Source organism: Pseudomonas sp. SIMBA_068, from assembly GCF_046534705.1.
In the GTDB taxonomy this organism is placed as follows: Bacteria; Pseudomonadota; Gammaproteobacteria; order Pseudomonadales; family Pseudomonadaceae; genus Aquipseudomonas; species Aquipseudomonas putida.
This window is the reverse complement of sequence record NZ_JAWRYI010000003.1, coordinates 281992-507422: the sequence shown is the minus strand read 5'-3', so window position 1 is coordinate 507422 and position 225431 is coordinate 281992. Positions and strand designations below refer to the sequence as shown.

The window sequence follows — 225431 nt, the reverse complement described above, 5'->3', positions numbered from 1 at the left end:
TCGATGGCCTCGTCACGCGCCGGTGCCTTGCGCGGGGTGCGCTTGACCGGGTAGGACTGCGAAGAGAAACCGTCGATACGCATGGCATGAGCACTCAGGACCAATGATGGCAATTTAGCAGCATCAGGGTTCCGTCGCTAATGCTTGACTGATAACTGGACCACAGATCGCGCAAAAGGTTTTAGAGTGATCGGCGATAACCGACGAACAACACTCAGTGCTTCTTGGGCGTAGCTACATTATCGCGCAGATATACCGGTTGCGCCTGCTCGGCAACGATTGCCTCATCACGAGCCCAGGCGAAGGTAGCCAGGCTGAGAATGTCCAGCGCATTGGGCAAGGCGCCAGGGTTGCTGGCCGCCACCTGTACCGCCAGGCGCTCGGCATAGCCCCATCCGGTACCGGCACCGAACCACTCGCCACTGCTGCCCGCCGGCAGCGCTACCTGTTCGGGCGGCAACACCGCCTCGCGGCCGACCAGGCGCATTTCGCCGGCCGTGGCCTGGTAGCAGCCCCAGTACACTTCATCCATACGCGCATCGATCGCAGCCGCCACCTGCTGCACGCCCTGCTCGCGCAAGGCACCCTGGGCCAGCGCGGCCAGGTTGGACACCGGCAGCACCGGGCGCTCCAGCGCGAAGGCAAGGCCCTGGACCACACCAATGGCAATGCGCACGCCGGTGAAGGCGCCCGGGCCACGGCCAAAGGCGATAGCATCCAGTGCATTCAGCGCAACGCCGGATTCCGCCAGCAACTGCTTGATCATCGGCAGCAGCTTCTGCGCGTGCTGACGCGGGATCACCTCGTAATGGCTGGTTACCTTGCCGTCATGCAGCAGCGCGACGGAACAGGCTTCGGTGGCGGTATCCAGGGCCAGCAGGGTGGTCATCGAACGGGTATCCAGGTGCGAATGAAAAGAGCGGCAGTATAGAGCAGCAGCGGCGTTGTGTCCCGAAGGGGCGCTGTGCGGCCTTTGCAGGTGGCCTGGCGCGGTCCCTGTAGGAGCGCCAGGCCGTGGATCGCAGGCCTGAAACGACAACGGCCCGCTAGCGGGCCGTTGTCGGGGGGCGTCAGGCGCTGATCAGCTCAGGGCTGCCAGGACCTTGGCAGTGATGGCGTCGACCGAACCGACACCTTCAATGTGGCTGTACTTCGGCTTGCCGGCATTGGCGGCCGACAGCTTCTGGTAGAACTCCACCAGCGGCTTGGTCTGGGTGTGGTAGACCGACAGGCGATGACGAACGGTTTCTTCCTTGTCGTCGTCGCGCTGGATCAGGTCTTCACCAGTGACGTCGTCCTTGCCTTCCACTTTCGGCGGGTTGTACTGAATGTGGTAGGTACGGCCCGAGGCCAGGTGTACGCGGCGGCCAGCCATGCGGCCGACGATTTCTTCGTCGTCCACGGCGATTTCGACCACGGCGTCGATGTCGACACCGGCAGAGACCATGGCTTCGGCCTGCGGGATGGTGCGTGGGAAGCCGTCGAACAGGCAGCCGTTGGCGCAATCAGGCTGGGCGATGCGCTCCTTGACCAGGCTGATGATCAGCTCGTCGGAGACCAGCTGGCCGGCATCCATGACTTTCTTCAGCTCCAGGCCCAGCGGGGTGCCGGCCTTGACGGCGGCACGCAGCATGTCACCGGTGGAGATCTGTGGAATACCGAACTTTTCGGTGATGAACTTTGCCTGAGTACCTTTACCGGCCCCGGGAGCTCCCAGCAGAATTACGCGCATCTTGTGCTCCTCAAATTTTTTTATGAAATTCAATGGATTCGGCAACCAGGGCCAAGTCCGGAAAATCGGGTATGACCATAAAACGGTCAGAAGGCTGCTCAAGATACACAGCGCCCGGCAGCCATACAAGCGTCCCAAAGTTGCAGGAATGCGCCACTTGTGGCCGACCGGGCAGGTGGTTGCGCCCGGCGCAACCACCCTCCCCTTACCCGTGCATGGCCTGCACGCCACTCACCCCTGCTGGCTTGGGCACACCTTCATCCGGTATTGCGCAGCCCGGCGGCAATACCCGCCACGGTCACCAGCAAGGCCTGCTCCAACGGGCTGTCCAGAGCGGCTTCGCGGCTGCGCGAGCGGGCCAGCAACTCGGCCTGCAGGCGGTGCAGCGGGTCCAGGTAGGTGTTGCGCAGGCTGATGAATTCCAGCGTCTCGGGGCTGTGCGCCAGTAGCACCTGCTGCCCGGTCAGCCCCAGCACCACCTGGCAAGACTGCGACAATAGGTCGCGCAGGTGTGCACCTAAAGGAAGCAAGCGGGGTTGCACCAGACGTTCGTCGTAGGCCTCGGCAATTTGCGCATCGGCCTTGGCCAGCACCATTTCCAGCATGTCGATGCGGGTGCGGAAAAACGGCCATTGCTCGCGCATCTGCGCCAGCAACTCACCTTGGCCACGGGCCAAGGCATTGCTCAGCGCGGTTTCCCAGCCCAGCCAGGCCGGTAGCATCAGCCGGGTCTGGGTCCAGCCGAAGATCCATGGGATGGCCCGCAGGCTTTCGATCCCGCCTGCCCGGCGCTTGGCCGGGCGGCTGCCCAGCGGAAGGCGCCCCAGCTCCTGTTCTGGCGTCGACTGGCGGAAGTACTCGACAAAATCGGGGTTGTCGCGCACCACGCTGCGGTACGCCTTGACGCCATCAGCAGCCAACTGGTCCATCACCTCGCGCCAGGCCGGTTGCGGGGGCGGCGGTGGCAACAGCGTGGCTTCGAGCACAGCGGCCAGGTACAGGTTCAGGTTTTGCTCGGCGATGCCCGGCAAACCGAACTTGAAGCGGATCATTTCGCCCTGCTCGGTGGTGCGGAACCGCCCCGCCACCGAACCCGGTGGCTGCGACAGGATCGCTGCGTGAGCCGGGCCACCGCCGCGCCCTACCGTACCGCCCCGGCCGTGGAACAGCAGCAGTTCGACCTGGTGTTCGGCGCAGATGCGCACCAGGTTTTCCTGGGCCCGGTACTGCGCCCAGGCCGCCGCCGTGGTGCCAGCATCCTTGGCCGAGTCGGAGTAGCCGATCATCACTTCCTGCGGGCCGCGCAGCCCGGCCCGGTAACCCGGCAGGCCGAGCAGGCGCTGCATCACCGGCCCGGCGTTGTCCAGGTCAGCCAGGGTCTCGAACAGCGGTACCACACGCATGGGGCGGGTCAGGCCGGCTTCCTTGAGCAACAGTTGCACCGCCAGCACATCCGAAGCGGCACCGGCCATGGAAATGACATAGGAGCCCAGCGAGGCAGCGGGCGCGGCGGCGACTTCCCGGCAGGTGGCCAGCACCTCGGCGGTGTCTGCCTGCGGCCTGAAGTGCGCGGGCAACAGCGGGCGGCGGTTTTTCAGCTCGGCCTGAAGGAATTCGATGCGGCGATCTTCATCCCAGTCGGCATAGCGGCCCAGGCCCAGGTAGTCGGTGATTTCGGTCAGCGCGTCACGGTGGCGGGCAGCGTCCTGGCGCACGTCCAGGCGGCCCAGGAAAAGGCCGAAAGTGACGGCGCGGCGCAGGCAATCGAGCAACGGCCCTTCGGCGATAACGCCCATGCCGCATTCGTGCAGCGACTGATAGCACAGCTCCAGCGGCGCAATCAGGTCGCGGTTATCCACCAGCACTTCGGCGCTGGCCGGTTGGCTGCTGGTCAATGCCGAATGCGCCCAGGCACGCGTCGCCCGCAAGCGGTCGCGCAGTTGCTTGAGCACCGCGCGGTAGGGTTCGGCACTGTCGCCCACCCGTTCGCGCAAAGCGTCACTGGCCTGCTGCATGGACAACTCGGCGGCCAGTGCATCGATGTCGCGCAGGAACAGGTCGGCGGCCATCCAGCGCGCCAGCAACAGCACTTCCCGGGTAACGGCGGCAGTCACATTGGGGTTGCCGTCACGGTCACCGCCCATCCACGAGGCAAAGCGGATTGGCGCGGCCTCCAGCGGCAGGCGCAGGCCGGTGGCATCCAGCAGAGCCTTGTCGACCTTGCGCAGGTGGCTGGGGATGGCGTGCCACAGCGAATGCTCGATCACCGCGAAGCCCCACTTGGCTTCGTCTACCGGCGTCGGCCGGGTGCGGCGGATTTCTTCGGTGTGCCAGGCCTCGGCAATCAGCCGGCGCAGGCGTTCCCGCACCTGCTGGCGTTCGTCCGGGGTCAGGTCACGGTGGTCCTGGGCAGCCAGCTGGCCGGCGATGGCGTCGTACTTCTGGATCAAGGTGCGGCGGGCCACCTCGGTGGGGTGCGCGGTAAGCACCAATTGGATGTCGAGCTTGGCCAGCTGCCGAGCCAGGGCATCGTTGCTATGCCCGGCCTGCTTCAAGCGCGCCAGCAATTCGGGCAGCACACGGGCCTCGAAGGGTTCGGGCTGGCCGGCGTCGCGGCGGCGGATCAACTGGTACTGCTCGGCCATGTTGGCCAGGTTGAGGAACTGGTTGAAGGCCCTGGCCACGGGCAGCAAGTCTTCTTCGGCAAGGTCGGCCAGGGTGGACGTCAGTTGCTCGCCAGGGCCACGGCGGTCGGCCTTGGCACTGTGGCGGATATCTTCGATTTTCTGCAAAAACGCATCGCCATGCTGCTGGCGAATGGTTTCGCCGAGCAGCTCACCCAACACATGGACATCTTCACGCAAACGCACATCGATATCGGTCATTGGCCCTCTCTTTGGCGCGGCTCTGGCGCACTCCTGTACACAGCTCTACCGAAGAGTGCCCCCTGCCGAGCGCCAATGGCAAGCCGTGATCAGCCAAAGCAAACTAAAGTGAACGCAAGCACTCCCATGCAATGCAGCCATAGCAGGCGTCAACAGAGGTCATCATGAAAATCCGTGAACTCGCCCAGCACTGGGAACAGAATGCCGCCGGTACCCTCAGCCGCACGGGCCATGTATTGCATCTGGACCTGGAGTCCGAGGCGCGCCTGGCCGCGCTGATCGACATGTACCCCAAGCGCACCGCCGAGGAACTGCTCGGCGAACTGGTGGCGGCCGCACTCGAAGAGCTGGAAGCCAGCTTCCCCTATGTGCAGGGTCGCCAGGTCATCGCCACCGATGAAGAAGGTGACCCGCTGTACGAAGATGTCGGCTCTACTCCGCGCTTTCTGGCCCTCTCGCGACAGCACCTGCACAGCCTGAGCACCACCGACGACGATAGCGAAAGATAACCACCCGCACCACCGTTCCGGGCCTCGGCAAGGCCCGGAATACCGCCTTTTCCTGCGAAAGTTCCAGGCAAATCGCGCTGACCGATCAGTCAGAAATAATTCCTCGTTTAGTGCACTTTTTTCTGAACCATTCCAAAAACGGTCGAGTCGGAGCCAATAGCCATCACGCTAAAACCCTGCACACTGCCCTCGTGCACCGTTCAGCTGAAGCGCGCGGTTTTGTCAGGGAATAAGCGATGGACTGCTACGGACATCGTCGTAATCAGGAGTGATCCAATGGAACTGACCACCATGAAGACCCGCACTAGCAAACTGTCATCCACTCATGTGCGCGGGTTCAAGCTGGCCGCGCTGGCCCTGGGCAGTAGCCTGGTCCTGGCCGGCTGTGCGGGCAACCCGCCTACCGAGCAGTACGCAGTTACCCAATCCGCCGTGAACTCCGCCGTGAGCGCGGGTGGCACCGAGTTCGCCGCCGTGGAAATGAAAGCGGCCCAGGACAAGTTCAAGCAAGCCGAAATCGCCATGCACGACAAGAAGTACGACGAGGCCAAGCGCCTGGCCCAACAGGCCGAGTGGGACGCACGCCTCGCCGAACGCAAGGCCCAGGCGGCCAAGGCCCAGAAGGCCGTGCAGGATGCCCGTCAGGGCGTTCAGGACGTACGTGAGGAAGGCCTGCGCAGCGCTCAGTGAGCCCTGCCCCGCCAACCTTAGCCTTCGCACTCGATCAAAGGATGAACACTATGCGCAATTACGTCATGATTCCCGCCCTGCTGGCCCTCAGCGTTGGTCTTGCTGCCTGCTCGCACGACCCTAACGCCAACCTGGAGTCGGCCCGCACCAACTTCTCCTCGCTGCAGAGCGACCCGCAATCGAGCAAGGTCGCGGCACTGGAGACCAAGGACGCCCAGGACTGGCTGAACAAGGCCGACAAGGCCTACATGGACCGTGAAGACGAGAAGAAGGTCGACCAACTGGCCTATCTGACCAACCAGCGCGTTGAAGTGGCCAAGCAGACCATTGCCCTGCGCACCGCCGAAGGCGAGCTGAAAAATGCCTCGGCCCAACGCGCCCAGGCCAAGCTGGATGCCCGCGACGCCCAGATCGCCAAGCTGCAGGACAGCCTCAACGCCAAGCAGACCGACCGCGGTACGCTGGTGACCTTCGGCGACGTGCTGTTCGACTTCAACAAGGCCGAACTCAAGAGCAACGCCTACCCGAACGTCACCAAGCTGGCCCAGTTCCTCCAGGAAAACCCGGAGCGCAAGGTGATTGTCGAGGGCTACACCGACAGCGTCGGCTCGGCCAACTACAACCAGACCCTGTCCGAGCGCCGCGCCAACAGCGTACGCATGGCACTGGTACGTGCCGGCGTAGATCCGGCGCGCATCGTCTCCCAAGGCTATGGCAAGGAGTACCCGGTAGCGGACAACGGCAGCAACTCGGGCCGTGCGCAAAACCGTCGCGTGGAGGTAACCATCTCCAACGACAACCAGCCAGTGGCACCCCGTTCGGTGAGCCAGGTTCAGCGGTAAGGCTGGCTAGCTGAAAAGAAAGCCCCGCGCTCGACGCGGGGCTTTTTTTTGCCTGTACCGGCCTCTTCGCGGGCACGCCCGCGAAGAGGCCGGTACAGGCAGTAGGGATAATGGCTCACTTCACCTGCTGCGGGGTTTCCTCGCCCATGCAGCGCACCGCACGCTTGCGGTTGTCCACCAGCACGCCGGTCAGGCCTTTCTGCTCGGTGTCGAACAACACCAGCACGCCATCGACGCACTGGGCCACTTGCGCCGCCGGGTCCAGCGAAACCTTGTAGTCCTCGCCCGGGATGGTCTTGAGCATGGTGAAGTCCTGCAGCAACAGGGCATCCTCGGGTTTGGCGAAATGCAGGTAACCGTAGTACCACAAGGCCCCCACCGTCACGATGATGCTGCCGACGCCGGTCAGGATCAGCGGGATGGCGTTGCGTTCTTCACTCATTGCTTGTTCTTCTCGTCAGGGAAATTGGGCACTTCGGCAAGCCGCCGCAGGCCGTTGAAATGGCTAGGGTCGTCGAGGAAACGCAGCATCACCTGGCGCCATGTGGGGTCGGCGAAGGTCTGCACGTGGCCACCGCGGGTCAGTTGCAGCACCCGCGGCGGTGGCGCGTGCTGGTACAGGCGGATGCCGTTGTCCATCGGCACCAGGTTGTCGTCAATGCTATGGAAAAACAGCTTGGGCGGGCTGCTCAGTTGCTCGATCGAACGGATTGCACTGTCACCGTCCGGCACCAGCCACGACAGCGGCACCTGCAACGGCCAGGTCATCCACGACGTGCTGAGGGCAAAGCGCCCGACTGAACGGTAACTGGCCGGCACGCCATCGAACACCAGGGCACTGAAGCGCTGGCGCTGCTCGGGGTGGGCCGCCAGGTAGTGAATGGCCATGGCCCCTCCAAGGCTTTGCCCCAGCAGCACCAGGGGCTTGCCCTTTACCTCGGGCGCCTGGTCCAGCCAGGCCATGGCGGCGGCGATATCTTCGTACACCTCTGGCAGGCTTGGCGCCCCCTGCGACAGGCCATAACCGCGGTAATCGATCATCAGCACCTGATAGCCCTGCTCCGGCAGCCAGTAGCTGCCACCCAAGTGCCCCGGCAGGTTGCCGCCGTTGCCGTGCAAGTGCAGTACCGTACCTTTGACCTCGACCCCGACCTTGGCCGGCAACCACCAACCGTGCAGGCGGATGCCATCAGTTGTGGTCAACGTTACATCGCGGTACGCCAGCTTGGCCCGCTCAGGCGTAAAGGCCTGACCACGCTCGGGGTAGAACAGCAGGCTGCTGCAGCCGCCAAGGCCCAGCAGGACCAAGCCCAGGGCCAGCAGGCGGCAGCACTCAGAGAATGTTCGCGTAGTCGGCTTCAATACGGTCCAGGCTCAGGTGGTTGAGGAAGTTGGAGAAGCACATCCAGGCCGACAGCGCGTTAAGGTCGCGGAACTGCTCGGGCAAGTACTTGGGCGGCGCAACCAGGCCCTCCTCCACCAGCTGGCGCAAGGTACGCATGTCTTCCAGGGTGGTCTTGCCACAGAACAGCAACGGGATCTGTTCGAGCTTGCCCTTCTTCACGGCCAACTGAATGTAGTTGTAAACCATGATGAAGCCCTTGAGGTAGGACAAGTCCTTGGTGAATGGCAGGCCATTGGGCACCGAACCGCGGAACACCCGGCTGGCGTTGCTGTAGCTCTGCGCCATCTCGAAGCCTTGCCCACGGAAAAAATCGAACACCTGGAGGAAATCGGCGCCCTCCTCGACCATGTGGATGGCGCGAGTGCGGTTGGTGAGCTTGCGCAGGCGGCTGGGGTAGGAGGCGAAGGCAATCACTTCCATGAGGATGGCCAGGCCTTCCTGGGTCACCGTCGACGAGGGCGGGCCCTTGGCCAGGAAGGTGCAGATCGGCTGGTTCAGGCCATTGAGCGTGGTACCGACATGCACCAGCCCCTCGTGCACCTCCAGGGCGCGCACGTCGCGGGCGTTGAACATGGCATCGGCGCGCACCTTGATGTAGTCGGCACCGGCCGCGGCATCGGCGACGATACCGTCGGACTCGAACACGCGGATGGTTCCCTCGGCCTCGCCGAACACCTTGTTCAGCCGGCGCTGGAGGATCTCCACCGCCTCTTTGGCGGTGAGGTTCTTCGGTTCGTCCTTCAGGTCGCCACGGCCATCGATATTGTTGAGGTAATCCGACAGCATCAGACCGAGGTCGGCCAGGGTCGGGTCACCGGCATGGAAGGCATCGGAGGCAGCGCCATACAGTTCCTGGGAGATCAGGCCGAAGTCCTCGGTCCCGCGCGCTTCGAGCATGCGCACCACCATGCGGTACTCGCGGCACATGCGCTTCATGATCTGCCCGACCGGGTTGAACTGACCTAGCTGGCGGATGATGTCACGCTCGATGCCCTGGAACTCGGCCTTCACCGCGCCGGAGTCGAACGATAGCGGGCGCGACTGGTAATAGGCACGGTCGACGGCCGGCGGCTCTTTGCCCTTGGCTTTGAGGAAGCCCTGACGAATGTTTTCGTCCCATTTAACCGCGTCCAGGACCCGGATCGGGGTCTGCGCCGCAACGATGCGGTCGGACAGGGCACGGATGGTTTGCTGGTATTCGTCCAACGGGGACTCCTTATCTGTCTCGGCCTCGGTCCCTGTAGGAGCAGCCTTGTGCTGCGAAGAGGCCTCTATCGGCAGCAAATATCTGTTGTCTTACCTGCCCTTTCGCAGCACAAGGCTGCTCCTACCGGGATCGCATTGCAATTTCAAACCATGAAAAGGCCGGCACAGGTAACTACTTGCCAGTACGCTGGAACCGCGCCACTTCGACGAACAGGTCGGAGTTGGCCGGGTCGTCCAGGTACGCCAGCACCCGCGCCGAGGGGCTATCGATCAGCACGCCGTCGCCGTTGTCTTCAGGCACCTCGGTGCTGCGCCCGGTCAGTTCCTTCTTGTCCACCGCCTGCTGCACCTGCTCGACATCCAGGTTGTAGACCACCAGCTCCTTGCCCTCGACGATGTCGAAACCGCCGATCAGGAAGTTGCCTCCCAGGCGTTTGGGCACTCCGGCCGACAGGTACCAGCGGTTGCCGTGGCGCGACACGGTGAACACGTACTCCTCAGGGGCCTTGCCCTTGGCCGTGGCCACCGCCTTGTAGGCACCGCCACCGCTGCGGCTGATGGTCAGCTTCAACGGCTCGCCCCAGGCGTCCTTGCTGCTCCACTTGCCGAGCAGCGCCTTGGGCGCCGCCTGGTTGCTGGGCAAGGGCTCATGGAAGGTCACCAGACAACCGCCCAGCAGCAGGAATGACAGAGTCAACAACACCACACGCCAGGCTTTCATCAGGTTCTCCTTGAAAAATCGGTCTCGGCTCAGGCCGATGCCAGCACCAGCTGCAGGTATCGGGTAAGCATAGCGAGCATCTGCCCATCGGCTTGCGCGTTCGCATCCTTGAGCAGGCCCTGATATTCCATCTGCTCGATAATCGCCGTCAACATCTGGGCGTCCTGTTCTGGTTGCCGCGACCCCACCACCTGCAGCAATTGACGGGTGCCGTGCAGCAGGATCTGCTCGTGGGCACGCACCAGCTCAGCCAGGCGTGGGCACAGCAGCGCCTCTTGGCGGAAGGCCTGTTCGGCCATCAGGAAGTCGCGGCGGTTCAGCAGTTGCCGCTGAACATAGTCGGCAGTCATGCGCGCCACTTCGTCAGCCAGCCGCGCCCGTGCCGCCGGGCTGCCGTCACCCTGGGCCAGCAACTGGCGCAGTACCACTTCCGTGTTGGCCCACAACTTGGCCATGTAGGCGGCACTACGCTCGACATACTGGGCGAAGGTATCGGTGAGCAGGTCCTCGATGTCCTTGAAGTAGTAGGTGGTGGCCGACAGCGGCACAGCGGCCTCGGCGGCCACCGCACGGTGGCGCACACCGCGCACGCCATCGCGCACGACGATACGCATGGCGGCGTCGAGGATCAGCTGGCGGCGCTGTTCGCTGCCTTGGCGGGCAGTCTTGCGGCCTTGGTATTGCACGTTTTCGGCGACGGCGGTAGCGATGCCGGCGGCGCCTTGATCAGGCATGGCGGGTGTCACAGGGCATACCTCACGGTTCAAGTCATCTGCGGCCTGCACTGGCCTCATCGCCGGCAAGCCAGCTCCCACAGGCCCGCACAATAGTCAGGACCTATGCAGTACCTGTGGGAGCTGGCTGGCCGGCGATGGAGCCAGTACAGACAACATAAAGCTTCAGGCAAGAAAAAGCCGCCTCGAAAGGCGGCTTGTTCAATTCACTCAGGCCTGTGGACGCATGTGCGGGAACAGGATCACGTCGCGGATCGACGGCGAGTTGGTCAGCAACATGACCAGGCGGTCGATGCCGATGCCTTCACCGGCGGTCGGCGGCATGCCGTACTCCAGCGCACGCACGAAGTCGGCGTCGTAGTGCATGGCCTCGTCGTCACCAGCGTCCTTCTCGGCCACCTGGGCCAGGAAGCGCTCGGCCTGGTCTTCGGCATCGTTGAGCTCGGAGTAGGCGTTGGCGATTTCGCGGCCACCGATGAACAGCTCGAAGCGGTCGGTAACGGCCGGGTTGTCGTCGTTGCGACGAGCCAGCGGCGACACTTCGAACGGGTACTCGGTGATGAAGTGAGGCTGCTCCAGCTTGTGCTCGACCAGCTCTTCGAAAATCATCACCTGCAGCTTGCCCAGGCCTTCGTGGCCCAGCACCTTGGCACCGGCCTTCTTGGCGATGTCCCGGGCGCGGTCAACGTCCTGCAGGTCGGCAGCGGTCAGTTCCGGGTTGTACTTGAGGATCGAGTCGAACACCGACAGGCGCACGAACGGCTCGCCGAAGTGGAACACCTTGTCGCCGTAAGGCACGTCGGTGCTGCCCAGTACCAACTGCGCCAGCTCGCGGAACAGTTCCTCGGTGAGGTCCATGTTGTCGTTGTAGTCGGCGTAGGCCTGGTAAAACTCGAGCATGGTGAATTCGGGGTTATGACGCGTCGAAACACCTTCGTTACGGAAGTTGCGGTTGATCTCGAACACTTTCTCAAAGCCACCCACCACCAGGCGCTTGAGGTACAGCTCCGGCGCGATACGCAGGAACATGGCCATGTCCAGGGCATTGTGGTGGGTTTCGAACGGCTTGGCAGCGGCGCCGCCCGGGATGGTCTGCAGCATCGGCGTCTCGACTTCGAGGAAGTCACGCTCGATGAGGAACTTGCGAATGTGCGAGATAACCTGCGAACGCACACGGAAGGTGTGGCGGGTTTCTTCGTTGACCATCAGGTCGACGTAACGCTGGCGGTAGCGCTGTTCGGTGTCGGTCAGGCCGTGGTGCTTGTCGGGCAGCGGGCGCAGCGACTTGGTCAGCAGGCGCACGTTGGTCATTTCGACGTACAGGTCACCCTTGCCGGAACGTGCCAGGGTGCCTTCGGCGCTGATGATGTCGCCCAGGTCCCAGGTCTTGACTGCGGCCAGGGTTTCTTCCGACAGGGTCTTGCGGTTGACGTAGACCTGGATGCGACCGGTCATGTCCTGGATAACCATGAACGAGCCACGGTTGAGCATGATACGGCCGGCAACCTTGACCGGAATCGCGGCTGCTTCCAGCTCTTCCTTGGTCTTGTCCGCGTACTGTTTCTGCAGGTCGTTGCAGTAGCTGTCGCGACGGAAGTCGTTGGGGAAGGCGTTGCCTTTGGCGCGCTCGGCGGCAAGTTTTTCCTTGCGCAGGGCGATCAGGGCATTTTCTTCCTGTTGCAGGTCTTGCGAGTCGGTCTTGAGGTCGCTCATGTCGTCACATCTTCCATCAGGGAATTCATTGCCCTCGCCCGCAGGCGAGGGTCTTTCAGCAGGAGTGAAGCTTACAGGCCCTGTTTCAGGCTGGCTTCCAGGTATTCGTCGATATCACCGTCGAGCACCTTGTTGCAGTCGCTGCGTTCAACGTTGGTACGCAGGTCCTTGATACGCGACGCGTCGAGCACGTACGAGCGGATCTGGTGACCCCAGCCGATGTCCGACTTGCTGTCTTCCAGCGCTTGCGAAGCGGCGTTGCGCTTCTGCATTTCCAGCTCGTACAACTTGGCCCGCAGCATTTTCATGGCGGTGTCCTTGTTGGCGTGCTGGGAGCGTTCGTTCTGGCAAGCCACCACGGTGTTGGTCGGCACGTGGGTGATACGTACCGCGGAGTCGGTGGTGTTCACGTGCTGACCACCGGCGCCCGAGGAGCGGTAGGTGTCGATACGCAGGTCGGACGGGTTGATGTCGATCTCGACCTTGTCGTCGATCTCGGGCGACACGAACACCGCCGAGAACGAGGTGTGACGACGGGCGCCGGAGTCGAACGGGCTCTTGCGCACCAGGCGGTGCACGCCGATCTCGGTGCGCAGCCAGCCAAAGGCGTACTCGCCCTTGATGTGCACGGTAGCGCCTTTGATGCCGGCGACTTCACCTTCGGAAAGCTCGATGATGGTGGCGTCGAAACCGCGCTTGTCGGCCCAGCGCAGGTACATGCGCAACAGAATGTTGGCCCAGTCCTGGGCTTCGGTGCCGCCGGAACCGGCCTGGATGTCCAGGTAGGCGTTGTTCATGTCCATCTCGCCGCTGAACATGCGGCGGAACTCAAGCTTCGCCAGGGCTTCTTCCAGGCGCTGCAGCTCGGCGGTCACGTCCTCGACAGCGGCTTCGTCTTTTTCTTCGACGGCCATGTCCAGCAAGTCGCGGCAGTCGTTCAGGCCACCGGACAGTTCATCCAGGGTTTCGACGATCTGCTTCAGGGCAGCGAGCTCGCGGCCCAGTTCCTGGGCGTATTCGGGCTTGTTCCAGACGTTTGGGTCTTCCAGCTCGCGATTGACTTCGATCAGGCGGTCATGCTTGTGATCGTAGTCAAAGATACCCCCGAATGGACTGGGAACGCTCGGTGAGGTCCTTGATGGTGTTCAGAATCGGTTGGATTTCCATGGGCGCGCGGCTCTCGTACGAATTCGGTGAAAAGCCCGCGAGTATAACCGAGTCCGCAGCACGGCGGCAGACCCGCCGGGCGGTCACATTCGTATAGCCTGTCAGCGGGCACTGCAGGAGCGGCACTGTGTCAGGCGATACCCACCTGGTTACGCCCGCTGTTCTTGGCCTGGTACAAGCCTTTGTCCGCCGCCGAAATCAGCTGCCGGCAGTGGCTGCCGACGGCCGGGGTCTGGGTGGCCAGGCCGATGCTCACGGTCAGGTGTGAGTCGGCCACCGGGGCGCTGTGCGGGATGCCAAGGCCGAGAACGGTCTGACGCAGCTTTTCAGCCACCAGGCGTGCCCCGCCTGGCGAGGTGTTGGGCAGCACCAGGGCAAACTCCTCGCCACCATAGCGGGCCGGCAGGTCGGTCGGCCGCGAGCATGAGCCACGGATCGCCTCGGCCACCTGGCGCAAGGCCTCGTCGCCGGCCAGGTGACCGAAGCTGTCGTTGTAGGCCTTGAAATAGTCCACATCGATCATCAGCAACGACAACTGCTGCTGTTCACGCATGGCGCGGCGCCACTCCAGCTCCAGGTATTCGTCGAAGTGACGGCGGTTGGACAGCCCGGTCAGGCCATCGGAGTTCATCAGCCGCTGCAGCATCAGGTTGGAGTCGAGCAACTGCTGCTGGCTGACGCGCAGGGCGCGGTAAGCCTCGTCGCGTTGCAGCAGGGTAAGGTAGGAGCGCGAATGGTAGCGAATGCGCGCTACCAGTTCGATGGTGTCCGGCAGCTTGACCAGGTAATCGTTGGCCCCGGCGGCAAACGCCGCGCTTTTGACCAGCGGGTCTTCCTTGGTCGACAGTACGATGATCGGGATGTCCTGGGTGGCCGGGTTGTTGCGGTATTCGCGTACCAGGGTCAAGCCGTCCAGGCCAGGCATGATCAGGTCCTGGAGGATAACCGTGGGCTTGATGCGCATGGCCTGGACCACCGCCTGGTGCGGGTCGGCACAGAAGTGGAAGTCGATGTTGTCTTCATTGGCCAGACCACGCCGCACCGCCTCGCCGATCATGGCCTGGTCGTCGACCAGCAGCACCATCGCCGAGTTTTCGTTGGTGGTGGCAAAACCTTCGATCGGTAAGTCATTCATACCTGTTCACCCGATCACTGCCGTTCTGGCGGCGTGATTCAATACATTTCGTCATTTTGCGAAAAAGTCCATCAAGCGCCCGGCGATGCGTTCCAGCGGGCGAATTTCCACTGCGGCATCGATTGCCGCGGCGGCCTTGGGCATGCCGTACACTGCGCTGCTGGCCTGGTCCTGGGCAATGGTCAGAAAGCCCTGCTGACGCATCAGCTTCAGGCCCTGGGCGCCGTCGCGCCCCATGCCGGTGAGCAGCACGCCCACCGCATCGCCATTCCAGTAACGTGCCACGCTCTCAAAGAACACATCGATCGAGGGCCGGTAGATTTCATTGACAGGCTCGGCAGTGTAGGCCAGTTGGCCATTTTGTAGCAGGCGAATGTGGTGGTTGGTGCCGGCCAGCAATACCTGGCCCGGCTGCGGCGGCTCGCCGTCACGGGCCAGGCGCACCGGCAGGCCGGCTGCGCTGCTGAGCCACTCTGCCATGCCGGCAGCAAACACCTGGTCCACATGCTGAACCAGTACGATGGCCGCCGGAAACGCTGCAGGCAAGCCCTTGAGCAGCACTTCGAGGGCTGCCGGGCCACCCGCCGACGAACCGATCGCCACCAGCCCGCGACGCTGCGAGGCCTCACGCAGCGGTGTGGCCACCGGCCTTGCCGCTGGCGTGCGCTGCTGGCCGACCAGCCAGCCGATATTGAGGATTTTACGCAGCAGTGGCGCCGCCGCTTCGCGGGCATCCCCAGCGCCCAGTGCCGGGGTGTCGACCACGTCGAGGGCGCCATGGCCCATGGCCTCGAACACGCGGTGCACGTTCTGTTGGCGGTCCACCGTGACGATGACGATGGCGCACGGGGTTTCGGCCATGATCCGCCGGGTGGCCTCCACGCCGTCCATCACCGGCATGATCAGGTCCATCAGGATCAGGTCCGGCAGTTGCTCGGCGCAACGCTGCACCGCCTCGGCGCCATTGCTGGCCACCCACACCACCTGGTGTGCGGGCTCGAAGGCAACCGCCCGGCGCAGGGCCTCGACAGCCATGGGCATGTCATTGACGATGGCGATCTTCATCCTTGAGCACCTCCGATCAGCTCGACTACAGCCTCCAGCAACGCATCGTCGTGGAAACTGGCTTTCGCCAAATAGTAGTCGGCGCCAGCATCCAGGCCACGCCGTCGGTCTTCCTCACGGTCTTTGTAGGACACCACCATCACCGGCAGCGATTGCAGGCGCTGATCGCGACGCACCAGGGTGACCAGTTCGATGCCGTCCATGCGTGGCATGTCGATGTCAGTGATCAGCAGATCGAAGTCCTCACTGCGCAGGGCGTTCCAGCCGTCCATGCCATCTACCGCAACCGCCACATCGTAGCCACGGTTGCCCAGCAGCTTGCGTTGCAGCTCGCGCACGGTCAGCGAATCGTCGACCACCAGGATGCGCTTGCGCACCACACCACGAGCGCCGCTGCTTCCGCGTTCGACGCGTTCCAGGCTGCCGGTACTGAGCAGTTTCTCCACCGAACGCAGCAGGTCTTCGACATCGACGATCAACACCACCGAGCCGTCATCGAGCAAGGCGCCGGAAGAAATGTCCTGCACCTTGCCTAGCCGTGAGTCGAGCGGCATCACAACCAGTACCCGCTCACCTATCAGCCGCTCCACGGCCACGCCGTACAGCTGCTCGCGCTCACGGATCACCACCACCCGCAGGCTGCCGTCTTGCGCCTGGCCGGCAGGCCGGTTCAACAACTGGCTGGCCGCCACCAGGCCGATAAGCCGGCCTTCGTGCCAGAAATGCTGGCGCCCTTCGATCTGCACGATCTGCTCGGTGGTCACTTCCAGCGTGCGTTCGATGTGGGCAAGCGGGAAGGCATAGGCCTCGCCACCCACCTCGATCACCAGGCTGCGCACCACCGACAGGGTCAATGGCACCTGCAGATGGAAGCGACAGCCCTGCCCCGCCACCTGGGTCAGCTCGATGGAGCCGCGTAGCTCGCGGATCATGTGTTGCACCGCATCCAGCCCCACGCCGCGCCCAGACACCTCGGTGACCTTGTCGCGCAGGCTGAAGCCGGGCAGGAACAAGAACGTCAGCAGTTCTGCATCACTCATCCGCGCCACCGTGTCGGCAGGCGACAGGGCGCGCTCGACGATGCTGCTGCGCAAGCGCTCCAGGTCGATGCCGGCACCATCGTCGATCAGTTCCAGGCTGAGCATGCCGGCCTGGTGCGAGGCGCGCAGGCGAATCACGCCTTCCTCTGGCTTGCCCGCCAGCAGGCGACGCTCCGGCAGCTCGATGCCGTGGTCAACCGCGTTGCGCAGCAGGTGGGTCAGCGGTGCTTCAAGCTTTTCCAGCACATCGCGGTCGACCTGGGTCTTTTCCCCCTCTACCGCCAGCTGTACCGGTTTGCCCAGCGAGCGGCCAAGGTCTCGGACCATACGGCTCTGGCCGGTCAGCACATCGGCGAACGGCCGCATTCGGCAGGCCAGGGCGGTGTCGTACAACAACTGTGCACGCTGGCTGGCCTGCCAGCCGAATTCGTCCAGATCGGCGGCCTGCTGCTGCAGGATCTGCTGGGTTTCGGCCAGCAGACGCTGGGTTTGTGCCAGGGCTTCGAGCACCTCGCTGTCCTGGCCACTGTCCTCCAACTGCATGCGCAGGCCATCAAGCGCCTGCATACCCTGGCCATGCATGCGCTTGAGCCGCTGCAAGGTGGCCAGGTAAGGTTTGAGCCGCTGGGTTTCCACCAGCGACTTGCTGGACAGGTCGAGCAGGCTGTTGAGGCGGTCGGCGGTGACCCGCAGCACCCGCTCGGCACCTTCGCCGCCGCGTTTGCCGGCCTTGCGGCGCGGGGCAGGTTCGGGGTCGGACTCCAAAGCATCAAGTGGCAACGCCATAGGCTCGGCTGGCAAGGTTGCCAGCGGCAAGTCTGGCAGCACGGGCACTGACGGCGGCACGGCAGGCATGGCCGCAGCCCTTGGGTCGAGCAGGCTGGCCATTTGCGCCAGGAACACGGGCAGGGTCGCCTGCGCCCCGACGTCGCCGGGTGTGGCGATACGCATCAGCAGGTCGGTGCCTTGCAACAGCGCGTCGATGTGCTCGGCACTCAGGCGCAAGCGGCCCTCCTGTGCCGCCACCAGGCAGTCTTCCATGACGTGGGCGACGCTGACGCCGGCATCCACCCCAACGATGCGCGCTGCGCCCTTCAGCGAGTGGGCGGCGCGCATGCAAGCCTCAAGCTGGTCAGCCTGGGTAGGGTTGCGCTCCAGCGCCATCAGGCCGGCGCTGAGGACCTGGGTCTGCGCCTCTGCCTCCAGGCTGAACAATTCGAGCAACGATGCGTCGCGCATTTGCTCTGGGGTCATGACAGGCTCCGCTGCACGGCAGACAGTAAGTGTTGATCGTCCAGCACCCGCACGCTGCGGCCGCGCCACTGCAGGACTGCGGCGGTAAAGCGCGTGGCGTCCTGGCCGCTGCCCAGCAGCAGTGGGTCTAGCCGGTGAATACCGTCGATTTCCTCAACGGCCATCACTACCGGCCCTCCCTCGGCCGCCAGAATCAGCATGCGTGGCATGGCCCGACCGCTGCGTTGCTCGGCGGTGTCGGCCTGCACACCCAGCAAGTCAGCCAGTGACAGGCACGGCACCAACGCACCGCGCACATTGGCAACCCCCTGCAGCAGCCGCGAGCGCTGATGCGGCAGCGAATGCACGGCCTGCATCGGGGCGATCTCGGCCAGGCTGGCGGTGGCCAGCGCCAGCCACTCTTCGCCCAGGCGGAACAGCAGCATGGAGCGGCCGGTGTTTTCCTCTACTGGCTGCGCCGGCGCAGCCTGGTGGTCCTGCATCAGCGCGTAGCGGTCAAGCAGCCGGGTGGCCGAAGCCGCATACACATCGCAGTTTCGGCAGTGGACATGCCGCTCCAGCAGCGGGCACTGCTTGTCGCCGTGGACGCCAATGCGGTTCCAGCAGTCGTCGATGTGCGCGTCATCTTCGGCCAGCAGTTGCATCGCCATTTCACCCTTCATCGTTCAGGCTCCCTGCCAACCCGTGCAGCGCGGTCCTGCAGGCGCCGGGCACCGGCCAGGTCACCCTGGGACGCCAACAAGGCCGCCAGGTGTACTAGCGCCTCGGGGTGCTGCGGCTCCAGGTACAGGGCTTTGCGATAATGGGTCAGCGCCTGCTGCGCATCGCCTTCGGTATCACTGAGCAGCCCTAGCCAGTAGTACACCTGCGCCGACGGCGCGAACTGGCCCAGGTAGCGCTGGCATTCGGCACGCGCCCGCTCGCTGGCGCCGGCGTTGGCAAGCCGGGCGATACTGGCCAGCAGCTCGCTCGCGTCCTCACGCGCACGCTCGCGGGCCGGCGCTGGCTTGGGCGCCATCGGCAATACACGCAGCGGGCGCGGCAGCGGCGCGCCGGGTGGCGGATAACCCGCCGTGGCCAGCGGCGGTACGGTGCGCCGTGCGGGTTCAGGTGCCACTGCCAACGGGACATTGCCACCTTCCTGGCGTACATAGGCAAACGACTGGGCGATCCCTAGCGGGCGCATGCCCAGCCGCGCCAGCAAGCTGCCTTCGGCCGGGCCGATGAACAGCACACCCTGCGGATGCAGCAGGCGCTTGAGCACCTCGAATACACGCTGCTGGGTAGGCACGTCAAAATAGATCAACAGGTTGCGACAGAACACGAAGTCGTACAGGCCGTCGCGGCTGGCCAGCGCGGGATCGAGCACATTGCCCACCTGCAGGCTGACTTGCTGCTGCACCCGACCGTGCAGGCGGTGGCCTTCATCGAGGGCATCGAAGTAGCGCTCGCGAAAGCCCAGGTTGCTGCCGCGAAACGCATTGCGCCCATACACGGCCTGCCCGGCCTTGGTCACCGAACTGGGGCTGATGTCCATGCCATCGATCAGAAACGCACCCGGCGCAATGCCCGCGTCGAGCAAGGCCATGGCCAGCGAATAGGGTTCCTCGCCGGTCGAGCATGGCAGGCTGAGCAGGCGCAGTGGGCGGGCCCCGGCCAGTTCGGCCAGGCGCTTGTGTGCCAGGCCGGCCAGGGCGGTAAAAGACTCCGGGTAGCGGAAAAACCAGGTTTCCGGAACGATCACCGACTCGATCAACGCCTGTTGCTCATCCGCCGACTGCTGCAGGCGCAGCCAGTAATGGTCCAGGTCGACGGCGCCCACGGCCACGCAACGCTGACGCAGCGCGCGCTCGACCATGGGCGCACCTACCGACTCAACATCCAGGCCGATGCGCTCGCGCAAGAAGCGGAAGAAACGCTGTTCGTTCATGTCGGCATCCCTGTCGGCTCATCCGTGTACAGCAGGTGGTGCACGGCATCAGGCAGCAGATCGTTGACTTCGATGCGCTGCAGCAGGCCCTGCTCATCCTGGCGTACCGGGCCCAGATACGGCGCTTCGCCGCTGTCCACGCCATAAGGCTGGAATTCCTCCGGGTGGCAACGCAGGGTCTCGGTGGCCTGCTCCAGGATCAGGCCGAGTTGCAGGCTGCCACGATAATGCACCAGCACCAGGCGCGTACTGGTGCGCTGCGCCGCCGGCTGGCCAAAACTCAGCGCGCCAAGGTCGATCACAGGAACCAGATGGCCACGATGGGCGAGGATGCCCGCGACCCAGGCAGGTGCCTGGGCAATCGGCTTGAGCGGCTGGCGCGGCAGCACCTCGATCACCTCGTGCACGCTAAGGGCAAAGCGCTGTTCCCTGAGGCGAAACTGCAGGTACAACGCGCCCTTGGCGTTGTGCGCGGATGCGGCGTGCGGTGGCAAGTCGTTCATCGCGTTCAGACTTTGAAACGCGACACGCCGCCACGCAGGCCGGCGGCCACCTGGCTCAGTTCATCGATGGCAAAGCTGGCCTGTCGCAGCGACTCGACGGTCTGGGTACTGGCATCGCTGAGCTGCGCCAGCGCCTGGTTGATCTGCTCGGCACCGGTGGCCTGGGCCTGCATGCCTTCATTGACCATCAGCACACGCGGCGCCAGGGCCTGCACCTGGTGAATGATCTGGCTGAGCTGCTCGCCCACCTGCTGCACCTCGAACATGCCGCGGCGCACTTCTTCGGAAAACTTGTCCATGCCCATGACCCCGGCAGACACCGCCGACTGGATTTCACGCACCATCTGCTCGATGTCGTAGGTGGCCACGGCGGTCTGGTCGGCCAGGCGGCGCACTTCGGTGGCCACCACGGCAAAGCCACGGCCGTACTCACCGGCCTTTTCCGCTTCGATGGCGGCGTTGAGCGACAGCAGGTTGGTCTGGTCGGCCACCTTGACGATGGTCACCACCATCTGGGTGATGTTGCTGGCCTTTTCGTTGAGGATACCGAGCTTGGCGTTGACCAGGTCGGCGGCGCCCATCACCTGGTGCATGGTCTCCTCCATGCGCGCCAGCCCCTGCTGGCCGGAGCCGGCGAGGCTGGAAGCCTGATCAGCGGCGGAGGTGACTTCGGTCATGGTACGCACCAGATCACGCGAAGTGGCGGCGATTTCCCGCGAGGTGGCGCCAATTTCGGTGGTGGTGGCGGCCGTTTCGGTGGCGGTGGCCTGCTGTTGCTTGGACGTGGCGGCAATTTCGGTAACCGACGTGGTCACCTGCACCGACGAGCGCTGGGCCTGGGCTACCAGGTTGGCCAGTGCTTCGGCCATTTCGTTGAAGCCGCTTTCGATGGCGCCGAACTCGTCCTTGCGGTCCAGGCTCAGGCGCATGCTCAGGTCACCCGAACGCAGCTTGTCGAGGGCATGGACAATGCGCTGCATGGGCGCGGTGATGGCGCGCATCAGCAACAGGCCGCAGATGCCGGCGGCGACGATTGCCAGCAGCAGCGATACCACCATGCTGCCCTTGGCCGTGCTGACGGCGCTGACGATCTCGTTGGTGGCGGTGTCGGCAGAGGCCCGATTGTGCTCGATCACTTCATTCAGGTGCTTGCGGCCATCTACCCAGGCCGGCGTCAGCACCTCGATGATCAGCCGTTCGGCTTCGGCGTAGTTGTGCTGACGGTATGTGTCCAGTACCTGACCGACGATCTTCATGTAGTTCTGTTCCAACTGCACGAAGCTGTCGAAGCGGGTCTGGTCGTCCTTGTCCTGGATGGTGGTCTGGTAGCTGGCCATGTGTTGCTTGAGCCGGTCCTCGAAGCTTTTGAACAGCTCCATGTCGGCCGAAGTGATTTCCCGGTGGTTGGACAGGCCCACCAGTTGCTGGCTGGTGACGTAGCTGTCGACCCAGGCGCTGCGGATCATCGAGCTGTAGTAGACCCCGGGAATGCTGTCGGTCCCCACTGCCTCCTCGGCGGTTTCGATGGCCACCAACCGCGAGTAGGCGGCCACGATCATCAGCAGCATGATGGCGATGATCACGGCGAAACTTGCCAGGATCCGTTGGCGCAAGGTCCAGTTTTTCACATTCAGCCCTCAGGAATTCTCAACGAGCGGGAAAAATCGCTGAAGTATAGCCCAGAGGCCTTACACATTTTCGGATGAAGTGAGGGGTAAACAGGCATCCCTGCTGATGGACATGCCATTTGTTTCGTAGATCATGAGCGCACCATGGCCCCTGTAGGAGCAGCCTTGCGCTGCGAAAGGGCCTGGATGATCAATGCTTCTGCATGGGCCTTCATGGCCTCTTCGCAGCACAAGGCTGCTCCTACAGGGAGCGCGCACGCCTGAATGAGTGATTACTGGCCAGCAGCAAGCCGTACCTGGCTTTCCAGTTCCTGACGCAGCGCCGGGTCCAAACGCAGCTGGCGGGCCAGTTCGTCCAGGTAGGAGCGCTCCATGAAGTTTTCCTGATCGACCATCATCACGCTGGCCAGGTACATCTCGGCGGCCATTTCTGGTGTTTGCGCGGCGCGGGCCACCTCGGCCGGGTCCAGCGGTTTGTTCAGCTCGGCATGCAGCCAGTGCTGCAGTTCACGGTCGCTGTCCAGGCGGGTAAATTCGCCCTCGATCAACGCCCGTTCGCGCTCGTCGATATGGCCATCGGACTTGGCCGCCGCTACCAGCGCCCTCAACACCGCCTGGCTATGCTGCTCGACCTGGGCAGGCGGCAGGCGGTCGACGGTTTGCGGTTCGGCTGCGGCCCCCTGCTGATTGGCCTGCCAGTTGCCGTAGGCTTTGTAGGCCAGCACACCCAGCGCAGCCAGGCCGCCGTAGGTCAGGGCCTTGCCGCCGTACTTGCGGGCTTTCTTGCTACCGAGCAGCAGGCCCAGGGCGCCCCCACCCAACAGGCCGCCACCGGCACCGGACAACAGCCCGCCAAGCCCACCGCCAGCGCCGCCGGACTTGTTGGCGCCCCCCTGTTTTTCGAGCATCTGCTGGCCGGATTTGAGGAGTTGATCAAGCAAGCCCCGAGTGTTCATTCATGTGTCTCCACGCAAGAAGATTCAACCGCCAGAGTAAGGCTTGGCAGAACGCACGCCATCGCGGATTTGCTTCCGGATGTTGCATTGGCTGGCAAAAAGCCAACTAGACTCGATATCGCCAATACCTCGCGCGATCGCACTACGCTTATAACAATTGCTTCACGGCTTGCTTGATGACTGCCCCGAACAAGATCTCCAAAAAGAGGGAACACCATGTCAGTGCACAAGACCGCATTGCTCGGCGCCATGACCGGTGCCGTGCTGGCCAGCGCCAGCCTGCAGGCTGCCGAACCGCCCAAAGCCCTGGGGCCCGGCGAGGGGCGCCTGGATATCGTTGCCTGGCCCGGCTACATCGAGCGCGGTGAAAGCGACAAGGCCTACGACTGGGTGACCGGCTTCGAGAAGGAAACCGGCTGCAAGGTGAGTGTGAAGACCGCCGCCACCTCGGACGAGATGGTCAGCCTGATGACCAAGGGCGGTTATGACCTGGTCACCGCCTCGGGCGATGCCTCGCTGCGGCTGATCGTGGGCAAGCGCGTGCAGCCGATCAACACCACCCTGATCCCCAACTGGAAGAACATCGACCCGCGCCTGCAGAACGGTGGCTGGTACGTGGTCGACAAGCAGGTGTACGGCACCCCGTATCAGTGGGGGCCGAACGTGCTGCTGTACAACACCAACACCTTCAAGCAGGCCCCTACCAGCTGGGGTGTGGTGTTCGAGCCGCAGAACCTGCCCGACGGCAAGCCGAACAAAGGCCGCGTGCAGGCCTACGACGGGCCGATCTACATAGCCGACGCGGCGCTGTACCTGAAGTCGACCAAGCCCGAACTGGGCATCAAGGACCCCTACGAGCTGAACGAGGAGCAATACAAGGCCGTGCTGGAACTGCTGCGCCAGCAGCAACCGCTGATCCACCGTTACTGGCATGACGCCACGGTGCAGATGAGCGACGTGAAGAACGAAGGCGTGGTCGCCGCCAGTTCCTGGGGCTACATGGTCAATGGCCTGAAGGCCGAGAACCAGCCGGTGGCCTCGACCATTCCCAAGGAAGGCGCAACCGGCTGGGCCGACACCACCATGCTGCACAGCGAGGCCAAGCACCCCAACTGCGCCTACAAGTGGATGGACTGGTCGCTGCAACCTAAGGTGCAGGGTGACGTAGCGGCCTGGTTCGGCTCGTTGCCGGCGGTGCCGGCAGCGTGCACCGGCAGCGAACTGCTGGGCGCCGAGGGCTGCAAGACCAACGGGTTCGACAACTTCGACAAGATCGCCTTCTGGAAAACCCCGCAGGCCCAGGGGGGCAAGTTCGTGCCGTATAGCCGCTGGACCCAGGACTACATTGCGATCATGGGTGGGCGCTAAAAGTTACTTGGCCTGCCCTGGCGTGCCGGCGACAGGGCCAGGGCAGGCAATACATAGACAACTGAGTACTGCCTATGCCCCTAGCCGTCCAGTTCACCCAGGTTTCCCGCACCTTCGGCGAGGTCAAGGCTGTCGATCAGGTCAGCATCGACATCATCGATGGCGAATTCTTCTCCATGCTCGGCCCTTCCGGCTCGGGCAAGACCACCTGCCTGCGCCTGATCGCCGGCTTCGAACAACCCACCGGCGGTTCGATCCGTATCCACGGCATCGAAGCCGCTGGCGTGCCGCCCTACCAGCGCGACGTCAACACCGTGTTCCAGGACTACGCGCTGTTCCCGCACATGAACGTGCTGGACAACATCGCCTATGGCCTGAAAGTGAAAGGTGTGGCCAAGGCCGAGCGCCACGGCCGCGCCGAAGAAGCCCTGGCCATGGTGGCCCTGGCCGGCTATGGCGCGCGCAAGCCGGCGCAGCTGTCCGGCGGCCAGCGCCAGCGCGTGGCCCTGGCCCGTGCCTTGGTCAACCGGCCACGGGTATTATTGCTGGATGAACCCCTGGGCGCGCTGGACCTGAAGTTGCGCGAACAGATGCAGGGCGAGCTGAAAAAACTGCAGCGCCAACTGGGCATCACCTTCATCTTCGTCACCCACGACCAGACCGAGGCCCTGTCGATGTCCGACCGGGTCGCGGTGTTCAACCGCGGCCGTATCGAACAGGTCGACACCCCGCGCAACCTGTACATGAAGCCCGCTACCACCTTCGTCGCCGAATTCGTCGGCACCTCCAACGTGGTGCGTGGCGAGCTGGCCATGCAGCTCAACGGCAGCCCGGCGCCCTTCTCCATCCGCCCCGAGCACATCCGCCTGGGCGAGCCGGTGGTGACCAGCCATGAAGTGCAGGTCAGCGGCTTGTTGCGCGATGTTCAGTACCAGGGCAGCGCCACACGCTTCGAGCTGCAACTGGAAAGCGGCCAGCTGTTGGCGGTGAGCCAGGCCAACGACCGCTGGCAAGCGCAGCCCCAAGTGTGGCAGCCCGGGCAACGGGTGCTGGCACATTGGCCCCGCGAGGCCATGACGGTGCTGCAGGAACCCGAGGCCCGCTGACATGAGCACACTGCGCAGCCTGTCCAACCTGCTGTACCGGCGCCCGAGCCTTTACCTCGCACTGCTGCTGGCCCCCCCGCTGACGTGGTTCGGCGCAATCTACCTGGGCTCGTTGCTGAACCTGCTGTGGCAAGGTTTCTACACTTTCGACGACTTCACCATGGCGGTGACCCCGGACCTGACCCTGGGCAACTTCGCCGCGCTGTTCAACCCGTCGAACTTCGACATCATCCTGCGCACCCTGGGCATGGCGGTGGCCGTGTCATTGGCCAGCGCGGTACTGGCCTTCCCCATCGCCTACTACATGGCGCGCTTCACCAGCGGCAAGACCAAGGCGTTTTTCTACATCGCGGTGATGATGCCGATGTGGGCCAGCTACATCGTCAAAACCTATGCCTGGACCCTGCTGCTGGCAAAGGGCGGCGTCGCCCAGTGGTTCGTCCAGCAGTTGCACCTGGATGGCCTGCTGCAGGCGTTGCTGGCCGTGCCGGGCGTGGGCGGCAGCACGCTGTCGACTTCCCACCTGGGGCGCTTCATGGTGTTCGTGTACATCTGGCTGCCATTCATGATCCTGCCGATCCAGGCCTCGCTGGAGCGCCTGCCGCCTTCGCTGCTGCAAGCCTCGGCAGACCTTGGCGCACGGCCCGGGCAAACCTTCGTGCAGGTGATCCTGCCGCTTTCGATCCCAGGCATCGCCGCCGGCTCGATCTTCACCTTCTCGCTCACCCTGGGTGACTTCATCGTGCCGCAGCTGGTCGGCCCACCCGGTTACTTCATTGGCAGCATGGTCTATGCCCAGCAAGGGGCGATCGGCAACATGCCGATGGCCGCCGCGTTCACCCTGGTGCCCATCGTGCTGATTGCCGTGTACCTGTCCATCGTCAAGCGCCTGGGGGCCTTCGATGCACTCTGAAAAAGCTTCAACAGGGCTGCGACTGGCGGCCTGGGGCGGGCTGCTATTCCTGCACTTCCCGATCCTGATCATCTTCCTGTACGCCTTCAACACCGAAGACGCGGCGTTCAGCTTCCCGCCCAAGGGCTTTACCCTGAAATGGATCGGCGTGGCTTTCGCCCGGCCCGATGTACTGGAGGCGATCAAGCTGTCGCTGCAGGTGGCCTGCCTGGCCACGCTGATTGCCCTGGTGCTGGGCACACTGGCGTCGGTCGCGTTGTATCGGCGCAGCTTCTTCGGCAAAGAGAGCATTTCGCTGATGCTGATCCTGCCTATCGCCCTGCCCGGCATCATCACCGGCATCGCCCTGCTCTCGGCCTTCAAGTCCCTGGGGATAGAGCCCGGGGTGTTCACCATCGTGATCGGTCACGCCACGTTCTGCGTGGTGATCGTCTACAACAACGTGATCGCCCGCCTGCGGCGCACCTCGCAGAGCCTGATTGAAGCGTCGATGGATTTGGGCGCCGATGGCTGGCAGACCTTCCGCTACATCATCCTGCCCAACCTTGGCTCGGCACTGCTGGCCGGTGGCATGCTGGCTTTTGCCCTGTCGTTCGATGAAATCATCGTCACCACCTTCACCGCCGGCCACGAACGCACCCTGCCGATCTGGCTGTTGAACCAGCTCAGCCGCCCGCGCGACGTGCCGGTGACCAACGTGGTCGCCATGCTGGTGATGTTGGTGACCATGCTGCCAATCCTTGGCGCCTACTACCTGACCCGTGGCGGCGAGAGCGTCACGGGCAGTGGCAAATGACCCTGGAGGAGTCCCCGATGCAAACGCAGATGCTGATCAACGGCCAACTGGTCGCTGGCCAAGGCCCGGCCTGGACCGTGCTCAACCCGGCGCTGGGAACCGCCCTGGCACAGATCAACGAAGCCACCGAAGCCCAGGTGGACAGCGCCGTGCGCGCCGCCGACCAGGCCTTCGACAGCTGGTCGCAAACCAGCCCCAAGGACCGCTCGCAAACCTTGCTGGCGCTGGCGGATGCCATCGAAGCCCATGGCGATGAACTGGCCCGGCTGGAATCGCAGAACTGCGGCAAGCCCCTGAGCGCCGCGCTGAACGATGAAATCCCGGCGATTGCCGACGTGTTCCGCTACTTCGCCGGTGCAGCGCGTTGCCTGGGGGGCTTGGCGGCGGGCGAGTACCTGCCCGGCCACACCTCGATGATCCGCCGCGACCCATTGGGCGTAGTTGCTTCCATCGCACCGTGGAACTATCCGCTGATGATGTTGGCGTGGAAGATCGCGCCGGCCCTGGCAGCCGGCAATACAGTGGTGATCAAACCCTCCGAACTGACGCCGCTGACCGCCTTGCGCCTGGGTGAACTGGCCCAGGATCTGCTGCCACCGGGCGTCCTCAACATTCTCTTTGGCCGCGGCCAGACCGTCGGCAACCCGCTGGTCAACCATCCCAAGGTGCGCATGGTGTCGCTGACCGGCTCCATCCCCACTGGTGCGCACATCATCAGCGCCACCGCCGACAGCGTGAAACGCATGCACATGGAGCTGGGTGGCAAGGCCCCGGTGCTGGTGTTCGACGACGCCGACATCGACGCTGCCATCGACGGCATCCGCACTTTCGGCTTCTACAACGCCGGCCAGGACTGCACCGCAGCCTGCCGCCTGTACGTGCAGGACGGCATCTACGAGCGCTTTGTCGAGCGCCTGGGTGAAGCCGTAGCCAGCCTCAAACCGGGCCTGCAGGAGGCCGAGGACACCGAGCTGGGGCCGTTGATCAGTGCCCAGCACCGCGACAAGGTCGCAGGCCTTGTGCAGCGGGCCATCGCCCAACCGCACATTCGCCTGGTGACCGGCGGCAAGGCGATTGATGGCGATGGTTTCTTCTTCGAACCGACGGTGTTGGCCGATGCCCAGCAGGACGACGAGATCGTGCGCAACGAAGTGTTCGGCCCGGTGGTATCGGTCACCCGCTTCAAGGACGAAGCGCAGGCGCTGGAATGGGCCAACGACTCCAACTACGGCCTGGCCTCATCGGTCTGGACCCGCGACACCGGCCGCGCCCACCGCCTGGCGGCGCGCTTGCAGTATGGCTGCACCTGGGTGAATACCCACTTCATGCTGGTCAGCGAAATGCCCCATGGCGGGCAGAAGCATTCGGGGTATGGGAAGGATATGTCGATGTATGGGCTGGAGGACTACACCTGCGTGCGGCATGTGATGATCAAGCACTAAGCGCTCGCGTTGGCCGAGGGCCTCCAATGCCCCTCGGTCAACATCTCAGAATTTTCCTTCAACCGCGATCTACGTCCTCCTACTGCGCGCCCATTGAGCCTTCATGATTGGTATCATAATCTGATACCATTAATAATCATCAGCAAGCCACACTTGAAGCATTACTGAAAAGGCCGGTTCCCAAGACACTGGATTGGGCGCGAGTGGAGTCACTGCTGGTATCGCTGGGTGCAAGGGTCATAGAAGGAAGGGGGTCACGGGTTCGCTTTGAACTCAATGGAGCGGTGGCAACCTTCCACCGCCCTCATCCGGACAGGCACGCCAAGCCTTATCAACTGCGAGACGCCCGTCAGTTCATTGAGCAGGCAGGACTATTACCATGAATGTAATGACTTACCGCGGCTACGCCGCTCGTATCGAATACAGCGACGAAGACCAGTTGCTGATCGGCCATGTCGCAGGTATTCGCGACGTGATCGGTTTTCATGGCGAATCGATCAGTGAATTGCGTCAAGCATTTGAAGAGGCCGTTGACGATTATCTTGAGACTTGCGAACGCCTCGGGAGGGAGCCGCAGAAAACGTACTCCGGAAAGCTTAGCCTACGCCTTGAGCCTACCCTTCACGCCAGCGTGGCGGCCAAGGCAGAGCTGGCGGAAAAGAGCATCAACCAATGGGTCAGCGATATCCTCAGCAAGGCTGCCTATAACTGATTCGAGCTGCCAACACGGTCATTGTAGGAGCGGCCTTGCGTCGCGAAAGGGCTGCGAAGCGGCCCCAGCATTGTCAGCGGCGGAGCTGAAAAATCTGGGGCCGCTTCGCAGCCCTGTCGCGACACAAGGCCGCTCCTACAGGGACCGCGCAAGGGTTGGGTCAATCGCGCAGGTCGGACTCGTGAATCGGGTTGGCGCGGCTGGTCGCGCGTTGGTATTGCGCAGGCCAGGTGGCCTTGTTGCCGCCCAGGTCGTCGTCGGCGTGCAGTGGCCAGTACGGGTCACGCAGCAGCTCGCGGGCGAGGAAAATGAGGTCCGCCTGGCCGGTGCGCAGGATGTGCTCGGCCTGGGCCGGTTCGGTGATCATGCCCACGGTGCCGGTGGCAATTTCCGATTCCTTGCGCACGCGTTCAGCGAAGCGGGTCTGGTAGCCGGGGCCGGTGGGGATCTCGGCGTTTACCGAGGTGCCCCCAGAGGATACATCGATCAGGTCCACACCCAACCCTCGCAGGCGACGAGCCAGTTCGACGGTTTCATCCGGGTTCCAGCCGTCCTCCACCCAATCGGTTGCCGATACCCGCACCATCAGTGGCAACTCGGCAGGCCACACCTTGCGCACGGCCTCGACCACCTGCAGGGTCAGGCGGATGCGGTTTTCGAAACAACTGCCGTACTCGTCGCGGCGCTGGTTGCTTAAAGGTGACAGGAACTGATGCAACAGGTAGCCATGGGCTGCATGGATTTCCACCACCTTGAAACCGGCCTTCAAGGCGCGCGCGGTCGAGGCGACGAAGGCCGCGATCACATCCTGGATCTCGGCCGGGGTCAGCTCATGTGGCGGTGTGTGTTGCGGGTCGAACGCGATCTTCGACGGGCCTACTGGCTGCCAGCCGCCCTCTTCCAGCTTGACGCTGCCTTGCTTGCCCAACCATGGGCGGTAAGTGCTGGCCTTGCGCCCGGCATGGGCCAACTGGATGCCAGGTACGGCACCCTGGGCGGTAATGAAGCGGGTGATGCGTTGCAGCGGCGCTATCTGGGTGTCGTCCCACAGGCCGAGGTCTTCGGCGGTGATACGGCCATTGGCGGTCACCGCCACGGCTTCCGTGATCACCAAGCCCGCGCCACCAACGGCACGGCTGCCTAAATGGACAAGGTGCCAGTCGTTGGCCAGGCCATCGACGGCGGAATACTGGCACATCGGCGATACCGCGATGCGGTTGGGCAAGGTCAGCTGACGCAGGGTGTAAGGCTCGAGCAGCAGGCTCATGAGGGCACCTCCCAAGGACTCCAATGGTGATCCGGCCCGGACACTCAATTGCACGTCCCTGGCCCAGGTCCGGTCATAACTTCAGACTAGACCAGAATGGGTGGGGGGGAGGTTCCATGGGATTTGGGTGCCTGCCTTGAGAGTGATGTCGGCTTTGAGATCGAGCGCCGCGCGGGCGGCGCTGGATTTCCGCACACCACAAGAATCAAGGCAAGCCCAGCGAACCCGTCAGCGCGGCTCCATGTGGGCAATCATCAACTGCACACTTTCGTTGCCACGAAACTCGTTCACATCCAGCTTGTACGCCAGTTCGACCCAGCGCACGGTCGGGTTCGGCCACACTTCGCGGTCGACGCCAAAGGCAATGCCATCCAGTCGAACCGAACCACACTCGCTCTTGAGCACCACCTTCAGGTGCCGCTCGCCCACCACGCGCTGCTCCACCAGCTGGAACACGCCGTGGAACAGCGGCTCGGGGAAATGCTGGCCCCAAGGCCCGGCATGGCGCAGGGCCTTGGCCAGGTCGAGGTGGAATTCCTCCACGGCCAGGCTGCCATCGGACAACAGCCGGCCTGTCAGGTCTTCCTCACGCAGCTGGCGCCGCACTTCTTCGTCGAACGCCTCGGCAAAGGCCGGGAAATTACCCTCAGGCAACGATAAGCCCGCAGCCATGGCGTGGCCGCCGAACTTGCTGATCAGTTGCGGGTGACGCGCCGCCACGGCATCCAGTGCATCGCGGATGTGGAAGCCTGGTACCGAGCGCGCCGAACCTTTGAGCATGCCCTCGCCGGCATCAGCGAAGGCGATGGTTGGCCGGTGATAACGCTCTTTAAGGCGCGAAGCCAGAATACCGATCACACCCTGGTGCCAGTCGGCATCGAACAGGCACAGTCCATACGGCATCGACTCGACCGGCAGGTCCTTGAGCTGGGCCAGGGCCTCGCGCTGCATGCCCTGCTCGATGGACTTGCGGTCCTGGTTCAGGTCGTCCAGCTGCTGGGCCATGTCCTGGGCCAGTGCCGCGTCTTCGCACAGCAGGCATTCAATGCCCAGGCTCATGTCGTCCAGGCGACCGGCGGCGTTCAGCCGTGGGCCGAGGATGAAACCCAGGTCAGTCGAGGTGATGCGCCGGTGATCGCGGCGGGCCACTTCGAGAATCGCCTTCAGCCCTGGCCGGGCGCGGCCGGCGCGGATGCGCTCGAGACCCTGGTGCACCAGGATGCGGTTGTTGGCATCCAGCGGCACCACGTCGGCGACGCTGCCTAGCGCGACCAGGTCGAGCAGTTCGCCGATGTTCGGCTGTGGGTGCGTCTCGTAGCGCCCCAGGCTGCGCAGGCGCGCGCGCAGGGCCATCAGCACATAGAAGATCACCCCTACCCCGGCCAGCGCCTTGCTCGGGAACGTACAGCCCGGCTGGTTAGGGTTGATGATGGCGTCGGCATCGGGCAATTGCTGGCCCGGCAGGTGGTGGTCGGTGACCAGTACCTTGAGCCCGGCGGCCTTGGCTGCCGCCACACCCTCGACGCTGGAAATGCCGTTGTCCACGGTGATCAGCAGTTGCGGCTGACGCTGCAGTGCCACCTCGACGATTTCCGGGGTCAGGCCGTAGCCGTATTCGAAGCGGTTGGGCACCAGGTAATCGACGTGGGCTGCACCCATCAGGCGCAGGCCCAGCACCCCGACGGTGCTGGCGGTGGCGCCATCGGCATCGAAGTCGCCAACGATAAGAATGCGCTGGCGCTGGTCCAGCGCCTCGACCAGCAGGTCGACACCGGCCTCGATGCCCTTGAGCTGCTGGTACGGCAGCAGGCGCGCCAGGCTTTTGTCCAGTTCGGCCTCGGACTGCACGCCGCGCGCGGCGTACAGGCGGGTCAGCAAGGGTGGCAAGTTACCCAGAAATGGCAGGGTCGGCGGCAGGGGGCGAGGTTCGATGCGCATGGGTCGCTTCAGCCACGCTCACCAAGCAGCCACTGCAGTTGCACTTCGTGCTGGCCACGGTCATCCGTCACGAACACCGTGCCTTCGCTGATCATCACGTCCCACTTGATGCTGCGCGGCATGTCGGTGGCCAGCGTCTCCAGCACTTCCTGAGGCACGGCAGCGATGTTCAGGTTTTTCAGGTTCTTGACCGCGCCCACCACCTTGCCTTCCCACACACGCAGGCTGCCATAGGCCAGCAGGCTGGTGCGTTCGGTACGGCGCGAGCACCAGGTCAGGCGGTCGGCGTCTGGCTGGCCCACTTCGATCCAGTGCAACACGCGATCGTCCAGGCTCTTTTCCCACAGTGCCGGCTCATCGACATCCGACAGACCGCGGCCAAACGACAAGTTCTCGTTGTACCAGAGCGCATACGCCAACAGACGAACCGCCATACGCTCTTCGGTTTCCGAAGGGTGGCGAGCAATGGTCTGCTTGACGCTTTCGTAGACATTGCGATCAAGGTCGGTCAGATTCAATTCGAACTTGTAGGTGGTGGACGGCTGGGCCATGGTCGACGGGCTTCGTGCAAAAGAAAAGTGGCACAGTCTAACCCATCCGCACCTTCCATGCGCCGCAGCAGTACCCGGCGAAACCGACGTGTGATAAAACCACGGCTCTGCCCAGCTGCCACGGATGCCCCATGTCGACGCCCAGCAAACCCCTCGCCGGCCTCAAAGTTGTCGAACTTGGTACCCTCATTGCCGGGCCGTTCGCCTCGCGCATCTGTGCCGAATTCGGCGCCGAGGTGATCAAGGTCGAATCCCCCGATGGCGGCGACCCGTTGCGCAAGTGGCGCAAGCTGTACGAGGGCACTTCGCTGTGGTGGTTCGTGCAGGCGCGCAACAAGCAATCGCTCACCCTCAACCTCAAGCACCCCGAAGGCCTCGAGATTCTGAAGCGCCTACTGGCCGACGCCGACATCCTGATCGAGAACTTCCGCCCGGGCGTGCTGGAAAAACTCGGCTTGGGCTGGGATGTGCTGCATGCCCTTAACCCGCGCCTGGTAATGGTGCGCCTCTCGGGCTTTGGCCAGACCGGGCCGATGAAAGACCAACCGGGCTTCGGCGCGGTGGGCGAGTCGATGGGCGGTTTGCGCTACATCACCGGCTTCGACGACCGCCCGCCGGTACGCACGGGCATTTCCATCGGCGATTCGATCGCCGCCCTGTGGGGGGTGATCGGTGCGTTGATGGCGCTGCGCCACCGTGAGGTCAATGGCGGCCAGGGCCAGGTGGTGGACGTGGCGCTGTACGAAGCGATCTTCGCCATGATGGAAAGCATGGTCCCGGAGTTCGATGTGTTCGGTTTTATCCGCGAGCGCACCGGCAACATCATGCCGGGTATCACCCCCTCCTCCATCCACACCAGCGCCGACGGCAAGCACGTGCAGATCGGCGCCAACGGCGATGCGATCTTCAAGCGCTTCATGCAGGCCATCGGCCGTGCCGACCTGGCAGATGACCCGACCCTGGCCAGCAACGATGGCCGCGACCTGCGCCGTGACGAGCTGTACGGGGTGATCGACCGCTGGGCCAACAGCCTGCCTCTTGAGCAACTGATGCAGGTACTGACCACGGCCGAAGTACCGGCCAGCCGTATCTATTCGGCCGAGGACATGTTCAATGACCCGCAGTACCTGGCGCGGGAAATGTTCCTGCAGGCCAAGCTGCCGGACGGCAAGACGTTCCGCATGCCGGGCATCGTGCCGAAGCTGTCGGATACCCCTGGCTCCACCGAATGGGTCGGCCCGGCGCTGGGCGAACACACCGAGGCATTGCTCTCCCGCCTGGGCTACGACGCAGCGGCCATTGCCGGCCTGCGCGAAGCCGGCGCGGTCTGACGCCTGGCGCCGCCCTCGCCCATGCGCGCTACCCGCGGGCTACGCCACCTGATCCTGCTGTGCGGGCTACTGCCCGCATTGCTGCTACAGCCTGTCAGTGCCAAGGAACGCATGTTCTGGCTGGTGCGTGACCTGCCGCCGTTCACCATTTTTGCAGGCCCGGAAAAAGGCCAAGGGGTGATCGACCAGTTGTTGCCGCTGCTGATTGGGCAGATGCCCGAATACGACCACAGCATTGTGCGGGTCAACCGCGCCCGTGGCATCCAGATGCTGCAAGACCGCAACAGCTTCACCTGCGACCCTACCCTGCTATGGACCCCGGAACGTGCCGAATATGTGCGCTTTTCCATGCCATCGCTGGGCGTGCTCAGCGGTGGCCTGGTGCTGCGCAAGGAAAACCAGGCGCTGGTGGTGCCGTACCTCGACGGTCAGCAGGTAGACCTGCATGGTCTGCTGAGCAACGACTCGCTGAAGCTGGGGATTGTTGCAGAACGCAGCTACGGCACCCAGATCGACGCCATCCTGCGCCAGTTGCCCGACAGCGTGCTCAGCCGTCACTACGGCAACGATGCCACCGCCAACCTGCTACAGATGCAACAGCTGGGGCGCCTGCGCATGGTGCTCGGCTACTGGCCGGAAGTGCGCTATCTGATTCAGCAGCAAGGGGGGGCACTGGCGGATTACCAGTTTCATCCGGTGCAGGGGGTAGAGCGCTACCAGTTTCTGCATGTGGGTTGCACGGACAGCCCTTTGGGCCGCGAAGCGATCGCGCATATCGATCAGCTGTTACCTGCACTGCGCCGGGATGTTTTGCCGGCGTTGTATGCGCGTTGGCTGGATCCGGCGTTACAGGAAGACTATCTGGAAGACAGCAAACGCTTCTTCGAAGGCCAATAAGCCAACCGACATACACGGTCGCTGTAGGAGCAGCCTTGTGCTGCGAAGAGGCCCTCATGACAAACGACATTCTCAAGCTGCACTGGCCCTTTCGCAGCACAAGGCTGCTCCTGCAGGGAAATGTGCCTGCGCAGAAAAAAGAAACCCCGGACGCTGGGGAGGACGCCCGGGGCCAAGCGAAAGTCCTTGGGGACTTCCCGAGGCAGCCTTGCCAGCACCGGAGCAAAGCACTGGCTGGCTACCCTTACACTGTCTGATACACCACTCAGGCAAAGGTTCCCTGGGGTTGCTGACGCTGCTGCAGCGCCGCGATCACACAAGGCTGCAACCGCCCTTCGGCAATCTGCAAGTCACGGTGCAGGCCATCTACCAGATCGATCAACAGGCGTTGCTCTTGCAACTGACGCTCGCTGACCATGCGTCGCAAGGTAATACCGGCAACGCGGTCGTGAACGGTCAACTGACGATTGCCGCTGGCATCGGCGATGCCAAGCTGGGCCTGATAGGGAGTCAGGGCTTCGTTGAGCAGTTTGCAGATTCTTTCCATCCGGTTCACTCGCTGCGTGGTGGGATATAAAGGAACTGACCAACAGGCGCAGCGCAAAGTTCGTATGCCGCAGCTGTTTCATTGAGCATGCGGGGCAGACATGACAGTTTGAATACGCCGCCACGGGCGCTCGTGCAGCGCTTGCAGGGCACGCTGCAGGCGTGTCGTCGAAAGCGGCCAGGGGAGTTCGGCGAGTACCCAGAGGCCCCGCTTTCTTGCCTCCTGGGCAAGGTTCTGGTGCTTGGGGGTAGCCTGACCGACGAACAGCAACGCTCGTGATCGATGCTGCCGTGCGAGCAAAGAAAGGCCGGCCCGGGTTGGCATGGCGTGGTCGAGAATCAGCAGGTCGGGGCGACGTTCAGCAGCCAGGCAAGCGTCCAGGTCGGTGGCGTTTGCGCTGATGCGCACGTTGAAAATGCCTTGGGCGTTGAGGGCCTGGTGCAGGAGGATCTGGTGGGACGGGCGAGCCTGGTGGATCAACACGTAGGGCTGGTGCATATGCCGCTCCTGGTGGGAGGACCGGCTAATTTAGGCTTGGCGCTGGACGGGCCGAAGAGGAAATTTCTGAAGGATCAAAGGAAAAGGCTGACATGTGGGGCCGCTTTGCGGCCCCACATGGCAACGCGCTTACAACGGTTTGCCGCGGTTGCCGTGCTGGCTGACAAAGCCCTGCACTGCTTTCAGGTCATTGGCCAGCACCGTGCAACGCTCTTCACGGCTGAACAGGTCACTGAGGTGCGCCGGCAGCTCCAGCGCCTTGCCTACACCCGCCTTTTCCACCGCTTCCGGGAACTTGACCGGGTGCGCGGTACCCAGCACCACCATTGGCGTGTCCAGGCTACGACGGCACTCGCGGGCAGCCTTGACGCCAATCGCGGTGTGCGGGTCGAGCACTTCACCGGTGGCAGCGAAGACTTCGGCAATGGTCTCGCAGGTCTGTTCGTCACTGACGGCCAGCGAGTCGAACAGTTTGCGGGCTTCGGTCCAGCGGCCTTGCTCGACGCTGAAGCCGCCACCTTGCTTGAAGTTGTCCATCAGCTCGGCAATGGAGGCGCCGTTGCGGCCGTGCAGGTCGAACAGCAGGCGCTCGAAGTTGGACGAGACCATGATGTCCATCGACGGCGACAGGGTCGCGTGCAGGGTGTCCTTGACGTACTGGTTGCCGCTCATGAAGCGGTGCAGGATGTCGTTGCGGTTGGTGGCGACGATCAGCTGGCTGATCGGCAGGCCCATGTTGCGCGCCAGGTAACCGGCGAAGATGTCGCCGAAGTTGCCGGTTGGTACCGAGAACGCCACCGAACGTGCCGGGCCGCCCAGCTGCAGGGCTGCGTGGAAGTAGTAGACGATCTGGGCCATGATGCGCGCCCAGTTGATCGAGTTGACTGCCACCAGGCGGGTGCCCTTGAGGAACGACTGGTCGGCGAAGCTGGCCTTGACCATTTCCTGGCAGTCGTCGAAGTTGCCTTCGATGGCGATGTTGTGGATGTTGTCCCCGAAGATGGTGGTCATCTGGCGGCGCTGCACTTCCGACACGCGCTGGTGCGGGTGCAGGATGAAGATGTCGACGTTGTCGCAACGGCGGCAGCCTTCGATGGCGGCGGAACCGGTGTCACCGCTGGTGGCGCCAATGATCACCACGCGCTCGTTGCGCTTGGCCAGCACGTGGTCGAGCAGGCGGCCGAGCAGTTGCAGGGCGAAGTCCTTGAACGCCAAGGTCGGGCCGTGGAACAGCTCCAGCACCCACTCGTTGCTGTTCAGCTGACGCAGCGGGGCGACCGCAGCGTGGGCGAACTCGCCGTAGGTTTCTTCGAGGATCTTCTTGAAATCGGCGTCGGCGATGCTGCCTTCAACGAACGGGCGCATCACGCGGAAGGCCAGCTCGTGGTATGGCAGGCCAGCCCAGGAAGCGATTTCTTCCTGGGTGAAGCGTGGCAGGTTTTCTGGCACGTACAGGCCGCCGTCACTGGCCAGGCCAGCCAGCAACACGTCTTCGAAATTCAGGGCCGGTGCCTGGCCGCGGGTACTGATATAGCGCATGGGTGCAAACCTTCGATGCTGGGGCCGGGGCCGCGCTGGCGGCCCGACGGCAATAATTTTGTCAGTTGAGCTGTTCGACGCGGATACGCACGACCTTGCCGATCACGTCCTGCAGGGCTTCCAGGGCGACGATGGCGTCGTTGATGCTCTGTTCGACCACACCATGGGTCAGGAGGATCATCGGCACCAGGCCGTCCTGCTCCTCGGCTTCCTTCTGCATGATCGACTCGATGTTGATGCCACGCTCCGACAGGATGCTGGCCACCTGGGCAAGTACGCCCGGGTGATCCTTGGCCTGGATGCGCAGGTAGTAGGCGCTTTCGCAGGCTTCGATCGGCAGGATCGGATGGGCCGACAGCGAGTCTGGCTGGAAGGCCAGGTGCGGTACGCGGTTTTCCGGGTCGGAGGTCATGGCACGGACCACGTCGACCAGGTCGCCCACCACCGACGAAGCAGTAGGCTCCATGCCGGCGCCCGCACCGTAGTACAGGGTGGAACCGGCGGCGTCACCGTTGACCATGACAGCGTTCATCACGCCGTTGACGTTGGCGATGAGGCGGTCGGCCGGGATCAGCGTCGGGTGCACACGCAGCTCGATGCCTTCGGCGGTGCGACGCGCCACGCCCAGGTGCTTGATGCGGTAGCCCAGGGCCTCGGCATAGTTCACGTCAGCAGTGGTCAGCTGGGTAATGCCTTCGGTGTAGGCCTTGTCGAACTGCAGCGGAATGCCAAAAGCGATCGACGCCAGGATGGTCAGCTTGTGCGCGGCGTCGATGCCCTCGACGTCGAAGGTCGGGTCGGCTTCGGCGTAACCCAGCGCCTGGGCTTCGGCCAGCACGTCCGGGAAGGCACGGCCCTTCTCACGCATTTCGGTGAGGATGAAGTTGCCGGTGCCGTTGATGATGCCGGCCAGCCAGTTGATGCGGTTGGCCGACAGGCCTTCGCGGATGGCCTTGATCACCGGGATGCCGCCCGCCACGGCCGCTTCGAAGGCGACGATCACGCCCTTCTCGCGGGCCTTGGCAAAGATTTCGTTACCGTGCACGGCAATCAGCGCCTTGTTGGCGGTGACCACGTGCTTGCCGTTTTCGATGGCCTTGAGCACCAGGTCGCGGGCGATGGTGTAGCCACCGATCAGCTCGATGACAATATCGATCTCCGGGTTGCTCGCAACTTCGAACACGTCAGCGGTAATGGGGGTACCGGTAATCTGGCAGTTCGGGTTCTGCGAGCGCATGGCGATCTGTGCCACTTCAATACCGCGCCCGGCACGGCGGGCAATCTCCTCGGCGTTGCGCTGAAGTACATTGAAGGTTCCGCCACCGACGGTCCCCAACCCACAGATGCCTACTTTGACCGGTTTCACTGTGAACTCCCCATTGAACGGCCGACACCTTCGCCGACCGTGAAACATGCCGTCACCCCATGACGACGGCGTACTGAATTGGATTACTTGGCAAGTGCCAGCTTGGCGACTTGCGGTGCCGGCTGGTAGCCCGGAATGACCTGGCCGCTTTCAAGGACGATGGCCGGCGTGCCATTGACACCGATCGACTGCCCCAACTGGAACTGCTTGCCGACCGGGTTGGCGCACTTGGCGGCCTTGATCTCTTCACCTTCGACCATCTTGTCCATCGCCCCACGGCGATCGCTGGAGCACCACACAGCCTGCAACTGCTGGTCACCCGGCGAGCCCAGCCCCTGGCGCGGGAAGGCGACATAGCGCACTTCGATACCGCGACGGTTCAGCTCGGGCACTTCGGCGTGCAGCTTGTGGCAATACGGGCAGGTGGTGTCGGTGAACACGGTGATGTGCGACTTGGTCTCGCCCTTGGCAGGATAAACCACCATCTCGGCCGCTGGAATGCCGTTGATGAGCTTGGCGACGCCCATACGCTCGGTTTTCTCGGTGAGGTTGACCGGCTTGCCGTCCTGGATCTGGAACAGGTAGCCCTGCATCACGAACTGGCCGTCGGCGCTGGCGTACAGCACGCGGCCGCCCTGCAGCTTGACTTCATACAGGCCGTTCAGCGGGCTGCTGGCCACGCTTTCGACGGGCACTTCCAGCTCGAGGTTCTGCAGCGATTTGCGGATGGCCTGCTCGGCGACGGCGTTGCTATCGGTTGCCGCGGCAACAGCGAAGGTACTGGCCAGCGCCAACGCGGCGGCGGCGAAAAACTGGGTCACGCGCATGGGAACTCCTGAAGGCGGACAGGGACCGGAGGGCGCCACCTGCGGAAAAGACGCGGTGGCCGTGCGGCCCTTGGTGCAAACCGCCCAAGCCTACCACATCACACCACCGGTGAAGGGCCTTGCAAGGACCAGTCGGCGGAACATGAAAAACATTCATCCACGCGGGTGGTGCTGCGCGTGCAACTGCTGCAGGCGGGCCTTGGCAACGTGGGTGTAAATCTGGGTGGTCGAAAGGTCGCTGTGACCAAGCAGCATCTGCACCACGCGCAGGTCGGCGCCATGGTTGAGCAGGTGGGTGGCGAACGCGTGGCGCAGCGTGTGCGGCGACAGCGATTTGTCGATACCTGCCACCCGGGCATGGTGCTTGATGCGGTGCCAGAAGGTCTGGCGGGTCATCTGCTCGCCGCGCTGGCTGGGGAACAGCACATCGCTGGGGCGGCCATTGAGCAACTCGGCACGGCCATTGCGCTGGTAGCGTTCCAGCCACACCACTGCCTCCTCGCCCATGGGCACCAGGCGCTCCTTGCTGCCCTTGCCCATCACCCGCAGCACACCCTGGCGCAGGTTGACCTGGTCGAGGGTCAGGCTGACCAGCTCGGTGACGCGCAGGCCGCACGCATACAGCACTTCGAGCATGGCGCGGTCGCGCTGGCCGATGGCTTCGCCCAGGTCCGGGGCCTGCAGCAAGGCTTCAACGTCGGCTTCGGACAACGACTTGGGCAGCGGCTTGCCCAGTTGCGGCATGTCGACCTGCAGGGTCGGGTCTACCGCCACCAGCTTTTCCCGCAGCAGATAGCGGAAGAAACCGCGCAGGCCGGACAGGAAGCGCGCCGTGGAGCGTGGCTTGTAACCTTGATCGAGGCGCCAGGCCAGGTGGTCGAGGATCAGGTCACGGCCAGCGTCGGGCAGGGAAACCGAATGTTCCTGCAACCAGCCGTTGAACAATGCCAGATCGCTGCGGTAGGACACGCGGGTGTTGTCGGACAGGCCTTTTTCAAGCCACAGGGCGTCGAGAAACTGGTCGATCAGGGGGTGGTCGAGGGCGGGCATGAAGACTCGGTGGCAAACGGCGAATTGGCGCTTAGTCTTTCATAACACTGCAGGCATAGGGAGCCCGTATGAACGAACAGCAGATTCTTCTCAGCGTCGGTGGTATCGGTGCCGCTGCGCTTGCCTGCCAATGGCTGGCCTGGCGCCTGAAACTACCAGCGATTCTGTTTCTGCTGCTGGCCGGGATCATCGCGGGGCCGGCACTGGGCTGGCTCGACCCCGAGGCGCTGTTCGGCCCGTTGCTGATGCCGCTGGTGTCGCTGGCCGTGGCGCTGATCCTGTTCGAAGGCAGCCTGACCCTGCACCTGTCGCAGTGGCGCGAGATCGGCAGCGTGGTGCATCGCCTGGTCACCGTGGGCGCATTGGTCACCTGGCTGGTGATCGCCCTGGCGACCCACTGGTTGCTCGGGTTCGACTGGCCGCTGTCTATCCTGTTCGGCACCTTGACCCTGGTGACCGGCCCCACGGTAATCGTGCCCATGTTGCGTGTGGTGCGGCCAAAGTCGACCATCGCCAATATCCTGCGCTGGGAAGGGATCATGATCGACCCGGTCGGCGCGCTGCTCGCCGTGGTGGTGTACAGCTTCATCATCGCCAGCGCCGACGGCAACGGCCTGAGCCACAGCCTGACCACCTTTGCCGGGGTGATTTTTTGCGGCACTGCCCTGGGCGCGGCCGGTGGGTGGCTGCTGGGGCAGATCATGCGCGAGCAGTGGCTACCGGAGTATCTGCACAACCTGGCCTCGCTGGCGGCTGTGCTGGGTATTTTCATCGCCGCCAACCAGATAATGCACGAGTCCGGGTTGCTGGCGGTGACCGTGATGGGGATGTGGCTGGCCAACATGCGCGGGGTCGATGTGCGGCAAATCCTGCACTTCAAGGAAAACCTCAGCGTGCTGCTGATTTCCGGTCTGTTCATCCTGCTGGCTGCGCGCCTTGACCTGCATGCCCTGCTGGGGCTCGGCCCGGCAGTATTGGCATTGCTGCTGGTGATCCAGTTGCTGGCACGCCCGCTCAACGTATGGCTGGCCACACTAGGCTCGGCACTCAGCTGGCGGGAGCGCACGCTGCTGGCGTGGATCGCGCCACGCGGTATCGTTGCCGCGGCCGTTTCGGCGATTTTCGCCATCCGCCTGCACCAGGCCGGCCACGAGGACGCCTTGCTGCTGGTACCGCTCACCTTCGCAGTGATCATCGGCACGGTGGTACTGCAAAGCGCCACGGCCAGGCCGCTGGCGCGCCTGCTGAAGGTCGCCGAACCGGCACCCAGCGGGTTTCTCATCGTCGGTGCCAACGGGCCGGCCCGGGCCATCGCCAAAGCCCTGCAACAATTGGGCTGCCGGGTTTTACTGACGGATTCCAGCTGGGAAAACATTCGCGCCGCGCGCATGGACGGGCTACCGACTTATTTTGGCAACCCCGCCTCGCAGCATGCCGACGCCCACCTGGACCTGGTCGGGCTCGGGCACTTGCTTGGCCTCTCCCCCGCCGGCGAAATCAATGCCCTGGCCTGCGCCAGGTTCCGCCATGATTTCGGCCACGGCCGGCTGTTCGTGCTGGCAAGCGGCCTGGAGAAACAACGCAGCGACAAGCATCGGGCGGCCGAGGAGCACCGCGGGCACTTGCTGGGGGCCAGCTCGATGACGTATCTGCAACTGGCCAACCGCTTGCATCAGGGCGCCGAGCTGTACAGCACCAACCTGACCGAAGGCTTTGATTGGGACGCCTACCAGGCCCTGCACGGCGAGCGTGCGCACTTGCTGTTTGCTCGCGACGGGCATGGCTGGGTGCATGTAGCCAGCCCCGACAACCCGTTACAGCCGCAACCGGGGTGGACCTTGGTGGCACTGATCGAACCAGCGCCGCAAGCATGATACTCAGGCGCCTGGCAGCACCGGCACCGGGCGTTTGTCTTCATCAATGGCGACGAAGCTGAAGACACCGTGAATCGCCCGCTCGCGGCCGTCCAGGTACATGTTCTCGACAAACACGTCCACCTGCACCTGCAGGCTGGTATTGCCGACCTTGATCACCGAGCCCACCAATTCGACGATCGAGCCCGCCGGGATCGGGTGCTTGAAGTCGATGCGGTCAGTGGACACGGTCACCAGCGGCAGGCGACAGAAGCGCGTGGCGGCAATGAACGACACTTCGTCCATCCAGGCCAGGGCGGTGCCGCCAAACAGGGTGTTGTGGTGGTTGGTGGTGTTGGGGAACACCGCCTTGGTCACGCGGGTCACCGACAACTCGGTGCGGCGCTGGATTTCCTGGTCTCGGGTAGTCATGGCAATCACATCTTCGGGGGTTCAAAACGCAAAAAAGCAGCCCGAAGGCTGCTTTTTTCTCGCTAGGCGGCCTTGGCCACCGGGCAAACTGTCCTCAGGACAGTTTTTCCTTGATGCGAGCGGCTTTGCCGGACAGGTCGCGCAGGTAGTACAGCTTGGCTTTACGCACGTCACCACGACGTTTCACGGCCAGGCTGTCGATTTGCGGGCTGTAGGTCTGGAAGGTACGCTCAACACCAACGCCGCTCGAGATCTTGCGCACGGTGAAGGCGCTGTTCAGACCACGGTTACGCTTGGCGATAACAACGCCTTCGAACGCCTGCAGACGGGAACGCTCACCTTCCTTCACTTTAACCTGAACGACAACGGTGTCGCCTGGTGCGAAGGTCGGGATTTCCTTGCTCATCTGCTCTGCTTCGAGCTGCTGGATGATTTTGTTAGTCATGCTGTGCTCCTAAGGTGGACAAACGTGATCCACCATCGATACGTTAACTATCGTTCCGCTCGCGGAGGTATTCCTCGAGCAGCTTTTTCTCTTCTCCAGAAAGTGAGCGACTTTCCAGAAGATCGGCACGTCGTTCGAAGGTCCTACCAAGGGACTGCTTCATCCGCCATCGCCGGATATGTGCATGGTTGCCACTTAGCAACACGTCGGGAACACGCTGATCCGCATACACCTCAGGTCGGGTGTAGTGCGGGCAATCCAGCAAGCCATCGGTGAAGGAATCTTCCTCCGCCGAGCCTACATGCCCTAAAGCTCCGGGCAGCAGCCGCGTAACCGCATCGATCAGTACCATGGCCGGTAGCTCACCACCGGAAAGCACATAGTCGCCAATCGACCACTCTTCATCGACATAAGCATCAATAAAACGCTCGTCAATGCCTTCATAACGGCCGGCGATCAGGATCAAAGATTCCTGTTCGGCCAAGCCTTTGACCGCTTGCTGATCCAGCTTGCGGCCTTGTGGCGAAAGATAGATTACCTTTGCCGTTGCTCCGGTCGCTTGCCTGGCACTGGCCAGCGCATCTTCCAGAGGCTTGATCTTCATCACCATCCCCGGACCACCGCCAAAAGGCCGATCATCCACCGTGTGGTGGCGATCACTGGTGTAGTCCCGCGGATTCCAGCAAGTGACTTGCAACAAGCCCTGCTTCACCGCGCGGCTGGTAATGCCGTACTCCGTAATGGCCGAGAACATCTCGGGGAACAACGTGATGACTTCTACGCGAAGGTTACCCATCAGTTAGAAATCCGCGTCCCATTCGACCCGCATCACACCGGCTTCAAGGTCGACTGCCAGCACACATTGCGCCGTATAGGGCAACAAGCGCTCACGGTCATCCAGGCTGCCTGCGCAAGGCTTGACCACCATTACATCGTTCGCGCCGGTCTCCAACAGGTGATCAACCGTGCCGAACAGCTGTTCGTCCTGGTTGATGACTTTCAGACCGACCAACTGGTACCAGTAGTACTCGTCGTCCGTCAGGTTGGGCAAAAGGCTGCGCGAGATGCAAATCTCGTAACCGCTCAGAAGACGCGCTTCGTCACGATCGTCGAGCCCTTTGAGCTTGGCGACCAGCTCCTTTTTATTGGAACGGCCACTGACCAGCTCGACCTGCTTGACCGACCCTTCGCGCCGAAGCGTCCAGTTACGGTAATCCAACAGGTTTTCAATCGGATCGGTAAAGGAATACACCTTCACCTCGCCGCGAACGCCGTGAACCGAAAAAATCTTGCCAACGACGATGAGGTCGTCAGCCTTTTCTGGCGTCGCGTTCATACGGTTCAGGCAGCAGCCTTGGCCGCTTCCTTCAGCAGCTGAGCAACACGCTCAGACGGCTGTGCGCCGATGCTCAGCCAGTGAGCAACGCGGTCTTGTTTAACGGACAGACGAACTTCCTGACCACGAGCGATAGGGTTGAAGAAGCCAACCTGTTCGATGTGGGAGCCGTCACGCGGGTTACGCGAGTCGGTTACGGTCAGTTGGTAAAACGGGCGCTTTTTGGAGCCGCCACGGGCAAGACGAATGGTAAGCATTGAACATCGTTCCTGTAGTCGGTGCTGCAAATCATGATGCACAGCGGGCACACGGGTGCCCGAAAGGCCGCACATTCTCAAGGAATATACGGACATTTGCAAATGCCTTTTTACTTCAAATAAAACGGCCAGCCTGCTGATCTGCTATTAAGCCGCCTCATCATAGGGGCGGCGGTGTTCCCGCCGAAGCGGGTTCCGGTCAGTGGCGGGGTTGCCGCCACTGGCCTGAATCTGTTTACAGCTTGGGCATGCCGCCGCCGGGCATCATGCCGCCAAGGCCGCGCATCATCTTGGCCATGCCGCCTTTGGCAGAAAATTTCTTCATCATCTTCTGCATTTGCTTGTGCTGCTTGATCAGCCGGCCGATGTCCTGCACCTGGGTGCCGGAGCCAAGGGCGATACGGCGCTTGCGCGAACCGCTGATCAGGTCAGGGTCGCGGCGCTCGGCCGGGGTCATTGAGTTGATGATCGCTTCCATCTGCTTGAACTGCTTCTCGGCCGCGCCCTGGGCATTGCCCATCTGCGACAGGTTGACCCCGCCGATGCTCGGCAGCTTGTCCATCAGGCCGCCCAGGCCGCCCATGTTCTTCATCTGTTGCAGCTGGTCGCGGAAGTCTTCGAGGTCGAAGCCCTTGCCCTTCTTCAGCTTCTTGGCCAGCTTGTCGGCCTTGGCCTTGTCGATGGTCTGCTCGGCCTGCTCGATCAGGCTGAGCACGTCGCCCATGCCGAGGATGCGCGAAGCGACGCGGTCGGGGTGGAACGGCTCGAGGGCCTCGGTCTTCTCACCCATACCGATGAACTTGATCGGCTTGCCAGTGATGGCACGCACCGACAGTGCAGCACCGCCACGGGCGTCACCGTCAACCTTGGTGAGGACCACGCCGGTCAGCGGCAGGGCCTCGCCAAAGGCCTTGGCAGTGTTGGCGGCGTCCTGGCCGGTCATGGCGTCGACCACGAACAGGGTCTCGATCGGCTTGACCGCAGCGTGCAGCGCCTTGATCTCGTCCATCATGTCGGCGTCGATGTGCAGACGGCCGGCGGTGTCGACGATGACCACATCGATGAACTTCAGCTTGGCTTCGCGGATGGCCGCTTCGGCAATGGCCACAGGCTTCTGGCTGATGTCGGACGGGAAGAAGGTGACGCCGATGTCGTTGGCCAGGGTTTCCAGCTGCTTGATCGCCGCCGGGCGGTAGACGTCAGCGGATACCACCATCACGGTCTTTTTCTTGCGCTCTTTAAGGAAGCGCGCCAGCTTGCCGGCGGTGGTGGTCTTACCCGCGCCCTGCAGGCCGGCCATCAGTACCACGGCAGGCGGTGCGGCATTGAGCGCGAGGTCTTCGTTGGCCGCGCCCATCAGGCTTTCCAGCTCGGCCTGGACGATCTTCACGAACGCCTGGCCCGGGGTCAGGCTGCGCGACACTTCGGTGCCGACCGCACGTTCCTTGACGCTATTGACGAAATCCTTGACCACCGGCAGGGCAACGTCGGCCTCGAGCAGGGCCATGCGCACTTCGCGCAGCGTGTCCTTGATGTTGTCTTCGGTCAGCTTGGCCTTGCCGGTGACATGGCGCAGCGTCTGTGACAGGCGGTCGGTCAGGTTTTCGAACATGGTGATCCTTTCAGGCCCAGTAAAAGCCGAGGTTTGTCAGGCACCCTGGGGGAAATACACACCCGCCGGGCACAGCAAGGCGGCGATTATAGCGAAGTGCGGCGGCGGCGCACACCTTGGGAGATATTCGGTGGCTGCACTGCCCCCTTCGCGGGCATGCCCGCTCCCACAGGATTTCAACCCTGTTGCGGACCTGCGCCTTACCTGTGGGAGCGGGCGAGCCCGCGAATGCCCTGACGCAAGCCTTCAGTCTTCCTTGATCAGCGGAATCTATGCCAAACTCCGTCTCTTTAAGGCTCGCCAACCAGGACTTATGGTCTCCTCTCCCAGCCTCATCCCCAACCTGATCGCTGCCGGCCTATATATAGCGGCGGCCATCTACCAGGGCTCGCACCTGGCCCAGGGCCGCAAGTCCGACAAGCGCCTGCTCGCCCTGCTGGGTACCTTCGCGGTGCTCGCCCAGGCCGGTGCGCTGTACTTCCAGCTGATCACCCCGCTGGGCCTGAGCCTGGACTTCTTCAGCGCCGCCAGCCTGATCGCCGTGGCCGTCATCGGCCTGACCCTGCTGGCCTGCCTGCGCATACCGGTCGAAAACCTGCTGGTGTTGCTGTTCCCGCTGGGCGCGGTGACGGCGCTGCTGGCGCAGTTCGCGCCGCCTGGCACCGTGCCGCTGATCAACGAAGAGCCCGGCATCCTCGCGCATATCCTGCTGTCGATCCTGGCGTACGGGCTGTTCACCATCGCGGTGTTCCAGTCGCTGCTGCTGCTGCTGCAGGACCGCCAGCTGAAGAACAAGCACCCCTCCGGGCTGATTCGCAACTTCCCGCCCCTGCAAACCATGGAAAGCCTGCTGTTCGGCTTCCTCTGGGCCGGCTGGTGCCTGCTGTCGCTGTCGCTGATCTCCGGCTGGCTGTTCCTCGACAACCTGTTTGCCCAGCACCTGGTACACAAGACCTTGCTGGCCTGTGTCGCCTGGGTGGTTTTCAGCGTACTGCTGTGGGGCCGCACCCGCCTGGGCTGGCGTGGTCACAAGGCCATCCGCTGGACGCTGGCCGGTTTCTGCCTGCTGATGCTGGCCTATTTCGGCAGCAAGCTGGTTCGCGAATTCATCCTGCATATCTGACGGCCGCTCATGGACACACTGCCGTACGCACCGCTACTCGGCACCCTGGCACTGGCGCTGCTGTGGTCGGCGCTGTTCACCACGGTGGATGCCGCCCGCCTGCTGCTCAATGGCTCGCTGCGCACCCTTGATGACGGCCAGCCCTTGCTCCCGGCCCAGGCACTGGTGCTGTGCGCCAGTTTGGGCAAGCTGCTGGTGCTGGGCCTCGCCTGCCTGATAGGCCAGCGCCATAGCGGCGAGCACGGCTTCTGGCTGGCAGGGCTGGCCGCCACCCTCACATTGCTGGTGTTTGCCGAGTACGTGCCGCGGCGCCTGGCCCGGCGTAACCCGCACGCCTGCGTCAGCCTCGGTAGCAGCCTGCTTAAAGTGCCCCTCGCCCTCCTGCAGCCGCTGGCCTGCCTGCTGGACGGTTTCGCCAAGCTGCTCCTGCGCCCGTTCCGCGTGCAGCCTACGGCCGTGGCCCTGCACCCGCAGGAAGCCGATGATTTCGACGAAGACGAGGAGCACGAACCACCTCGCCATGGCCTGCTCGACGGCCTGCAGTCGCTGGACAAAATCACCGTCAACGACATCCTGGTACCGCGCAACGAAGTGGACGGCATCAACCTCGACGAGCCGATCGAGCGCATCATCGAGCAGTTGATCGTCAGCCGCCACACCCGCCTGCCGGTCTACCACAACGACATCAATCAGGTAGAAGCAATCCTCAACACCAAGCTGATCAGCCACCTGCTGCCCAAGGGCGACCTGACCCTGGAGGCACTGCACGGTGCCTGCTACGAACCCTATTTCGTGCCAGAAAGCACGCCCCTGCAAATGCAGCTGCTGAACTTCCACAAGCAGCAGCGCCGGCTGGGTGTGGTAGTGGACGAGTACGGCGAGGTGCAGGGCATCGTCACCCTGGAAGACATCCTCGAAGAGATCGTTGGCGAGTTCGAGGACGAACAGAGCCTGGAAAACCCCCACGTACACCCGCAGCCCGATGGCACCTTCGTCATCGACGGCAACGCCTCGCTGCGCGAAATCAACCGCACCCTGGGCTGGCACCTGCCCTGCGACGGCGGGCCGAAAACCCTCAACGGGCTGGTTACCGAAGCACTGGAAAGCATCCCGGAAAGTGCCGTTTGCCTGAAGATCGGCCGCTATCGCCTGGAAATCCTCGAAACAGAGGACAATTGTGCCAGTAAGGTACTGGTGTGGACCGTGACCCGATAGCTATACTCGGGTCACGCTTACCCAGCCCCGCCGTCACGCCTGCTACCCGCACCCGGCGTTCCACGGCCAGTCCGCTCCACTGACACGCCCCGCGGTCCTGCTTCAACACCCCGAACAGTGCCCGCCCCGCCCCTATCCCCCCCGGGCTATCGTCAGTCGGGCGCACACAACAATAAAACGCTCCGGCGTCCGCGCAACCGTGCCTGCCCTTTCGCTCAGCACACCGCGCGGGCCATGCCCATGGAGCCGGACCAGACTGTTAGGGACCTACTTAATGACAAGCAGCACCTACGCCGAAGCGCCTGCCGCGCCGGTCAACTCGCCCGCGCGGGTAGCCACCGCCAGCTTCATCGGCACCGCCATCGAGTTCTACGACTTCTACGTGTACGCCACTGCTGCTGCCCTGGTGATCGGCCCGGTATTCTTCCCATCCGGGTCGGGCACCGCGCAAATGCTGGCAGCCTTCCTCACCTTCGGCATCGCCTTCCTCGCTCGCCCGCTGGGTTCGGCGTTGTTCGGCCACTTTGGCGACCGTATCGGCCGCAAATCGACCTTGGTTGCCTCGCTGCTGCTGATGGGTGTCTCCACCACCGCCATCGGCGTATTGCCGGGCTATGACAGCATTGGCGTGTGGGCGCCGATCATCCTGTGCCTGCTGCGCTTTGGCCAAGGCCTGGGCCTGGGCGGTGAATGGGGTGGCGCGGCGCTGCTGGCTACCGAGAACGCCCCCGAAGGCAAGCGCGCCTGGTTCGGCATGTTCCCCCAGTTGGGCCCTTCGATCGGCTTTTTGGCCGCCAACGGCCTGTTCCTGAGCCTGGCCCTGACGCTCAGCGACGAGCAGTTCCGTGAATGGGGCTGGCGTATTCCGTTCCTGCTCAGTGCGGCGCTGGTGCTGGTGGGCCTGTATGTGCGCCTGAAACTTGAAGAAAGCCCGGTCTTCGCCAAGGCTGTCGCCCGCCACGAGCGGGTGAAAATGCCAGTGGTCGAGCTGTTTTCCAGCTACTGGCTGCCCACCCTGCTGGGCGCTGCGGCGATGGTGGTGTGCTACGCGCTGTTCTATATCTCCACAGTGTTCTCGCTGAGCTACGGCGTGACCACGTTGGGCTACAGCCGCGAGACGTTCCTGGGCCTGCTGTGCTTCGCGGTGGTGTTCATGGCCCTGGCCACGCCGCTGTCGGCCTGGCTCAGCGACCGTTACGGGCGCAAGCCGGTGCTGATCGTCGGCGGCCTGCTGGCCGTAGCTTCGGGCTTTGCCATGGAGCCACTGCTGACTTCGGGATCGACGACGGGTGTGGCGCTGTTCCTGGCCATCGAGCTGTTCCTGATGGGTGTGACCTTTGCGCCGATGGGGGCACTGCTGCCCGAGCTGTTCCCGACTCATGTGCGTTATACCGGGGCTTCGGCGGCGTATAACCTGGGCGGGATTGTCGGGGCCTCGGCGGCACCGTTCTTCGCCCAGAAGCTGGTGAGCATGGGCGGGTTGAGCTGGGTGGGGGGCTATGTGTCGGCTGCGGCGGTGATCAGCCTGATTGCGGTGCTGTGCCTGAAAGAGACCCGTAATACCGAGCTGTAAGCAATGGGGGCCGCGTTGCGCCCCATTCGCAGCACAAGGCTGCTCCTACAGGGACGTGCGTTGCCGTTGTAGGAGCAGCCTTGTGCTGCGAATGGGCCGCAACGCGGCCCCCTGCGGTTTCGAATCAGAACTCGACCTTTACCGCCTGCGAAGCGCGGGTCGCCTTGGCCCGCGCCAACTCGACCGACTCATCACGCGCCAGGCACACGCCCATGCGGCGGGTGCCGTTGATTTCCGGCTTGCCGAACAGGCGAATGGCGGTATCCGGTTCGCTCAGCGCTGCGCCCAGGTTGGCGAAGCTGGTCTGCTGCGACTGCCCTTCTGGCAGGATCACCGCCGAGGCCGACGGGCCAAACTGGCGCACCACCGGAATCGGCAGGCCGAGAATGGCACGGGCATGCAGGGCGAACTGCGACAGGTCCTGGGAAATCAGGGTGACCAGGCCGGTGTCATGCGGGCGCGGCGACACTTCGCTGAACCACACCTGGTCGCCCTTCACGAACAGTTCCACGCCAAACAGGCCACGACCGCCCAGGGCATCGGTAACAGCCTTGGCCACGCGCTGCGACTCGGCCAGCGCTTTCGAGCTCATGGCCTGCGGCTGCCACGACTCCTGATAGTCGCCCTTTTCCTGGCGGTGGCCAACCGGCTCCAGGAAGGTGGTACCGCCGACGTGGCGCACGGTCAGCAGGGTGATTTCGTATTCAAAGTCGATAAAGCCCTCGACGATCACCCGGCCCTTGCCGGCGCGGCCGCCTTCCTGGGCGTAGTCCCACGACTTCTGCAGGTCGGCGTCGCTGCGCAGCAGGCTCTGGCCTTTGCCAGACGAACTCATCACCGGCTTGACCACGCATGGGTAACCGACATCGGCCACGGCCTTGGCGTAGTCTTCATAGGTGTCGGCGAAGTGATACGGCGAGGTTGGCAGGTCCAGCTCTTCGGCGGCCAGACGGCGGATGCCTTCACGGTTCATGGTCAGCTGCGTGGCGCGGGCTGTCGGCACCACGTTGAAACCTTCGTTTTCCAGCTCAACCAGGGTGGCGGTGGCGATGGCTTCGATTTCCGGGACGATATAATGCGGCTTCTCGGCCTCGATCACCGCGCGCAGGGCAACGCCATCGAGCATGTTGACCACGTGGCTGCGGTGCGCCACTTGCATGGCCGGGGCATTGGCGTAGCGGTCGACGGCGATCACTTCGACGCCCAGGCGCTGCAGCTCGATCACCACTTCCTTGCCCAACTCGCCACAGCCGCACAGCAGTACACGGGTCGCGGTGGGCGACAAGGGGGTTCCGATACGGGTCATTTCAGGTCCTCGAAGGCGTCCGGGGCCGCGCCAGGCTATGCGCCGCCCGCTGAAAAAGGACCGCTATTCTACACCATCAACCGGCGACGGCAGCCCGTCGGGCGCGAAATGCCATGGCCAGCCACACGGCAGTGACGCCGGCGAACTTCGACGCCATGGCGGTGCCGATCACTGCCGGGGTCAGGGCGCCGATCATGCCGAAAAAGATGAAGGTATCCACCGGGATGCTCAGCGCCGAGCTCAGCCACAGGCGGTCGCGCAACGGCCGGCGGGTGATGCTGAACACCAGCCAGTCGATCAGCTCGGAAATGAAGAACGCGGTGGCGCTGGCCAGGGCGATGGCCGGTTCCGAGGTGACATAGGACAGCACCAGGGCCACCAGCATGGCAACCAGCGCACCATGGCCGAAGCGGGTCTGCACCATGTCGCGCAGGATGAACACCAGGCCGCCCCAGGCGGACCAGATGATGTCCAGGTGCGGCGCGCTGGAAAAGGCGTAGTTGATCAGCACTACGCTGCTGATGTAGGCAATCAGATAGAACATGGCGGGTAGTCTATGGGCAAGCCGTACAGATTACCGCTGGCGCCCTCGACAGGCAACGCCGCTCCTACAGGATGAGGCCGGCCTCTACTGCCCGTTCATGGCACAGCTTCAGCACCGCCCGGCGCTCATCGTTGTCCATCCGCCCCCAGCGGCCAATCTCCGCCACGGTACGCTGGCAGCCCGTGCAGATATCCTGCTCGTCCAGCGCGCAAATGCTTACGCACGGCGAAGCCACCGGCCGCTCTACCACCTTACTCATCATCAACCACCAGCTCCTGCGCATAACGCTGGGCATTTTGCACGTAATGCGCGGCACTGGCTTCAAGCATGCGCTTCTGCTGCTCGGTCAATTCACGTACGACCTTGCCGGGCGAGCCGACCACCAGCGAACCGTCGGGGATTTCCTTGCCCTCGGCGATCAGTGCATTGGCGCCGATGATGCAGTGCTTGCCAATGCGCGCGCCATTGAGGATCACGGCATTGATACCGACCAGGCTGTAGTCGCCCACCGTGCAGCCATGCAGCATGGCGTTGTGACCAACGGTGACGCCCTTGCCCAGGGTCAGCGGCGAGCCCATGTCGGTGTGCATCACCGTGCCATCCTGCACGTTGCTGCCTTCGCCGATATCGATCAGCTCGTTATCCCCGCGCAGCACCGCGCCAAACCACACACTGGCATTGGCCTGCAGGCGCACGTTGCCGATCAGCGTGGCGTTGGGTGCGGCCCAACTGGTGGGGTGGCTTTCGACCCGCAGGTCGCCCAGGCGGTATTTCATGCATGCTCCTCAGGCTGGAACGCAGACGGCGGGGTAGGCCCCGCTCAGTTTTCGATATAACGCTCAGGGGGCTGGTGCAGGCTGATGCCGGCATCGAACAGCACGTTGACCAGTTCGACGATCATGATCGCCGACAACCCCCAGATCTTGTATTCGCCATAGCGGTAGCTGGGCACGTACCAGCTGCGCCCCTGATAATCGATACGGTGGGTATGATCACGCGGGTCCTGGCGGAAGAATTCCAGCGGCACGGTGAATACTGCCGCGATTTCGGCATCGTTGGCGCGGTATTCGACGAAGTCGGGAATAAGCCCGACGAATGGCGTCACTTTAAGGCCATGCAGCGAAATCAGCGGGCTCAGCGGGCCTATCACTTCCACCAGCCCAGGCGGCAGGCCGATTTCTTCTTCGGCTTCACGCAGGGCGGTAAACACCAGGTCCGGGTCTTCCGGGTCGCGTCGGCCACCGGGAAAGGCCACTTCGCCACCATGGGTGGACAGGCCCTTGGCGCGCAGGGTCAGGACCAGTTCGGGCGCTTCGCTGCGGGTGATGGGCAAAAGGACCGCCGCTTCGGGGAACCGCCGGTCGGTTTCCAGTGATGCGGGTTGGTGATTGCTCATTCGGCGAAGTAGCTCGTCCAGCATTGCGCACGCTCGTATCCAAGGCCTGCCTTGCATGATGCACCAAAGCCGCGAAGCACCCAAGCCCCCGCGCTTGCGGCGGCCCTGCCGGCGCGCCAAGATAGCCTTGAACAAAAGGGAACCCCACATGAAATTCTGCAGCGCGTGCGGCCAGCCGGTCACTCAGCGGATTCCCGAAGGCGATAGCCGCCTGCGGTATGTCTGCGAGTCTTGCCAGACCATCCATTACCAGAACCCCAACATCGTCGCCGGCGTGCTACCGACCTGGGGCAGCCAGGTGCTGCTGTGCCGGCGTGCCATCGAACCACGCCGCGGCTTCTGGACCCTGCCCGCCGGCTTCATGGAGAACGGCGAAACCCTCGACCAGGCCGCCCGTCGCGAAACCGTCGAGGAAGCCTGCGCCCGAGTCGGGCCGATGAGCCTGTACCAGCTGTTCGATTTGCCGCACATCGACCAGGTGCATGTGTTCTTCCGCGCTGAGCTGGCAGACCTGGCGTTTGATGTGGGTGTCGAAAGCCTGGAAGTGCGGTTGTTCGAGCAACATGAGATACCGTGGGGCGAGCTGGCTTTCCGCACCGTCACACGCACACTAGAATGCTACTATCGCGACCGCATCGGGCAGCACTACCCCATAGGCCATGAGTACCTGCCGCCGATGAACGTCTCGACCTCGACCTCTACTTAGAAGAAGCCTTCAGGGATACCGTTACATGCGCTGGTTGCTTGCCCTTTTCTGCCTTTGCGTTACCTCGGTGTCCCAGGCGGCTTTCACCGAGACCATCATTCGCAAGCCCGTGCCGGCAGCGCAAACGCCATCGCCTTCACAGCAGGCGATGCAACCGCTGATCGACAAGGTGCTGGTGATCAAGTCCGAGCGTCGCCTGCAACTGATCAGCCGCGGCGAGCCGCTGAAAACCTACCGTATTTCCCTGGGCAAGCAACCAAAGGGCGCCAAGGAACGCGAAGGCGACAAGAAAACCCCCGAAGGCCTGTACTGGCTGGACTGGCGCAAGCAGAGCGACCGCTTCAACCTGGCCATGCACATCAACTATCCGAACGTGAGCGATGCCGCCCGCGCCACCCGCGAAGGGGTGAGTGCCGGCAGCATGATCATGATTCACGGCACGCCGATCAACGACGAGTACCCGGAGTGGTATTTCCACACCCTGGACTGGACCGATGGCTGCATTGCCATGCGTAACCGTGACATGCAGGAAGTCTGGGAACTGGTGCGCGATGGCACGTTGATCGAAATCCGGCCCTGAAGAGAAACACAGTCTCATGTAGGAGCAGCCTTGTGCTGCGAAGAGGCCATTGCAGACGAAGATGATCTTTAGCCATACGGGCCTCTTCGCAGCACAAGGCTGCTCCTACAAGGTGAGGCGGCCGCCGGAGTGATGGTGAAAGACAGTTGCTCCCACAGCTTACCAGCGCAGGTCGCGTTGCCCTGCCAACGCCTGCGGCCCCAGCCACCGCGCACCTCGTAACAAGGGCGTCAACGCCGCCTCCGGCTGCAGCTCGAACCCCACCTGGGCCCGCCGCCCTGGCAGGTCAGCATCCACGGACAACTCATGCTGCCCCTGCTGCGCCAGTTGCCCCCGCAGGCGCCAGCCACTGCGGCAGTCCATTTCCAGCCAGCCCTGCCCCAGGCCCAGCGCCCACGGTTCGCTGAGCGCCAGGTCGCTCACCGTTACACGGCCCTCGCTGCCCAGGCATTGGCGCCCTGCCCCCTGCATGCGGACTGCGCCCTGCCACAGCCCGGCCAGGCGATAATCCGTGGCCACCGTCGCCTGGGCGCCCATCGCCGTTGCCTCCAGCCGCCAGCGCCACGGCCAGCCTTCGGCGCGTAACTGCCAGGCCTGCCCCTGGAACCCCAACTGCGCAGTCGCCTGCAAGCGCCAAGGCTGCACCGACCAGCGCAGGGGCCCCACTGGCCCCAACTGTTGTGCCTGTCCCTGCCAAAGGCTGCCGCTGGCCTCACGCACTGGCAGCCCAGCCCCGCGAGCGACCCAGGCGGCGGGCAGCTCAACGAGCACGGTCAGGCCGAAAACCAGCAGGACCCACGCCACACCTTTACGGCTCATGGCTGCACCACCAGGTCGAAGCGCAACGCCTTGCCATCCTGTTCCAGCCCCCATTGCAGCGGCGTTGCGCCCTCTTCATGCAGGGACTGCAACCAGCCCTGCAGCACCCGCTCATCGGCCACCTGGCCACGCAGTTGCCAGGTCTTGCCTTGCGCATCGACCTCGGCCAGTACGACCCGTCGCGCTTCAGCCGACTGCTTCAGACGCTCCAGGCTCAAGCCCTGGCCGCCATGCAGGCTTGCGGCTTGTTCTGCCAGCCCCTGCCACTGGCTGAGCTCGCGCCATTGCGCGAGGCCCTCGCGCAGGGCCAGAAAGGTCAGCAACACGGCGATCAGCAGCCAGGCGACCTTCAGCCGATGACGCTGTATCCAGTCCCGGCTCATGTTGCTACTCCCAGGTCAAAGACCACTTCGCCACCTTGTATCTGTACGGCAGCACCGGCGGCGTTGGCCATGTCCTGCCAGGGTGGCGCGGCGCCGTCGCCCTCTAACCGCAGGTGCCAGCGCTGGCCATCGAAGCGCACCGCTTGCAAGCGCCAGCCAGGGTGATCCTGCAGCCAGGCCTGCAAGGCTGCCTGCAGGTCTTCGAGCTGGCGGGTGCGTACTTGCTGTTGAAGCTCGCTTTCCCGCAGGCGTTTGAGCGCCTGCGCGGCGTGCCGTGGGCTGGCCTGCTCACCCGTCACGGCAAACACCTGGGCGCGCCAGAGTTGTGCCTGACGCCACTGCTGGTTCAACCACAGCCCACCCCAGACTGCCGCCAGTACCAGGCAGGCGGCCAACAGGCGTTGCTGCGGGCGTGAAACGATGGGCAACGAAGGTGCCTTGCGAGCGCGCTCGAACAGGCCGGGCATCGCGTCAAGCGGTGCCAGCGTGCTTGGCCAGTCGCCACTCAGTGGCACGCTTTGCATGTGTGCCCAGGGTTGCCGCGGCGCTTCACCCAGTGCTTGCGGCCATGCCAGCCAATGCTCCTGCTCGTCCTCGGCCAGCCCTTTGTACAAGGACACGCCGGGCATTCGCTGCCAATGCCAGGCACTGCCTGCCTCAGGCCTGGGCAGCAACTGCAACTCCGCCCAGCAACGTTCTACCTGCAAGCCCCATACGCCACACTGTCCGCGCCAGTCGTCCAGTTGCTGACGCGCCACCACCAGCAAGCGAAGGTGGCCGGGCTGACGGGCCAGGCAGGCGCAGGTCACCTCGTCCGGCGGTTGCAGCAAGCGGTCTTCGAGCAACAACGGCCACTCCTCACGCTTGAGCCCGGGTGGGGCAGGCACGTGGAAGACGCTGCAGGCCTCGGCAGGCAGAACAAGGGCAACCCGGGCTTGCAGGTTTGCGGGTGGCTCACCCTGCCCCTGGCTTTGCACGATGCCGCCCTCGGCCAGCGCCCAGTGCCAGACAACACCCGGGCGCAGCAACAACCACGGTTGAGCAGGTGCGCGCTGTCGCCATTCAAATTTCATGAGCGCCCCCACGGGAGGGCGAAGGTGCAGACATAGGGTGCTCCATCACGCTGCAGTTCCAGACGCACACCACGGCCGGGGTGCGCAGGTTGGTCAGAAGGCCAGGCAAGCCACTGGCCGCCCTGGTAATAAAGGACGTTCATGGCGCCAACCCGGTCGAGCCGCTCACGCTGGACCCAGCGCGGCGTGGCGGCGGCGTACAGGTCGACCGAGCTTTCCAGCAGCAGGCGCTGCTCACGGGCCTCGAAGCGCAGCCGCTGGCGTTGCAGCCGCGAGCCACCTTCGGCTTCCGGCAGGCCGGTGGTGGCGACCCACTGTAATTGGTTGCTTGCCGGTTGCCAGTCCAGCCAGCGGCTGGCCAGGGGTAGGCGCTGGTCGTAGACGCGGCGCAGCACCGGGCTGTCGAAACGCCGCTCAAGGGCCAGGCAGAAATCCAGCACCGAGGTTTCTTGGGTGGTCACTTGCAGGCGTTCGCGCACTTTCATCCAGCCATTGACCAACGCAGCGAGCATGATGCCGAGCAGGACTGTCAGGGCCAGGGCCACCATCAGTTCGATCAGGGTCAGGCCTGCCTGGCGGCGCTTCATGTATTGATGCTCGGGTTCAATGCCTGCACAGAACCTTTGCAGGAGCAGCCTTGTGCTGCGAAGAGGCCGGAATGACTGGCAGATTTGCTGTGGCCACACTGGCCACTTCGCAGCACAAGGCTGCTCCTACCGGGTCCGAGGAGTGGTGGGGAGCTTTTCATGGGCGTTCCAGAAACACGGTGTACTGGCCCAGCGGCAGGCGCTGGTCGCGGTCGGCGTACAGTTGCAGTTCGCCACGGCGCAGGTCACGCACGCCGGTGCGGCGCAGTTGCAGTTGCCAATGACACGGCAGGCCACCCTGGCTCAGTTCACCCTTCACTTGATTGGCAGAAGGCCAGAATTGCTCGACGGCGAAACGTGTTTGCAGTTCACGGGCACACAACAGGCCAAGGCGGTGTTGTTGCAGGTTATCTTGTACGGCCAGGCGCTGACGCAGGACCTGGCTGGTGATCACCGCCAACACGGCGGCAATCGCCAAGGCCACAGTGACCTCCAGCAAGGTGAAGCCACGCTGACGTTGCTTCATGGCGCAACCGCCACCTGCAAGCGGCCATCGCGGCCCCACGCCCATTGCTGGCTGCCATCGGCCCAGCGCCAGCGCACGCTGCCCGGCTGTGCCCAGCCGTGCGGGGTGAACAGCAAGTGGGGCTGCGGGCTGGCGGGCCAGTCCGGGTGCAGGCCCTTGGGCCAGTCGCCAAGCCCGACCGCCTCGACCACCCAGGCATTGCCCTCACGCCGCACGAACTCCGGGCGCTGCCCATTCCAGCGCAGCCCACGCAGTTGCCCCGCATGCCTTGCAAGCGCCGCCTGGGCCCGGGTTTCGCTGGCAAGGCGTTGCAGGGCCTGATCGACAGGCGCTTGACCGCTGCCGAGCCCGGCCACTGCCAGCCCCGTCATCAGGCCGGCGATGGCCAGCACCACCAGCAACTCGATCAGGCTGAAGCCCCGCTGACGGCTCACCCTTACAGCGCCCAGTTACCCAGGTCGGCATCCTGACCTTCACCGCCCGGCTGGCCATCGGCACCCAGCGAATACACATCCACCCGGCCATGCTCACCGGGCATGCGGTACTGGTACGGGGTGCCCCATGGGTCTTCCGGCAGGCGGCGCACATAGCCGTCACTGCGCCAGGCCCGCGGCAGCGGTTCCTGGCTCGGCTTTTTCACCAGCGCGGCCAGGCCCTGTTCAGTGCTGGGAAAGCGCAGGTTGTCCAGGCGGTACATGTCCAGCGCCTGCTCCAGGGTGGCCAGGTCGGCCATCACCTTCTGCTTCATGGCCTTGTCCTGGTTGCCCAGCACGCTGGGCGCGACCACGGCGATCAGCAGGCCGATGATGAAGATCACCACCATGATTTCCATGAGGGTGAAACCGCGCTGGCGGTTACGTTGATGCTGCATGGCAGTACTCCTTGTATTCACAGTTGCAGGCCCTGATTGAGTTGCATGATCGGCAGCAGCACCGCCAGCACGATGAACAGCACCACGGCGCCCATCACCAGGATCATCAGGGGTTCGAACAGCGCCATGGCGGTATCCACCTGGCGGGCAAAGCCGCGCTCTTGGTCGTCGGCCACGCGCTCGAGCATGTCGGCCAGGGTGCCGCTGGCCTCGCCGCTGCCGACCATGTTCACCAGCAGCGGCGGGAATTGCTGGCTGGCATCCAGCGCACGGTGCAGGCTGGTGCCACCCTGCACTTGCTGGCGCACCTGCTCCATGGCCAGGCGGATACGCCGGTTGCCGACCGTTTCGGTAGCTACTTGCAAAGCTTCGAGCAGGGCTACGCCACTGCCGCTGAGAATCGCCAGGCTGCGTGCCAGGCGTGCGCTTTCCAGCACCTGCAACAGGCTGCCGATACGAGGCAGGCGCAGCAGCATCTGGTCGCGGCGCAGGCACCAGTGCGGCTTGCGCAACAGCAAGGTGCCGAGCACGCCCATCAATAGCGCCAGGCCCAGCAACCAGGGCCCGGCCTGCACCAGCCCCTGGCTCAGGCCGATCAGCAACGCGGTGATCAGCGGCAGGCTTTGCCCGGCGTGGGCAAACTGTTCGGTGAGCTTGGGCACGACAAAAGTCATCAGGCCAACGACCACGGCAAGCGATACGCCCATCAGTACGGTGGGATAGATCAGCGCAGTACGCGCCTTGTGCTGTTGTCGTTGCACCTGTTCAAGGTGATCGGCCAGCCGGGTCAGCACCTGTGCCAGGCGCCCGGAGCGTTCGCCGGCCTCGACCAGCGCGCAGTACAAGCCAGTGAATGGCGCCCCCTGGCGCGCCAGGCTGCGGGCCAGGCCCAGGCCTTCGGCAAGGGAGCCGCGCAGGGCCACCAGCACACTGTGCAGGGCAGGTTGACGCAACTGGCGCTCAAGGGTGCCCAAGGCATCGACCAAGGGGATGCCGGCACCGGTCAATGTGGCCAGCTGACGGGTCAGTTCACACAGCTGGGCACGGCTCAAACGCTGGCGTCGGGGTTGCCGATTACCGATGTCCTGGCGCTGCAACTGGCGGGCAAACAGCCCCTGATCGCGCAGCAACTGGCGCGCATGGCGTTCACTGTCAGCCTGCACGCTGGCCTTGCGGGTCTTGCCGGCGAGGTCGACGGCCACGTAGCGATAGGTCGGCATGGTTTAGCCCTGCACCACACGCAGTACTTCGGCCAGGCTGGTCTCGCCACGGGCCAGGCAGTCGCTGGCCATTGCGACCAGGCTCTGCCGGCGCCCGGCCAGGTACTCCTGCATGGCCAGTTCACTGGCGCCGTCATACAGCAGGCCGATCAGCCCGGCATCCAGTTCGATGAATTCGTACAGGCCCAGGCGCCCGACATAGCCGCTGCCCTGGCACTGCTCGCAGCCCACCGCGTGGTAGCTGCTGCCCAGCGACGTCAGTTCTGGCCACAGGTCACGCTCGGCAGCTTGCAGCGGGTGCGCCACGGCGCAACTGCACAAACGCCGCACCAGCCGCTGGGCCAGCACACCGCGCAGGCACGAGGCAATCAGGAACGGCTCGATACCCATGTCGCGCAGGCGGGTCACCGCCCCCACGGCACTGTTGGTGTGCAGGGTGGACAGCACCAGGTGGCCGGTCAGGCTGGCCTGCACGGCTATCTGCGCGGTTTCCGGGTCACGGATTTCGCCGAGCATTATCACGTCCGGGTCCTGGCGCAGGATGGCGCGCAGGCCACTGGCGAAGGTCAGCCCCGCACGCGGGTTGATGGCGGTCTGGCCGATGCCGGCGATGGCGTATTCCACCGGGTCCTCGACGGTGAGAATGTTGCGGCTGCCATCGTTGAGGCTGTTGAGGCTGGCGTACAGGGTGGTGGTTTTGCCCGAACCGGTCGGGCCGGTGGACAGCACGATACCGTTGGGCCGCGCCAGGCAACTGCGCAGGCCCTGCAACACCGCGGGCGGCATGCCCAGGTTGCCCAGTGCGAGCAAGCTGGCCTGCTTGTCGAGCACACGCATGACCACGCGCTCGCCATGAATGCCGGGCAGGGTCGAAACCCGCACATCCACCTCGCGCCCTGCCGCGCGCAGGGTAATACGGCCGTCCTGGGGCTGGCGCTTCTCGGCAATATCCAGCCGTGCCATGACCTTGATCCGCGACACCAGCATGGCCGACAGCGCACGCGGCGGGCGCAGCACTTCGCGCAGGTGGCCATCGACGCGCAGGCGCACCACCAGGCTTTGCTCGAAGGTTTCGATATGGATGTCCGAGGCGCGCAGGCGCAGCGCCTGGCCGAACAGGCCGTTTATCAGGCGAATTACCGGGGCTTCGTCATCGCTTTCCAGCAGGTCTTCGACCTGCGGCATCTCGCTCATCAGGCTGTCCAGGTCGACCTGGTCGCCGATGCCTTCGATCAGCGCTTGATTGGCGCCATCGCCGGCCTGGTACAGCTGGCCGAGGCGCTCGTCGAACACGGCAGGCTCCAGGTATTCGAGCATGCAGGGCTGGCCATGTACCCGCAGCAGTTCCTGCAACTGGGCACTGTCGGCGTCGGGCCGCAGCCACAGCTGCCAGCCCTGTTCCGTCGTGGTCATGGCCACCCCGCTCTGGCGTGCCTGGCGATACGGCAACATCACCAGGCACCGCCTTCGAGGCGTGCGCGGCTGGAGGGGAACACCTGCAACAGCGGCGTGCCCTCTGCAAGGTCCGGCAATTGCAGCGGTGTGGTCTGCTGCAGGGTGCGGTATTTGTCTTCGCTGAGCCCGGCCAGGCTCGGCCCGTCCCGCAGGATGCGCGGGCGGATGAACACCATCAGGTTCTGCTTGGTGTTCCTGGTGGCATCGGAGCGGAACAGCCGGCCCAGGTAAGGGATATCACCGAGCAGCGGCACGCGCTGGTTGCTGGTGCTCAACTCGTCGCTGATCAGGCCGCCGAGAATGACCAGGCCATTGTCTTCGACCATGACCTTGGTCTTGATCTCGCGCTTGTTGGTGATCACGTCGCTGGCCGCGCTGGACTCGGCAATCGACGACACCTCCTGGACAATGTCCAGGCGCACGCTGTTGTCGATGTTGATCTGCGGCTTGATACGCAGCTTCACCCCGACCTCTTTGCGCTCGATGGTCTGGTACGGGTTGGCGTTGTTTTGCGTGACCGAGCCGGTAACGAAGGGCACTTCCTGGCCGACCAGGATCGACGCTTCGGCGTTGTCCAGGGTCAACAGGGTGGGCGTGGACAGCAGGTTGAAGCCGCTCTTGCCCTTCAGTGCATTGACCAGCATGGCAAAGTTGAACCCGCCGCCGAAATGGCCGATGCCCGCCGTGGCGCCGGTGGTCGCGGACAACAGGTCGCCAAGCGCCTCGTTGTCACCACTGGCAGCAGCCCCGGCGATATTGGCGATGTTCACCCCGTTGCTGCCGAAGTTGACGATGCCGGCGCCGAATTTTTCGTCGGCAAACAGCCATTGCACACCCAGCTCCTGGGCGCTGCTGTCGGACACCTCGGCGATGATGGCCTCCACCACCACCTGGGCACGACGGATGTCCAGCTGTTCGACGATGGTGCGGTAGGCGGCCAGCTCGCTGTCGGGGCCGACCATGACCACAGCGTTGGTGCCTTCTTCGTACTCCAGGCGAATGCCCGGGCCACCGGCGGCGGCCATTACCGGCCTGTCCTTGCCCTCGCCTTCGCCCGTGCCTTCAGCCGGCGCCATGCCTTCCTGGCTCAGCCCGCGCAGCACCTTGACCACTTCACCTGCATTGGCGTGCCGCAGGTAGATGACCTGGGTACTGCCGTTGCCAGGTGCTTCCTGGGGGCGGTCGAGCTGGCGCAGCAGGCTGGCGATTCGGTCCAGGTTGCTGCGCCAGTCGGTCACCACCAACTGGTGCGCCGCCGGGTACGGTGTGATCACACCGACCCGTGGGTCGATCAGCGGTTTGAGGATGCCCAGCACCTGCTCGCTGGCGGCGTTGCGCACGTTGAATACCCGCGTCGCCACGCTGTCACTGCCTTCGCCCTGCTGCCCACCCGCCTCCACCGGCACCGGCTCCAGGCGCGCGGCCTGGTCGGGGACGATCTTCACGCTGCCGTTGGGCAGGTCGACAGTGGCGTAGCCCTGGGCGCGCAACTGCGCCAGGAAGATGTCGTAGATGGCATCGGCGTCGTGCAGGTCGACGGTGCGCACGGTGACCTTGCCCTTGACCCGGGGGTCGACGATGAAGGTGGTGCCGGTGATGCGCGACACGCTGTCGATAAACTCGCCCAGTTCGGTGTCGACGAAGTTCACCTCGTACATCGGCGTACCATTTTCATCGAACACCGGCTCTTCGGCGCGGGCCTCTGGCAGGCCTGTGGCCAGGGCCAAGCTCAGCACGGCGGCCACGCAGTATCTAACAGGCATCGTTCATCCTTGCCGCTTGAAGCCGGTCACGGCGGGGCGTGGCGGCCAGGGCAGGCGTTCACGCCGCCCCTGGTTGTTGAAAATCAGGCCATCGGTGTCGATGTCCTGCAGCACGATCCCCGGCGCCAGGCGCTGACCGCGGGCCAGGGTGCGCACCTGCTCGCCGTAGCGCAGCACCACCACACTGGAAGACAGCGGCTGCGCCCTGAGGCCGCCGAGGTAGTGCAATGGCAGGCGAGTAATGGCGATGGCGCCGTCGTCGATGGGCGCTTGCCAGTGACCGACCATCAGCCCTGGCAGCGGGCTTACGGCTGCCGTCGGCGCCATGGCCGGCTGCGGCTGGCGGCTCAGTTGCAGCACGCACTGGGCGGCCAGCCAGCCGGCCAGCGTCAGGCCAGCGCCGGTGAAAAAGCGCGAGGCGAGTGTCACGAGGCCAACTGCCGTGGGTGCCAGCCCGGGTGCCCCTGCACGTAACGCACTTCGGGCAGTTGCAGCGGCGCCAGTTGCCAGTCGCCAGGTTGGCGGGCGAGCCAGGCTTCGACCCGCTGCCACAGGGGTTCGCCAGCCTGGCTTTCAAACTGCAGGCCGAAGGTGCGGCACAGGCCCTGCACCGGCTCCAGCCCAGTGATGCGCTTGCCTTGCGGGCTGTAGCTGACACCCCAGGCCTGGCCCTGCCAGCGCGGCAGGTCCTGGCTGTTGTCGAGCAGCAGCGGGTCGCCGAACAGCTGCTCTGCAGCGTTCTCCAGCACTTGTTCCACCTGCCGGGCCGGCGCTTCGACCACCGGTGCCGGGTAGCCACCGGTGAGGCTGATCAGGTGTTCCCGTGTGATCGACGCACCTTTGGGCAGCGGGTAGTCGTAACGCAGGCCCGGCAACAGCACGGGCATGCCGCTGTCATCGGCCAAGGCCTGATGCAGCAGGCGGTCCCAGCTGCCGCCACGGGTATCACGGCGCCACAAGGCCTGTGGCGCGCGGGCCAGCGGTTGATCGAGCCACGCCGCATGGCCGGCACGTTGCTGGCGCAGTTCTGCCTGCAATGCCCCCACACGCAGCTGCGCGGCAGGCGCCAGTTGCTGTTCAAAGGCCGGGAAGAACCGCCCGTCGAACTGCCACAGCCCGGCCACGCGCTGGCAGCGCAGGCGGAAGGCACCGCTGCCCCGGCAACCGGCAAACAGCACCGGCACACGCCGACCACTGGCCTGGGTTACCTCGACGGGCGCCGGCCACAGGTCCTGGCCACGGGCGCACAACAGCACATCGATTTGCGGCACCCGCTCGGCCAGCCACAGGCCGGGGCCGGTGCCGACATCGGCCATGGCCACCACCAGGTCGGCCTCGCGCCGGGCCTGCTCGAACACCGGCTGCAGCGACTGGTACCACAGTTTGAGGGAGGCTTTCTGATCCTGGGCATAGGGGTCGGTCACGCCGACCACGGCAATCCGTGCACCGCCGCGCTCGAAGACGTGCAAGGCTTCAAGGCCCAGGGCTTTGCGTTGCGCGTCCGCCAGGCCTGCGCCGAGGGTAACGCCGCCAGCTTGGCGATACAGCCCGGTACTGCGTTGTGGCCACAGCACACGCTCGTCACTGCTGACCCGCGCTTCGGTGCCCAGCAGTTGACTGCCCTGCACCCCGCTTTCGCCTTGGGTCAGGTAGGCCAGGCCACTGCCGTTCCAGCCTTGGCCATTCTCCAGGGTCAGGCTGTTGCCTGCGCCGGCCTCGCCGCGCAGTTGCTCCAGCAGCGCCGCCAGCACCGCATAGCCGCCCAGCTGCGCGGCGGCTGCCTGGCTGGCATCGAGCAGAGGTGCCAGGTGCGGGTAGGCAAGGCGGGCGCTGCTGCCGGTCATCCAGGGCGCGCGGCCCAAGTGGCTGACCGGGCCCAGGCGGGTCGCTGGCACCACGGCCTGGCCGGGTTGGCGGGCATCGAGCGTATCGGCCACGTACAGCAGATCGAGCCCGGCGTTGCTGCCCTGCTGCCCAGGGAAGGCGGAACAAGCGCCGAGCAGCGGTGCCAATGCCCCGACACCCATCCAGCCGATCACTTCGCGCCTGTGCACACTGCTCGCCATCGCACCTGCCATCCTTTTCCACATTCATTCCGGGCCACGGATGTTGCGGCGTTGGCATTACAGTTTGATGGCAGAAATCCGACAGACATTCCAAATTGATCTGTCAGAAGACCTTCTAAGAGCGAGCCGTTTTAAAAACCCCTTAACATTTCTGCCAATCAATCATCATATTTCCTCACTAAAGTCGCGGGTTCCTCTAACTCAGCCACTACAAGGACACCCTGATGAGTCGAGATACCGGCGACAACCTGGACCGGAACCACAGCGCCAACATGCCGATGGCCAACGTCATGGACGCCTACCTCAGCCGCCGCAGCGTGATGCGCGGCAGCCTGGGCGCCGCCATCGCCATGATTGCCGGTACCGGCCTGACAGGCTGCTTCGACGGTGGTGGTTCCGATCACGATGATCCGGTCACCGAGCCACCGGTGACCGAGCCGCCTGTGACCGAGCCGGAGGTGCCGAAACTGGCACTGGGCTTCCAGTCCATCCCGGGCTCGCGCACCGACGCCTGTGTGGTTGCCGCCGGCTACAGCGCCTACGTGCTGGCGCCGTGGGGCACGCCGCTGAACAGCAACGCCAACCCATGGAAGTCCGACGGCAGCAACACCTCGACCGACCAGGCCAACGCCATGGGCATGCACCATGACGGCATGCACTTCTTCCCCATCAACGGCAGCTCGGAAGACGGCCTGCTGGCGATCAACTTCGAGTACATCGACGCCGCCGCCCTGCACCCGGCCGGCCCGACCACCGATGTCAACGGCAAGCGCCCGGTCGAGGAAGTGCGCAAGGAAATCAACGCCCATGGGGCTGGCGTGGTGCGCCTGAAGAAAGTCAGCGGCCGCTGGCAGGTGGTCGACAACGACCCGTTGAACCGCCGCTTCACCACAGCGTCGCGCATGGAAATCACCGGACCGCTGCGCGGCACCGACCACGTCAAGACCAAATACTCCACCGCCGGTACCCACTGCCGTGGCACCAACAACAACTGCGGCAACGGTTACACCCCGTGGGGCACCTACCTGACCTGTGAAGAGAACTGGCCGGGCATCTTCGTCAACAAGGGCACCCGCCCCGAAGACCAGCGCCGTATTGGCGTGGGCACCTCCAGCGGCCAGTACAAGTGGGAAAGCGCTGCCGGTGACAGCACCGAAGTGGCCGACGAGTTCGCCCGTTTCGACGTCACCGTCAAGGGCGCCAGCGCCACCGACGACTACCGCAACGAAGCCAGCACCTACGGTTACATCGTCGAGATCGACCCGTACAACAGCAGCACCCTGGCCACCAAACGCACCGCGCTGGGCCGCTTCCGCCACGAGGGCTGCGCCCCAGGCCTGCCAGTCGCCGGCAAGCCGCTGGTGTGGTACATGGGTGACGACTCGAACAACGAGTACCTGTACAAGTGGGTGTCCACCGCTGTGTGGGATGCCGCCGATGCCAACCCGGCCGACCGCCTCGCCACCGGCGCCAAGTACCTGGACCAGGGCAAGCTCTATGTGGCGCGCTTCAATGCCGATGGCACCGGCGTATGGCTGCTGCTGGACGTGGCCACCGCCACCACGGCTGGCAGCACCCTGGGTGCGCTGTATGGTGACCTGCCAGGCATCATCCTCAACACCCGTGGGGCTGGCGATGCCGTGGGCGCAACGCCGATGGACCGCCCGGAATGGACGACGGTCAACCCGCTGAACGGCGACGTGTACCTGACCCTGACCAACAACAGCGCGCGCACTCCGGAAAAGGTCGATGCGGCCAACCCGCGAGGCCCGAACCGCCACGGCCACATCATTCGCTGGCACGACAGCGACGACCAGTTGAGCTTCAACTGGGACATCTTCGTGTTCGGCGCAAACGCCGCCGGTACTGCCGACATCAACCGTTCCGGCCTGACCGAACTGAACCAGTTCGCCAGCCCTGACGGCATGAGCTTCGATAGCCGCGGCGTGTTGTGGTTCGAGACCGACAACGGCGAGAGTACCCTCACCGATTACACCAACGACCAGTTGCTGGCGGTGATCCCTACCGACCTTGTGGACGCTACCGGCAAGCAAGTGCCGGTGAACGCACAGAACCAGGTGGACCTGCGCCGCTTCTTTGTTGGGCCGAATGAGTGCGAAGTGACCGGGATTGCCTTTACCCCGGACAACAAGACGCTGTTCGTCAACATTCAGCACCCGGGGAACTGGCCGTATACCGACACGGCCACCGATGCGACCCCGGCGGGTGCCACCGTTCGGCCGCGGGCTTCGACGGTAGTGATTCAGCGCAATGATGGCGGCGAGATCGGGACTGCCTGATCGTCCAGCGTACAGGGGGCCGCTTTGCGGCCCATTCGCGGCACAAGGCCGCTCCTACAAGGGATCGCGTACCCCTGTAGGAGCGGCCTTGTGCCGCGAATGGGCTGCACAGCAGCCCCGACCATCTCAAGCCTTACCAGGCCATCGGCTCCCGGCTACGCACCCGCACTTGCTGCGCCGGCACCCGGGCATGCCATTGCACCACCCCCAACGCCTCCACCTGGAATTCGCTGCGTATCGCCCGCCCCTCTTCCTCGAACGACAACTGCAACAGGAAATACCCGCTGTTCAGCAGCAACCCTTCGCTCAGCCGTTCGAACGTTTCGTCATCCACCGCCCCCAGCGCCTGGCGCAACGCGGCTGCATCCACGTACCCCGACGCCGGCCGCCCACTGATGATGCGGCTGAGCAACGACCGCGAATAGCGCCCTTCGTACAGCGCCTCCAGTAACGGAAGGTGCTCCAGCCCAAGCGCATTGGCGTTCAGGCGCCAGCCGGTGACCTGGGGCAAGGCACACAGCATCGGGTAACGAGCCTGGCGAGCGGCGTCCGGCTCCAGCAGCAGGTTCAGCTCGCTGGTGTCGAGCATCGGCTGGTTGGCCGCCAGGCGCGGCGGTTGTTGGCGCAGGTACTGGGCGCTTTCGGCGCCCTGCAGGCGGGTGTCGCTGTCGGCGTCGAGCCAGTCGGCCAGCGCATCGACCAGGCGCTCGGCAGCCATGTCGTCGCCCAGCAGGTAGCGCAACTGGCGTTCGGCACGCTTGCCATCGGCGCCCAGCAGCGCATTGACGTTGAAGCAGGTGTGCTGGTCGCGCACCCGCAGTTGCGCCTGACCGGCGCCAAAATCGTAGTTCAGCGGCTGCCCACGCAAGGCCTGCCAAAACAGCGGGCTAAGCCGCCAGGCGGGGTCGCGCAGGGCCTGCCCGGCATAGGCCAGGCCAGCCTGCTCCATGGCCCGCGCCTGCACCCGCTGGTGCAGCAGGCGCACTTCATCCACCTGGCGCCGGCCATCTTCCACCAGCCAGGCCATGCCCGCCGCCAGCATTGCCAGCACCACCATCACCATCAGCAGGGCCGCACCCTGCTGTTGCCTGCCACCCATCCGTGCGTGCCTCGCTCGTGGAATAAAGACGCCAGTCAACACGCGGCGTGTTGCAGGTAGATGGCAATGCCCGTTCGTCATGTGCACGTCATCTACACGAGGCAGGATTGCCGTTCCTTTTCATGACCTTACAGGAGTGGTCGCAATGGGTGGCATTGGAATCTGGCAACTGGTGATCGTACTGCTGATCGTATTTCTGCTGTTTGGTACCAAGCGCCTCAAGGGCCTTGGTAGCGATGTGGGCGAGGCGATCCAGGGTTTTCGCAAGTCCATGGGCGGCGACGCTGACGCCAACGCACCTGGCCAGGCGCAGGTTCAGCAACAGGCCCCGCTGACCGGCCAGGCCACGCAGCAGCCTCAAGCGGACCGTCAGGCCTGATGTTCGAGGTAGGCTTCAGCGAGCTGCTGCTGGTTGGCGTCGTCGCGCTGCTGGTGTTGGGCCCGGAGCGCCTGCCGGTGGCAGCGCGCACCCTTGGCCGCGGCCTGGGCCAGGCGCGCCGGGCCATGCATGCCTTGCGCACGCAGGTAGAGCGCGAGATCGAGTTGCCCGACCTCGACAGCGCCCCCTTGCAGCGCCTGGAACAGGAGATCCGCCAAGGCATCAGCCTGAACACGGAGCCGGCCAATGACGCGGCCACCGTCACGCTGCCCAAGGAAAACGCCTCATGAGTATTGCCATGGACCCGGCGGCCGGCATGCCGCTGACCGAACACCTGCGCGACCTGCGCAAACGCCTGGTGCGTTGCCTGGCGCTGGTAGCAGTGGTGTTCGCCGGCCTGTTCCCTTTCGCCCAGACGCTGTACACGCTCATATCCGAGCCGCTGCGGCGCTTTTTGCCGGAAGGCGCGAGCATGATCGCCACAAGCGTCACCTCGCCATTCTTGACACCCTTCAAGCTGACCGCAATGTGCGCGCTGTTCGTGGCCATGCCGCTGCTGCTGCACCAGGCCTGGGGTTTTCTGGCGCCGGGGCTGTACCGCCGAGAGCAGCGCATTGCCTTGCCGCTGCTGGTGTCGAGCATCGTGTTGTTCTATGCCGGCATGGCGTTCGCGTTCTTTCTGGTGTTCCCGATGATGTTCGGCTTTTTTGCCAGCGTAACGCCGGACGGCGTGGCGATGATGACCGATATCAGCCAGTACCTGGACTTCATCCTCGCGCTGTTCCTGGCGTTCGGGTTGGCGTTCGAGATCCCGGTGGCGACGTTCATCGTGGTCTGGGTGGGGTTGGCGGATGTAGCCACACTGAGGCGCAGCAGGCCCTACGTGGTCGTCGGGTGCTTTGTGGTGGGGATGATCCTGACACCGCCGGATGTGTTTTCGCAGACGATGCTGGCAGTGCCGATGTGGGTGCTGTTCGAGGTGGGGTTGCTGGCTTGTGGAATGTTGAAGCAGCCTGGGCAAGGCAAGGAGATTGTGGCTGGCTGACAGGGCACTATCGCCGGCAAGCCAGCTCCCACAGGGATATCACAGGATCTGAAATGGGTGATATCCCTGTGGGAGCTGGCTTGCCGGCGATGGCCTTGATGCGGTCTAGAACTCGGCGAGCCGCCAGACCTCATAGGCTGGCGTCTCGTACGGGTGGCTTTGCCTGAGCGCTGCGACGACCTGGGCAATCAGGTCGTCAGCCACCACCAGCTCCACCTTCCACTCTTCTACCACCTCGACCTGGCCGGTTTGCCCGAGGTACGGCTGGCTGCCGTCCAACGGGCGGAACTGGCCCTGGCCCAGGGTTTGCCAGGCACAGTGGTCATAGTCACCGATGCGCCCGCCACCCGCAGCGAACACAGCGGCCTTGACCACTTCGACGTGGCTGGCGGGGACGAAGAAGGCGAGCTTGTACACGCCTTAGTTCACCCACACCCGCGCGTTGCGGAACATACGCATCAGCGCGGCATCTTCCTGCCACTCATCCGGGCGCCAGGAGTTCTGCACGGCGCGGAACACACGCTCCGGGTGCGGCATCATGATGGTCACACGGCCGTCGCGGCTGGTCAGGCCGGTGATACCACGCGGCGAGCCGTTCGGGTTCGCCGGGTAGGCTTCGGTGACCTTGCCGTGGTTGTCGACGTAGCGCAGGGCCACGCAACCGGACAGGTCGGCTTCCAGCAGTGCCGCTTCGTTGGCGAACTCGGCATGGCCTTCACCGTGGGCGATGGCGATTGGCATGCGCGAACCGGCCATGCCCTGCAGGAAGATCGAGTTCGACTTCTGCACCTCGACCATGGCCACGCGTGCCTCGAACTGCTCCGAGCGGTTACGCACGAAGTGCGGCCAGTACTCGGTGCCCGGGATCAGCTCGTGCAGGTTGGACATCATCTGGCAACCGTTGCACACACCCAGGGCGAAGCTGTCGGTACGCTCGAAGAAGGCCTGGAAGGCGTCACGGGCACGGGCGTTGAACAGCGCCGACTTGGCCCAGCCTTCACCGGCACCCAGCACGTCACCGTAGGAGAAGCCACCGCAGGCGACCAGGCCCTTGAAGGCCTCGAAGTCGACACGGCCCGCGAGGATGTCGCTCATGTGCACGTCGATGGCGGCGAAGCCGGCGCGGTCGAAGGCGGCGGCCATCTCGACCTGGCCGTTGACGCCCTGCTCACGCAGGATGGCCACTTGCGGGCGCACGCCCTTCTTGATGTACGGCGCGGCGATGTCGTCGTTGACGTCGAAGCCCAGCTTGACCGACAGGCCCGGGTTGTCTTCCTCGAGCAGCAGGTCGAATTCCTGGTCGGCACAGTCAGCGTTGTCGCGCAGGCGCTGGATCTGGTAGCTGGTCTCGGCCCACTGGCGCTGCAGCATGCGACGGTCGTCGTCGAACAGCACTTCGCCGTTCAGGCTGATGGACACTTCGGCGTTGTTGACCGGCTTGCCGATCACCGCGACGCACTCTTCACCCAGGCCAGCGGCGCTGAACTGTGCCAGCACGTCCGGGGTGGCATCCTGGCGAACCTGGATGACCGCACCCAGCTCTTCGTTGAAGAGGATGGCCGGGACGTCCTTGCGGTTGTCGGTCAGCGGGTCGAGTTGCAGGTCGAGGCCGCAGTGGCCGGCGAAGGCCATTTCCAGCACGGTGGTGACCAGGCCGCCGTCGGAGCGGTCGTGGTAGGCCAGCAGGTGGCCGTCGGCGTTCAGGCCCTGGATTACGGCGAAGAAGGCCTTGAGGTCTTCGGCGTCGTCGACGTCCGGTGCCTGGGCAGCGATCTTGCCGTAGGTCTGGGCCAGGATCGAGGCGCCCATGCGGTTTTTGCCACGGCCCAGGTCGATCAGGATCAGGTCGGTTTCGCCCTTGTCCATGCGCAGCTCAGGAGTCAGGGTCTTGCGGATGTCGGTGACCGGGGCAAAGCCGGTGATGATCAGCGACATTGGCGAGGTGACGCTCTTCTCGCCACCCTCATCGCTCCACTTGGTCTTCATCGACATCGAGTCTTTGCCGACCGGAATGGTGATGCCCAGCTCCGGGCACAGTTCCATGCCGACAGCCTTGACGGTGTCGTACAGGCGGGCGTCTTCACCTGGGTGGCCGGCAGCGGACATCCAGTTGGCCGACAGTTTGATGTCGGACAGCTTCTCGATGCGCGAGGCCGCCAGGTTAGTCAGGGTTTCGCCGATGGCCATGCGGCCGGACGCCGGGGCATCCAGCAGCGCCAGCGGGGTGCGCTCGCCCATGGCCATGGCTTCACCGGTGTAGACGTCGAAGCTGGTGGCGGTGACGGCGCAGTCGGCGACCGGTACCTGCCAAGGGCCGACCATCTGGTCGCGGGCAACCAGGCCGGTGATGGTGCGGTCGCCGATGGTGATCAGGAAGCTCTTGCTGGCCACGGCCGGGTGGTTCAACACGCGCTGGACGGCGTTGTCCAGGTCCAGCTCGCTCGGGTCGAAGTCATCGCCCAGCTCGGCTTCGCGGGTAACCGAACGGTGCATGCGCGGCGGTTTGCCCAGCAGCACGTCCAGCGGCATGTCCACAGGCGTGTTGCCGAAGTGGCTGTCGCTTACGGTCAGGTGTGGCTCTTCGGTTGCTTCCCCGACCACGGCAAACGGGCAACGCTCACGCTCGCAGATGGCCTGGAAGCGCTCGAAGTCGACGGCGCTGACGGCCAGCACGTAACGCTCTTGCGATTCGTTGCTCCAGATTTCGTGCGGGGCCATGCCCGGCTCGTCATTGGGCACGTTACGCAGCTCGAAGCGGCCACCACGGCCACCGTCGTTGACCAGCTCGGGGAAGGCGTTGGAGATACCGCCGGCGCCCACGTCGTGGATGAAGGCGATTGGGTTGTTGTCGCCCAGCTGCCAGCAGCGGTCGATGACCTCCTGGCAACGGCGCTCCATTTCCGGGTTTTCGCGCTGTACCGAAGCAAAGTCCAGGTCAGCCGAACTGGCACCGGTCGCCACCGACGAAGCGGCGCCGCCGCCCAGGCCGATCAGCATGGCCGGGCCACCGAGCACGATCAGCTTGGCGCCGACGGTGATCTCGCCCTTTTGCACGTGGTCTTCACGGATGTTGCCCATACCACCGGCCAGCATGATCGGCTTGTGGTAGCCGCGCACTTCTTCGCCGTGCGGAGTGTTGATCGACTGCTCGAAGGTACGGAAGTAACCGGTCAGGGCGGGGCGACCGAATTCGTTGTTGAACGCTGCGCCACCCAGAGGGCCTTCGATCATGATGTCGAGGGCGTCGACGATACGCTCAGGCTTGCCGTACGCCTGCTCCCAAGGCTGTTCGAAGCCCGGAATGCGCAGGTTGGACACGGTGAAGCCGGTCAGGCCCGCCTTGGGCTTGGCGCCACGGCCAGTAGCACCTTCGTCGCGAATTTCGCCACCAGAGCCGGTGGAGGCGCCGGAGAACGGGGCGATGGCGGTCGGGTGGTTGTGGGTTTCCACCTTCATCAGGATGTGCACCGGCTCCTGAACCGCGCCGTACTGGCGGGTCTCAGGGTTCGGGAAGAAGCGGCCGGCCACGTTACCGACGATGACCGAGGCGTTGTCCTTGTACGCAGACAGCACGCCTTCGCTGTGCATCTGGTAGGTGTTCTTGATCATGCCGAACAGGCTTTTTTCCTGAGCCTGGCCGTCGATGTCCCAACTGGCGTTGAAGATCTTGTGGCGGCAGTGCTCGGAGTTGGCCTGGGCGAACATCATCAGTTCGATGTCGTTCGGGTTGCGCTTGAGCCCCTGGAAGGCGGCGACCAGGTAGTCGATCTCGTCTTCGGCCAGGGCCAGGCCCAGGTCGATGTTGGCCTGGGCCAGGGCCTCACGGCCACCGCCCAGGATATCCACCGAGGTCATCGGCTTGGGCTGGGCGTGGCTGAACAGGTCGGATGCCTGCTCCAGCTGGGCCAGCACACGCTGGGTCATGCGGTCGTGCAATTCGGCGGCAATCAGTGCGGCATCAGCGTCGCTCAGGGTGCCGGCAACGTAGTAGGCGATACCGCGCTCCAGGCGCTGAATCGACTGCAGGCCGCAGTTGTGGGCGATGTCGCTGGCCTTGCTGGCCCACGGCGAAATGGTGCCCAACCGCGGCACGACCAGGAACAGGCGGCCGGTCGGCTCCTGTACCGGCACGCTCGGGCCGTACTTGAGCAGACGGCCCAGCACCTGCTGCTGGTCGGCGGTCAGCTCGCCATCGACATCGGCGAAGTGGGCGAATTCGGCATACAAACCAGTAACAGCGGGGACTTTCTGGCTCAGTTGCTCGAGTAATTTACCGTGGCGAAAGGCAGAAAGGGCAGGAGCGCCGCGCAGGATCAACATCGTCGGGACAGCCTCAGGAAGGGGTGTGCTTAGAGGCCGTGCATTCTAGCCTAATTCGATGGCTTTCGGCACCCGCTCTACGCCACGGCTGCCGGGCGGCGTAACCGGACTTTCGGGTCAGATTTCCGAGGGGTTCGCCTTGGGTTCTTCAGCGCTTGGGGAATCGAGCGCCGCCCGCGCGGCGCATCGCCAGGCAAGCCACTCAAACCACAAAACCCGCTACCAGACAAGCTAACCGTTGTCGAGATATGGTTGAACCGGTCCTTTGCGTATACTGCAACCTATGTTCGCCCACACTGCTTTGCGCCAGCGTTGCGCCAAATGGCTTCTCGCAACCGGACTCTTTCTGCTGCTCGGTGCCTGCGTTGAAAAACCCAGCACCCTCGAGCGCGTGAAGGAGGATGGCGTGCTGCGCGTGATCACCCGCAACAGCCCGGCCACCTACTTTCAGGATCGCAACGGCGAAACCGGTTTCGAGTACGAGCTGGTCAAGCATTTCGCCGACGATCTCGGGGTGAAGCTGGAGATCGAGACTGCCGACAACCTCGATGAGCTGTTCGACGACCTCGGCAAACCCTCCGGCCCGGTGCTGGCAGCCGCCGGCCTGGTCAGCAGCGAGCGACGCACGGCCCAGGCGAAATTCTCGCACCCGTACCTGGAAGTGACCCCGCAGGTCATCTACCGCAACGGCCGCCCGCGCCCGACCAATGCCAAGGGCCTGGTCGGCAAGAAAATCATGGTGCTCAAAGGCAGCAGCCATGCCGACCTGCTGGCCGAGCTGAAAAAACAGAACCCCGGCCTGGAATATGAAGAGTCGGATGCCGTGGAGGTGGTCGACCTGCTGCGCATGGTCGACGAAGGGCAGATCGACCTGACCCTGGTCGACTCCAACGAGCTGGCGATGAACCAGGTGTACTTCCCCAATGTGCGCGTGGCCTTCGACGTGGGCGACACCCGCGACCAGCGCTGGGCAGTGGCAGCCGGCGAAGACAACAGCCTGCTTAACGAAATCAACGAATTTCTCGACAAGGCGCAGAAGAACGGCACCCTGCAACGCCTGAAAGACCGTTATTACGGCCATGTCGACGTATTGGGTTATGTGGGTGCCTACACCTTCGCCCAGCATCTGCAACAGCGCCTGCCCAAGTACGAAAAGCACTTCAAGAGCTACGCCAAGGTCGAGCAGGTGGACTGGCGTCTGCTGGCCGCCATCGGCTATCAGGAATCGATGTGGCAGCCGGAGGTCACCTCCAAGACCGGTGTTCGCGGCCTGATGATGCTGACCCAGCGCACCGCCCAGGCCATGGGTGTGTCCAACCGGCTGGACCCGAAACAGAGCATCCAGGGTGGTGCCAAGTATTTCATGAAGATCAAGGCCGAGTTGGACGACAGTATCCAGGAGCCGGACCGCACCTGGTTCGCCCTGGCTGCCTATAACGTCGGCAGTGGCCACCTGGAAGACGCCCGTACCCTGGCCAAGCGCGAGAAGCTCAACCCGAACAAGTGGCTGGACGTGAAGAAGATGCTGCCGCGCCTTTCGCAGAAGCAGTGGTATCGCCAGACCAAATACGGTTATGCCCGTGGCGGCGAGCCGGTGCACTTCGTGGCCAACATCCGTCGTTACTACGACATCCTCACCTGGGTGACCCAGCCGCAGCTCGAAGGCCAGGTGGCCGAGGGCAACCTGCATGTACCCGGGGTCAACAAGACCAAACCGGCGGACCAGTCGCCGCCGATGTAGGCACCATTGCCCTCAGGCCAATAGATTTCCTGTAGGAGCAGCCTTGCGCTGCGAAGAGGCCGGTATAGCCACAAAGAATCTAATGCCATGCGGGCCTCTTCGCAGCAAAAGGCTGCTCCTACAGGAACCGCGCCTCTCTGGAGCGCTAGGTCTTGGCCCGGCGGGCCTTGAAGAAGTCGCTGAGGATCTGCCCGCACTCCTGCGCCAACACCCCGCCCTCCACCATCACCCTGTGGTTGAGGAACCCCTGGCCGAAGAACTGCCCCTGGCTCTGCACAATGCCTGCCTTGGGCTCCAGCGCGCCAAATACCACGCGCATCACCCGCGAATGCACGATCAGCCCCGCGCACATGCTGCACGGTTCCAGGGTCACGTACAGGGTGCTGCCGGGCAGGCGGTAATTGCTGGCCGATTTCGCCGCTGCACGGATGGCCACCATCTCGGCATGCGCACTGGGGTCGCTGTCGATGATCGGCCGGTTGAAGCCCTGGCCGATCACCTGCCCATGCTGCACCAGCACCGCCCCCACGGGCACCTCGCCCAGCGCCGCACCTTCGGCGGCCAGGGCCAGGGCCAGGCGCATGAATTCCTGATCGCGGCTGCGATCGACGATTTGCGGGCGCATCAGACCACCGCAATCGCGGCCATCAGGCCGGTTTCCATGTGGTCGATGACGTGGCAATGGAACATCCAGGTGCCCGGGTTATCCGCCACCAGTGCCACCTGTGCGCGCTCGTTCTTGCCCAGCAGGTAGGTGTCGGTGAACCACGGCTCCTTGATGTCGTGACGGTTGGAGCCGATCACCTTGAAGCTCATGCCATGCAGGTGGATCGGGTGCTGGTACTGGGTCATGTTCTTCAGCTCGAAGATGTAGCTCTTGCCCTTTTTCAACGTGGCGATAGGGCGGTCGGCGCAGGTCTTGTCGGTGATATCCCAGGCCTGTCCGTTGATCTGCCACATGCTCGACGGCTTGCCCGGGTCTGGGGTGACCGAGACGCCTGCCGCCCACTCGAAATTGAAGTTGAGCTTTTCGGCATTCTCCAGGTCCGGCTCGGCGATCGGGTTGGCCGGCAGCGCTGGCGGCCAGTCACTCGGCGCGTCATTGCTGGCCACCGAACGCAGGGTACCCAGGCGCACGAAACCATCGCGCAGGGAGATCTCCTCGCCGGCCTGGGGAATACGGATGGCGAGGCAGATGCGCATGCCGGGGCCGAGCCAGTACTCGTCCTCCAGTAGTCGCGGGGTCACCGGATTGCCGTCGAGGGCATAGATTTTCGCCTCGCAGTTGCCCTTGAGGTTCAGGCGGTACGTCCAGGTGTTGTCGAGGTTCAGCAGGCGCACCCGCACCACTTGGCCAGCCGGCAGCTCGGTGACCGAGCCGGCCTGACCATTGATGGTGATCAAGCGCCCTGCGGTGCCATTGCGCGCCGCCTCGCGAGGGATGCTGAAAGGCAGCCAGGCGCCCTGCTCGTCCACATGCCAGTTTTTCAGGCTCAACGTGCGCTCATGCTGGAACCCGGTGGGCTCACGCTCCTCGACGATCAGCGGGCCGACCAGGCCGCGGCCGAGCTCTTCGGAGCTACTGACATGCGGGTGATACCAGTAGCTGCCAGCATCCGGCACGCGGAACTTGTAGTCGAAGTACTCGCCCGGCTTGACCGGCAATTGCGACACATAAGGCACGCCGTCCATTTCCAGCGGCAGGCGAATGCCGTGCCAGTGAATAGTGGTCTCCACCGGAAGGTGGTTGATGAAGCGCACCCGCAACCAGGTGCCTTGGCGCACGCGCAGCTCGGTGCCCGGTGCCGACGGCCCGAACGCCCAGGCCTCGGTCTTGAAGCCTGGCACCAGCTCGACATCCAGCGGCGCGGCGATCAGCTCGTAATCATGCCCGGCATTGTCATCTTCGACTTTGCCGAGCCAGTAACGCGCCGCGCCACCGGCGCCCAGGCCAACCACAACCAGGCCGGTCAGGCCCTTGAGCATTTGTCGACGGGTGAAGGACATCGGTGCGGGTACCTCGTGTTCTGCGCAATCAAGCTGCCAGCCGTGGCTGGCGATAAAGGGCGAATACGATACACCTGCAAATGGGAAATATTAAGTGAAAACCCGGCATCCCGAAGCGACCTGACAAGCAATAAGCACCACCGCCCTGGCTCACGGCCGTTCGAAGCTGGCACCCTTTCACTTCAACTGGACCACCGTGATGCTTACCGACACCCTCCCTGGCGACCAGCAAATGCTGATGACCCTCGCCGCACACCTCACTGAAGACTGCCCTGACATGCGCGAGATGGCGCGTGAAGTCGCGCAACAACTCCTCGCGCGCCATGATCTGAAAGCGCTGGAGCCCGACAATGTCTACCTGCACCGTTTTCACACCGCCGTCAGCAGCCCTCGAACCTTCAACGGTTGGCAACACCTGGATCAGCCGTATGAATCCCTGACCCTGCCACAACTGGTGATGCACCGCTTCGATGCCCAGGCCCAGGACAACGCAGACGTGCTCAGTTATCTCGCTGGCTTCTACAGCGATGGGCCAGGCAAAGACGCGTATGACGAGCGCAATGAAGTTCGACTCCAAGCCAAGGATGTTCTGGATTATTTCTGGAGCATTGATTTTGCCACGGCATTCAAAACGCGGATGACGTCTTTCTGGGCCGAGCATTCAGAGAACTTCCGCACGTTGGCCAAAGCCAACTTCATGAGCAAATTACTGGAGGCATGCGCGGAAGATCCCTCATCCGAGCTAGCCCGCCACGGCCAGGATATCGCTCATGCCCTGGTGGGCGAGACGACCTGGCCGCCGTCGCTGGAAGCACTGCAACAAAGGGTCTTGCCGGGTGGAGCAACGCGCGTATGCGCGCTGGACATTGGCGGGTATGTGGCGACGGACATCCTTCGCCTGCAGTTGGCCAATGGCAGCCAGCTGATTTACATGCCGGGCGATGTCGACGGTCTACATTACTTTCCAAATGACCTGGCACTGTTCTGTTGGGTGCTCACGAACTGCACTTATGTCGAAAACCGAACCCGTTTTCTGGCACATTTCTCCCTCGACGATCGCGAAGAGGCTGACGGTAAAGTCGGGCTGAATCACCTGATTGATCTGCTCTTTCATGGTTTGAGCAAACAGGATTACACCGGTCTCAACACCCTCGACCTGGCAATTGAAGAGGATGCCTTCGACTGGCTGCGCAACAAAGCTCGCCAGCGGATGATCGATGATGCGCATTTCTCTTTGCGCTCCAACGCCGACCTGCGCAGACAATTGTGGATCGGTTATCTGAAAGCGGGCGTGCAGGTGTTCGGCCCCATGGCGGCAGTGAGTTGGCCGGTAGCTTTGGCGCTGGTGGGGGCTGGCATTGCTGAAATGGGTTTGAACATCTACCAGGCGATTCACGGGCACACCACGCGTGAACGCAAGGCAGGTATTACCGGCGCGATTTTCGCCGCCATCGAGACACTGTTCAACGCGACCTTTCTGCTCAGCGCACCCGGCAAACCCCTTGACGAGGTCGCAGAGGTGGCTGAAGCAGGCGCTGCGACTGAGGAAGGGGAAGCCCCGATACCGGCGGAAGAATCAGCGCATGAACACAGCGGGGAACCCACTGATGAAAGTGCTTCAGAGGTGGCGGACGCGATTGAAACCTGGGTACCTCAGCCCTTCCAGCCAAGCGAAAGGTGGGCTGCACTACGCCCTTTCGAGACGAATGTAGTACTTGGCGGCAAACCTGGTACAGGATTTCTTGAAGGTATCCATCTGCAAGATGGGCAGTTTTACGCACTGATCGATGAGATGCCTTACCAAGTGCGTTTTGTACCCGAACTGAAATCCTGGACCATCGTCGACCCTGAAAACCCTTTCTCATTTTACAAAAGCTTACCCATCCGCCTGGATGGCGCAGGCCAGTGGCAGCCAGTGGAACGCCTCGGCCTCAACGGGGGTATGCTTTCGAGCCTGAAAATCTGGGGTCGGCCGTCGGCAAGCGCAAGCGTGCCGCCCTTGCCCGGCACCCCTTACGAAATACCAGCTGACTTGCGCGCCTCACTGAAGGATGTTTCCGATGATGAGATTACAGGTGCGCGAGCGTTCCTCGACGCCCCGGATCGACAGGCCGCCATAGCCCGCTTCCGCCAGGTACGTGATCAACTGGCGGCCGATGCCGATGCGTTCATGGCCACAGTGCAAACACCGCCACGTCCACAGATACCCGAAATCCCCGCCAACGCTTCATCCAAAACCGTTTTCAAAACCCTGTACCAGAACACTAACGGCTTGGTGATTGGCGAAGCGCACAGTGGCCTTGGCAGCAAGCGATTGCTGATCGACAACATGCGCCTGCTACGCAAGCTGAAGGTAAACACACTGTACATGGAGCACTTCACCACCGACTTTCAGCAAGCAGACATCGATACCTTCAACCGCACAGGCGTGATGCCGCAGGAGCTGGATCGCTATGTAGAAGGCCAGGATGTCGGCCACCGCACCGACGCCGAAGGCCGCTACACCTTTCGGCAGGTACTGGTCAGCGCACAGAAAAACGGCGTACGCATACAGTCCATCGACTGCATGGCCAGTTATCGCCAGGCGTGGGCGACACCCGTTTCCGATGTGGCACGCCAGCGCATGATGAACTTCCATGCACACTTGATTATCGAGGCAGACCAGGCAGCGCGCGGCTCGGGAAAATGGATTGCGCTGGTCGGCAGTACCCACGCCAACACCTTCCATGGCGTCACCGGCCTGGCTGAAACAGAAGGCGCGCTAGGCCTTCGTGTCGAAGACCGCCCGATCGGCGAACCTGACGCTTACAGCACAGACCCTGGTGTGGATGCCCTGGACGACGATGGCGCGTTAAGGCATGTGCAAAGCGACCTGCGGCTACGCGCCGGAGTGTTGACCACCCGCCCGCCATCACCGGATTTTGAAAGCCTGCTGGTAAGGCCTGGCGATTACGCGATCGAACGTACCAATGGCGAGCAATACCTGGTCAACCGCAGCCGGGATTCGACCTTGCGACGCACGCTGATCAAGCGCGATGGGCGATTTTACTACGTGGAGCGCCCCGACTGGCCGGCCATTCATGAACGTCGCTTTCAAAACCTTGCCGAGCTTCATGCCCGGCTGAGATTACGCGGCATGCAACACATTGCTCCTTGAGCCAGGCAAGGCGCAGATACGACAAGGGCGCCTTGCGGCGCCCTTGTGGCTCAACTTATTCCCACTCGATGGTGGCCGGCGGCTTGCTCGACACGTCGTATGTAACGCGCGAGATGCCTTCGATTTCGTTGATGATACGGCCGCTGACGGTTTCCAGCAGCTCGTATGGCAAGTGTGCCCAACGCGCAGTCATGAAGTCCACGGTTTCGACGGCACGCAGGGCCACGACCCAGGCGTAGCGACGACCGTCGCCAACAACACCCACCGACTTGACCGGCTGGAACACCACGAATGCCTGGCTGGTCTTGTGGTACCAGTCGGCCTTGCGCAGTTCTTCGATGAAGATGTGGTCGGCGCGACGCAGGATGTCGGCGTATTCCTTCTTCACTTCACCCAGGATACGCACGCCCAGGCCCGGGCCCGGGAACGGGTGGCGGTAGACCATGTCGTACGGCAGGCCCAGTTCCAGGCCGATCTTGCGCACTTCGTCCTTGAACAGTTCACGCAGCGGCTCAACCAGCTTGAGGTTCATTTCCTCCGGCAGGCCACCCACGTTGTGGTGCGACTTGATCACGTGGGCCTTGCCGCTCTTGGCGCCAGCCGACTCGATCACGTCCGGGTAGATGGTGCCCTGGGCGAGGAACTGGATGTTATCCAGCTTGCTGGCTTCGGCGTCGAAGATGTCGATGAAGGTGCGGCCGATGATCTTGCGCTTCTTCTCCGGATCGGCTTCGCCTTCCAGGTTGTCGAGGAACTGCTTTTCAGCGTCGGCGCGGATCACCTTGACGCCCATGTTCTCTTTGAACATGGCCATCACCTGGTCGCCTTCATGCAGGCGCAGCAGGCCGTTGTCGACGAAGACGCAGGTCAGCTGGTCGCCGATGGCGCGGTGCAGCAGTGCGGCAACCACCGAGCTGTCTACGCCGCCAGACAGGCCCAGCAGGACGTTGGCCGAACCGACTTGCGCACGCACCTGGGCGATGGCGTCTTCAACGATGTTGGAGGCGGTCCACAGGGCCTCACAGCCGCAGATGTCCTGCACGAAGCGGGACAGGATGCGACCGCCCTGCTTGGTGTGAGTCACTTCAGGGTGGAACTGCACGCCATAGTAGCCGCGAGTATCGTCGAACATGCCGGCGATCGGGCAGCTCGGGGTGCTGGCCAGTACATGGAAGTTGCCCGGCATCTGGGTGACCTTGTCACCGTGGCTCATCCACACATCCAGGCCCAGCACGCCGTCGGCGTCAACGTGGTCTTCGATGCCGTCGAGCAGGCGGCTCTTGCCGACCACGTCTACGCGGGCATAACCGAACTCACGCAGCTCGGAACCTTCGACCTTGCCGCCCATCTGTTCGGCCATGGTCTGCATGCCGTAGCAGATGCCCAGCACCGGTACGTTCAGGTCGAACACAGCCTGCGGGGCACGCGGGCTGTTGGCTTCGTGGACCGACTCGGGGCCGCCAGCGAGGATGATGCCGCGCGGGTTGAATTCGCGGATCGCTTCATCGTCCATGTCGAACGGGTGCAGTTCGCAGTACACGCCGATTTCGCGCACGCGGCGGGCAATCAGCTGGGTGTACTGGGAACCGAAATCGAGGATCAGGATGCGGTGAGCGTGAATGTCGAGGGCCATGACTCAATCTCGTCAGTGGAAATCGGAAACGACGCGGGGCTGTCGTGACAGCCCCGCATCCTTATATTGCTGGAAGCCTCAGCCTACGCGGTAGTTAGGGGCTTCTTTGGTGATTTGCACATCATGCACGTGGGACTCGGCCATGCCGGCACCCGTGATGCGTACAAATTCCGGCTTGGTGCGCATCTCTTCGATGGTTGCGCTGCCGGTGTAGCCCATGGACGAACGCAGGCCGCCCATCAGCTGGTGGATGATCGCGGCCAGGGCGCCCTTGTAAGGCACGCGGCCTTCGATCCCCTCAGGAACAAGCTTCTCGGCGCCGGCCGAGGAGTCCTGGAAGTAACGGTCGGACGAGCCTTGCGCCTGTGCCATGGCACCCAGCGAGCCCATGCCGCGGTAGGCCTTGTAGGAACGGCCCTGGAACAGTTCGACTTCACCCGGGGCCTCTTCGGTACCGGCGAACATCGAACCCATCATCACGCAGGACGCACCGGCAACGATGGCCTTGGACAGGTCACCGGAGAAGCGGATACCGCCGTCGGCGATCAGTGGCACGCCAGTGCCTTCCAGTGCAGCGGCGACGTTGGCGATGGCGCTGATTTGCGGCACGCCGACACCGGCAACGATACGGGTGGTGCAGATCGAGCCTGGGCCGATACCGACCTTGACGGCGTCAGCGCCAGCTTCGGCCAAAGCCTTGGCTGCGGCGCCGGTGGCGATGTTGCCGCCGATCACCTGCACTTGCGGGTAGGTTTCTTTAACCCAGCGAACGCGGTCGATCACGCCTTTGGAGTGACCGTGGGCAGTGTCGACAACCACCACGTCAACGCCAGCGGCAACCAGGGCGGCAACGCGCTCGCCGGTGTCCTTGCCGGTGCCGACCGCAGCGCCGACGCGCAGACGCCCCTGGTCGTCCTTGCTGGCCAGCGGGTAGGCCTTGGCTTTTTCGATGTCCTTGACGGTCATCATGCCCTTGAGGCTGAACTTGTCGTCGACGATCAGGACTTTTTCCAGACGGTGCTTGTGCAGCAGCTCGCGGACTTCGTTCTTGTCGGCGCCTTCGCGGACGGTGACCAGACGCTCTTTGGGGGTCATCACGTCGCGGACCTTGGCGTCCAGGCGGGTTTCAAAGCGCACGTCACGGGAGGTGACGATACCGACCAGGTCGCCGTTCGCCAGCACCGGAACACCGGAGATGTTGTTCAGGCGGGTCAGGTCGAACAGGTCACGCACGGTGGCGTCGGCTTCGATGGTGATCGGGTCCTTGACCACGCCAGCCTCGAACTTCTTGACCTTGCGTACTTCGCCGGCCTGCTGTTCGATGGTCATGTTCTTGTGGATGATGCCGATGCCGCCTTCCTGGGCCATGGCAATGGCCAGACGCGCTTCGGTCACGGTATCCATGGCGGCGGAAACCAGCGGAATGTTCAGCTCGATGCCACGGGTCAAACGGGTCTTGAGACTGACTTCATTAGGCAGTACCTCAGAGTAGCCAGGTACAAGGAGGATATCGTCGAAGGTCAGGGCTTCTTGGCTGATACGCAGCATCGCGGGGGCTCCCGGGCGGGAAAAATGGAAGCGCGCCATTATACTCATGCAGGGCGCGCCGCTCAATGCAAAATAAGGGCCTTCGGTCAGCCTTGTGGCACTTTTACCTGCACCACGGCCACCGGCTGGTCGAGCCAGTCGGCAAAGCTGTCGAGAAAGGCCTGGGTAAACCCGGCCTCGCCCCAGTTGTTGAAGATGAACCCCAGGTTGGAAAAGGCACATGGCTGCAGGTAAATGAAGCCATTGATGTCATCTTCAAAGCCGCACAGCGGGCAGGTGAAGTTGTCGGTTACCGCCGGCGACCACTCTTCCAGGCTTTCGAACAGCGGCTCGCCCACCTCGCGCCGGCACTCCGGGCAACCGGCTTCTTCGAGAAAGCCTTCGGTGGGGGTGTAGATGCAGCGCTTGAGCACCACCTCCATGCCGTTGACCTGCTGGTCGAAGGGCAGCTTTTCCGGGTGGAGGGCCACCTTGCACGCCCCTGCGGCCAGGGCATGGCCCATACGGTTGCCGGTGCGGCCACAGGTAGTCAGCTGTTCTTCGACGACCTTCTCGCGCACCAGCCAGCGCAGGATGGCGCGGGCGCGGGCTTCATGCGCCGGGACGGTGGACAGCTTGGGAACGATGATGCTCTGGGTGTTCATGTACGGGACAAGCCTGAAAAACGCCGGTAATGACGCAATTCTACCGCTCAGGCGCTCAGGTAGCGACCAATCAACGCCAGCCCACTGGCCAGCACCAGCCAGGTGACCAGCCGAACAAAGGCTTCACGGGACAGCCGGTTGGTCAGCCGGCGCCCCACCCAGAGGCCGACGAACATGACTGGCAGCAAGCAGGCGGCGAGCAGCAACAGGCTTTGGTCGGCATACACACCGGCGATCAGGAACAGCGTCAGGCGTACGACCGTGCTGCAACTGATCAGCGCGCTCTGGGTGGCGCGTACCTGTTCCTTCACTTCCAGCCGTGCGCTCAGGTAAAGGGCATAAAGAAACCCGCCGCTGCCGAACAGCGCCCCGAACAACCCGCCTGCCGTACCCATCGGCACCGCCCACAACCACGACAGGCTGGCCGGCCGCACTTTCACTGCCAGCCCGTACAACGCATAGGCGGTCACGAACACCCCCATCAACAGCAGCAAAAGGTCGGACTTCAGTTGCAGCAGGAACACCACGCCCAACGTGCAGCCCAGGGCCATGAACGGCAACAGCCGTAACAACTCGCTGCGCACCACATCCCGGCGCGACGGCAGCAGGTTGCCGAACGCGGCAACAAAGTCCAGCAGCACCAGCAGCGGGATGATGCGTGACAACGGCATGAAATGGATCAGTACCGGCCCGGCCACCAGCGCGGTACCGAAACCGGCAATACCAAAGACGATGTAGGCAACACCAACACCCAGCAGGATGGGTAACCAGCCAAGGCCGGAAAAAGACAGTTGGGCTAGCATGGCAGCAATTCCTGGGAAGACAGGCCAAGGTTAGCCAGCGATGAGCCATGCCGACTAATATGCCTTTATCGCCAAAGCCATCTCGAAAAGGCATGACATGACGTCGATCCGCCAGTTGCGTTACTTCGTGGAAATTGCCGAGTGTGGCAGCTTCAGCGGCGCCGCCGAACGGCTGTACATCGCCCAGTCGGCGCTGAGCCGGCAGATCAAGGAGCTGGAGCAGCAATTGGGCACGCCGCTGTTCGAACGCACGGCACGCCTGCCGCGCCTGACGCTGGCCGGCCAGGCCTTTCTGGAACGGGCACGCCGCTTGCTGGCCGACCTGGCGCAAGCTGAGCGCGTAACGCGCGACATTGGGGAGGGGTTGCAGGGCAGCCTGCGCCTGAATCATTCCAGTACTGTGCCGCTGATCGGCCCGTTGCTGGCTCGCCTGGGGGACTATTTGCGGGAAAACCCGGGAGTTTCGCTGGAGATCGCGCAGCAGTCGTCGGAGGCCCAACTGGAAGATATTGCGGCCGGCCGGCTGGACATTGGCCTGCTGCGCTTGCCAGTGCTGCGCCAGCACGAAGGCGTGATGCTGCATGAACTGTTCAGCGAACCGCTGTTGCTGGCGGTCGCCGCTGGGCACCCGTTGGCCAACGCGCAGCACGTTCAACTGGAGCAATTGAGGGAAGAACGCTTTATTTCCATCCCGCACCGGGACCGTGGCGGGCTGAGTTACCTGTCGGCTTCGTTGTGCATGGAGGCCGGCTTCTTTCCGCGCGCGGCGCAGGTGCTGTCGCGCAAAACTACACAATTGCAGCTGATTCAGGCGGGGTTCGGGGTGGCGTTACTGCCAGCGTGCATGCGTGAAATTGCATCGGCTTCGGTCAGTTTCGTGGCGCTGGAAGGGGGCTGCGAGAGCACCGTAGCGCTGGCTTGCCGACGTGATGCGGGGCAGATGGTGCGGCAGTTCGTGGCAGCGATGCAGCGTTGACCCAAGCCACCACCCTACCAGTCAAATCTGCCAGTTGAGTTTGCCCCGCTAGAGGGTTTGAATAACATCTGGAAACGAAGCAGGGCTCACGCCATGGAAGCGTTCAAACCACTGCAAAGCATCAAGTGCTGCGCACTTCAACGCGCAACGCCGTACTGCCCTTACGGGCACCGCAAATCGGAAGGCCACCTTACAACTTGGCTGGGATTCAACGGAGAACCCCAAGACCGACAATCTGAGTACTACATGCTGGGCAGAGGATATCGCGCCTACAACCCACGCCTATTGCGTTTCCTTTCGCCAGATAGCCTGAGCCCCTTCGGCAAAGGGGGAATCAATAGCTATGCCTACTGTGCGGGTGACCCGGTGAACTTTGCTGACCCATCTGGGCATTTAGCGCCTCCGAAACGTATTGCCCAAACACGCCGGGCAACCTCTTCCAGGCGACCCAGCCTTACTTCGGCATTCGAGAGGCTTGCGCAGCAGCAAGAAACGAATGAAGCCGCAGATCTAATTGCACAAACTGAGCGAGCTCTCACCCTGCAACGGGAACTGACGCAGCGTGCACAACCCCGCCCGCAGGAGGTTATCGGTAGCGCTGAAGCGACCCCTTACGCGTCAATGGAGAGCCTGCAAAGCAGTGAAAACTCTTCGCTCACCGACCTCCCGTCGGCGATACAACAATCGGTGCAAACTACAACTCCGAACACAACGGAGGTAACAGATATCAGAATGCAGGCACATGAGTTACGAGCCAATTCACCCAGTCGTCGCCGTGCCTCAATTTGAGCCTATGTACAATATGTCAGGTCTGAGTTGAGGTGGCGCCAATCTGGCAAATGGAGGTTCATATTGCTTGAAGCTCTCTGCCTGCAACTGCGATGATGCCCGCCATGATCAAAGACCCCTTCGAACGACTCGGCCTGGACCGTGAGGTCCTTACCGTCAGCCAACTCAACGGCCGCGCCCGCGTGCTGCTGGAAGACGTGTTCCGCAGCGTCTGGGTGGAAGGCGAAATCTCCAATCTTGCCCGCCCGGCATCCGGCCACATGTACTTCACCCTCAAGGACAGCGGCGCCCAGGTGCGTTGCGCGCTGTTCCGGCAAAACGCCACGCGGGTGCGCCAGGCCCTGCGCGACGGCCTGGCGGTGCGGGTACGCGGCAAGGTTTCGCTGTTCGAAGGGCGTGGCGACTACCAGCTGATTCTCGACACCGTCGAGCCAGCCGGTGACGGCGCATTGCGCCTTGCCTTCGAGGCGCTGAAGGAAAAGCTCAGTGCCGAGGGGCTGTTCAGCACCGAACGCAAAAAACCGCTACCGGCCCATCCTCAACGGATCGGCATCATCAGCTCGCCTACCGGCGCTGTGATCCGCGACATCATCAGCGTGTTTGGCCGCCGAGCCCCACAGGTGGAACTGAACCTGATCCCTACGGCGGTTCAGGGGCGCGAAGCCATCGCGCAGATCGTGCGCGCCATTCGCCTGGCCGACAGCCTTGGTTTCGATGCGCTGATCCTGGCCCGGGGTGGTGGTTCGCTGGAAGACCTGTGGTGCTTCAACGAAGAAGCCGTGGCGCGTGCCGTGGCCGCCTGCGTCACCCCTATTGTCAGCGCCGTGGGCCATGAAACCGACGTGTCGATCAGCGACTTCGTCGCCGACGTACGCGCCCCCACGCCGTCTGCCGCGGCCGAGTTGCTGGCCCCCGACAACAGTGGCTTGCAGCAACGGCTGGACGGCCTGCAACGGCGCCTGTTGCTGCGCATGCAGAACCGTCTGACCCATGACCGCCTGCGCCTGGAGTCACTGACCCGGCGCCTGCGTCACCCGGGCGAGCGCCTGCGTCAGCAAGCCCAGCGCCTGGACGACCTGGACATGCGCCTGCGCCGCGCCTTCATGCTCAGCCTCAACCAGCGCCGCGAGCGCCTGGCACGCATGGACACCCGCCTGGCCGCGCAGCACCCGGGGCGCAATCTGAAACTGCTGAGCCAGCGCCTCGACAGCCTGGCCGAGCGCCTGCCCCGGGCCATGCGCGATGTGTTGAAAGACCGTCGCCAACGCTTCCAGGCCCAGCTGCAAACCCTGCAAGTGGTCAGCCCGCTGGCCACCCTCGCCCGCGGCTACAGCATCCTGCTGGACGACCAGGGCCAGGCCATTCGCAGTGCCGAACAGACCCGCAACGGCCAGCGCCTCACCGCCCGCCTGAACGAAGGCGAACTGCAGGTGCGGGTCGAAGACAACCACCTGACCCCGGTCACTCTTTCACTACTGGACTGACACATGCCCCGCCTGCTCGCGCCCCTACTCGCCCTCTCCCTCCTGCTGCTGGCTAGCGGCGCCCAGGCCAGCTATATCACCCGCACACTGAACAAGCCGGTGCCGGGTGGCGTGGCGGTGGTTGACCTGGGCCCCGCCACCAGCGCGCCCAGCGCCCGTTTCGACGGCAAGCCGGTGCTGGTGGTGAAGGAGCAGGACAACTGGCTGGCCATCGTCGGCATCCCGCTGACCCAGAAGCCCGGTACAGCCGTGCTGAGCCAGGACGGCCGCACCCTGCCCTTCAGCGTCGGGAGCAAGAAGTACCCTGAACAGCGCATCACCCTGAAGAACACTCGCCAGGTGAACCCGAACCCGGCCGACCTCAAGCGCATCGACCGCGAACTGGCCGAGCAGATCAAGGCCTACCGTAGCTTCAGCCCTACCCTGCCGAGCAACCTGATCCTCGACAAGCCGGTCAACGGCCCGCTGTCGAGCAAATTCGGCGTGCGCCGCTTCTTCAACGGTGAGGAGCGCAACCCCCATGCCGGGCTGGACTTCGCGGTGCCGGCGGGCACACCCATCAAGACCCCGGCCAATGGCAAGGTGATCCTGGTGGGGGATTACTTCTTCAATGGCCGCACGGTGTTCGTCGACCATGGGCAGGGCTTTATCAGCATGTTCTGCCATATGTCGAAGATCGATGTGCAGGTGGGGCAGCAACTGCGCCGTGGCGAGGTGGTCGGGCGCGTGGGCTCGACCGGGCGGGCAACCGGGCCGCACATGCACTGGAACGTCAGCCTGAATGATGCGCGGGTGGACCCGGCGATTTTCATTGGCGCATTCCAACCCTGAGGCCAGCACTGTCATCACCCATACCACTGGGTTGCGCCATCGAAATATACCGCGCAAAAATAAAGAAACACTCAGCTAATTACAGCCATAAAATCTCGCTCAATGGCTTTTTTTAAGCATTTCTCTCAATTTTTCCCGAGCACTTGCCATCCCTGACCTCTCTGGTTAGGGTTGAAGGCATGAAAACCTTCAGCACCCTCATCCTGCTCCGACAACATCGCAGCCTCTGCCTGGTCAGCGCCCGACTACCAGGCTGAATCGCGTCGCCTCGCCTCTTCATCTCGTTATCGCTCGGCAGGCCCGATCTCGGCCGCACACAAAAGGATTGCTTCCATGTCCATGCTCAAAGACCCTTCGAAGAAGTACCGCGCCTTCCCGACCATCGACCTGCCCGACCGTACCTGGCCGTCGAAGACCATCACCGCCGCGCCGATCTGGTGCAGCTCCGACCTGCGTGATGGCAACCAGTCGCTGATCGAGCCGATGGATTCGGAGAAGAAACTGCGCTTCTGGAAGACCCTGGTGCAGGTGGGCGTGAAGGAAATCGAAGCGTCGTTCCCGTCTGCCTCGCAGACCGATTTCGACTTCGTGCGCACCCTGATCGAGGACGGCCACATCCCGGACGACACCACCATCCAGGTGTTGACCCAGGCCCGTGAAGACCTGATCGCACGCACCTTCGAATCGCTGCGCGGCGCAAAGAAGGCCATCGTCCACCTGTACAACGCCACCAGCCCGTCGTTCCGCCGCATTGTCTTCAACCAGGACAAGCAAGGCGTGAAGGACATCGCGGTGAACGCGGCCAAGCTGTTCGTCAAGTACGCTGCCCAGCAGCCGGAAACCCAGTGGACCTTCCAGTACTCGCCCGAAACCTTCAGTGCCACCGAGATGGACTTCGCCAAGGAAGTCTGCGACGCGGTCATCGAGGTATGGAACCCGACGCCCGAGCACAAGATCATCCTCAACCTGCCGGCCACCGTGGAAGTGTCCACGCCGAACATCTACGCCGACCAGATCGAATGGTTCTGCCGCAATGTCAGCCGCCGCGACAGCGTGATCATCAGCCTGCACTGCCACAACGACCGTGGCACCGGCATCGCCGCCACCGAGCTGGGCCTGATGGCCGGCGCCGACCGTGCCGAAGGTTGCCTGTTCGGCAACGGCGAGCGTACCGGTAACGTCGACCTGGTGACCCTGGCACTGAACCTCTACACCCAAGGCATCGACCCGTTGCTGGACTTCTCCGACATCGACGGCGTGCGCAAAGTGGTCGAAGAGTGCAACCAGCTGCCGGTGCACCCACGTCACCCGTACGTGGGCGACCTGGTCCACACCGCTTTCTCCGGCTCGCACCAGGACGCCATCCGCAAGGGCTTCGCCAAGCAGCAGGATGGCGAACTGTGGGAAGTGCCATACCTGCCGATCGACCCGGCCGACATCGGCCGCAGCTACGAAGCGGTAATCCGCGTCAACAGCCAGTCGGGCAAAGGCGGTATCACCTACCTGCTCGAGCAGGAATATGGCATCAGCCTGCCGCGTCGCATGCAGATCGAATTCAGCCAGGTGGTACAGGGTGAAACCGACCGCCTGGGCCTGGAAATGACCGCCCAGCAGATCTACAGCCTGCTGCACAAGGAATACCTCCAGGCCAACGCGCCCTACGCGCTGGTCAGCCACCGCCTGCAGGAAGAAAACGGCCACAGCGCCGTGGAAGTGGAAGTTGCTGGCGAAGGCGAAACCACACTGCACTGGCGCGGCAAGGGCAACGGCGCCCTGGAAGCACTGGTGGCCGGCCTGCCGATTGCCGTGGAGATCATGGACTACAACGAGCATGCGATTGGCGCTGGCACCAACGCCAAGGCAGCTGCCTACATCGAACTGCGCGTGGCCGGTGGCCGCCCGGTACATGGCGTGGGTATCGATGAGAACATCACCACGGCCAGCTTCAAGGCCCTGTTCAGCGCGCTGAACCGCTCGCTGAGTCAGCAGGAAGCCAAAGCAGCCTGATGGTTCCAGCTACAAAAAAACCGCATCCATGATGCGGTTTTTTTCTGTCAGAATTTAATAGCGATTACCGGGTGTGAAGTAAGCACCATAATTGAATACCCATCGGCCACTATTTTCCGGGAACTGATGGCCCTTCACCAACGCTGCCTCTTGAATTTCATCCCACCCTAGCGGCTTGACCGAATTTTCAGCAGCTACCGTGATGATTGAACTGGTTGCAATAGACGTAAGTATGCACAGATCCTCCCTGTCCTTCCTACCCGCTTTGGCGTAGGTTTTAGCCTTTGCGTATTTAAAGAAATCCGCGAAATTTCCGGCACCTGTAACACAATGCGCATAGACCATGTGCATCTGATAAAAGTTGAAAATACCCGGCCCTTCCAATTCAATTTTCCGGGACCGCGTAGTCGAGTGGCTAATACCCTGAGTGGTCGTGGATGTCAGCTTCCCACCCACAACGCTCCCCAGAAATCCCGTCCCGAGGTTGACCTCTGTTTCTACAGAGGAAGAGAACGAGCGGCTATACCCCTCCACCGTAGACACTTCTTCAGTATGCGTTACGCTACTGGGGACCCGTGCCATTCCCGCATACTCCAGATACGCCATTATCGGGGTAGAGTAGGTACCCCAGTTCTGATTGACGACATACATGTCACCGTAAACGGTGTCGCCAAGTATCCAGCAGCCAGGATTGACCTTACCGTCTACGCCATACAAATAAGTTTCTATTTCATAAGCTCCCCGCTTATGGGGAAAGTTGCCAATCGTTCTAATCATTTCTTTATCGATGAAGCTCATACAAACTCTCCGCTTTGCATTCAGGATTGCAGCGCCATCGTAATCGTCGTATTCGGTATCGATAATCGGGAAAGGCTTCTTGCACCGGCGACCCGGTCACACAAAAAACGCCCATAAAAAAAGGGGCGCTGACCAAGCGCCCCTCAAGCTGTAAAGCACACAACAAATTCAGCTGGCGTCCAACAGTGCCATCGCCTCCGCGCTGCACGCTTCGATCCGCGCCCAGTCGCCGTTCTTGATCCAGCTGCTGTCGAGCATCCAGGTCCCGCCCACGCACATCACGTTGGGCAAGGCCATGTAGTTACGTACATTGGCCGGGTTAACGCCGCCGGTTGGGCAAAAGCGAATATCGCCGAACGGGCCGCCAAAGGCCTTGATCGCCGCAACGCCGCCGCTGATTTCCGCCGGGAACAACTTGAACCGGCGGTAGCCCAGGGCATAGCCCATCATGATTTCGGAGGGCGTACTGATGCCTGGCAGCAGCGGGATTTCGCTGTCCACGCCCGCTTCGAGAATGTCCTGGGTAATGCCCGGGGTGACGACGAACTGTGCACCGGCTGCTTCGACAGCGGCGAACATGCTGCGATCAAGCACGGTACCGGACCCTACACACAACTCTGGGCGCTGCTCACGCAGCACCTGGATGGCCTTGAGCCCATGCTGGGAACGCAGGGTCACTTCCAGGGTACGGATGCCGCCGGCGGCCAGGGCATCGGCCAGCGGCAGGATGTCTTCCTCACGGGCGATGGTGATCACCGGCAGGATGCGCGCCTTTTCGCAGATGGCATCGATCCGGGCGGCCTTGTCGGCCATCGAGAGCTTTGGCTGTGGGCGTTCGAGGGTGGTCATGACAGTGGATCCTTGGCTCATGGGCACCAGTAGATGTCCAGGGGGTCGTGAAGAAAAGCGCGAATCGGCATTTCAGTAAGGTCGTTGCCAGCCAGCGCGGCGCGCAGGGTAGCGAGTTTGCCCGGCCCTTGCACGGACAGCGCGATGAAGGCGGCGCTGGCCAGTAGCGAGCGGGTCATCGACAGGCGCTGGTGCGGCACGCTCGGCGCCAGCAACGGCAGGCAGCGACGCGGGCTGGCCAGGTCCAGGCCTGCTTCCAGGTTGGGGCTGGCGGGGAACAGCGAGGCGGTATGGCCATCGTCACCCATGCCCAGCACCAGCACGTCGATCGGCGGCAGCCCGGTCAAGGCCTGGTCGGCCTTGAGCGCAGCGGCATCAAGGTTTTCCGCCTGCTGGTACAGGCTAACAAAGCGGGCCTTGGCCGCCGCCCCCGTGAGCAGGTGGCGGGCCAACAGGCCAGCGTTGCTATCAGCATGCTCCACCGGCACCCAGCGCTCATCGGCCAGGCTGACGGTAACCTTGGCCCAGTCCAGGTGTTCACTGGCCAGCTTCTCAAGGAATGGCACCGGGCTGCGGCCACCAGACAGCACCACGCAGGCCTGGCCCTTGGCGGCAATGGCTGCACGAAGGCGCTCGGCCACATCATGGGCCAGGGTTGCAGCCAGCGTCTTGGCGTCGGCCAGCTCGTGAACCTTCACGGCTGCCGGCAATTTCAGTTCAGATATCCCCATACCACGCCCTCCCATCGCGTGTGATCAATGCAATCGAGCTCATCGGCCCCCAGGAGCCCGCCGCGTATGGCTTGGGCGCATCGCCCGCATTACGCCAGCCAGCGATCAACTGGTCGCACCACTTCCAGGCATATTCGATTTCGTCCTTGCGCACGAACAGGTTCTGGTTGCCACGCATCACTTCGAGCAACAGGCGCTCGTAGGCATCCGGAATCCGCGTACTGCGCCAGGTGTCAGAAAAATTGAGCTGCAACGGGCCGCTGCGCAGTTGCATGCCTTTGTCCAGGCCCTGCTCCTTGGTCATCACCCGTAAAGAAATGCCTTCGTCCGGTTGCAGGCGAATGATCAGCTTGTTACCGATTTGCAAACGCTGTTCCGGGGCGAAGATGTAGTGCGGCGTTTCCTTGAAGTGGATGACGATCTGCGACAGCTTCTGCGGCATGCGCTTGCCGGTGCGCAGGTAGAACGGCACACCCGACCAGCGCCAGTTGCGGATATCGGCACGCAGGGCGACGAAGGTTTCGGTGTCGCTGCGGGCGTTGGCGTTGTCCTCTTCCAGGTAGCCAGGTACCGGCTTGCCCTCGCTGTAGCCGGCAATGTACTGACCACGCACCACTTGGGTGCTCAAACCCTCGCCCGTGATCGGTGCGAGGGCCTTTAGCACCTTCACCTTCTCATCACGAATGGCATCGGCGGACAGCTCGCTGGGCGGGTCCATGGCGATCAGGCACAGCAACTGCAGCAGATGGTTCTGGATCATGTCGCGTAGCTGGCCGGCCTTGTCGAAGTAGCCCCAGCGGCCTTCGATACCGACCTTTTCGGCAACGGTGATCTCCACGTGGGAGATGGAATTCTGGTTCCACTGGGTTTCGAACAGGCTATTGGCGAAACGCAGGGCAATCAGGTTCTGCACCGTCTCCTTGCCCAGATAGTGGTCGATACGGTACACCCGGTTTTCGGGGAAGAACCGCGCCACGGCATCGTTGACCCGTCGCGACGACTCCAGGTCGTGACCGATGGGCTTTTCCAGCACCACCCGGGTACGCGGGGCCAGCCCGGCGTTGTCGAGGTTTTCGCAGATGGCCCCGTACACCGCTGCCGCCGTGGCGAAGTAGGCGATCAGCGGCAGGTCGCCCGGCAACTGCTCGGCCAGGGCCTGGTAACCCTCAGGTTGCAGGAAGTCCAGGTGCTGGTAGCTCAACCGGGCCAGGAAGCGGCCCAATGCAGCAGGCTCGATATCGGCCTCGGGCACATGCCGGCGCAGGTGGGCTTCGATGCTGTTCAGGTGCTCCTGCGCGCTGCCTGCCTCGCGGGCCAGCGCCAGCAGGCGGGTGTCCGGGTGCAGCAGGTTGGCACGGTCGAGCTGGTAGAGCGCAGGAAACAGCTTGCGCAACGCCAGGTCGCCAAGGGCGCCAAACAGGGCAAATGTGCAAGGATCGACACTGATCGCAGCCATGATGTAGGTTCTTTCCTAAAGTTGGTCTAGGAATACCGCTTTCGAATACGGTTTTCAAGGGATAATGTAGTAAAAACCACAACATTAAACACAAGTATTACAGACAAGTGGTGCGCCACCCGCACCGACAGTACGATAGACGACCGTGCAAAAAGCCTGCTGCTTCGTCAGCCGGCTGTCTTCCCGACCCAAGGACACACCCATGGACCGCGTGCGAAACCTCCTGGAGCAGATCCAGGGACGCCTCGACGAGCTGAACAAGGCCGAACGCAAAGTCGCCGAAGTCATCCTGCTCAACCCGCAACAAGCCACCCGCTTCAGCATTGCTGCGCTGGCCCAGGCGGCCAAGGTCAGCGAACCGACCGTCAACCGCTTCTGCCGCTCGTTTGGCGTCAGCGGCTACCCCGAACTCAAGCTGCAACTGGCACAAAGCCTGGCCAGCGGCGCCGCCTACGTCAGCCGCGCGGTAGAGGCCGACGATGACCCGGCAGCCTACACCCAGAAGATCTTCGCCAGTGCCATCGCCTCGCTCGACGGCGCCTGCCAGCAACTGGACCCGCAGCAGGTCAGCCGCGCCGTGGACATGATGATCCAGGCCCGGCAGATCCACTTCTTCGGGCTGGGCGCCTCGGCCCCGGTGGCCCTGGACGCCCAGCACAAGTTCTTCCGCTTCAACCTGGCGGTGTCGGCCCACGCCGATGTACTGATGCAGCGCATGCTGGCCTCGGTGGCCCACACTGGCGACCTGTTCGTGATCATTTCCTACACCGGGCGCACCCGCGAACTGGTCGAAGTGGCCCGCCTGGCCCGTGAAAACGGCGCCTCGGTGCTGGGCCTGACCGCCGCAGGCTCGCCGCTGGCCAACGCCTGCAGCCTGAGCCTGCACATCCCGTTGCCGGAAGACACCGACATCTACATGCCGATGACCTCGCGGATCATCCAGCTGACCGTGCTCGATGTGCTGGCCACTGGCATGACCCTGCGCCGCGGCGTCGACTTCCAGCCGCACCTGCGCAAGATCAAGGAAAGCCTGAACGCCAGCCGCTACCCGATCGAGGACGACGAACTCAACTGAGCCGGTGCGCCTGCAGCCGCAGGTGGGCACGCTGCCCCGGCGCCAGGCTCAGGCCCTCGCCACTGCCGCTGGCGGCCTCGACACAGACAAAGCGCTGGCTTTCACGGCCGGTCACGCCCATCAGCGGTCGGTTACCCGGGTGCCAGACCACGGTGTCGTCGCTGTCGCCGGTATCGATGCACAGCTCGCGCTGCCAGGCCGGGTCCTGCAGCTGCACCCTCGGCGTGCCGGGGTAAACCTTCTGACAGCCGCCCTTGAGCTTCAGCGCGCCCTCTTCACGGCAGGCCTGGCGGTTGAGGCGGTCGTAACCTTCGATATCCTCCAACCCGGACAGCGCTATCTCGGACACGTCGCTGATACGCCAGTACGCCAGCAGCGCATGGCTCAGCTGGCAGGGTTCGCTGTCCTGGTGCTCGGTGCTCAGGCTCAGCTCCATACGGCTGCCCAGCCTTGCGTGCAGGTCGACCTGCCAGTCGCACAGGTCCAGGCGCCACTTCAAGGTCACGCCCTCATCGTCTTCGCGGCTGTCCACCAGCTTCCAGTCCAGCAGGCGCGCCCAGCCATGGGCCGGCCACAGGTCCTCACTAGGGTGACGGCCATACCACGGCCAGCACACCGGCACGCCGCCACGGATCGCCCCCACCTGCGGCCACTGCTCGGCGCACCACAACCAAGGCCGTTCACCTGCCGGCTGAAAGTGCAGCAGCTGCGCGCCCTGGCGGCTGAAGACCGCCTGGCAACGGGGGTGATCGATGATCAGCACATCGCGCTGCTGGTAACGCTCCCACTCGAATGTCGGCCTTGGCCGCTGCGAGGAAAAGAAGCGATGGAGCGGATGTTCGGGCATGGTTCAGAGCTCTTGTTGTTTGAGATAGCGCTGTCTCGGCCTATCCCCGACAACCACTGCAGGCCAGTGGGTGCCGGGAACCGAAAAGGGATTGGCGTAAATTTACAACAAATGCCCTCAGAATGACGACTGAATCTTCAAGCCTGCGACCAGCGCGTTGTCCACTTCGTCCACCCCGCCCGGGCTCTTGATGTACTGCAGGTTGGGCCGTACGGTCAGCCAATTGGTGACGTGGAAGCCGTAGTAGAGCTCGGCGTTGTACTCGGTGCGTTGCAGCGGCACGAAGCCTGGGTTGTCGTAATCGTTGATACCACTCTGGGCGTTGAGCAGTTCGGCGCGCTTCTTCACGTCGTCATTCACATGAATACGCGCCACACCGAAGCCGATGTCATCCTTGGGCCGGGCGTCGAAGGCGCCTTTGTAGACCAACCCCACCTGCTGGTAGTTGTCGACCACGTTGGTGGCCTTGTCGTGCACGGTAAAGTTGGCGAACAGGCTGAGGCCGCGGTTGACGTCGCCACCTTGGGCGGTGACCTGCTGCTGCGCCACTACCCACCAACCGTGCTTGCTGGAATGCGACTTGAATGCCCCACCAGTCAGCGCCTGCGGGTTGCCGTTGACGTCGTCGAACACATCGTCGGCCTTGGCCGTGCTGTAGTAGTAACCCAGACGGTACTCCCCCGGCAGGCCGTTGACCTTGGGCGACCACACCGCTTCCACCGGAAGGATTGCCCCCTTGGTACCGCTGCCGCTGAGCTTGAAGCCGTTACCGGTTTCCAGGTTGGAGGGGTTCTGCTCGAAGGCGCCGACCTGCACGAAGAATTCCGGGGTGATGTTGTACTTCACCCGCAGCGCCCACTGGCTGACCGGCCAGTTGTACCAGATGCCGCCCACCCAGTTGCCCACTTGCGAGCCACAGAAGGCCAGGTTCTGGAAGTCGCACGGGAAGCTGTTGAAGTCCTCGCCCTCGCCAAAGCGGCCGAATTTCACGTCCAGCGCGCCGTCGAAGTACTTTTGCTTGATCCACATCTGGGTCAGGCGCCAGGTCTGGCCGCGGCCCCACACCTCCTGCACCGAGCTGAACTGCCCGGCGCGCGGGTCGCTGATGCGGTCGTTGGACAGGTTGCGGCCGCTGCGCTCGGTGATCGCCAGCTTGAACTCGGCATCGTGCCAACCGAAGATCTTCTGCAGGTCCAGGTGTGCGCCAAGGGCAAACTGGTCGCTGTAGCGTGCAGTCTTGTCGTCGTTGTAGCCACCATGCAGGTTGCCGGCCACCTCCCCGACGTAGTCGAGGGTGAAGTCGTAGCCCTTCTCCAGCAACTCGGTACGAGTGCCGCCCCAATCCCCGGTCATCCATTTCGATTCGCTGGAAAAAGCCTCGGCAGCCTGCGCGCCGCTGCTGCCGACAACGGCGAGCAAAGCCAGCGAGCCCAATGTCCTGATACGTTTGCGCTGTTCCATCCCTTTGCGTCCTCTTTTTTCTTATTGATGGTGTAGACGAGTCAACGGCCTTTCAAGTGAGCCACGTTGTCCTTTGCGGTTGCGACAGTGCTGGCCAGGCGTATGCGCTCGCCACTGTCGGCGTCGAACAGCAGCACCCGGGCCGGGTCGAATTGCAGGTTGAGGGTGTCACCCACGCTGCACGCCACATCCGGCGCAAGGCGGCAGCACACCTTGGTCTGGTTGAGGGTGACAAACACCAGCAAGTCGGGCCCGGTAGGTTCGGTAACCTGCACCTCGGCGCGAATACCCGGCAAGCCATTGCCCTGCACAGCGCCCAGGGCGATCTGCTCAGGGCGGATGCCCAGGATGATCTCGCGGCCATCCAGTTCGTCAGCTGCCAGCCCCAGGGGCAACTCGCAGCGCGCCTGGCCGCTGTCGAGCAGCGCCAGCAAGCGGCCATCCTGCCTGGCCAGGCGCACCGGAATGAAGTTCATCGGCGGCGAACCGATGAAGCTGGCAACAAACTGGTTGGCCGGGTCGTTGTAGATCTGCTGCGGGGTGCCGAACTGCTGGATGATGCCGTCCTTCATCACCGCCACCTTGTCACCCAGGGTCATGGCCTCGATCTGGTCATGGGTGACGTAAACGGTGGTGGTCTTCAGGCGCTGATGCATCAGTTTCATTTCGGTGCGCATCTCGACCCGCAGCTTGGCATCGAGGTTGGACAGCGGCTCATCGAACAGGTAGATCTTCGGCCGACGCGCCAGCGCGCGGCCCATGGCTACCCGTTGTTGCTGGCCACCGGACAGTTGTGCCGGCTTGCGCGCCAGCAGGTGCTCGATCTGCAGCAGCTTGGCGACCCGCGTCACTTCTTCATCGATGGCCGCCTGCGGCATCTTGCGGATCTTCAGGCCGAATTCGATGTTCTCGCGCACGCTCATGGTCGGGTACAGCGCGTAGGACTGGAACACCATGGCGATGTCACGGTCCTTGGGGCTCATGCCGCTGACGTCCTGCTCGTCGATGAGGATCGCACCGCCGGTGATCTGCTCCAGGCCGGCGATGCAGTTCATCAAGGTGGATTTGCCACAGCCAGAGGGGCCGACCAGGATCAGGAACTCGCCATCTTTGATCGACAGCTGAATGTCCTTGAGGGTGTCCGGCAGGCCGCTGCCGTAGGTCTTGTTCACATTGCGAAGTTCGAGCGTTGCCATGACTTACCCCTTTACCGCGCCGGCCGTCAGCCCGCGCACGAAATATTTGCCTGCAACCACATAGACCAGCAGGGTTGGCAGGCCGGCGATCATCGCTGCCGCCATGTCGACGTTGTATTCCTTGGCTCCGGTGCTGGTGTTGACCAGGTTGTTCAAGGCCACGGTGATCGGTTGCGAATCACCGCTGGAAAACACCACGCCGAACAGGAAGTCGTTCCAGATCTGAGTGAACTGCCAGATCAGGCAGACCATGATGATCGGCGTGGACATCGGCAGGATGATCCGCCGGAAGATGGTGAAGAACCCGGCCCCGTCCAGGCGCGCGGCCTTGACCAGCGCATCAGGGATGCTCACGTAGAAGTTGCGGAAAAACAGCGTGGTGAAGGCCAGGCCGTAGACCACGTGCACCAGCACCAGGCCGCCGGTGGTGCTGGCCAGGCCCAGCTTGCCGAGGGTGAACGAGGCCGGCAGCAACACGGTCTGGAATGGCAGGAAGCAGCCGAACAGCAGCAGGCCGAAGAACAGCTGCGAACCACGGAAGCGCCACATCGACAGCACATAGCCGTTCAGTGCGCCGATGGTGGTGGAGATCAGCACCGCTGGCACGGTGATCATGATCGAGTTCCAGAAGTAACCGCTGACCGTGCTCCAGGCCTTGACCCAGCCAATGCCGGTAATCACCGCCGGCCAGCTCAGCAGGTTGCCGGTGCTGATGTCTTCAGGGGTCTTGAAGCTGGTCAGCAGCATCACCACCAGCGGCACCAGGTACAGCAGCACGGCGCTCAGCAACACCGCGTGGATGGCGATGCGGCTGAGGCTGAGCGTGGGTTTGTCGACAGGGCTATGCATGGCGTTTGCTCCGCAGCTCCGAGTACAGGTACGGCACGAGGATCGCCAGGATCGCCCCGAGCATGAGGATGGCGCTGGCCGAGCCCATACCCATCTGGCCGCGGCTGAAGGTGAACGAGTACATGAACATTGCCGGCAGGTCGGACGAGTAGCCCGGGCCGCCAGCGGTCATCGCCGCCACCAGGTCGAAGCTCTTGATGGCAATGTGCGAAAGGATCATCAGTGCACTGAAAAACACCGGGCGCAGGCTGGGCAGCACCACGGTCCAGTAGATGCGCGGCAGGCTGGCGCCATCCATCTGCGCCGCACGGATGATCGACGGGTCGACCCCACGCAGGCCGGCCAGGAACATCGCCATGATGAAGCCCGACGCCTGCCACACAGCAGCGATCACCAGGCAATACACCACCCGGTCGGGGTCGATCAGCCAGTCCAGGCGAAAGCCCTCCCAGCCCCAGTCGCGCAACAACTTGTCCAGGCCCATGCCGGGGTTGAGCAGCCACTTCCAGGCGGTGCCGGTAACGATCATCGACAACGCCATGGGGTACAGGTAAATGGTGCGGATGAAGCCCTCACGGCGGATGCGCTGGTCCAGCAGCACCGCCAGCAACACGCCGATGGCCAGGCTGATGGCGATGAACAGGCCACCGAACAGCAGCAGGTTCTTGCTTGCCACCCACCAGCGGTCGTTGTCGAACAGCCGCGCGTATTGCGCAAGGCCGGCCCATTTGTAGGTGGGCAGGAACGTCGAGGTGGTGAAGGACAGCACGAACGTCCAGAGGATGTAGCCGTAGAAGCCCACCAGGACGATGAACATGCTGGGGGCCAGCACCAGCTTGGGCAGCCAGCGCTGAAGCGCGTCCAGGGGTGAGGCCCGCAGTTGGGCGGTAGTCGTGGTCATGGTTCAGATCCCCGTTTCAGAAACGGCACGCACTGCTGTAGGAGCAGCCTTGTGCTGCGAAGAGGCCATTGCAGGCACAGCAATGCCTCAAGCCATCCCGGCCCTTTCGCAGCACAAGGCTGCTCCTACAGGATGATTGTCAGCTTCACTGGGCAGCCTTGATCGCCGCCGCCAGCTTCTTCGCCGCATCGGCCGGGTCGGCCTTGGGGTCGTTGATGTAGTTGGTCACCACATCGAAGAACGCGCCCTGCACGGCCAGCGTGGTGGCCATGTTGTGCGCCATGCTCGGCTGCAAGCCGCCATTCTTGGCGTCGGCCAGGAAGTCCCTGGCCGACGCCTGCGCGCAGGCATCGAAGCCATGCTTGCCCATGTCGGCAAGCATGTCGTTACGCACCGGGATCGACCCCTTGTTGCCGCTGAAGACCTTCTGGAAGTCCTGGCCCAGCACTTTGCGGGCAATGTCCTGCTGGCCGGCAGACGTGCCGGCGTTGTTCTGCTTGAACACCACCAGCGAGTCGATGTTGTAGAGGAAGGCGTTTTCGGTACCGGGGAACGGCACGCACTGGTAATCCTTGCCGGCGGTTTTCTTGGCCAAGGTCCATTCGCTCTTGGCCCAGTCGCCCATGATCTGCATGCCGGCCTTGCCGTTGATGACCTTGGCCGCTTCCAGGTTCCAGTCCTGGCCTTTGCCGTCCGGGTCCATGTAGGTGGCGACCTTTTTCAGTTCGGTCAGCGCCTTGACCATGTCCGGACCGGTCAGGGCGGCGTTGTCGAGATCGACCATGGCCTTCTTGTAGCCCTCGGCGCCCATCACCGACAGCACCACGCTTTCGAACACGGTGCTGTCCTGCCACGGCTGGCCGCCGTGGGCGAGCGGGATGAAACCAGCGGCCTTGAGCTTGTCGGCAGCAGCGTAAAATTCGTCGAGGGTGGCAGGCGCCTTGTCGATGCCAGCTTTCTTGAAGGCCTCGGGGTTGATCCACAGCCAATTGGTACGGTGGATGTTTACCGGCACGGCGACATAGTCACCGTCGTACTTCACGGTGTCGGCGACCTTCTTGTCGAGCAATGCGTCCCACTTTTCCTCCGTGGCCACATCCTTGAGCACATCGCCGTCGAGCAGGCCGGTGGCCGCCCAATCCTGAATGTCTGGCCCTTTGATCTGAGCGACACCCGGCGGGTTGCCGGCTACGGCGCGGCTCTTGAGCACCGTCATGGCCGTGGCACCGCCACCGCCAGCGACGGCGCCATCCTTCCAGGTAAAGCCGTCTTTCTCGACCTGGGCCTTGAGCACATCGACAGCCGCTTTTTCACCACCGGAGGTCCACCAGTGCACCACCTCGACACTGCCTTTGGCTTCGGCAGCCTGGGCACTGAGCGGGAGTAAGGAAGCCAGGGAAATTGCGGCAGCGAGACGGAGCGTGGGATTCATCGAAGCACCTTTCTTGTTGTTATGCCGTGCAAGTCGGTCGCTTGCGTTGCATGGAGTCTAAACAGCGTGCCCACCCCGCCAGGTAACGAAGCGATGCGTGAATGTCATCGTTTGGTTACATTGCCCGCGCAGGCAACACAACGCTTCACTCCATGCCCCGCGGCAGGTGCAAAGTCACCCGCAAGCCACCCTGCCTGAGGTTCAGCAAGCTCACCTCGCCACCATGGCTATGGGCAATGTTGCGCGCAATCCCTAACCCCAGCCCATAGCCCTGCTGCTGTCCAGCCAGGCGGAAATGCGGCTCGAACACTTGCTCCAGCTGCTGCTGCGGTACGCCCGGCCCCTGGTCGTCCACCTGCAGCACAAAGCCCTCGGCACTGTCGATGATGCGCAGCCGCGCCTGCGCGCCGTACTTGATGGCGTTGTCGATCAGGTTGCCGATGCAGCGCCGCAGCGCCAGCGGCTTGCCTGGGTAAGGCGCCAGCGCCCGACCTTCGACGGTGATACGGCCATCACGCAAATAAGGCTCGGCCAGAATCTCCAGCACCTGGTTGAGGTCGACCGGCTCTATGTTCTCGTGGATATCGGTGTCCTTCACGCACTGCAAGGCACCTTTGACCAGCAGCTCCAGCTCGTCCAGGTCCTGGCTGAACTTGGCCTGCAGGCGCTCGTCCTCCAACAGTTCGACACGCAGCCGCAGGCGGGTGATCGGCGTGCGCAGGTCGTGGGAGATGGCGCTGAACAGCTGGCTGCGTTCGGTAAGGTAGCGGCTGATGCGCTCACGCATGCTGTTGAACGCCCGGCTTACTTCGACCACCTCGCTACCACCCCCTTCCGCCACCGGCGCCACATCGGCGCCCAGCGACATCTCCCGCGCAGCGCGCGCCAGGCGCTTGAGCGGCCAGCTCTGCCAGTGCACCAGCAAACCGATGAACAACAGCAGCAAGGCGGTGGTGAGCACGATGAAACCGATCTGCTGGCGTGGCAGGCGTTCGGCCTCAAGGCTGGTATAGGGCTCGGGCAGCAACGAGGCGATGTACAGCCACTCGCCCTCGCCCAAGCGGATCTGCGTCACCAGCACCGGCGGGTTGAGCGGCTCCAGGGTCAGTGAGTAATGCGCCCAGGAGCGTGGCAGCTCGTCGAGTTTCAGGCCGCTGTTGAAAATGCGCAGATCGTCGGGCGCGACGAACTCAACGGAAATATCCATCTGCGAGCCCAGTCGCTCATGCAGTACCTGCTGGAACACATCGATCACCGCCTGCTTGCGCGGGGTGATGGGCAGCACCGGCATGTCGAGCGGCTTGGCGTTGAGCGAGACGAAAAACCGCGTGCCGCCCATGCTGCGCAACTGGTCGAGCACCATCGGCCGATAGGCCACCGGCAGCGAGCGGAAGTAACTGACGCTGGCGCTCATGGAATGGGCCAGGCTGCTGGCGCTGGCGCGCAGGCCCTGCAGCTGGCTGGCACGCAACTGCGCCACCCAGATGATGCTCGACAAGCCTTGGGCCAGCAGCACCACCAGCAGGGTCAGTAGCAGCATGCGCCCCAGCAGCGAGCGCGGCAGCAGGCGCCAGCGCCGCTCAGGGCGCACTGCAGACATGCGCCGCCAACAGGTAGCCGCTGCCACGCACCGTACGGATCAGCCGCGGGGGCTTGTCGGTATCGCGCAGGCGCTGGCGCAGGCGGCTGACCGCCATGTCGACGATGCGGTCCAGCGGCATCGGCTCGCGACCACGGGTGGCGTTGCCTATGGTGTCGCGGTCGAGAATCTGCTGCGGATGGTCGAGGAACAGTTTGAGCAGGGCGAAGTCGGCGCCGGACAGAATCACCTCTTCGCCGTCGTGGTGGAACAGACGGTGGCTGACCGTGTCCAGGCGCCAGTCGTCGAAAGCCAGCACCGCACTGCCCGGCGCCGACTGACCGAATTCGGCGCGGCGCAGCAGGGCCTTGATCCTTGCTTGTAGTTCCCGAGGGCTGAAGGGTTTGCCCAGGTAGTCGTCGGCGCCCAGCTCCAGGCCAATGACTCGGTCGGCTTCGTCGGAGCTGGCGGTGAGCATGATGATCGGCACGCGTGCCTGGCGCGGGTGCTGGCGCACCCAGCGGCACAGGCTGAAGCCATCTTCGTCGGGCAGCATGACGTCGAGGATGACCAGGTCGCAGGGGGTGTTTTCCAGCGCGTGACGAAAGCCTTTTCCATCGGCTTCGGCATGCACCTGGAAGCCTGAGCGGCTCAGGTAGGTTTGCAGCAGTTCGCGGATTTCCTGGTCGTCGTCGACCATCAGGATCGATTTGCCGGCAGTGCTCAAGGTGGTCCTTCCTCTTGTTAGTTACAGGTCTTGGTTGCCTGTTATTGGGGCCGCTTCGCGCCCCATCGCGGCACAAGGCCGCTCCTACCGGGACCGTGCTGTGCCGGAACTATCAGCGGCCCCTTACATTTATCTGTGGTCCAAGGCCTGCTGCAGGGCCACACCGGCCCCCAGCAAGCCGGAAAACTCCGCCGTTACCAGCCACACCGGCACACCGGCGAAATAACCACTCATGCAGCCCTTGTCGGCAAAACTCGCGGCAAAGCCGCTACGCAGGAACAGTTCGGCAAAACGCGGAATCACACCGCCGACAATATAGACCCCACCCCGCGCGCCCAGGGTCAGCACATTGTTACCCGCCACGCGCCCAAGAAACCGACAGAACTGCTCGACCACCGCCAGCGCCCGTGGCTCGCCGCCCAGCGCTGCGTCGGTAATCTGCGCCGGGGTCTTGTGCCGGGCTGTATCGCCATCCAGCGCACAGATTGCCTGGTACAGCCGCACCAGGCCACCGCCACTGAGCACGGTCTCGGCACTGACATGGCCGATCTGGCCGTGGATCTGCTGATGGATCGCCGCTTCGCGCGCATTGCCCACTGGCAAGTCGACATGGCCGCCCTCCCCCGGCAAGGCATGCCAGTGCTGTTCGCCCAGGCGCAGCAGCGAACCCACGCCCAGGCCTGTGCCTGGCCCGATCACCAGCGCAGGTCGCAACGGGTCAGCCTGCCCAGCGCACACCTCGCGGAACTCCCCTTCGCGCAGGCGGGTCATGCCCAGCGCCATGGCGGTGAAATCGTTGATCAGCAACAGCCGTTCAACCTGCAAGGTCTTGCAGAAAGCCGTACGGCTCAGGCGCCAATGGTTGTTGGTAAAGCGAAATTCATCGCCATCGACCGGCCCGGCTACCGCCAGGCATACAGCCGCCAACCCGCCACGGGCGATACCTTGGTCTTCGAGATAAGCCTCGATAGCCTGCTCCGGGCTGGTGTAGTCCGCAGTGGCGAAGACTTTTACCTCATGCAGCTGGTTGTCACGCCACAACGCAAAACGGGCATTGGTGCCACCAATGTCGCCAACCAGCAGGTCCTTCATTTGAGGTTCTCCAGGGCCGAGGTGAAGGCACTCGCGCCCTGTTCTGCCGGGCTGAACGCCATGCGCATGAAGCCGAACAGCTCGCGCCCGCAGCCCAGGTCATTGCCCTGGGGGGCCGGCGGCAGGTCGCGGCTGGCCAGTTCTTCGGCCGACACCATGACCCGCAATGTGCCTTCGACACCGTCGACCCGCACGATATCACCATCGCGCACCCGCGCCAGCGGGCCGCCGTCATACGCCTCGGGGCAAACGTGGATGGCCGCCGGGATCTTGCCCGAGGCACCGGACATGCGCCCGTCGGTGACCAGCGCCACCTTGTAGCCACGGTCCTGCAGCACACCGAGGAAGGGTGTGAGCTTGTGTAATTCGGGCATGCCGTTGCAACGCGGGCCCTGGAAGCGCACCACGGCGACAAAGTCACGTTCCAGCTCGCCGGCCTTGAACGCATCGGCCAGCGACTGCTGGTCCTGGAACACGCGCGCCGGGGCTTCGACCACCTGGTGCTCGGGGGCGACAGCAGACACCTTCATCACGCCACGGCCCAGGTTGCCTTCCATCACCCGCAGGCCGCCTTCGGCCGAGAACGGCCGCGCCACCGGGCGCAGGATGCTTTCGTCCAGGCTCTGTTGCGGACCTTCACGCCACACCAGCTTGCCATTGTCGAGGAACGGCTCCTGGGTATAGCGGCGCAGGCCGTGGCCCGCCACGGTGTTGACATCTTCGTGCAGCAGCCCGGCATCCAGCAGCTCGCGAATCAGGAAAGCCATGCCACCGGCGGCCTGGAAGTGGTTGATGTCGGCCTTGCCGTTGGGGTAGACGTGGGACAGGGTTGGCACCACCTCGGAGAGGTCGGCCATGTCCTGCCAGGTCAGCTGGATACCTGCCGCCTGGGCGATCGCCGGGATATGCAGGGTGTGGTTGGTCGAGCCGCCCGTGGCGTGCAGGGCGACAATCGAATTGACCAGTGCCTTCTCGTCGACGATTTCGCCCAACGGCATGAAACTGCCGCTGGCCTTGGTCATGCGCGTGACCTGCTGCGCGGCTTCGGCGGTGAGGGCGTCGCGCAGCGGCGTGTACGGGTTGACGAACGAGGCGCCCGGCAGGTGCAGGCCCATCACTTCCATCACCAGCTGGTTGGTATTGGCGGTGCCGTAGAAGGTGCAGGTACCCGGGCTGTGATAGGAGTTCATCTCCGACTCCAGCAGCTCTTCACGGCTGGCCTTGCCTTCCGCATAACGCTGGCGCACATCGGCCTTCTGCTTGTTGGAAATGCCGGACACCATCGGCCCGCCCGGGACAAAGATGGTCGGCAGGTGGCCGAAGCGCAGCGCGCCCATCATCAGGCCTGGGACTATCTTGTCGCAGATGCCCAGCATCAGCGCGGCATCGAACATGTTGTGCGACAGCGCTACCGCCGTGGACATGGCGATGACTTCGCGGCTGGCGATGGCCAGCTCCATGCCAGGCTCACCCTGGGTCACGCCGTCGCACATGGCCGGCACGCCCCCCGCGAACTGCCCGACCGAACCGACCTCGCGCAGGGCCTGCTTGATCTGCTCGGGGAAGTGCAGGTACGGCTGGTGGGCAGACAACATGTCGTTGTAGGCCGAGACGATAGCCACATTGGCCGCGTTCATCAGGCGCAGAGTCTGCTTGTCCTCGCTGCCACAGCCGGCCACGCCATGGGCGAAGTTGGCGCATTGCAGGCTGGCACGCATGGGGCCTTCACTGGCCGCGCCGCGAATCAGCTGCAGGTAGCGTTCGCGGGTGGCTCGGCTGCGTTCGATCAGCCGCTGGGTGACCTCAAGGATGCGCGGATGCATGTACTGGACTCCAGGCTAATTGTAAGGGCGGTTTACCGGGCATTTCCCCTCCAAACGATTGCGGCCTAGGCTCAAGCAAAGGAGCCTGCTGCATCGGTGGAGGCGCATCGCCCAACCACTCGTTGTATGTTTAAACAAAATACTGCCACTAAAAAGGCTTGTTTTCTATCGGCTAGTGAATAATCTTGTAATTCCAACAACAAAACCGTTTCAGTGAAGCTCCTTTTTGCCACAGGTTTCACTCGGACTGCCAGAGGTACTGTCATGACCCTACGCATCGCCATCAATGGATTCGGCCGCATCGGTCGCAACGTCCTGCGCGCACTGTATACCCAAGGCTACCGCCAGGACCTGCAGGTCGTCGCCATCAACGACCTGGGCGACAGCGCCATGAATGCTCACCTGCTCAAGTTCGACAGCGTGCACGGCACGTTCGACGCCACGGTCGAGGCCGACCACGAAAGCCTGACGGTCAATGGTGACCGTATCGCGGTCAGTGCCATCCGCAACCCGGCCGAACTGCCCTGGAAAGCCGAGGCGATCGACGTGGTGTTCGAGTGCACAGGGCTGTTCACCGACCGCGCCAAGGCCGCTGCACACCTTGCGGCAGGGGCGGGCAAGGTCATTGTCTCGGCGCCGGCCAAAGGTGCCGATGCCACCGTGGTGTACGGGGTAAACCATGACATCCTGCGGGCCTCGCACCAGGTCATTTCCAACGCCTCCTGCACCACCAACTGCCTGGCACCGATCGCCCAGGTGCTGCACCGCGAGTTCGGCATCGAGCAAGGCCTGATGACCACCATTCACGCCTACACCAATGACCAGGTGCTGACCGACATGTACCACAGCGACCCGTACCGGGCGCGCTCGGCCACCCAGTCGATGATCCCCAGCAAGACCGGCGCCGCCGAGGCCGTGGGCCTGGTGCTGCCGGAGCTGGCCGGCAAGCTCACTGGCATGGCAGTGCGGGTGCCGGTGATCAACGTGTCGCTGGTGGACCTCACCGTCAACCTCAAGCGCGAGGCCACGGCCGAGCAGGTCAACCAACTGTTCCTTGAAGCCAGCCAGCATTCCAAGGTATTGGGCTACAACGCGTTGCCATTGGTTTCCTGCGATTTCAACCACAACCCGCTGTCGTCGATTTTCGATGCCAACCATACCCGGGCCAACGGGCGCATGCTCAAGGTGCTGGCGTGGTATGACAACGAGTGGGCGTTCAGCAACCGCATGCTGGATAACTGCCTGGCGTTGTGCCAGGCCCGGTAATCCATAGGGCATACGCTCCCCTGTAGGAGCAGCCTTGTGCTGCGAAGAGGCCGGTAAAGCCCATCATTTTCTGTGCGGCTACCGGCCTCTTCGCAGCACAAGGCTGCTCCTACAAGGAATGCGCAGCGACTGGGAACTCACAATCTTTACCATTTCCTAGCACATCCACACTTGACCAACGCTACGGATGATAAGCATTATCATTAACCTTTCGTCGGCCAGGTCACCCCGTGAGTCAGTCCCGGTTCAACTCCGTCTTCCTCGTCCAGCGCCTCACCCTGTTGCGTACCTTGCAGCGCATGGTTGGCAACCCCAGCACGGCCGAAGACCTGCTGCAGGAAACCTACCTGCGGGTGTCGCGCGCCCTGGGCGAGCGGCCCATCGAGCACATCGAGCCGTTCGTGTTCCAGACCGCGCGCAACCTGGCACTGGACCACCTGCGCGCACGCCGGGTGCAGGCACGCATGCTGGTCGACGACGTGCCCGACGAAGTGCTGCACAGCGTGGCCGCACCCGCCACCAGCAGCGAGGATGCCGCCCACGCCGAGCAGCTGCTCAAGCACCTGAGCGTCAGCCTCAACCAGCTGAGTGAACGCCAGCAGCGCATTTTCATCCTCAGCCGCCTGCACGGCGCCACCTACCTGGAAATCGCCGAACAACTCAGTGTTTCGCCCAGTACGGTGCAAAAGGAACTGAAACTGATCATGGCGATCTGCATGGGTGTTGCCGAACGCCTCAAGTAAGCTGACCGCAGGCGAACGGCGACGCAAAGCCCTTGCCACACCCCGTCTTAGCCTTGATCATTCGCAAAAAACCATTCAAGGATTCACCGTGACCGACAGCCCTGCCCCTCGCCCGTCACCTGCCGGGCCTAGTGCCCGTGCTCGTGCCATGGACGAGGCGCTGGACTGGCTGGTGCGCCTGCAATGCGCCGATGCCGCAGACACCCAGGCCTTTGAAGCCTGGCTGAGCGCCGCACCGGAAAACGCCGAGGCCTATGTCGAGGCAGAAGCACTGTGGAACGGTATGCCGTTGCACCAGGCTGCCACGCAGATGCACCAGCAGCAGCGCCGCTCATGGCGCGGGCGCTTGCGCAGCCACTGGAAACCCTTGGCCACCGCTGCGGTGCTGCTGGTCGGCCTGTTCACCGTTGGCGACCTGCCCACCCGCCTGCAGGCCGACCACCTGACGGTGGTGGGCGAGCGCCAGCGCCTGCAACTGGAAGACGGCGCGAAAGTGCTGCTTAACACCAACTCGGCATTTGCCAGCGACCGCCGGGACGGCCGCCCGGTCGCCCGCCTGCTGCAGGGTGAGGCCTACTTCCAGATACCGGAGGGCGCACTGCTGCCGCTTGAAGTAGAGGCCGGGCCGTTGCGCGCACAGGTGCGCGATACCGACTTTGCCGTGCGCTACCTCGATGGCGAGGCCCAGCTGCGGGTGCAACGCGGTGATGTCGACCTGCAAGGCGCACGCGACCAGCGCATCCGCCTGAGTGCCGGCGACAGCATCAGCGTGGGCCCGCAGGGCTTCGGCCAGCGCCAACGCGCCGACATGCAAAAGGACCTGGCCTGGGTCGACGGCCGTCTGGTGTTCGAGAATTGCCCACTGAGCCAGGTGCTGGCTGAAGTGCGGCGCTACTATCCCGGCTGGATCATCAACCGCAATGCCCAGCTCGAAGACGTTTCAGTCACCGGCAATTACCGCCTCGACCAGCCGTTGGAAACCCTGCGCGCACTGGCCCATATCACCTCGGCACAGCTGCATGAGTACCCTGCGCTGGTGATTCTGAACTGACCCCGAAATTATTTTTACGCGATCGCCCTGCCCCGCCCGTCTCGTTATAGCCAATGCAACTGATTCTTGTTTGAAAACGAGAACAGCAATCATCTATAACAGCCCGCGCATCAGGGAGCGCTTTCGATGTCCACTGGTCCTACCCGCACGTCCACCCTTCCCCGCCGAACCGGGCAACTGTCCCTGTTGACCCTGGCCCTGCTCGCCAGCGGCGCTTGCAGCCTGCCAGCGCTGGCCGCCGAACCGGCCCGGGCCAGCAGCCCGCGCATGGGTGACTACCGCTTCAGCATCGGCCAGCAGCCGCTGGTGTCGGCGATCAACGCCTTCAGCCAGGTCACCGGCTGGCAAGTCGGCTTCAGCGCCGAGCTGGCCGACGGCGTGGCTTCGCCGGGTGTACAAGGCTCGCTGCCGCCAGATGCCGCCCTCAAGCGCCTGCTGCACGGTACCGGGCTGAGTTTTCGCAAGATCAGCAACGGCAACGTGGTGCTTGAGCGCCAGGCTGGCGGCAACGTAATCGCCCTGCAGCAGGTGACCGTCAGCGCAACCCGGAGTGCTCAGGACGTCAGCCTGGTGCCAAGCACCGTCAGTGTGCAGACCCGAGAGCAGCTGGACCGGCAGAACGTCAACAACATCCAGGACCTGGTGCGCTACGAGCCGGGCGTATCGGTGGCCGGCACCGGCCAGCGCAGCGGCCTGAACGGCTACAACATCCGTGGTATCGACGGCGAGCGGATCCTCACCCAGGTCGACGGTGTATCGATCCCGGACAGTTTCTTCTACGGCCCCTACGCCCAGACCCAACGCAACTACGTCGACCCGGAAATCGTCAAGCGCGTGGAAATCCTCCGCGGCCCGGCCTCGGTGCTGTACGGCAGCAATGCCATCGGCGGCGCTGTGAGCTACTTCACCCTCGACCCCGACGACATCATCAAGCCCGGCAAGGACGTGGGTGCGCGGCTGAAGACCGGCTACAGCTCGGCCGACGAAAGCTGGCTGACCTCCGCCACCGTTGCCGGCCGGGAGGGTGATTTCGATGGCCTGCTGCACCTGAGCCAGCGTAACGGCCACGAGACCGAAACCCACGGCAGCCACAGCGGTGCCGGCCTGTCGCGCACCGAAGCCAACCCGATGGACGTGCGCACCACCAACGTGCTGGCCAAGCTGGGCTGGAACTACGACGACGACGCGCGCCTGGGCTTCACCTACGAGCGCTACAAGGATGACCGCGACCAGAACATCCTCAGCGCGGTGGGCGGGCCGTTCATTCCGGGCTTTGGCGGCATGGGTTACTACAAGGCGCGCAGTGGCAACGACACCATCACCCGCGAGCGCTTTGGCATCAACCATGAGTTCGGCCTGGATTCGCTGGTCGCTGACCACGTCAAGTGGAGCCTCAACTACCAGATCGCCAAGACCGACCAGCACACCGAAGAAGTCTACGCACCGCCTGGCCGCCAGGTACTGCGCACGCGTGACACGACCTACAAGGACCGCCAGTGGGTCTTCGATGCCCAGCTGGACAAGGCATTCAGCATCGGCGCCACCGACCACCTGCTGACCTATGGCACCACGATCAAGCACGAGAAAATCACCGGTACGCGCAGCGGCACGGGCACCTGCCTGGCCGTGGGCTCCGGTTGCTCCGCCGCAGGCGCCGAACGCCCGGCAGACGGCCAGGTTCTGGTCAGCGACTTCCCGGACCCGACCGTGAACACCTACAGCCTGTTCGTGCAGGATGAAATCCGCTGGAACAACTGGACCTTCATGCCCGGTGCGCGCTACGACTACACGCGCATGGAACCCAAGTTCACCGACGAATTCCTGCGTGGCCTGGAGTCCACCGGCACGGCACCCACCTCCCAGGACGACTCGGACAAGAAGTGGCACCGCGTCTCGCCCAAGTTCGGCCTGACCTACGCCTTCAACGACAACTACACCTGGTATGGTCAGTATGCCGAAGGCTTCCGTACTCCGACCGCCAAGGCCATGTACGGAAAGTTCGTGAACCTTGAGGAAGGTTACCGCGTAGAAGGCAACCCAGGCCTGGAACCGGAAAAGAGCAAGAGCTACGAAACGGGCCTGCGTGGCAACTTCGACGCAGGTAACTTCGATGTGGCGGTGTTCTACAACAAGTACCGCGACTTCATCGACGAAGATGCGGTGCAAAGCGCCAATCTGGAACAGACCTTCCAGGCCAACAACATCAAGCACGCCACCATCAAGGGTGCCGAGGTCAAGGGCCGCCTGAACCTCGACCACTTCGGCGCGCCGCAAGGCCTGTATACCCAGGGTTCGATTGCCTACACCTATGGTCGTAACGACGACACTGGTGAGCCACTGAACAGCGTCAACCCGCTGAAGGGCGTGTTCGGCCTTGGTTACGAGCAGCAGAACTACGGCGGCCTGCTGAGCTGGACGCTGGTCAAGCGCAAGACCCGTGTCGACGACTCCAGCTTCTACTCGCCAGACGGTTCGAGCTCGAAGTTCCGCACCCCGGGCTACGGCGTGCTGGACCTGACCGGCTACTACAAGGTCACCGACGACGTGACCATCAACGCCGGCCTGTACAACCTCACCGACAAGAAGTACTGGCAGTGGGATTCGGTACGCAGCTACGACGGCCAAGGTGAAGCGGCTGTGACCCAGCCAGCCAACATCGACCGCCTGACCATGCCGGGGCGCAACTTCGGTATCAATGTGGTTTGGGATATCTGAGGGCTTTAACTTTGAATCGCCTGTGAGATCGAGCGCCGCGCGGGCGGCGCTCGATTCCACAGACGCTGCCGCTCTCAAGCCAAAAACGCAGTTTTTTTACTGTCCCGCCGCCGCTGTTTCGTCTTGTATCTAGATGCCCCTCTTTCCAAGGACTGCCCCCATGACCGAACGCCCAGCCCTGCGCTCCCAGCGCCTGAACCAGATCACCCACGCCCCGCACGCCGAGCTGGATGGCCTGGTCAAATCCCACGCGCCCTTCGACAGCCGCGAAAGCTTCGCCCGCTTCGTCGTTGCCCAGTACCTGTTCCAGTCCGAGCTGCAAGCCCTGTACAACGATCCGCAGCTGAACGCCATAGTCCCCGACCTGGCCGAGCGCTGCCGTGCCGACCAGGCCCGCCTGGACCTCGCCGACCTCGACACCGAAGTGCCAGCCGCCGTGCCAGGCGCCGTGGGCAAGCCGAGCCTGGGCGAGGCAATGGGCTGGATCTTCGTCTCTGAAGGCTCCAAACTGGGCGCTGCGTTTCTGATCAAGCGTGCCGTGGCCCTGGAGCTGTCCGACACCTTCGGTGCCCGCCACCTGGGCGAGCCAGCCGGTGGCCGTGCCGAAGGCTGGAAGCAGTTCACCCGCATCCTCGATGGCCTTGAGCTGTCCGCTGAAGAGGAAGCCGCTGCCGAACGCGGTGCAGTTGCCGCCTTCGAGCGTTTCACCGAACTGCTCAAACATGCCTATGCTGCGGATGCCGCGCTGGTCTGATACGCCGTACCCGGCCACCCTACCGGTGGCCGAACCGCTTTTTGCAGTGAGACCATGACCCGACCTGCCCGCTCGAAGATCGCCCGCCTGTTGTATGGAATCCTGGCTTACGTGAGCCTCGGGGTGGGCTTGGTCGCGATCGTCATACCCGGTTTGCCGACCACCGAATTCATCCTGCTGGCCGCCTGGGCGGCGACCCGCAGCTCGCCGCGCCTGTCTGCCTGGCTGGAGAACCACCGGCTGTTCGGGCCGATTCTCTACAACTGGCGCAACGGCAAGGTGATCCAGCGCCGGGCCAAGGTAAGCGCTACCATCAGCATGCTGCTGTGCGCGGGCCTGATGCTGACGTTTCTGGAGCACCACTGGCCGGTGTTCGTGGCAATCGCCGGCATGACCCTGGGCAACCTGTGGATCTGGTCACGCCCGGAACACGCCTGCCCTGCCCCGTCACAAGCTCAACAGCCCTGAATACAGGGCGTAGGCCGCCAGTGCAGCGCCCGCCAGCACGGCGGCGAAAATCAGCTTTTCCCATGTGGTGAACAATGCCTGGCCCTGCTCATGCTTGGCCCTGGCGAACAGGATCACGCCGGGGGCATACAGCAGCGCCGACAGCAGCAGGTACTTGAGCCCGCCGGCATACAACAGCCACACGGCATACAGCAAGGCAACCAGCGCCACCAGCAAGTCCTTGCGGCGCAGCCCCGGTTGCCCGGCGTAGGTTTCTGCACGCACAGCCAGCAGCACGGCATACGCCGCCGACCACAGGTAAGGCACCAGGATCATCGACGAAGCCAGGTAGATGAGGCTGGTGTAGGTACCGGCCGAGAAGAGCGTAATCAGCAGGAAGCCCTGGATCATGCAGTTGGTCAGCCACAGGGCGTTGGAGGGCACATGGTTGGCGTTTTCCTTGGCCAGAAAGCGCGGCATGGTCTTGTCCCGCGCCGTGGCGAACAGGATCTCGGCACACAGCAGCGCCCAGGACAGCAACGCACCCAGCAGCGAAACCGCCAGGCCGAGGCTGATCAGCAACGCCCCCCAAGGGCCGACGATATGCTCCAGGACCGAGGCCAGCGACGGGTTCTGCAAACCGGCCAGTTCAGGCTGGGTCATCACCCCCAGCGAAAGCACGTTGACCAGCACCAGCAGCGCCAGCACACCAAGAAAACCGATAACGGTAGCCTTGCCCACATCCGAACGACGCTCGGCGCGCCCGGAGTACACGCTGGCGCCCTCGATGCCGATGAACACGAACACGGTCACCAGCATCATGTTGCGCACCTGCTCCAGCACGCTGCCGAATTGCGGGTTGCTCAAGCCCCAGATGTCACGGGTGAAGATATCGGCACGAAAGGCGAACGCCGCAATCACCACGAACATCAGCAACGGCACCACTTTGGCCACGGTGGTCACCTGGTTGATGAACGCAGCTTCCTTGATGCCGCGCAGAACCAGAAAGTGGACTGACCACAGCAGCAACGAGGCACAGCCGATGGCGATCGGCGTGTTGCCTTCGCCGAAAACCGGAAAGTAAAAGCCCAGGGTGCTGAACAGCAGTACGAAATAGCCGACATTACCCAGCCAGGCGCTGATCCAGTAGCCCCAGGCTGACGAGAAGCCCATGTAGTCGCCGAACCCTGCCTTGGCGTAGGCGTACACCCCCGAGTCCAGTTCCGGCTTGCGGTTGGCCAGTGTCTGGAACACAAACGCCAGGGCCAGCATGCCGACGGCGGTGATGCACCAGCCGATCAGCACCGCCCCGACATCGGCACGCGCCGCCATGTTCTGTGGCAGCGAGAAGATCCCGCCACCGATCATCGAGCCGACCACCAGTGCGATCAGCGCGCCCAGGCGCAGCTTCTGTCCCGGTTCGCTCATGCATCCCCCATTTTTTTACGCGCTGTCATACCTTTGAAACAGCCCTGCAGGCCATATAAATGTGGTTACTTATAAGAGAACCCGCCACTCAAGCTATAGCACTCATAACTGCTTTGTCTATGCATCCTTCCTTAAAAGCTAGCAGCTGGACAGCAACTAGAACAGTTCCCGATAAAACTCAAAATTATTGTGAAAAATTTGCGAAAGCGTCAAAAACGGCTAGCTTCAAGCATCGCAGGCTGAACAGAGCGTTTGCTCTAGAAAGACATGGAGGTGCCAGCGCGCAAGGCTTGCAGCTTTAGCTGTCGGCACTCTCCAGGAGCACCCGTGAAGGAAATTTCCTCCTTCACGTCGCCTTAAACTGACACAAGTCAGCTTACGGCATCGGCGTCGGATTTATGCTGACGTCAACTTTCTCCTGGCAGGAGTTGTTAAATGTCTGATTCATCCGGAAAACTAAAGCTCGGCGCGTTAGTTGCACTTGTCGTCGGTTCGATGATTGGCGGCGGGATCTTCTCGCTGCCGCAAAACATGGCCGCCAGTGCAGGGGTTGGCGCCGTGCTGATCGGCTGGGGCATCACCGCGGTCGGCATGCTGACCCTGGCGTTCGTGTTCCAGACCCTGGCCAACCGCAAGCCTGACCTGGATGGCGGGGTGTATGCCTACGCCAAGGCCGGTTTCGGCGACTACATGGGCTTTTCCTCGGCCTGGGGCTACTGGATCAGTGCCTGGCTGGGTAACGTCGGCTACTTCGTGCTGCTGTTCAGCACCTTGGGTTACTTCTTCCCGATCTTCGGGGAAGGCAACACGCCGGCCGCCATCATTGGCGCATCGGTGCTGTTGTGGGCGGTGCACTTCCTGGTGCTGCGCGGCATCAAGGAAGCCGCATTCATCAACCTGGTCACCACCGTGGCCAAAGTGGTGCCGCTGGTGCTGTTCGCGCTGATCTGCCTGTTTGCCTTCAGGCTCGACATCTTCACCGCCGACATCTGGGCCCTGGGTACACCGGAGCTGGGCAGCGTGATGAACCAGGTGCGCAACATGATGCTGGTCACCGTGTGGGTGTTCATCGGCATCGAGGGCGCGAGCATCTTCTCGTCCCGGGCGGAAAAGCGCTCTGACGTGGGCAAGGCCACGGTCATCGGCTTTGTCACCGTGCTGCTGTTCCTGGTGCTGGTCAACGTACTGTCGCTGGGCATCATGACCCAACCGGAACTGGCCAAGCTGCAGAACCCGTCGATGGCAGCCGTACTGGAGCATGTGGTCGGCCACTGGGGCGCGGTGCTTATCAGCGTCGGCCTGATCATCTCGCTGTTGGGGGCCTTGCTTTCGTGGGTACTGCTGTGCGCCGAGATCATGTTCGCTGCCGCCAAAGACCACACCATGCCGGAGTTCCTGCGCCGCGAAAATGCCAACCAGGTACCGGCCAACGCCCTGTGGCTTACCAACGCCATGGTGCAGATCTTCCTGGTGATCACGCTGTTCTCCAACAGCACCTACCTGTCGCTGATCTACCTCGCCACCTCGATGATCCTGGTGCCCTACCTGTGGTCGGCAGCCTATGCGTTCCTGCTGGCACTGCGCAGCGAAACCTACGAGCAGGCCCTGGCCGAACGCAAGAAAGACCTGATCATCGGCGGCATCGCCCTGCTGTACGCCATCTGGCTGCTGTACGCCGGCGGCGTGAAATACCTGCTGCTCTCGGCCCTGCTCTACGCACCTGGGGCGATTTTGTTCGCCAAAGCCAAGCGTGAAGTTGGCCAACCTATCTTCACCAGCGTGGAAAAACTGATCTTCGCAGCCGTGGTCATTGGCGCCCTGGTGGCAGCTTATGGCCTGTACGACGGCTTCCTGACCCTTTGACCCACGTCTTCGTTCAATTGGAGGAATGAAACCATGTCCGCTGAAAAACAGAAGTACGGTGTCCACTCCGAAGCCGGCAAACTGCGCAAAGTGATGGTTTGCTCGCCGGGCCTGGCGCACAAGCGCCTGACGCCGAGCAACTGTGACGAGCTGCTGTTCGACGATGTGATCTGGGTCGACCAGGCCAAGCGTGACCATTTCGACTTCGTCACCAAAATGCGCGAGCGCGGCGTGGATGTGCTGGAAATGCACAACCTGCTGACCGACATCGTGCAGCAACCCGAAGCCCTCAAGTGGATCCTTGACCGCAAGATTACCTCTGACACCGTGGGTGTCGGCCTGACCAACGAGGTGCGTAGCTGGCTCGAAGGGCTGGAACCACGCCACCTGGCAGAGTTCCTGATTGGCGGCGTGGCGGGCCAGGACCTTCCAGTAAGCGAAGGCGCCGAAGTGATCAAGATGTACAACAAGTACCTGGGCCACTCCAGCTTCATTCTGCCGCCGCTGCCCAACACCCAGTTCACCCGCGACACCACCTGCTGGATCTACGGTGGCGTGACGCTCAACCCGATGTACTGGCCTGCGCGACGCCAGGAAACCCTGCTGACCACAGCCATTTACAAGTTCCACAAGGAATTCACCGGTGCTGACTTCCAGGTCTGGTATGGCGACCCGGACAAGGATCACGGCAACGCCACCCTCGAGGGCGGCGACGTGATGCCGGTCGGCAAGGGCATCGTGCTGATCGGCATGGGCGAGCGCACCTCGCGCCATGCCATCGGCCAACTCGCTCAGAACCTGTTCGAGAAAGGCGCGGCCGAGAAAATCATCGTCGCCGGCCTGCCGAAGTCCCGCGCGGCGATGCACCTGGACACCGTGTTCAGCTTCTGCGACCGCGACCTGGTAACGGTGTTCCCGGAGGTGGTGAAAGAGATCAAGCCATTCATCATCACCCCAGACTCCAGCAAGCCCTATGGCATGAACATCGCGCCGCAGGATGCCTCGTTCCTCGAGGTGGTATCCGAACAGTTGCTGGGCAACAAAGACAAACTGCGCGTGGTCGAGACCGGCGGCAACAGCTTTGCCGCCGAGCGCGAACAATGGGATGACGGCAACAACGTGGTGGCCATCGAGCCGGGCGTGGTCATCGGCTATGACCGCAACACCTACACCAACACCCTGCTGCGCAAGGCCGGCATCGAGGTCATCACCATCAGCGCCGGCGAACTGGGCCGGGGTCGGGGCGGCGGCCACTGCATGACCTGCCCGATTGTGCGTGACCCGATCGACTACTAACGACCATTGCACCCGGCCGCGCCCACAAAGTGCCGGCCGGGACACTACCGGACTCAAGGAGAAGCAATCATGGCGTTCAACATTCACAACCGCAACCTGCTCAGCCTGGAACACCATACCAACCGTGAGCTGCGCTACCTGCTGGACCTGTCCCGCGACCTCAAGCGTGCCAAGTACACTGGCACCGAGCAGCAGCACCTGAAGGGCAACAACATCGCGCTGATCTTCGAAAAAACCTCCACCCGTACCCGCTGCGCCTTCGAAGTGGCGGCTTACGACCAGGGCGCGAACGTTACCTACATCGACCCCAACTCTTCGCAGATCGGCCACAAAGAGAGCATGAAGGACACCGCCCGCGTGCTCGGGCGCATGTACGACGCCATCGAGTACCGCGGTTTCAAGCAGGAAATCGTCGAAGAGCTGGCCAAGTTTGCCGGCGTACCGGTGTTCAACGGCCTGACCGATGAGTACCACCCCACCCAGATGATCGCTGACGTGCTGACCATGCGCGAGAACAGCGACAAGCCGCTGCACGACATCAGCTACGCCTACCTGGGCGACGCCCGCAACAACATGGGCAACTCGCTGCTGCTGATTGGCGCCAAGCTCGGCATGGATGTGCGCATCGCCGCGCCAAAGGCACTGTGGCCGCATGACGACCTGGTCGAGCGCTGCAAGAAGTACGCTGAGGAAAGCGGCGCCCGCATCACCCTCACCGAAGACCCGAAAGCGGCGGTCAAGGGTGTGGACTTTGTTCATACCGACGTGTGGGTTTCGATGGGCGAGCCGATCGAAGCCTGGGGTGAGCGCATCAAGCAGCTCAAGCCTTACCAGGTGAATGCCGAGCTGATGAAGTCCACTGGCAACCCACGGACCAAGTTCATGCACTGCCTGCCAGCGTTCCATAACTCCGACACCAAGGTCGGCAAGCAGATCGCCGAACAGTACCCGGACCTGGCCAACGGCATCGAAGTGACTGACGACGTGTTCGAGTCGCCGGCCTGCATCGCCTTCGAGCAGGCGGAAAACCGCATGCACACCATCAAGGCAATCCTGGTATCGACCCTGGCTGACCTCTGACAATCACTTCGCTCCTGTGGGAGCTGGCTTCCGGCGATGCCGGAAAGCCAGCTCCCACAAAGGATCGAGGCGCTCACCCCATCTGCGTAAAGGACATTCCCCATGCGTATCGTTGTTGCATTGGGCGGCAACGCCCTGCTGCGTCGCGGCGAGCCCATGACCGCTGACAACCAGCGCGCCAATATCCGCACCGCCACCGAACAGATCGCCAAGATTCACCCTGGCAACGAACTGGTCATCGCCCACGGCAACGGTCCGCAAGTCGGTCTGCTGTCGCTTCAGGCCCTGTCCTACAAGCCTGACGAGGCTTACCCACTGGACGTGCTGGGTGCAGAAACCGAAGGCATGATCGGCTACATGATCGAACAGGAACTGGGCAACCTGCTGGCTTTCGAGGTGCCGTTCGCCACCCTGCTCACCCAGGTGGAAGTGGACGCCAACGACCCCGCCTTCAAGGACCCGACCAAGTTCATCGGCCCGGTCTACAGCAAGGAAGAGGCCGAGCGCCTGGCCAAAGAGAAAGGCTGGGTGGTCAAGGCCGATGGCGACAAGTACCGTCGTGTGGTGGCCAGCCCGAAACCCAAGCGCATCTTCGAAATCCGCCCGATCAAGTGGCTGCTGGAAAAGAACAGCATCGTGATTTGCGCAGGCGGTGGCGGCATCCCCACCATGTACGATGAAAACCGCAAGCTCAAAGGTATCGAAGCGGTCATCGACAAGGACCTGTGCTCGGCACTGCTGGCAGAGCAATTGGAAGCCGACCTTCTGATCATCGCCACTGACGTCGATGCAGCCTACATTGACTGGGGCAAGCCGACGCAAAAAGCCATTGCCCAGGCCCACCCGGACGAACTCGAACGCCTCGGCTTCGCCGCCGGTTCCATGGGGCCGAAAGTGCAAGCTGCCAGTGACTTTGCCCGCAACACCGGCAAGGTGGCGGTGATCAGTTCGCTGGAAAACATTGAAGACATTGTCAAAGGTACTGCCGGCACACGGGTTTCCACCGAGAAGCCTGGGATCAGCTACCGTTGAATGCAGTTGGCGGGTGCCTGGCGCCCGCCGTTTTCGACCTCCGGGAGGATTCGCCATGGCTCAGTTTCAACCCGGTCACGTGCATATCGAGCGCACTGCGCTGAACAGCACCGACCACAGTTACGACCTCAACATCGAGTACGAAGCGACGCAAGATCCCAAGGAAGGCCGCGGCATACAGTTCCATATGCATGGCAGCATCGAAGGCAAGACGATTGATGAAAAGTTCTTTCTGCCCAAGGACCAGGTGCTGCCCAGTTTCTTGATGGTGATGAGCCGCAAGGCCCAGGCCCACCTCGCCCCGCCCAAGAAATTCGAAACCCTTAGCTCACCGCACAAGATCTACGACGCGATGTTCGAAGATATCCGCGCCAAACTGGATGTGAAGTCGGGCGACTCGATCAAGCCTGAACATCTGGAGTGATTTCAGAATTTTGGGGCTGCTTTGCAGCCCATTCGCGGCACAAGGCCGCTCCTACGGGAGAATGCATAAACTTTGTGGGAGCGGCCTTGTGTCGCGATGGGGCTGCAAAGCGGCCCCGGCAATGTTAAGGCATACTACCGCCCTCCCCGGCCACCACCTTTCGCCTCCTCATGCGCATCCACGTCAGCTTCATCGACCGCGTCGGCATCACCCAGGAAGTCCTCGCCCTGCTCGGTGCCCGCCACCTCAACCTGGACGCCGTGGAGATGGTCCCGCCGAACGTCTACATCGACGCCCCCACCCTCAGCCCCGCCGTGCTCGAAGAACTGCATGATGCACTGTTCGAGGTGCAGGGCGTGCAATCGGTGGACGTGGTCGACATCCTCCCAGGCCAGCGTCGTCACCTGCAGCTCGATGCCCTGCTGGCAGCGATGAGCGACCCGGTGCTGGCAGTGGACAGCGCAGGCCTGGTGCTGCTGGCCAACCCGGCGCTGATCGCCCTGTGCGGCCGCGAATCCGCCGGGCGCTCGGTGGGTGAACTGTTCGGCGACCCCGCGCTGCTGCAAGCGCTGCTGGACAACAACTTCCACCTGCCCATGCGCGAGATGCAGCTCAACGGCCAGAGCCTGCTGCTGGACGCCATGCCGATCACCAACGCCGGTGGCCTGCTGACGCTGTACCCCCCGACGCGCATGGGCGAACGCCTGTCGGCCCTGCACCACGACCACGCCGAAGGCTTCGATGCCCTGCTCGGCGAATCGCCCGCCATCCGCACCCTCAAGGCCCGGGCCCTGCGCGTGGCGGCGCTCGATGCACCGCTGCTGGTGCATGGCGAAACCGGCACCGGTAAAGAGCTGGTGGCCCGCGCCTGCCATGCCATCAGCAGCCGCCATGCGGCACCATTCCTGGCGCTGAACTGTGCCGCACTGCCCGAAAGCCTGGCCGAGAGCGAGTTGTTCGGTTACGCCCCTGGCGCCTTCACCGGCGCGCAACGCGGTGGCAAGCCTGGGCTGATGGAGCTGGCCAACCAGGGCACGGTGTTCCTTGATGAAATTGGCGAAATGTCACCGTATTTGCAGGCCAAGCTGCTGCGTTTTCTAAGCGATGGCAGCTTCCGTCGGGTGGGCGGCGACCGCGAAGTGAAGGTGGATGTGCGCATCATCAGCGCCACCCACCGCGACCTGGAGCGCATGGTCGCCGAAGGCAGCTTCCGCGAAGACCTGTTCTACCGCCTCAACGTGCTCAACCTGCAGGTACCGCCCTTGCGCGACAGGGGCCAGGACATCCTGATGCTGGCGCACTTCTTCATGCAGCAAGCCTGCACACAGATCCAGCGCCCAGCCTGCCGGCTGACCCCCGCCACCCACTCTGCACTGCTGGCCAACCCTTGGCCGGGCAACGTGCGCCAGCTACAGAACGTGATTTTCCGCGCTGCAGCCATCTGCGAGGGCAACCTGGTGGATATCGGCGACCTGGACATTGCTGGCACCTCGGTGGCCCGCGGACAGGACGGCGAAGTGGCCAGCCTGGAACAGGCCGTGGGTGATTTCGAGCGGGAACTGTTACAGCGCCTGTATGCCAGTTACCCGTCGACGCGGCAGCTGGCCGGGCGCTTGCAAACTTCGCATACCGCTATTGCCCAGCGGCTGCGTAAATATGGAATACCCGGGAAACTTTGATGCGTGTCGTCAAAACCGACAGCTCATTCAGACTTTTCCTAGCCGTGTAGCCGCAATTGACTGGAGTGCTCGCCGTAGAATGGTGACATCGTAATTTCGCATGTCACCTTGAACGAAGAGTACCTTGATGTTTGAACTCGATTTTTACGGGACACTTGTAGCCGCCTCTTTAGTACTGCTACTGGGGCGCGGGCTGGTCGCGCGCATTGGTTTCCTGCGCGTTTACAATATCCCGGAACCTGTTGCAGGCGGATTGGTCGTTGCCTTGGCACTTTTGGCATTACGCAGCTTCGATATACAGGTCCAGTTTGATACCTCATTGCAAACCCCGTTGATGCTGGCGTTCTTCGCCACCATCGGTTTGAGTGCAGACTTCGCCAGCCTGAAGAAAGGCGGGCGTGTGGTCGCCGTGTTCCTGCTGGTGGTGACTGGCTTGCTCCTGGTGCAGAACGCCATGGGCATCGGCCTGGCAACGGCCTTGGGGCTCGACCCGTTGATGGGCCTGCTGGCCGGTTCGATCAGTCTCTCCGGTGGCCACGGCACAGGCGCCGCCTGGGGCGCGACGTTCACTGAAAAATTTGGCCTGCCTTCGGCCTCCGAACTGGCGATGGCCTCTGCCACTTTCGGCCTGGTATTGGGCGGCCTTATTGGCGGCCCGGTTGCCAGGCTGCTGATCAAGCGGGTAAAGACGCACGGCAGCGAAGAAGAAGCCCCCCAACTGCCAAAAGGCTTTGAGCAGCCGAATAAAGAGCGCCTGATTACATCATCTTCATTCATCGAAACCTTGGCCCTGATTGCCGTCAGCTTGCTGGCGGGCACCCTCCTTCACGGTTTATTGAAAAGCACTGCATTTGAATTACCGACCTTCGTGTGCGTATTGTTCGTCGGCGTGCTGTTGCGCAACGTTCTTTCCGCATTCGGCTTCTACCGTGTATTCGAGCGGGAAGTTTCGGTCTTGGGCAATGTCAGTTTGTCCCTGTTCCTGGCCATTGCCTTGATGTCGCTGAAGTTGTGGGACCTGGCCGCACTGGCCTTACCCTTCTTTATATTGCTGGCCGCGCAAACACTGGTCATGGCACTGTTCGCGATCTTCGTGACGTTCCGGGTGATGGGCCGCAACTACGATGCGGCAGTACTGGCTGCCGGGCACTGCGGCTTCGGCCTGGGGGCAACGCCGACGGCCATCGCCAACATGCAGGCGGTGACCCAGCGCTACGGCGCCTCGCACATTGCTTTCCTGGTAGTGCCGATGGTGGGCGCGTTCTTCATCGACATCATCAATGTGATCGTGATCAAGTTGTACCTGGCATTGCCCTTCCTTACTGGAGGTTGAATTCCGACAACCCCACCTGTATCGATTTCAATACATCGGATTGAAATCGATACACACGCATTCGAATGCGCCTGCACAAGGGTTTGATCCCAAAACCCATTCCTCCTCCTCGCTAACTGTAGCGTTTTCATTCCACAAAAATGACAAATGGATTGCATTAATTAGATAAGTTGTTGATTTAAAAGGATTTATTATGATTGGCCGCATTATTGCTTAGGGAATCCCAACCCAAGAGCGCGGAGCCACCGCGCCCAACGCCCTGCTTCCCGAGGATTCCCCATGAGCGAGTTGCGTTTCACTGAAGATCACGAATGGCTGCGCGTCGAAGCCGATGGCAGCGTCACCGTGGGCATCACTGCCTACGCCCAGAACGCCCTTGGCGATGTGGTTTTCGTGCAACTGCCCGAGTTGCAGCAGTATGAGAAAGGTAGCGAAGCGTCCACCGTCGAGTCGGTCAAGGCCGCCAGCGGCGTGTACATGCCGCTGACCGGCGAAGTGGTCGAGGTCAACGGCCAGCTCGAAAGCAGCCCTGAACTGGTCAACGAAGACCCGATGGGGGAAGGCTGGTTCTTCCGCTTCAACCCGGCCGACATGAGCGAAGTCACCGCCCTGCTCGACCAGGACGCGTACGACCGCCTGATCAAAGCCAACGACGACGCCTGAGGAACCCCGCCATGACCATCAACCTCAGCACAGCCAACGAATTCATCGCCCGCCACATCGGCCCTCGCGCCGCTGACGAGCAGGCCATGCTCGCCGCCCTGGGCTTCGACTCGCTGGACGCCATGACGGCCGCAGTCATCCCAGACAGCATCAAGGGCACCAGCGTATTGGGCTCGCACGACGGCCAGAGCGAAGCCGACGCGCTCGCCGCGCTCAAGGCCATCGCCGGCAAGAACCAGCTGTTCAAAAGCTACATCGGCCAGGGCTACTACAACACCCACACCCCGGCGCCGATCCTGCGCAACCTGCTGGAAAACCCGGCCTGGTACACCGCCTACACACCGTACCAGCCAGAAATTTCCCAAGGCCGCCTGGAAGCGCTGCTGAACTTCCAGACCCTGATCAGCGACCTGACCGGCCTGCCGATCGCCAACGCCTCCCTGCTCGACGAAGCCACTGCTGCGGCCGAGGCCATGACCTTCTGCAAGCGCCTGTCGAAGAACAAGGCCAGCCACGCCTTCTTCGCCTCCGTGCACTGCCACCCGCAAACCCTCGACGTGCTGCGCACCCGTGCCGAGCCGCTGGGTATCGAGGTGGTGGTCGGCGACGAGCGTGAGCTGGGCGATGTCAGTGCCTTCTTCGGCGCCCTGCTGCAATACCCCGCCAGCAACGGTGAAGTGTTTGACTACCGTGAAGTGGTACAGCGCTTCCACGCCGCCAACGCGCTGGTCGCCGTCGCGGCCGACCTGCTGGCCCTGACCCTGCTGACCCCACCGGGCGAGTTTGATGCCGACGTGGCCATCGGCAGCGCCCAGCGTTTTGGCGTACCACTGGGCTTCGGTGGCCCGCACGCGGCTTACTTCGCCACCCGGGACGCGTTCAAGCGCGACATGCCGGGCCGCCTGGTCGGCGTATCGATCGACCGCTTCGGCAAGACCGCCCTGCGCCTGGCCATGCAGACCCGCGAGCAGCACATCCGCCGCGAAAAGGCCACCAGCAACATCTGCACCGCCCAGGTGCTGCTGGCCAACATCGCCAGCATGTTCGCCGTTTACCACGGCCCGGCCGGCCTCAAGCGCATTGCCGAACGCACCCATGCACTGACCGCGATCCTGGCCGCCGGCCTGAAGACGCTGGGCGTACAGGTAGTGGGCGCCAGCGCCTTCGACACCCTGACCCTGGCTACTGGCACTGCCACCGCAACCCTGCATGACAAGGCACGCGCCCAGGGCATCAACCTGCGCCAGATCGATGCCGCCCACGTGGGCCTGTCGCTGGACGAAACCAGCAGCCAGGCTGACGTTGAATCCCTGTGGCAGCTGTTCGGTGACGACAAGGCCCAGCCTGACTTCGCCGCCCTGGCCGCCAGCACCGGTTCGCTGCTGCCTGCCGCCCTACTGCGCCAGTCGGCCATCCTCGAACACCCGGTGTTCAACCGTTACCACAGCGAAACCGAGCTGATGCGCTACCTGCGCCGCCTGGCCGACAAGGACCTGGCACTGGACCGCAGCATGATCCCGCTGGGCTCGTGCACCATGAAGCTGAACGCGGCCAGTGAAATGATCCCGGTTACCTGGGCCGAGTTCGGCAACCTGCACCCGTTCGCCCCGGCCGCGCAGAGCCAGGGCTACCTGCAGATGACCACCGAGCTGGAAGCCATGCTGTGCGCCGCCACCGGCTATGACGCCGTGTCGCTGCAGCCCAACGCCGGCTCCCAAGGCGAGTACGCAGGCCTGCTGGCCATCCGCGCCTACCACCGCAGCCGTGGCGAAAGCCACCGCGACATCTGCCTGATCCCGTCGTCGGCCCACGGCACCAACCCGGCCACCGCACACATGGCTGGCATGCGCGTAGTCGTCACCGCCTGTGACGCCCGCGGCAACGTCGATGTCGAGGACCTGCGCGCCAAGGCCATCGAGCACCGCGAACGCCTGGCCGCGATCATGATCACCTACCCGTCGACCCACGGTGTGTTCGAGGAAGCGATCGGCGAAATCTGCGCGATCATCCACGACAACGGTGGCCAGGTGTACATCGACGGCGCCAACATGAACGCCATGGTCGGCCTGTGCGCGCCGGGCAAGTTCGGCGGCGACGTATCGCACCTGAACCTGCACAAGACCTTCTGCATCCCGCACGGTGGCGGCGGCCCGGGCGTTGGCCCGATTGGCGTCAAGTCGCACCTGGCGCCGTTCCTGCCAGGCCATGCGCAGCTGGAAAACACCGAAGGGGCGGTGTGCGCCGCACCGTTCGGCAGCGCCAGCATCCTGCCGATCACCTGGATGTACATCCGCATGATGGGCGGTGCCGGCCTCAAGCGTGCTTCGCAGATGGCGATCCTCAACGCCAACTACATCGCCCGCCGCCTGGAAGAGCACTATCCTGTTCTGTATACCGGTGGCAATGGCCTGGTGGCCCACGAGTGCATCCTCGATCTGCGCCCACTGAAAGACACCAGCGGCATTAGCGTCGACGACGTGGCCAAGCGCCTGATCGACTTCGGTTTCCACGCCCCGACCATGTCCTTCCCGGTGGCCGGCACGCTGATGATCGAACCGACCGAAAGCGAGGCCAAGGAAGAACTGGACCGCTTCTGCGACGCGATGATCCAGATCCGCGAAGAAATCCGTGCGGTCGAAAGCGGTAGCCTGGACAAGGACGACAACCCGCTGAAGAACGCCCCGCACACGGCGGCCGAGCTGGTTGGCGAGTGGGCCCACGGCTACAGCCGCGAGCAGGCGGTCTACCCGCTGCCAAGCCTGGTGGAAAGCAAGTACTGGCCGCCGGTCGGCCGGGTCGACAACGTGTTCGGCGACCGCAACCTGGTGTGCGCCTGCCCGTCGATCGAGAGCTATCAGGACGCCTGATTGCGCTCAGGCCCGCTACCTGACTTGAGGTGTGGACCTCTGTGGGAGCGGGCGCGCCCGCGAATGCGATGATGCCTTCACCGACGCATTCGCGGGCACGCCCGCTCCCACAGGGTTCACCGTCCGCCTAATTTTCCTGGCTGGAGGAACCACCATGTCACTGAGCGTCTTCGACCTGTTCAAGATCGGCATCGGCCCCTCCAGCTCCCATACGGTCGGCCCGATGCGTGCTGCCGCACGTTTTGCCGAAGGCCTGCGCCGCGACGGACTGCTGCCCAGCACGGTTAGCGTCAAGGCCGAGCTGTATGGCTCCCTGGGCGCCACCGGCAAGGGCCACGGCAGTGACAAGGCCGTACTGCTAGGCCTTGAAGGTGAACACCCCGACACCGTCGACACCGGCTCCATCCCAGGCCGCCTGCAAGCCATCCGCGACAGCGGCCACATCAACCTGCTGGGCGAACAGCGCATTGCGTTCATCGAAAAGCAGCACCTGGCAATGATCCGCAAGCCGCTGGACTACCACCCCAACGGCATGATCTTCCGCGCCTTCGACGACGCCGGCCTGCAAATCCGCAGCCGCGAATACTACTCGGTGGGCGGTGGTTTCGTGGTCGACGAGGATGCCGCCGGTCACGACCGTATCGTCGAGGACAGCACAGTGCTGCCCTACCCGTTCAAGACCGCCAAGGAACTGCTTGGCCACTGCACCACGCAAAACCTGTCGGTAAGCCAGGTGATGCTGGCCAACGAGGCCGCCTGGCGCCCGGAGGCGGAGACCCGCGCCCGGCTGCTGCGTATCTGGCAGGTGATGCAGGATTGCGTCGAAGCCGGCTGCCAGCATGAAGGCATCCTGCCGGGCGGGCTCAAGGTCAAGCGGCGGGCGCCAGCCCTGTATCGCCAGCTGAGCCGCCACCCGGAAGCCAGCCTGCGCGATGCGTTGTCGGTGCTCGACTGGGTCAACCTCTACGCCTTGGCAGTGAACGAGGAAAACGCCAATGGCGGGCGTGTGGTTACCGCACCCACCAACGGCGCGGCGGGCATCGTCCCGGCGGTGATGCACTACTACATGCGCTTCGTGCCGGGCGCCAGCGACGACGGGGTGGTGCGTTTTCTGCTCACCGCCGCGGCGATCGGCATCCTGTACAAAGAGAACGCCTCCATCTCCGGCGCCGAAGTGGGCTGCCAGGGTGAAGTCGGCGTGGCCTGTTCCATGGCCGCCGGCGCGCTGTGCGAAGTGATGGGCGGCAGCGTGCAGCAGGTGGAAAACGCTGCCGAAATCGGCATGGAACACAACCTGGGCCTGACCTGCGACCCGATCGGCGGGCTGGTCCAGGTGCCCTGCATCGAGCGCAACGCCATGGGCTCGGTGAAGGCGATCAACGCGGTGCGCATGGCCTTGCGCGGCGACGGGCAGCACTTCGTGTCGCTCGACAAGGTCATCCGCACCATGCGCCAGACCGGCGCCGACATGAAAAGCAAATACAAGGAGACCGCCCGCGGCGGTCTTGCCGTCAACATCATCGAATGTTGACCCAACAATAAAACCAAGGAGTCACCGATGTCCGAAACACTGCTCAAGACCCCACTGCACGCCCTGCACCAGGAACTGGGTGCGCGCATGGTGCCGTTTGCCGGCTACGACATGCCGGTGCAGTACCCGCTGGGCGTGCTCAAGGAACACCTGCACACCCGCGAGCAGGCCGGCCTGTTCGATGTCTCGCACATGGGCCAGATCATCCTGCGCGGTGCCGATGCCGCCAAGGCCCTGGAAAGCCTTGTACCGGTGGATATCATCGACCTGCCGGTGGGCATGCAGCGCTATGCCATGTTCACCAATGAACAAGGCGGCATCCTTGACGACCTGATGGTTGCCAACCTGGGCGACGACACCCTGTTCCTGGTGGTCAACGCCGCCTGCAAGGACCAGGACCTGGCTCACCTGCAAACGCACATCGGTAGCCGTTGCGAGGTGCAGCCGCTGTTCGAACAACGTGCCCTGCTTGCCCTGCAAGGGCCGGCAGCGGTCAAGGTACTGGAGCGCCTGGCCCCGGAAGTGGGCGGCATGACCTTCATGCAGTTCCGGCCGGTAAAACTGCTGGGTGAAGACTGCTTCGTCAGCCGCTCAGGCTACACCGGCGAAGACGGCTACGAGATTTCGGTACCGGTCCAGGCCGCCGAAGCCTTGGCCCGCCGCCTGCTGGCCGAGCCCGAAGTACAGCCTATCGGCCTGGGCGCACGCGACTCGCTGCGCCTGGAAGCCGGCCTGTGCCTGTATGGCCATGACATGAATACCGAGACCACCCCGATCGAAGCCAGCCTGCTGTGGGCGATTTCCAAGGTGCGCCGTGCCGACGGTGCACGTGCGGCCGGCTTCCCCGGCGCCGAAGCGATCTTTGCCCACCAGCGCGACGGCGTGGCGCGCAAACGTGTCGGCCTGTTGCCGCAGGAGCGCACGCCAGTACGTGAAGGCGCGGATATTGTCGATGCGAACGATAAGCCGGTAGGTAAAGTGTGCAGCGGCGGCTTTGGCCCGACACTCGGCGCACCTGTTGCAATGGGTTATATCGATAGTGAACATGCTGCACTCGACACCGCACTGTTTGCCGTGGTGCGCGGCAAGAAGGTTGCCTTGAAAGTCAGCAAAATGCCTTTCGTGGCGCAACGTTACTACCGTGGTTGAAACGGCTTTGTGAAGATTATGGCCAGGTTCGACATATTCGTTTTCGAACCTGCCCAATAACTTTTGAACATGGCGCCAGGCCAGGCGCCATGCCGTTTCCGACAAATTGGTCGGTTATCGGCAAGCGGCCGATTTTCCATTCGACCAAGGGCTTGTTTTTCGCTCGGGAGTTGTCGTAGAGTCAGTGCACTGTGTTTGCATGGGTCGCAACAGTTCGTGACCTGGGCCAGTAGCCGCAATCTGCTACAACCCGTTCGACGTCTCTTACTTTCCTGCAACCCAGCCCAGTAATCTTTTGCTTACAAACAATGCAGAAGAAACTGTCATCAAAATTTAAGTTTCATAGGAAATAAGACAATGGCTGAGCGTCAGAACGGTACCGTCAAGTGGTTCAATGACGAAAAAGGTTACGGTTTCATCACCCCAGAAAGCGGTCCGGATCTGTTCGTGCACTTCCGCGCCATCCAGGGCAACGGCTTCAAGAGCCTGAAAGAAGGCCAGAAAGTGACCTTCGTTGCTGTGCAAGGCCAAAAAGGCATGCAGGCTGACGAAGTCCAGGCTGAAGCCTGATACTTCTAAAAAAGAGCCCCTGCGTTGACGCGCAGGGGCTTTTTTTTGCTTGCGATTCCATAGAATGAGCTTTTTCCCCTGGAGTTGCCGAGCGATGCCCAAGCCCCACCTTATCCCTCAGGGCGACTTCCCCGCTGCTGGCCTGGGCCGACGACTGGCCGCAATGTTTTATGACTTCCTGCTATGTACTGCGCTGCTCATCGTGACAGCCGGTGCCTACAAGCTGATCCAGATGGCGATCATCGGCGAAGCGCGCATGCGAGAGCTGACCGAAGCCGGCGCACTGGATGGCGACCCGCTATTGTCGACGGTACTGCTGTTCGCCTTGTTCGGCTTCTTTGCCAAGTTCTGGACCCATGGCGGGCAGACGCTGGGTATGCAGGTGTGGGGCGTGCGCGTGCAGAATGCCGATGGTTCTGCCATCAGCCTGTGGCAGGCGTTGTTGCGCTTCGTGGTATCGATTGCCTCATGGCTGTGTCTGGGGCTGGGTTTTTTCTGGGTGTTGATCGACAAGCGAAAGCGTGGCTGGCATGACATCTATTCGGAAAGCCAGCTGGTGCGGGTGCCGAAGCAGAAGAAATGATCCGAGCGTTGTGTTGCCTGTTCAGGCCTCTTCGCGGGTTTACCCGCGAAGAGGCCTGAACAGGCAACACCCATGAAAAAGCCGACACTGAGGTCGGCTTTTTTGTACAACTCAGGCCACTATCCTGCCCGACGCAACAGCCAGACACCGGCCAAGGCGCAGATCCCCGCCGGGATCACCACCGCCAGCAGCGGCGGGAAGCCGAACACCTGGCTCGAAGGCCCCAACAGGTCCTGGGCGATGCGGAACACGAAACCCACCAGCACACCGGTGAACACGCGCTGGCCGAGGGTTACCGAGCGCAGCGGGCCGAAGATGAAGGAAATCGCCATCAGCACCAGCGCCGCGGTGACCATCGGCTGCAGCACCTTGGTCCAGAACGCCAACCAGTAACGGGCATTGTTCAGGCCCTGGTCGGACAAGTAGTGGATGTAATCCCACAACCCGGTAATGGACAGCGACTCCGGCGCCAGGATTACCGTATTGAGCAGTTCTGGCGTGAGCGAGACATCCCAGCGCTCCTGCGGTGCGCTGACGACTTCAGTGTGGTCGCCACGGAAGTAGGTGGTACGCACGTCGGCGAGCAACCAGTGGTCGCTCTGGTACTGCGCGCGGCGGGCGAAGCTCGAAGTAACGATCTTGCGCTCGCTGTCGAAGCGGTAACGGGTCACACCCAGCAACAGGCCGTTGGGCTGCACGGCGTTGATGTGCACGTATTCTTCACCCTGTCGGTGCCACATGCCGCGCTTGGAGCTTTGCGCCTCACCACCGCCCTGGGCCAGGGAACGGTCGGCCTGGGCCTTGTTCTCGGTCACCGGCGCCACGTATTCGCCAATCAGCAGGCCGACCAGCATCAGCACCAGCATCGGCTTCATCACCGCCCAGACGATGCGGCCGATGGACACCCCGGCCGCACGCATGATGGTCAGTTCGCTGCTGCTGGCCAGGCTGCCCAGGCCGATCAGGCAGCCGATCAGGGCGGCCATCGGCAGCATGTCGTACAGCCGCCGAGGTGCGGTGAGCATGACGAAGTTGCCAGCCTCCATCACCGTGTAGGTGTCACTCAGGTCGCTCATCTCGTCGATGAAGGCGAACAGCGAGGCCAGGCCGAGGATGATGCCCAGCACAGCCAGGATGGCCAGCAGTACGCTCTGGCCGATGTAGCGGTCCAGCTTACCCATGGGCCACCTCCGCACGACGGGCGGCGCGCTTGAGGCGCATCGGTTCCCAGTACAACAGGCCGAGGCCGATCAGCAGGAACAGGCCGTGGACCCACCACATGCCCAGGCCAATCGGCAATTTGCCCTTCTCGAGGGCGCCGCGTACGGAAATCAGCATTGTCAGGTAGGCCATGTACAAGAGAATTGCCGGCAGCAGCTTGAGGAAGCGGCCCTGGCGGGGGTTGACCCGGGACAGCGGTACCGCCAGCAGGGTCACGACGAATACCAGGATCGGCAGCGACAGCCGCCATTGCAGCTCGGCACGCTCTCGCAGGCCCTTCTTGCCGATCAGCTCGGAAGTGGGGATGGCCTCGCGCTCGGTGACTTCCTCGGCGACTTCCGGTTTGGGCAGCAGCACACCATAAGTGTCGTACTTGATCGCGCGGTAATCGGCCTGGCCCGGGTTACCGTCATAGCGATAGCCGTTTTCCAGCACCAGGTAGCGGTTGCCGTCGGCCTGGATCTCCTGGTGACCTTTTTCAGCGACCAGTACCGATGGGGCGCGGTCCTTGGTCTTGTCCTGGTTGAAGCGCTTCTCGGAGATGAACACCCCGGCCAGGTTGACGCGGTCGTCCGACAGCTGCTCGGTGTAGGTCACCCGCGAACCGTCACGCAAGGTCTGGAAGCGGCCCGGCACCAAGGTGTCGAACTCGGTCAGCGTGTCCTGCTGGGCAATGATCTGCTGCACCTGGGCAACGCCCAACGGCGCAAGGCTCAGGCTCAGCCAGGCCACCAGCAGGGCGACCAGCGCCGCCGGTACCATGGTCAGCCCCAACAGGCGCTGCTGGCTCATACCGGTTGCGGACAGCACGGTCATCTCGCTTTCCAGGTACAGCCGCCCGTACGCCAGGAGAATGCCGAGGAACAGCCCCAGAGGCAGGATCAGTTGCAGGAAACCCGGCAGCCGGAAGCCCATGATCAGGAACAGCACGCCCGGGTCGAGCACGCCCTGGGCCGCCTGGGCCAGATACTTGATGAAGCGCCCGCTCATGATGATCACCAGCAGCACAGCGCTGACGGCGCTCAAGGTCACCAGGACCTCGCGGGACAGATAACGAAAGACGATCAAACCAGACACTCCTGGGTTGTCAGGGCGGACTGCCATGCAATGGCGCCAAACAATGACTTAGTACAGCCAAGACCAATGCCGGTTCGCCAAAGGCGAACCTCCATGTAAAGTGCGCGCATTATCCTGTGATTGACCGCGCCTGTCACTTGGCCGCGCATGAAGGCGCATAACGGGGTTGTCAGCACGCTTGCCGCAGGCTCAAACTGGCAGCTTTTCCGCTGGCGCGCGACTCCGCCGCCAGGCCCGTCCAGAGCGCTGGAATACACAGCGCCATTCGTATCGATCATTCGGGGACCCTGACATGGAACTGGTTGTAAAAAGCGTAGCTGCTGCATCCGTAAAAACCGCCACCCTGGTCATTCCGGTAGGTGAAAACCGCAAGCTCGGCACTGTTGCCAAGGCTGTCGACCTGGCCAGCGAAGGTGCCATCAGCGCTGTGCTCAAGCGCGGCGACCTGGCTGGCAAGCCAGGCCAGACCCTGCTGCTGCAGAACCTGCAGGGCCTGAAAGCCGAGCGCGTGCTGCTGGTAGGCAGCGGCAAGGACGAAGCCCTGGGCGACCGCGCCTGGCGCAAACTGGTCGCCAGCGTGGCCGGCGTGCTCAAGGGCCTGAATGGCGCCGATGCAGTGCTGGCCCTGGACGATGTCGCGGTCAACAACCGCGATGCACACTACGGCAAATACCGCCTGCTGGCCGAAACCCTGCTCGACGGCGAGTACGTGTTCGACCGCTTCAAGAGCCAGAAGGTCGAGCCACGCGCCCTGAAAAAAGTCACCCTGCTGGCCGACAAGGCCGGCCAGGCCGAGGTCGAGCGCGCCGTCAAGCACGCCAGCGCCATTGCCACCGGCATGGCCTTCACCCGCGACCTGGGCAACCTGCCGCCTAACCTGTGCCACCCAAGCTTCCTCGCCGAACAGGCCAAGGAGCTGGGCAAGGCGCACAAGGCGCTGAAGGTCGAGGTGCTGGACGAGAAGAAGATCAAGGACCTGGGCATGGGCGCGTTCTACGCCGTGGGCCAGGGCAGCGACCAGCCACCCCGCCTGATCGTGCTCAACTACCAAGGCGGCAAGAAGGCAGACAAGCCGTTCGTGCTGGTGGGCAAGGGCATCACCTTCGATACCGGCGGCATCAGCCTCAAGCCAGGCGCCGGCATGGACGAAATGAAGTACGACATGTGCGGTGCTGCCAGCGTGTTCGGCACCCTGCGTGCGGTGCTCGAACTGCAACTGCCGGTCAACCTGGTGTGCCTGCTGGCCTGTGCCGAGAACATGCCAAGCGGCGGCGCCACCCGCCCGGGTGACATCGTCACCACCATGAGCGGCCAGACCGTCGAAATCCTCAACACCGACGCCGAAGGCCGCCTGGTGCTGTGCGACACCCTGACCTACGCCGAGCGTTTCAAGCCGCAGGCGGTGATCGACATCGCCACCCTGACCGGCGCCTGCATCGTCGCCCTGGGCAGCCACACCACCGGCCTGATGGGCAACAACGACGACCTGGTGGGCCAGTTGCTCGACGCTGGCAAGCGCGCCGACGACCGTGCCTGGCAGTTGCCGCTGTTCGATGAATACCAAGAGCAGCTGGACAGCCCGTTCGCCGACATGGGCAACATCGGCGGGCCGAAGGCCGGCACCATCACCGCAGGCTGCTTCCTGTCACGCTTCGCCAAGGCCTACAACTGGGCGCACATGGACATCGCCGGTACCGCATGGATCAGTGGTGGCAAGGACAAAGGCGCCACAGGCCGCCCAGTGCCGCTGCTGACCCAGTACCTGCTGGACCGCGCTGGCGCCTGACGCCGTGAGGCCGGTGGTGCCTTGCGCACCTCCGGCCGGCGATTACCACCATGAGCAAAGTCGACTTTTACATCCTGCCCACCGACTCGCTGTCGGCGCGGCTCGATTTCGCCTGCAAACTGTGCGAAAAGGCCTGGCGCCTCGGCCACCGGGTCTATCTGCATTGTCAGGATGAAGAACAGCGCAGCGAGCTGGACCTGCGTTTGTGGCGCTTCAAGGGTGAGGCCTTCGTGCCCCACGACCTGGCCGAGCTGCATGCCGATGCCGGCGTGGCCCTTGGCCTGGCTGACAACGCGGGCGATCACTGCGACCTGCTGATCAACCTGGGGGCCGGCGTGCCGGGCTTCGTCGGCCAGTTCGAGCGGGTGGCCGAAATCGTGGTGGAAGAGCCTGGCATCCGCCAATCAGCCCGTGAGCGATTCCGTTTCTACCGCGAACAGGGCTATGCTCTGCAAGACCACCGCTTACAGCGACTTTGACGACGATGGACAAGCCCTCCCCTTTGCCCGACTCCGCCCATCTGCTCGATGACCTCGAGTCGATCCGCCAGCTGCTTGGCGACGCCGACCTGCAACCACCGCTGCTGACCGAGACGGTGGAGCAGATCCCGTTGCTGCTGGAAGAACCTGCCGGTAACCCTGCGCCTGATGGTGAACCAATCGCTGTCGAGCCCGAAGAAGACCCGCAGACACGCCGGCAGGACACCCTGCTGCACCTGGAAAGCGAGCTGCGCGCAGCGGCGCAGATGATCATGCAGGACGTGATCAACGACTTTACCCCGCATATCGAGAACGAGATCAAGCGCCGGCTGGATGCGCGGATCGAGCGCTTGATCAAGCGTACCGAGTGATATTCCGGGGCCGCTTTGCGGCCCATTCGCAGCACAAGGCAGCTTCTGCAGGCACCGCGATCCCTGTAGGAGCGGCCTTGTGCCGCGAATGGGCTGCAAAGCAGCCCCAGCGGCTGTCGCCTCAACACCCCAGCTTGGTTATACTTCCCGGCTTTCCCGAATAAATGCACAGGGTCCCGCCGCGCATGGATAAGACCTACCAGCCGCACGCCATCGAAACTTCCTGGTACAACACCTGGGAGTCCGAGAACTATTTCGCCCCACAAGGTGCAGGCGAGTCCTACACCATCATGATCCCGCCGCCGAACGTGACCGGCAGCCTGCACATGGGCCACGGGTTCAACAACGCGATCATGGACGCCCTGATCCGTTTCCGCCGCATGCAAGGCCGCGACACCCTGTGGCAGCCAGGTACCGACCACGCCGGTATCGCCACCCAGATGCTGGTCGAACGCCAGCTCGAAGCCAAGGGCCAGAACCGGCATGACCTGGGCCGCGAGAAGTTCCTGGAAAAAGTCTGGGAATGGAAGGACCAGTCCGGTGGCAACATCAGCCGCCAGATCCGCCGTCTGGGCTCGTCGGTAGACTGGAGCCGCGAGCGTTTCACCATGGATGACGGCCTGTCCGACGCGGTCAAGGAAGCTTTCGTGCGCCTGCACGAAGACGGCCTGATCTACCGCGGCAAGCGCTTGGTCAACTGGGACACCAAGCTGCACACCGCCATCTCCGACCTCGAAGTGGAAAACCACGACGAAAAGGGCCACCTGTGGAACCTGCGCTACCCGCTGGCCGACGGCGCCAAGACCGCCGAGGGCCTGGACTACCTGGTCGTTGCCACCACCCGTCCGGAAACCCTGCTGGGTGACGCGGCCGTTGCGGTCAACCCGACTGACGAACGCTACCAGGCGCTGATCGGCAAGTTCGTCGAACTGCCGCTGGTTGGCCGCCGCATCCCGATCATCGCCGACGACTACTGCGACCCCGAGTTCGGTACCGGCTGCGTGAAGATCACCCCGGCTCACGACTTCAACGACTACGAAGTCGGCAAGCGCCACAACCTGCCGCTGCTGAACATCTTCGACAAGAATGCCTTCGTGCTGGCCAGCGCCCAGGCCTTCAACCTCGACGGCAGTATCAACGAGCAGGTCGACACCCGCCTGCCGGCCCAGTACGCCAACCTCGACCGCTTCGTCGCGCGCAAGCAGATCGTTGCCGACCTGGACGCCCAGGGCCTGCTGGTGAGCATCGACGACCACGCCCTGAAAGTGCCGAAAGGCGACCGTTCGGGCACCGTCATCGAGCCGTGGCTGACCGACCAGTGGTACGTCTCCACCAAGCCGCTGGCAGAACCTGCCATCGCTGCCGTTGAAGATGGCCGCATCCAGTTCGTGCCCAAGCAGTACGAGAACATGTACTTCTCCTGGATGCGTGACATCCAGGACTGGTGCATCAGCCGCCAGCTGTGGTGGGGCCACCGCATCCCGGCGTGGTACGACGAGGCCGGCCAGGTCTACGTTGGCCGCGACGAAGCCGAAGTGCGTGCCAAGCACAACCTGGGCGCCGACGTGGCCCTGCGCCAGGACGACGACGTACTCGACACCTGGTTCAGCTCGGGCCTGTGGACCTTCTCCACCCTGGGCTGGCCGGAACAGACCGAGTTCCTCAAGAAGTTCCACTCCACCGATGTACTGGTAACCGGCTTCGACATCATCTTCTTCTGGGTTGCGCGCATGATCATGCTGACCATGCACCTGATCAAGAACGAAGACGGCACCCCGCAAGTCCCGTTCAAGACCGTGTACGTGCACGGCCTGGTGCGTGACGGCCAGGGCCAGAAGATGTCCAAGTCCAAGGGCAACGTCCTCGACCCGCTGGACATCGTCGACGGCATTACCCTCGACGCCCTGCTGGAAAAACGCACCAGCGGCATGATGCAGCCCAAGCTTGCCGAGAAGATCGCCAAGCAGACCAAGGCCGAGTTCCCCGAAGGTATCGCCAGCTACGGCACCGACGCCCTGCGCTTCACCTTCTGCTCGCTGGCCTCCACTGGCCGCGACATCAAGTTCGACATGGGCCGCGTCGAAGGCTACCGCAACTTCTGCAACAAGATCTGGAACGCCGCCCGCTACGTGCTGGACAAAGGCGAAGACTGCGGCCAGAACGGCGAAGCCTACGAACTGTCGTTGGCTGACCGCTGGATCATCTCGCAGCTGCAGCGCACCGAAGCCGAAGTGACCCGCCAGCTGGAGCAGTTCCGCTTCGACCTGGCCAGCCAGGCGCTGTACGAGTTCATCTGGAACCAGTACTGCGACTGGTACCTGGAGCTGTCCAAGCCGGTACTGTGGGACGAAAACGCCCCGGTCGAGCGCGCCCGCGGCACCCGTCGCACCCTGGTGCGCGTACTGGAAGTGGCGCTGCGCCTGGCGCACCCGTTCATGCCGTTCATTACCGAAGAAATCTGGCAGCGCATCGCGCCGCTGGCCGGTATCGAAGGCAAGACCATCATGCTGCAGCCGTGGCCGGTGGCCAATGAAGCGCGCATCGACGCAGCTGCCGAAGGCGACATCGAGTGGCTGAAGGAACTGATGGTCGGCCTGCGCAATATCCGCGCCGAGATGAACATCGGCCCGGGCAAGCCGCTGCCGCTGTTCCTGAAAAACGCCAATGCCGACGACCAGCGCCGCCTGCACGAAAACGAAGCGCTGCTGAAGAAGCTGGCCAAGGTCGAGTCGTTCACCGTCCTCGGCGATACCGACGAAGCGCCGCTGTCGGCCACTGCCCTGGTCGGTGACCTGCAAGTGCTGGTGCCAATGGCCGGCCTGATCGACAAGGATGCCGAGCTGGCGCGCCTGAACAAGGAAATCCAGCGTCTGCAAGGCGAAGTGCAACGTGTAGGCGGCAAGCTGTCCAACGCCGCCTTCGTCGACAAGGCTCCGCCTGCCGTGATCGAGAAGGAACGCGCCAAGCTGGCCGAGTCCGAACAGGCCCTGGCCAACTTCACCGAGCAGCATGCGCGGATTGCAGCGCTGTAACTTGACACTGCTGATCTGACCAGCGAGGGCTTCGCCCTCGTTCGCGGCACAAGGCCGCTCCTACAGGGACGGCGCCGGTTTCAAGGGCGCCGCTATCCTGTAGGAGCGGCCTTGTGCCGCGAATGGGCCGCACAGCGGCCGCCTGGCCAGCACATGCAGCACCGGACCCGAGCATGACCCAAGACAAACCCACCCTGCACCCGCGCAACCGCCACCAGGGCCGTTACGACTTCCCCAGCCTGATCAAGGCCCACCCTGACCTGGCGCGCTTTACCATCACCAACCCCCACGGCAAACCCAGCATCGACTTCGCCAACCCCGAAGCCGTGCGGGTGTTCAACCGCGCCCTGCTCAAGGCCCAGTACGGCATCCAGCACTGGGACATCCCCGCCGATTACCTGTGCCCACCCATTCCCGGTCGCGCCGACTACATCCACGCGGCCGCCGACCTGCTGGCCGACGACAATGCCGGTGAGGTGCCCAAAGGCGCACAGGTGCGTGCGCTGGATATCGGCGTGGGTGCCAACTGCATCTACCCGCTGCTGGGCTACAGCGACTACCGCTGGCGCTTCCTCGGCTCGGACATCGACGCGATGGCCTTGGCCTCGGCCAAGGCCATCGTCCAGGCCAATGGCCTGGGCAAGGCCATCACCCTGCGCCAGCAGGCCAACCGCGCGCATATCCTCAGCGGCCTGCTGCAGGATGACGACCGCTTCGACCTGACCCTGTGCAACCCGCCCTTCCATGCCTCGCGCGAGGAAGCCACCCGCGGCAGCCAGCGCAAGTGGAAAAACCTCGGCAAGCAGGACCCCAAGCGCAAGCTGCCGGTGCTGAACTTCGGGGGCCAGAACAATGAATTGTGGTGCGAAGGCGGCGAAATCCGCTTTGTCACCCAACTGGTTGGCGAAAGCGTGCAGTACGCCAAGCGGGTGCTGTGGTTTACCAGCCTGGTGTCCAAGGTCAGCAACCTGCCGGGGATAGACGCTGCGTTGAAAAAGGCCGGTGCCAAGGCCGTACGCATCATCGAGATGGGCCAGGGGCAGAAACAGAGCCGCATGGTCGCCTGGAGCTTCCATGACGACGCCGCGCGCCAGGCCTGGCACGCCCAGCGTAAATCACAGGCATGAAAAAACCGCGCCTGGCAAGCCAGGCGCGGTTTTTGTCAACGCTTCAACAATTACTTGTTGATGGCATCGGTCAGCACTTTGGCTGGAACGAACTTGACGACTTTCTTGGCAGCGATTTCGATGGCAGCGCCAGTCGAAGGGTTGCGGCCGGTACGGGCAGGACGCTCGGAGACTTTCAGCTTGCCGATGCCTGGCAGAGTGATTTCAGCGCCGTTTTCCAGTTGGTCGGCAACGATCTGGCCCAGTTGCTCCAGAGCGTTTTTAGCGGTGGCTTTTGGCGCGGCGATCGATTCGGCGATGTCGGCAATCAGTTGGTCTTTGGTCAATGCCATGGTGATGTTCCTTCCCTATCAAATTCGATGGTTATGCAGCGAACTACGACGTTATCGGGCCAGCCCCTTACAGTGGAGGGCCGCGCCAATCGCGTATGTAGATACGTAAATCGGCGTTTGGTTCGACACGACGACAGCACGCTGCCAGCACTGCGCCATACGAGGGGCGCAAGACCGCGCAAAACTACCACAGGAATGGATAAATATCCGCTGCGCACTTCGATTTAATGCAGGTTTTTCGGGGGTTTTAGCCTAAAACGCACAAAACTGAACAAAAAACGAACAACCGACATATCCGCCAACATACGGCCACTGCATCACCTTGTGTCTAGGGTAAACTTGACGCCTTTTGCAGCTCGCCGAGAATCCCATGCCAATCCGTCATTGCATCGTTCACCTGATCGACAAAAAGCCCGATGGCAGCCCTGCTGTACTGCACGCCCGCGACGCCGAACTGGCGGCTTCCGACGCCATCGAAAACCTGTTGGCAGACCTCAACGATAGTTACAACGCCAAGCAAGGCAAGGCCTGGGGGTTCTTCCACGGTGAGTCCGGGGCGTATCCGCTGAGCGGCTGGCTGAAGCAGTACCTCGACGAGGAAAAGGACTTCACCGCATTCAGCCGCGTGGCGGTGGAGCACCTGCAAAAGCTGATGGAAGAGTCCAACCTGTCCACCGGCGGCCACACCCTTTTTGCTCACTACCAGCAAGGCATGACCGAATACCTGGCGATTGCCCTGCTGCACCACAGTGAAGGCGTGGCGGTGAACGCCGAGCTTGATGTGACCCCTTCGCGCCACCTTGACCTTGGCCAGTTGCACCTGGCAGCGCGCATCAACCTGTCGGAGTGGAAGAACAACAAGAATTCCAAGCAGTACATTTCGTTCATCAAGGGCAAGAACGGCAAAAAGGTTTCGGACTATTTCCGCGACTTCATCGGCTGCCAGGAAGGCGTCGACGGCCCGGGCGAAACCCGCACCCTGCTCAGGGCCTTCAGTGACTTCGTCGAGAGCGAAGACTTGCCCGAAGAGTCCGCCCGCGAAAAGACCCAGACCCTGGTCGAATACGCGACTAGCCAGACCAAAATGGGCGAACCGGTAACGCTGGAAGAACTGTCCAGCCTGATCGACGAGGACCGGCCCAAGGCGTTCTACGATCATATCCGCAACAAGGATTACGGCCTGTCGCCGGAAATCCCCGCAGACAAGCGCACCCTCAACCAGTTCCGCCGCTTCACCGGGCGTGCCGAGGGGCTGTCGATCAGCTTCGAGGCGCACTTGCTGGGCGACAAGGTGGAGTATGACGAAGAGGCGGGGACCTTGATCATCAAGGGCTTGCCTACAACCCTGGTGGATCAGCTGAAGCGGCGCAAGGACTGATACCCCCAAGGCCGCTGAAGGAGGCCACCAGCGCCTCCTTGGCCGACTTGCGCAGCCGCTTCACCAACCGCTCCTGGCGCAACGCTTCGCCTTTGTCCGGCCATTGCTCGACATACACCAGCGCCTGGGCCGGGCTGGTCTTGAAGTAACGCGCGCCCTGCCCTTTCTGATGCGCGGTAAACCGGCGCTGCGGGTCATCACTGATGCCGCAGTACAGCGAGCCGTTGGCAGCCCTTACCAGGTAGACATACCAGGGTTTGCCAACAACCGTCTCAAGGGCATCACTCACCTTGGGCCTGCTGGAATGCGCGCAATCCCTTGAATGCCTGCAAGCGTACTTTGTTCTGCACCAGTGGCGACCAGCCCAGCAACATACCCGGCACACCCAACGCCTGCCGCGACCAGCGCCACAGGTCGAAGGTGTCGTCATGCTGGCAGATCAGCCCATCGCGGATCACAAAGCGGGCCTGGATGTCGTTGACCACAATACGGCCGGTCTGGCTGAACAGGTAGGTCGCTACCCAGTGCGCGCCGCCGCTGCGCTCGTCGGCGCGCACACTGTCGAATGCCAGGGTGAAGTCTTTGGCGCGGGTGGTGAGCATCCGCCACATGTCCCCCGCATCCTTGCCGCGCAGGGTGCCGAAAACCGGGTCGCTGAAAACGATATCGTCGCTGTAGCAAGCGACCATGCCCTCGGCGTCCAGGCGCTGGAAGGCCTGGTAGAAGCGGGTGATCAGGTCGCGGTTGGCGTCACTCATGGGGCAGGTCCGTCCTGGGGTCGAAAGCAGCACGATAATCTGCCCCGATGGCTTATGCCAGTCTCAAACTTTTTCGCTGGTCACCTGCACATGCAACGCCCGCCCGGCACCCAGCCCGAACACGATTGCACCTACCCCCAGCACAGCAAAAATCCACCCTACTGCCGCCCAGCCCCCTGTGAGGTCATGCACCAGGCCCACAGCGAAGGGCCCCATCGACGCCAGGGTATAACCTACCCCCTGGGCCATGCTCGACAGGTTCGCGGCCACATGGGCATCTTTCGAGCGCAGCACGATCAAGGTCAGCGCCAGGGCAAAGGTTCCGCCCTGCCCCAGGCCCAACACCACGGCCCATCCCCACAGCCCCGACACCGGTGCATAGAGGCAACCGAACAGGCCAGCCAAGGTAATCAGCATGACCAGCACGATCGCCAGCCGCTGGTCCTTGCCGCGAGTGGCCAGCCAAGGCGCACTCAGCGAGCTGACCAGCTGCACGATCACCGACCCCGACAACACCAGCCCCGCCGCGGTCGGGCTCAGGCCGCGACCGATGAGGATCGATGGCAACCAGCCGAACACGATGTAAGCCAGTGATGACTGCAGGCCCATGTAAAGGGTCACCTGCCAGGCCAGCGGGTCACGCCACAGGCCACGCACGCGATAGGCCACCTTGTGCAGGCCATGCCCCTGACGGGCCTGCGGCAGCCACACCAGCATGGCCATCAAGGCCGGTAGCACCCAGAAGCCCAGCCCCAGCGCCCAGCTGCCGTCAAAATGTTGGGCCAAAGGTACGGTGGCACCGGCTGCCATCGCTGCGCCCAGGCACAACGCCATGGTGTACACACCGGTCAGTGTGCCAGCGTGCTGCGGGAAGTCGCGCTTGACGATACCCGGCAACAGCACGCCGATAATTCCGATGCTGGCCCCCGCCATCAGGCTGCCAAGGAAGACCCCGATAGCCCCAAAGGCGCTTCGCACAACGATGCCCAGCGCCAGGGTGACAAGGATGCCCAGGATCACCCGCTCGCTGCCAAAACGCCGCGCCAGCACCGGCGCCAGTGGGGCGAACAGCCCTAGGCACAGCACCGGCAAGGTGGTCAGCAACCCGGCCTGCGAAGCACTCAGCCCCAGGCCTTCGGCAACCTGCCCCAGCACCGGCGCCATGCTCGACAATGCAGGGCGCAGGTTCAATGCCACCAGCACTAGGCCAAGCAGCAACAGCCAGGGCCGCCGCAATACCACAGGCTGTTGCTGCACCTGCTCGTCGTCCGCTTCAGCGTCGATCAGCAGCTCATCGAGATCCCGCTCGTTGCGCGGGTTGTTACGGGTGATGGATTCAGCCATGGCCTTCTCGGAGTCAGGATTCGATGAGGGTACGGCTCAGGCGCTTGGCCCGCTCCGCATCACGTTGTTCGATGGCATCGAGGATCTGCCCATGCAGATCGAACGTGGCCTGGCAACGGGGCACGGTCGCCATGTTGTGCTGAAGAGCGGCAGCCACCACCCCGGAAAAGTACCGGTACAGCTCGCTCAATGCCGGGTTGTGGGCGGCATCTACCAGCCGCTGGTGAAACACCAGGTCACACGCCACATAGGCATCGACATTCCCGTGGAAGTGCCCGGCACTGCCGGCCAGGGCCTCGCGCAGCGCTTGCAGGTCGGCATCCGTGCGGCGCAACGCCGCCAGGCCAATGGCCTCGGCTTCGAGGATATGGCGGGTTTCACGGGCCTGCTCGGGGGTGCAGCGGGACATTGCCTGCACCGCCTGCAATGGGTCCTGGGCCGTGCGCAGGTAGCTGCCGTCGCCCTGACGAATTTCCACCAGGCCACTGAACGCCAGCACGCGCATGGCCTCACGCACAGTGTTGCGGCTAATGCCCAGCTGAAGGGCCAGCTCCGGCTCGGTGGGCAAACGCTGGCCGACTTGCCAGTCGCCCAACACGATGCGCTCGCGCATGCGCTCCACGGCCAGTTCGACCAGGGAACGCTTGGTCAACTCAGTGCTCATCTTACTCAACCAATCATCCGATGAATTGGCACAGCTTACTGGATGCCGGGTAACGCCGCAAACCACCTGGTATTTCTGCCAGTTGTGAAGAAAACCCTTTGTTGCAACGCTCGCATTGTTTTTTCAGGGGTGTACTTACATGCGACTGGCGAGCCTGCTGTTAATGCTGTTTCTGGCAATGCTGCCGGGTTGCGATCCGGCCAGACACCCCAGCCGCCCCAAAGCCTTGCTCATCGGGCTGGACGGTGTGCAGTTGGAGCAATACCTGCTGTTGGGCGACGCCACCAACCTGAATCAACGGCTGTATTACGGCAAGGCCTACGCTGGCGGAATCAACGGCAGCGCCAGCGAGCAGCCTACCTTGAGCGGTCCGGGCTGGGTCACGCTGCTTACCGGCGTCTGGAGCAACAAGCATGGCGTCGACTCGGATACCGAGTCGTTGCGGGTAGATCCGGCGTTTCCCAGCCTGTTCAAACGGCTGCGCTTGGCCATGCCCAACGCTTACCTGTCCAGTGTGGTGGGTTGGTCACCGCTGAACACGGCATTCCTGCTGGAAGATGCCCATGGTGCCGATGTACGCGAGAGTGGTTTGTCAGATGCGCGGGTAATTGAGCGAACGCTGCAAATCCTTGCCAACACGCCCGCCGACTTCACATTCATTCAGCTGGATGCGGCAGACCAGCTCGGGCACGACAGTGGCTTTGGCGATCACTATCAGCAGGCGTTGCGCACACTCGATAGCCAGATCGGGCATTTGCTGGACAAGGTCGACGAACGCCGGCGCCTGCACCCGCAGGAAGACTGGCTGGTGATCATCAGCACAGACCATGGGCGCGATTACTGGGGGAAAGGCCATGGCAGCGCTTCGGAGCAGGAAAAGAGCATCTTCATCGCCAGCAACAAGCCGCTGAATCAGGAGCTGACCGAGCTGAGCATTCCTGCGGAAATGCCAGGGCCCAACAACCTGTACGGCCTTCCCGCGCAGACTTCGGTAGCACCCACTGTGCTACGCCACATGGGCCTGACGCTGCAGCCGGAATGGCTACTGGATGGCACGCCTTTGCTGGGAAAAACCGGTGCGCGCAAGGCTCGGGCCGATGAACACAAGGGACGGTTACGCTGGAACAGCAATGCCACTGGCTACCTGACGATTCTGAAGAACGGGCAAGTGGTTGCACAGGTACCGGCCAAGGACGGGCAATGGACTGATCCGCAAGGGATGGAGAAGCAGAACGATTACGTGCTGGTGCTTGATGGCACGCCGACGGCGGTGCGCAACCGGCCAGCGGCCAAGGCATTTGTTATCGAAGAGAGCAGCTATTAAGCCGTGCTGGAGCAGTCCTGCGTCGATTTCAAGGTTAACAAAAGCCCTGTAGGAGCAGCCTTGTGCTGCGAAGAGGCCATTGCAGCCAAAGAAAGTCTCTTGCCTTACCGGCCTCTTCGCAGCACAAGGCTGCTCCTACAGGGTGATGCGTCAGCCTGAGTGGCGATGCAATCAGTTCAACGCATCGAGCAGCGCCTGGTTCATCTCTGGCGTACCGATGGTAATGCGCAGGAACTGAGCAATGCGTGGCTGCTTGAAGTGACGCACGATTACACCTTGCTCGCGCAGACGTGCTGCCAGCTCGCCGGCATCCTGCTGCGGGTGGCGCGCGAAGATGAAGTTGGCGGCCGAAGGCAGTACCTCGAAGCCCTTGGCCTCAAGCTGCCCGACCAGCACTTCGCGGCTGTCGATCACCTTGCGGCAGGTTTGCTCGAAGTACTCGCGGTCTTCAAACGCCACCGCCGCGCCAACGATCGCCGCACGGTCCAGCGGGTAGGAGTTGAAGCTGTTCTTGATCCGCTCCAGCGCCTCGATCAGGTCCGGGTGCCCGACCGCCAGGCCAACCCGCAGGCCGGCCAGGGAGCGCGACTTCGACAGGGTCTGGGTCACCAGCAGGTTGTCGTAGCGATCCACCAGGCTGATGGCCGTCTCGCCACCGAAATCAATGTAGGCCTCGTCGACCACCACCACCGAGTCACGGTTGGCCTGCAGCAACTGCTCCACCGCCTGCAGCGGCATCAGGCAGCCAGTCGGCGCGTTGGGGTTGGGGAAGATGATGCCGGCGCTGGGCTTGTTGTAGTCCTCGATGCGGATCTGGAACTGCTCATCCAGCGCCACCTGCTCGAAAGCAATACCGTACAGGCCGCAATAGACCGGGTAGAAGCTATAGCTGATGTCCGGGAACAGCAGCGGTGCATCGTGCTGGAACAGGCCGTGGAAAATGTGCGCCAGCACCTCGTCCGAGCCGTTGCCGACAAACACTTGCCCCGGGGTTACGCCGTAGTACTCGGCAACCGCCTGCTTTAGCCGGTCGCCGTTCGGGTCCGGGTACAGGCGCAGGTTGTCGTTCAGCTCGCCACGCATGGCCTCCAGCGCCTTGGGCGACGGGCCGTAGGGGTTTTCGTTGGTGTTGAGCTTGACCAGACGGGCCAGCTTGGGTTGCTCGCCCGGCACGTAAGGCACCAAATCCTTGACGAAGGGGCTCCAGAATCGACTCATGCTCAGTTCCCCTTCTCTTGGGTCAGGATACGGTATTCAGCGCTGCGGGCGTGGGCGGTCAGCGACTCGCCGCGGGCCAGCACGGAAGCGGTGTGGCCCAACTCGGACGCGCCCTGCTCGGAACAGAAGATGATCGACGAACGCTTCTGGAAGTCATACACCCCCAGCGGCGACGAGAACCGCGCGGTGCCGGAGGTAGGCAGCACGTGGTTGGGGCCGGCGCAGTAATCGCCCAGCGCTTCGCTGGTGTGGCGGCCCATGAAGATCGCGCCAGCGTGGCGAATGTGCGGCAACCAGGCTTGCGGGTCGGCCACCGACAGCTCCAGGTGCTCCGGGGCGATGCGGTTGGCCACATCCATGGCCTGTTGCATGTCACGCACCTGGATCAGCGCGCCGCGACCGTTGATCGATTTCTCGATGATATCGGCACGCTCCATGGTCGGCATCAGCTTGTCGATGCTGGCGGCAACGCGGTCGAGGAACGCGGCATCCGGGCTGACCAGGATGGCCTGGGCATCCTCGTCGTGCTCGGCCTGGGAGAACAGGTCCATGGCGATCCAGTCCGGGTCGGTCTGGCCGTCACATACCACGAGGATTTCCGACGGGCCGGCGATCATGTCGATGCCTACCTGGCCAAACACGTGGCGCTTGGCAGTGGCCACGTAGATGTTGCCCGGGCCGACAATCTTGTCCACCTGCGGCACGCTTTCGGTGCCGTAGGCCAGCGCCGCGACAGCTTGCGCACCACCGACGGTGAACACGCGGTCGACGCCGGCGATGCAGGCGGCGGCCAGCACCAGTTCGTTGACCTCACCACGTGGGGTCGGCACTACCATCACCACTTCGGCCACGCCGGCAACCTTGGCCGGAATGGCGTTCATCAGCACCGACGACGGGTACGACGCCTTGCCGCCCGGCACATACAGGCCTGCACGGTCCAGCGGGGTTACCTTCTGGCCCAGCACCGTGCCGTCGGCCTCGGTGTACTGCCAGGAGTCCTGCTTCTGCCGCTCGTGGTACATGCGCACACGGTTGGCGGCCTTTTCCAGGGCTTCACGCTGCACCGGGGTAATGCGGGTCAGGGCCAGTTCAAGGCGCTCGCGACCAAGGATCAGGTCATCGATGCTGTTGGCGGCAACGCCGTCGAAACGCTGGGTGAACTCCACCAGTGCTGCATCGCCGCGCTCGCGCACGCCCTTGATGATGTCGAGCACGCGCTGGTTGACCGCGTCATCAGACACACTTTCCCAGCTCAGCAGATGATCCAGATGTCGGGCGAAATCCGGATCAGCAGCGTTGAGACGGGCAATTGCAGTGGACACGGTCATGGCGAGGGCCTCGATTATTAGCGAATGCTCAGGCGCCCTAGGCTACCAGTCCATCCGCGCGGGCACCCGAGAAAAGTGGCTATGACGCGGATAGACGGGCGCGACAGCGAAGGCCGCGCTCAGGAGTCAGCCGCGGTGTCGCGATTCGACCGCGTTACGCAGTGTGTCGATCAGGCTCTGGATACGGGCATGCTGCATTTTCATCGAGGCCTTGTTGACCACCAGGCGCGAGCTGATCGTGGCGATCAGCTCCTGGGGTTCCAGGCCGTTGGCACGCAGGGTGTTGCCGGTGTCGACCACGTCGATGATCTTGTCGGCGAGATTGATCAGCGGTGCCAGCTCCATCGAGCCGTACAGCTTGATGATGTCGACCTGGCGGCCCTGTTCGGCGTAGTAGCGCTTGGCTACGTTGACAAACTTGGTGGCCACGCGCAGGCGGCCCTTGGGCTCGGCTGCGCCGACCACGCCGGCAGTCATCAGCTTGCACTGGGCAATCTGCAGGTCCAGGGGTTCGTACATACCCTGGCCGCCGTACTCCATCAGCACGTCCTTGCCGGCCACACCCAGGTCGGCGGCACCATGCTCGACATAGGTCGGCACGTCGGTGGCACGCACGATCAGCAGGCGCACATCGTCCTGCGTGGTGGGGATGATCAGTTTGCGGCTCTTGTCCGGGTTCTCGGTCGGCACGATACCGGCCTCGGCCAGCAACGGCAGGGTGTCGTCGAGAATACGGCCTTTGGAAAGCGCGATGGTCAACATTGGAACGTCGGTCCTTAAGCGGCTGCTGCCGGCCAGGTCATCGACCTGGCCGCATTCAATTCGAAAGGTGCATCCTTGCACCTGCGGGCTATCAGCCCGGTACGCGGCGGATTTTTGCGCCGAGCATCTGCAGTTTCTCTTCGATGCACTCGTAACCACGGTCGATGTGGTAGATGCGGTCGATCAGGGTATCGCCTTCTGCAACCAGCGCCGACAGCACCAGGCTGGCGGAAGCACGCAGGTCGGTGGCCATGACCGGTGCGCCTTTGAGCGACTTGACGCCAGTGACGATGGCAGTGTTGCCTTCGACCTGGATCTGCGCGCCCATGCGGTGCATTTCGTAAACGTGCATGAAGCGGTTTTCGAAGATGGTCTCGATCACCGCGCCAGTGCCTTCGGCAATGGCGTTCAGCGAAATGAACTGCGCCTGCATGTCGGTCGGGAACGCCGGGTACGGGGCGGTACGCAGGTTGACGGCTTTCGGCCGCTTGCCGTGCATGTCCAGCTCGATCCAGTCTTCGCCGACGTTGATGTCGGCACCGGACTCCTTGAGTTTTTCCAGTACGGCTTCAAGGATGGTCGGGTCGGTGTCCTTGACTTTGACGCGGCCACCGGTGACGGCAGCAGCGACCAGGTAGGTACCTGTCTCGATGCGGTCCGGCATCACGCGGTAGGTGGCCGAGTGCAGGCGCTCGACGCCATCGATGGTGATGGTGTCGGTACCCGCGCCCTGGACATTGCCGCCCATGGCATTGATGAAGTTGGCCAGGTCGACCACTTCAGGCTCGCGTGCGGCGTTCTGCAACACGCTGCGGCCCTTGGCCAGGGCAGCAGCCATCATGATGTTCTCGGTACCGGTGACGCTGACGGTGTCGAAGAAGAAGTGCGCGCCGCGCAGGCCACCCTCAGGCGCCTTGGCCTTGATGTAGCCACCTTCCACTTCGATCTTCGCGCCCATGGCCTCGAGGCCGCGGATGTGCAGGTCGACCGGGCGCGAACCAATCGCGCAACCGCCAGGCAGGGCCACTTCGGCTTCGCCGAAACGGGCAACCATGGGGCCCAGCACCAGGATCGAGGCGCGCATGGTCTTGACCAGCTCGTAAGGCGCAACCAGGGTCTTGATGGTGCGTGGGTCAATCTCCACCGACAGCTTTTCGTCGATCACAGGCTCGATGCCCATGCGGCCGAACAGCTCGATCATGGTGGTGATGTCGTGCAGGTGCGGCAGGTTGCCCACGGTGACCGGGCCATCGGCCAGCAGGGTCGCCGCCAGAATCGGCAGGGCTGCGTTCTTCGCGCCCGAAATGCGGATCTCGCCGTCAAGGCGAGCGCCGCCAGTAATAATCAGTTTGTCCATTGGAGTCTCGCCGCCAAGTTGGCTCAGGTGCGCTCAGCCCAGGCTGCGCTGCTGAAAAATTTCATGGTTACCGCGTGGATGCTGCCATTGGCGATCCAGGGATTAAGGTGAGCATAGATCGCCTGCTGGCGCTTGACCGGGCTCAGGCCAGCCAACTCGTCGCTGATCACGTTCAACTGGAAGTTGCAGCCTTCGCCTTCAACTTCAACCAGGGATCCCGGCAATTTTTCTTCAAGGAAGCTCTTAACTTCTAGGGCCTGCATGCTCAACCTCAATCGGCGCCCGATGCGCACGGGTCGGCCATCATACAAAAAAGCCCCTCGCCTGCGAAGCCCACCGAGGGCGTGCGCTGACCGAGGGGCCTCAATCAGTGGCGGGCCATCAGCTCGCCAGCACTTCATCGAGGTCATAAACCTCGGCGATTTCCCGCATGTCGTCGGGCATGCCGCGCACCTCGAAGGCCTTGCCGGCGGCTTGACCATCGCGAATGAACGCCAGCAACAGCGACAGGCCGACACTCGACGACTTCTCGACAGCCGAGCAATCCAGCACCAGGCGTGGCTCGCGAGACGCTTCGATCAACGCCTTGCCTTGCTTGCGCAAGCCCGGGCCGCTGCGGTAATCCAGCACGCCAGCCAGGCGCAGCACGCCTGGTTCGGCCATGCTCACACCGGCATCACTCATTTCACTTCCTTGTCAGGCGAGCTGTCCGCGGTTTGCTTGGCCTTGGCCACTTCGCCGGCCCAGCCGTCGATGGTCTTGTCCAGATTGTTGCCGTTGCGCTGCATGGCATCGGCGAACTGGTCACGGAAGAGCTTGCCGATGTTGATGCCGTTGACGATGACGTTACGCACCTTCCACTCGCCGGCAATGTTTTCCAGGGTGTACTGCACCGGGTAAACGGCACCGTTGTTGCCGGTGACCTTCATGCCGACACTGGCGCGCTTGCCGTCATCGGCCTTGGCCGGGTCGACGATGATGCCCTGGTTGTTGTATTCGAGCAGCGCGTTGCCATAGAACTGCATCAGGCTACGCTTGAAGTTTTCCTGGAAGCGCTGCATCTGCTCAGGCGTGGCCTTGCGCGAGTACTTGACGGTCATGATGCTGCGGGAAATGCCGTCGGCGTCCACCACCGGGCCGAGGATGCGGTTAAGTGCATCGTAGAAGGCGCCAGGGTTGGACTTGTACTGTTCCTTGTTGGCCTTGAGGTCGCCCAACAGTTCGGTGGTGGTGCCCTGAATCACATCGTGGGGCGACTGCGCGGCCACGACCAGCAGGGGGAAAGCCGCCAGCAAAACCAGCAGGCCACGTCGCAGGATCGAAATCATGGAAACTCCTTAATTAGCCGGTTGCGCTTCTTTCGGTTCCTTGCCAACGGAGTTGAGCAGGAACTTGCCAATCAGATCTTCCAGCACCAGTGCCGACTGGGTGTCGTGGATGGTCGCGCCATCCTTGAGCACCTGGTCTTCACCGCCCACGCTGATGCCGATGTACTTCTCGCCAAGCAAACCGGCGGTCAGGATCGAGGCAGTGGAGTCGGTCGGCAGGTTGTCTACCGTCTTGTCCAACTGCAACGTTACCCGACCGGTGTAGGAATCGCGGTCCAGATCGATGGCGGTGACCTTGCCGATGGTCACACCGGCCATGGTCACTTTAGCTCTGACCGTCAAACCGGCGATATTGTCGAAGTAGGCATAAACTTTATAGGTATCGCTGCTCGGGCTGGCCGACAGCCCGCTGACACGCAGGGCCAGCAGCAGCAGCGCCAGGATCCCGGCCAGGAGGAACAGGCCGACACCGATTTCCAGGGTGCGGTTTTGCATCAGAAATCTCCAAACATCAAGGCGGTCAGAATAAAGTCCAGACCCAGCACTGCCAACGAGGCATAGACCACGGTCTTGGTGGTGGCACGGCTGATCCCTTCTGAGGTGGGCTCACAGTCGTACCCCTGGAATACGGCGATCCAGGTTGTGACGAAGGCGAACACCAGGCTCTTGACCAGCCCGTTGAGCACGTCGTCAGTGAACGAAACACTGTTCTGCATGTTGGCCCAGAACGAGCCCTCGTAGACGCCCAGCCAGTCCACGGCTACCCACGAGCCACCCCAGATGCCTACCACGCTGAAGATCAGCGCCAGCAGCGGCAGCGAGATGAAGCCGGCCCACAGGCGCGGCGCGACGATGTACTTGAGCGGGTCGACGCCGATCATTTCCAGGCTCGACAGCTGCTCGGTGGACTTCATGTTGCCGATTTCGGCGGTCAGCGCAGAACCTGCACGGCCGGCAAACAGCAACGCCGTCACCACCGGGCCGAGCTCCCGCAGCAGGGTCAGGGCGACCATCTGCCCCACCGCCTGCTCCGAACCGTACTTGGTCAGGATGCTGTAGCCCTGCAGCGCCAGCACCATACCGATGAACACACCGGACACGACAACGATTGCCAGCGACAGCACGCCTACCGAATACAGCTGCTTGGTCAGCAACTGGAAGCCGCCGCCGATGCCGCCACGGCCGACCAGCGCATGGAACAGGAACAGGCACGAACGCCCCAGCACGGCCAGCACGTCGATGGCCGAACGCCCCAGCAGGCGTACACGTTCGAGTAAGGATTTTTTGCGCATCAACGCGCTCCCAGCAGGTCGGCGCGGTAGTCAGGCGCAGGAAAGTGGAAGGGTACCGGGCCGTCCGGGTCGCCCTTCATGAACTGGCGAATCCGTGGGTTGTCGGAGCCCATCAGCTCGTCAGGGGTGCCCTGCCCCAGCACCTGGCCGTCGCCTACCACATAGATGTAGTCGGCGATGCTGGCGGTTTCCGCCAGGTCGTGGGAGACGACGATGCTGGTGATGCCCAAGGCATCGTTGAGCAGGCGGATCAGGCGCACCAGTACGCCCATGGCAATGGGGTCCTGGCCGACGAACGGTTCGTCGTACATGAGGATCTGCGGGTCCAGGGCAATTGCCCGTGCCAGCGCCACACGGCGCTTCATGCCACCGGACAACTCGTCGGGCATGAGGTCGATGGCACCGCGCAGGCCCACGGCCTGCAGCTTCATCAGCACGATGTCGCGGATCATTTCTTCCGACAGCTGGGTGTGCACGCGCAGCGGGAACGCGACGTTCTCGAACACATCAAGGTCGGTGAACAGTGCACCACTCTGGAACAGCACGCCCATCTGCTTGCGGGCATCGAACAGGTCGCTGCGCGACAGGGTCGGCAGGTTCTGCCCGGCAACCCATACCTCACCGCTGGAGGGGCGCAGCTGCGCGCCCATCAGGCGGAGCAACGTGGTCTTGCCGCAACCCGATGGCCCCATGATGCCGGTGACCTTGCCGCGCGGGATGCGAATGTCGACGTTGCTGAAAATGCTGCGCGAACCGCGTTTGAAGGTAACCCCCTTCAACTCGACCGCGTAGGCGCTATCCACACTCATCTAGACTCCTTGCTAGTGCAGCCTCGTCCTAGTGGACGCCAGCCTCCATCAGGAAGGCACAAGCGCCCCTGCCAGGCCGAATAGCGGCGAACTATAGCACCGCTGACGCCACCGCCCCAAGGCCAGGCAAGCAGTCGTTCAGCCCTGTGACAGGCTTTGATGACATTCGCTACAGCAATCGAAGGGGTGAGGGTTTTCGTCATTGCGCGTATAATCGCTGCCTTTTCATCAGGCATTGCTTTCTCGACATGAGCCAATCCAGCGAGCTGATCCAATCCGCCCAACGCACCCTGCGCCTGGAACTCGAGGCCGTAGAGGCCCTGTTGGCGCGCATCGACGACAATTTCGTCAAAGCCTGCGAACTGATCCTGGCCAGCAAGGGCCGGGTGGTCGTGGTCGGCATGGGCAAGTCCGGGCATATCGGCAACAAGATCGCCGCCACCCTGGCCAGCACCGGTACGCCGGCGTTTTTCGTGCACCCGGCTGAAGCCAGCCATGGCGACATGGGCATGATAACCCGCGATGATGTCATCCTTGCCCTGTCGAATTCCGGTAGCACTGCCGAAATCGTCACCCTGCTGCCGCTGATCAAGCGCCTGGGCATCAAGCTGGTCAGCCTGACCGGCAACCCCGATTCGCCCCTGGCCCAGGCGGCCGAGGTCAACCTCGACGCCCGCGTAGAGCAAGAGGCCTGCCCACTTAACCTGGCACCCACCTCTTCCACCACCGCATCGCTGGTGCTGGGCGACTGCCTGGCCATCGCCCTGCTCGAAGCCCGCGGCTTCACGGCAGAAGACTTTGCCTTCTCGCACCCGGGCGGTGCACTGGGCCGCCGCCTGTTGCTCAAGGTCGAGAACGTGATGCACAGCGGCGACGAGCTGCCCCAGGTAGCCCGCGGCACCCTGCTCAAGGATGCGCTGCTTGAAATGTCCCGCAAAGGTCTGGGCATGACCGTGATCGTCGAAGCCGACGGCACGCTGGCCGGGATCTTCACCGACGGCGACCTGCGCCGCAGCCTGGACCGCAACATCGACGTACACACCACCCTGATCGACCAGGTGATGACCGTGCACGGCAAGACGGCCCGCGCCGAAATGCTCGCTGCCGAAGCCCTGAAGATCATGGAAGACCACAAGATCGGCGCACTGGTGGTGGTGGACCGCGAGGACCGCCCGACCGGCGCCCTGAACATGCACGACCTGCTGCGCGCCGGTGTAATGTGAGGAGTGATGGAATGAACCAGGATCTCATGCAACGCGGCAAAACCATCAAACTGGCAGTGTTCGATGTGGACGGCGTGCTCACCGACGGGCGCCTGTACTTCCTCGAAGACGGCAGCGAGTTCAAGACCTTCAACACCCTCGACGGCCAGGGCATCAAGATGCTCATGGCCTCGGGCGTGACCACCGCGATCATCAGCGGGCGTAAAACGCCTGTGGTCGAACGCCGGGCGAAAAACCTCGGCATCCCGCACCTGTACCAGGGCCGCGAGGACAAATTGGTCGTGCTTGACGGCCTGCTCGCCGAACTGGGCCTAAGCTATGATCAAGTGGCCTACCTGGGCGACGACCTGCCCGACCTGCCGGTCATTCGCCGGGTAGCATTGGGCATGGCCGTGGCCAACGCCGCTCCGTTTGTTCGCCAGCACGCCCACGGCGTGACCCAGGCACGCGGCGGCGAAGGCGCAGCCCGTGAATTCTGCGAACTGATCATGCAGGCCCAGGGCACCCTGGACGCTGCCAACGCCAATTACCTGTAAGGCTGCCCATGTTCAGCAAGAAAGCCCGCAATATTGCGCTGCTAGCAGTGATCGCCGCCCTGCTGGCGGCGGTCGGCTACTGGAACGTCAGCCCGGAAAGCTTCCTCGACAAGCCGGTGGCCCAGGTCGACGAAAGCGCCATCGACTACTATGCGATCAACGCCCACAGCGTGCAGTTTCTGCCTGATGGCAAGCTGCAGTACGAAATGACTGCCGACAAGGTCGAGCACCTCAAGGCCAGCGAAATCACGTTGCTGACCACGCCGGACCTGCACCTGTACCGCGGCACCGAATACCCGTGGCACGTGCAGAGCACCCGCGCCGAGGTCAACCCGGACGGCACCGAGGTCGAACTGATCGACAAGGTCCGGATTGCGCGCATCGACGAAAAGCAGCGTGAAACCATCATTACCAGCTCACGCATGACCGTGTTCCCGCAGAAGCAATATGCGCAGACCGAGCAAGCCGTTAGAATCGACGGCGCCGGTGGCACAACTACGGGCAAAGGAATGAAAGCGTATTTGAAAGAAAGCAGGATGGACCTGCTCTCTAACGTAAGAGGACAGTATGAGGCTCGTTAAAACCCTCCCCCTTTTGCTCAGCCTGAGCGCAGCACTGGGAAGCGCGAGCGCCTTCGCACTGCCGAATGACCGTGATCAGCCGATCCGCATCCAGGCCGACCAGGCCCACCTGGATGACAAGCAAGGCGTAGCCACCTACACCGGCGACGTGGTCATTACCCAGGGCTCGATGATGATCAAAGGCAACACCGTGACCATCACCCGCTCCGCTTCCGGCGACATCGATGTGGTGACCTCGGTGGGCAACCTGGCCTACTTCGAGCAGCAGCAGAGCGCGGCCAAGCCAGACAAGATGAAAGGCTGGGGCGTGACCATCCAGTATCAGGCGCTGAAAGACCTGGTGATCCTCACCGACCGCGCCAAGGTCGAGAACGAAGGCAACACCACCGAAGGCGAGAAGATCGTCTACAACACCCAGACCCAGGTGGCGACCGCCGGTCGCGGTGGCAACGTGACTACACCGCGTCAGCGCATCGACATGGTGATCCAGCCCAAGAAGAAGGCCGAGTAAATGGCAACCCTCAAAGCCCAGCACCTGGCCAAGAGCTACAAGGGGCGGCAGGTCGTACGCGATGTCAGCCTGTCGATCGACAGCGGCCAGATCGTCGGCCTGCTCGGCCCCAACGGCGCCGGCAAGACCACCTGCTTCTACATGATTGTCGGGCTGGTCCAGGCCGAGCAGGGGCGCGTGCTCATCGATAACCTCGATGTCAGCCACCAGCCCATGCACGGCCGCGCCCGTGCTGGCATCGGCTACCTGCCGCAGGAAGCCTCGATCTTCCGCAAGCTGTCGGTGGCCGACAACATCATGGCCATCCTCGAGACCCGCAAGGACATCGACCGCGACGGCCGGCGCAAGGAACTGGAAAGCCTGCTGCAGGAGTTCCACATCAGCCACATCCGCGACAACCTCGGCATGAGCCTCTCTGGTGGTGAACGCCGTCGCGTCGAGATTGCCCGCGCCCTGGCGACCGCACCCAAGTTCATCTTGCTGGACGAACCATTCGCCGGTGTCGACCCGATCTCGGTCGGCGACATCAAGCAGATCATCCACCACCTCAAGGCCAAGGGCATCGGTGTGCTGATCACCGACCACAACGTGCGCGAGACCCTGGATATCTGCGAAACCGCCTATATCGTCAATGATGGCCGACTGATCGCCGAAGGCGACGCCGAAACCATCCTGGCCAACGACCTGGTCAAAGAGGTTTACCTGGGCCACGAGTTCCGTCTCTGACCCCGGCACGCGCCTGGAGCACCGGAAAATAGCCGCACAACTGCGGGTAAAGTTGTTACGGTGCTCTAGGCAAACGCTACAATTTAAGGCATAAAACTTGCTTGATCTGGCGCCCCGGCGCCCTCGTGTAGTGGATGGCGCATGCGCGCCGGCGAACAAGGTACAAGCCCCTGCCATGAAACCATCGCTCGTCCTAAAAATGGGCCAGCAACTGACGATGACACCGCAGTTGCAACAGGCCATCCGTCTGCTCCAGCTTTCCACCCTGGACCTGCAACAGGAAATCCAGGAAGCGCTGGAGTCGAACCCGATGCTCGAACGTCAGGAAGACGGCGAGGACTTCGACAACAGCGACCCGATGGCGGACAACGCCGAGAACAAGCCGACAGCCGAAGCCCAGGACAACAGCTTCCAGGAAAGCACCATCAGTGCCGACAACCTGGAAGACGGTGAATGGAGCGAGCGCATTCCCAACGAGCTTCCAGTCGATACCGCATGGGAAGACATCTACCAGACCAGCGCCAGCAGCCTGCCGAGCAACGATGACGACGAGTGGGACTTCACCACCCGCACATCGGCCGGCGAAAGCCTGCAAAGCCACCTGCTGTGGCAACTGAACCTGGCGCCGATGTCCGACACCGACCGCCTGATCGCCGTTACCCTCATCGACAGCATCAACGGCCAGGGCTACCTGGAAGACACCCTCGAAGAAATCTGCGCCGGTTTCGACCCTGAGCTGGACATCGAGCTGGACGAAGTCGAGGCGGTACTGCACCGTATCCAACAGTTCGAACCGGCAGGTGTCGGCGCCCGCAATCTGGGCGAATGCCTGCTGCTGCAACTGCGCCAGCTACCTGCCAATACCCCGTGGATGACCGAAGCCAAGCGCCTGGTCACCGATTTCATCGACCTGCTCGGCAGCCGCGACTACAGCCAGCTGATGCGGCGCATGAAAATCAAGGAAGACGAGCTTCGCCAGGTCATCGAACTGGTACAAAGCCTCAACCCGCGCCCTGGTTCGCAGATCGAGTCCAGCGAACCCGAGTACGTGGTGCCCGACGTCATCGTGCGCAAAGATACCGACCGTTGGCTGGTGGAGCTGAACCAGGAAGCCATACCGCGCCTGCGGGTGAACCCGCAATACGCCGGTTTCGTGCGCCGCGCCGACACCAGCGCCGACAACACCTTCATGCGCAACCAGTTGCAGGAAGCGCGCTGGTTCATCAAGAGCCTGCAAAGCCGTAACGAAACCCTGATGAAGGTTGCCACGCAGATCGTCGAGCACCAGCGGGGTTTCCTCGACCACGGCGACGAAGCGATGAAGCCGCTGGTGCTGCATGACATTGCCGAAGCGGTGGGGATGCACGAGTCGACCATTTCGCGGGTTACCACGCAAAAGTACATGCACACACCGCGTGGCATCTACGAACTGAAATACTTTTTCTCCAGCCACGTCAGCACCTCCGAAGGCGGAGAATGCTCGTCCACGGCGATTCGCGCGATCATCAAGAAACTGGTTGCGGCGGAAAATCAGAAAAAGCCATTGAGTGACAGCAAGATCGCTGGTTTACTGGAGGCACAAGGCATCCAGGTAGCCCGTCGCACCGTCGCCAAGTACCGCGAGTCCCTCGGCATCGCACCGTCGAGCGAGCGCAAGCGACTGATGTAGCCCCTGAGATGAGCCACAGCGTTTGTGGGGCAGGTGCGAGACCTGCCTCTTTATGCACGGGCAACAAAGGAGAAGCTGTATGCAAGTCAATATCAGTGGACAGCATGTAGAAGTCACCCCACCGCTGCGTGATTATGTGGAGCAGAAGCTCAAACGCGTAGCGAGTCACTTCGACAAGATCACCAACGTGCAGGTCATCATGAAAGTCGAGAAGCTGCAGCAGAAGGTCGAAGCGACCCTGCAGATTCCTGGCGGTGAAGTGGTTGCCAATGCCGAAGACCAAGACATGTATGCAGCAATCGACGCCTTGGCCGACAAGCTCGACCGCCAACTGAAAAAACACAAGGAAAAACAGCAAAGCCTGCTGCAAGGTGCAGCTGCACGCTGATCCCCCTCATCCATGATCCGACTTGAAACCATCCTGACCCCCGGCCGTTCACTCGTGAACGTGCCGGGCGGCAGTAAGAAGCGCGCCCTGGAAAAGGTCGCCACCGTCATCGCCGACCAAGTGCCAGAACTGGAGATGCAAGACGTCTTCGAAAAACTGGTCGCCCGGGAAAAACTCGGCTCGACCGGTTTCGGCAATGGCATCGCCATCCCCCACTGCCGGCTTGAAGGCTGTTCCGCCCCGGTCAGTGCCTTGCTGCATCTGCAAGCTCCAATCGATTACGACGCCATCGATGGCGCGCCCGTGGACCTGCTGTTCGTCCTGCTGGTGCCTGAAGCCGCTACCGATGCCCATCTGGAACTGCTGCGCCAGATTGCCAGCATGCTCGATCGCAAGGAGGTTCGTGATCGCTTGCGTGCCGCCAGCAGTAACGAGGCCCTGTTCCAGGTTGTCCTGGACGTACAGAACGAGCACTGAACATGCGCCTGATCATTGTCAGCGGCCGCTCCGGCTCCGGCAAGAGCACCGCCCTCGATGTACTGGAAGACAACGGTTTCTACTGCATTGACAACCTGCCCGCCGGGCTGCTGCCGGAGCTGGCGGAAGAGGCTCTGATCAACACCGAACTGCTACAGCCGAAGGTTGCCGTGTCGATCGACGCGCGTAACCTGCCCAGCCACCTGACGCGCTTCCCCGAATTGCTCGAAGAAGCCCGTGCGCGAAACATCCAGTGTGATGTGCTGTTCCTGGATGCCGACGAAGACATGCTGCTCAAGCGCTTCTCGGAAACCCGCCGACGCCACCCACTGACCAATGCCAACCGCTCGCTGGCCGAAGCAATTCGGGTCGAGAGTGAGCTTCTGGGCCCGATCGCCGACCTGGCCGACCTGAAGATCGACACCACCAACCTGAATCTGTATCAGCTGCGTGATTCGATCAAGCTGCGCCTGCTCAACCAACCCGAGCCCGGCACCGCGTTCCTGGTCGAGTCGTTCGGTTTCAAGCGTGGCATGCCGGTCGATGCAGACCTGGTGTTCGATGTGCGCTGCCTGCCAAACCCTTACTGGAAGCCCGAGCTGCGCGAGCACTCCGGCCTCGACCAACCGGTAATCGACTATCTGGCCGCACAGCCGGATGTCGAAGACATGTTCAGCGACATTTCCAGCTATCTGCTCAAGTGGCTGCCCCGCTTCGCCGCCAGCAACCGTGCCTACGTCACCATTGCCATCGGCTGCACCGGCGGCCACCACCGCTCGGTGTACATCACTGAGCGCCTTGGCCAGTTGCTGCAGCAATCCCTGAAAAACGTCCAGGTCCGCCACCGCGACCTCTAGCCCAAGGATCCGCCCCACGATGCCCGCCCGCGAAATCACCATCATCAACAAGCTGGGCCTGCATGCCCGGGCGGCAGCCAAGTTCGTCGGCGTGGCAGGCCGCTTCCCCTGCCAGGTGCGGGTTGGCCGTACGCCGGACAAGCTGGTGGACGGCAAGAGCATCATGGCGGTGATGATGCTGGCGGCCGGCAAAGGCACCCAGGTGCACCTGCACACCGAAGGCGAGCAGGACAACGACGCCATGGATGCGCTGGTCGAGCTGATCAACAACTTCTTCGACGAAGGCGAATAGCCCTCCCGCAACATCTCCTGCCAATTATCAGGATGCAATCGGCCGTGGTTGTCTTTATACCTATATGGGTATAGATTGTGGCCATGCAATGGATGCATTAAAACGAATCAGGGCGCTGTATTGGGTTGGCAGCAGCAAGAAAGACCTTCAGGCACTTCCTGAAGATGTACAGGACATCTTCGGCTTTGCACTGCACTTGGCGCAGGAAGGCGGCAAGCATCAGCAAACCAAATGCCTCAAGGGATTCTCAGGCGCGGGGGTGCTGGAAATCATGGAGGATCACAACCGGAACACCTACCGGGCGGTCTACACCGTGAGCTTTGGCTCGGCTATTTATGTCCTGCATTGCTTTCAGAAGAAGTCCGTCTCCGGCATCAAGACTTCCAGTCACGACATCGCCTTGATCAGGTCTCGTCTGAAGCTGGCCGAGGCACACTCAAGAGGAGAAATAAATGACTGAGATCGAAGCAGGCAGTGGGAACGTCTATGCCGACCTCAACGGTGCCGACGCCAATGAAATGCTGGTAAAGGCACAGCTTGCCAGCAAGATCTGCAGCATCATCAAGGCTCGGCACCTCACCCAGTTGGAAGCCGCAGCGGTACTTGGATTACCCCAACCCAAAGTATCTGAAATGATGCGGGGCAAGTTTCGCGGCATCAGTGAGACCAAGATGATCGATTGCCTGGCGCGACTGGGGCGCGATATCCAGATTGTGGTCAAGCCAGCCCCTCGCTCCCGTCGCGAAGGGCGGGTTGAAGTCATTATCACCTGAGTGCCGCCTGCATGGAGCAGGCGCACCCAAGCTTGCTCACGACAATGCTGTATCCATCACCATCATCAGGCAGAAGCCAATACACAGCCCCAGGCTGGCCAGACGATGATGGCCGTTACTGCGCGATTCCGGGATGATCTCCTGGGTCACCACCAGCAGCATTGCCCCCGCCGCGCAGGCCAGGCCCAGCGGCAGCAGCAGTTCGGCGATGTTCACCAGCCAGGCGCAGATCACCGCAGCCACCGGCTCGACCAGGCCTGACGCTGCGCCTATCAAGAAGGCTTTGAAGCGCGACATGCCCGCCCCGGCCAGCACCAGCGCAATTACCAGCCCCTCAGGCACATCCTGCAAGGCAATGCCCATGGCCAGGCTGTCGGCGTCGGCCATGCCACCACCGGCGGACACACCGATGGCCATGCCTTCGGGAATGTTGTGCGCGATGATGGCGATGACAAACAGCCAGATGCGCGCAGCAATCACCGGCTGGTTGTCGGTGCCGACCAGCGCTTCTGGTGAGGCGCCAGACACTTTGAGGTCAACCAGAAACAGGCACAGCGCACCGAACAGCAAGCCAAAGCTGATCAGGCCACCCGCCCCCCAAGGGCTGAAACCGATGGACTGGGCCGCGCCCAGACCCGGAATGATCAGGGAAAACGCGGTGGCTGCCAGCATAACGCCAGCACCGAAGCCCAGCAGCGTGTCGGCCAGCGCCACTGGCATGTTGCGAATGACCAGTACCGGTACCGCCCCCAACGCCGTCCCCAGTGCGCACAATGCGCCGCCCTCCAGGGCGCGCAACATCCGTGGTTCCAGGTCCAGCCAGGCAAGGCCACGCGCTACCAACAGCGCGGTGCCCGCCAGCAAAAGCAAAGTCCCAAGCGCCAGGCGAAACAGGCGCACACTGCTGACAGACATCACTTCAGAGCGCATACCGGTCCGACTCACTTCAGGGCTTCAACGTAACGACGTTCCACTTCCGCCCAGTCAATGACGTTGTAGAAAGCACCGATGTATTCCGGGCGACGGTTCTGGTACTTCAGGTAGTAGGCATGCTCCCACACGTCCAGGCCGAGGATCGGCGTATTGCCGTGCATCAGCGGGCTGTCCTGGTTACCGCTGCTTTCCACCACCAGGGTTTTCTGCGGGGTCACGCTGAGCCAGGCCCAGCCGCTGCCGAAGCGGGTCAGCGCCGCTTTGGTGAAGGCATCCTTGAAGGCATCGAAACCGCCCAGTTGCGAGGAGATGGCTTGTACCAGCTGGCCCTGTGGCTCACCGCCGCCCTGCGGCGACATCACAGTCCAGAACAGGCTGTGGTTGGCGTGGCCGCCGCCATGGTTGGTTACCGCAGCGCGCAGGTTTTCTGGCAGCTGCTTGACCGCACCGACCAGTTTTTCCACCGGCCATTCGGCCCACTCAGTGCCTTCGATGGCGGCATTGAGGCCGTTGACGTAGGTCTGATGGTGCTTGCTGTGGTGGATCTCCATGGTCTGGGCGTCGATGTGCGGCTCCAGCGCATCGTAGGCGTAAGGCAAAGCAGGCAAGGTATGGGGCATGTCAGTGAATTCCGTAGGCATGGGTTCCAGGCGCCACGTCCGGCTGGGCAGCGAGTTCGCTGGCCCCGGCATTGTGGCGGTTGAGCAGGCGCTCGGTTCGCGGGTACTGGCCGTACTCGGCGATGAAATTCAGCAGTTCGGTGTAGGTTCGCCCACTGTGGCGCAGGGCTGCGTCACGCAGCGGCTGGGGCAATCGCGCCTCCTGGCTGGCGTGCAGCAGCCGCTGGTGGGCGGCGCACAAGTAGTCGGCGCTCTCGTGCGGCTGATTCAGGCGCACGTGCAGGTCGGCCAGGTTGTGGTGGGCGATGACGAACACGGCCACCGCTTCGTCGACGTCATGCCAGCGCTCGAACAGCACCTGGGCCAGCGCCAGGGCTTGCAGGTAGTGTTCCCGGGCGTCGACCAGCTCGCCTTGTTCGAACAGGCGGTTGGCGGTTTCCGTGGTGCGTTTCCAGTGCTGCATGGGTTGTCTCCTGGGCGGTGACGCAGGGTCAGATACCGCCGGCGGTGAGTTTTTCCGGGTCCAGCAGCGCTTCAAGCTGGTCACGTGACAGGTCGGTGTGCTCCAGCGCCACATCGATGACCGGGCGACCCTGCTTGTAGGCGGTCTTGGCAATTTCGGCAGCCTTGAGGTAACCGATGATCGGGTTCAGCGCAGTGACCAGGATCGGGTTGCGCGCCAGGGCTTCCTTGAGCTTGGCCTCGTTGACCTTGAAGCTGGCGATGGCCTTGTCGGCCAGCAAACGGCTGACGTTGGCCATCAGCTCGATGCTCTCCAGCAAGTTGCGGGCGATCACCGGCAGCATCACGTTCAGCTCGAAGTTGCCGGACTGGCCAGCTACAGCGATGGTCGCGTCATTACCGATCACCTGGGCGGCAACCATGGCGGTGGCCTCCGGGATCACGGGGTTGACCTTGCCTGGCATGATCGAAGAACCCGGCTGCAAGCCTTGCAGCTCGATTTCGCCCAGGCCGGCCAGTGGGCCGGAGTTCATCCAGCGCAGGTCGTTGGCGATCTTCATCAGTGCCACGGCGGTGGTCTTCAGCTGGCCAGACAGCGCCACGGCGGTGTCCTGCGAGCCGATCAGGGCGAACAGGTTCTGCCCTGGGGTGAACCGGACCTGGGTCAGGCCGCTGAGCTGTCGGGCGAAACCGGCAGCGAACAGAGGGTGGGCGTTGATGCCCGTACCCACGGCGGTGCCGCCCTGGGCGAGCGCCTGCAAGCTCGGCAGGGTCGCTTCGATGTGCCCCTTGGCAGCGTTGATCTGTGCCGCCCAGCCATCCAGCACCTGGCTCATGCGCACCGGCATGGCGTCCATCAAGTGGGTACGGCCCGTTTTCACATACTGATGCACTTGCGCCGACTTGGTCTCGATCACCTGTACCAGGTGGCTCAGGGCCGGCAGCAACTGTTCGTGCAAGGCCAGCGCAGCGCTGACATGAATGGTGGTGGGGATGATGTCGTTGCTGCTCTGGCCACAGTTGACGTGGTCATTGGCGTTGACAGCGTCACCCAGCACGCGGCTTGCCAAGGTGGCAATCACCTCGTTGGCGTTCATGTTCGAGCTGGTGCCGGAGCCGGTCTGGAACACATCCACCGGGAAGTGCTGGATGAAGTCTTCCGCCAGCAGTTGCTCGACAGCCTTGACGATGGCGTGGCCCTGCGCTGCAGACAGTTGCTCCAGCTCCACGTTGGCCTTGGCGGCAGCAGCTTTGGCCAGCAACAAGGCACGAATGAACTGGGCCGGCATGCGCAGACCACTGACCGGGAAGTTGTCGACCGCGCGCTGGGTCTGGGCACCATACAGGGCCTGGGCCGGCACCTGCAGCTCACCCATGCTGTCACGCTCGATACGGGTATCACTCATCATCAAATCCTTGCATCAGTTCATCGGGAGAAATCGACGGCAGCAGACGGCAATTGGCCAACTGCAGGGCATAGGGCTGCCAGCGCTGGTTCTGTTCCTGGCGGTCGAGGTTGCGCATGTCCAGCAGTGGGCGCCAGGCCTGGTCCAGGCACAGGCAGCGCCAATGCCAGGGCAGCATGCGGTCGCAGGCGGTATCCAGCAGCAGGCGGAAAGAGGTGAGTGCCACCGTCCATGGCGAGGTCTCGGTGCAGCACACCAGATAGCGGCCTTCGGCAAGGTAATGCTCGATCAGGCGCGGCTCGTCGGGCTCGAGCGCACAGCGGATGCGCCGGCTGAGCCAGCGCCAGTTTTCCAGGTAGGGCAGTTCGCGGAGGACGGGTTTCATGAACATCATCGCCGGGTTACTGGATAATGATATTCATTATTAAGTGATAAACAGAATCACTTCAAGAAAAAGGTGATGAAAAAAACCCGGCGCAGGGGCCGGGTCTTCATTTTATCTGAGCAGTACAGGTTAATGATCAGCTACCAGCAACAGTCATCCGTTCGATCAGAACCGAGCCCGTATGGATGTTGCTGCGGGTTTCCAGATCGCTACCAATCGCGACAATCTGCTGGAACATATCCTTCATATTGCCGGCAATGGTCACTTCCTGAACCGCATGCTGAATCTCGCCATTCTCGACCCAGAAGCCAGCCGCACCACGGGAGTAATCCCCCGTCACCATATTCAGCCCATGCCCCATCAACTCGGTCACCAGCAGCCCGCGCCCCATACGGCGGATCAATGCGGCCTGGTCTTCCACACCGTGAGTGACGAACAGGTTATGCACGCCACCGGAGTTGGCCGTGCTAGGCAAGCCCAGCTTGCGCCCGGAATAGGTGCCCAGCAGGTACGACACCAGCTCGCCTTTGTCGACGAACGGCTTGGCATAGGTAGCCAGGCCATCACCGTCGAATGCCGCGCTACCCAGTGCCCGTGGGATATGGGGGCGCTCGTCAAGGGTAAGCCAGGAGGGGAACAGGCGTTGCCCAATGGTGCCTTCAAGGAACGACGACTTGCGGTAAAGGTTGCCGCCGGAAATGGCCGAGAGGAAACTGCCGAACAGGCCACCGGCCAGCTCGGCGGAGAACAGCACCGGCACCTCGCAGGTCGGTACCGGGCGTGCGCCCAAACGGCTGGCTGCGCGCTGGGCAGCGCGGGCGCCGATACTGCGCGGGTCGGCCAGCAGGTTGCCCTGGCGGTTCACGTCGTACCAGTAGTCACGCTGCATCTGCCCGTCGCCTTCAGCGATCATCACGCAGCTCAGGCTGTGCCGGGTCGAAGCATAACTGCCGATGAAGCCATGGCTGTTGCCATACACCCGGCAGCCCTGGTGGGTATTGAGTGTGGTGCCATCGGCATTGAGAATGCGCGGGTCTTCATCGAACGCCGCAGCCTCGCAGGCCAAGGCCATTTCGATGGCCTTTTCAGGCTCCATGGCCCAGTCGTGATAGAGGTCCAGATCCGGGATTTCACGGGCCATCAGCGCCGCGTCGGCCAGGCCTGAGCATTCGTCCTCGGAGGTATGCTTGGCAATGGCCAACGCTGCGGCGACGGTCTCGCGGATCGCGTCCGGGCCACTGGCCGAGGTGCTGGCCGAGCCTTTGCGCTGGCCAACATAAAGGGTGATACCAAAGCCTTGGTCGCGGTTGAACTCGACCGTTTCAACCTCACGCTGGCGTACCGTGGTGGACAGGCCCTGCTCCAGCGACACCGCCACTTCGCAGGCGCTGGCCCCCTGGCGGCGCGCCTCGGCAATGATCGCCTCGACCTGCTCCTGCAATGCTGGCAGGTCTTTCGGACCTACGCTCTGGACTGCACTCATGGTTCTCTCCACTAAAATTCTGCGTACGGCTTGGGGTCATTCTACGACCGGGCCGGACAAGCGGCCCCCGACTGGTTATCATGGCGACGATTTCTAGCGGACTGCCACCATGGTTGATTCAAACGACGCCTACGACGGCGAAAAAAGCAAAACCCAGATCAAGCGCGAACTGCATGAGCTGGTTGAACTCGGCGAGCGCCTCACTACGCTCAAGGCCGACACTCTGGCGCGTCTGCCGTTGACCGACGAGCTACGCAAGGCCCTGGCCGAGGCTTCCAAGCACACCGCTCACGGTGCCCGCAAACGCCACATGTCGTTTGTCGGCAAGCTGATGCGCGTGCAGGACCTGGATGCCATCCACGCCTTGCTTGAGCAGATGGACAGCTCGACCCGCCAGTACAACGAGCGCTTCCACGGCCTGGAGCGCTGGCGCGACCGGCTCATCGACGGTAATGACGAAGACCTCGAGCGTTTCGTCAACGAATACCCCGATACCGATCGCCAGCAACTACGCTCGCTGATCCGACATGCCCAGCACGAAAAAGCGCGTAACAAGCCGCCTGCTGCTGCGCGCAAGGTGTTCAAGTACATCCGCGACCTCGACGAGCTGCAGCGCGGCTTGCGCTGACGGATCACCCAGGGACCCTGTGGGAGCGGGCTTGCCCCGCGAACACCGGCAAAGCCGGTGCCAGCCACCACCGTTTGGCCTGCTTCGCGGAGCAAGCCCGCTCCCACAAGAGCCCCCTGGGCCATCAAGCGCCTGTACCGCCTACGGTAATCGCGTCCAGCTTCAAAGTCGGCTGCCCTACTCCTACGGGTACCGACTGCCCGTCCTTGCCGCACGTCCCTACCCCGCTGTCCAGCGCCAGGTCGTTCCCGACCATCGACACCCGGCTCATCGCCTCCGGGCCATTGCCAATCAGGGTCGCACCCTTGACCGGCGCGGTAATCTTGCCGTCTTCGATCAGGTAGGCCTCACTGGTCGAGAACACGAACTTGCCGCTGGTGATGTCCACCTGGCCACCGCCCAGGTTGGCGCAATAGATACCCTTCTTCACCGACGCGATGATTTCCTGCGGGTCGCTTTCGCCTGCACGCATGTAGGTGTTGGTCATGCGGGGCATCGGCAGGTGCGCGTAGGACTCCCGGCGACCGTTGCCGGTCAACGCCATGCCCATCAGGCGCGCGTTGAGCTTGTCCTGCATGTAACCCTTGAGCACACCGTTCTCGATCAGCGTGGTGCATTCGGTCGGAGTGCCTTCGTCATCCACGCTCAGTGAGCCACGGCGGCCCTCGAGCGTGCCATCGTCAACGATGGTGCACAGGCTCGATGCCACCTTCTCGCCAATGCGGCCGCTGAACGCCGAACTGCCTTTGCGGTTGAAGTCACCCTCCAGGCCATGGCCTACAGCCTCGTGCAGCAACACGCCCGACCAGCCCGAGCCCAGTACAACCGGCAAGGTGCCTGCAGGTGCCGGGATCGCCTCAAGGTTTACCAGCGCCTGGCGCAATGCCTCGCGGGCATAGCCCATTACCCGTTCTTCGGTGAAGAAACGGTAGTCGGTACGCCCGCCACCGCCCTGCCCGCCGCGCTCGCGACGGCCATTCTGTTCGACGATGACGCTGACGTTGAAGCGCACCAGTGGGCGCACGTCGGCGGCCAGGCTGCCATCGGCCGCAGCGATCAGGATGCGCTCCCAGACCCCGGCCATGCTCACGCTGACTTGCTGGATGCGCGGGTCCAGGGCGCGGGTGGCGACATCGACACGCTTGAGCAGCTCGACCTTTTCGGCACGGCTGAGTACATCCAGCGGGTTGTCTGCGGCATACAGGGCGGCCACTTCCTGACTGCGGAAAGCCTGGACCTTGCCGTTTTGCCCGGCACGTGAAATCGAACGGGCGGCGCGCGCCGCCGAGGTCAATGCCTCGAGGTTGATCGCATTGCTGTAGGCGAAGCCGGTCTTTTCACCGGACTGGGCACGTACGCCCACGCCCTGGTCCAGGTTGAAGCTGCCCTCTTTGACGATGCCGTCTTCCAGCGCCCAGGTTTCCGAGATCTGACCCTGGAAATACAGGTCGGCGGCGTCGATGCCGGGGCCGGCCAACTCACCCAGTACGCTCTGCAGGCTGTCCAGGGTCAAGCCGCCTGGGGCCAGGAGCTGCTCACTGACGGTGGATAACATCTGGCTCATAGTCACTCCGAGGTGTGCGCAGGCCGCAACGCGCCCTGCGAGAAAAAGCGCCGGTGCGATACCACCGGCATGCGCGCCCGGATGGACGCTTGTTCTTCAATGTCGCGCTCGGCAAGCAGTACTGCTTCGCCTTGCGCCTGTTGTGCGACGATGCGCCCCCAAGGGTCGACGATCGCCGCATGGCCATGGGTTTCCCGAGGGCCTGGATGGGTGCCGCCCTGCGCCGCAGCCAGCAGGTAGCACTGGGTTTCGATTGCGCGGGCGCGTACCAGCACCTCCCAATGTGCCGCCCCTGTCACGGCTGTAAAGGCCGCTGGGGCAGTGATCAGTTCCGCGCCGGCAGCACGCAGTGCGCTGTACAGCTCAGGAAAGCGCAAGTCGTAGCACACACTCAGCCCCAACCGCCCAACCGGCGTGTCAGCCACCACCACCTGGGCGCCATGGGCGTAGTCATCCGACTCACGGTACCGACCGCGGTTGTCGGCAACGTCCACGTCGAACAGGTGCAGCTTGTCATAGCGTGCCGCCACCTCGCCGTGTTCGTCGATCAGCAGCGAGCAGGCATGCGCCTTGGCCTCGGGCTGGCCGACCGGAGGCAAGGGCAAGGTACCGGCCACAACCCATAACTTGAGGTCGCGGGCGGTGCGTTTCAACCATGGGAGGATCGGCCCTTCCCCCAATGCTTCGGCGCGGCCGATGGCAGCGGCGTCCTTGCGGCCCATGGCGGCGAAGTTTTCCGGCAGCACCGCCAGCCGTGCGCCGCCAGATGCGGCCTGCTCCAACAGGGCACCGGCACGTTGCAGGTTGGCCAGCACATCATCCTGGCTGACCATCTGGATTACCGCTGCCTTCATGGGCACTCCTAGCGGGTTTTCTCGAAAGGTTTCACAAATGTGATTCTAGGCTCTTTCCACGGCCCTTCGACACGGTAGTGCACGCTGGCAAAGCGCGACACGCGGTCACCGATCAACCGGTCGACCAGGAACAGCGCGCCGCCTACGGCTGGCGCACCGATAATCAGTGCCGCCAGCGGCAGGTTGTTGGTCACCGGCAGGCTCACTTGCAGGTTGGCATCGACCCGGTCGCGCACCATGTCCAGGGTGCCCTCCAGCTCAAAGTTGCTCGACGGGCCAGTGACACTGATCGGCTCGCGGGTGACATAGACACCATTACTGGCCACGAGCAGGCCTTTGACCCGGTCATAGGCGAGGCCCTTTTCGAACAGGTCGGAGAAGTCCAGGCGCAGGCGCCGGCCAATGGAGTTGAAGTTGAGCAGGCCGAACACGCGCAGTGCCTGTGCACTGCCTTCGACTTCGACGAACTGGCCGGTGCGCAGCGCCGCGTCCATGCTGCCAGAGAAGCGCTTCAGGCCCACCGCAGCGGGCGAACCCGGCCAGCGGCCGTCCACATCCAGGCGGAAGTCACGGCTGGTCACAGTCGGAGCGAAGCCCCAGGCCTTGAGCACATCGGCCAGGTTCTTGCCGTCCAGGCGCCCTTTGTACCAGCTGCTGGTGCTGCCCTGCTGACCCTCCCAGCCGCCACCGCCGTCGATGCGCAGCCCTTTGAAGTCGAGGTCGATATCGCTGGCGGTCACGCCCCGCGCTGTCGGTCGCAATTTGATCGCCGCGCTGCCGAACAGGTCGTCGCCGCGGTAAAGCTTGTCGATGCTCAAGTCCAGCGCCGGTACCTTGCGCGGGTCGAACGAGGCCAACGGGTCCGGGCCCTCTTCGGCCTGAGCCTGGGCAGGGTCGGCAGCGGGCAGGCGCAGGGTCTGCATACGCACGACCATTGGCGCACCCTTGGCATCCGGCACACGGGCGTTGCCAATCACTTCCTTGCTGTCCAGGCGCAGGTCCCAGGCCGGGCCGCCACGGGCCATACGCACCACGGCCTGGTTCAGGTCCATGCCGAAGGCTTTCAGCTGGCCGATGCTCAGGTCGACACTTTGCAGGTTCTGTCGCGCGCTGCCACCTGGGTCGTCACCGGCAAGCCGGGCCGCCTGTTCTTGCCAGGGCGCCAGGTCCAGCGACTCCAGGCGCCCGCGTACCCGCAAACCCTGGCCAGCCGGGAGTTGGGCGTCACCAGTGCCCAACAGCAATTCACCACGCCCCTGCATGAGCTTGTCGGCCGGTGCGGCGTAGGCAAAGCGTGCAAGGTCGGTGTAAGCGGCATCGAACCGCCGCTCCTGGCCTTGCAGGCTCATGCTGAAACGGCTGTCGCGGGTGTCTGCTGCGGCTTTGCCGAAGGGCGCCGGCAGGTCGATGGCCAAGCCCTTCAGGTTCGAATTGACGCTCAGCCGGTTGTCCCGGCTACCCAGGCTGAGTTGCAACTGGTAAGGCAGGTCACCGGACGCTGGCAAAGCCTGTTTGAACTGCAGCCAGTCGGTCAGTGCCTTGAGCGATACCTGGCCATTGGCGTCGATGCGCGTCTGCATCTGCCCCGGCTGGCCTTCGGCAGTAATTTGCGCCGTCACCGGCTTGCCGAACGCCTGCAGGCTGATGCCCTTGCCACTCAGGCCTTTGTCAAAATCGAAGCTGAAATCACCCTTCAAGCGGCTCAACTCCAGGCTCGGCGGGGCAACTTTCAGGCGCGCATCGCTGGTGGCGAAATCCACCTGCACTTTCGGCCGTTCCCCACGAGCCAGCGGGATGTCGAGCTTGACCTTGCCCTTCAACGGCCCTTCGCCCTCCCAGCCGGCGAAGATCTCGCCCGTGCCGATCGGCGCTTCCTTGAGTATTTTCAGGCCATCGCCCAGGCTGCCGTCGAAGTCGCCATCCAGGTACAGGCGACTGTGCTGCTCACCCTCGACATGCGGGATATCAACGCTGACATCGCTCACCTTGGTGTCGAGCAACAGGCCACGCTGGGCCTTGATGCGCACACCGCTGTCCTCGATGAACACATCGCCATCTACGTGCTGAACCTGCGGCCAGCCAGGCTGGAAGTCCAGCGCCGCGTCCCGCACCTTGAAAAACAGGCTGATGCTGCGGGCTTGCGGTGCGGCGCCATGATTCAGCGAGCCCTGGTACTGGAAGTAGCCCTCATCCACCGTGCCTTTGACGATGGCGCTGCGCAGCCATTCGTCGAGGGCCGGGCTGAGCACCTCGGGCAGGTACTTGGCGGTGTAGCGGCCATCGCCCTCGGTGAGGCCGACACGCAGGTCCATGTAGTCCTCGCGGCCTTCTTCGAACAACAGGCGAATAAGGAAGTCACCAGCAATCTTGCCCTCCTCGCCCAACACCTTGAGGTAAGGCGCAACCAGGGTGAAGCCTTCCTTGTCCAGCGCCCAGGTGAGGCGCGCGTTGGCTTTCTGGTAGTGCCAGGGTTTAGCGAAGATCGGGTACAGGTGCAGCATGAATGCATCGGTATCCAGGCGCAGTTCACCATGCCCCAGGTCGCCGCTGATGCTGCCGCTGACGTTACCGGCAGCCGGGGCACCGTGATAGGCATCGAAACCGACCTTCTCCAGGTTGGCGTCGAATTGCAGGCGCTGGTCACCCTCGGCCTTGGGCCGGGCCTCCAGCCGTACATTGCGCAACGCGCCGGTTACCTTGAGGCCATCGACTACGGCCATGACATTGTCAGGCAGCGGTGCCAGGGCTTCGATCAGCGGGGTAAGGGGCGTAAGGTGCAGCCGGTCAGCCTGCAGCTTCCAGCTTTCATCAGCAGCGCTCTGGCCGGGACGCTGCTGCAACTGCAGGTGCGACTCCCAACGGGTCTTGCCGATGTCCATGGCCAGGGAGTCGACCACTACATCAAAGCCTTGGGCCTGGCGCTGGAACCAGGCGCCCACAGCCAGGTTGTTCAGTGTCGCGGACTTGCGCCCGGCATAACCGCCCTGCAGCTCGGGTGCATTGAGCCGCACCACTGCCTGCTGCAATTGCCCTTCGCGCCAGTCGACCCACAACTCGCCGCCCGCTCGCAGCGCCTCGGCATGCCACTGGCCCAGCAGGCGTGGGGGCAACCATCGCGCCCAGTCACTTTGCGGCAGGCTCAGGTAGGCATCTACCTGGGCGTCACGCCAGGCCTTTGCCGACGCACGGCTACGCAGGTTCAGCGCCAGGGGCTGGCCATCGGGCAGGGTCGCACTCAAGTCCAGGGCCTGGCGCGAAGCACCCGCCTGCAGGCCGGCGCTCACATACGTCAGGGTGAGCGGGTCTCGCTGCCACGGGTGCAAGGTGACCTGGCTGTTGAACACATCAATGCGGCCCAGCTGGCGCAGGCGCTGCAGCAGTTCGGCGGGGTCAAGCGGCGCATCGTCCTTCTTCGGCAGGCCTTCAAGGTCCCAGGCCCCCTGCTCGTTCTCACGCAGGATCAGTTGCAGGCCACCCAACTGTATACGCGCCAGGCGCACTTCGCGGGCACTGAGGCTGGCCCAGACATCGGGCACAACCTTGACGTCGTCCAGGCGCAGCGCCGTCGCGCCTTCACCCAGTTGCAGGTCACGCACACGCAGCACCGGTGCCAGGCCGCTCCAGCGCCCCTCAAGGGCACCGACATGCACCGGCAGCCCCAGCGCCTGCTCGGCTTTGCGTTCCACATCGGCACGGTATTCGGCCACCAGCGGTACCAGCTCGCGGCCGAGGCTGACATACAACGCCACCAATACCGCCAGCAGGGCGCAAAAGCCCAGCCCCCAGCGGGTCAAGGCGACAAGAACGCGGGTCAGACGTCCCATGGCCATGGCCCTCCAAGTCGTTTATCCATGATGGCCGGTAGTGGCGGTTTTGCCAGCCCGACCATCCAGTGGCGCGTTCGAGAAGACCTCAGAGCAGCACCACGTCGTATTGTTCCTGCGAATACATCGACTCGACCTGGAAGCGAATGGTTCGACCGATGAACGCCTCCAGCTCTGCCACGTTGCCCGATTCTTCATCCAGCAGGCGGTCGACCACCTTCTGGTTGGCCAGCACACGGTAGCCCTCGGCCTGATAGGCACGTGCCTCGCGCAGGATCTCGCGGAAGATTTCGTAGCAGATGGTCTCGGGGGTTTTCAGCTTGCCGCGGCCCTGACAGGCCAGGCACGGCTCGCACAGCACCTGCTCCAGGCTTTCACGGGTGCGCTTGCGGGTCATCTGCACCAGCCCCAGCTCGGTGATGCCGATGATGTTGGTCTTCGCGTGATCCCGTTCCAGCTGTTTTTCCAGTGTGCGCAGCACCTGGCGCTGGTGTTCTTCATCTTCCATGTCGATGAAGTCGATGATGATGATGCCGCCGATATTGCGCAGGCGCAGTTGCCGGGCGATGGCGGTGGCAGCCTCCAGGTTGGTCTTGAAGATGGTCTCTTCAAGGTTGCGATGGCCGACGAATGCACCGGTATTCACATCAATGGTGGTCATCGCTTCGGCCGGGTCGACCACCAGGTAGCCACCGGACTTGAGCGGCACCTTGCGCTCGAGGGCGCGCTGGATTTCGTCTTCGACACCGTACAGGTCAAAGATTGGCCGTTCGCCCGGGTAGTGTTCGAGGCGGTCGGCGATTTCCGGCATCAGTTCACCGACGAACTGCGTGGTCTTCTGGAACGTTTCACGCGAGTCGATGCGGATCTTCTCGATCTTCGGGTTGACCAGGTCACGCAGGGTACGCAGGGCCAGGCCCAGATCCTCGTAGATGACCATCGGCGCGCCGCAGGTCTTGATCTGGGCGCCGATCTGCTCCCACAGGCGGCGCAGGTAGCGGATGTCCTGCAAGATCTCTTCGGCACGAGCGCCTTCGGCGGCGGTGCGCAGGATGAAACCACCGGCATCCTTGATGTTTTCGCTTTCCATGCAGTTGCTGACCACCTGCTTGAGGCGGTCTCGCTCGGCTTCGTCTTCGATCTTCAGCGAAATGCCGACATGGCTGCTGCGCGGCATGTACACCAGGTAGCGGGAAGGGATCGACAGCTGGGTGGTCAGGCGTGCGCCCTTGGTGCCAATCGGGTCCTTGGTCACCTGCACCACAAGGGCCTGGCCTTCGTGCACCAGCGCCGTGATGGTCTCGACCGCCGAGCCTTCACGCTGAGAAATTTCCGACGCATGGATGAACGCAGCGCGCTCCAGGCCGATGTCGACGAAGGCCGCCTGCATGCCTGGCAGCACACGCACCACCTTGCCCTTGTAGATATTGCCGACGATGCCACGGCGCTGGGTGCGCTCGACGTGCACTTCCTGCAGTACCCCGTTTTCCACCACCGCCACGCGTGACTCCATCGGGGTGATGTTGATCAGGATCTCTTCACTCATGGCCGGCTCTCGTCAAAGGTCTTTTGTAATGATGGATGGCGTATGCCGTGCTGGCTACTGCGGGTTTGTTACCTCTGGCGTATGCACGGGCGATTGCCAACAGGCGATACCAAACGTGCCAAGCAACTCGGCCGTCTCACTGAGGGGCAGGCCTACCACGGCCGAATAACTGCCGGACAGACCGGTGACGAACACTGCGCCCAGGCCCTGGATGGCGTAGCCACCGGCCTTGTCCACAGGCTCGCCGCTGGCCCAGTAGCGTTGTGCTTCATCGGCGCTGATCGCCCGGAAGCGCACCTTGCTGGTGACGCACAGGCTTTGCGTATGCAGGCCGTCGCTGAGAGCAACCGCAGTCAATACCTGGTGCTCGCGGCCCGACAGGCCAGCCAGCATGGCCATGGCATCTTCGCGGTTTTCCGGTTTGCCCAGAATACGACCATCGAGCACCACGGCAGTGTCCGCCCCCAGCACCACAGCCGGGCCCTCGACACGGGCCAGACCAGCCGCAGCCTTGGCCCGAGCCAGGCGCTCAACGTAGGCCGGGGCGCTTTCGTCAGGCAGCGGGGATTCATCGATGGGTGCACTGACAACGGTGAAAGGCACACCGATCTGGGTCAGCAGTTCACGACGACGGGGAGAGCCAGAGGCCAGGTATAACGGGTTCATGCAGACATCTCCCTGTCAGTTGCGGCATCGCCGTCAGTTGATATGCAAGCGTCGGCGCAGGTCGCGCAGGGCGAAACTGATCCATGGCCAAAGCAAGGCACTGATGACCGCCGACCAGACCAGCGCCAGGGTAGGCAACCGGTTGCCGGTCAGGGCGCTGAGCCATAGCTGGATGAGCTGGGCGATGCCGAAAATGACCAGGATCACCAGGCTCTGCTGCCACATGGGGAACATGCGCAAGCGCTGCTGCAGGGACAACACCAGGAAGGTGATGAGGGTGAGGATCAACGCGTTCTGGCCCAGCAGGGTGCCGTACAACACGTCCTCGGCAAGGCCCAGCACGAACGCCGTGGTCATGCCGACCTTGCCCGGCACCGCCAGGGTCCAGAATGACACCAGCAAAGCCAGCCACATGGGCCGGAACACTTCCATGAACTGCGGCATGGGCGAGACGCTGAGCAGCAGGCCGATGGCGAAAGTCAGCCAGATGACCCAGCCGTTGTTGCGGCGCGAAGCAGCCATCATTGTCTCCGGGTGTGAGCGGGTGCGGCAGGCGCTGCGGCAGGCGTGGCAGGGTTAGCCGCCGGGGCTGCAGGCTGTACGGCCGGTGCTGTCGGCGCTGCGGGTGTGACTGGGGTTACAGGCGTAGTGCTGGCAGGTGTGCCCTGCTCGCCCGTACCCGCCGGTTGGCCGGGGACCGTGGTGCCCTTGCGGTCAGCCTCTTCCTGGGCGATGGCAGCATCAGTGGCGCGCTGCTCCGGGGTACGCCGGTCGCTGAACACCAGCAGCATGTAACGGCTGCGATTGAGCGCGGCGGTGGGGATGGCGCGCACGATGGCGAACGGCTGCCCGGAATCGTGGATCACCTCGTTGACCGTCGCCACCGGGTAGCCAGCCGGGAAGCGCTGGCCCATGCCGGAGCTGACCAGCAGGTCGCCTTCCTTGACGTCGGCGGTATCGGCCACGTGACGCAGTTCAAGGCGCTCCGGGTTGCCGGTGCCACTGGCAATGGCGCGCAGGCCGTTGCGGTTGACCTGCACCGGAATGCTATGGGTGGTATCGGTCAGCAACAGTACCCGCGAGGTGTAGGGCATCAGCTCGACCACCTGGCCCATCAGACCGCGCGCATCGAGCACCGGCTGACCAAGGAACACACCATCACGCTCGCCCTTGTTGATCAGGATGCGGTGGGTGAACGGGTTGGGGTCGACACCGATCAGCTCGGCCACTTCGACCTTTTCGTTGACCAGCGCCGAAGAGTTCAGCAACTCGCGCAGGCGCACGTTCTGCTCTGTCAGGGCTGCCAGTTTCTGCAGACGCCCCTGCAACAGCAGGGCTTCGGTCTTGAGCTTTTCGTTTTCGGCGATCAGTTCAGTGCGGCTGCCGAACTGGCCGGCCACGCCTTGCCACGCACGTTGCGGCAGGTCGGTGATCCAGTACGACTCCATCAGCACCATGCCCATCTGGCTGCGCACGGGTTTGAGCACGTCAAAGCGCGCGTCGACAACCATCAACGCGACCGACATCACCACCAGAACGAGCAGGCGAACGCCCAGCGAAGGGCCCTTGGAGAAAAGCGGTTTAATGGGCCGTTCCTCGTGGACGACTCAGGAGGTCATTGGACATGGAACTACGCACCAGCCTGGTTGCGGGTTGACGGATACGGCGCCCTTGACGGGCGCCAGCCCAGCACATACAGGTAGCACTGTGCGTGCTACCTGTAAACCGGGCGCTCGTGAACAGCGAGTGGGATCACTCGCTGGAGAGCAGGTCCATCGCGTGCTTGTCCATCATCTCCAGGGCGCGACCGCCGCCACGGGCGACACAGGTCAGCGGGTCCTCGGCGACGATCACCGGCAGGCCGGTTTCCTGGGCCAGCAGCTTGTCGAGGTCACGCAGCAGCGCGCCACCACCGGTCAGCACCAGGCCACGCTCGGCGATGTCCGAAGCCAGCTCGGGCGGCGATTGCTCCAGGGCGCTCTTCACGGCCTGGACGATGGTCGCCAGCGATTCCTGCAGCGCTTCGAGCACTTCGTTGGAGTTCAGGGTGAAGGCACGCGGTACGCCTTCGGCCAGGTTGCGGCCACGCACATCGACTTCGCGCACTTCGCCGCCCGGGTAAGCGGTACCGATTTCCTGCTTGATGCGCTCGGCGGTGGACTCGCCGATCAGGCTGCCGTAGTTGCGGCGCACGTAGGTGACGATGGCTTCATCGAAGCGGTCGCCGCCAACACGTACGGATTCGGCATAGACCACGCCGTTCAGGGAGATCAGTGCGATTTCAGTGGTACCACCACCGATATCGACGACCATCGAACCGCGAGCCTCTTCAACCGGCAAGCCGGCACCGATGGCAGCCGCCATTGGCTCTTCGATCAGGAACACTTCACGGGCACCGGCACCCAGGGCCGACTCGCGAATGGCGCGGCGCTCTACCTGGGTCGACTTGCACGGCACGCAGATCAGCACGCGCGGGCTTGGCTGCAGGAAGCTGTTCTCGTGAACCTTGTTGATAAAATATTGCAACATTTTTTCGCAAACGCTGAAGTCGGCGATAACGCCGTCCTTCATCGGACGAATGGCAGCAATGTTGCCAGGCGTACGGCCCAGCATGCGTTTGGCTTCGGTACCGACGGCGACAACGCTTTTCTGATTGCCATGGGTACGGATGGCAACAACCGAGGGCTCATTCAGGACGATACCGCGCTCACGCACGTAAATAAGGGTGTTGGCAGTACCCAGGTCGATGGAGAGATCGCTGGAAAACATGCCACGCAGTTTCTTGAACATGGGAAAGTGACCCTGGGGAAAGCGTGGGTAAAAAAGTGCGGCAAACTCTAACAATGGCAGGGATTTTGGGCAAGGAGCCAATATGTTAAATTGGCTGTTTTTCCGAGCATGCCAGCCGATGATCGCGGCCGTTGGACCGCCAGAAAGCTGACATGTTCCTCATCGCGGACCCAAATTCCGTTCTTTGTTTCCCTTGGAGATCTTCATGGCGCTTGAACGCTGCGACGTGGAAAAGATCGCCCATCTGGCCCGTCTGGGGCTGAATGATGGCGAACTGCCACGCATTACCGATGCCCTGAACAGCATCCTCGGGCTGGTCGACGAGATGCAAGCGGTCGATACCACTGGCATCGAGCCCCTGGCCCACCCGCTGGAGGCCAGCCAGCGCCTGCGCCCCGACCAGGTCACCGAAAGCAACCAGCGCGACGCCTACCAGGCTATCGCGCCGTCGACCGAAAGCGGTCTGTACCTGGTTCCCAAAGTCATCGAGTAAGGGATAGAGCCTGCCATGCATCAATTGACCCTGGCCGAGATCGCCCGCGGACTCGCCGACAAGTCGTTTTCCTCCGAAGAGCTGACCGGCGCCCTGTTGGCGCGCATCAAGCAACTCGACCCTCAAATCAACAGCTTCATCAGCGTCACCGAAGAGCTGGCCCTGGGCCAGGCGCGTGCCGCCGACGCCCGTCGCGCCGCAGGCGAAACCGGCACGCTGCTGGGTGCCCCCATCGCCCACAAGGACCTGTTCTGCACCAACGGCGTACGCACCAGTTGCGGCTCGAAGATGCTCGACAACTTCAAGGCGCCGTACGACGCCACCGTGGTCGCCAAGCTGGCTGAAGCCGGCATGGTCACCCTGGGCAAGACCAACATGGACGAGTTCGCCATGGGTTCGGCCAACGAATCCAGCCACTACGGCGCGGTGAAGAACCCGTGGAACCTCGAACACGTCCCAGGCGGTTCGTCGGGCGGGTCGGCCGCTGCCGTGGCCGCGCGCCTGCTGCCGGCCACCACTGGCACCGACACCGGCGGTTCGATCCGCCAGCCGGCGGCACTGACCAACCTCACCGGCCTCAAACCGACGTACGGTCGTGTTTCGCGCTGGGGCATGATCGCCTACGCCTCCAGCCTCGACCAGGGCGGCCCGCTGGCCCGCACTGCCGAGGACTGCGCCCTGCTGCTGCAAGGCATGGCCGGTTTCGACGCCAAGGACTCCACCAGCATCGAAGAGCCGGTGCCGGACTACAGCGCCAACCTCAATGGTTCGCTGCAGGGCCTGCGCATCGGCCTGCCGAAAGAGTACTTCGGTGCAGGCCTCGACCCGCGTATCGCCGACCTGGTCCAGGCCAGTGTCAAAGAGCTGGAAAAGCTCGGCGCAGTGGTCAAGGAAATCAGCCTGCCGAACATGCAGCACGCCATCCCGGCCTACTACGTGATCGCCCCGGCTGAAGCCTCTTCCAACCTGTCGCGCTTCGACGGCGTGCGCTTCGGCTACCGCTGCGAAGCCCCGAAAGACCTCACCGACCTGTACAAGCGTTCCCGTGGCGAAGGCTTCGGCGTTGAAGTGCAGCGCCGCATCATGGTCGGCACCTACGCCCTGTCGGCCGGCTACTACGACGCGTACTACGTGAAGGCGCAGCAGATCCGCCGCCTGATCAAGAACGACTTCATGGCCGCCTTCAACGATGTCGACCTGATCCTCGGCCCTACCACGCCGAACCCGGCCTGGAAGCTTGGCGCCAAGAGCAGCGACCCGGTCGCCGCCTACCTGGAAGACGTCTACACCATCACCGCCAACCTGGCGGGCCTGCCGGGCCTGTCGATGCCGGCCGGCTTCGTCGACGGCCTGCCGGTCGGTGTGCAGCTGCTGGCGCCGTACTTCCAGGAAGGCCGCCTGCTCAACGTCGCGCACCGCTACCAGCAAGTGACCGACTGGCACACCCGTGCCCCCAACGGCTTCTGAGGAGTTCACACATGCAATGGGAAGTTGTGATCGGGCTGGAAATCCACACTCAGCTCGCCACCCAGTCGAAGATCTTTTCCGGCAGCGCCACCACCTTCGGTTCCGAGCCGAACACCCAGGCCAGCCTGGTTGACCTGGGGATGCCCGGCGTACTGCCGGTGCTGAACCAGGAAGCCGTGCGCATGGCGTGCATGTTCGGCCTGGCCATCGATGCCGAAATCGGCAAGCGCAACGTGTTCGCGCGCAAGAACTACTTCTACCCGGACCTGCCCAAGGGCTACCAGATCAGCCAGATGGACCTGCCGATCGTCGGCAAGGGTCACCTGGATATCGCCCTGGAAGACGGCACCATCAAGCGCATCGGGGTAACCCGCGCGCACCTGGAAGAAGATGCCGGCAAGAGCCTGCACGAAGACTTCAGCGGCTCCACCGGCATCGACCTCAACCGTGCCGGCACCCCGCTGCTGGAAATCGTCTCCGAGCCTGACATGCGCAGTGCCAAGGAAGCCGTGGCTTACGTCAAGGCGATCCACGCGCTGGTGCGCTACCTGGGCATCTGCGACGGCAACATGGCCGAAGGCTCGCTACGCTGCGACTGCAACGTGTCGATCCGCCCGAAAGGCCAGGTCGAGTTCGGCACCCGCTGCGAGATCAAGAACGTCAACTCGTTCCGCTTCATCGAGCGCGCGATCAACAGCGAAATCCAGCGCCAGATCGACCTGATCGAAGACGGCGGCAAGGTCGTGCAGGAAACCCGCCTGTACGACCCGAACAAAGACGAAACCCGCTCCATGCGCAGCAAGGAAGAAGCCAACGACTACCGTTACTTCCCCGACCCGGACCTGCTGCCGGTGGTGATCGAGGACAGCTTCCTCGAAACCATCCGCGCCGGCCTGCCGGAGCTGCCGCCGCAGAAGGTCGAACGCTTCCAGAGCCAGTACGGCCTGTCGGCCTACGACGCCAATGTGCTGGCATCCAGCCGCGAACAGGCGGACTACTTCGAAGAAGTAGTGAAAATTGGTGGCGACGCCAAGCTGGCGGCCAACTGGGTCATGGTCGAGCTGGGCAGCCTGCTTAACAAGCTGGGCATCGAGATCGACCAGTCACCGGTCAGCGCCGCGCACCTGGGTGGCATGCTGCTGCGCATCCGCGACAACACCATCAGCGGCAAGATCGCCAAGACCGTGTTCGAGGCCATGGCTGCCGGTGAAGGCGATGCTGACAGCATCATCGAAAGCAAAGGCCTGAAGCAGGTTACCGACACCGGTGCGATCGACAAGATGCTCGACGAAATGCTGGCAGCCAATGCCGAGCAGGTCGAACAGTACCGCGCCGCCGACGAGGCCAAGCGTGGCAAGATGTTCGGCTTCTTTGTCGGCCAGGCGATGAAAGCTTCCAAAGGCAAGGCCAACCCGGGGCAGGTGAACCAATTGCTCAAGGCCAAGCTCGAAGGCTGACCTGAATATGCTGCGAGGGCTCTGCCCTCGTTCGCGGGCTTGCCCGCTCCCACAGTACTGGACCGCTCTCACAGGCGGTGATATGCCTGTGGGAGCGGGCAAGCCCGCGAATGGCCGCACTGGAGCGCATCTGACTTGCTGAAAAGATCCCTGGGTACTCTCGCCCTCTTCTCCCTGCTGGCCGGCTGCGCCAGCCACGACATCGACCCGCGCGGTTACGACCAGACGGGCACCGCTTCCTATTACGGCTCGCGCCACCACGGTAAACGCACCGCCAGCGGCGAACCGTTCAACCAGCACGGCCTTACCGCCGCCCATCGCAGCCTGCCGTTCGGCACTCGCGTACTGGTAACCAACACGACCAACCAGCGCAGTGTGGTGGTGCGCATCAACGACCGTGGCCCGCACACCCGCGGCCGCCTGATCGACCTGTCTCGCGCCGCAGCAGAAAAAATCGGCATGCTCCGTAGCGGAACAGCGCGCGTGCGAGTACAAGGGCTTAGCGACTGACGCGACAGGAGTCCGACCATTTTCGACCTGGCCACCCTTCCCACCTTCAGCCTGCTGCAATTGGGCATTGCCCTGCTGTTGCTGGTCGGCGGCGCCGAATTGCTGGTGCGCGCAGCGCTGCGCCTGGCACAACGCCTTCATGTTCGCCCGTTGATCATCGGCCTGAGCCTGGTGGCTTTCGGCAGTACCGCGCCACAACTCACCGTGAGCCTGCAGGCCACCTACCAGGGTGCGCCGGATGTGGCGGTCGGCAGCGTGATCGGCAGCAACATATTCAACGTACTGGTCATTCTCGGCCTGGCCGCGCTGATCATCCCCTTGCGCGTGTCGCGCCAGCTGGTGCGCCTGGACATTCCGCTGATGATCGTCGCCAGCGGCCTGGTCTATGCCCTGTGCGCCAACGGTTACCTGGGCCGGGTTGAAGGAGGGCTGCTGCTGCTTGGCCTGGTCGGCTACCTGGTAATGCTCTGGCACCAGTCGCGCCACTACGCACGCACCTTCCCCGCGCCGGACACCGCCAAATCCAGCGCCAGGCGCTTCTGGTCAGGCACGCTGCTGCTGGTGTTGGCCGGCCTTGCCCTGCTGAGCCTGGCGGGGCACCTGCTGCTGGAGGCCGCCGTGGAGGTTGCCACCGACCTGGGGCTGTCCGAGCGCATCATCGGCCTGACCGTCGTCGCCATCTGCACATCCCTGCCAGAGCTCGCCGCCGCATTGATCGCTGCCCTGCGCGGTGAACGGGAAATTGCCGTGGGCACGGTCATCGGCAGCAACCTGTTCAACCTGCTGGCCGTGCTGGGCCTGACCGCCCTGATCACCCCTGAGCCGCTGTCGATCTCGCCCAACGCCCTGGCGTTCGACCTGCCAGTAATGCTCGGGGTTGCCGTGCTGAGCCTGCCGGTGTTCTATTCCGGTTACCGGATCACCCGCGCCGAAGGCTTGGTATTCCTCTGCCTGTACCTGGCGTACGGGCTGCACGTGGCGGCATTCACAATGGGCATGCCGCTGGCCGGGCGCCTGGAGCGGTTGATGCTGTTCTATGTACTGCCTGTGCTCGGCGTGGTGCTGCTGTATACCACTGTGCGTGCCTGGCGCCGGCAGCATTGATCAGGCCATGTCATCTGGCGCATGCCTTAAGCCTTGTGTCGCCCTTTAGATCGAGCGCCGCGCGGGCGGCGCTCGATCTCACAGGCGATACAAATCTAACGGCGAACCTGCCGAGCCTTCTTCAGCTTGAAGGCCACCCACAGCACGGCAATCCATGCCGGGATCAGCATCACCGAGATGCGAATCGGCGGGGTCAGGTACATCACCACCAGAATCAGCACAATGAACGCCAGGCACAGGTAGTTGGTCAGCGGGTGCCCCAGGCTCTTGTAGAACGGGGTAATCCCGGCCGCCAGCTTGGCCTTGCGGAACTTCAGGTGGGTAATGCTGATGCTCGCCCAGTTGATCACCAGCGCCGACACCGCCAGGGCCATCAGCAAGCCAAAGGCCTCACCCGGCATCAGGTAGTTGATCACCACGCACAGCCCGGTAGCGAAGGCCGACACGCCCAGCGCAGTCAGCGGCACACCGCTGCGGCTGACTTTCAGCAACTGGCGCGGTGCATCGCCCTGGCTGGCAAGACCAAACAGCATGCGGCTGTTGGCGTATACGCAGCTGTTGTAGACCGACAGCGCGGCCGTCAGCACCACGATATTGAGAATGGTCGCCACCAGGTCGCTGTCCAGTTCGTGGAAGATCATCACGAACGGGCTACCGCCCTGCACCACCTTCTGCCACGGGTACAGCGACAGCAGCACCGCCAGGGCACCGATGTAGAAGATCAGGATGCGATACACCACCTGGTTGGTGGCCTTGGGGATGCTTTCGCGCGGGTTGTCGGCCTCGGCAGCGGTGATACCCACCAGCTCCAGGCCACCGAACGAGAACATGATCACCGCCAGCGCCATCACCAGGCCGCTAACACCGTTAGGGAAGAAGCCGCCGTATTGCCAGAGGTTGGCCACGCTGGCATCCGGGCCGCCATGGCCACTGCTCAGCAACCAGGCGCCGAAGCCGATCATGCTGACGATGGCCACTACCTTGATCAGGGCGAACCAGAATTCCATTTCGCCGTAGACCTTGACCTGGGTCAGGTTGATCAGGTTGATCACCACGAAGAAGATCGCCGCCGTGGCCCAGGTGGGGAAATCCGGCCACCAGTACTGCACGTAGATACCCACAGCCGTCAGCTCGGCCATGCCCACCAGCACATACACCACCCAATAGTTCCAGCCCGACACGAAGCCTGCAAACTCGCTCCAGTACTGGTGGGCAAAGTGGCTGAAGCTACCGGCTACCGGCTCTTCCACCACCATTTCGCCCAGCTGGCGCATGATCAGGAAGGCCATCAGGCCCGCGATGGCATACCCCAGCAACACGGAGGGGCCGGCCAGCTGGATGGTCTGGGCGATGCCCAGGAACAAGCCGGTACCGATGGCCCCGCCCAGCGCGATCAGCTGGATATGGCGATTCTTCAGCCCGCGCTGTAGCTCGGGCGTGCTCTGGTCTTGCATGAAGTGTCCTTTAGCTCAGTGAGGCTGTGTTTTTTGTGTTGTTTGCAGTCAAGGATCTAGATCCATCCGCCCCACTGCAAGATGAAAATGCCGATATTGGTGGTGATTGCCGCCATTAGCGTAGTAATGACGATGATCGACGCAGCCAGCTCATGGTTGCCATTGGCTGCTCGCGCCATGACGTAACTGGCTGCTGCGGTAGGGCTGCCGATGTACAGGAACAGGATGCCCAGTTCGGCCCCGCGAAAGCCGCACAGCCAGGCCCCGAGGGTGCCGACCAGCGGTAGCCAGACCATCTTCACCAGGCTGGCGTCGATGGCCAGCCTGCCGCTGTCGCGCAATGCCGCCAGCGACAGGGTGCCGCCAATACACATCAGCGCCAACGGCAGGGTCATTTGCGCCAGGTAATCCCCCGAAGTCAGCAGCCAGTTGGGTAGCGGCACCTGGCCGTAAGCCATGGGTGTCGCGACCAGCACACTGATGATCAGGGGGTTGCTGAAGATGCTCTTGCAGATGCTCCACGGGTCGGACTTCAGGTCCGGGCTGTACACCGCCAGTACTACGGCCGACAGCGAGTTGTACATGAGGATGACCAGGCCGGCGAGCACCGCCCCCAGCGAAATACCGTAGTCGCCGTACAGGCTGGCAGCCAGGGCCAGGCCGATCACGCCGTTGTTGCCGCGGAACGCGCCCTGGGTATAGATGCCCCGGTCGGCCAGCGGGCTGCGCCAGATGGCCATGCCCCAGGCGACGGCGAAGCCAACCAGGGTGGCGGCAATGAAGTAGAGGATGACGCCGGGCTTTACCGCTGCAGCCAGGTCGGCGTGGTAGATACCGAGGAACAGCAGCGCCGGCATGCAGACGTTGAACACCAACTGCGAGGCGACACGGTTGAAATTGTCGTCGATCAGGTGGATGCGCTTGAGCAGCACGCCCATGAACAGCATGGCGAAGACAGGTGCCGTGATGTTCAGCGTCTGGATGAGAAGGGCGAGCATGCGCAAGCGATCCTGGAGAGGGTTGCCGTTAGGTGGCTAATGATACGCCAACGGCCGCTAGTTGCGGGGATCAGGTGCGATAAAGAGACGTTTCCGACAGTGCCGCCCCTATCGCCGGCAACCCGGCTCCCCTCAGGTATTGCATGCAGGCCGGAACCCGCGGGGTCCCTGTGGGAGCTGGCTTGCCGGCGATGAGGCCGGTACAGGCGAAAGGGATCAGCGCCGGACCGGGCGCTTCTGCAGCTTGCGCTGCAAGGTCCGCCGGTGCATGCCCAGCGCCCGTGCGGTGGCCGAAATGTTGCCCTCGTGCTCGTTCAGCACGCGCTGGATGTGTTCCCACTGCAGGCGGTCGACCGACATGGGGTTTTCCGGCACCAGGGTATCCAGGTCGGTGTGCTCCGACAGCAGCGCTGCCAGCACATCATCGGCGTCGGCCGGCTTGCACAGGTAGTTGCAGGCGCCGCGCTTGACCGCTTCCACCGCAGTCGCAATGCTCGAGTAGCCGGTCAGGATCACCACGCGCATTTCCGGGTCCAGCTCCAGCAGCTTGGGCAGCAGCACGAGGCCGGAATCACCGTCCATCTTCAGGTCCAGCGTGGCGTAGTCCGGCAAGTCCTGCTGCGCCAGGATCAAGCCTTCTTCGGCAGAACTGGCGGTGCTCACGCGGAAACCGCGACGGCTCATTGCCCGGGCCATGACCCGGGTGAAGGTGGCATCGTCATCCACCAACAGCAGGTGCGGCAGCTCTTCGCTTTCGACCTGGTTTTCTTCGCTCATCATTCATCTCCTCGCTTGCCATAGGGCAGGCGCAATTCGGTCAGGGTGCCACCCTGTTCATGACTATAGAGTTTTACCGAACCGCCCGCACGGGTCACGCTGGCCTTGCTCAAGAACAGGCCCAGGCCGAAGCCTTTGCCTTTGGTGGTAATGAAGGGTTTGCCGATGGCTTCGGCAATGGCCGGCGGCACGCCAGGGCCATGGTCGCGGATACTGATGACGATGTCCTGGGCATCCCAGTCCAGGTGCACCTCCAGGTCATCGGGGCAGGCATCGGCAGCATTGTTCAGCAGGTTCAGCAACGCCTGGGTCAGGTCTGGCGGCGGTGTCAGCCGCGGCACCTTGCCATCGCGCAGGCGCTGGAAGCGGTAGCTGGCTTCGGGGCGCATCAGGTGCCAACGGTTCAGCGCCTCGTCCAGCCAGGCGGTCACATCCTGCTCCACGATCGCCAGGCGGCGGTTGGCTTCGGCAGCGCGCACCAGCTGTTGCAAGGTCTCTTTGCACAGCTTTACCTGGTCCTGGAGGATCTGCAGGTCTTCCTGCAGCAGCGGGTCGGTATGGTCCTGGCGCATTTCGTTGATCAGCACACTCATGGTCGCCAGCGGCGTGCCCAGCTCATGGGCGGCACCGGCGGCCTGGGTGGCCACGGCCAGCAATTGCTCGTCGCGCAGGCTTTCCTCACGCCGTTCGGAGCGCAGCTGCTCCTGGCGGCGCAGCTCTTCGGCCATGCGCGCGGCAAAGAAGGTAATCACCGCCGCGGCGAGGGCAATGCTCAGCCACATGCCGTAGACCTGCATCTTGTCCCGCGCCATGGGCAGGCCTTCGAGCGGGTAGAACTGCACCAGCAGCAGGCTGTAGGCGGTCAGGGCGATACCCGAAAGTATCAGCGAATACAGCCACGGCAAGGTCACCGCGGCAATCGCCAGCGGTACCAGGTAATACGACACGAACGGGTTGGTCGAGCCGCCGGAGTAGTACAGCAAGGCACTGTGGATCAGCAGGTCGCAGGCCAGCTGCAGGGCGTACTCCATTTCGGTGACTGGCAGCGACAGGCGCAAGCGCAGCGCCGTAAAGGCACACAGCAGCGAGGACAACGCCAAGGTGCCAGCCAGCGACAGCCAGGGCAACGGCAGCAATTCGGTCCAGTAGGCGACGCCCACGGAGCCGGCCTGGGCAGCCAGGACCAGGACCCGAATGACGGTCAGGCGCCACAGGTTCTGGCGGGTAGCGGACAGCGGTTGTACGGCAGCGAGCATGAGCTCTCCTGATGAGTGCTCCAGAAAATCGGCTGGAGTATACCGAAGCCGGGCGCCTCACTGCAGCGATGCGGCAAAGCGCCACACTTTGTCACAGGTTGATGATGGCACTTTTGAACCCACTACACTGTTGCCGGTCTGATGGGCCATGCGTGGAATGGATGACCAGACCCCACGCCTTTTATTGCCAAGGAGTACCACATGCAAATCCCACGTCGCGGCGCCGCCCTGATCCTGTCTTGCGGCTTGCTCGCCAGCCTGCCGGCGCTGGCTGCCGATGAGCCACGTTACAACCAGGTATCGCTGCGTGCCGAAGTGAGCAAGGAAGTGGCGCGCGACCTGATGGTCGTGACCCTGTACAGCGAAGCGCAGAACACCGACCCGGGCAAGCTCGCCAAGCAGATCACCGAAACCATGAACAAGGCCGTGCAGCAGTCGCGCCAGGTCAAGGACGTGAAGATCAGCCAGGGCAGCCGCAACAGCTACCCGGTGTATGACAGCAAGGGCCAGAAGATTACCGGCTGGCGCGAGCGCGCCGAGCTGCGCCTGGAAAGCGACAACTTCCCGGCCTTGTCCCAGCTTACCGCCGACCTGCTGCAAGAGCTGAAAATGGGCGGCATGGACTTCTCCATCGCCCCGGCCACGCGCAAGGCAAGCGAGGATGCACTGCTCAAGGACGCGGTCGATGCCTTCAAGGCACGCGCGCAACTGGCCACCGAAGCCCTGGGCGGCAAGGGCTATAAAGTGGTCAGCCTGAACCTCAACAGCAGCGGTTACCCGCGCCCGTACCTGCGCAGTGCGCCGATGGCAATGAAAGCCATGGGGGCTGATGAAGCCGCGCCAGCGCCGGACATCGAGGCGGGTACCAGCGAAGTGAGCATGAATGCCGATGGCCTGATCGAAGTGCAGATGCCCTGACAGCCACAAGCTTCAAGCGGCAAGTTTCAAGTTGACGGTGAACCCGGCCTGCTTTGTCTTGTTGCTTGAAGCCTGCCGCTTGAACCTGCTTTTCAGACGTTTCCTACGCACCACCAAGGTGCATCCTACGCATACCCCCGCCTCGAAACATCCCGCAAAATGCCATCATTTTGCCTGCGCAAACGTTTAACTTCGTCGAAAGTTATAGCGATGCGACATCCATGTACGGTCGTACCACTTTTCCGGCGCCAACTATCCTTCTACCTGTTGCATTGGGAACATCCCCTGCATAAGTATCCGCAGGTCGGCTCACGAGGCCACCTCATCCAAAAAATGACAACAATGAGGCCACCATGCTCAAACACGCAGTCATTCCGTTCCTGCTTGGCGCAGGCTTACTCACCGGTGCACCGTCGGCCCTGGCCGCGTCCAACCTGGTGTTCTGCTCCGAAGGCAGCCCGGCCGGTTTCGACCCGGGGCAGTACACCACCGGGACCGACTTCGACGCCTCGGCAGAGACCGTGTTCAACCGCCTGACCCAGTTTGAACGGGGCGGCACTGCGGTCATCCCGGGCCTGGCGACCAAATGGGAAGTGTCCGACGACGGCAAGACCTACACCTTCCACCTGCGCGAAGGGGTCAAGTTCCATACCACCGACTACTTCAAGCCCAGCCGCCCCTTCAACGCCGACGACGTGCTGTTCACCTTCAACCGCATGCTCGACAAGGACAACCCGTTCCGTAAGGCCTACCCCACCGAGTTCCCGTACTTCACCGACATGGGCATGGACAAGAACATCGCCAAGGTGGAGAAACTCGACGAGCAGACGGTGAAGTTCACCCTCAACGAAGTCGACGCAGCGTTCATCCAGAACCTGGCCATGAGCTTTGCTTCCATCCAGTCGGCCGAATACGCCGACCAGTTGCTCAAGAATGGCAAGGCTGCCGACATCAACCAGAAACCGATCGGCACCGGCCCGTTCGTGTTCAGCAAGTACCAGAAGGACGCGCAGATCCGCTTCAAGGGCAACAAGGACTACTGGAAGCCCGATGACGTGAAGATCGATAACCTGATCTTCGCCATCACCACCGATGCCTCGGTGCGCATGCAGAAGCTGAAGAAGAACGAGTGCCAGGTCACCCTGTTCCCGCGCCCGGCCGACATCGAGCCGCTAAAGGCCGACCAAAATCTGCAAATGCCGCAGCAAGCCGGGTTCAACCTCGGCTACATCGCCTACAACGTGATGGGCAAGATCAAGGGCAGCAACGAGCCCAACCCCATGGCCCAGCTGAAAGTGCGCCAGGCGCTGGACATGGCCGTGGACAAGAAGAAGATCATCGAGTCGGTCTACCAGGGTGCCGGCCAGTTGGCAGTCAATGGCATGCCGCCAACGCAATGGTCCTATGACGACAGCATCAAGGACGCCGCCTTCGACCCCGAAAAGGCCAAACAACTGCTGAAGGAAGCCGGTATCAAGGAAGGCACCGAGATCACCCTGTGGGCCATGCCCGTACAACGGCCGTACAACCCCAACGCCAAGCTGATGGCCGAAATGCTGCAATCCGACTGGGCCAAGATCGGCATCAAGGCAAAGATCGTCAGCTATGAATGGGGCGAGTACATCAAACGCTCCAAGGGTGGCGAACAGGGCGCCATGCTGATTGGCTGGAGCGGCGACAACGGTGACCCGGACAACTGGCTGGGCACCCTCTACGGCTGCGATGCCGTCGACGGCAACAACTTCTCCAAGTGGTGCTACAAGCCCTACGACGACCTGATCAAGCAGGCCAAGGCCACCTCCGATCAGGCCAAGCGCACCGAGCTGTACCAAAAGGCGCAGCACATCCTCAAGGAGCAGGTGCCGATCACCCCGATCGCCCACTCCACCGTGTACCAGCCCATGAGCGCCAAGGTGAAGGACTTCAAGATCAGCCCGTTTGCGCTGAACGCCTTCTATGGCGTCAGCGTGGACAAATAGGCTGACTGAGGCACCCGCTGAATCGCGGGTGCCCTTCACCCCCGCCACCTCTTCATGTTGTCCTGCGGCCAAACGCTGCGGGGTCGGCAAACTGTTGCCGCCATTCGTACCCGGAGGCGGCGCAAACAGATGAAAAAGGATTTGCCATGCGCCACGTTACCCGCCTTTCTGCGCTGCTGGCCCTAGGCCTGGTCAGCCAATCCCCTGTCGTGCTGGCCAACAACCTGGTGTTCTGCTCCGAAGGCAGCCCCGCCGGTTTCGACACCGCCCAGTACACCAGCGCCACCGACAACGACGCCGCCGAACCGGTCTACAACCGCTTGGTCGAGTTCGAGCGCGGCGGTACTGCCGTGCACCCTGCCCTGGCGACCCGCTGGGAAGTCTCCGACGATGGCTTGCGCTACACCTTCCGCCTGCGTGAAGGGGTGAAGTTCCACAGCAACAAGGCCTTCAAACCTGGCCGTGACTTCAATGCCGACGACGTGCTGTTCACTTTCAACCGCATGCTCGACAAGAGCCACCCGTTCCGCCAGGCCTACCCCACCGAGTTCCCTTACTTCATCAGCATGGGCCTGGACAAGAACATCGCCCGCGTCGAGAAAATCGACCCACTCACCGTGGCATTCACCCTGAACACGGTCGATGCCGCGTTCATCCAGAATCTGGCCATGAGCTTCGCTTCCATCCTCTCCGCCGAATACGCCGAACACCTGATGGCCAGCGCAAGGCCGAGCGACATCAACCAGCAGCCCATTGGCACCGGGCCGTTCGTGTTCCAGCGTTACCAGAAGGATTCGCAGATCCGCTACAAGGGCAACAAGGATTACTGGGCACCGGATGAAGTGAAGATCGACAACCTGGTGTTCTCGATCAATATCGACCCTTCGGTACGCATTCAGAAGCTGCGCCGCAACGAATGCCAGGTCACCCTGCACCCACGCCCCGCCGACCTGCCGGCGCTCAAGGCCGACCGTTCGCTGCAGGTGCTGCAGCAACCGGGCTTCAACCTCGGCTACATCGCCTACAACACCCAGCACCCACCCTTCGACCGGCTGGAGGTGCGCCAGGCGATGGATATGGCTGTGAACAAGAAAGCCATCCTGCAGGCGGTTTATCAGGACTCCGGCCAACTGGCGGTCAACGCCATGCCACCCACCCAGTGGTCCTATGACGAAAGCCTCAAGGACGCACCCTACGACCCGGAAAAGGCCAGGCAGCTGCTGCAGCAGGCGGGCGTCAAACCGGGCACCGAAGTCACCCTGTGGGCCATGCCGGTGCAACGCCCGTACAACCCCAACGCCAAGCTGATGGCCGAAATGCTCCAGGCCGACTGGAACAAGCTTGGTTTCAAGGTGCGCATCGTCAGTTACGAATGGGGCGAGTACCTCAAGCGCATGAAAAGCGGCGAACACGACATCGCCCTGATTGGCTGGACCGGCGACAACGGCGACCCGGACAACTGGCTGGGCACCCTCTACAGCTGCGATGCCATCGGCAGCAACAACTACTCGCTGTGGTGCGACCCGCAGTACGACAGCCTGGTCAAGCAGGCCAAGCAGGTCACCGACCAGGCGCAGCGCAGCGCCCTGTACCAGCAGGCCCAGCAGCGGCTCAAGCAGCAGGTGCCGATTACCCCGGTGGCGCACTCCACCGTGAACCAGCCGCTCAGCGTCAAGGTTTCCGGGTTCAAGGTCAGCCCGTTTGGGCGCAATGATTTCTCCGGCGTGAGTGTTGACTGACTTTTAGCCTTCAAGGGCCTCGTCGCGGGTAAACCCGCTCCCACAAGTACCCCCATCAGCCAGGGCCTGCACAGGTCCCTGTGGGAGCGGGTTTACCTGCGAAAAGGCCGGTACAGGTAGCACAACGCCCCCGATTTAGCCCGGCGACCCCGGGCAACCCTGGCAACACCGCAACAACCATCCGGCCCACAAGGCCGGCAATGACTAGAAAAAAATGGGAGCTTCAACCTTGAGAGTATTCACCCTGACCGCACTGGCCTTATCCATCAGTGCCTTTTCCACCGTGGCCCAGGCCGATCCGCAAAGCCAGGCCTTCATCCCGCTCACCCCCAAAGCCAGCAGCGAGCAGGCGCAAGCCAGCGGCTTCATCGACGGCCAGAGCCTGTCCGGCACCACCCGCAACTGGTACGCCCGTGAACGCGCCGCACGCGCGCCGCTGTGGCGCTACTACAAGAGCGACGGCACCCGCCACCCCACCCACAGCCGTGAAAACTGGCTGCAAGGCACCATCCTCAACTACAGCTCCGGTTTCACCCAAGGCACCGTGGGCATCGCCGTCGAGGCCGCAGCCTACAATGCCATTGCCCTGCAACAGAACCGCCAGGCCGTCGCCGGCCCCAACAACCGCACCCTTACCCACAGCGATGGCGACCCCATCGGCCAGTGGAGCAAGCTGGGCCTGGGCAATATCAAGGCGCGTGTGTCCAACACCACCCTTACCCTCGGCCGTCAGTCGGTAGACACGCCGATGATCGCCTACATCGGCAACCGCGCCTTGCCATCGAGCTTCCAGGGCGCGTTCCTGCACAGCGCCGAGTTCGACAACCTGAGCTTCGACCTGGGCACCTTCGACCGTGTCTCGCCACGTACCGAACAGAGCCTGAGCAAGTTTCGCAGCGAATACAGCGCCACGGGTGTGGAAACCGACCGCGCCAGCACCGCCGGCATCAACTACCAGCCGTTCAGGAGCCTGAGCACCAGCCTGTACGCCACCCAGGTCGACGACTTCTGGAACCAGTACTACTTCGGCGCCAACCACGTGCTCGGCGACAGCGCAGTGCTCAGCCTGAGCACCGGCCTGAACTACTACAAGACCGTGGATGCCGGCAGCCAGAAAATGGGCAAGATCGACAACGACACCTACAGCCTGTCGCTCGACCTGACCCACCAGGCCCACACCCTCGGTGCCTCCTGGCAGCAGGTGAACGGCAACGAGTACTTCGACTACCTGCACGAAACCAACGGCATCTACCTGGCCAACTCGCTGCTGTCGGACTTCAACGGCCCCAACGAAAAATCGCTGAAGATCTCCTACGTACTGAACATGGCGCCCTACGGCGTGCCCGGCCTGAAGTTCAACCTGTACAACGCCCGCGGCTGGGGCATCGACGGCACCCACTACCGCGGCACCGCCTACGACGTGAATGGCCTGAACGGCGAAACCCACTACGAGTGGGGCATCGGCACCAGCTACGCGGTGCAGAGCGGGCCGCTGAAAGACACCAGCGTCCGCGCCACCTACACCACCCACCGTGCCAGCAAGGCCCAGGGTGACGGCAGCCTGGACGAGTTCCGCGTGGTCACCACCATTCCATTCAACATTCTTTGACCGCTGGCGCCACGGCCCCTTCGTGACGGGCCGTGGCGGCTACGCTGGAATCAATGCAAAAGCAGGGAGTCTTCAACCCATGCAGAGAGCTTTCATCAAATCGCTACCGCTACGCCTGGCCCTGGCCGCGCTGGTGCTGGGCAGCGCCGCGCAGCTTGCAGCCAAACCGCTGGTGGTGTGTACCGAGGCCAGCCCGGAAGGATTCGACGTTGTCCAGTACACCACCGCCGTCACCTTTGATGCTTCGGCCGAGACGCTCTTCAACCGCCTGGTCGACTTCAAGCCCGGCACCACTGACATCCAGCCAGCCCTGGCCGAGCGCTGGGATATCTCGCCAGACGGCCTGACCTACACCTTCCATCTGCGCCAAGGGGTGAAGTTTCACACCACCGACTACTTCAAGCCAACCCGCGACTTCAACGCCGACGACGTGTTGTGGAGCCTCAACCGCCAACTGGATCCGAACCATCCGTGGCACGACAAGACCAGTGTCGGTTACCCGTATTTTGAAAGCATGGCCTTCAAAGAGCTGCTCAAGTCGGTGAAGAAGGCCGACGAGCGCACCGTGGTGATCACCCTGGCCCGCCCGGAAGCGCCCTTCCTGCATGACATGGCCATGGGTTTCACCTCGATCTACTCCGCCGAGTACGGCGACCAGTTACTCAAGGCTGGTAAAACCGCTGAGCTGAACAGCAAGCCGATCGGCACCGGCGCGTTCATTTTCCAGCGCTACAACAAGGACGCGCAGGTGCGCTTCAAACCCAACCCGGACTACTTCCGCGGTAAACCGCCGGCCGACGCCCTGGTGTTCGCCATTACCTCCGACAGCAACGTGCGCCTGCAAAAGCTGCGCGCCAATGAATGCCAGGTCGCCCTGTATCCCAAGCCGGATGACGTGCCATCGATCAAGACCGACCCAAAGCTCAAGGTCGCCGAAATCGAAGCCCTGGTCACCGGCTACATCGCCATGAATACCGAGCACAAATACCTCAGCGATGTACGCGTGCGCAAAGCCATCAATATGGCTTTCGACCGCCAGACCCATGTTGACCAGCTGTTTGGCAAAGGCAACGCGCTGGTGGGTGTGAACCCCTACCCGCCGACCATGCCTGGCTACAACACTGCAAACCAGAACCCGCCCCGTGACCTCGCAAGAGCACGCGCCCTGCTCAAGGAAGCTGGCGTGCCGGACGGCACGGTGATGACGCTATTCACCCGCAACGGCGGCGGTATGACCAATCCCAACCCTCGCTTATCTGCCGAAATGCTGCAGGCCGACCTGAAACAGATCGGCCTGAAGCTGGATATCCGCGTGATGGAGTGGGCCGAAATGCTGCGCCGCGCCAAGAAGGGCGAAGCCGACATGGTGTCCACCGGCTGGGCGGGCGACAACGGCGATCCAGACAACTTCCTCACCCCACTGCTTAGCTGCGACGCGGCCAAGACCGGCGAGAACTATGCCCGCTGGTGCAACTCGAAATTCCAGGAACTGATCACCCGTGCCCGCGAGGTGGTCGACAACGAGGAGCGTGCAAGGCTCTATAGCGAGGCATTGAAGGTGTACGATGACGACCAACCCTGGATCAGCATGGCCCATCCAAAGATGTTCACCGCCATGCGTGACAACGTGGAGGGCTACGTGATCAGCCCTCTGACCAACAATAACTTCGCCACCACCAAGGTGAAGTAGAACAACAACGACCGCCGGCAACCCATACGGGAACCGGCGGCACTGCCGTAGCGGGCTGATCGCCCCACGGCCTGATGAGGTAACCCCGACAATGTTGAGTTTTATTGCCCGGCGCCTTGGCCTGTTGATACCGACCTTTTTCGGCATCACCTTGCTCACCTTCGCGCTCATACGCCTGATCCCCGGGGACCCGGTGGAAGTGATGATGGGCGAGCGCAGGGTCGACCCCGAAATGCACGCCCAGGCCATGGAACGCCTGGGCCTTAACAAGCCGCTGCCGGTCCAGTACCTGGACTACGTCGGCAAGCTCGCCCAGGGTGACCTCGGGGAATCGCTGCGCACCCGCGAAAGCGTGTGGACCGAATTCCTCACGCTGTTCCCGGCCACCCTCGAACTGGCCTTCGCTGCCCTGCTGTTCGCCGGCATCGTCGGCCTGCTGGCCGGGGTGATTGCCGCGCTCAAGCGCGGCTCACTGTTCGACCACGGGGTGATGGGCATATCCCTGGCCGGCTACTCGATGCCGATCTTCTGGTGGGGCCTGATCCTGATCATGTTCTTCTCGGTAAGCCTGGGCTGGACCCCGGTGTCCGGGCGTATCGACCTGCTTTACGACATCGAGCCGAAGACCGGCTTCATGCTCATCGATACCCTGCTCAGCGACGAAGAAGGCGCGTTCAAGGACGCGGTGATGCACCTGATTTTGCCGGCCATCGTGCTCGGCACCATCCCGCTGGCGGTAATCGCCCGCATGACCCGTTCGTCGATGCTTGAAGTGTTGCGCGAAGACTACATCCGCACCGCTCGCGCCAAGGGCCTTTCGCCCGCCCGGGTGGTGTTCGTGCATGGTCTGCGCAATGCCCTGATTCCGGTGCTCACGGTGTTCGGCCTGCAGGTCGGCACACTACTGGCCGGTGCAGTGCTGACCGAAACCATCTTTTCCTGGCCGGGCATCGGCAAGTGGCTGATCGAAGCCATCGGTGCCCGTGACTACCCCGTGGTCCAGAACGGCATCCTGTTGATTGCCTGCCTGGTGATCCTGGTCAACTTCGTCGTGGACATCCTCTACGGCCTGGCCAACCCACGCATCCGTCATCAGCGCTGAGGCCTTTGCCATGACTAGCCCGATTGCAAAATCCGTGTCGCCGGCCAGCCCGGTGGACCAGAGCCTGCTCTACCCCTCGCCGTACAAAGAATTCTGGCAAGCCTTCGCGCGCAACAAAGGCGCGGTAATGGGCCTGGCCTTCATGTGCCTGGTGGTGTTCTGCGCACTGTTCGCGCCATGGGTTGCCCCCCATGACCCGAGCGAGCAGTACCGCGACTTCCTGCTGACCCCGCCGGTATGGCTCGAAGGCGGCACCTGGCAGTTCATCCTCGGCACCGACGAACTGGGCCGCGACCTGCTTTCGCGCTTGATCCAGGGGGCGCGGCTGTCGCTGCTGATCGGCCTGTCGTCGGTGGTGATGTCGCTGATCCCGGGCATCCTGCTGGGCCTGCTGGCAGGCTTCTTCCCGCACATCCTCGGCCCGTCGATCATGCGCCTGATGGACGTGATGCTGGCCCTGCCCTCCCTGCTGCTGGCCGTGGCCATCGTTGCCATCCTCGGCCCAGGGCTGATCAATACGGTGATCGCCATCGCCATCGTCTCCCTGCCCTCCTACGTGCGCCTTACCCGGGCTGCGGTGATGGTCGAGCTGAACCGCGACTACGTCACCGCCGCACGCCTGGCAGGTGCCGGGCTGCCACGGCTGATGTTCGTCACCGTGCTGCCCAACTGCATGGCGCCGCTGATCGTGCAGGCCACCCTCAGCTTCTCCTCGGCGATCCTCGACGCTGCCGCCCTGGGCTTCCTCGGCCTGGGCGTGCAACCGCCGACCCCGGAGTGGGGCACCATGCTGGCTTCGGCCCGTGACTACATCGAGCGTGCTTGGTGGGTGGTGAGCCTGCCCGGCCTGACCATTCTGCTCAGTGTGCTGGCAATCAACCTGATGGGCGACGGCCTGCGCGATGCGCTGGACCCGAAACTCAAGAACGCCGCCTGAGGAGAACGCCATGTCACTGTTGCAAATCAAAAACCTGAACGTGCGCTTCGGCGATGCCAATGCGGTACCCGTGGTCGATGGCCTGGACCTGTCGGTGGACGCCGGGGAAATCCTGGCCATCGTCGGCGAATCCGGCTCGGGCAAATCCGTGACCATGATGGCCTTGATGGGCCTGATCGACGCCCCCGGGCGCATCACCGCCGACACCCTCAGCTTCGACGGCACCGACATGCTCAAGCTCAGCGGCCGCCAGCGGCGCAAGGTGGTGGGCAAGGACATCGCCATGGTCTTCCAGGACCCGATGACCGCGCTCAACCCCAGCTATACCGTGGGCTACCAGATCGAAGAAGTGCTGCGCCAGCACCTGGGCCTGAAGGGCAAGGCCGCGCGCCAGCGTGCCCTTGAACTGTTGAAAAAGGTCGAGATCCCGGCAGCGGAAAGCCGCCTGGACGCCTACCCGCACCAGCTGTCTGGCGGCATGAGCCAGCGCGTGGCGATTGCCATGGCCATTGCCGGCGAGCCCAAGCTGCTGATCGCAGACGAGCCGACCACCGCGCTGGACGTGACCATCCAGGCGCAGATCATGGAGCTGCTGGTCAACCTGCAGAAGGAGCGCAACATGGCGCTCATCCTGATCACCCACGACCTTGCCGTGGTCGCCGAAACGGCCAGGCGGGTATGCGTGATGTACGCAGGCGAAGCCGTCGAAGTGGGCCAGGTGCCGACGCTGTTCGACGTGCCCGCCCACCCTTACAGCGAAGCCTTGCTGGCGGCGATCCCCGAGCACAGCATCGGCGCCGAGCGCCTGGCCACCCTGCCCGGCATCGTCCCCGGCCGCTACGACCGCCCGGTCGGCTGCCTGTTGTCGCCGCGCTGCCCCTACGTGCAGGACAACTGCCGGCGCCAGCGCCCGCCTCTCGATCCTCAGGCCCACAGCCTGGTGCGTTGCTTCTATCCGCTGAACCAGGAGGTGGCGTGATGGCCGTCGTTCTATCTGCCCGGGACCTCACCCGGCATTACGAAGTCTCCCGCGGGCTGTTCAAAGGCCACGCCCTGGTCCGCGCACTGAATGGCGTGTCGTTCGAACTGGAAGCCGGCAAGACCTTGGCGGTGGTCGGCGAGTCCGGCTGCGGCAAGTCGACCCTGGCCCGTGCCCTGACCCTCATCGAAGAACCGTCGTCCGGTTCGCTGCAAATCGCCGGTACCGAGGTGACAGGCGCCAGCAAGGCGCAGCGCAAGCAACTGCGCCGCGATGTGCAAATGGTGTTCCAGAGCCCTTACGCCTCGCTTAACCCACGGCAGAAAATTGGTGACCAGCTGGCCGAGCCACTGCTGATCAACACCTCGCTGAGCAAGGCCGAGCGGCGCGAGAAAGTGCAAAAAATGATGGAGCAGGTGGGCCTGCGCCCGGAACACTACCAGCGCTACCCGCACATGTTCTCCGGGGGCCAGCGCCAGCGCATTGCCCTGGCACGGGCGATGATGCTGCAACCCAAAGTGCTGGTGGCGGACGAGCCGACCTCGGCGCTGGACGTGTCGATCCAGGCGCAGGTGCTGAACCTGTTCATGGACTTGCAGAAGGAGTTCGACACCGCCTACGTGTTCATCTCGCACAACCTGGCGGTGGTGCGACATGTGGCCGATCACGTGCTGGTGATGTACCTGGGGCGCCCGGTGGAAATGGGGGCCAAGGATGATATCTACGAGAAACCGCTGCATCCCTACACCCAGGCGCTGCTGTCGGCGACACCAGCCATTCATCCCGACCCGCTGAAGCCGAAGATCCGCATTGTCGGGGAGCTGCCCAACCCGCTGAATCCACCGGATGGGTGCGCGTTTCACAAGCGTTGCCCGTATGCGACCGAGCGGTGTGCCAAGGAGGTGCCGGCGTTACGGCAGGTGAGTAGCCGGCAGGTGGCTTGCCACTATGCCGAGCAGTTCCTGTAGATGACCGGGGGCGCTTTGCGCCCCATCCGCAGCACAAGGCTGCTCCTGCAAGGGATCGCGATAACAGGGGATATCGCGGTCGCCTGTAGGAGCAGCCTTGTGCTGCGAAAGGGCCGCAAACCGGCCCTCTCGGTCAATGCATGAAAATGGCGATGAGGATGATGACCGGGATCGGTACACCAAGCATCCAGAGCAGTATCGAGCGCATGTCGGTTCTCCTTGCTTAACGTTGAATGGTGCGATGTGCGACGTACTCACCTTCCAGCCACTGCACCTGGTCACGACGGCGACCACCGTAAAGCGCTGCAAGGCTGGCGAAGAAGGCGCCACACAGCAGCGCGACGAAGGTCCACAATGCTGTCCAGGCCGCTACTTTGGCGGCGGTATCAGCGGCTTGCTTGGCCTGCACTTTCAACTGTTGCACCTGGGCCATCACCTGATCGACACGGGCTTCGGCCTCGGCTTGGGTCAGACGGGTGCGCTGGGCCACCAGCTGCGCCAGGTAGGTGCGGTCCTCGGCAGGTAGCGCACCATCGCTGGCAATGCCTTTGGCCAGGATGCGTGCGGCTACGCCGTTTGCTGCATCGTCGCTCACGGGTGCAGGGCCATCGCCACGGAACAGGCTATCGACGAAATAGCCCATCGAATCGTTGTTGTCACCGGACGCCGCCGCACCACCGGCAGCCGCCGATACTGTGGCCGCCTGCGAAGCCGCGCTGGCACCAGCGCCCACCAGGTTGCCCGCAGCGCCCAGCACCAGCATGGCCGTAACCAGGGTAGCTACAGCCCAGGACAGGAAGCCATGCGCGGTGTCGCGGAAATACACTTCATCGCCATGCAAGTTGGCCCATTTCACCCGCAACCGACCGGCAATGTAGCCGCCCAGGCCCGAAGCGATGATCTGCGTCAGCAGCAGCCATACGATGGTGGAAATGCCCAGGGCCTTGGCACTGGCCCCCTCGTCTGCCCAAGGGGAAGTAGCTGCGAAGCCAAGCCCTGCACCAAGGACCACCAGGATCAGGGACAAGGCAGCTGCGGTAGCGGCGCCAGCGAAAATCGCAGCCCAGGAAACACCTGAGCGGCTTTGTGAATCGACAGCGGGATAGTCGGCAGGGGTGATCATGATGTTTTCGCCTTAAGTGGTTAGCGACAAGTCCATTCGCGCAGTAACCACTGCAGCGGCTGTGCCATTTGCGACAAAAAATTACACGCTTATAAAACAATGAGTTAGAAATAGCGGCTCGTTCATAATCGTGCAAATTGCGCGACTTGGCGCTGTGCATCAGGTGTTCTGCATTCTTGTAGCAAGCTTTGCGGCGAGGCATCATTCACCTATGACGCTCCCTGATGGCCCTGCCCAGACCCCGATTACCGCCGACACGGTGCTGCACTACCACCTGTGCTGGAAGCATCGCGACCTCGACGGCGTCATTGCGCTGTACCACCCCGACATCCAGTACCACGACTTCTTCCAGAACCGCGTGCTTGGCTACGTTGAGTTGCGCGACTACGTGCGCGCCTGCCTGCCCCATGAAGCCGGCGAAGATATCGTTCACAGCGACCGCATCCGCGTCGATGGCTGCACCGCGTTCATCCAGTACCAGGTCACCGTCCAGGGCGGTGACGGCCTGGTGGCGTTCCAGTCCAGCGAGGCGATCACCGTCAAGGACGGGCTGATCTGGCGGGTCAACGAATACGCCACGCTGGTTCGCCAGAACGGCAGCGGGCACGGCCGCAGCGGCCCGCGCCCGGCCACCAGCCGCCTGGGCCTGTCGCCGCGGCAGCTGTCGACCATGGCCCAGGACCTGGAGCACTACTTCCAGCGCCAGCGCCCCTACCTGGACCCGGAGCTGGACCTGCAGCAGGTGGCCGACGCCAGCGGCTACAGCCGCAACCAGATTTCCTACCTGCTGAACCAGGTGCTCGGGCAAAGCTTCTACCGCTACGTCAACCAGGCCCGCCTGCAGCACCTGATGGCCAGCCTCGACGACGACAGCGTCGAGGCGACGATCGACGAGCTGGCGTTCAGCGCCGGTTTCAACTCGCTGTCGGCGTTCTACAAGTGCTTCCGCGAGCACACCGGGCTCACGCCCAAGGCCTACCTCAAGCAAATTTCTCTGCGTGCACGCACGTAAGACAGCCACTGGCTGACAGCACTAGGATCGCCCACAGACCTTGACCGATGTGGAGCCGAACCCGATGCAACCCCTGCGCACGCTCAGCCTGTGGATGGACCAGCTCGAAGAGCCATTGTGCGCCCGCCCGGCCCTGCACGAAGACCTGGCAGTGGATGTGTGCATCATCGGTGCCGGCTACACCGGCCTGTGGACCGCCTACTACCTCAAGCGCCAGGCGCCACAACTGAGCATCGCCGTGATCGACGCCAACATCGCCGGCTTCGGCGCGTCCGGGCGCAATGGCGGCTGGCTGATGGGCAACCTGCTGGGCGAAGACCGCCTGCTCGCCACCCTGTCGCCACAACAGCGCCGCGCCAGCATCGACCTGCTGCACGGCATTCCCGATGAAGTGCAGGGTGTGTTGCAACGCGAAGGCATCGACTGCGACTACCGCAAGGGCGGCGTGCTGTACTGCGCCGCGCGCTACCCGGAGCAAGAACGCAGCCTGCGTGCCTACCTCGATGACTTGTATCGCCAAGGCATGACCGAGGACGACTACCGCTGGCTACGCCCCGAGCAACTGGAAAACCAGCTGCGGGTCAGTAATGCATTTGGTGCCATCTACAGCCCGCACACAGCGACCATCCAGCCGGCCAAGCTGGTGCGTGGCCTGGCGCGGGCCGTGGAAGCGCTAGGGGTGCCAATCTACGAAAACGCCCCGGCCATCGACTGGCAACCCGGCGAGGTGCGCACCCCGCTGGCGCGGATTCGCTGCCAGTGGATGGTGCCGGCCGTCGAAGGCTACGCCGCCAGCCTGCCGCCGCTGGGCAAGCACCAGTTACCAGTACAGAGTTTGCTGATAGCCACCGAACCGCTGCCGGAATCGACCTGGGAGCAGATCGGCCTGAGCCAGGGCCAAGCCTTCAGCGAGAGCAGCCGCCAGGTCACCTATGGCCAGCGCACTGCCGACAACCGCCTGGTATTCGGCGCACGCGGTGGTTATCGCTTCGGTGGCCGCCTGCGCGAAAACTTCAACCTCCAAGAGCACGAAATCGAACTGCGCCGCTACCTGTTCAGCGAGCTGTTCCCGCAGCTCAAGCATGTGCGCATCACCCACTCCTGGGGCGGCAACCTGGGCATGGCGCGGCGCTTCCGCCCGCACATGCTCTGCGACCGTCAGCGCGGCATTGCCCTGGCCGGTGGCTACGGTGGCGAAGGCGTCGGTGCCACCAACCTGGGCGGACGCACCCTGGCGGCGCTAATCCTTGACCAGCACAACGAACTGACTGCGCAACCTTGGGTACTGGACAACCGCCCGGTATCGAGTCTGGCCAGCTGGCCGCCAGAGCCCTGCCGCTGGCTGGGCTACAACGCGATCATCCAAAGCTTCGTCCACGAGGACCGGACCCTCGCCAACCCCGCCAGCGCGCCGTGGAGGCGGCGCCTGGCCAGCTCGCTTGCGGACTTCATGGAAGGCTTCATGCACTGACTTCCCTTATCAACTGCACAGGATCCACCGGTCATGAGCATTACCCAGTTCAAGAACACCGACAGCGCTGTGCTCGACAGCTCCAACCCGGTCGCAGTGCCGCTTGGCGAACCCGTGGCGGTGACATCTGTCACCTGCGTGGAACGCAGTGATGGCGTCGAAACCGGCATCTGGGAGTGCACCCCGGGGCGCTGGCGGCGGCAGATCGTGCAACAGGAGTTCTGCCATTTCATCAAGGGCCGCTGCACCTTCACCCCCGACGGTGGCGAGCCCCTGGTTATAGAAGCCGGAGACGCATTGATGCTACCGGCCAACAGCACCGGCATCTGGGACATCCAGGAGACCGTGCGCAAGACCTACGTACTCATTTTCTGATCCGCTGATCGCCTGCCTTCGATAACAACAGACAAAGCAAGGTAAACCCGACATGCGCACGCTCCTTCTCGCTCCCCTGATGCTGGCCGCCAGTGTGGCCGGCGCCGCCGAAACGGTGAAAATCTACAACTGGTCCAGCTACGTCGCCCCCGACACGCTGAAGAACTTCCAGCAAGCCAGCGGCATCGTGCCCACCTACGACGTGTACGACAGCAACGAAACCCTCGACGGCAAGCTGATGACCGGCAACTCCGGCTACGATGTGGTGTTCCCTTCCAACCACTTCATGGCCCGGCAGATCCAGGGCAAGGCCCTGAAGAAGCTGGACAAGTCGCAGCTGCCCAACTGGCAAAACCTCAACCCGGTGCTGCTCAAGGCACTGGAGGTGAACGACCCGGGCAACCAGTACGGCTTCCCGTACCTGTGGGGCAGTACCGGCATCGGCTACAACATCGACAAGGTCAAGGCGGTGCTCGGCGACAACGCGCCGGTGGACTCGTGGGACCTGATCTTCAAGCCCGAGTACATGAGCAAGCTGAAAAGCTGTGGCGTCGCCGTACTGGACAACGGCCCCGAACTGCTGCCGATTGCCCTGCACTACCTGGGCCTGCCGCACCACAGCCAGAACCCGGCGGACTACGACAAGGCCAAGGCGCTGTTGATGCAGGTGCGGCCTTACATCAGCTACTTCCATTCATCGAAGTACACCGGCGACCTGGCCAATGGCGATATCTGTGTGGTGGTGGGCTTCTCGGGGGATGTGCTGCAAGCGAAAAACCGTGCCGAAGAAGCGAAGAACGGGGTGAAGGTGGGCTATTCGATACCCAAGGAAGGCGCGCCCATGTGGTTTGACATGGTGGCCATGCCGGCCGATGCTCCGGACGAAAAAGCCGGGTATGCCTACATGAACTACCTGCTGCAGCCAGAGGTGATGGCCAACATCAGCAACCATGTGCAATACGCTAACGGCAACCTGAAAGCGGACGGGCTGGTGGAGCCGGCCATGAAGGGCAATACGATGATTTACCCGAGCGAAGACATGATGGGTAAATTGTATGCGCTGGAAGCGATGCCGGCGAAGATCGACCGCATTCGCACCCGGATCTGGACCAGTATCAAAGCCGGAAATTGAAATGGGGCCGCCTAGCGGCCCCCGATTTCAGGCCTTAATGGTGTTCGCGGGTCGCGCGGAACTTGACGTCCGGCCAGCGCTCTTCCATCAGTGCCAGGTTGACCCGGGTCGGCGCCAGGTAGGTCAGGTGCCCGCCACCGTCGATGGCCAGGTTCTCCATGGCCTTGGTCTGGAATTCCTCGAGCTTCTTCTTGTCATCGCAGCTGATCCAGCGCGCCGACCACACGGTGATTGGCTCGTAGGCGCATTCGACCTTGTACTCTTCCTTCAGGCGGCTGGCGACCACATCGAACTGCAGCACACCGACCGCCCCGAGGATGATGTCGTTGCTGCGCTCCGGGAAGAACACCTGGGTTGCACCCTCTTCGGCCAGCTGCTGCAGGCCCTGGCGCAGCTGCTTGGACTTGAGCGGGTCCTTCAGGCGCACGCGGCGGAACAGCTCCGGGGCGAAGTGCGGAATACCCGTGAAGCCCAGCGCCTCACCTTCGGTGAAGGTGTCGCCAATCTGGATGGTGCCGTGGTTGTGCAGGCCGATGATGTCACCGGCAAAGGCCTCGTCCAGTTGCTCGCGCTCGGAGGAGAAGAAGGTCAGCGCGTCACCGATGCGCAGGTCCTTGCCGGTACGCACGTGGCGCATCTTCATGCCCTTCTCGTACTTGCCCGAGCAGATGCGCATGAAGGCGATACGATCGCGGTGTTTCGGGTCCATGTTCGCCTGGATCTTGAACACGAAGCCTGTGAACTTCTCTTCCACCGGCTCCACGGTACGCTCGTGGGCGACACGGGCCAGCGGGCGCGGCGCCCAGTCGACAACGGCATCGAGCACATGGTCGACACCGAAGTTGCCCAGCGCCGTACCGAAGAACACCGGGGTCAGTTGGCCATTGATGAACTCGTCCTGATCGAACTCGTGGCATGCGCCCTGTACCAGCTCAAGCTGTTCGAGGAAGCGATCATATTCGTCACCCAGGTGCGCGCGGGCTTCATCGGAGTCGAGCTTCTCGATGATCTTCACCTCGGTACGCTCATGGCCGTGGCCCGGGGTGTAGACGATGATGTAGTCACCTTGCAGGTGGTACACACCCTTGAAGTCACGGTAGCAGCCAATCGGCCAGGTGATCGGCGCAGCCTTGATCTTCAGAACGGCTTCGATCTCGTCGAGCAGTTCGATCGGGTCGCGGATGTCACGGTCGAGTTTGTTGATGAAGCTGACGATTGGCGTATCGCGCAGGCGGCACACGTCCATCAGGGCGATGGTACGCGGCTCTACACCTTTACCGCCGTCGAGCACCATCAGCGCCGAGTCCACCGCGGTCAGGGTGCGGTAGGTGTCTTCCGAGAAGTCTTCGTGGCCGGGGGTGTCGAGCAGGTTGATCATGTGCTCGCGGTACGGGAACTGCATCACCGAGGTGGTGATGGAGATGCCGCGCTGCTTCTCCATTTCCATCCAGTCGGAGGTGGCGTGGCGGTCGGACTTGCGCGACTTCACGGTACCGGCGACGGCAATGGCCTTGCCCATCAGCAGCAGCTTCTCGGTGATGGTGGTCTTACCGGCGTCGGGGTGGGAAATGATTGCGAAAGTGCGGCGCTTCGCGACTTCGGCGGCCTGGTTGGTCATGGGAAATCGCCTGACTGGGGGATTCAAAAAGGGGCGATATCATACCTGAAGTTGGGCTGGGACCAAAATCTGCTGAACCAGCGGCACTTGTTCCAGCCTCTTCGCGGGTGAACCCGCTCCCACAATGACTGCGCTGTTTTCAAGCCTTGAGCAGTACCTGTGGGAGCTGGCTTGCCGGCGACAGGGCCAGCCCGACAGCAAAAAATCATCAGGCAATCGCTTTATCACGACAAATGGCCAAAGCGCAGTTATTTCAACGCCTGCAGCGCATTACGCTGCTGTTTTTTCTCGCCAAAATTCCTGAGACCCAGTGATTAACGCTGGCCAAATGCCGCCTCAGATGGGAACCTTTGCGCCCACGGAGACGTCCATTCCCCTGCAACCCGCTTCGGTTGGGGACTGGTTTCATCAGCATTTTCGGGCCCGACGGGGTTCGGCTCATGGCCTGATCGCAGCCTTCGGCGTGCGTCACGCTGCTACTCGCGAACACACCAACCGCCGCCAGGACTGGCCGGCAAAAAAGAAGTGTGCTCGCCGACAACACAAGGAGTCCGCCTGTGGCTAAACGCTACGGAAAAGGGCTGTTGGGATGCGCCACCGTGCTCGTCATCCTGGCCCTGCTGGTCCACTGGATCGGCATCGACACGATCGCGCGTTACCGCGACGATCTTGGGTTCTACCTGCAAGCGCACCTGGTTCTGGTGCTGGCTTCGATGGCGGCGGCGTTGGCCGTGGGCATCCCGGCTGGCATTGCCCTCAGTCGACCGCACCGGGTCGACAAAGCCGAGCGCTTCATGCAGTTTTTCAACGTTGGCAACACCATTCCTCCCCTGGCCGTTCTGGCCATCGCGCTCAGTATCCTGGGCATCGGCGCCGGGCCTGCGATCTTCGCGCTGTTCCTCGCCTCCCTCCTGCCCATCGTGCGCAACACCTACGAGGGCCTGAAAAATGTCCCCGCCTCGCTCAAGGAAGCCGCCACCGGCATCGGCATGACCCCGCGCCAGCAGCTCTGGCAGGTGGAGCTACCGAATGCCGTGCCGATCATCGTCGGTGGTGTCCGTGTGGCCTTGGCATTGAACGTGGGCACCGCACCGCTGGCCTTCCTGATCGGCGCCAACAGCCTGGGTAGCCTGATCTTCCCCGGCATCGCCCTGAACAACCAGCCACAGCTGCTGCTGGGTGCCGCCTGCACCGCACTGCTGGCACTGGTGCTGGACGCGGCGGTGAGTTTCTCCAGCAAGCGCTGGCTGGAACGTGGCCTGGCCCAATAAGGATAGGGAACGTATGAACAAGAGAATCGCCTTGCTGCTGGGCGCGGCCCTGCTGTTCGCAGGATTTGCCCAGGCAGTGGAAAAACCGCTGGTGCGCATCGGCGCGCGGGTGTTCACCGAGCAGACCGTGCTCGCCGAAATCACTGCGCAATACCTGCGCGCCAATGGCTTTGACGTGCGTGTCACCAGCGGCCTTGGCAGCAACATCGCGCGGCAGGCCCAGGAGACCGGCCAGCTCGACCTGATGTGGGAATACACCGGGGTTTCGCTGGTGTCGTACAACCACATCGACGAGCGCATGCCCAGTGCCGAAGCCACCTTCGCCAAGGTCAAGGAGCTGGATGCAAAGAAGGACCTGATCTGGCTGACCCCGTCGAAGTTCAGTAACACCTACGCGCTGGGCCTGCCCAAGCAAGTGGCCGAGGCCTACCCGCAGGTCAACACCATCAGTGACCTCAACCAGGTACTGCGTGACGAAAGCCAGCACAACCACCTGGTGGCGCTGGACACCGAGTTCGCCAACCGCCCCGACGGCCTCGTTGGCCTGCGCGAGATGTACGGCCTGCCGCTGGACCGGCGCAACATCCGCCAGATGGACGGTGGCCTGGTGTACACCGCCATGCGCAACAACCAGGTATTCGCCGGGCTGGTGTACACCACCGACGGCCGCCTGAGTGCGTTCAACCTCAAGCTGCTGGAAGACGACAAGCACTACTTCCCCGATTACACCGCAGCGCCCGTGGTGCGCAAAGCCGTGCTCGACGCAAACCCGCAACTGGCCGCACTGCTCAAGCCACTGGCCGAGCAGCTGGATGACGAAACCATGCGCCAGCTCAACGCCAAGGTCGACGTGGAGCACCAGAACCCGACTGCCGTGGCCGCCACCTTCCTGCGCGAGCACCCACTGAACAGCGAGGGCCAGCCATGAACCTGATCGATACCTTCAGCCACCTGGACTGGGCCCAGGTGCTGCAACTGACCTGGCAGCACATCATGCTGGTGGGCGTTGCGGTGAGCCTGGCCATTCTCGTCGGCGTGCCGCTGGGCATCCTCATGACCCGCTTCCCGGCCGTTGCCGGGCCGCTGCAAGCCAGCGCCACGGTGCTGCTGACCATCCCGTCGATTGCCCTGTTCGGCCTGCTGCTGCCGTTCTATTCCAAGTTCGGCCAGGGGCTGGGGCCATTGCCAGCGATCACTGCGGTGTTCCTCTATTCGCTGCTGCCGATCCTGCGCAACACCTACCTGGCCCTGACCAACGTAGAGCCCGGTATCCGTGAAGCTGCGCGCGGCATCGGCATGACCTTCGGCCAGCGCCTGCGCATGGTCGAGCTGCCCATCGCCGTGCCGGTGATCCTCGCCGGTGTGCGCACTGCCGTGGTCATGAACATCGGCGTCATGACCATTGCCGCCACCATCGGCGCCGGCGGCCTGGGCGTGCTCATTCTTACCTCCATCAGCCGCAGCGACATGTCGATGCTGCTGGTCGGTGCCGTACTGGTCAGCCTGCTGGCCATCATTGCCGACCTGCTGCTGCAAACCCTGCAACGTGCCCTGACTCCAGAAGGACTGCGCCCATGATCGAACTGAAGAACCTCAGCAAAACCTTCAACGTCAACGGCAAGGACGTCAAAGCCGTCGACGCGGTAAGCCTCACTGTCAACGAAGGGGAAATCTGTGTGTTCCTCGGCCCCTCGGGCTGCGGCAAGAGCACCACGCTGAAAATGATCAACCGGCTGATCACGCCTACTTCGGGCCAGGTGTTCATCAATGGCGAGGACACCACCGGGCTGGACGAAGTCACCCTGCGCCGCCATATCGGCTATGTGATACAGCAGATCGGCCTGTTCCCCAACATGACCATCGAAGAAAACATCACCGTGGTCCCGCGCCTGCTCGGCTGGGACAAGCAAAAGTGCCATGAACGCGCCCGCGAGCTGATGCACATGATCAAGCTCGAACCCAAGCAGTACCTGCAGCGCTACCCGCGCGAGCTGTCCGGTGGCCAGCAGCAGCGCATCGGCGTGATCCGCGCGCTTGCCGCCGACGCACCGGTATTGCTGATGGACGAGCCATTCGGCGCAGTCGACCCGATCAACCGCGAGATGATCCAGAACGAGTTCTTCGAGATGCAGCGGGCGCTGAACAAGACCGTGATCATGGTCAGCCACGACATCGACGAAGCGATCAAGCTGGGCGACAAGATTGCCATCTTCCGTGCCGGCAAACTGTTGCAGCTGGACCACCCGGACACGCTGCTGGCGCACCCGGCGGATGACTTTGTCAGCAACTTCGTTGGCCAGGACAGCACGCTCAAGCGCCTGCTGCTGGTGCGTGCCGAGGATGCAGCGGACAACGCGCCATCGGTGAGCCCGGAGACGCCCGTGAGCGATGCACTGGAGCTGCTGGATGAGCACGACCGCCGCTACGTGGTGGTGACCGATGCACAGAACAAGGCACTGGGCTATGTACGCCGACGTGACATGCACCGCCAGCAAGGGACGTGTGGCGACTTCCTGCGGCCGTTCAATGCCACGGCCTCGCACGATGAGCATTTGCGCATCCTGCTGTCGCGCATGTACGAGTTCAACCGGGCGTGGTTGCCGGTGCTGGACGCTGAGCAGGTGTTTTTGGGCGAGGTGACGCAGGAGTCGATTGCGGCGTACCTGAGCTCGGGCAGATCGCGCGGGGGCAAGACCAGCATTGTTTCGCCGGCTGACGCGGTGGTTTCCTAGAAAGCCGGGGGCGCTTCGCGCCCCAGCAATCTCGAGTCAGAACCCTACGCTGGCCTGCACATAAAAGGTCCGCGGCTCACCTACATAGATGCCGGCATTGTTGTCGCTGGAGCGGGTGAAGTACTGCTTGTCGAACAGGTTCTTCACCCCCGCCGCCAGCTTCAGGTTGGACATCTCGGGCCCGAATTCATACCCGCCACGGGCATGCCAGGTCACGTAACCCGGAATATCGCCATACTGCCCATCCGCACTTGGCTCGGTGATGTAGTCGCCGTTGAAGCTGCCATCGGCGTTGATCCCGGTCCCCGGCGCGCGCTGCTTGGATTGGGCGTAGGCGTCCAGGTTCCAGGTCCAGCGGTTGACCGCGTAACGCACGCCGGCGTCGGCCACCTGACGTGAATAGAACGGCAAGTCACGGCCCTTGAAACCCGGGATCTCACCTTCATATGTGGCGCGGGTAAAGGTGTACCCACCGCTCACCGAAAGCCCTTCCAGGCGCGGGTCCAGCCCGGCCAGGTCGTAGCGCACCGACGCCTCGATACCCTGGTGCTTGGTCGCCCCGAGGTTGGTCCAGCCCACATCGTTGCTGATGTACTGCAGCTCGTCATCGAAGTCGATGTAGAACGCCGTCAGCTCGCCGGCAAAGCCACCATTGTCATAGCGCGTGCCGATTTCGTAGGTCTTGGCCTTTTCCGGCTCCAGGCCATTGGCCGTGCTGTTGCCGGTACCGCCCTGGCCCAGCTGGAAGTACTGCAGGCTACCGAACGAGGTTTCGTAGTTGGCAAACACTTTCCATGCGTCGGAGATGTGGTACATCACGCTCAGCGCCGGCAGCGGCTCGTTGCTGGTGATGCTGCGCTTCTTCTCCGCCACCGGGCGGTTGTTGGCATCCAGCACCGGGCGGTCGCGCCAGTCGGTATTGATGTGCTCGAAGCGCACGCCCGGGGTGATGGTCCAGTTGCCCACATCGATCTTGTCGTCGATGTAGTAGGCGCTGGCCTCGGTACCCCCGCTGCGGTCCTGGAACACGTGGCCGTCAGAGGTCGGCGTCACGGTCGGCACGTTGTCGATCAGCGCCAGGCGGGTCGACTGTTCGCGCATCGCTTCCTTCAGGTAGCGATAACCCACGCTGACTTCCTGGGTGGTCGGGCCGGCAAAGAAAATGCGCGACACCCGTGGCTCGATGGCGAAGGTGTGATAGTTGCGCGGGTACGACGACAGGGTCTTCATGTCACGCGAGGCGATGGCGCTGCCGCGGAAGCTGTCGGTGTAGTAGGTCAGCACTTCGAACTGGGTGGCATCGTCAAGCTGGCGCTGCCACTTGAACGACACATCCTTGCGCCGACCGGCGAAGTAGTCATAGTCGCGCAGCGACTGGTACGGGTTGCTGTCGTACTGGGCCTGGGTCAGGCCGCCGGGCATGTCGGCACGGCCATCGTAGTAATGGAAGTTGAGCCAGAACTCATCGACATCGGTGGGCGCCCAGTGGGTCTTGAGGATGACGTCGTCGATGTCGTTGCCATTGTTGCTTTCACGGTAACCGTTGCCGTTCACCCCGGTGTACAGCAGCGCCACGCCCATGCCGTTGTCAGCCGTGCCGCCGACGAAAGCCGACTCGGTGTGCTTCCAGCCGCCGTGCTGGGAGGTTTCCAGGGTGGTGGACAGTTCCGCTGATGCCTTTTCCGGAATCGCCCGGGTGACGAAGTTGATCACCCCTCCCACGTTCTGCGGGCCATAGCGTACCGAGCCGGCTCCACGCACCACGTCGATGCTGTCGAGGTTGCCCGAGGAGATCGGCGCCATCGACAGCTGTGGCTGGCCATACGGCGCGAAGGCGGCGGGGATGCCGTCGATCAATACGGTGGAGCGCGGCGACAGGCGCGAGGTCAGGCCGCGTACGCCCACGTTCAGCGACAGGTCGCTGCCGCCGGTGCCGTTGGAGTCCTGCACCTGCACACCCGGGATGCCGCGCAGTACGTCGCGCACGTTCATAGCGCCCTTCTCCACCATCGCCTCGCGGCGCACCACGGTGCGCGCACCGGGGTGGTTCTGCACCACGCTCTGCTGGGCATCGCCCAACCAGTCACCGACCACCTTGATGTCGGTGGGCGCCAGCTCCAGGCTGCCGCTGCCCAGGTCGAGGGTAGTCGGCAGCGGCTTTACCACGACGGTGTCCTGGGACATCTCGAAGGTCAGCCCGCTGCCTTGCAGCAACTGTTGCAGCGCCTGCACCGGCGCCAGGTTGCCGGACACCGCCGGGGCCTGTTTACCGGCCACCAGCTCGGGGCTGAAGAACAGCTGCAGGTTGGTTTGCTGACCCAGCTGATTCAGGGCCGAGGCGAGCGGTTGGGCCTGGATCTGGATGGTGTTGCCCGCCTCAGCAGCCTGGCTGTTGACGGCCACGGCGCTGACCGCCAGGGCCAGCGTCAGGGCGCGGAAGCGTGGGAAGGGTTTGTTGTTGTTCACGTCGTCGAAACATCCTGGAATGCGGAATAAACGCCAACCGCGTGCAAATGGAAATGCTTGGCAGTTGCAGCTGGCGAGGAAGACGAACGAGCGAAAAAAAACCTGAATCTATTTCGCAATTATTTCGCGAGAGCCGTCTTCATGGGCCTTGATGGCCACCGGCAGGATGCTCGGCAAGGCCCGCAACAGTGCGTCGGTGTCGTCGGTGCTGAAGGTGCTCGAAAGGCGCATCTGGGCGACTTTACCGGGGGCGACCCGCAGCGGTTGGCTACGATAGCGCGAGGCTTCGGCCACCACCTCGGCGAGGGTGGCGTTGTCGAACACCAGCTTGCCCTGGCGCCAGGCTGTCACGGCAGCGATGTTGACGGCGTAGAGCGCAGCCACCCCGCCCTGTGCATCTATATGTGAACCCTGGCCGGCCGTAAGCTGCGCCAGCGCGTCGCCCTTGCCCTGCACACGCACCGAACCCTGCTCCACCGCCACCCGGGTGCTGGCAGGGTCCTGGCGCACGTCAAAGCGGGTACCGGTTACCGTCACGCTGCCCTGGGCGGTGTCGACCACAAACGGCCGGGCACTGTCGTGGGCGACGTTGAACATCACCTCGCCGGCACTCAGGCGGATATGCCGCTGGCCGGCGCTGAAGTCGACCTGCAGCTGTGTGCTGCCATTGAGATCCAGCAAGGAGCCATCCGGCAGTTCGACCTGGCGGCGTTCATTGAAGGCGGTCTGCAAGCTACCCTGGTGATTCAGTTGCTGGTAGTGCCAGCCGCCCCAACCCAGGCCCAACGCCAACACCGCGACACTGGCGGCCAGGGCCTGACGCACGAAGCGCCGACGCGGCAGTTGCTGCACCGGGTCCGGCTGGCACAACACTTCAAGGCGCTGGCGTGGAATGAAGTCGGCGGCCTGCCACACGCGGCACAGGTGCTGGTACTCCTCCCGGTGACGCTCGTCGCTGGCCAACCAGGCGCGCAACTGTTTCTGCAGCCCGGCATCCCGAGGCGCATCCTGCACGCGGGCAAACCATGCGGCCGCCTGCTCGCGGACGGTATCGGTACCGTGCTGTTTCATCGAAAAGGTCTCCTGACTCATCATGCCGACACATCCAGGTGCTCACGCAAATGCCGGAGCGTGCGGATCATATACTTTTCGACCATGTTCTTGCTCAACCCCATCCGCTCGGCGATCTCGGCCTGGGTCAGGCCTTCGAGCTTCTGCCAGATGAACACCTGCCGGCAGTTGAGCGGCAACTCGGCCAGCGCCCGCTCGACGCTGTCGGCCAATTCCAGCGCATGCACGTAGGCCTCCGGGTCATCGCTGCCACCAGTGCCCTCGTCGAACGCTTCCAGCGCCAGGGCCTGGCGGCGGTCTTCGCGGCGCAAGCCATCCACGGCAATGTTACGTGCGGTCTGGTGCAGGTAGGCGCGGGGCTGCTCGACCTGGTCGCGCGGGTTTTCCAGTACCCGGACAAAGGCATCGTGGGTGAGGTCTTCAGCCTGCTGGCGATTGCGCAGTTTGCGCGTCCAGGTGCCGATCAGCTCATGGTAATGGTCGAGGAAGCCTTTGTGTCCGGACACGGTCTGGGTCATCAGGGAGGCGGATAAGGGTGCGAATAGTAATGTTTCTCATCAAAACCAGCAAATCCGCCAGTCGGTAACAAAAAATTTATGGGCCATTTCCTGTACGTGGGTACCAGGAAAATGTGGCCATAAATATGAACACCTCTGGCCTCTTCGCGGGTGACCCCGCCCACCCGAGAATTGCGAAAAGCCTATGGGAGCGGGTTTACCTACAAAGGGACCAACACGGTCTATTCCACAATATTTAACGCTTGAAACATCGCGGGGAACATCAGCCGGTCACATGAGTCGGTTATTCAAATGGCTGGTCGTCGATCCACGCCGATCACGCCCGGATTGCCTGTTGATTCTGCATTCTTCACGCCCTAAAGTGCGCGCCGAACGTCCATGCTGGAAACGATCCATCCGGCTCAAGTACTGAGTAGGCGAACCAAAGTGGGGATACGGAGGACGTTCAGTTTGCAGCCACTTATTCTTTTTGTTTGCCCATGGAGTCCCTGAGCATGTCGATCCAGGTCGAAGACTATTTCGCGCGTGACACCTTCCAGAAAATGAAGGCGTTCGCCGACAAGCAGGAAACCCCGTTCGTACTCATCGATACCCAGATGATCAGCCAGGCCTATGACGACCTGCGCGCCGGTTTCGAATTCGCCAAGGTCTACTACGCGGTCAAGGCCAACCCTGCCGTCGAAATCATCGACCTGCTCAAAGAGAAAGGTTCGAGCTTCGACATCGCCTCGATCTACGAACTGGACAAGGTGATGGACCGCGGTGTCAGCGCCGACCGCATCAGCTACGGCAACACCATCAAGAAGTCCAAGGACATCCGCTACTTCTACGAGAAGGGCGTGCGCCTGTTCGCCACCGACTCGGAAGCCGACCTGCGCAACATCGCCAAGGCCGCACCGGGTTCGAAAGTGTATGTGCGTATCCTGACTGAAGGCTCCACCACTGCCGACTGGCCGCTGTCGCGTAAATTCGGCTGCCAGACCGACATGGCCATGGACCTGCTGATCCTCGCCCGTGACCTGGGCCTGGTGCCTTACGGCATCTCCTTCCACGTGGGCTCGCAGCAGCGCGACATCAGTGTGTGGGACGCCGCCATCGCCAAGGTCAAGGTGATCTTCGAGCGCCTGAAGGAAGAAGACGGCATCGAGCTTAAGCTGATCAACATGGGTGGCGGCTTCCCGGCCAACTACATCACCCGTACCAACAGCCTGGAAACCTACGCCGAAGAAATCATCCGCTTCCTCAAGGAAGACTTCGGTGACGAGCTGCCGGAAATCATCCTGGAGCCAGGCCGTTCGCTGATTGCCAACGCCGGCATCCTGGTCAGCGAAGTGGTGCTGGTTGCGCGCAAGTCGCGCACTGCCGTCGAGCGCTGGATCTACACCGACGTGGGCAAATTCTCCGGCCTGATCGAAACCATGGACGAAGCCATCAAGTTCCCGATCTGGACCGAGAAGAAAGGCGAAACCGAAGAAGTCGTCATCGCCGGCCCGACCTGCGACAGCGCCGACATCATGTACGAAAACTACAAGTACGGCCTGCCGCTGAACCTGGCCATCGGTGACCGCCTGTACTGGCTGTCGACCGGTGCCTACACCACCAGCTACAGCGCAGTCGAATTCAACGGCTTCCCGCCGCTGAAGGCTTACTACCTGTAACGCAAAACGGGGCCGCAAGGCCCCGTTTTCATGTGTGCTCCGCTGTACCGGCCCCTTCGCGGGCTTGCCCGCGAAGAGGCCAGCACAGGCAACTTCAATCCCCGCGCCGTTCGATCTCTTCGGCATACCGCGCCGCAAAGGCCATCAACACCGGCCCTGCACCCTGCAAGGTTACCAACGCAGCACGCAGGAAATTCATGTTCCCCTCAACCCGCGCCTGCTCCAGCCATTGCCCTGCTTCGGCCAGCTGCCCGCGCTCGACCAGCACCAGCCCCAGGCTGAACATCCCACGGAAATCCCCCGCCTCGGCCGAACGCCGATACCAGCGCACCGCCCGCGCCGGGCTGGGCGCCGTGGCAATGCCCTGCTCCAGGTAACGCCCATACAGGTTCATCGACTTGGCATGCCCCAGCTGCGCAGCCTTCTCGTAACACTGCAGCGCCTGTGCCTGGTTGGCCGGCACCCCGCGCCCGGTGGCCAGCAGGTTGCCCAGGTTGTAAAGGCCCCAGTCCAGCCCGGCGTCGGCCGCACGCGCATAATGAATGGCCGCCTGCGTCAGGCTTGGCTCACCGCCCCAGCCATGCTCCAGGCAACGCCCGAGCATGTTGTGCGCCATGGCACTGCCGCCCTGTGCGGCGATGCCGAACCAACGCCGGGCCACGGTGGCATCTTCTTCGATACCGCGCCCATCCAGCAGGATCTGCCCCAGCAGCAACTGCGCCTCGACCGCGCCCTGCCCCGCCGCTGCCAGGATTGCCTGGGCAGCTTTGCCGGGGCTCTCCTCTAGCATGGACTGCAAGCCAGCCACATCCACCACTTCCTCACGTCGCAACTGATAGGACACGGTTCAGACCTCGGCCCAGCGGCGTAGCAGGTTGTGGTAGGTGCCGGTCAGCTGCAGCAACGAGGGGTGCTCGGGTACATCGGCAGTCAGTTGCTGGATGGCATTGTCCATCTCGAACAGCAGCGCCCGCTGGCTGTCCTCGCGCACCAGGCTCTGGGTCCAGAAGAACGCGGCGTGACGCTGGCCTCGGGTCACCGGGTTGACCTTGTGCAGGCTGGTACCGGGGTACAGCACCAGATCACCGGCCGCCAGCTTCACCTGCCGCTCACCATAGGTGTCCTGAATCACCAGTTCACCGCCGTCGTAGCTGTCCGGGTCGCTGAGGAACAACGTCGATGACAGGTCGGTACGCACCCGCTCCGGGCTGCCCTTGGGCTGACGCAAGGCGTTATCGATGTGAAAGCCGAAATTGCCGCCCTCGCGGTAGCAGTTGATCAACGGCGGGAACACCTTGTGCGGCAGGGCCGCCGACATGAAGCGCGGGGTTTTCCACAGGCGGTCGATCAGCGCAGTGCCGATCTCCTTGGCCAACGGGTGCCCTTCCGGCAACTGCAGGTTGTGTTTGGCCTTGGCCGACTGATAACCGGCAGTCACCTTGCCATCAGCCCAGTCGGCCTGCTCCAGCGCCTCGCGGATACGGGCCAGTTCGTCAGCGTCAAACAGGCCTGGGATGTGAAGCAGCATGGCGGCAGCACCGTTAGGAAATGTAAAGGTGGCAATGATATTGATTCCCTTTTGCGCTGCACAAGCCTTTTCGCCGCTTAAGACGTTTCAGCTTGATGAAACCGTAAAGGCCAAATGTAAAAATTGTAAATTCTTCACGAATGGTAACGACTCTCAATTGTTAGTCACAATTGCTTACATTAAGATCCGCCGCCTCAACACCTTGGGGAAGGTCCTTAGCAATGCGCCAGTACGTACCATCTGCAGTGAGTTCGCCACGCCTGATCGTATCCGCCATGGGCGTCGCGCTTAGCGCCACATCGGTGTATGCCGCCGACCCGGCCGCCAATAGCGCGATCACCCTCGACGCTACCAGCGTCAACGGCAAGGCTGAACAGGCCAGCACCGATTACAAAGTCGAGAAGGCCGCCTCGCAGAAGTACACCGCGCCGCTGGTAGACACCCCGCGCTCGGTCACCGTCATCCCGCAGCAAGTGATCAAGGACACCAACGCCTTGACCCTGCAGGACGCCCTGCGCACCGTGCCAGGCATCACCTTCGGCGCCGGCGAAGGCGGCAACCCGCAAGGCGACCGCCCGTTCATCCGCGGCTTCGACGCCCAAGGCGATACTTACCTGGACGGCGTGCGTGACACTGGCGCGCAAACCCGCGAAATCTTCGCCATCGAGTCGGTAGAAGTGGCCAAGGGCCCGAACTCGGCCATCGGTGGCCGTGGTGCTGCCGGCGGTACCATCAACTTGGTGAGCAAGCGTGCGCACCTGGGCAACTCGCTGGACGGCGCCTGGACTTGGGGCAGTGACCAGACCCAGCGCTACACCTTCGATGGTAACTACCAGTTCAGCGATACCGTTGCCGGCCGCCTGAACCTGATGACCCACGAAAGCAACGTCGCCGGCCGCGACAAAGTCAACTACGACCGTTGGGGTATCGCCCCGTCGCTGGCCTTCGGCCTTGGCACACCGACGCGCGTCAACCTCGACTACTACCACCTGGAAAGCGACGACCTGCCGGATTCGGGCATCCCGTACACCATCCCGACCAACGGCAGCGGCGGGCGCACCTCGGCACACCCGAGCAAGCCGAATGACGGCGGCGACAGCGACAACTTCTATGGCCTGACCGGCCGTGACTTCCGCAAGAGCCGTGTAGACATCGCCACCTTCGCGATCGAGCACGACCTGACCGACTCGCTGACCATCAAGAACACCCTGCGTCACGGCAACAGCATGCAGGACTACATCCTGACCCAGCCTGACGACAGCAAGGGCAACGTTAACAACGGCAGCGTCTGGCGCCGTGCCAACACCCGTGTCGGCAACACCGCCACCACCACCAACCAGACCGACCTGTTCGGGGAGTTCTACGTCGGTGGTCTGAAAAACAGCTTCTCCACCGGTATCGAGCTGAGCCGTGAAGAGAGCGACCGTTCGTCCTACACCGTCGACACCGACACCGTGCCAGGCGGCGCCGCCAACACCAACTGCACCCCCGGCATGATCGGCGCCACCAGTGGCTACAACTGCACCTCACTGAGCAACCCGAACCCGGATGACCCGTGGAACGGTACCATCTCGCGCAACTACGCCGGCACCACCACCAATAGCAAGACCCGGGCGATCTACGTGTTCGACACTCTGGAGCTTACCCCCGAGTGGCTGGTCAACATGGGCCTGCGCTACGACCACTTCGATACCGACTACAAGACCTACAACGCCGCTGGCACCACCACCGCCAAAGGCAAGGATGTCAGCGAGTTCGTGACCGGCCAACTGGGCCTGGTGTGGAAACCGGCCGAAAACGGCAGTATCTATGTTTCCTACGCCACTTCTGCAACGCCACCAGGCTCGATGCTCGGCGAAGGTACAGAAGGCAACCCGCTGGGTGGCACCCCGGATCGTAACGGCAACCTGTTGGCCAGTGACATGGAGCCAGAGGAAACCACCAACTACGAGATCGGCACCAAGTGGGACCTGCTCGACCAGCGCCTGTCGCTGACCGCAGCGCTGTTCCGCACCGAGAAGGAAAACGCCCGCGTCCAGGTGGACACCACCACCTACGAAAACGTCGGCGAAACCCGCGTACAGGGCATCGAGCTGTCGGCCAGCGGCAAGATCACCGACAAGTGGCAGGTGTTTGCCGGCTACACCTACATGCAGGCTCGCCAGATCGACGGCGGCCCGCTGGGCAAAGCAAACGATGGCAACCAGTTGCCGAACACCCCGAACAACAGCGCCAGCCTGTGGACGACCTACTCGATCACGCCAAAGCTGACCGTGGGTGGTGGTGCGTTCTACGTGGATGACGTGTATGGCAGCGTGGCCAACACCACCATGGTCGACAGCTACGTACGTTACGACGCCATGGCCGCCTACAAGCTGACCAAAAACGTCGACCTGCAGCTGAACGTGCAGAACCTGACCAACGAGGTGTACTACGACAAGGCCTTCTCCACCCACTTCGCCAATCAGGCGGCCGGGCGGACTGCACTGTTGACCACCAGCGTCCACTTCTAAAGCAACAACCAAGGGCCCCGTTCATTCCAGTGAGCGGGGCTTTTGCGTATCAAGGCATAATGCACGCCGCGCAGTCTGCGGCAGCAACACAAGGTGATCGATGTGGTGAAGAAGACGCTGTTCCAATTGCACTGGTTCTTTGGCATCACCGCTGGCCTGGTGCTGGCCTTGATGGGCATCACCGGGGCCCTGTATTCGTTCCAGGAAGAACTGCTGCGCGCGTTCAATGCCGATGTGCTCAAGGTAGAAGTGCGCGCCGAAGGCGTACTGCCGCCGGCCGAGCTGGTGCAACGGGTCGAGGCCCAGCAACACGACAAGGTGTCGATGCTGTGGGTGGACGTGCGTGAAGGCAATGCCGCACGCATCTTCTTCATGCCGGCACCGGGCGAGCGCCGTGGCGAGCTGCGCTATGCCGACCCGTATACGGGCGAACTCAAAGGTGAAGTGGCCGGGCAAGGCTTCTTCAACCTCATGCTCAACCTGCACCGTTTTCTGGCCATTGGCGACACCGGCCGGCAAATCACCGGCGCCTGCACCCTGATGCTGGTGTTCTTCTGCCTGTCCGGCCTGTACCTGCGCTGGCCGCGCAAGGCGCTGGACTGGCGTACCTGGCTGACCTTCGACTGGGCCAAGAAAGGCCGAGCCTTCAACTGGGACCTGCACGCCGTGGCTGGTACATGGTGCCTGCTGTTCTATCTTCTGTTCGCCCTGACCGGCCTGTTCTGGTCCTATGAGTGGTACCGCGAAGGCCTGAACAAGCTGCTGGCCGACGCGCCGGCAGCCGGCCAGCAACAAAAACGCGGCGAAGGCCGTGGCCGTCACGGGCCACAGAAGGTCGACAAGAACGCCCCGCCGCTGGTGGTCGACT

At 63.0% G+C, this 225431-nt stretch carries 211 protein-coding genes (2 of these 211 only partly in view); 94 read left to right on the top strand and 117 right to left on the bottom strand.

The features are described 5' to 3' along the window. The 4 genes from SB756_RS11425 to ppc form a co-directional block, all read right to left on the bottom strand. A protein-coding gene (locus SB756_RS11425) for a hypothetical protein (protein WP_016501190.1) crosses the window boundary here: on the bottom strand, positions 1-83 show its 5' end (the start). It extends 208 nt beyond the left edge of the window; only the first 83 of its 291 coding nucleotides appear in the window; it begins with the start codon at positions 81-83; its stop codon lies off the left edge, out of view. A gap of 131 nt (positions 84-214) precedes the next feature. Next, a complete protein-coding gene (gene tsaB / locus SB756_RS11420) occupies positions 215-889 on the bottom strand; it encodes a tRNA (adenosine(37)-N6)-threonylcarbamoyltransferase complex dimerization subunit type 1 TsaB (RefSeq protein WP_016501191.1) in 675 nt (224 codons plus the stop codon). Positions 890-1081: 192 nt separating this feature from the next. Further along, positions 1082-1732 carry an adenylate kinase gene (gene adk, locus SB756_RS11415; RefSeq protein WP_016501192.1) on the bottom strand — a complete coding sequence of 217 codons (651 nt, stop codon included), beginning with the start codon at positions 1730-1732 and terminating at the stop codon, positions 1082-1084. Positions 1733-1989: 257 nt separating this feature from the next. After that, entirely contained in the window at positions 1990-4617 is a 2628-nt protein-coding gene (ppc, locus tag SB756_RS11410; RefSeq protein ID WP_341797742.1) for a phosphoenolpyruvate carboxylase, read from the bottom strand. Positions 4618-4781: 164 nt separating this feature from the next. Between ppc and SB756_RS11405 the strand changes: the two genes are divergently transcribed. The 3 genes from SB756_RS11405 (at position 4782) to SB756_RS11395 (ending at position 6658) form a co-directional block, all read left to right on the top strand. After that, positions 4782-5126 carry a pilin assembly protein gene (locus SB756_RS11405; RefSeq protein ID WP_341797741.1) on the top strand — a complete coding sequence of 115 codons (345 nt, stop codon included), beginning with the start codon at positions 4782-4784 and terminating at the stop codon, positions 5124-5126. A 276-nt stretch (positions 5127-5402) separates the two neighbouring features. Beyond that, positions 5403-5816 carry a DUF4398 domain-containing protein gene (locus tag SB756_RS11400; RefSeq protein WP_014592166.1) on the top strand — a complete coding sequence of 138 codons (414 nt, stop codon included), beginning with the start codon at positions 5403-5405 and terminating at the stop codon, positions 5814-5816. A 50-nt stretch (positions 5817-5866) separates the two neighbouring features. Further along, entirely contained in the window at positions 5867-6658 is a 792-nt protein-coding gene (locus SB756_RS11395) for an OmpA family protein (RefSeq protein WP_174369753.1), read from the top strand. 115 nt (positions 6659-6773) lie between these two features. Here SB756_RS11395 and SB756_RS11390 read toward each other — a convergent pair whose 3' ends face one another. The 15 genes from SB756_RS11390 to SB756_RS11320 form a co-directional block, all read right to left on the bottom strand. Then, positions 6774-7100: a hypothetical protein gene (locus SB756_RS11390; protein WP_410910843.1), complete on the bottom strand. Its 327-nt coding sequence runs from the start codon at positions 7098-7100 to the stop codon at positions 6774-6776. Beyond that, positions 7097-8020: an alpha/beta hydrolase gene (locus SB756_RS11385; RefSeq protein WP_341797740.1), complete on the bottom strand. Its 924-nt coding sequence runs from the start codon at positions 8018-8020 to the stop codon at positions 7097-7099. Before SB756_RS11385 ends, SB756_RS11390 begins: the two co-directional genes overlap by 4 nt. After that, complete coding sequence (locus SB756_RS11380; protein WP_341797739.1) at positions 7992-9269, bottom strand: flavohemoglobin expression-modulating QEGLA motif protein; 1278 nt, start codon at positions 9267-9269, stop codon at positions 7992-7994. Before SB756_RS11380 ends, SB756_RS11385 begins: the two co-directional genes overlap by 29 nt. 172 nt (positions 9270-9441) lie before the next feature. Beyond that, positions 9442-9990, bottom strand: a complete 549-nt coding sequence (locus tag SB756_RS11375; protein ID WP_016485172.1) for a hypothetical protein — start codon at positions 9988-9990, stop codon at positions 9442-9444. A 29-nt stretch (positions 9991-10019) separates the two neighbouring features. Continuing rightward, a complete protein-coding gene (locus SB756_RS11370; protein WP_041167855.1) occupies positions 10020-10724 on the bottom strand; it encodes a TetR/AcrR family transcriptional regulator in 705 nt (234 codons plus the stop codon). Between the two features lie 210 nt (positions 10725-10934). After that, the gene (gene lysS / locus SB756_RS11365; RefSeq protein ID WP_341797738.1) at positions 10935-12437 is read right to left on the bottom strand and encodes a lysine--tRNA ligase; all 1503 of its coding nucleotides are present in this window, start codon (positions 12435-12437) and stop codon (positions 10935-10937) included. Between the two features lie 71 nt (positions 12438-12508). Next, a protein-coding gene (prfB, locus tag SB756_RS11360; protein ID WP_114942480.1) for a peptide chain release factor 2 occupies positions 12509-13604 on the bottom strand; the annotation gives its coding sequence in 2 pieces (ribosomal slippage) (positions 12509-13531 and positions 13533-13604; 1095 coding nt in all). A gap of 130 nt (positions 13605-13734) precedes the next feature. Further along, a complete protein-coding gene (gene wspR, locus SB756_RS11355) occupies positions 13735-14739 on the bottom strand; it encodes a Wsp signal transduction system regulator diguanylate cyclase WspR (RefSeq protein WP_043203418.1) in 1005 nt (334 codons plus the stop codon). Between the two features lie 51 nt (positions 14740-14790). Next, positions 14791-15804 carry a Wsp signal transduction system protein-glutamate methylesterase WspF gene (wspF, locus tag SB756_RS11350; RefSeq protein ID WP_410910842.1) on the bottom strand — a complete coding sequence of 338 codons (1014 nt, stop codon included), beginning with the start codon at positions 15802-15804 and terminating at the stop codon, positions 14791-14793. Continuing rightward, on the bottom strand, positions 15801-18098 hold the full coding sequence (locus SB756_RS11345; protein WP_410910841.1) for a hybrid sensor histidine kinase/response regulator: 2298 nt from the start codon (positions 18096-18098) through the stop codon (positions 15801-15803). Before SB756_RS11345 ends, wspF begins: the two co-directional genes overlap by 4 nt. After that, positions 18095-18760 carry a chemotaxis protein CheW gene (locus SB756_RS11340; RefSeq protein ID WP_016501207.1) on the bottom strand — a complete coding sequence of 222 codons (666 nt, stop codon included), beginning with the start codon at positions 18758-18760 and terminating at the stop codon, positions 18095-18097. Before SB756_RS11340 ends, SB756_RS11345 begins: the two co-directional genes overlap by 4 nt. Further along, positions 18757-20028, bottom strand: a complete 1272-nt coding sequence (locus SB756_RS11335) for a CheR family methyltransferase (protein ID WP_341797736.1) — start codon at positions 20026-20028, stop codon at positions 18757-18759. The genes SB756_RS11340 and SB756_RS11335 overlap by 4 nt, the downstream gene beginning before the upstream one ends. Then, complete coding sequence (locus tag SB756_RS11330) at positions 20025-20531, bottom strand: chemotaxis protein CheW (protein WP_341797735.1); 507 nt, start codon at positions 20529-20531, stop codon at positions 20025-20027. The genes SB756_RS11335 and SB756_RS11330 overlap by 4 nt, the downstream gene beginning before the upstream one ends. Before the next feature lie 5 nt (positions 20532-20536). Next, on the bottom strand, positions 20537-22159 hold the full coding sequence (locus SB756_RS11325) for a methyl-accepting chemotaxis protein (protein ID WP_341797734.1): 1623 nt from the start codon (positions 22157-22159) through the stop codon (positions 20537-20539). A 272-nt stretch (positions 22160-22431) separates the two neighbouring features. Beyond that, a complete protein-coding gene (locus SB756_RS11320; RefSeq protein ID WP_341797733.1) occupies positions 22432-23115 on the bottom strand; it encodes a tellurite resistance TerB family protein in 684 nt (227 codons plus the stop codon). Between the two features lie 216 nt (positions 23116-23331). On the opposite strand from SB756_RS11320, the gene ydcS reads away from it, so the two are divergent. The 7 genes from ydcS to SB756_RS11285 all read left to right on the top strand — a co-directional run bounded on the left by ydcS (position 23332) and on the right by SB756_RS11285 (position 29452). After that, a complete protein-coding gene (gene ydcS, locus SB756_RS11315; RefSeq protein ID WP_410910840.1) occupies positions 23332-24483 on the top strand; it encodes a putative ABC transporter substrate-binding protein YdcS in 1152 nt (383 codons plus the stop codon). Positions 24484-24557: 74 nt separating this feature from the next. Then, positions 24558-25589 (top strand): ABC transporter ATP-binding protein, encoded by a 1032-nt coding sequence (locus tag SB756_RS11310; RefSeq protein ID WP_410910839.1) that lies wholly within the window; start codon positions 24558-24560, stop codon positions 25587-25589. A gap of 1 nt (position 25590) precedes the next feature. Further along, entirely contained in the window at positions 25591-26502 is a 912-nt protein-coding gene (locus SB756_RS11305; protein WP_410910838.1) for an ABC transporter permease, read from the top strand. Beyond that, entirely contained in the window at positions 26492-27298 is an 807-nt protein-coding gene (locus SB756_RS11300) for an ABC transporter permease (protein ID WP_410910837.1), read from the top strand. The genes SB756_RS11305 and SB756_RS11300 overlap by 11 nt, the downstream gene beginning before the upstream one ends. A gap of 17 nt (positions 27299-27315) precedes the next feature. Continuing rightward, positions 27316-28740: a gamma-aminobutyraldehyde dehydrogenase gene (locus SB756_RS11295; protein WP_341797729.1), complete on the top strand. Its 1425-nt coding sequence runs from the start codon at positions 27316-27318 to the stop codon at positions 28738-28740. Positions 28741-28868: 128 nt separating this feature from the next. Next, positions 28869-29123 carry a type II toxin-antitoxin system HicA family toxin gene (locus tag SB756_RS11290; RefSeq protein WP_174369763.1) on the top strand — a complete coding sequence of 85 codons (255 nt, stop codon included), beginning with the start codon at positions 28869-28871 and terminating at the stop codon, positions 29121-29123. Then, positions 29120-29452, top strand: coding sequence for a type II toxin-antitoxin system HicB family antitoxin (locus SB756_RS11285; RefSeq protein ID WP_043203391.1), 333 nt, complete (start codon positions 29120-29122; stop codon positions 29450-29452). Before SB756_RS11290 ends, SB756_RS11285 begins: the two co-directional genes overlap by 4 nt. Before the next feature lie 160 nt (positions 29453-29612). On the opposite strand, the gene SB756_RS11280 is transcribed toward SB756_RS11285, so the two are convergent. From SB756_RS11280 to SB756_RS11270, 3 genes are all read right to left on the bottom strand, one after another. Further along, the gene (locus SB756_RS11280) at positions 29613-30719 is read right to left on the bottom strand and encodes an NADH:flavin oxidoreductase/NADH oxidase (RefSeq protein WP_341797727.1); all 1107 of its coding nucleotides are present in this window, start codon (positions 30717-30719) and stop codon (positions 29613-29615) included. A 228-nt stretch (positions 30720-30947) separates the two neighbouring features. After that, positions 30948-32657, bottom strand: coding sequence for a single-stranded-DNA-specific exonuclease RecJ (recJ, locus tag SB756_RS11275; RefSeq protein ID WP_341797726.1), 1710 nt, complete (start codon positions 32655-32657; stop codon positions 30948-30950). A gap of 8 nt (positions 32658-32665) precedes the next feature. Continuing rightward, positions 32666-33208, bottom strand: coding sequence for a YaeQ family protein (locus tag SB756_RS11270; RefSeq protein ID WP_016485154.1), 543 nt, complete (start codon positions 33206-33208; stop codon positions 32666-32668). Positions 33209-33339: 131 nt separating this feature from the next. Here SB756_RS11270 and SB756_RS11265 point away from each other — a divergent pair, with 131 nt between their 5' ends. Both SB756_RS11265 and SB756_RS11260 read left to right on the top strand, forming a co-directional pair. Next, positions 33340-34539: a CaiB/BaiF CoA transferase family protein gene (locus SB756_RS11265; protein WP_341797725.1), complete on the top strand. Its 1200-nt coding sequence runs from the start codon at positions 33340-33342 to the stop codon at positions 34537-34539. Positions 34540-34560: 21 nt separating this feature from the next. Next, on the top strand, positions 34561-35436 hold the full coding sequence (locus SB756_RS11260) for a TIGR02285 family protein (protein WP_410910836.1): 876 nt from the start codon (positions 34561-34563) through the stop codon (positions 35434-35436). Positions 35437-35701: 265 nt separating this feature from the next. Here SB756_RS11260 and SB756_RS11255 read toward each other — a convergent pair whose 3' ends face one another. The 6 genes from SB756_RS11255 to xerD all read right to left on the bottom strand — a co-directional run bounded on the left by SB756_RS11255 (position 35702) and on the right by xerD (position 41263). Beyond that, positions 35702-35983 (bottom strand): DUF3509 domain-containing protein, encoded by a 282-nt coding sequence (locus SB756_RS11255; RefSeq protein WP_016501222.1) that lies wholly within the window; start codon positions 35981-35983, stop codon positions 35702-35704. Positions 35984-36061: 78 nt separating this feature from the next. Beyond that, positions 36062-36481, bottom strand: a complete 420-nt coding sequence (locus SB756_RS11250; protein ID WP_341797723.1) for a histidine kinase — start codon at positions 36479-36481, stop codon at positions 36062-36064. A gap of 129 nt (positions 36482-36610) precedes the next feature. Further along, on the bottom strand, positions 36611-38020 hold the full coding sequence (gene thrC, locus SB756_RS11245) for a threonine synthase (RefSeq protein ID WP_016501224.1): 1410 nt from the start codon (positions 38018-38020) through the stop codon (positions 36611-36613). 61 nt (positions 38021-38081) lie between these two features. After that, a complete protein-coding gene (locus SB756_RS11240; protein ID WP_016501225.1) occupies positions 38082-39386 on the bottom strand; it encodes a homoserine dehydrogenase in 1305 nt (434 codons plus the stop codon). Positions 39387-39469: 83 nt separating this feature from the next. Beyond that, positions 39470-40213, bottom strand: coding sequence for a thioredoxin fold domain-containing protein (locus SB756_RS11235; RefSeq protein WP_016501226.1), 744 nt, complete (start codon positions 40211-40213; stop codon positions 39470-39472). A 153-nt stretch (positions 40214-40366) separates the two neighbouring features. Then, the gene (xerD, locus tag SB756_RS11230; protein WP_016501227.1) at positions 40367-41263 is read right to left on the bottom strand and encodes a site-specific tyrosine recombinase XerD; all 897 of its coding nucleotides are present in this window, start codon (positions 41261-41263) and stop codon (positions 40367-40369) included. Positions 41264-41331: 68 nt separating this feature from the next. On the opposite strand from xerD, the gene SB756_RS11225 reads away from it, so the two are divergent. Beyond that, positions 41332-43137: a cation:proton antiporter gene (locus SB756_RS11225; protein WP_410910835.1), complete on the top strand. Its 1806-nt coding sequence runs from the start codon at positions 41332-41334 to the stop codon at positions 43135-43137. Between the two features lie 3 nt (positions 43138-43140). Here the strand turns inward: SB756_RS11225 and SB756_RS11220 are convergent, their stop codons facing one another. From SB756_RS11220 to ffh, 6 genes are all read right to left on the bottom strand, one after another. Next, entirely contained in the window at positions 43141-43548 is a 408-nt protein-coding gene (locus tag SB756_RS11220) for an acyl-CoA thioesterase (RefSeq protein ID WP_016501229.1), read from the bottom strand. Between the two features lie 94 nt (positions 43549-43642). Then, a complete protein-coding gene (rplS, locus tag SB756_RS11215) occupies positions 43643-43993 on the bottom strand; it encodes a 50S ribosomal protein L19 (protein ID WP_003252148.1) in 351 nt (116 codons plus the stop codon). A gap of 43 nt (positions 43994-44036) precedes the next feature. Then, on the bottom strand, positions 44037-44789 hold the full coding sequence (gene trmD, locus SB756_RS11210) for a tRNA (guanosine(37)-N1)-methyltransferase TrmD (RefSeq protein WP_049275611.1): 753 nt from the start codon (positions 44787-44789) through the stop codon (positions 44037-44039). Between the two features lie 3 nt (positions 44790-44792). Beyond that, the gene (gene rimM / locus SB756_RS11205; protein ID WP_016501231.1) at positions 44793-45329 is read right to left on the bottom strand and encodes a ribosome maturation factor RimM; all 537 of its coding nucleotides are present in this window, start codon (positions 45327-45329) and stop codon (positions 44793-44795) included. A gap of 5 nt (positions 45330-45334) precedes the next feature. After that, positions 45335-45586: a 30S ribosomal protein S16 gene (gene rpsP / locus SB756_RS11200; protein WP_016501232.1), complete on the bottom strand. Its 252-nt coding sequence runs from the start codon at positions 45584-45586 to the stop codon at positions 45335-45337. A 235-nt stretch (positions 45587-45821) separates the two neighbouring features. After that, positions 45822-47198, bottom strand: coding sequence for a signal recognition particle protein (gene ffh / locus SB756_RS11195; protein ID WP_016501233.1), 1377 nt, complete (start codon positions 47196-47198; stop codon positions 45822-45824). A 313-nt stretch (positions 47199-47511) separates the two neighbouring features. On the opposite strand from ffh, the gene SB756_RS11190 reads away from it, so the two are divergent. The 3 genes from SB756_RS11190 to SB756_RS11180 all read left to right on the top strand — a co-directional run bounded on the left by SB756_RS11190 (position 47512) and on the right by SB756_RS11180 (position 51109). Continuing rightward, positions 47512-48321, top strand: a complete 810-nt coding sequence (locus tag SB756_RS11190; protein ID WP_016501234.1) for an inner membrane protein YpjD — start codon at positions 47512-47514, stop codon at positions 48319-48321. 9 nt (positions 48322-48330) lie between these two features. Further along, the gene (locus SB756_RS11185; protein ID WP_341797720.1) at positions 48331-49536 is read left to right on the top strand and encodes a transporter associated domain-containing protein; all 1206 of its coding nucleotides are present in this window, start codon (positions 48331-48333) and stop codon (positions 49534-49536) included. Positions 49537-49810: 274 nt separating this feature from the next. Then, positions 49811-51109 (top strand): MFS transporter, encoded by a 1299-nt coding sequence (locus tag SB756_RS11180; RefSeq protein WP_341797719.1) that lies wholly within the window; start codon positions 49811-49813, stop codon positions 51107-51109. A 124-nt stretch (positions 51110-51233) separates the two neighbouring features. On the opposite strand, the gene purT is transcribed toward SB756_RS11180, so the two are convergent. The 5 genes from purT to SB756_RS11155 form a co-directional block, all read right to left on the bottom strand. Then, on the bottom strand, positions 51234-52415 hold the full coding sequence (gene purT, locus SB756_RS11175) for a formate-dependent phosphoribosylglycinamide formyltransferase (RefSeq protein WP_114942019.1): 1182 nt from the start codon (positions 52413-52415) through the stop codon (positions 51234-51236). A gap of 76 nt (positions 52416-52491) precedes the next feature. Beyond that, positions 52492-52959, bottom strand: coding sequence for a VUT family protein (locus SB756_RS11170; protein ID WP_010952556.1), 468 nt, complete (start codon positions 52957-52959; stop codon positions 52492-52494). 64 nt (positions 52960-53023) lie between these two features. Continuing rightward, positions 53024-53221: a DUF1289 domain-containing protein gene (locus SB756_RS11165; protein WP_341797718.1), complete on the bottom strand. Its 198-nt coding sequence runs from the start codon at positions 53219-53221 to the stop codon at positions 53024-53026. Continuing rightward, positions 53211-53735 (bottom strand): gamma carbonic anhydrase family protein, encoded by a 525-nt coding sequence (locus SB756_RS11160; RefSeq protein ID WP_341797717.1) that lies wholly within the window; start codon positions 53733-53735, stop codon positions 53211-53213. The genes SB756_RS11165 and SB756_RS11160 overlap by 11 nt, the downstream gene beginning before the upstream one ends. A 44-nt stretch (positions 53736-53779) precedes the next feature. After that, complete coding sequence (locus SB756_RS11155; RefSeq protein ID WP_016501240.1) at positions 53780-54379, bottom strand: CoA pyrophosphatase; 600 nt, start codon at positions 54377-54379, stop codon at positions 53780-53782. Positions 54380-54503: 124 nt separating this feature from the next. Here SB756_RS11155 and SB756_RS11150 point away from each other — a divergent pair, with 124 nt between their 5' ends. Next, the gene (locus SB756_RS11150) at positions 54504-55061 is read left to right on the top strand and encodes an NUDIX hydrolase (protein WP_016501241.1); all 558 of its coding nucleotides are present in this window, start codon (positions 54504-54506) and stop codon (positions 55059-55061) included. A 25-nt stretch (positions 55062-55086) separates the two neighbouring features. Continuing rightward, complete coding sequence (locus SB756_RS11145; RefSeq protein ID WP_016501242.1) at positions 55087-55641, top strand: murein L,D-transpeptidase family protein; 555 nt, start codon at positions 55087-55089, stop codon at positions 55639-55641. A 159-nt stretch (positions 55642-55800) separates the two neighbouring features. On the opposite strand, the gene gspN is transcribed toward SB756_RS11145, so the two are convergent. The 12 genes from gspN to SB756_RS11085 all read right to left on the bottom strand — a co-directional run bounded on the left by gspN (position 55801) and on the right by SB756_RS11085 (position 66404). Then, a complete protein-coding gene (gspN, locus tag SB756_RS11140; protein ID WP_410910834.1) occupies positions 55801-56460 on the bottom strand; it encodes a type II secretion system protein N in 660 nt (219 codons plus the stop codon). Then, positions 56457-56843: a type II secretion system protein GspM gene (gene gspM, locus SB756_RS11135; protein ID WP_410910833.1), complete on the bottom strand. Its 387-nt coding sequence runs from the start codon at positions 56841-56843 to the stop codon at positions 56457-56459. Before gspM ends, gspN begins: the two co-directional genes overlap by 4 nt. Continuing rightward, positions 56840-57916: a type II secretion system protein GspL gene (gene gspL / locus SB756_RS11130; RefSeq protein WP_410910832.1), complete on the bottom strand. Its 1077-nt coding sequence runs from the start codon at positions 57914-57916 to the stop codon at positions 56840-56842. Before gspL ends, gspM begins: the two co-directional genes overlap by 4 nt. Then, positions 57913-58503, bottom strand: a complete 591-nt coding sequence (locus tag SB756_RS11125; protein ID WP_049275605.1) for a prepilin-type N-terminal cleavage/methylation domain-containing protein — start codon at positions 58501-58503, stop codon at positions 57913-57915. Before SB756_RS11125 ends, gspL begins: the two co-directional genes overlap by 4 nt. A gap of 157 nt (positions 58504-58660) precedes the next feature. Then, positions 58661-59029 carry a type II secretion system protein GspI gene (locus tag SB756_RS11120; RefSeq protein WP_341797712.1) on the bottom strand — a complete coding sequence of 123 codons (369 nt, stop codon included), beginning with the start codon at positions 59027-59029 and terminating at the stop codon, positions 58661-58663. Beyond that, positions 59026-59463, bottom strand: a complete 438-nt coding sequence (gspH, locus tag SB756_RS11115; RefSeq protein WP_341797711.1) for a type II secretion system minor pseudopilin GspH — start codon at positions 59461-59463, stop codon at positions 59026-59028. Before gspH ends, SB756_RS11120 begins: the two co-directional genes overlap by 4 nt. 2 nt (positions 59464-59465) lie before the next feature. Continuing rightward, positions 59466-59900, bottom strand: a complete 435-nt coding sequence (gspG, locus tag SB756_RS11110; protein WP_016501249.1) for a type II secretion system major pseudopilin GspG — start codon at positions 59898-59900, stop codon at positions 59466-59468. A 17-nt stretch (positions 59901-59917) separates the two neighbouring features. Then, on the bottom strand, positions 59918-61120 hold the full coding sequence (gspF, locus tag SB756_RS11105) for a type II secretion system inner membrane protein GspF (protein ID WP_341797709.1): 1203 nt from the start codon (positions 61118-61120) through the stop codon (positions 59918-59920). Between the two features lie 3 nt (positions 61121-61123). Beyond that, entirely contained in the window at positions 61124-62572 is a 1449-nt protein-coding gene (locus SB756_RS11100) for a GspE/PulE family protein (RefSeq protein WP_410910831.1), read from the bottom strand. Beyond that, on the bottom strand, positions 62572-64338 hold the full coding sequence (gspD, locus tag SB756_RS11095; RefSeq protein WP_410910830.1) for a type II secretion system secretin GspD: 1767 nt from the start codon (positions 64336-64338) through the stop codon (positions 62572-62574). Before gspD ends, SB756_RS11100 begins: the two co-directional genes overlap by 1 nt. A 3-nt stretch (positions 64339-64341) precedes the next feature. Next, the gene (locus tag SB756_RS11090) at positions 64342-64767 is read right to left on the bottom strand and encodes a pilus assembly protein PilZ (protein WP_341797706.1); all 426 of its coding nucleotides are present in this window, start codon (positions 64765-64767) and stop codon (positions 64342-64344) included. Beyond that, on the bottom strand, positions 64764-66404 hold the full coding sequence (locus SB756_RS11085) for a lipoprotein UxpA (protein WP_341797705.1): 1641 nt from the start codon (positions 66402-66404) through the stop codon (positions 64764-64766). Before SB756_RS11085 ends, SB756_RS11090 begins: the two co-directional genes overlap by 4 nt. Positions 66405-66628: 224 nt before the next feature. Here SB756_RS11085 and SB756_RS11080 point away from each other — a divergent pair, with 224 nt between their 5' ends. Further along, the gene (locus SB756_RS11080) at positions 66629-68704 is read left to right on the top strand and encodes a PhoX family protein (protein WP_410910829.1); all 2076 of its coding nucleotides are present in this window, start codon (positions 66629-66631) and stop codon (positions 68702-68704) included. 133 nt (positions 68705-68837) lie between these two features. Here the strand turns inward: SB756_RS11080 and gspK are convergent, their stop codons facing one another. Further along, positions 68838-69803 (bottom strand): type II secretion system minor pseudopilin GspK, encoded by a 966-nt coding sequence (gspK, locus tag SB756_RS11075; protein ID WP_410910828.1) that lies wholly within the window; start codon positions 69801-69803, stop codon positions 68838-68840. Between the two features lie 145 nt (positions 69804-69948). Between gspK and tatA the strand changes: the two genes are divergently transcribed. The 3 genes from tatA to tatC are packed head-to-tail and all read left to right on the top strand — an operon-like array spanning position 69949 to position 71227. After that, positions 69949-70182 (top strand): twin-arginine translocase TatA/TatE family subunit, encoded by a 234-nt coding sequence (gene tatA, locus SB756_RS11070; protein ID WP_016501257.1) that lies wholly within the window; start codon positions 69949-69951, stop codon positions 70180-70182. Beyond that, a complete protein-coding gene (gene tatB / locus SB756_RS11065) occupies positions 70182-70472 on the top strand; it encodes a Sec-independent protein translocase protein TatB (RefSeq protein WP_016501258.1) in 291 nt (96 codons plus the stop codon). The genes tatA and tatB overlap by 1 nt, the downstream gene beginning before the upstream one ends. Continuing rightward, on the top strand, positions 70469-71227 hold the full coding sequence (tatC, locus tag SB756_RS11060; RefSeq protein WP_410910827.1) for a twin-arginine translocase subunit TatC: 759 nt from the start codon (positions 70469-70471) through the stop codon (positions 71225-71227). Before tatB ends, tatC begins: the two co-directional genes overlap by 4 nt. 105 nt (positions 71228-71332) lie before the next feature. Here the strand turns inward: tatC and SB756_RS11055 are convergent, their stop codons facing one another. Then, entirely contained in the window at positions 71333-71644 is a 312-nt protein-coding gene (locus tag SB756_RS11055; protein ID WP_410910826.1) for an NGG1p interacting factor NIF3, read from the bottom strand. A gap of 3 nt (positions 71645-71647) precedes the next feature. Then, complete coding sequence (purL, locus tag SB756_RS11050; RefSeq protein WP_410910825.1) at positions 71648-75547, bottom strand: phosphoribosylformylglycinamidine synthase; 3900 nt, start codon at positions 75545-75547, stop codon at positions 71648-71650. A gap of 283 nt (positions 75548-75830) precedes the next feature. On the opposite strand from purL, the gene mltF reads away from it, so the two are divergent. Continuing rightward, positions 75831-77288 (top strand): membrane-bound lytic murein transglycosylase MltF, encoded by a 1458-nt coding sequence (gene mltF, locus SB756_RS11045; RefSeq protein ID WP_410910855.1) that lies wholly within the window; start codon positions 75831-75833, stop codon positions 77286-77288. 145 nt (positions 77289-77433) lie between these two features. Here mltF and tadA read toward each other — a convergent pair whose 3' ends face one another. Together tadA and SB756_RS11035 are read right to left on the bottom strand one after the other, a co-directional pair. Beyond that, positions 77434-77913, bottom strand: a complete 480-nt coding sequence (gene tadA, locus SB756_RS11040; protein ID WP_341797698.1) for a tRNA adenosine(34) deaminase TadA — start codon at positions 77911-77913, stop codon at positions 77434-77436. Continuing rightward, positions 77913-79295, bottom strand: a complete 1383-nt coding sequence (locus SB756_RS11035; protein WP_410910824.1) for a multicopper oxidase family protein — start codon at positions 79293-79295, stop codon at positions 77913-77915. Before SB756_RS11035 ends, tadA begins: the two co-directional genes overlap by 1 nt. Before the next feature lie 199 nt (positions 79296-79494). Between SB756_RS11035 and SB756_RS11030 the strand changes: the two genes are divergently transcribed. Further along, the gene (locus SB756_RS11030) at positions 79495-82452 is read left to right on the top strand and encodes a dermonecrotic toxin domain-containing protein (protein WP_410910823.1); all 2958 of its coding nucleotides are present in this window, start codon (positions 79495-79497) and stop codon (positions 82450-82452) included. A 55-nt stretch (positions 82453-82507) separates the two neighbouring features. Here the strand turns inward: SB756_RS11030 and guaA are convergent, their stop codons facing one another. From guaA to SB756_RS11010, 4 genes are all read right to left on the bottom strand, one after another. After that, positions 82508-84085 (bottom strand): glutamine-hydrolyzing GMP synthase, encoded by a 1578-nt coding sequence (guaA, locus tag SB756_RS11025; protein WP_016501266.1) that lies wholly within the window; start codon positions 84083-84085, stop codon positions 82508-82510. Positions 84086-84163: 78 nt separating this feature from the next. Beyond that, complete coding sequence (gene guaB, locus SB756_RS11020; RefSeq protein ID WP_016501267.1) at positions 84164-85633, bottom strand: IMP dehydrogenase; 1470 nt, start codon at positions 85631-85633, stop codon at positions 84164-84166. Positions 85634-85719: 86 nt separating this feature from the next. Beyond that, the gene (locus SB756_RS11015; protein WP_410910822.1) at positions 85720-86277 is read right to left on the bottom strand and encodes a sugar ABC transporter ATPase; all 558 of its coding nucleotides are present in this window, start codon (positions 86275-86277) and stop codon (positions 85720-85722) included. A 47-nt stretch (positions 86278-86324) separates the two neighbouring features. Beyond that, entirely contained in the window at positions 86325-87080 is a 756-nt protein-coding gene (locus SB756_RS11010) for a sulfite exporter TauE/SafE family protein (protein ID WP_410910821.1), read from the bottom strand. Positions 87081-87177: 97 nt separating this feature from the next. Here SB756_RS11010 and SB756_RS11005 point away from each other — a divergent pair, with 97 nt between their 5' ends. The 5 genes from SB756_RS11005 to leuA all read left to right on the top strand — a co-directional run bounded on the left by SB756_RS11005 (position 87178) and on the right by leuA (position 93167). Beyond that, the gene (locus tag SB756_RS11005; protein WP_410910820.1) at positions 87178-88056 is read left to right on the top strand and encodes a LysR family transcriptional regulator; all 879 of its coding nucleotides are present in this window, start codon (positions 87178-87180) and stop codon (positions 88054-88056) included. A gap of 93 nt (positions 88057-88149) precedes the next feature. Next, on the top strand, positions 88150-88845 hold the full coding sequence (locus SB756_RS11000; protein ID WP_410910819.1) for an RHS repeat-associated core domain-containing protein: 696 nt from the start codon (positions 88150-88152) through the stop codon (positions 88843-88845). 104 nt (positions 88846-88949) lie between these two features. Beyond that, positions 88950-90329 (top strand): exodeoxyribonuclease VII large subunit, encoded by a 1380-nt coding sequence (gene xseA / locus SB756_RS10995; protein ID WP_063426450.1) that lies wholly within the window; start codon positions 88950-88952, stop codon positions 90327-90329. Between the two features lie 3 nt (positions 90330-90332). Next, complete coding sequence (locus tag SB756_RS10990) at positions 90333-91160, top strand: peptidoglycan DD-metalloendopeptidase family protein (RefSeq protein WP_410910818.1); 828 nt, start codon at positions 90333-90335, stop codon at positions 91158-91160. Positions 91161-91493: 333 nt separating this feature from the next. Next, entirely contained in the window at positions 91494-93167 is a 1674-nt protein-coding gene (gene leuA / locus SB756_RS10985; protein ID WP_341797689.1) for a 2-isopropylmalate synthase, read from the top strand. 54 nt (positions 93168-93221) lie between these two features. Here leuA and SB756_RS10980 read toward each other — a convergent pair whose 3' ends face one another. From SB756_RS10980 to zwf, 4 genes are all read right to left on the bottom strand, one after another. Then, on the bottom strand, positions 93222-93965 hold the full coding sequence (locus SB756_RS10980; RefSeq protein WP_410910817.1) for a monalysin family beta-barrel pore-forming toxin: 744 nt from the start codon (positions 93963-93965) through the stop codon (positions 93222-93224). Between the two features lie 168 nt (positions 93966-94133). Next, a complete protein-coding gene (locus tag SB756_RS10975; protein ID WP_410910816.1) occupies positions 94134-94814 on the bottom strand; it encodes a bifunctional 4-hydroxy-2-oxoglutarate aldolase/2-dehydro-3-deoxy-phosphogluconate aldolase in 681 nt (226 codons plus the stop codon). A gap of 17 nt (positions 94815-94831) precedes the next feature. Further along, positions 94832-95545 carry a 6-phosphogluconolactonase gene (gene pgl, locus SB756_RS10970; protein WP_341797686.1) on the bottom strand — a complete coding sequence of 238 codons (714 nt, stop codon included), beginning with the start codon at positions 95543-95545 and terminating at the stop codon, positions 94832-94834. Next, positions 95532-97001: a glucose-6-phosphate dehydrogenase gene (gene zwf, locus SB756_RS10965; RefSeq protein WP_016501277.1), complete on the bottom strand. Its 1470-nt coding sequence runs from the start codon at positions 96999-97001 to the stop codon at positions 95532-95534. The genes pgl and zwf overlap by 14 nt, the downstream gene beginning before the upstream one ends. Positions 97002-97212: 211 nt before the next feature. On the opposite strand from zwf, the gene hexR reads away from it, so the two are divergent. After that, positions 97213-98076, top strand: coding sequence for a DNA-binding transcriptional regulator HexR (hexR, locus tag SB756_RS10960; protein ID WP_169725179.1), 864 nt, complete (start codon positions 97213-97215; stop codon positions 98074-98076). On the opposite strand, the gene SB756_RS10955 is transcribed toward hexR, so the two are convergent. The 10 genes from SB756_RS10955 to edd all read right to left on the bottom strand — a co-directional run bounded on the left by SB756_RS10955 (position 98069) and on the right by edd (position 109983). Continuing rightward, positions 98069-98923 carry a D-hexose-6-phosphate mutarotase gene (locus SB756_RS10955; protein WP_410910815.1) on the bottom strand — a complete coding sequence of 285 codons (855 nt, stop codon included), beginning with the start codon at positions 98921-98923 and terminating at the stop codon, positions 98069-98071. The genes hexR and SB756_RS10955 overlap by 8 nt on opposite strands. Positions 98924-99040: 117 nt before the next feature. Beyond that, positions 99041-100384 carry a carbohydrate porin gene (locus SB756_RS10950; protein ID WP_059394649.1) on the bottom strand — a complete coding sequence of 448 codons (1344 nt, stop codon included), beginning with the start codon at positions 100382-100384 and terminating at the stop codon, positions 99041-99043. 41 nt (positions 100385-100425) lie between these two features. Further along, positions 100426-101580 (bottom strand): ABC transporter ATP-binding protein, encoded by a 1155-nt coding sequence (locus tag SB756_RS10945; protein ID WP_274138300.1) that lies wholly within the window; start codon positions 101578-101580, stop codon positions 100426-100428. 3 nt (positions 101581-101583) lie between these two features. Then, the gene (locus tag SB756_RS10940) at positions 101584-102429 is read right to left on the bottom strand and encodes a carbohydrate ABC transporter permease (protein ID WP_341797684.1); all 846 of its coding nucleotides are present in this window, start codon (positions 102427-102429) and stop codon (positions 101584-101586) included. After that, complete coding sequence (locus tag SB756_RS10935) at positions 102422-103330, bottom strand: carbohydrate ABC transporter permease (protein WP_003255050.1); 909 nt, start codon at positions 103328-103330, stop codon at positions 102422-102424. Before SB756_RS10935 ends, SB756_RS10940 begins: the two co-directional genes overlap by 8 nt. Positions 103331-103475: 145 nt before the next feature. Continuing rightward, positions 103476-104762 carry an ABC transporter substrate-binding protein gene (locus SB756_RS10930; protein WP_410910814.1) on the bottom strand — a complete coding sequence of 429 codons (1287 nt, stop codon included), beginning with the start codon at positions 104760-104762 and terminating at the stop codon, positions 103476-103478. A 145-nt stretch (positions 104763-104907) separates the two neighbouring features. Further along, on the bottom strand, positions 104908-106362 hold the full coding sequence (locus SB756_RS10925; RefSeq protein WP_341797682.1) for an ATP-binding protein: 1455 nt from the start codon (positions 106360-106362) through the stop codon (positions 104908-104910). After that, positions 106343-107068, bottom strand: a complete 726-nt coding sequence (gene gltR, locus SB756_RS10920) for a two-component system response regulator GltR (RefSeq protein ID WP_410910813.1) — start codon at positions 107066-107068, stop codon at positions 106343-106345. The genes SB756_RS10925 and gltR overlap by 20 nt, the downstream gene beginning before the upstream one ends. A gap of 129 nt (positions 107069-107197) precedes the next feature. Further along, positions 107198-108160 (bottom strand): glucokinase, encoded by a 963-nt coding sequence (locus tag SB756_RS10915; protein ID WP_410910812.1) that lies wholly within the window; start codon positions 108158-108160, stop codon positions 107198-107200. Beyond that, on the bottom strand, positions 108157-109983 hold the full coding sequence (gene edd, locus SB756_RS10910) for a phosphogluconate dehydratase (RefSeq protein ID WP_016501286.1): 1827 nt from the start codon (positions 109981-109983) through the stop codon (positions 108157-108159). Before edd ends, SB756_RS10915 begins: the two co-directional genes overlap by 4 nt. Positions 109984-110247: 264 nt before the next feature. On the opposite strand from edd, the gene gap reads away from it, so the two are divergent. From gap to SB756_RS10880, 6 genes are all read left to right on the top strand, one after another. Continuing rightward, on the top strand, positions 110248-111249 hold the full coding sequence (gene gap, locus SB756_RS10905) for a type I glyceraldehyde-3-phosphate dehydrogenase (protein ID WP_049277581.1): 1002 nt from the start codon (positions 110248-110250) through the stop codon (positions 111247-111249). A 230-nt stretch (positions 111250-111479) separates the two neighbouring features. Next, a complete protein-coding gene (locus tag SB756_RS10900; protein ID WP_003255059.1) occupies positions 111480-111992 on the top strand; it encodes an RNA polymerase sigma factor in 513 nt (170 codons plus the stop codon). A gap of 88 nt (positions 111993-112080) precedes the next feature. After that, complete coding sequence (locus tag SB756_RS10895; protein WP_341797679.1) at positions 112081-113043, top strand: FecR family protein; 963 nt, start codon at positions 112081-112083, stop codon at positions 113041-113043. A 126-nt stretch (positions 113044-113169) separates the two neighbouring features. Beyond that, positions 113170-115758 carry a TonB-dependent receptor gene (locus SB756_RS10890; RefSeq protein ID WP_410910811.1) on the top strand — a complete coding sequence of 863 codons (2589 nt, stop codon included), beginning with the start codon at positions 113170-113172 and terminating at the stop codon, positions 115756-115758. Positions 115759-115918: 160 nt separating this feature from the next. Then, a complete protein-coding gene (locus SB756_RS10885) occupies positions 115919-116512 on the top strand; it encodes a biliverdin-producing heme oxygenase (protein ID WP_341797677.1) in 594 nt (197 codons plus the stop codon). 54 nt (positions 116513-116566) lie between these two features. Continuing rightward, positions 116567-116980, top strand: a complete 414-nt coding sequence (locus tag SB756_RS10880; protein WP_341797676.1) for a YbaN family protein — start codon at positions 116567-116569, stop codon at positions 116978-116980. Here SB756_RS10880 and arcD (SB756_RS10875) read toward each other — a convergent pair. Next, positions 116960-118387, bottom strand: coding sequence for an arginine-ornithine antiporter (gene arcD / locus SB756_RS10875; RefSeq protein ID WP_341797675.1), 1428 nt, complete (start codon positions 118385-118387; stop codon positions 116960-116962). The two genes, SB756_RS10880 and arcD (SB756_RS10875), sit on opposite strands and share 21 nt — an antisense overlap. Positions 118388-118822: 435 nt before the next feature. Between arcD (SB756_RS10875) and arcD (SB756_RS10870) the strand changes: the two genes are divergently transcribed. The 13 genes from arcD (SB756_RS10870) to SB756_RS10810 all read left to right on the top strand — a co-directional run bounded on the left by arcD (SB756_RS10870) (position 118823) and on the right by SB756_RS10810 (position 134457). Further along, positions 118823-120250, top strand: coding sequence for an arginine-ornithine antiporter (arcD, locus tag SB756_RS10870; protein ID WP_341797674.1), 1428 nt, complete (start codon positions 118823-118825; stop codon positions 120248-120250). A 33-nt stretch (positions 120251-120283) separates the two neighbouring features. Further along, entirely contained in the window at positions 120284-121546 is a 1263-nt protein-coding gene (gene arcA / locus SB756_RS10865; protein WP_410910810.1) for an arginine deiminase, read from the top strand. A 69-nt stretch (positions 121547-121615) separates the two neighbouring features. Further along, positions 121616-122626 carry an ornithine carbamoyltransferase gene (locus tag SB756_RS10860; protein ID WP_016501296.1) on the top strand — a complete coding sequence of 337 codons (1011 nt, stop codon included), beginning with the start codon at positions 121616-121618 and terminating at the stop codon, positions 122624-122626. A gap of 102 nt (positions 122627-122728) precedes the next feature. Continuing rightward, the gene (gene arcC / locus SB756_RS10855; RefSeq protein WP_049277590.1) at positions 122729-123658 is read left to right on the top strand and encodes a carbamate kinase; all 930 of its coding nucleotides are present in this window, start codon (positions 122729-122731) and stop codon (positions 123656-123658) included. 55 nt (positions 123659-123713) lie between these two features. Beyond that, a complete protein-coding gene (locus tag SB756_RS10850; protein ID WP_341797672.1) occupies positions 123714-124082 on the top strand; it encodes a DUF5064 family protein in 369 nt (122 codons plus the stop codon). A gap of 170 nt (positions 124083-124252) precedes the next feature. Beyond that, positions 124253-125761 (top strand): sigma-54-dependent transcriptional regulator, encoded by a 1509-nt coding sequence (locus SB756_RS10845; protein ID WP_016501299.1) that lies wholly within the window; start codon positions 124253-124255, stop codon positions 125759-125761. Between the two features lie 127 nt (positions 125762-125888). After that, positions 125889-127094 (top strand): sodium/glutamate symporter, encoded by a 1206-nt coding sequence (gltS, locus tag SB756_RS10840; RefSeq protein WP_341797671.1) that lies wholly within the window; start codon positions 125889-125891, stop codon positions 127092-127094. A gap of 279 nt (positions 127095-127373) precedes the next feature. After that, on the top strand, positions 127374-127757 hold the full coding sequence (gcvH, locus tag SB756_RS10835) for a glycine cleavage system protein GcvH (protein WP_016501301.1): 384 nt from the start codon (positions 127374-127376) through the stop codon (positions 127755-127757). Positions 127758-127768: 11 nt separating this feature from the next. Further along, positions 127769-130624, top strand: a complete 2856-nt coding sequence (gcvP, locus tag SB756_RS10830; protein ID WP_341797670.1) for an aminomethyl-transferring glycine dehydrogenase — start codon at positions 127769-127771, stop codon at positions 130622-130624. 154 nt (positions 130625-130778) lie between these two features. After that, a complete protein-coding gene (locus SB756_RS10825) occupies positions 130779-132155 on the top strand; it encodes an L-serine ammonia-lyase (RefSeq protein WP_410910809.1) in 1377 nt (458 codons plus the stop codon). Between the two features lie 27 nt (positions 132156-132182). After that, entirely contained in the window at positions 132183-133304 is a 1122-nt protein-coding gene (gcvT, locus tag SB756_RS10820) for a glycine cleavage system aminomethyltransferase GcvT (protein ID WP_410910808.1), read from the top strand. 357 nt (positions 133305-133661) lie between these two features. After that, positions 133662-133874 (top strand): cold-shock protein, encoded by a 213-nt coding sequence (locus SB756_RS10815; RefSeq protein ID WP_016501305.1) that lies wholly within the window; start codon positions 133662-133664, stop codon positions 133872-133874. Positions 133875-133968: 94 nt separating this feature from the next. Further along, positions 133969-134457: an RDD family protein gene (locus tag SB756_RS10810; RefSeq protein WP_016501306.1), complete on the top strand. Its 489-nt coding sequence runs from the start codon at positions 133969-133971 to the stop codon at positions 134455-134457. A 119-nt stretch (positions 134458-134576) separates the two neighbouring features. Here the strand turns inward: SB756_RS10810 and lptG are convergent, their stop codons facing one another. Next, positions 134577-135638 (bottom strand): LPS export ABC transporter permease LptG, encoded by a 1062-nt coding sequence (gene lptG / locus SB756_RS10805; protein ID WP_063426410.1) that lies wholly within the window; start codon positions 135636-135638, stop codon positions 134577-134579. Beyond that, on the bottom strand, positions 135631-136746 hold the full coding sequence (gene lptF / locus SB756_RS10800; RefSeq protein ID WP_016501308.1) for an LPS export ABC transporter permease LptF: 1116 nt from the start codon (positions 136744-136746) through the stop codon (positions 135631-135633). Before lptF ends, lptG begins: the two co-directional genes overlap by 8 nt. Before the next feature lie 301 nt (positions 136747-137047). Here lptF and SB756_RS10795 point away from each other — a divergent pair, with 301 nt between their 5' ends. The 5 genes from SB756_RS10795 (at position 137048) to rlmF (ending at position 143550) form a co-directional block, all read left to right on the top strand. Then, positions 137048-138541 (top strand): leucyl aminopeptidase, encoded by a 1494-nt coding sequence (locus tag SB756_RS10795; RefSeq protein WP_341797667.1) that lies wholly within the window; start codon positions 137048-137050, stop codon positions 138539-138541. Between the two features lie 50 nt (positions 138542-138591). Beyond that, entirely contained in the window at positions 138592-139020 is a 429-nt protein-coding gene (locus SB756_RS10790; RefSeq protein WP_410910807.1) for a DNA polymerase III subunit chi, read from the top strand. Positions 139021-139025: 5 nt separating this feature from the next. Then, the gene (locus tag SB756_RS10785) at positions 139026-139391 is read left to right on the top strand and encodes a hypothetical protein (RefSeq protein WP_016501311.1); all 366 of its coding nucleotides are present in this window, start codon (positions 139026-139028) and stop codon (positions 139389-139391) included. 185 nt (positions 139392-139576) lie between these two features. Next, positions 139577-142423, top strand: a complete 2847-nt coding sequence (locus SB756_RS10780) for a valine--tRNA ligase (protein WP_341797664.1) — start codon at positions 139577-139579, stop codon at positions 142421-142423. Positions 142424-142596: 173 nt separating this feature from the next. Further along, on the top strand, positions 142597-143550 hold the full coding sequence (gene rlmF, locus SB756_RS10775) for a 23S rRNA (adenine(1618)-N(6))-methyltransferase RlmF (protein ID WP_341797663.1): 954 nt from the start codon (positions 142597-142599) through the stop codon (positions 143548-143550). Between the two features lie 50 nt (positions 143551-143600). On the opposite strand, the gene SB756_RS10770 is transcribed toward rlmF, so the two are convergent. Next, on the bottom strand, positions 143601-143882 hold the full coding sequence (locus SB756_RS10770) for an HU family DNA-binding protein (RefSeq protein WP_003255106.1): 282 nt from the start codon (positions 143880-143882) through the stop codon (positions 143601-143603). A 370-nt stretch (positions 143883-144252) separates the two neighbouring features. On the opposite strand from SB756_RS10770, the gene yejK reads away from it, so the two are divergent. Further along, a complete protein-coding gene (gene yejK, locus SB756_RS10765) occupies positions 144253-145260 on the top strand; it encodes a nucleoid-associated protein YejK (protein ID WP_016501314.1) in 1008 nt (335 codons plus the stop codon). Here the strand turns inward: yejK and SB756_RS10760 are convergent. From SB756_RS10760 to SB756_RS10745, 4 genes are all read right to left on the bottom strand, one after another. After that, entirely contained in the window at positions 145220-145549 is a 330-nt protein-coding gene (locus tag SB756_RS10760; protein ID WP_258911672.1) for a GIY-YIG nuclease family protein, read from the bottom strand. The genes yejK and SB756_RS10760 overlap by 41 nt on opposite strands. After that, a complete protein-coding gene (locus SB756_RS10755; RefSeq protein ID WP_016501316.1) occupies positions 145542-146018 on the bottom strand; it encodes a nuclear transport factor 2 family protein in 477 nt (158 codons plus the stop codon). Before SB756_RS10755 ends, SB756_RS10760 begins: the two co-directional genes overlap by 8 nt. Positions 146019-146081: 63 nt before the next feature. Beyond that, positions 146082-147362 carry a CynX/NimT family MFS transporter gene (locus SB756_RS10750; RefSeq protein ID WP_410910806.1) on the bottom strand — a complete coding sequence of 427 codons (1281 nt, stop codon included), beginning with the start codon at positions 147360-147362 and terminating at the stop codon, positions 146082-146084. Between the two features lie 13 nt (positions 147363-147375). Next, positions 147376-148026, bottom strand: a complete 651-nt coding sequence (locus SB756_RS10745) for a FadR/GntR family transcriptional regulator (RefSeq protein WP_016501318.1) — start codon at positions 148024-148026, stop codon at positions 147376-147378. A 139-nt stretch (positions 148027-148165) separates the two neighbouring features. On the opposite strand from SB756_RS10745, the gene SB756_RS10740 reads away from it, so the two are divergent. Beyond that, positions 148166-149350: an alkaline phosphatase family protein gene (locus tag SB756_RS10740; RefSeq protein WP_410910805.1), complete on the top strand. Its 1185-nt coding sequence runs from the start codon at positions 148166-148168 to the stop codon at positions 149348-149350. Between the two features lie 171 nt (positions 149351-149521). On the opposite strand, the gene hisC is transcribed toward SB756_RS10740, so the two are convergent. From hisC to SB756_RS10690, 10 genes are all read right to left on the bottom strand, one after another. After that, positions 149522-150568: a histidinol-phosphate transaminase gene (hisC, locus tag SB756_RS10735; RefSeq protein ID WP_410910804.1), complete on the bottom strand. Its 1047-nt coding sequence runs from the start codon at positions 150566-150568 to the stop codon at positions 149522-149524. 2 nt (positions 150569-150570) lie between these two features. Further along, positions 150571-151896, bottom strand: a complete 1326-nt coding sequence (gene hisD / locus SB756_RS10730) for a histidinol dehydrogenase (RefSeq protein ID WP_016501321.1) — start codon at positions 151894-151896, stop codon at positions 150571-150573. A gap of 126 nt (positions 151897-152022) precedes the next feature. Next, a complete protein-coding gene (hisG, locus tag SB756_RS10725) occupies positions 152023-152658 on the bottom strand; it encodes an ATP phosphoribosyltransferase (RefSeq protein ID WP_410910803.1) in 636 nt (211 codons plus the stop codon). Between the two features lie 91 nt (positions 152659-152749). After that, positions 152750-154015 (bottom strand): UDP-N-acetylglucosamine 1-carboxyvinyltransferase, encoded by a 1266-nt coding sequence (gene murA, locus SB756_RS10720; protein WP_016501323.1) that lies wholly within the window; start codon positions 154013-154015, stop codon positions 152750-152752. A gap of 23 nt (positions 154016-154038) precedes the next feature. Then, positions 154039-154278 carry a BolA family protein gene (locus tag SB756_RS10715; RefSeq protein ID WP_016501324.1) on the bottom strand — a complete coding sequence of 80 codons (240 nt, stop codon included), beginning with the start codon at positions 154276-154278 and terminating at the stop codon, positions 154039-154041. Between the two features lie 118 nt (positions 154279-154396). Beyond that, the gene (locus tag SB756_RS10710) at positions 154397-154699 is read right to left on the bottom strand and encodes a lipid asymmetry maintenance protein MlaB (RefSeq protein ID WP_016501325.1); all 303 of its coding nucleotides are present in this window, start codon (positions 154697-154699) and stop codon (positions 154397-154399) included. Then, on the bottom strand, positions 154696-155343 hold the full coding sequence (locus SB756_RS10705; RefSeq protein WP_341797658.1) for a phospholipid-binding protein MlaC: 648 nt from the start codon (positions 155341-155343) through the stop codon (positions 154696-154698). Before SB756_RS10705 ends, SB756_RS10710 begins: the two co-directional genes overlap by 4 nt. A 9-nt stretch (positions 155344-155352) precedes the next feature. Beyond that, complete coding sequence (gene mlaD, locus SB756_RS10700) at positions 155353-155838, bottom strand: outer membrane lipid asymmetry maintenance protein MlaD (protein WP_016501327.1); 486 nt, start codon at positions 155836-155838, stop codon at positions 155353-155355. Beyond that, positions 155838-156635 (bottom strand): lipid asymmetry maintenance ABC transporter permease subunit MlaE, encoded by a 798-nt coding sequence (gene mlaE, locus SB756_RS10695; protein WP_016501328.1) that lies wholly within the window; start codon positions 156633-156635, stop codon positions 155838-155840. The genes mlaD and mlaE overlap by 1 nt, the downstream gene beginning before the upstream one ends. Continuing rightward, positions 156635-157444, bottom strand: a complete 810-nt coding sequence (locus SB756_RS10690; RefSeq protein ID WP_016501329.1) for an ATP-binding cassette domain-containing protein — start codon at positions 157442-157444, stop codon at positions 156635-156637. The genes mlaE and SB756_RS10690 overlap by 1 nt, the downstream gene beginning before the upstream one ends. A gap of 248 nt (positions 157445-157692) precedes the next feature. Here SB756_RS10690 and SB756_RS10685 point away from each other — a divergent pair, with 248 nt between their 5' ends. From SB756_RS10685 to SB756_RS10630, 12 genes are all read left to right on the top strand, one after another. Continuing rightward, the gene (locus SB756_RS10685; RefSeq protein WP_016501330.1) at positions 157693-158667 is read left to right on the top strand and encodes an SIS domain-containing protein; all 975 of its coding nucleotides are present in this window, start codon (positions 157693-157695) and stop codon (positions 158665-158667) included. 11 nt (positions 158668-158678) lie between these two features. Continuing rightward, positions 158679-159203: a KdsC family phosphatase gene (locus SB756_RS10680; protein WP_016501331.1), complete on the top strand. Its 525-nt coding sequence runs from the start codon at positions 158679-158681 to the stop codon at positions 159201-159203. Between the two features lie 8 nt (positions 159204-159211). Beyond that, positions 159212-159784: an LPS export ABC transporter periplasmic protein LptC gene (gene lptC / locus SB756_RS10675; RefSeq protein WP_016501332.1), complete on the top strand. Its 573-nt coding sequence runs from the start codon at positions 159212-159214 to the stop codon at positions 159782-159784. Next, on the top strand, positions 159771-160295 hold the full coding sequence (lptA, locus tag SB756_RS10670) for a lipopolysaccharide transport periplasmic protein LptA (RefSeq protein ID WP_016501333.1): 525 nt from the start codon (positions 159771-159773) through the stop codon (positions 160293-160295). Before lptC ends, lptA begins: the two co-directional genes overlap by 14 nt. Next, positions 160296-161021, top strand: coding sequence for an LPS export ABC transporter ATP-binding protein (lptB, locus tag SB756_RS10665; protein WP_016501334.1), 726 nt, complete (start codon positions 160296-160298; stop codon positions 161019-161021). 175 nt (positions 161022-161196) lie between these two features. Next, complete coding sequence (locus SB756_RS10660) at positions 161197-162690, top strand: RNA polymerase factor sigma-54 (RefSeq protein WP_041167860.1); 1494 nt, start codon at positions 161197-161199, stop codon at positions 162688-162690. A 79-nt stretch (positions 162691-162769) separates the two neighbouring features. Further along, complete coding sequence (gene hpf, locus SB756_RS10655) at positions 162770-163078, top strand: ribosome hibernation-promoting factor, HPF/YfiA family (RefSeq protein ID WP_016501336.1); 309 nt, start codon at positions 162770-162772, stop codon at positions 163076-163078. A 12-nt stretch (positions 163079-163090) separates the two neighbouring features. Next, positions 163091-163555, top strand: coding sequence for a PTS IIA-like nitrogen regulatory protein PtsN (gene ptsN / locus SB756_RS10650; protein ID WP_341797657.1), 465 nt, complete (start codon positions 163091-163093; stop codon positions 163553-163555). A gap of 2 nt (positions 163556-163557) precedes the next feature. Continuing rightward, positions 163558-164412 (top strand): RNase adapter RapZ, encoded by an 855-nt coding sequence (gene rapZ, locus SB756_RS10645; RefSeq protein ID WP_016501338.1) that lies wholly within the window; start codon positions 163558-163560, stop codon positions 164410-164412. A 19-nt stretch (positions 164413-164431) separates the two neighbouring features. Further along, complete coding sequence (locus tag SB756_RS10640; RefSeq protein ID WP_341797656.1) at positions 164432-164704, top strand: HPr family phosphocarrier protein; 273 nt, start codon at positions 164432-164434, stop codon at positions 164702-164704. An 88-nt stretch (positions 164705-164792) separates the two neighbouring features. Further along, positions 164793-165164: a type II toxin-antitoxin system RelE/ParE family toxin gene (locus tag SB756_RS10635; RefSeq protein ID WP_341797655.1), complete on the top strand. Its 372-nt coding sequence runs from the start codon at positions 164793-164795 to the stop codon at positions 165162-165164. Then, positions 165157-165477, top strand: a complete 321-nt coding sequence (locus SB756_RS10630; RefSeq protein ID WP_341797654.1) for a helix-turn-helix domain-containing protein — start codon at positions 165157-165159, stop codon at positions 165475-165477. Before SB756_RS10635 ends, SB756_RS10630 begins: the two co-directional genes overlap by 8 nt. 36 nt (positions 165478-165513) lie before the next feature. Here SB756_RS10630 and SB756_RS10625 read toward each other — a convergent pair whose 3' ends face one another. From SB756_RS10625 to pmbA, 6 genes are all read right to left on the bottom strand, one after another. Next, positions 165514-166407, bottom strand: coding sequence for a ZIP family metal transporter (locus SB756_RS10625; RefSeq protein WP_410910802.1), 894 nt, complete (start codon positions 166405-166407; stop codon positions 165514-165516). An 11-nt stretch (positions 166408-166418) separates the two neighbouring features. Further along, positions 166419-167030 (bottom strand): superoxide dismutase, encoded by a 612-nt coding sequence (locus SB756_RS10620; protein ID WP_016501340.1) that lies wholly within the window; start codon positions 167028-167030, stop codon positions 166419-166421. A gap of 1 nt (position 167031) precedes the next feature. Continuing rightward, positions 167032-167493: a hypothetical protein gene (locus SB756_RS10615; RefSeq protein ID WP_016501341.1), complete on the bottom strand. Its 462-nt coding sequence runs from the start codon at positions 167491-167493 to the stop codon at positions 167032-167034. 28 nt (positions 167494-167521) lie between these two features. Next, positions 167522-168898: a class II fumarate hydratase gene (locus SB756_RS10610; RefSeq protein ID WP_410910801.1), complete on the bottom strand. Its 1377-nt coding sequence runs from the start codon at positions 168896-168898 to the stop codon at positions 167522-167524. After that, a complete protein-coding gene (locus tag SB756_RS10605; RefSeq protein ID WP_341797651.1) occupies positions 168891-169292 on the bottom strand; it encodes a FagA protein in 402 nt (133 codons plus the stop codon). The genes SB756_RS10610 and SB756_RS10605 overlap by 8 nt, the downstream gene beginning before the upstream one ends. Positions 169293-169419: 127 nt before the next feature. Further along, the gene (gene pmbA, locus SB756_RS10600; protein WP_063426389.1) at positions 169420-170766 is read right to left on the bottom strand and encodes a metalloprotease PmbA; all 1347 of its coding nucleotides are present in this window, start codon (positions 170764-170766) and stop codon (positions 169420-169422) included. 109 nt (positions 170767-170875) lie between these two features. On the opposite strand from pmbA, the gene yjgA reads away from it, so the two are divergent. Beyond that, positions 170876-171394: a ribosome biogenesis factor YjgA gene (gene yjgA / locus SB756_RS10595; protein ID WP_027595596.1), complete on the top strand. Its 519-nt coding sequence runs from the start codon at positions 170876-170878 to the stop codon at positions 171392-171394. Positions 171395-171518: 124 nt separating this feature from the next. Here the strand turns inward: yjgA and tldD are convergent, their stop codons facing one another. The 8 genes from tldD to mreB form a co-directional block, all read right to left on the bottom strand. Next, a complete protein-coding gene (gene tldD / locus SB756_RS10590; protein WP_341797650.1) occupies positions 171519-172958 on the bottom strand; it encodes a metalloprotease TldD in 1440 nt (479 codons plus the stop codon). Between the two features lie 2 nt (positions 172959-172960). Next, the gene (locus SB756_RS10585) at positions 172961-173812 is read right to left on the bottom strand and encodes a carbon-nitrogen hydrolase family protein (protein ID WP_341797649.1); all 852 of its coding nucleotides are present in this window, start codon (positions 173810-173812) and stop codon (positions 172961-172963) included. 8 nt (positions 173813-173820) lie between these two features. Further along, positions 173821-177642, bottom strand: coding sequence for a YhdP family protein (locus SB756_RS10580; protein WP_410910800.1), 3822 nt, complete (start codon positions 177640-177642; stop codon positions 173821-173823). 82 nt (positions 177643-177724) lie between these two features. Beyond that, positions 177725-179182 carry a ribonuclease G gene (rng, locus tag SB756_RS10575; protein ID WP_049275123.1) on the bottom strand — a complete coding sequence of 486 codons (1458 nt, stop codon included), beginning with the start codon at positions 179180-179182 and terminating at the stop codon, positions 177725-177727. 54 nt (positions 179183-179236) lie between these two features. Next, a complete protein-coding gene (locus tag SB756_RS10570) occupies positions 179237-179848 on the bottom strand; it encodes a Maf family protein (protein WP_341797647.1) in 612 nt (203 codons plus the stop codon). Between the two features lie 33 nt (positions 179849-179881). Continuing rightward, positions 179882-180370, bottom strand: a complete 489-nt coding sequence (mreD, locus tag SB756_RS10565) for a rod shape-determining protein MreD (protein WP_016485021.1) — start codon at positions 180368-180370, stop codon at positions 179882-179884. Next, entirely contained in the window at positions 180370-181404 is a 1035-nt protein-coding gene (gene mreC, locus SB756_RS10560) for a rod shape-determining protein MreC (RefSeq protein WP_410910854.1), read from the bottom strand. The genes mreD and mreC overlap by 1 nt, the downstream gene beginning before the upstream one ends. A 196-nt stretch (positions 181405-181600) precedes the next feature. Continuing rightward, entirely contained in the window at positions 181601-182638 is a 1038-nt protein-coding gene (gene mreB, locus SB756_RS10555; RefSeq protein WP_003255163.1) for a rod shape-determining protein MreB, read from the bottom strand. A gap of 205 nt (positions 182639-182843) precedes the next feature. Between mreB and gatC the strand changes: the two genes are divergently transcribed. From gatC to SB756_RS10530, 5 genes are all read left to right on the top strand, one after another. Further along, a complete protein-coding gene (gene gatC / locus SB756_RS10550) occupies positions 182844-183131 on the top strand; it encodes an Asp-tRNA(Asn)/Glu-tRNA(Gln) amidotransferase subunit GatC (protein WP_341797646.1) in 288 nt (95 codons plus the stop codon). A 15-nt stretch (positions 183132-183146) separates the two neighbouring features. Continuing rightward, the gene (gatA, locus tag SB756_RS10545) at positions 183147-184598 is read left to right on the top strand and encodes an Asp-tRNA(Asn)/Glu-tRNA(Gln) amidotransferase subunit GatA (RefSeq protein ID WP_341797645.1); all 1452 of its coding nucleotides are present in this window, start codon (positions 183147-183149) and stop codon (positions 184596-184598) included. An 11-nt stretch (positions 184599-184609) separates the two neighbouring features. After that, positions 184610-186055, top strand: a complete 1446-nt coding sequence (gene gatB / locus SB756_RS10540) for an Asp-tRNA(Asn)/Glu-tRNA(Gln) amidotransferase subunit GatB (protein ID WP_341797644.1) — start codon at positions 184610-184612, stop codon at positions 186053-186055. A gap of 135 nt (positions 186056-186190) precedes the next feature. Continuing rightward, on the top strand, positions 186191-186565 hold the full coding sequence (locus tag SB756_RS10535; RefSeq protein ID WP_341797643.1) for a septal ring lytic transglycosylase RlpA family protein: 375 nt from the start codon (positions 186191-186193) through the stop codon (positions 186563-186565). A 60-nt stretch (positions 186566-186625) separates the two neighbouring features. Then, the gene (locus SB756_RS10530; RefSeq protein ID WP_341797642.1) at positions 186626-187669 is read left to right on the top strand and encodes a calcium/sodium antiporter; all 1044 of its coding nucleotides are present in this window, start codon (positions 186626-186628) and stop codon (positions 187667-187669) included. Positions 187670-187764: 95 nt separating this feature from the next. Here the strand turns inward: SB756_RS10530 and SB756_RS10525 are convergent, their stop codons facing one another. From SB756_RS10525 to SB756_RS10510, 4 genes are all read right to left on the bottom strand, one after another. Then, on the bottom strand, positions 187765-189123 hold the full coding sequence (locus SB756_RS10525; protein WP_016501356.1) for an amino acid permease: 1359 nt from the start codon (positions 189121-189123) through the stop codon (positions 187765-187767). Positions 189124-189179: 56 nt separating this feature from the next. Next, entirely contained in the window at positions 189180-190121 is a 942-nt protein-coding gene (locus SB756_RS10520) for an AEC family transporter (RefSeq protein ID WP_019473925.1), read from the bottom strand. Positions 190122-190337: 216 nt separating this feature from the next. Then, positions 190338-190898: a response regulator transcription factor gene (locus SB756_RS10515; RefSeq protein WP_003255244.1), complete on the bottom strand. Its 561-nt coding sequence runs from the start codon at positions 190896-190898 to the stop codon at positions 190338-190340. Next, complete coding sequence (locus tag SB756_RS10510) at positions 190898-192154, bottom strand: ATP-binding protein (RefSeq protein WP_016501358.1); 1257 nt, start codon at positions 192152-192154, stop codon at positions 190898-190900. The genes SB756_RS10515 and SB756_RS10510 overlap by 1 nt, the downstream gene beginning before the upstream one ends. Positions 192155-192355: 201 nt before the next feature. On the opposite strand from SB756_RS10510, the gene SB756_RS10505 reads away from it, so the two are divergent. The 9 genes from SB756_RS10505 to SB756_RS10465 all read left to right on the top strand — a co-directional run bounded on the left by SB756_RS10505 (position 192356) and on the right by SB756_RS10465 (position 204075). After that, positions 192356-193072, top strand: a complete 717-nt coding sequence (locus SB756_RS10505) for an SIMPL domain-containing protein (RefSeq protein ID WP_258655388.1) — start codon at positions 192356-192358, stop codon at positions 193070-193072. Positions 193073-193425: 353 nt separating this feature from the next. Further along, positions 193426-195051 carry an ABC transporter substrate-binding protein gene (locus SB756_RS10500; RefSeq protein ID WP_410910799.1) on the top strand — a complete coding sequence of 542 codons (1626 nt, stop codon included), beginning with the start codon at positions 193426-193428 and terminating at the stop codon, positions 195049-195051. Between the two features lie 146 nt (positions 195052-195197). Continuing rightward, positions 195198-196790 carry an ABC transporter substrate-binding protein gene (locus SB756_RS10495; protein WP_410910798.1) on the top strand — a complete coding sequence of 531 codons (1593 nt, stop codon included), beginning with the start codon at positions 195198-195200 and terminating at the stop codon, positions 196788-196790. A 229-nt stretch (positions 196791-197019) separates the two neighbouring features. Beyond that, complete coding sequence (locus SB756_RS10490; RefSeq protein WP_410910797.1) at positions 197020-198399, top strand: OprD family porin; 1380 nt, start codon at positions 197020-197022, stop codon at positions 198397-198399. Between the two features lie 79 nt (positions 198400-198478). Further along, a complete protein-coding gene (locus SB756_RS10485) occupies positions 198479-200089 on the top strand; it encodes an ABC transporter substrate-binding protein (RefSeq protein ID WP_410910796.1) in 1611 nt (536 codons plus the stop codon). Between the two features lie 91 nt (positions 200090-200180). Further along, positions 200181-201191: an ABC transporter permease subunit gene (locus SB756_RS10480; protein ID WP_016485006.1), complete on the top strand. Its 1011-nt coding sequence runs from the start codon at positions 200181-200183 to the stop codon at positions 201189-201191. 10 nt (positions 201192-201201) lie between these two features. After that, on the top strand, positions 201202-202128 hold the full coding sequence (locus SB756_RS10475; protein WP_016485005.1) for an ABC transporter permease subunit: 927 nt from the start codon (positions 201202-201204) through the stop codon (positions 202126-202128). Positions 202129-202138: 10 nt separating this feature from the next. Then, positions 202139-203107: an ABC transporter ATP-binding protein gene (locus SB756_RS10470; RefSeq protein ID WP_016501365.1), complete on the top strand. Its 969-nt coding sequence runs from the start codon at positions 202139-202141 to the stop codon at positions 203105-203107. Then, the gene (locus tag SB756_RS10465; RefSeq protein WP_341797635.1) at positions 203107-204075 is read left to right on the top strand and encodes a peptide ABC transporter ATP-binding protein; all 969 of its coding nucleotides are present in this window, start codon (positions 203107-203109) and stop codon (positions 204073-204075) included. The genes SB756_RS10470 and SB756_RS10465 overlap by 1 nt, the downstream gene beginning before the upstream one ends. Before the next feature lie 223 nt (positions 204076-204298). Here SB756_RS10465 and SB756_RS10460 read toward each other — a convergent pair whose 3' ends face one another. Continuing rightward, on the bottom strand, positions 204299-205198 hold the full coding sequence (locus SB756_RS10460) for a hypothetical protein (protein ID WP_132844027.1): 900 nt from the start codon (positions 205196-205198) through the stop codon (positions 204299-204301). 211 nt (positions 205199-205409) lie between these two features. Here SB756_RS10460 and SB756_RS10455 point away from each other — a divergent pair, with 211 nt between their 5' ends. The 4 genes from SB756_RS10455 to SB756_RS10440 all read left to right on the top strand — a co-directional run bounded on the left by SB756_RS10455 (position 205410) and on the right by SB756_RS10440 (position 209188). Beyond that, positions 205410-206210, top strand: coding sequence for a helix-turn-helix domain-containing protein (locus SB756_RS10455; protein WP_410910795.1), 801 nt, complete (start codon positions 205410-205412; stop codon positions 206208-206210). Between the two features lie 64 nt (positions 206211-206274). After that, complete coding sequence (locus SB756_RS10450; RefSeq protein ID WP_410910794.1) at positions 206275-207681, top strand: NAD(P)/FAD-dependent oxidoreductase; 1407 nt, start codon at positions 206275-206277, stop codon at positions 207679-207681. A gap of 33 nt (positions 207682-207714) precedes the next feature. Beyond that, positions 207715-208056, top strand: coding sequence for a cupin domain-containing protein (locus SB756_RS10445; RefSeq protein ID WP_341797631.1), 342 nt, complete (start codon positions 207715-207717; stop codon positions 208054-208056). Between the two features lie 52 nt (positions 208057-208108). Continuing rightward, positions 208109-209188, top strand: coding sequence for a polyamine ABC transporter substrate-binding protein (locus tag SB756_RS10440; RefSeq protein WP_016501371.1), 1080 nt, complete (start codon positions 208109-208111; stop codon positions 209186-209188). Positions 209189-209222: 34 nt separating this feature from the next. On the opposite strand, the gene SB756_RS10435 is transcribed toward SB756_RS10440, so the two are convergent. Beyond that, positions 209223-210806: a peptide chain release factor 3 gene (locus SB756_RS10435; protein ID WP_016501372.1), complete on the bottom strand. Its 1584-nt coding sequence runs from the start codon at positions 210804-210806 to the stop codon at positions 209223-209225. A 557-nt stretch (positions 210807-211363) separates the two neighbouring features. Between SB756_RS10435 and SB756_RS10430 the strand changes: the two genes are divergently transcribed. From SB756_RS10430 to SB756_RS10415, 4 genes are read left to right on the top strand one after another with little or no spacing between them, the layout of a single operon-like run. Continuing rightward, positions 211364-212077, top strand: coding sequence for an ABC transporter permease (locus tag SB756_RS10430; RefSeq protein WP_016501375.1), 714 nt, complete (start codon positions 211364-211366; stop codon positions 212075-212077). Between the two features lie 13 nt (positions 212078-212090). Next, positions 212091-213005, top strand: coding sequence for a glycine betaine ABC transporter substrate-binding protein (locus tag SB756_RS10425; protein ID WP_410910793.1), 915 nt, complete (start codon positions 212091-212093; stop codon positions 213003-213005). Beyond that, positions 213002-213655, top strand: a complete 654-nt coding sequence (locus tag SB756_RS10420) for an ABC transporter permease (protein ID WP_016501377.1) — start codon at positions 213002-213004, stop codon at positions 213653-213655. Before SB756_RS10425 ends, SB756_RS10420 begins: the two co-directional genes overlap by 4 nt. Continuing rightward, complete coding sequence (locus tag SB756_RS10415) at positions 213652-214809, top strand: ABC transporter ATP-binding protein (protein WP_341797629.1); 1158 nt, start codon at positions 213652-213654, stop codon at positions 214807-214809. Before SB756_RS10420 ends, SB756_RS10415 begins: the two co-directional genes overlap by 4 nt. Before the next feature lie 36 nt (positions 214810-214845). Here SB756_RS10415 and SB756_RS10410 read toward each other — a convergent pair whose 3' ends face one another. From SB756_RS10410 to SB756_RS10400, 3 genes are all read right to left on the bottom strand, one after another. Next, the gene (locus SB756_RS10410; RefSeq protein WP_410910792.1) at positions 214846-217275 is read right to left on the bottom strand and encodes a TonB-dependent siderophore receptor; all 2430 of its coding nucleotides are present in this window, start codon (positions 217273-217275) and stop codon (positions 214846-214848) included. A 108-nt stretch (positions 217276-217383) separates the two neighbouring features. Further along, a complete protein-coding gene (locus tag SB756_RS10405; protein WP_410910791.1) occupies positions 217384-218346 on the bottom strand; it encodes a FecR family protein in 963 nt (320 codons plus the stop codon). A 20-nt stretch (positions 218347-218366) separates the two neighbouring features. Further along, positions 218367-218864 carry a sigma-70 family RNA polymerase sigma factor gene (locus SB756_RS10400; RefSeq protein ID WP_341797626.1) on the bottom strand — a complete coding sequence of 166 codons (498 nt, stop codon included), beginning with the start codon at positions 218862-218864 and terminating at the stop codon, positions 218367-218369. 494 nt (positions 218865-219358) lie between these two features. On the opposite strand from SB756_RS10400, the gene SB756_RS10395 reads away from it, so the two are divergent. After that, positions 219359-220522, top strand: a complete 1164-nt coding sequence (locus SB756_RS10395) for a type III PLP-dependent enzyme (RefSeq protein WP_016501382.1) — start codon at positions 219359-219361, stop codon at positions 220520-220522. A 94-nt stretch (positions 220523-220616) separates the two neighbouring features. Here SB756_RS10395 and SB756_RS10390 read toward each other — a convergent pair whose 3' ends face one another. Together SB756_RS10390 and SB756_RS10385 are read right to left on the bottom strand one after the other, a co-directional pair. After that, positions 220617-221366 (bottom strand): tetratricopeptide repeat protein, encoded by a 750-nt coding sequence (locus tag SB756_RS10390; protein ID WP_341797625.1) that lies wholly within the window; start codon positions 221364-221366, stop codon positions 220617-220619. Positions 221367-221369: 3 nt separating this feature from the next. Further along, positions 221370-222050: a Fe2+-dependent dioxygenase gene (locus SB756_RS10385; protein ID WP_410910790.1), complete on the bottom strand. Its 681-nt coding sequence runs from the start codon at positions 222048-222050 to the stop codon at positions 221370-221372. Positions 222051-222271: 221 nt separating this feature from the next. On the opposite strand from SB756_RS10385, the gene SB756_RS10380 reads away from it, so the two are divergent. Together SB756_RS10380 and SB756_RS10375 are read left to right on the top strand one after the other, a co-directional pair. Continuing rightward, on the top strand, positions 222272-224563 hold the full coding sequence (locus SB756_RS10380) for a TonB-dependent receptor (protein ID WP_410910789.1): 2292 nt from the start codon (positions 222272-222274) through the stop codon (positions 224561-224563). Between the two features lie 102 nt (positions 224564-224665). Beyond that, positions 224666-225431: the beginning of a PepSY domain-containing protein gene (locus SB756_RS10375; RefSeq protein WP_410910788.1), read on the top strand. 1790 nt of this gene lie beyond the right edge of the window; the window shows 766 of its 2556 coding nt (coding positions 1-766); it begins with the start codon at positions 224666-224668; the stop codon falls past the right edge of the window.

What these genes read in the sequence shown, in the direction of transcription:
- SB756_RS11305 (WP_410910838.1), top strand. Translation starts at nt 25,591, where the DNA reads ATGAGCACACTGCGCAGCCTGTCCAACCTGCTGTACCGGCGCCCGAGC.
- SB756_RS11190 (WP_016501234.1), top strand. Translation starts at nt 47,512, where the DNA reads ATGGTCTCCTCTCCCAGCCTCATCCCCAACCTGATCGCTGCCGGCCTA.
- SB756_RS10705 (WP_341797658.1), bottom strand. Translation starts at nt 155,343, where the DNA reads ATGATTTCGATCCTGCGACGTGGCCTGCTGGTTTTGCTGGCGGCTTTC.
- SB756_RS11000 (WP_410910819.1), top strand. Translation starts at nt 88,150, where the DNA reads ATGGAAGCGTTCAAACCACTGCAAAGCATCAAGTGCTGCGCACTTCAA.
- SB756_RS11320 (WP_341797733.1), bottom strand. Translation starts at nt 23,115, where the DNA reads ATGAACACTCGGGGCTTGCTTGATCAACTCCTCAAATCCGGCCAGCAG.
- SB756_RS10630 (WP_341797654.1), top strand. Translation starts at nt 165,157, where the DNA reads ATGACTGAGATCGAAGCAGGCAGTGGGAACGTCTATGCCGACCTCAAC.
- gspD (WP_410910830.1), bottom strand. Translation starts at nt 64,338, where the DNA reads ATGCCTGTTAGATACTGCGTGGCCGCCGTGCTGAGCTTGGCCCTGGCC.
- SB756_RS10890 (WP_410910811.1), top strand. Translation starts at nt 113,170, where the DNA reads ATGTCCACTGGTCCTACCCGCACGTCCACCCTTCCCCGCCGAACCGGG.
- SB756_RS10750 (WP_410910806.1), bottom strand. Translation starts at nt 147,362, where the DNA reads ATGGCTGAATCCATCACCCGTAACAACCCGCGCAACGAGCGGGATCTC.
- pgl (WP_341797686.1), bottom strand. Translation starts at nt 95,545, where the DNA reads ATGGGGATATCTGAACTGAAATTGCCGGCAGCCGTGAAGGTTCACGAG.
- hisG (WP_410910803.1), bottom strand. Translation starts at nt 152,658, where the DNA reads ATGTTGACCATCGCGCTTTCCAAAGGCCGTATTCTCGACGACACCCTG.
- SB756_RS10580 (WP_410910800.1), bottom strand. Translation starts at nt 177,642, where the DNA reads ATGGCCATGGGACGTCTGACCCGCGTTCTTGTCGCCTTGACCCGCTGG.
- SB756_RS11300 (WP_410910837.1), top strand. Translation starts at nt 26,492, where the DNA reads ATGCACTCTGAAAAAGCTTCAACAGGGCTGCGACTGGCGGCCTGGGGC.
- SB756_RS11085 (WP_341797705.1), bottom strand. Translation starts at nt 66,404, where the DNA reads ATGGCGAGCAGTGTGCACAGGCGCGAAGTGATCGGCTGGATGGGTGTC.
- SB756_RS10795 (WP_341797667.1), top strand. Translation starts at nt 137,048, where the DNA reads ATGGAACTGGTTGTAAAAAGCGTAGCTGCTGCATCCGTAAAAACCGCC.
- SB756_RS11170 (WP_010952556.1), bottom strand. Translation starts at nt 52,959, where the DNA reads ATGTTCTATCTGATTGCCTACATCAGCAGCGTAGTGCTGATCAACTAC.
- gspG (WP_016501249.1), bottom strand. Translation starts at nt 59,900, where the DNA reads ATGCAGCATCAACGTAACCGCCAGCGCGGTTTCACCCTCATGGAAATC.
- hpf (WP_016501336.1), top strand. Translation starts at nt 162,770, where the DNA reads ATGCAAGTCAATATCAGTGGACAGCATGTAGAAGTCACCCCACCGCTG.
- SB756_RS10780 (WP_341797664.1), top strand. Translation starts at nt 139,577, where the DNA reads ATGGATAAGACCTACCAGCCGCACGCCATCGAAACTTCCTGGTACAAC.
- SB756_RS10860 (WP_016501296.1), top strand. Translation starts at nt 121,616, where the DNA reads ATGGCGTTCAACATTCACAACCGCAACCTGCTCAGCCTGGAACACCAT.
- rlmF (WP_341797663.1), top strand. Translation starts at nt 142,597, where the DNA reads ATGACCCAAGACAAACCCACCCTGCACCCGCGCAACCGCCACCAGGGC.
- rimM (WP_016501231.1), bottom strand. Translation starts at nt 45,329, where the DNA reads ATGAACGCGACGCCAGAAAAGGCTGACGACCTCATCGTCGTTGGCAAG.
- SB756_RS10710 (WP_016501325.1), bottom strand. Translation starts at nt 154,699, where the DNA reads ATGAGTGATGCCGGTGTGAGCATGGCCGAACCAGGCGTGCTGCGCCTG.
- lptC (WP_016501332.1), top strand. Translation starts at nt 159,212, where the DNA reads ATGTTCAGCAAGAAAGCCCGCAATATTGCGCTGCTAGCAGTGATCGCC.
- lptB (WP_016501334.1), top strand. Translation starts at nt 160,296, where the DNA reads ATGGCAACCCTCAAAGCCCAGCACCTGGCCAAGAGCTACAAGGGGCGG.
- SB756_RS11340 (WP_016501207.1), bottom strand. Translation starts at nt 18,760, where the DNA reads ATGAAGGGTGAAATGGCGATGCAACTGCTGGCCGAAGATGACGCGCAC.
- SB756_RS10790 (WP_410910807.1), top strand. Translation starts at nt 138,592, where the DNA reads ATGAGCAAAGTCGACTTTTACATCCTGCCCACCGACTCGCTGTCGGCG.
- SB756_RS11270 (WP_016485154.1), bottom strand. Translation starts at nt 33,208, where the DNA reads ATGGCCCAGCCGTCCACCACCTACAAGTTCGAATTGAATCTGACCGAC.
- thrC (WP_016501224.1), bottom strand. Translation starts at nt 38,020, where the DNA reads ATGCGCTATATCAGTACCCGCGGCCAGGCACCGGCCCTGAATTTCGAA.
- gspM (WP_410910833.1), bottom strand. Translation starts at nt 56,843, where the DNA reads ATGAGCCGGGACTGGATACAGCGTCATCGGCTGAAGGTCGCCTGGCTG.
- SB756_RS10690 (WP_016501329.1), bottom strand. Translation starts at nt 157,444, where the DNA reads ATGAGTGTGGATAGCGCCTACGCGGTCGAGTTGAAGGGGGTTACCTTC.
- edd (WP_016501286.1), bottom strand. Translation starts at nt 109,983, where the DNA reads ATGCATCCGCGCATCCTTGAGGTCACCCAGCGGCTGATCGAACGCAGC.
- SB756_RS11145 (WP_016501242.1), top strand. Translation starts at nt 55,087, where the DNA reads ATGCGCTGGTTGCTTGCCCTTTTCTGCCTTTGCGTTACCTCGGTGTCC.
- tatB (WP_016501258.1), top strand. Translation starts at nt 70,182, where the DNA reads ATGTTCGAGGTAGGCTTCAGCGAGCTGCTGCTGGTTGGCGTCGTCGCG.
- SB756_RS10740 (WP_410910805.1), top strand. Translation starts at nt 148,166, where the DNA reads ATGCGACTGGCGAGCCTGCTGTTAATGCTGTTTCTGGCAATGCTGCCG.
- SB756_RS10465 (WP_341797635.1), top strand. Translation starts at nt 203,107, where the DNA reads ATGGCCGTCGTTCTATCTGCCCGGGACCTCACCCGGCATTACGAAGTC.
- SB756_RS10770 (WP_003255106.1), bottom strand. Translation starts at nt 143,882, where the DNA reads ATGGCATTGACCAAAGACCAACTGATTGCCGACATCGCCGAATCGATC.
- SB756_RS10510 (WP_016501358.1), bottom strand. Translation starts at nt 192,154, where the DNA reads ATGCTCGCTGCCGTACAACCGCTGTCCGCTACCCGCCAGAACCTGTGG.
- tldD (WP_341797650.1), bottom strand. Translation starts at nt 172,958, where the DNA reads ATGAGCCAGATGTTATCCACCGTCAGTGAGCAGCTCCTGGCCCCAGGC.
- guaA (WP_016501266.1), bottom strand. Translation starts at nt 84,085, where the DNA reads ATGGCCCTCGACATTCACGCTCACCGCATCCTGATCCTCGATTTCGGT.
- hisC (WP_410910804.1), bottom strand. Translation starts at nt 150,568, where the DNA reads ATGAGTCGATTCTGGAGCCCCTTCGTCAAGGATTTGGTGCCTTACGTG.
- SB756_RS10945 (WP_274138300.1), bottom strand. Translation starts at nt 101,580, where the DNA reads ATGGCAACGCTCGAACTTCGCAATGTGAACAAGACCTACGGCAGCGGC.
- SB756_RS10950 (WP_059394649.1), bottom strand. Translation starts at nt 100,384, where the DNA reads ATGGAACAGCGCAAACGTATCAGGACATTGGGCTCGCTGGCTTTGCTC.
- SB756_RS10975 (WP_410910816.1), bottom strand. Translation starts at nt 94,814, where the DNA reads ATGACCACCCTCGAACGCCCACAGCCAAAGCTCTCGATGGCCGACAAG.
- SB756_RS10680 (WP_016501331.1), top strand. Translation starts at nt 158,679, where the DNA reads ATGAACCAGGATCTCATGCAACGCGGCAAAACCATCAAACTGGCAGTG.
- SB756_RS11010 (WP_410910821.1), bottom strand. Translation starts at nt 87,080, where the DNA reads ATGCTAGCCCAACTGTCTTTTTCCGGCCTTGGCTGGTTACCCATCCTG.
- SB756_RS11280 (WP_341797727.1), bottom strand. Translation starts at nt 30,719, where the DNA reads ATGAGCCTGCTGCTCGAGCCTTACACCCTGCGTCAGCTGACCTTGCCC.
- gcvH (WP_016501301.1), top strand. Translation starts at nt 127,374, where the DNA reads ATGAGCGAGTTGCGTTTCACTGAAGATCACGAATGGCTGCGCGTCGAA.
- SB756_RS11395 (WP_174369753.1), top strand. Translation starts at nt 5,867, where the DNA reads ATGCGCAATTACGTCATGATTCCCGCCCTGCTGGCCCTCAGCGTTGGT.
- mreB (WP_003255163.1), bottom strand. Translation starts at nt 182,638, where the DNA reads ATGTTCAAGAAACTGCGTGGCATGTTTTCCAGCGATCTCTCCATCGAC.
- gcvT (WP_410910808.1), top strand. Translation starts at nt 132,183, where the DNA reads ATGTCCGAAACACTGCTCAAGACCCCACTGCACGCCCTGCACCAGGAA.
- SB756_RS10445 (WP_341797631.1), top strand. Translation starts at nt 207,715, where the DNA reads ATGAGCATTACCCAGTTCAAGAACACCGACAGCGCTGTGCTCGACAGC.
- SB756_RS10520 (WP_019473925.1), bottom strand. Translation starts at nt 190,121, where the DNA reads ATGCTCGCCCTTCTCATCCAGACGCTGAACATCACGGCACCTGTCTTC.
- SB756_RS11030 (WP_410910823.1), top strand. Translation starts at nt 79,495, where the DNA reads ATGCTTACCGACACCCTCCCTGGCGACCAGCAAATGCTGATGACCCTC.
- SB756_RS11310 (WP_410910839.1), top strand. Translation starts at nt 24,558, where the DNA reads ATGCCCCTAGCCGTCCAGTTCACCCAGGTTTCCCGCACCTTCGGCGAG.
- SB756_RS11100 (WP_410910831.1), bottom strand. Translation starts at nt 62,572, where the DNA reads ATGTTGCCGTATCGCCAGGCACGCCAGAGCGGGGTGGCCATGACCACG.
- SB756_RS10785 (WP_016501311.1), top strand. Translation starts at nt 139,026, where the DNA reads ATGGACAAGCCCTCCCCTTTGCCCGACTCCGCCCATCTGCTCGATGAC.
- SB756_RS11185 (WP_341797720.1), top strand. Translation starts at nt 48,331, where the DNA reads ATGGACACACTGCCGTACGCACCGCTACTCGGCACCCTGGCACTGGCG.
- ptsN (WP_341797657.1), top strand. Translation starts at nt 163,091, where the DNA reads ATGATCCGACTTGAAACCATCCTGACCCCCGGCCGTTCACTCGTGAAC.
- adk (WP_016501192.1), bottom strand. Translation starts at nt 1,732, where the DNA reads ATGCGCGTAATTCTGCTGGGAGCTCCCGGGGCCGGTAAAGGTACTCAG.
- rplS (WP_003252148.1), bottom strand. Translation starts at nt 43,993, where the DNA reads ATGACTAACAAAATCATCCAGCAGCTCGAAGCAGAGCAGATGAGCAAG.
- rng (WP_049275123.1), bottom strand. Translation starts at nt 179,182, where the DNA reads ATGAGTGAAGAGATCCTGATCAACATCACCCCGATGGAGTCACGCGTG.
- SB756_RS10955 (WP_410910815.1), bottom strand. Translation starts at nt 98,923, where the DNA reads ATGCCCGAACATCCGCTCCATCGCTTCTTTTCCTCGCAGCGGCCAAGG.
- recJ (WP_341797726.1), bottom strand. Translation starts at nt 32,657, where the DNA reads ATGCGCATCGAACCTCGCCCCCTGCCGCCGACCCTGCCATTTCTGGGT.
- SB756_RS10880 (WP_341797676.1), top strand. Translation starts at nt 116,567, where the DNA reads ATGACCCGACCTGCCCGCTCGAAGATCGCCCGCCTGTTGTATGGAATC.
- SB756_RS11375 (WP_016485172.1), bottom strand. Translation starts at nt 9,990, where the DNA reads ATGAAAGCCTGGCGTGTGGTGTTGTTGACTCTGTCATTCCTGCTGCTG.
- arcA (WP_410910810.1), top strand. Translation starts at nt 120,284, where the DNA reads ATGTCCGCTGAAAAACAGAAGTACGGTGTCCACTCCGAAGCCGGCAAA.
- SB756_RS11160 (WP_341797717.1), bottom strand. Translation starts at nt 53,735, where the DNA reads ATGAAATACCGCCTGGGCGACCTGCGGGTCGAAAGCCACCCCACCAGT.
- SB756_RS11155 (WP_016501240.1), bottom strand. Translation starts at nt 54,379, where the DNA reads ATGCTGGACGAGCTACTTCGCCGAATGAGCAATCACCAACCCGCATCA.
- gatC (WP_341797646.1), top strand. Translation starts at nt 182,844, where the DNA reads ATGGCGCTTGAACGCTGCGACGTGGAAAAGATCGCCCATCTGGCCCGT.
- gap (WP_049277581.1), top strand. Translation starts at nt 110,248, where the DNA reads ATGACCCTACGCATCGCCATCAATGGATTCGGCCGCATCGGTCGCAAC.
- tatC (WP_410910827.1), top strand. Translation starts at nt 70,469, where the DNA reads ATGAGTATTGCCATGGACCCGGCGGCCGGCATGCCGCTGACCGAACAC.
- SB756_RS10640 (WP_341797656.1), top strand. Translation starts at nt 164,432, where the DNA reads ATGCCCGCCCGCGAAATCACCATCATCAACAAGCTGGGCCTGCATGCC.
- ffh (WP_016501233.1), bottom strand. Translation starts at nt 47,198, where the DNA reads ATGTTCGAAAACCTGACCGACCGCCTGTCACAGACGCTGCGCCATGTC.
- yejK (WP_016501314.1), top strand. Translation starts at nt 144,253, where the DNA reads ATGCCAATCCGTCATTGCATCGTTCACCTGATCGACAAAAAGCCCGAT.
- purL (WP_410910825.1), bottom strand. Translation starts at nt 75,547, where the DNA reads ATGTTGATCCTGCGCGGCGCTCCTGCCCTTTCTGCCTTTCGCCACGGT.
- SB756_RS10440 (WP_016501371.1), top strand. Translation starts at nt 208,109, where the DNA reads ATGCGCACGCTCCTTCTCGCTCCCCTGATGCTGGCCGCCAGTGTGGCC.
- leuA (WP_341797689.1), top strand. Translation starts at nt 91,494, where the DNA reads ATGTCCATGCTCAAAGACCCTTCGAAGAAGTACCGCGCCTTCCCGACC.
- gspF (WP_341797709.1), bottom strand. Translation starts at nt 61,120, where the DNA reads ATGCCGACCTATCGCTACGTGGCCGTCGACCTCGCCGGCAAGACCCGC.
- SB756_RS11370 (WP_041167855.1), bottom strand. Translation starts at nt 10,724, where the DNA reads ATGCCTGATCAAGGCGCCGCCGGCATCGCTACCGCCGTCGCCGAAAAC.
- SB756_RS10845 (WP_016501299.1), top strand. Translation starts at nt 124,253, where the DNA reads ATGCGCATCCACGTCAGCTTCATCGACCGCGTCGGCATCACCCAGGAA.
- SB756_RS11250 (WP_341797723.1), bottom strand. Translation starts at nt 36,481, where the DNA reads ATGCACCAGCCCTACGTGTTGATCCACCAGGCTCGCCCGTCCCACCAG.
- SB756_RS10685 (WP_016501330.1), top strand. Translation starts at nt 157,693, where the DNA reads ATGAGCCAATCCAGCGAGCTGATCCAATCCGCCCAACGCACCCTGCGC.
- SB756_RS11235 (WP_016501226.1), bottom strand. Translation starts at nt 40,213, where the DNA reads ATGCGCGTGACCCAGTTTTTCGCCGCCGCCGCGTTGGCGCTGGCCAGT.
- SB756_RS10380 (WP_410910789.1), top strand. Translation starts at nt 222,272, where the DNA reads ATGCGCCAGTACGTACCATCTGCAGTGAGTTCGCCACGCCTGATCGTA.
- yjgA (WP_027595596.1), top strand. Translation starts at nt 170,876, where the DNA reads ATGGTTGATTCAAACGACGCCTACGACGGCGAAAAAAGCAAAACCCAG.
- SB756_RS10395 (WP_016501382.1), top strand. Translation starts at nt 219,359, where the DNA reads ATGTCGATCCAGGTCGAAGACTATTTCGCGCGTGACACCTTCCAGAAA.
- SB756_RS10980 (WP_410910817.1), bottom strand. Translation starts at nt 93,965, where the DNA reads ATGAGCTTCATCGATAAAGAAATGATTAGAACGATTGGCAACTTTCCC.
- SB756_RS11220 (WP_016501229.1), bottom strand. Translation starts at nt 43,548, where the DNA reads ATGACTACCCGAGACCAGGAAATCCAGCGCCGCACCGAGTTGTCGGTG.
- wspF (WP_410910842.1), bottom strand. Translation starts at nt 15,804, where the DNA reads ATGAAGATCGCCATCGTCAATGACATGCCCATGGCTGTCGAGGCCCTG.
- SB756_RS10425 (WP_410910793.1), top strand. Translation starts at nt 212,091, where the DNA reads ATGAACAAGAGAATCGCCTTGCTGCTGGGCGCGGCCCTGCTGTTCGCA.
- SB756_RS10615 (WP_016501341.1), bottom strand. Translation starts at nt 167,493, where the DNA reads ATGCAGCACTGGAAACGCACCACGGAAACCGCCAACCGCCTGTTCGAA.
- SB756_RS10850 (WP_341797672.1), top strand. Translation starts at nt 123,714, where the DNA reads ATGGCTCAGTTTCAACCCGGTCACGTGCATATCGAGCGCACTGCGCTG.
- arcD (WP_341797675.1), bottom strand. Translation starts at nt 118,387, where the DNA reads ATGAGCGAACCGGGACAGAAGCTGCGCCTGGGCGCGCTGATCGCACTG.
- SB756_RS10990 (WP_410910818.1), top strand. Translation starts at nt 90,333, where the DNA reads ATGCCCCGCCTGCTCGCGCCCCTACTCGCCCTCTCCCTCCTGCTGCTG.
- SB756_RS10420 (WP_016501377.1), top strand. Translation starts at nt 213,002, where the DNA reads ATGAACCTGATCGATACCTTCAGCCACCTGGACTGGGCCCAGGTGCTG.
- SB756_RS10435 (WP_016501372.1), bottom strand. Translation starts at nt 210,806, where the DNA reads ATGACCAACCAGGCCGCCGAAGTCGCGAAGCGCCGCACTTTCGCAATC.
- SB756_RS10610 (WP_410910801.1), bottom strand. Translation starts at nt 168,898, where the DNA reads ATGAGTGATACCCGTATCGAGCGTGACAGCATGGGTGAGCTGCAGGTG.
- SB756_RS10400 (WP_341797626.1), bottom strand. Translation starts at nt 218,864, where the DNA reads ATGACCCAGACCGTGTCCGGACACAAAGGCTTCCTCGACCATTACCAT.
- gltS (WP_341797671.1), top strand. Translation starts at nt 125,889, where the DNA reads ATGTTTGAACTCGATTTTTACGGGACACTTGTAGCCGCCTCTTTAGTA.
- SB756_RS11015 (WP_410910822.1), bottom strand. Translation starts at nt 86,277, where the DNA reads ATGAACACCCAGAGCATCATCGTTCCCAAGCTGTCCACCGTCCCGGCG.
- lysS (WP_341797738.1), bottom strand. Translation starts at nt 12,437, where the DNA reads ATGAGCGACCTCAAGACCGACTCGCAAGACCTGCAACAGGAAGAAAAT.
- SB756_RS10915 (WP_410910812.1), bottom strand. Translation starts at nt 108,160, where the DNA reads ATGAAGGACCTGCTGGTTGGCGACATTGGTGGCACCAATGCCCGTTTT.
- SB756_RS10885 (WP_341797677.1), top strand. Translation starts at nt 115,919, where the DNA reads ATGACCGAACGCCCAGCCCTGCGCTCCCAGCGCCTGAACCAGATCACC.
- gspN (WP_410910834.1), bottom strand. Translation starts at nt 56,460, where the DNA reads ATGAGCCGTAAAGGTGTGGCGTGGGTCCTGCTGGTTTTCGGCCTGACC.
- ppc (WP_341797742.1), bottom strand. Translation starts at nt 4,617, where the DNA reads ATGACCGATATCGATGTGCGTTTGCGTGAAGATGTCCATGTGTTGGGT.
- SB756_RS10455 (WP_410910795.1), top strand. Translation starts at nt 205,410, where the DNA reads ATGACGCTCCCTGATGGCCCTGCCCAGACCCCGATTACCGCCGACACG.
- gcvP (WP_341797670.1), top strand. Translation starts at nt 127,769, where the DNA reads ATGACCATCAACCTCAGCACAGCCAACGAATTCATCGCCCGCCACATC.
- arcD (WP_341797674.1), top strand. Translation starts at nt 118,823, where the DNA reads ATGTCTGATTCATCCGGAAAACTAAAGCTCGGCGCGTTAGTTGCACTT.
- wspR (WP_043203418.1), bottom strand. Translation starts at nt 14,739, where the DNA reads ATGAATGACTTACCGATCGAAGGTTTTGCCACCACCAACGAAAACTCG.
- SB756_RS10405 (WP_410910791.1), bottom strand. Translation starts at nt 218,346, where the DNA reads ATGAAACAGCACGGTACCGATACCGTCCGCGAGCAGGCGGCCGCATGG.
- rpsP (WP_016501232.1), bottom strand. Translation starts at nt 45,586, where the DNA reads ATGCTTACCATTCGTCTTGCCCGTGGCGGCTCCAAAAAGCGCCCGTTT.
- SB756_RS11400 (WP_014592166.1), top strand. Translation starts at nt 5,403, where the DNA reads ATGGAACTGACCACCATGAAGACCCGCACTAGCAAACTGTCATCCACT.
- SB756_RS10570 (WP_341797647.1), bottom strand. Translation starts at nt 179,848, where the DNA reads ATGAACCCGTTATACCTGGCCTCTGGCTCTCCCCGTCGTCGTGAACTG.
- SB756_RS11180 (WP_341797719.1), top strand. Translation starts at nt 49,811, where the DNA reads ATGACAAGCAGCACCTACGCCGAAGCGCCTGCCGCGCCGGTCAACTCG.
- hisD (WP_016501321.1), bottom strand. Translation starts at nt 151,896, where the DNA reads ATGACCGTGTCCACTGCAATTGCCCGTCTCAACGCTGCTGATCCGGAT.
- SB756_RS10825 (WP_410910809.1), top strand. Translation starts at nt 130,779, where the DNA reads ATGTCACTGAGCGTCTTCGACCTGTTCAAGATCGGCATCGGCCCCTCC.
- SB756_RS11255 (WP_016501222.1), bottom strand. Translation starts at nt 35,983, where the DNA reads ATGGAAAGAATCTGCAAACTGCTCAACGAAGCCCTGACTCCCTATCAG.
- purT (WP_114942019.1), bottom strand. Translation starts at nt 52,415, where the DNA reads ATGACCCGTATCGGAACCCCCTTGTCGCCCACCGCGACCCGTGTACTG.
- SB756_RS10460 (WP_132844027.1), bottom strand. Translation starts at nt 205,198, where the DNA reads ATGATCACCCCTGCCGACTATCCCGCTGTCGATTCACAAAGCCGCTCA.
- xseA (WP_063426450.1), top strand. Translation starts at nt 88,950, where the DNA reads ATGATCAAAGACCCCTTCGAACGACTCGGCCTGGACCGTGAGGTCCTT.
- gatA (WP_341797645.1), top strand. Translation starts at nt 183,147, where the DNA reads ATGCATCAATTGACCCTGGCCGAGATCGCCCGCGGACTCGCCGACAAG.
- SB756_RS11035 (WP_410910824.1), bottom strand. Translation starts at nt 79,295, where the DNA reads ATGTCCTTCACCCGTCGACAAATGCTCAAGGGCCTGACCGGCCTGGTT.
- SB756_RS10475 (WP_016485005.1), top strand. Translation starts at nt 201,202, where the DNA reads ATGACTAGCCCGATTGCAAAATCCGTGTCGCCGGCCAGCCCGGTGGAC.
- mlaE (WP_016501328.1), bottom strand. Translation starts at nt 156,635, where the DNA reads ATGCGCAAAAAATCCTTACTCGAACGTGTACGCCTGCTGGGGCGTTCG.
- SB756_RS11345 (WP_410910841.1), bottom strand. Translation starts at nt 18,098, where the DNA reads ATGACCCCAGAGCAAATGCGCGACGCATCGTTGCTCGAATTGTTCAGC.
- SB756_RS10385 (WP_410910790.1), bottom strand. Translation starts at nt 222,050, where the DNA reads ATGCTGCTTCACATCCCAGGCCTGTTTGACGCTGACGAACTGGCCCGT.
- SB756_RS10620 (WP_016501340.1), bottom strand. Translation starts at nt 167,030, where the DNA reads ATGCCCCATACCTTGCCTGCTTTGCCTTACGCCTACGATGCGCTGGAG.
- SB756_RS11165 (WP_341797718.1), bottom strand. Translation starts at nt 53,221, where the DNA reads ATGATGAGTAAGGTGGTAGAGCGGCCGGTGGCTTCGCCGTGCGTAAGC.
- SB756_RS10485 (WP_410910796.1), top strand. Translation starts at nt 198,479, where the DNA reads ATGCAGAGAGCTTTCATCAAATCGCTACCGCTACGCCTGGCCCTGGCC.
- trmD (WP_049275611.1), bottom strand. Translation starts at nt 44,789, where the DNA reads ATGGGTAACCTTCGCGTAGAAGTCATCACGTTGTTCCCCGAGATGTTC.
- SB756_RS10505 (WP_258655388.1), top strand. Translation starts at nt 192,356, where the DNA reads ATGCAAATCCCACGTCGCGGCGCCGCCCTGATCCTGTCTTGCGGCTTG.
- SB756_RS10625 (WP_410910802.1), bottom strand. Translation starts at nt 166,407, where the DNA reads ATGCGCTCTGAAGTGATGTCTGTCAGCAGTGTGCGCCTGTTTCGCCTG.
- SB756_RS10745 (WP_016501318.1), bottom strand. Translation starts at nt 148,026, where the DNA reads ATGAGCACTGAGTTGACCAAGCGTTCCCTGGTCGAACTGGCCGTGGAG.
- SB756_RS10815 (WP_016501305.1), top strand. Translation starts at nt 133,662, where the DNA reads ATGGCTGAGCGTCAGAACGGTACCGTCAAGTGGTTCAATGACGAAAAA.
- tsaB (WP_016501191.1), bottom strand. Translation starts at nt 889, where the DNA reads ATGACCACCCTGCTGGCCCTGGATACCGCCACCGAAGCCTGTTCCGTC.
- tadA (WP_341797698.1), bottom strand. Translation starts at nt 77,913, where the DNA reads ATGCGCCCGCAAATCGTCGATCGCAGCCGCGATCAGGAATTCATGCGC.
- tatA (WP_016501257.1), top strand. Translation starts at nt 69,949, where the DNA reads ATGGGTGGCATTGGAATCTGGCAACTGGTGATCGTACTGCTGATCGTA.
- SB756_RS11390 (WP_410910843.1), bottom strand. Translation starts at nt 7,100, where the DNA reads ATGAGTGAAGAACGCAACGCCATCCCGCTGATCCTGACCGGCGTCGGC.
- guaB (WP_016501267.1), bottom strand. Translation starts at nt 85,633, where the DNA reads ATGCTGCGTATCAGCCAAGAAGCCCTGACCTTCGACGATATCCTCCTT.
- arcC (WP_049277590.1), top strand. Translation starts at nt 122,729, where the DNA reads ATGCGTATCGTTGTTGCATTGGGCGGCAACGCCCTGCTGCGTCGCGGC.
- SB756_RS10635 (WP_341797655.1), top strand. Translation starts at nt 164,793, where the DNA reads ATGGATGCATTAAAACGAATCAGGGCGCTGTATTGGGTTGGCAGCAGC.
- SB756_RS11005 (WP_410910820.1), top strand. Translation starts at nt 87,178, where the DNA reads ATGACGTCGATCCGCCAGTTGCGTTACTTCGTGGAAATTGCCGAGTGT.
- SB756_RS10930 (WP_410910814.1), bottom strand. Translation starts at nt 104,762, where the DNA reads ATGAATCCCACGCTCCGTCTCGCTGCCGCAATTTCCCTGGCTTCCTTA.
- SB756_RS11150 (WP_016501241.1), top strand. Translation starts at nt 54,504, where the DNA reads ATGAAATTCTGCAGCGCGTGCGGCCAGCCGGTCACTCAGCGGATTCCC.
- SB756_RS11265 (WP_341797725.1), top strand. Translation starts at nt 33,340, where the DNA reads ATGTCGACGCCCAGCAAACCCCTCGCCGGCCTCAAAGTTGTCGAACTT.
- SB756_RS10515 (WP_003255244.1), bottom strand. Translation starts at nt 190,898, where the DNA reads ATGAGCGAAGAAAACCAGGTCGAAAGCGAAGAGCTGCCGCACCTGCTG.
- mltF (WP_410910855.1), top strand. Translation starts at nt 75,831, where the DNA reads ATGTTCGCCCACACTGCTTTGCGCCAGCGTTGCGCCAAATGGCTTCTC.
- SB756_RS10715 (WP_016501324.1), bottom strand. Translation starts at nt 154,278, where the DNA reads ATGCAGGCCCTAGAAGTTAAGAGCTTCCTTGAAGAAAAATTGCCGGGA.
- SB756_RS10525 (WP_016501356.1), bottom strand. Translation starts at nt 189,123, where the DNA reads ATGCAAGACCAGAGCACGCCCGAGCTACAGCGCGGGCTGAAGAATCGC.
- zwf (WP_016501277.1), bottom strand. Translation starts at nt 97,001, where the DNA reads ATGGCTGCGATCAGTGTCGATCCTTGCACATTTGCCCTGTTTGGCGCC.
- SB756_RS11330 (WP_341797735.1), bottom strand. Translation starts at nt 20,531, where the DNA reads ATGAACGACTTGCCACCGCACGCCGCATCCGCGCACAACGCCAAGGGC.
- SB756_RS10925 (WP_341797682.1), bottom strand. Translation starts at nt 106,362, where the DNA reads ATGTCTGCAGTGCGCCCTGAGCGGCGCTGGCGCCTGCTGCCGCGCTCG.
- SB756_RS11225 (WP_410910835.1), top strand. Translation starts at nt 41,332, where the DNA reads ATGAACGAACAGCAGATTCTTCTCAGCGTCGGTGGTATCGGTGCCGCT.
- gspK (WP_410910828.1), bottom strand. Translation starts at nt 69,803, where the DNA reads ATGGGTGGCAGGCAACAGCAGGGTGCGGCCCTGCTGATGGTGATGGTG.
- xerD (WP_016501227.1), bottom strand. Translation starts at nt 41,263, where the DNA reads ATGCCCGCCCTCGACCACCCCCTGATCGACCAGTTTCTCGACGCCCTG.
- ydcS (WP_410910840.1), top strand. Translation starts at nt 23,332, where the DNA reads ATGTCAGTGCACAAGACCGCATTGCTCGGCGCCATGACCGGTGCCGTG.
- SB756_RS10605 (WP_341797651.1), bottom strand. Translation starts at nt 169,292, where the DNA reads ATGATGTTCATGAAACCCGTCCTCCGCGAACTGCCCTACCTGGAAAAC.
- lptA (WP_016501333.1), top strand. Translation starts at nt 159,771, where the DNA reads ATGAGGCTCGTTAAAACCCTCCCCCTTTTGCTCAGCCTGAGCGCAGCA.
- mlaD (WP_016501327.1), bottom strand. Translation starts at nt 155,838, where the DNA reads ATGCAAAACCGCACCCTGGAAATCGGTGTCGGCCTGTTCCTCCTGGCC.
- SB756_RS11120 (WP_341797712.1), bottom strand. Translation starts at nt 59,029, where the DNA reads ATGAAGCAACGTCAGCGTGGCTTCACCTTGCTGGAGGTCACTGTGGCC.
- pmbA (WP_063426389.1), bottom strand. Translation starts at nt 170,766, where the DNA reads ATGAGTGCAGTCCAGAGCGTAGGTCCGAAAGACCTGCCAGCATTGCAG.
- SB756_RS10470 (WP_016501365.1), top strand. Translation starts at nt 202,139, where the DNA reads ATGTCACTGTTGCAAATCAAAAACCTGAACGTGCGCTTCGGCGATGCC.
- SB756_RS10810 (WP_016501306.1), top strand. Translation starts at nt 133,969, where the DNA reads ATGCCCAAGCCCCACCTTATCCCTCAGGGCGACTTCCCCGCTGCTGGC.
- SB756_RS11080 (WP_410910829.1), top strand. Translation starts at nt 66,629, where the DNA reads ATGAGTCGAGATACCGGCGACAACCTGGACCGGAACCACAGCGCCAAC.
- SB756_RS10755 (WP_016501316.1), bottom strand. Translation starts at nt 146,018, where the DNA reads ATGAGTGACGCCAACCGCGACCTGATCACCCGCTTCTACCAGGCCTTC.
- SB756_RS10940 (WP_341797684.1), bottom strand. Translation starts at nt 102,429, where the DNA reads ATGCATAGCCCTGTCGACAAACCCACGCTCAGCCTCAGCCGCATCGCC.
- murA (WP_016501323.1), bottom strand. Translation starts at nt 154,015, where the DNA reads ATGGACAAACTGATTATTACTGGCGGCGCTCGCCTTGACGGCGAGATC.
- SB756_RS11285 (WP_043203391.1), top strand. Translation starts at nt 29,120, where the DNA reads ATGAATGTAATGACTTACCGCGGCTACGCCGCTCGTATCGAATACAGC.
- SB756_RS10935 (WP_003255050.1), bottom strand. Translation starts at nt 103,330, where the DNA reads ATGACCACGACTACCGCCCAACTGCGGGCCTCACCCCTGGACGCGCTT.
- SB756_RS10415 (WP_341797629.1), top strand. Translation starts at nt 213,652, where the DNA reads ATGATCGAACTGAAGAACCTCAGCAAAACCTTCAACGTCAACGGCAAG.
- SB756_RS11125 (WP_049275605.1), bottom strand. Translation starts at nt 58,503, where the DNA reads ATGAAGCGCCGCCAGGCAGGCCTGACCCTGATCGAACTGATGGTGGCC.
- SB756_RS10495 (WP_410910798.1), top strand. Translation starts at nt 195,198, where the DNA reads ATGCGCCACGTTACCCGCCTTTCTGCGCTGCTGGCCCTAGGCCTGGTC.
- SB756_RS11260 (WP_410910836.1), top strand. Translation starts at nt 34,561, where the DNA reads ATGCGCGCTACCCGCGGGCTACGCCACCTGATCCTGCTGTGCGGGCTA.
- SB756_RS11335 (WP_341797736.1), bottom strand. Translation starts at nt 20,028, where the DNA reads ATGAACGAACAGCGTTTCTTCCGCTTCTTGCGCGAGCGCATCGGCCTG.
- gspL (WP_410910832.1), bottom strand. Translation starts at nt 57,916, where the DNA reads ATGAAATTTGAATGGCGACAGCGCGCACCTGCTCAACCGTGGTTGTTG.
- SB756_RS10450 (WP_410910794.1), top strand. Translation starts at nt 206,275, where the DNA reads ATGCAACCCCTGCGCACGCTCAGCCTGTGGATGGACCAGCTCGAAGAG.
- SB756_RS10500 (WP_410910799.1), top strand. Translation starts at nt 193,426, where the DNA reads ATGCTCAAACACGCAGTCATTCCGTTCCTGCTTGGCGCAGGCTTACTC.
- SB756_RS10585 (WP_341797649.1), bottom strand. Translation starts at nt 173,812, where the DNA reads ATGAAGGCAGCGGTAATCCAGATGGTCAGCCAGGATGATGTGCTGGCC.
- SB756_RS11405 (WP_341797741.1), top strand. Translation starts at nt 4,782, where the DNA reads ATGAAAATCCGTGAACTCGCCCAGCACTGGGAACAGAATGCCGCCGGT.
- lptG (WP_063426410.1), bottom strand. Translation starts at nt 135,638, where the DNA reads ATGGGTAAGCTGGACCGCTACATCGGCCAGAGCGTACTGCTGGCCATC.
- mreD (WP_016485021.1), bottom strand. Translation starts at nt 180,370, where the DNA reads ATGGCTGCTTCGCGCCGCAACAACGGCTGGGTCATCTGGCTGACTTTC.
- SB756_RS11295 (WP_341797729.1), top strand. Translation starts at nt 27,316, where the DNA reads ATGCAAACGCAGATGCTGATCAACGGCCAACTGGTCGCTGGCCAAGGC.
- gatB (WP_341797644.1), top strand. Translation starts at nt 184,610, where the DNA reads ATGCAATGGGAAGTTGTGATCGGGCTGGAAATCCACACTCAGCTCGCC.
- SB756_RS10480 (WP_016485006.1), top strand. Translation starts at nt 200,181, where the DNA reads ATGTTGAGTTTTATTGCCCGGCGCCTTGGCCTGTTGATACCGACCTTT.
- SB756_RS10660 (WP_041167860.1), top strand. Translation starts at nt 161,197, where the DNA reads ATGAAACCATCGCTCGTCCTAAAAATGGGCCAGCAACTGACGATGACA.
- rapZ (WP_016501338.1), top strand. Translation starts at nt 163,558, where the DNA reads ATGCGCCTGATCATTGTCAGCGGCCGCTCCGGCTCCGGCAAGAGCACC.